This window comes from Planococcus chinensis (assembly GCF_042681545.1).
Lineage (GTDB): Bacteria > Bacillota > Bacilli > Bacillales_A > Planococcaceae > Planococcus > Planococcus chinensis.
The window spans coordinates 1-230686 of the sequence record NZ_JBHUFW010000004.1 but is presented as its reverse complement, the minus strand read 5'-3'; the positions used below and the strand labels follow the sequence as shown (position 1 = coordinate 230686).

General features: G+C 49.8%; 200 protein-coding genes, 3 pseudogenes and 1 riboswitch (1 of these 204 cut by a window edge). Of the genes and pseudogenes, 44 read left to right on the top strand and 159 right to left on the bottom strand.

The genetic code is table 11. The features are described 5' to 3' along the window. On the bottom strand, window positions 1-94 hold the 5' end (the start) of the coding sequence (locus ACFSDB_RS03520) for an alanine/glycine:cation symporter family protein (protein WP_204890966.1). The gene continues 1325 nt to the left of window position 1, outside the view; the window shows 94 of its 1419 coding nt (coding positions 1-94); the start codon lies at window positions 92-94; its stop codon lies beyond the left edge, outside the window. A 220-nt stretch (window positions 95-314) separates the two neighbouring features. Continuing rightward, window positions 315-1604, bottom strand: coding sequence for a threonine ammonia-lyase IlvA (gene ilvA / locus ACFSDB_RS03515; RefSeq protein WP_204890967.1), 1290 nt, complete (start codon window positions 1602-1604; stop codon window positions 315-317). A gap of 460 nt (window positions 1605-2064) precedes the next feature. Between ilvA and ACFSDB_RS03510 the strand changes: the two genes are divergently transcribed. The 3 genes from ACFSDB_RS03510 to istB all read left to right on the top strand — a co-directional run bounded on the left by ACFSDB_RS03510 (window position 2065) and on the right by istB (window position 5587). After that, window positions 2065-2505 (top strand): transposase, encoded by a 441-nt coding sequence (locus tag ACFSDB_RS03510; RefSeq protein ID WP_377339143.1) that lies wholly within the window; start codon window positions 2065-2067, stop codon window positions 2503-2505. A 1064-nt stretch (window positions 2506-3569) separates the two neighbouring features. Further along, on the top strand, window positions 3570-4826 hold the full coding sequence (istA, locus tag ACFSDB_RS03505; RefSeq protein WP_377339140.1) for an IS21 family transposase: 1257 nt from the start codon (window positions 3570-3572) through the stop codon (window positions 4824-4826). Further along, window positions 4823-5587: an IS21-like element helper ATPase IstB gene (istB, locus tag ACFSDB_RS03500; RefSeq protein WP_204890969.1), complete on the top strand. Its 765-nt coding sequence runs from the start codon at window positions 4823-4825 to the stop codon at window positions 5585-5587. The genes istA and istB overlap by 4 nt, the downstream gene beginning before the upstream one ends. 235 nt (window positions 5588-5822) lie before the next feature. Here the strand turns inward: istB and galE are convergent, their stop codons facing one another. From galE to ACFSDB_RS03435, 13 genes are all read right to left on the bottom strand, one after another. Then, window positions 5823-6854 carry a UDP-glucose 4-epimerase GalE gene (galE, locus tag ACFSDB_RS03495; protein WP_204890970.1) on the bottom strand — a complete coding sequence of 344 codons (1032 nt, stop codon included), beginning with the start codon at window positions 6852-6854 and terminating at the stop codon, window positions 5823-5825. A 410-nt stretch (window positions 6855-7264) separates the two neighbouring features. After that, a complete protein-coding gene (locus ACFSDB_RS03490; protein WP_204890971.1) occupies window positions 7265-8320 on the bottom strand; it encodes a glycosyltransferase in 1056 nt (351 codons plus the stop codon). 142 nt (window positions 8321-8462) lie between these two features. Next, the gene (locus ACFSDB_RS03485) at window positions 8463-9869 is read right to left on the bottom strand and encodes a Coenzyme F420 hydrogenase/dehydrogenase, beta subunit C-terminal domain (RefSeq protein ID WP_204890972.1); all 1407 of its coding nucleotides are present in this window, start codon (window positions 9867-9869) and stop codon (window positions 8463-8465) included. Next, window positions 9862-11406, bottom strand: a complete 1545-nt coding sequence (locus ACFSDB_RS03480) for an oligosaccharide flippase family protein (RefSeq protein ID WP_204890973.1) — start codon at window positions 11404-11406, stop codon at window positions 9862-9864. The genes ACFSDB_RS03485 and ACFSDB_RS03480 overlap by 8 nt, the downstream gene beginning before the upstream one ends. A 184-nt stretch (window positions 11407-11590) precedes the next feature. Then, window positions 11591-12718 (bottom strand): polysaccharide pyruvyl transferase family protein, encoded by a 1128-nt coding sequence (locus tag ACFSDB_RS03475; protein WP_204890974.1) that lies wholly within the window; start codon window positions 12716-12718, stop codon window positions 11591-11593. Window positions 12719-12722: 4 nt separating this feature from the next. Next, window positions 12723-13718 (bottom strand): glycosyltransferase family 2 protein, encoded by a 996-nt coding sequence (locus tag ACFSDB_RS03470; protein WP_204890975.1) that lies wholly within the window; start codon window positions 13716-13718, stop codon window positions 12723-12725. A gap of 26 nt (window positions 13719-13744) precedes the next feature. Further along, complete coding sequence (locus ACFSDB_RS03465) at window positions 13745-14836, bottom strand: glycosyltransferase (protein WP_204890976.1); 1092 nt, start codon at window positions 14834-14836, stop codon at window positions 13745-13747. Window positions 14837-14852: 16 nt separating this feature from the next. Further along, window positions 14853-15980 (bottom strand): EpsG family protein, encoded by a 1128-nt coding sequence (locus ACFSDB_RS03460; RefSeq protein WP_204890977.1) that lies wholly within the window; start codon window positions 15978-15980, stop codon window positions 14853-14855. 95 nt (window positions 15981-16075) lie between these two features. Beyond that, entirely contained in the window at window positions 16076-16963 is an 888-nt protein-coding gene (locus ACFSDB_RS03455) for an NAD-dependent epimerase/dehydratase family protein (RefSeq protein WP_204890978.1), read from the bottom strand. After that, on the bottom strand, window positions 16964-17557 hold the full coding sequence (locus tag ACFSDB_RS03450; RefSeq protein WP_204890979.1) for a sugar transferase: 594 nt from the start codon (window positions 17555-17557) through the stop codon (window positions 16964-16966). Window positions 17558-17598: 41 nt separating this feature from the next. After that, the gene (locus ACFSDB_RS03445) at window positions 17599-19428 is read right to left on the bottom strand and encodes a polysaccharide biosynthesis protein (protein ID WP_204890980.1); all 1830 of its coding nucleotides are present in this window, start codon (window positions 19426-19428) and stop codon (window positions 17599-17601) included. A gap of 288 nt (window positions 19429-19716) precedes the next feature. Further along, a complete protein-coding gene (locus ACFSDB_RS03440) occupies window positions 19717-20418 on the bottom strand; it encodes a CpsD/CapB family tyrosine-protein kinase (protein WP_204890981.1) in 702 nt (233 codons plus the stop codon). A gap of 3 nt (window positions 20419-20421) precedes the next feature. Continuing rightward, complete coding sequence (locus ACFSDB_RS03435; protein WP_204890982.1) at window positions 20422-21153, bottom strand: YveK family protein; 732 nt, start codon at window positions 21151-21153, stop codon at window positions 20422-20424. 699 nt (window positions 21154-21852) lie between these two features. Here ACFSDB_RS03435 and ACFSDB_RS03430 point away from each other — a divergent pair. Genes ACFSDB_RS03430 through ACFSDB_RS03410 form a run of 5 tightly spaced genes read left to right on the top strand, consistent with a single transcriptional unit; the run spans window position 21853 to window position 25830 of the window. Continuing rightward, a complete protein-coding gene (locus tag ACFSDB_RS03430) occupies window positions 21853-22542 on the top strand; it encodes a glycosyltransferase family 2 protein (protein WP_204890983.1) in 690 nt (229 codons plus the stop codon). A 19-nt stretch (window positions 22543-22561) separates the two neighbouring features. After that, window positions 22562-22915 (top strand): DUF2304 domain-containing protein, encoded by a 354-nt coding sequence (locus tag ACFSDB_RS03425; protein WP_204890984.1) that lies wholly within the window; start codon window positions 22562-22564, stop codon window positions 22913-22915. 3 nt (window positions 22916-22918) lie between these two features. Next, entirely contained in the window at window positions 22919-23287 is a 369-nt protein-coding gene (locus ACFSDB_RS03420; protein WP_204890985.1) for a DMT family transporter, read from the top strand. Window positions 23288-23332: 45 nt separating this feature from the next. Beyond that, window positions 23333-24775 carry an MBOAT family O-acyltransferase gene (locus tag ACFSDB_RS03415; protein WP_204890986.1) on the top strand — a complete coding sequence of 481 codons (1443 nt, stop codon included), beginning with the start codon at window positions 23333-23335 and terminating at the stop codon, window positions 24773-24775. Window positions 24776-24786: 11 nt separating this feature from the next. Continuing rightward, window positions 24787-25830, top strand: a complete 1044-nt coding sequence (locus tag ACFSDB_RS03410) for a hypothetical protein (RefSeq protein ID WP_204890987.1) — start codon at window positions 24787-24789, stop codon at window positions 25828-25830. 227 nt (window positions 25831-26057) lie between these two features. Here the strand turns inward: ACFSDB_RS03410 and ACFSDB_RS03405 are convergent, their stop codons facing one another. Together ACFSDB_RS03405 and ACFSDB_RS03400 are read right to left on the bottom strand one after the other, a co-directional pair. After that, on the bottom strand, window positions 26058-26558 hold the full coding sequence (locus ACFSDB_RS03405) for a hypothetical protein (protein WP_204890988.1): 501 nt from the start codon (window positions 26556-26558) through the stop codon (window positions 26058-26060). A gap of 567 nt (window positions 26559-27125) precedes the next feature. Further along, a complete protein-coding gene (locus ACFSDB_RS03400; protein WP_204890989.1) occupies window positions 27126-27893 on the bottom strand; it encodes a tyrosine-protein phosphatase in 768 nt (255 codons plus the stop codon). A 545-nt stretch (window positions 27894-28438) separates the two neighbouring features. Between ACFSDB_RS03400 and ACFSDB_RS03395 the strand changes: the two genes are divergently transcribed. Then, window positions 28439-29359, top strand: coding sequence for a hypothetical protein (locus tag ACFSDB_RS03395; protein ID WP_204890990.1), 921 nt, complete (start codon window positions 28439-28441; stop codon window positions 29357-29359). A gap of 36 nt (window positions 29360-29395) precedes the next feature. Here the strand turns inward: ACFSDB_RS03395 and ACFSDB_RS03390 are convergent, their stop codons facing one another. Next, window positions 29396-29620: a hypothetical protein gene (locus ACFSDB_RS03390; RefSeq protein ID WP_204890991.1), complete on the bottom strand. Its 225-nt coding sequence runs from the start codon at window positions 29618-29620 to the stop codon at window positions 29396-29398. A gap of 259 nt (window positions 29621-29879) precedes the next feature. On the opposite strand from ACFSDB_RS03390, the gene ACFSDB_RS03385 reads away from it, so the two are divergent. The 3 genes from ACFSDB_RS03385 to ACFSDB_RS03375 all read left to right on the top strand — a co-directional run bounded on the left by ACFSDB_RS03385 (window position 29880) and on the right by ACFSDB_RS03375 (window position 33409). Next, window positions 29880-30962, top strand: coding sequence for an S-layer homology domain-containing protein (locus ACFSDB_RS03385; protein ID WP_377339127.1), 1083 nt, complete (start codon window positions 29880-29882; stop codon window positions 30960-30962). 135 nt (window positions 30963-31097) lie between these two features. Continuing rightward, the gene (locus ACFSDB_RS03380; protein ID WP_204890992.1) at window positions 31098-32171 is read left to right on the top strand and encodes an S-layer homology domain-containing protein; all 1074 of its coding nucleotides are present in this window, start codon (window positions 31098-31100) and stop codon (window positions 32169-32171) included. A 155-nt stretch (window positions 32172-32326) separates the two neighbouring features. After that, window positions 32327-33409, top strand: a complete 1083-nt coding sequence (locus ACFSDB_RS03375) for an S-layer homology domain-containing protein (RefSeq protein ID WP_204890993.1) — start codon at window positions 32327-32329, stop codon at window positions 33407-33409. Between the two features lie 51 nt (window positions 33410-33460). Here ACFSDB_RS03375 and ACFSDB_RS03370 read toward each other — a convergent pair whose 3' ends face one another. Next, window positions 33461-34348, bottom strand: coding sequence for a trypsin-like peptidase domain-containing protein (locus ACFSDB_RS03370; RefSeq protein ID WP_204891174.1), 888 nt, complete (start codon window positions 34346-34348; stop codon window positions 33461-33463). Between the two features lie 127 nt (window positions 34349-34475). On the opposite strand from ACFSDB_RS03370, the gene ACFSDB_RS03365 reads away from it, so the two are divergent. After that, entirely contained in the window at window positions 34476-35408 is a 933-nt protein-coding gene (locus ACFSDB_RS03365; RefSeq protein WP_377339586.1) for a nuclease-related domain-containing protein, read from the top strand. A gap of 37 nt (window positions 35409-35445) precedes the next feature. On the opposite strand, the gene ACFSDB_RS03360 is transcribed toward ACFSDB_RS03365, so the two are convergent. Then, window positions 35446-35919: a hypothetical protein gene (locus ACFSDB_RS03360; RefSeq protein WP_204890995.1), complete on the bottom strand. Its 474-nt coding sequence runs from the start codon at window positions 35917-35919 to the stop codon at window positions 35446-35448. Window positions 35920-36114: 195 nt separating this feature from the next. After that, complete coding sequence (locus ACFSDB_RS03355; protein ID WP_204890996.1) at window positions 36115-38478, bottom strand: bifunctional 2',3'-cyclic-nucleotide 2'-phosphodiesterase/3'-nucleotidase; 2364 nt, start codon at window positions 38476-38478, stop codon at window positions 36115-36117. 245 nt (window positions 38479-38723) lie between these two features. Between ACFSDB_RS03355 and ACFSDB_RS03350 the strand changes: the two genes are divergently transcribed. Then, window positions 38724-39023 (top strand): hypothetical protein, encoded by a 300-nt coding sequence (locus ACFSDB_RS03350; RefSeq protein ID WP_204890997.1) that lies wholly within the window; start codon window positions 38724-38726, stop codon window positions 39021-39023. On the opposite strand, the gene ACFSDB_RS03345 is transcribed toward ACFSDB_RS03350, so the two are convergent. The 6 genes from ACFSDB_RS03345 to ACFSDB_RS03320 all read right to left on the bottom strand — a co-directional run bounded on the left by ACFSDB_RS03345 (window position 39012) and on the right by ACFSDB_RS03320 (window position 46818). Continuing rightward, the gene (locus tag ACFSDB_RS03345) at window positions 39012-42023 is read right to left on the bottom strand and encodes a S8 family serine peptidase (RefSeq protein ID WP_204890998.1); all 3012 of its coding nucleotides are present in this window, start codon (window positions 42021-42023) and stop codon (window positions 39012-39014) included. The two genes, ACFSDB_RS03350 and ACFSDB_RS03345, sit on opposite strands and share 12 nt — an antisense overlap. Before the next feature lie 324 nt (window positions 42024-42347). Further along, window positions 42348-42692 carry an EamA family transporter gene (locus tag ACFSDB_RS03340; RefSeq protein ID WP_204890999.1) on the bottom strand — a complete coding sequence of 115 codons (345 nt, stop codon included), beginning with the start codon at window positions 42690-42692 and terminating at the stop codon, window positions 42348-42350. Beyond that, entirely contained in the window at window positions 42679-43026 is a 348-nt protein-coding gene (locus tag ACFSDB_RS03335) for an EamA/RhaT family transporter (RefSeq protein WP_377339120.1), read from the bottom strand. The genes ACFSDB_RS03340 and ACFSDB_RS03335 overlap by 14 nt, the downstream gene beginning before the upstream one ends. Continuing rightward, complete coding sequence (locus ACFSDB_RS03330) at window positions 43004-44749, bottom strand: DUF6020 family protein (protein WP_204891000.1); 1746 nt, start codon at window positions 44747-44749, stop codon at window positions 43004-43006. The genes ACFSDB_RS03335 and ACFSDB_RS03330 overlap by 23 nt, the downstream gene beginning before the upstream one ends. After that, window positions 44746-45687 carry a glycosyltransferase family 2 protein gene (locus ACFSDB_RS03325; protein ID WP_204891001.1) on the bottom strand — a complete coding sequence of 314 codons (942 nt, stop codon included), beginning with the start codon at window positions 45685-45687 and terminating at the stop codon, window positions 44746-44748. The genes ACFSDB_RS03330 and ACFSDB_RS03325 overlap by 4 nt, the downstream gene beginning before the upstream one ends. Window positions 45688-45798: 111 nt before the next feature. Then, window positions 45799-46818 carry an acyltransferase gene (locus tag ACFSDB_RS03320; RefSeq protein ID WP_204891176.1) on the bottom strand — a complete coding sequence of 340 codons (1020 nt, stop codon included), beginning with the start codon at window positions 46816-46818 and terminating at the stop codon, window positions 45799-45801. Between the two features lie 160 nt (window positions 46819-46978). Here ACFSDB_RS03320 and ACFSDB_RS03315 point away from each other — a divergent pair, with 160 nt between their 5' ends. Continuing rightward, on the top strand, window positions 46979-48043 hold the full coding sequence (locus tag ACFSDB_RS03315; protein ID WP_204891002.1) for an acyltransferase family protein: 1065 nt from the start codon (window positions 46979-46981) through the stop codon (window positions 48041-48043). Window positions 48044-48409: 366 nt separating this feature from the next. On the opposite strand, the gene ACFSDB_RS03310 is transcribed toward ACFSDB_RS03315, so the two are convergent. Together ACFSDB_RS03310 and ACFSDB_RS03305 are read right to left on the bottom strand one after the other, a co-directional pair. Continuing rightward, the gene (locus ACFSDB_RS03310) at window positions 48410-49549 is read right to left on the bottom strand and encodes an acyltransferase (protein ID WP_204891003.1); all 1140 of its coding nucleotides are present in this window, start codon (window positions 49547-49549) and stop codon (window positions 48410-48412) included. A 225-nt stretch (window positions 49550-49774) separates the two neighbouring features. Next, window positions 49775-51730: a S8 family serine peptidase gene (locus ACFSDB_RS03305; protein WP_204891004.1), complete on the bottom strand. Its 1956-nt coding sequence runs from the start codon at window positions 51728-51730 to the stop codon at window positions 49775-49777. A 625-nt stretch (window positions 51731-52355) separates the two neighbouring features. On the opposite strand from ACFSDB_RS03305, the gene ACFSDB_RS03300 reads away from it, so the two are divergent. Then, window positions 52356-53114: a C40 family peptidase gene (locus ACFSDB_RS03300; RefSeq protein ID WP_204891005.1), complete on the top strand. Its 759-nt coding sequence runs from the start codon at window positions 52356-52358 to the stop codon at window positions 53112-53114. A gap of 526 nt (window positions 53115-53640) precedes the next feature. Here the strand turns inward: ACFSDB_RS03300 and ACFSDB_RS03295 are convergent. From ACFSDB_RS03295 to ACFSDB_RS03265, 8 genes and pseudogenes are all read right to left on the bottom strand, one after another. Beyond that, window positions 53641-54963, bottom strand: coding sequence for a S1C family serine protease (locus tag ACFSDB_RS03295; RefSeq protein WP_204891006.1), 1323 nt, complete (start codon window positions 54961-54963; stop codon window positions 53641-53643). Between the two features lie 342 nt (window positions 54964-55305). After that, entirely contained in the window at window positions 55306-56244 is a 939-nt protein-coding gene (locus tag ACFSDB_RS03290; protein WP_204891007.1) for a nuclease-related domain-containing protein, read from the bottom strand. A gap of 292 nt (window positions 56245-56536) precedes the next feature. Then, window positions 56537-60028: a DUF6359 domain-containing protein gene (locus ACFSDB_RS03285; protein ID WP_204891008.1), complete on the bottom strand. Its 3492-nt coding sequence runs from the start codon at window positions 60026-60028 to the stop codon at window positions 56537-56539. A gap of 204 nt (window positions 60029-60232) precedes the next feature. Further along, window positions 60233-60916 (bottom strand): annotated as a pseudogene (locus ACFSDB_RS18495) (endonuclease I family protein); the annotation flags it as partial. Window positions 60917-61357: 441 nt separating this feature from the next. Further along, window positions 61358-61774 (bottom strand): annotated as a pseudogene (locus tag ACFSDB_RS18490) (lamin tail domain-containing protein); the annotation flags it as partial. A 299-nt stretch (window positions 61775-62073) separates the two neighbouring features. Continuing rightward, the gene (locus ACFSDB_RS03275; protein WP_204891009.1) at window positions 62074-62349 is read right to left on the bottom strand and encodes an excalibur calcium-binding domain-containing protein; all 276 of its coding nucleotides are present in this window, start codon (window positions 62347-62349) and stop codon (window positions 62074-62076) included. A gap of 188 nt (window positions 62350-62537) precedes the next feature. After that, window positions 62538-63754: pseudogene (locus ACFSDB_RS03270) on the bottom strand (serpin family protein). A gap of 239 nt (window positions 63755-63993) precedes the next feature. Beyond that, on the bottom strand, window positions 63994-66486 hold the full coding sequence (locus tag ACFSDB_RS03265) for an S-layer homology domain-containing protein (protein WP_204891012.1): 2493 nt from the start codon (window positions 66484-66486) through the stop codon (window positions 63994-63996). Between the two features lie 257 nt (window positions 66487-66743). Between ACFSDB_RS03265 and ACFSDB_RS03260 the strand changes: the two genes are divergently transcribed. Next, window positions 66744-68600, top strand: coding sequence for an LTA synthase family protein (locus tag ACFSDB_RS03260; RefSeq protein WP_204891013.1), 1857 nt, complete (start codon window positions 66744-66746; stop codon window positions 68598-68600). Window positions 68601-68668: 68 nt separating this feature from the next. On the opposite strand, the gene ACFSDB_RS03255 is transcribed toward ACFSDB_RS03260, so the two are convergent. Together ACFSDB_RS03255 and ACFSDB_RS03250 are read right to left on the bottom strand one after the other, a co-directional pair. Then, on the bottom strand, window positions 68669-69691 hold the full coding sequence (locus ACFSDB_RS03255) for an S-layer homology domain-containing protein (protein ID WP_204891014.1): 1023 nt from the start codon (window positions 69689-69691) through the stop codon (window positions 68669-68671). Between the two features lie 304 nt (window positions 69692-69995). Further along, on the bottom strand, window positions 69996-72431 hold the full coding sequence (locus ACFSDB_RS03250; RefSeq protein ID WP_204891015.1) for an Ig-like domain-containing protein: 2436 nt from the start codon (window positions 72429-72431) through the stop codon (window positions 69996-69998). Window positions 72432-73042: 611 nt separating this feature from the next. Between ACFSDB_RS03250 and ACFSDB_RS03245 the strand changes: the two genes are divergently transcribed. Further along, window positions 73043-74317, top strand: a complete 1275-nt coding sequence (locus tag ACFSDB_RS03245; protein WP_204891016.1) for an ArnT family glycosyltransferase — start codon at window positions 73043-73045, stop codon at window positions 74315-74317. A gap of 120 nt (window positions 74318-74437) precedes the next feature. Beyond that, entirely contained in the window at window positions 74438-74920 is a 483-nt protein-coding gene (locus tag ACFSDB_RS03240; RefSeq protein WP_204891017.1) for an SMI1/KNR4 family protein, read from the top strand. Between the two features lie 522 nt (window positions 74921-75442). On the opposite strand, the gene ACFSDB_RS03235 is transcribed toward ACFSDB_RS03240, so the two are convergent. From ACFSDB_RS03235 to ACFSDB_RS03215, 5 genes are all read right to left on the bottom strand, one after another. Next, window positions 75443-76837, bottom strand: a complete 1395-nt coding sequence (locus ACFSDB_RS03235; protein WP_204891018.1) for an O-antigen ligase family protein — start codon at window positions 76835-76837, stop codon at window positions 75443-75445. 16 nt (window positions 76838-76853) lie between these two features. Further along, window positions 76854-77969 carry a glycosyltransferase family 4 protein gene (locus tag ACFSDB_RS03230; protein WP_204891019.1) on the bottom strand — a complete coding sequence of 372 codons (1116 nt, stop codon included), beginning with the start codon at window positions 77967-77969 and terminating at the stop codon, window positions 76854-76856. A gap of 22 nt (window positions 77970-77991) precedes the next feature. After that, window positions 77992-78864: a UTP--glucose-1-phosphate uridylyltransferase GalU gene (gene galU, locus ACFSDB_RS03225; protein WP_204891020.1), complete on the bottom strand. Its 873-nt coding sequence runs from the start codon at window positions 78862-78864 to the stop codon at window positions 77992-77994. Between the two features lie 361 nt (window positions 78865-79225). After that, window positions 79226-80497, bottom strand: a complete 1272-nt coding sequence (locus ACFSDB_RS03220; RefSeq protein ID WP_204891021.1) for a nucleotide sugar dehydrogenase — start codon at window positions 80495-80497, stop codon at window positions 79226-79228. A gap of 15 nt (window positions 80498-80512) precedes the next feature. Continuing rightward, the gene (locus tag ACFSDB_RS03215) at window positions 80513-81226 is read right to left on the bottom strand and encodes a WecB/TagA/CpsF family glycosyltransferase (RefSeq protein WP_204891022.1); all 714 of its coding nucleotides are present in this window, start codon (window positions 81224-81226) and stop codon (window positions 80513-80515) included. Between the two features lie 135 nt (window positions 81227-81361). Here ACFSDB_RS03215 and csaB point away from each other — a divergent pair, with 135 nt between their 5' ends. The 3 genes from csaB to murJ all read left to right on the top strand — a co-directional run bounded on the left by csaB (window position 81362) and on the right by murJ (window position 85285). Further along, window positions 81362-82471 carry a polysaccharide pyruvyl transferase CsaB gene (gene csaB / locus ACFSDB_RS03210; protein WP_204891023.1) on the top strand — a complete coding sequence of 370 codons (1110 nt, stop codon included), beginning with the start codon at window positions 81362-81364 and terminating at the stop codon, window positions 82469-82471. A gap of 24 nt (window positions 82472-82495) precedes the next feature. Continuing rightward, a complete protein-coding gene (locus ACFSDB_RS03205) occupies window positions 82496-83668 on the top strand; it encodes a glycosyltransferase family 4 protein (protein WP_204891024.1) in 1173 nt (390 codons plus the stop codon). Window positions 83669-83767: 99 nt separating this feature from the next. Beyond that, on the top strand, window positions 83768-85285 hold the full coding sequence (murJ, locus tag ACFSDB_RS03200; protein WP_204891025.1) for a murein biosynthesis integral membrane protein MurJ: 1518 nt from the start codon (window positions 83768-83770) through the stop codon (window positions 85283-85285). Window positions 85286-85507: 222 nt separating this feature from the next. Here murJ and ACFSDB_RS03195 read toward each other — a convergent pair whose 3' ends face one another. From ACFSDB_RS03195 to ACFSDB_RS03090, 22 genes are all read right to left on the bottom strand, one after another. After that, window positions 85508-87523 (bottom strand): S-layer homology domain-containing protein, encoded by a 2016-nt coding sequence (locus tag ACFSDB_RS03195; RefSeq protein ID WP_204891026.1) that lies wholly within the window; start codon window positions 87521-87523, stop codon window positions 85508-85510. 210 nt (window positions 87524-87733) lie between these two features. Further along, window positions 87734-88786 (bottom strand): C40 family peptidase, encoded by a 1053-nt coding sequence (locus tag ACFSDB_RS03190; RefSeq protein WP_377339098.1) that lies wholly within the window; start codon window positions 88784-88786, stop codon window positions 87734-87736. Between the two features lie 544 nt (window positions 88787-89330). Next, on the bottom strand, window positions 89331-91229 hold the full coding sequence (locus ACFSDB_RS03185) for a S8 family peptidase (protein ID WP_204891027.1): 1899 nt from the start codon (window positions 91227-91229) through the stop codon (window positions 89331-89333). A 149-nt stretch (window positions 91230-91378) separates the two neighbouring features. Beyond that, window positions 91379-92827: an N-acetylmuramoyl-L-alanine amidase gene (locus tag ACFSDB_RS03180; protein ID WP_377339096.1), complete on the bottom strand. Its 1449-nt coding sequence runs from the start codon at window positions 92825-92827 to the stop codon at window positions 91379-91381. Between the two features lie 218 nt (window positions 92828-93045). After that, window positions 93046-95220 (bottom strand): 5'-nucleotidase C-terminal domain-containing protein, encoded by a 2175-nt coding sequence (locus ACFSDB_RS03175; protein ID WP_377339093.1) that lies wholly within the window; start codon window positions 95218-95220, stop codon window positions 93046-93048. Between the two features lie 286 nt (window positions 95221-95506). After that, window positions 95507-96919 (bottom strand): alanine/glycine:cation symporter family protein, encoded by a 1413-nt coding sequence (locus tag ACFSDB_RS03170; RefSeq protein WP_204891028.1) that lies wholly within the window; start codon window positions 96917-96919, stop codon window positions 95507-95509. A gap of 99 nt (window positions 96920-97018) precedes the next feature. Continuing rightward, entirely contained in the window at window positions 97019-98110 is a 1092-nt protein-coding gene (locus ACFSDB_RS03165) for an amidohydrolase (RefSeq protein ID WP_204891029.1), read from the bottom strand. Then, window positions 98100-99233 (bottom strand): mandelate racemase/muconate lactonizing enzyme family protein, encoded by a 1134-nt coding sequence (locus ACFSDB_RS03160; RefSeq protein WP_204891030.1) that lies wholly within the window; start codon window positions 99231-99233, stop codon window positions 98100-98102. The genes ACFSDB_RS03165 and ACFSDB_RS03160 overlap by 11 nt, the downstream gene beginning before the upstream one ends. Before the next feature lie 251 nt (window positions 99234-99484). Then, window positions 99485-100480, bottom strand: coding sequence for a nuclease-related domain-containing protein (locus ACFSDB_RS03155; protein ID WP_204891031.1), 996 nt, complete (start codon window positions 100478-100480; stop codon window positions 99485-99487). Between the two features lie 395 nt (window positions 100481-100875). Then, window positions 100876-102489 (bottom strand): M20/M25/M40 family metallo-hydrolase, encoded by a 1614-nt coding sequence (locus ACFSDB_RS03150; RefSeq protein WP_204891032.1) that lies wholly within the window; start codon window positions 102487-102489, stop codon window positions 100876-100878. Window positions 102490-102991: 502 nt separating this feature from the next. Further along, entirely contained in the window at window positions 102992-104149 is a 1158-nt protein-coding gene (locus ACFSDB_RS03145; RefSeq protein ID WP_204891033.1) for an aminotransferase class I/II-fold pyridoxal phosphate-dependent enzyme, read from the bottom strand. 324 nt (window positions 104150-104473) lie between these two features. Next, a complete protein-coding gene (locus tag ACFSDB_RS03140) occupies window positions 104474-105385 on the bottom strand; it encodes a DMT family transporter (protein WP_204891034.1) in 912 nt (303 codons plus the stop codon). 401 nt (window positions 105386-105786) lie between these two features. Then, window positions 105787-107265: a sodium/pantothenate symporter gene (gene panF, locus ACFSDB_RS03135; protein ID WP_204891035.1), complete on the bottom strand. Its 1479-nt coding sequence runs from the start codon at window positions 107263-107265 to the stop codon at window positions 105787-105789. Beyond that, window positions 107262-107531 carry a YhdT family protein gene (locus ACFSDB_RS03130; protein WP_204891036.1) on the bottom strand — a complete coding sequence of 90 codons (270 nt, stop codon included), beginning with the start codon at window positions 107529-107531 and terminating at the stop codon, window positions 107262-107264. Before ACFSDB_RS03130 ends, panF begins: the two co-directional genes overlap by 4 nt. 271 nt (window positions 107532-107802) lie before the next feature. After that, on the bottom strand, window positions 107803-109101 hold the full coding sequence (locus ACFSDB_RS03125) for an efflux RND transporter periplasmic adaptor subunit (RefSeq protein WP_204891037.1): 1299 nt from the start codon (window positions 109099-109101) through the stop codon (window positions 107803-107805). Then, complete coding sequence (locus ACFSDB_RS03120; RefSeq protein ID WP_204891038.1) at window positions 109094-109786, bottom strand: hypothetical protein; 693 nt, start codon at window positions 109784-109786, stop codon at window positions 109094-109096. Before ACFSDB_RS03120 ends, ACFSDB_RS03125 begins: the two co-directional genes overlap by 8 nt. Before the next feature lie 197 nt (window positions 109787-109983). Beyond that, the gene (locus ACFSDB_RS03115) at window positions 109984-110205 is read right to left on the bottom strand and encodes a DUF2187 family protein (protein WP_204891039.1); all 222 of its coding nucleotides are present in this window, start codon (window positions 110203-110205) and stop codon (window positions 109984-109986) included. A gap of 105 nt (window positions 110206-110310) precedes the next feature. Continuing rightward, complete coding sequence (locus ACFSDB_RS03110) at window positions 110311-111252, bottom strand: C40 family peptidase (protein ID WP_204891040.1); 942 nt, start codon at window positions 111250-111252, stop codon at window positions 110311-110313. A 94-nt stretch (window positions 111253-111346) separates the two neighbouring features. Next, window positions 111347-112270 (bottom strand): S66 peptidase family protein, encoded by a 924-nt coding sequence (locus ACFSDB_RS03105; protein ID WP_204891041.1) that lies wholly within the window; start codon window positions 112268-112270, stop codon window positions 111347-111349. A gap of 42 nt (window positions 112271-112312) precedes the next feature. Continuing rightward, window positions 112313-113137 carry a M55 family metallopeptidase gene (locus ACFSDB_RS03100; RefSeq protein ID WP_204891042.1) on the bottom strand — a complete coding sequence of 275 codons (825 nt, stop codon included), beginning with the start codon at window positions 113135-113137 and terminating at the stop codon, window positions 112313-112315. A gap of 528 nt (window positions 113138-113665) precedes the next feature. Then, window positions 113666-114151 (bottom strand): transcriptional regulator, encoded by a 486-nt coding sequence (locus tag ACFSDB_RS03095; RefSeq protein WP_204891043.1) that lies wholly within the window; start codon window positions 114149-114151, stop codon window positions 113666-113668. Window positions 114152-114227: 76 nt separating this feature from the next. Next, a complete protein-coding gene (locus tag ACFSDB_RS03090) occupies window positions 114228-114611 on the bottom strand; it encodes a hypothetical protein (protein WP_204891044.1) in 384 nt (127 codons plus the stop codon). Window positions 114612-114848: 237 nt separating this feature from the next. On the opposite strand from ACFSDB_RS03090, the gene ACFSDB_RS03085 reads away from it, so the two are divergent. Next, complete coding sequence (locus ACFSDB_RS03085; RefSeq protein WP_204891045.1) at window positions 114849-116381, top strand: hypothetical protein; 1533 nt, start codon at window positions 114849-114851, stop codon at window positions 116379-116381. Further along, window positions 116378-119101, top strand: a complete 2724-nt coding sequence (locus ACFSDB_RS03080) for an SNF2-related protein (RefSeq protein ID WP_204891046.1) — start codon at window positions 116378-116380, stop codon at window positions 119099-119101. The genes ACFSDB_RS03085 and ACFSDB_RS03080 overlap by 4 nt, the downstream gene beginning before the upstream one ends. 53 nt (window positions 119102-119154) lie before the next feature. Here the strand turns inward: ACFSDB_RS03080 and ACFSDB_RS03075 are convergent, their stop codons facing one another. Continuing rightward, entirely contained in the window at window positions 119155-119298 is a 144-nt protein-coding gene (locus ACFSDB_RS03075) for a hypothetical protein (RefSeq protein WP_204891047.1), read from the bottom strand. Between the two features lie 22 nt (window positions 119299-119320). Next, complete coding sequence (locus ACFSDB_RS03070) at window positions 119321-119725, bottom strand: single-stranded DNA-binding protein (RefSeq protein WP_204891048.1); 405 nt, start codon at window positions 119723-119725, stop codon at window positions 119321-119323. Window positions 119726-120005: 280 nt separating this feature from the next. Here ACFSDB_RS03070 and ACFSDB_RS03065 point away from each other — a divergent pair, with 280 nt between their 5' ends. Then, a complete protein-coding gene (locus ACFSDB_RS03065) occupies window positions 120006-120449 on the top strand; it encodes a YwpF family protein (RefSeq protein ID WP_204891049.1) in 444 nt (147 codons plus the stop codon). Between the two features lie 220 nt (window positions 120450-120669). On the opposite strand, the gene ACFSDB_RS03060 is transcribed toward ACFSDB_RS03065, so the two are convergent. The 34 genes from ACFSDB_RS03060 to ACFSDB_RS02895 all read right to left on the bottom strand — a co-directional run bounded on the left by ACFSDB_RS03060 (window position 120670) and on the right by ACFSDB_RS02895 (window position 151378). Further along, the gene (locus tag ACFSDB_RS03060; RefSeq protein WP_204891050.1) at window positions 120670-121050 is read right to left on the bottom strand and encodes a hypothetical protein; all 381 of its coding nucleotides are present in this window, start codon (window positions 121048-121050) and stop codon (window positions 120670-120672) included. Between the two features lie 105 nt (window positions 121051-121155). Continuing rightward, window positions 121156-121593 carry a 3-hydroxyacyl-ACP dehydratase FabZ gene (gene fabZ, locus ACFSDB_RS03055; protein ID WP_204891051.1) on the bottom strand — a complete coding sequence of 146 codons (438 nt, stop codon included), beginning with the start codon at window positions 121591-121593 and terminating at the stop codon, window positions 121156-121158. Between the two features lie 97 nt (window positions 121594-121690). After that, window positions 121691-121975: a DNA-directed RNA polymerase subunit beta gene (locus ACFSDB_RS03050; protein WP_204891052.1), complete on the bottom strand. Its 285-nt coding sequence runs from the start codon at window positions 121973-121975 to the stop codon at window positions 121691-121693. A 174-nt stretch (window positions 121976-122149) separates the two neighbouring features. Beyond that, window positions 122150-123145, bottom strand: a complete 996-nt coding sequence (gene mreB / locus ACFSDB_RS03045) for a rod shape-determining protein (RefSeq protein WP_204891053.1) — start codon at window positions 123143-123145, stop codon at window positions 122150-122152. A gap of 267 nt (window positions 123146-123412) precedes the next feature. Beyond that, entirely contained in the window at window positions 123413-124711 is a 1299-nt protein-coding gene (gene murA, locus ACFSDB_RS03040; RefSeq protein WP_204891054.1) for a UDP-N-acetylglucosamine 1-carboxyvinyltransferase, read from the bottom strand. 490 nt (window positions 124712-125201) lie between these two features. Next, the gene (locus tag ACFSDB_RS03035) at window positions 125202-125435 is read right to left on the bottom strand and encodes a DUF1146 family protein (RefSeq protein ID WP_204891055.1); all 234 of its coding nucleotides are present in this window, start codon (window positions 125433-125435) and stop codon (window positions 125202-125204) included. A gap of 261 nt (window positions 125436-125696) precedes the next feature. After that, window positions 125697-126101: a F0F1 ATP synthase subunit epsilon gene (locus ACFSDB_RS03030; RefSeq protein WP_204891056.1), complete on the bottom strand. Its 405-nt coding sequence runs from the start codon at window positions 126099-126101 to the stop codon at window positions 125697-125699. A gap of 24 nt (window positions 126102-126125) precedes the next feature. Further along, complete coding sequence (atpD, locus tag ACFSDB_RS03025; protein ID WP_204891057.1) at window positions 126126-127541, bottom strand: F0F1 ATP synthase subunit beta; 1416 nt, start codon at window positions 127539-127541, stop codon at window positions 126126-126128. A gap of 225 nt (window positions 127542-127766) precedes the next feature. Beyond that, window positions 127767-128621 carry an ATP synthase F1 subunit gamma gene (atpG, locus tag ACFSDB_RS03020; protein WP_204891058.1) on the bottom strand — a complete coding sequence of 285 codons (855 nt, stop codon included), beginning with the start codon at window positions 128619-128621 and terminating at the stop codon, window positions 127767-127769. A 45-nt stretch (window positions 128622-128666) separates the two neighbouring features. Further along, entirely contained in the window at window positions 128667-130178 is a 1512-nt protein-coding gene (gene atpA, locus ACFSDB_RS03015; protein ID WP_204891059.1) for a F0F1 ATP synthase subunit alpha, read from the bottom strand. Between the two features lie 28 nt (window positions 130179-130206). Next, a complete protein-coding gene (locus ACFSDB_RS03010) occupies window positions 130207-130737 on the bottom strand; it encodes a F0F1 ATP synthase subunit delta (RefSeq protein WP_204891060.1) in 531 nt (176 codons plus the stop codon). Next, window positions 130734-131264, bottom strand: a complete 531-nt coding sequence (gene atpF, locus ACFSDB_RS03005; protein WP_204891061.1) for a F0F1 ATP synthase subunit B — start codon at window positions 131262-131264, stop codon at window positions 130734-130736. Before atpF ends, ACFSDB_RS03010 begins: the two co-directional genes overlap by 4 nt. A 165-nt stretch (window positions 131265-131429) precedes the next feature. Further along, entirely contained in the window at window positions 131430-131654 is a 225-nt protein-coding gene (atpE, locus tag ACFSDB_RS03000) for a F0F1 ATP synthase subunit C (protein ID WP_006829234.1), read from the bottom strand. A 63-nt stretch (window positions 131655-131717) separates the two neighbouring features. Beyond that, complete coding sequence (atpB, locus tag ACFSDB_RS02995; RefSeq protein ID WP_204891062.1) at window positions 131718-132428, bottom strand: F0F1 ATP synthase subunit A; 711 nt, start codon at window positions 132426-132428, stop codon at window positions 131718-131720. Window positions 132429-132455: 27 nt separating this feature from the next. Then, a complete protein-coding gene (locus tag ACFSDB_RS02990; protein ID WP_204891063.1) occupies window positions 132456-132827 on the bottom strand; it encodes an ATP synthase subunit I in 372 nt (123 codons plus the stop codon). 4 nt (window positions 132828-132831) lie between these two features. Next, a complete protein-coding gene (locus tag ACFSDB_RS02985) occupies window positions 132832-133053 on the bottom strand; it encodes an AtpZ/AtpI family protein (RefSeq protein ID WP_204891064.1) in 222 nt (73 codons plus the stop codon). A 236-nt stretch (window positions 133054-133289) separates the two neighbouring features. Further along, window positions 133290-134405 (bottom strand): non-hydrolyzing UDP-N-acetylglucosamine 2-epimerase, encoded by a 1116-nt coding sequence (wecB, locus tag ACFSDB_RS02980; RefSeq protein ID WP_204891065.1) that lies wholly within the window; start codon window positions 134403-134405, stop codon window positions 133290-133292. 82 nt (window positions 134406-134487) lie between these two features. Then, the gene (gene upp / locus ACFSDB_RS02975; protein ID WP_204891066.1) at window positions 134488-135117 is read right to left on the bottom strand and encodes a uracil phosphoribosyltransferase; all 630 of its coding nucleotides are present in this window, start codon (window positions 135115-135117) and stop codon (window positions 134488-134490) included. A 196-nt stretch (window positions 135118-135313) separates the two neighbouring features. Then, window positions 135314-137488 (bottom strand): putative bifunctional diguanylate cyclase/phosphodiesterase, encoded by a 2175-nt coding sequence (locus ACFSDB_RS02970; RefSeq protein WP_204891067.1) that lies wholly within the window; start codon window positions 137486-137488, stop codon window positions 135314-135316. Between the two features lie 81 nt (window positions 137489-137569). Continuing rightward, window positions 137570-138805, bottom strand: coding sequence for a serine hydroxymethyltransferase (locus ACFSDB_RS02965; RefSeq protein ID WP_204891068.1), 1236 nt, complete (start codon window positions 138803-138805; stop codon window positions 137570-137572). Further along, window positions 138792-139376 (bottom strand): TIGR01440 family protein, encoded by a 585-nt coding sequence (locus ACFSDB_RS02960; RefSeq protein ID WP_204891069.1) that lies wholly within the window; start codon window positions 139374-139376, stop codon window positions 138792-138794. Before ACFSDB_RS02960 ends, ACFSDB_RS02965 begins: the two co-directional genes overlap by 14 nt. Before the next feature lie 17 nt (window positions 139377-139393). Then, the gene (rpiB, locus tag ACFSDB_RS02955; protein ID WP_204891070.1) at window positions 139394-139831 is read right to left on the bottom strand and encodes a ribose 5-phosphate isomerase B; all 438 of its coding nucleotides are present in this window, start codon (window positions 139829-139831) and stop codon (window positions 139394-139396) included. A 557-nt stretch (window positions 139832-140388) separates the two neighbouring features. Further along, window positions 140389-140820 carry a low molecular weight protein arginine phosphatase gene (locus ACFSDB_RS02950; RefSeq protein WP_204891071.1) on the bottom strand — a complete coding sequence of 144 codons (432 nt, stop codon included), beginning with the start codon at window positions 140818-140820 and terminating at the stop codon, window positions 140389-140391. 24 nt (window positions 140821-140844) lie between these two features. Continuing rightward, window positions 140845-141837 carry an L-threonylcarbamoyladenylate synthase gene (locus ACFSDB_RS02945; protein WP_204891072.1) on the bottom strand — a complete coding sequence of 331 codons (993 nt, stop codon included), beginning with the start codon at window positions 141835-141837 and terminating at the stop codon, window positions 140845-140847. A 90-nt stretch (window positions 141838-141927) separates the two neighbouring features. Further along, a complete protein-coding gene (gene prmC, locus ACFSDB_RS02940; protein ID WP_204891073.1) occupies window positions 141928-142785 on the bottom strand; it encodes a peptide chain release factor N(5)-glutamine methyltransferase in 858 nt (285 codons plus the stop codon). After that, window positions 142778-143851 (bottom strand): peptide chain release factor 1, encoded by a 1074-nt coding sequence (prfA, locus tag ACFSDB_RS02935; protein WP_204891074.1) that lies wholly within the window; start codon window positions 143849-143851, stop codon window positions 142778-142780. Before prfA ends, prmC begins: the two co-directional genes overlap by 8 nt. A 527-nt stretch (window positions 143852-144378) precedes the next feature. Continuing rightward, window positions 144379-144972, bottom strand: coding sequence for a thymidine kinase (locus ACFSDB_RS02930; protein WP_204891075.1), 594 nt, complete (start codon window positions 144970-144972; stop codon window positions 144379-144381). A 157-nt stretch (window positions 144973-145129) separates the two neighbouring features. Further along, complete coding sequence (rpmE, locus tag ACFSDB_RS02925; protein ID WP_204891076.1) at window positions 145130-145342, bottom strand: 50S ribosomal protein L31; 213 nt, start codon at window positions 145340-145342, stop codon at window positions 145130-145132. A 151-nt stretch (window positions 145343-145493) separates the two neighbouring features. Next, a complete protein-coding gene (gene rho, locus ACFSDB_RS02920; protein ID WP_204891077.1) occupies window positions 145494-146777 on the bottom strand; it encodes a transcription termination factor Rho in 1284 nt (427 codons plus the stop codon). Between the two features lie 122 nt (window positions 146778-146899). After that, a complete protein-coding gene (glpX, locus tag ACFSDB_RS02915) occupies window positions 146900-147865 on the bottom strand; it encodes a class II fructose-bisphosphatase (protein WP_204891078.1) in 966 nt (321 codons plus the stop codon). Window positions 147866-147939: 74 nt separating this feature from the next. Continuing rightward, on the bottom strand, window positions 147940-149238 hold the full coding sequence (locus ACFSDB_RS02910) for a UDP-N-acetylglucosamine 1-carboxyvinyltransferase (RefSeq protein ID WP_204891079.1): 1299 nt from the start codon (window positions 149236-149238) through the stop codon (window positions 147940-147942). Between the two features lie 94 nt (window positions 149239-149332). Beyond that, a complete protein-coding gene (gene fsa, locus ACFSDB_RS02905) occupies window positions 149333-149995 on the bottom strand; it encodes a fructose-6-phosphate aldolase (protein ID WP_204891080.1) in 663 nt (220 codons plus the stop codon). A gap of 79 nt (window positions 149996-150074) precedes the next feature. Further along, window positions 150075-150932 (bottom strand): class II fructose-bisphosphate aldolase, encoded by an 858-nt coding sequence (locus ACFSDB_RS02900; protein WP_204891081.1) that lies wholly within the window; start codon window positions 150930-150932, stop codon window positions 150075-150077. A gap of 86 nt (window positions 150933-151018) precedes the next feature. Continuing rightward, window positions 151019-151378: a response regulator gene (locus ACFSDB_RS02895; protein ID WP_204891082.1), complete on the bottom strand. Its 360-nt coding sequence runs from the start codon at window positions 151376-151378 to the stop codon at window positions 151019-151021. Between the two features lie 110 nt (window positions 151379-151488). Between ACFSDB_RS02895 and ACFSDB_RS02890 the strand changes: the two genes are divergently transcribed. Then, window positions 151489-151968, top strand: a complete 480-nt coding sequence (locus ACFSDB_RS02890) for a DUF2529 family protein (protein ID WP_377339058.1) — start codon at window positions 151489-151491, stop codon at window positions 151966-151968. Window positions 151969-152021: 53 nt separating this feature from the next. Here ACFSDB_RS02890 and ACFSDB_RS02885 read toward each other — a convergent pair whose 3' ends face one another. The 30 genes from ACFSDB_RS02885 to ACFSDB_RS02740 all read right to left on the bottom strand — a co-directional run bounded on the left by ACFSDB_RS02885 (window position 152022) and on the right by ACFSDB_RS02740 (window position 185694). After that, window positions 152022-153617 (bottom strand): CTP synthase, encoded by a 1596-nt coding sequence (locus ACFSDB_RS02885; RefSeq protein WP_204891084.1) that lies wholly within the window; start codon window positions 153615-153617, stop codon window positions 152022-152024. Window positions 153618-153772: 155 nt separating this feature from the next. Further along, window positions 153773-154375 (bottom strand): DNA-directed RNA polymerase subunit delta, encoded by a 603-nt coding sequence (gene rpoE, locus ACFSDB_RS02880; RefSeq protein ID WP_204891085.1) that lies wholly within the window; start codon window positions 154373-154375, stop codon window positions 153773-153775. An 863-nt stretch (window positions 154376-155238) separates the two neighbouring features. Continuing rightward, a complete protein-coding gene (gene icmF / locus ACFSDB_RS02875) occupies window positions 155239-158490 on the bottom strand; it encodes a fused isobutyryl-CoA mutase/GTPase IcmF (protein WP_204891086.1) in 3252 nt (1083 codons plus the stop codon). Between the two features lie 3 nt (window positions 158491-158493). Beyond that, entirely contained in the window at window positions 158494-159138 is a 645-nt protein-coding gene (locus tag ACFSDB_RS02870; protein ID WP_204891087.1) for a TetR/AcrR family transcriptional regulator, read from the bottom strand. A gap of 18 nt (window positions 159139-159156) precedes the next feature. Continuing rightward, window positions 159157-160296 carry an acyl-CoA dehydrogenase gene (locus tag ACFSDB_RS02865; RefSeq protein WP_204891088.1) on the bottom strand — a complete coding sequence of 380 codons (1140 nt, stop codon included), beginning with the start codon at window positions 160294-160296 and terminating at the stop codon, window positions 159157-159159. A gap of 183 nt (window positions 160297-160479) precedes the next feature. Then, a complete protein-coding gene (locus ACFSDB_RS02860; RefSeq protein WP_204891089.1) occupies window positions 160480-161616 on the bottom strand; it encodes an acyl-CoA dehydrogenase in 1137 nt (378 codons plus the stop codon). A gap of 17 nt (window positions 161617-161633) precedes the next feature. Then, on the bottom strand, window positions 161634-162485 hold the full coding sequence (locus ACFSDB_RS02855) for a 3-hydroxybutyryl-CoA dehydrogenase (RefSeq protein WP_204891090.1): 852 nt from the start codon (window positions 162483-162485) through the stop codon (window positions 161634-161636). Continuing rightward, window positions 162485-163684 carry an acetyl-CoA C-acetyltransferase gene (locus tag ACFSDB_RS02850; protein WP_204891091.1) on the bottom strand — a complete coding sequence of 400 codons (1200 nt, stop codon included), beginning with the start codon at window positions 163682-163684 and terminating at the stop codon, window positions 162485-162487. Before ACFSDB_RS02850 ends, ACFSDB_RS02855 begins: the two co-directional genes overlap by 1 nt. A gap of 443 nt (window positions 163685-164127) precedes the next feature. Further along, the gene (locus tag ACFSDB_RS02845) at window positions 164128-166263 is read right to left on the bottom strand and encodes a (Fe-S)-binding protein (protein WP_204891092.1); all 2136 of its coding nucleotides are present in this window, start codon (window positions 166261-166263) and stop codon (window positions 164128-164130) included. Window positions 166264-166493: 230 nt separating this feature from the next. Then, a complete protein-coding gene (locus tag ACFSDB_RS02840) occupies window positions 166494-167174 on the bottom strand; it encodes an alpha-ribazole-5-phosphate synthase (protein WP_204891093.1) in 681 nt (226 codons plus the stop codon). Next, window positions 167171-167647 carry an ECF transporter S component gene (locus ACFSDB_RS02835; protein ID WP_204891094.1) on the bottom strand — a complete coding sequence of 159 codons (477 nt, stop codon included), beginning with the start codon at window positions 167645-167647 and terminating at the stop codon, window positions 167171-167173. The genes ACFSDB_RS02840 and ACFSDB_RS02835 overlap by 4 nt, the downstream gene beginning before the upstream one ends. 1 nt (window position 167648) lies before the next feature. Then, window positions 167649-168236, bottom strand: coding sequence for a cob(I)yrinic acid a,c-diamide adenosyltransferase (locus ACFSDB_RS02830; protein ID WP_204891095.1), 588 nt, complete (start codon window positions 168234-168236; stop codon window positions 167649-167651). Beyond that, a complete protein-coding gene (locus tag ACFSDB_RS02825) occupies window positions 168208-168636 on the bottom strand; it encodes a bifunctional adenosylcobinamide kinase/adenosylcobinamide-phosphate guanylyltransferase (RefSeq protein ID WP_204891096.1) in 429 nt (142 codons plus the stop codon). The genes ACFSDB_RS02830 and ACFSDB_RS02825 overlap by 29 nt, the downstream gene beginning before the upstream one ends. Beyond that, on the bottom strand, window positions 168588-169172 hold the full coding sequence (locus ACFSDB_RS02820) for a histidine phosphatase family protein (protein WP_204891097.1): 585 nt from the start codon (window positions 169170-169172) through the stop codon (window positions 168588-168590). The genes ACFSDB_RS02825 and ACFSDB_RS02820 overlap by 49 nt, the downstream gene beginning before the upstream one ends. Next, the gene (cobS, locus tag ACFSDB_RS02815) at window positions 169145-169915 is read right to left on the bottom strand and encodes an adenosylcobinamide-GDP ribazoletransferase (RefSeq protein WP_204891098.1); all 771 of its coding nucleotides are present in this window, start codon (window positions 169913-169915) and stop codon (window positions 169145-169147) included. The genes ACFSDB_RS02820 and cobS overlap by 28 nt, the downstream gene beginning before the upstream one ends. Next, window positions 169912-171366, bottom strand: coding sequence for a cobyric acid synthase (locus ACFSDB_RS02810; protein ID WP_204891099.1), 1455 nt, complete (start codon window positions 171364-171366; stop codon window positions 169912-169914). Before ACFSDB_RS02810 ends, cobS begins: the two co-directional genes overlap by 4 nt. A 4-nt stretch (window positions 171367-171370) precedes the next feature. Beyond that, entirely contained in the window at window positions 171371-171919 is a 549-nt protein-coding gene (locus tag ACFSDB_RS02805; protein ID WP_204891100.1) for a bifunctional adenosylcobinamide kinase/adenosylcobinamide-phosphate guanylyltransferase, read from the bottom strand. Beyond that, window positions 171901-172980: a threonine-phosphate decarboxylase CobD gene (gene cobD / locus ACFSDB_RS02800; RefSeq protein ID WP_204891101.1), complete on the bottom strand. Its 1080-nt coding sequence runs from the start codon at window positions 172978-172980 to the stop codon at window positions 171901-171903. The genes ACFSDB_RS02805 and cobD overlap by 19 nt, the downstream gene beginning before the upstream one ends. After that, window positions 172967-173920, bottom strand: a complete 954-nt coding sequence (gene cbiB, locus ACFSDB_RS02795; RefSeq protein ID WP_204891102.1) for an adenosylcobinamide-phosphate synthase CbiB — start codon at window positions 173918-173920, stop codon at window positions 172967-172969. Before cbiB ends, cobD begins: the two co-directional genes overlap by 14 nt. Further along, window positions 173917-175377, bottom strand: coding sequence for an adenosylcobinamide amidohydrolase (locus tag ACFSDB_RS02790; RefSeq protein ID WP_204891103.1), 1461 nt, complete (start codon window positions 175375-175377; stop codon window positions 173917-173919). The genes cbiB and ACFSDB_RS02790 overlap by 4 nt, the downstream gene beginning before the upstream one ends. 1 nt (window position 175378) lies before the next feature. Beyond that, the gene (locus tag ACFSDB_RS02785; protein ID WP_204891104.1) at window positions 175379-176371 is read right to left on the bottom strand and encodes a FecCD family ABC transporter permease; all 993 of its coding nucleotides are present in this window, start codon (window positions 176369-176371) and stop codon (window positions 175379-175381) included. After that, a complete protein-coding gene (locus tag ACFSDB_RS02780; protein WP_204891105.1) occupies window positions 176364-177341 on the bottom strand; it encodes an ABC transporter substrate-binding protein in 978 nt (325 codons plus the stop codon). Before ACFSDB_RS02780 ends, ACFSDB_RS02785 begins: the two co-directional genes overlap by 8 nt. A 213-nt stretch (window positions 177342-177554) precedes the next feature. After that, a riboswitch (cobalamin riboswitch) is annotated at window positions 177555-177741 on the bottom strand. Between the two features lie 46 nt (window positions 177742-177787). Next, on the bottom strand, window positions 177788-179449 hold the full coding sequence (gene argS / locus ACFSDB_RS02775) for an arginine--tRNA ligase (RefSeq protein WP_204891106.1): 1662 nt from the start codon (window positions 179447-179449) through the stop codon (window positions 177788-177790). Next, a complete protein-coding gene (locus ACFSDB_RS02770) occupies window positions 179446-179856 on the bottom strand; it encodes a YwiB family protein (protein ID WP_204891107.1) in 411 nt (136 codons plus the stop codon). The genes argS and ACFSDB_RS02770 overlap by 4 nt, the downstream gene beginning before the upstream one ends. 159 nt (window positions 179857-180015) lie before the next feature. Further along, the gene (locus ACFSDB_RS02765) at window positions 180016-180513 is read right to left on the bottom strand and encodes an antibiotic biosynthesis monooxygenase family protein (RefSeq protein WP_204891108.1); all 498 of its coding nucleotides are present in this window, start codon (window positions 180511-180513) and stop codon (window positions 180016-180018) included. Window positions 180514-180599: 86 nt separating this feature from the next. Continuing rightward, a complete protein-coding gene (locus ACFSDB_RS02760) occupies window positions 180600-181826 on the bottom strand; it encodes a cation:proton antiporter (protein ID WP_204891109.1) in 1227 nt (408 codons plus the stop codon). Window positions 181827-182077: 251 nt separating this feature from the next. Beyond that, a complete protein-coding gene (pnuC, locus tag ACFSDB_RS02755; protein WP_204891110.1) occupies window positions 182078-182854 on the bottom strand; it encodes a nicotinamide riboside transporter PnuC in 777 nt (258 codons plus the stop codon). Window positions 182855-183096: 242 nt separating this feature from the next. After that, entirely contained in the window at window positions 183097-183969 is an 873-nt protein-coding gene (gene speB, locus ACFSDB_RS02750; RefSeq protein WP_204891111.1) for an agmatinase, read from the bottom strand. A 1-nt stretch (window position 183970) separates the two neighbouring features. Continuing rightward, window positions 183971-184804 carry a spermidine synthase gene (gene speE / locus ACFSDB_RS02745; protein ID WP_204891112.1) on the bottom strand — a complete coding sequence of 278 codons (834 nt, stop codon included), beginning with the start codon at window positions 184802-184804 and terminating at the stop codon, window positions 183971-183973. A gap of 374 nt (window positions 184805-185178) precedes the next feature. Beyond that, complete coding sequence (locus ACFSDB_RS02740) at window positions 185179-185694, bottom strand: YwhD family protein (protein ID WP_204891113.1); 516 nt, start codon at window positions 185692-185694, stop codon at window positions 185179-185181. A gap of 231 nt (window positions 185695-185925) precedes the next feature. Here ACFSDB_RS02740 and ACFSDB_RS02735 point away from each other — a divergent pair, with 231 nt between their 5' ends. After that, window positions 185926-186111, top strand: coding sequence for a 2-hydroxymuconate tautomerase (locus ACFSDB_RS02735; protein ID WP_204891114.1), 186 nt, complete (start codon window positions 185926-185928; stop codon window positions 186109-186111). 48 nt (window positions 186112-186159) lie between these two features. Here the strand turns inward: ACFSDB_RS02735 and ACFSDB_RS02730 are convergent, their stop codons facing one another. The 3 genes from ACFSDB_RS02730 to lipL are packed head-to-tail and all read right to left on the bottom strand — an operon-like array spanning window position 186160 to window position 188833. Further along, window positions 186160-186654, bottom strand: coding sequence for a YwgA family protein (locus tag ACFSDB_RS02730; RefSeq protein WP_204891115.1), 495 nt, complete (start codon window positions 186652-186654; stop codon window positions 186160-186162). Beyond that, window positions 186655-187956 (bottom strand): HD domain-containing protein, encoded by a 1302-nt coding sequence (locus ACFSDB_RS02725; protein WP_204891116.1) that lies wholly within the window; start codon window positions 187954-187956, stop codon window positions 186655-186657. Window positions 187957-188014: 58 nt separating this feature from the next. Beyond that, window positions 188015-188833, bottom strand: coding sequence for an octanoyl-[GcvH]:protein N-octanoyltransferase (lipL, locus tag ACFSDB_RS02720; protein WP_204891117.1), 819 nt, complete (start codon window positions 188831-188833; stop codon window positions 188015-188017). A 170-nt stretch (window positions 188834-189003) separates the two neighbouring features. Here lipL and hemQ point away from each other — a divergent pair, with 170 nt between their 5' ends. Both hemQ and ACFSDB_RS02710 read left to right on the top strand, forming a co-directional pair. Further along, entirely contained in the window at window positions 189004-189753 is a 750-nt protein-coding gene (gene hemQ / locus ACFSDB_RS02715) for a hydrogen peroxide-dependent heme synthase (protein WP_204891118.1), read from the top strand. 338 nt (window positions 189754-190091) lie between these two features. Continuing rightward, on the top strand, window positions 190092-191108 hold the full coding sequence (locus ACFSDB_RS02710) for a beta-carotene 15,15'-monooxygenase (RefSeq protein ID WP_204891119.1): 1017 nt from the start codon (window positions 190092-190094) through the stop codon (window positions 191106-191108). Window positions 191109-191265: 157 nt separating this feature from the next. On the opposite strand, the gene ACFSDB_RS02705 is transcribed toward ACFSDB_RS02710, so the two are convergent. The 4 genes from ACFSDB_RS02705 to ACFSDB_RS02690 are packed head-to-tail and all read right to left on the bottom strand — an operon-like array spanning window position 191266 to window position 193382. Continuing rightward, the gene (locus ACFSDB_RS02705; protein ID WP_204891120.1) at window positions 191266-191643 is read right to left on the bottom strand and encodes a DUF423 domain-containing protein; all 378 of its coding nucleotides are present in this window, start codon (window positions 191641-191643) and stop codon (window positions 191266-191268) included. Window positions 191644-191661: 18 nt separating this feature from the next. After that, window positions 191662-191916, bottom strand: a complete 255-nt coding sequence (locus tag ACFSDB_RS02700) for a DUF5327 family protein (RefSeq protein ID WP_204891121.1) — start codon at window positions 191914-191916, stop codon at window positions 191662-191664. 59 nt (window positions 191917-191975) lie between these two features. Further along, window positions 191976-192650, bottom strand: coding sequence for a uracil-DNA glycosylase (locus tag ACFSDB_RS02695; protein ID WP_204891122.1), 675 nt, complete (start codon window positions 192648-192650; stop codon window positions 191976-191978). A 12-nt stretch (window positions 192651-192662) separates the two neighbouring features. After that, complete coding sequence (locus ACFSDB_RS02690) at window positions 192663-193382, bottom strand: DUF4230 domain-containing protein (protein WP_204891123.1); 720 nt, start codon at window positions 193380-193382, stop codon at window positions 192663-192665. A 72-nt stretch (window positions 193383-193454) separates the two neighbouring features. On the opposite strand from ACFSDB_RS02690, the gene ACFSDB_RS02685 reads away from it, so the two are divergent. Both ACFSDB_RS02685 and pdxK read left to right on the top strand, forming a co-directional pair. After that, entirely contained in the window at window positions 193455-193709 is a 255-nt protein-coding gene (locus tag ACFSDB_RS02685) for a hypothetical protein (protein ID WP_204891124.1), read from the top strand. Window positions 193710-193772: 63 nt separating this feature from the next. Beyond that, complete coding sequence (gene pdxK, locus ACFSDB_RS02680) at window positions 193773-194606, top strand: pyridoxine/pyridoxal/pyridoxamine kinase (RefSeq protein ID WP_204891125.1); 834 nt, start codon at window positions 193773-193775, stop codon at window positions 194604-194606. A gap of 236 nt (window positions 194607-194842) precedes the next feature. On the opposite strand, the gene ACFSDB_RS02675 is transcribed toward pdxK, so the two are convergent. The 3 genes from ACFSDB_RS02675 to ACFSDB_RS02665 are packed head-to-tail and all read right to left on the bottom strand — an operon-like array spanning window position 194843 to window position 197623. Further along, entirely contained in the window at window positions 194843-195718 is an 876-nt protein-coding gene (locus ACFSDB_RS02675; protein WP_204891126.1) for a GNAT family N-acetyltransferase, read from the bottom strand. 12 nt (window positions 195719-195730) lie between these two features. Continuing rightward, window positions 195731-196759, bottom strand: a complete 1029-nt coding sequence (locus ACFSDB_RS02670) for an ABC transporter permease (RefSeq protein WP_204891127.1) — start codon at window positions 196757-196759, stop codon at window positions 195731-195733. After that, entirely contained in the window at window positions 196760-197623 is an 864-nt protein-coding gene (locus tag ACFSDB_RS02665; protein WP_377339031.1) for an ABC transporter permease subunit, read from the bottom strand. A 142-nt stretch (window positions 197624-197765) separates the two neighbouring features. Between ACFSDB_RS02665 and ACFSDB_RS02660 the strand changes: the two genes are divergently transcribed. From ACFSDB_RS02660 to ACFSDB_RS02650, 3 genes are all read left to right on the top strand, one after another. Then, window positions 197766-198116 carry a YojF family protein gene (locus ACFSDB_RS02660; protein ID WP_204891129.1) on the top strand — a complete coding sequence of 117 codons (351 nt, stop codon included), beginning with the start codon at window positions 197766-197768 and terminating at the stop codon, window positions 198114-198116. Window positions 198117-198129: 13 nt separating this feature from the next. After that, on the top strand, window positions 198130-198819 hold the full coding sequence (gene bshB2 / locus ACFSDB_RS02655; protein ID WP_204891130.1) for a bacillithiol biosynthesis deacetylase BshB2: 690 nt from the start codon (window positions 198130-198132) through the stop codon (window positions 198817-198819). 156 nt (window positions 198820-198975) lie between these two features. Further along, window positions 198976-200328: a YjiH family protein gene (locus ACFSDB_RS02650; protein WP_204891131.1), complete on the top strand. Its 1353-nt coding sequence runs from the start codon at window positions 198976-198978 to the stop codon at window positions 200326-200328. Window positions 200329-200385: 57 nt separating this feature from the next. Here the strand turns inward: ACFSDB_RS02650 and ACFSDB_RS02645 are convergent, their stop codons facing one another. After that, a complete protein-coding gene (locus ACFSDB_RS02645; protein WP_204891132.1) occupies window positions 200386-201330 on the bottom strand; it encodes an L-threonine 3-dehydrogenase in 945 nt (314 codons plus the stop codon). 402 nt (window positions 201331-201732) lie between these two features. Between ACFSDB_RS02645 and ACFSDB_RS02640 the strand changes: the two genes are divergently transcribed. From ACFSDB_RS02640 to ACFSDB_RS02625, 4 genes are all read left to right on the top strand, one after another. Beyond that, window positions 201733-202557, top strand: coding sequence for an amino acid ABC transporter substrate-binding protein (locus tag ACFSDB_RS02640; protein ID WP_204891133.1), 825 nt, complete (start codon window positions 201733-201735; stop codon window positions 202555-202557). Further along, window positions 202544-203245, top strand: a complete 702-nt coding sequence (locus ACFSDB_RS02635) for an amino acid ABC transporter permease (RefSeq protein ID WP_204891134.1) — start codon at window positions 202544-202546, stop codon at window positions 203243-203245. The genes ACFSDB_RS02640 and ACFSDB_RS02635 overlap by 14 nt, the downstream gene beginning before the upstream one ends. Window positions 203246-203275: 30 nt before the next feature. Continuing rightward, on the top strand, window positions 203276-204025 hold the full coding sequence (locus ACFSDB_RS02630; protein ID WP_204891135.1) for an amino acid ABC transporter ATP-binding protein: 750 nt from the start codon (window positions 203276-203278) through the stop codon (window positions 204023-204025). A gap of 127 nt (window positions 204026-204152) precedes the next feature. Beyond that, window positions 204153-205328 carry a M20 metallopeptidase family protein gene (locus ACFSDB_RS02625; protein ID WP_204891136.1) on the top strand — a complete coding sequence of 392 codons (1176 nt, stop codon included), beginning with the start codon at window positions 204153-204155 and terminating at the stop codon, window positions 205326-205328. A 197-nt stretch (window positions 205329-205525) separates the two neighbouring features. Here ACFSDB_RS02625 and ACFSDB_RS02620 read toward each other — a convergent pair whose 3' ends face one another. From ACFSDB_RS02620 to ACFSDB_RS02570, 11 genes are all read right to left on the bottom strand, one after another. Next, window positions 205526-206716 (bottom strand): glycine C-acetyltransferase, encoded by a 1191-nt coding sequence (locus ACFSDB_RS02620; RefSeq protein ID WP_204891137.1) that lies wholly within the window; start codon window positions 206714-206716, stop codon window positions 205526-205528. Window positions 206717-206807: 91 nt separating this feature from the next. Next, window positions 206808-208925, bottom strand: a complete 2118-nt coding sequence (locus ACFSDB_RS02615) for an immune inhibitor A domain-containing protein (RefSeq protein ID WP_204891138.1) — start codon at window positions 208923-208925, stop codon at window positions 206808-206810. Between the two features lie 210 nt (window positions 208926-209135). Continuing rightward, on the bottom strand, window positions 209136-210269 hold the full coding sequence (locus tag ACFSDB_RS02610; RefSeq protein WP_204891139.1) for a bifunctional cystathionine gamma-lyase/homocysteine desulfhydrase: 1134 nt from the start codon (window positions 210267-210269) through the stop codon (window positions 209136-209138). After that, window positions 210266-211201, bottom strand: a complete 936-nt coding sequence (locus ACFSDB_RS02605) for a PLP-dependent cysteine synthase family protein (protein WP_204891140.1) — start codon at window positions 211199-211201, stop codon at window positions 210266-210268. The genes ACFSDB_RS02610 and ACFSDB_RS02605 overlap by 4 nt, the downstream gene beginning before the upstream one ends. Window positions 211202-211212: 11 nt before the next feature. Continuing rightward, entirely contained in the window at window positions 211213-211686 is a 474-nt protein-coding gene (locus tag ACFSDB_RS02600; RefSeq protein ID WP_204891141.1) for an S-ribosylhomocysteine lyase, read from the bottom strand. 21 nt (window positions 211687-211707) lie between these two features. Then, window positions 211708-212370: a class I SAM-dependent DNA methyltransferase gene (locus ACFSDB_RS02595; RefSeq protein WP_204891142.1), complete on the bottom strand. Its 663-nt coding sequence runs from the start codon at window positions 212368-212370 to the stop codon at window positions 211708-211710. Between the two features lie 102 nt (window positions 212371-212472). Continuing rightward, window positions 212473-213114 carry a YczE/YyaS/YitT family protein gene (locus tag ACFSDB_RS02590; RefSeq protein WP_204891143.1) on the bottom strand — a complete coding sequence of 214 codons (642 nt, stop codon included), beginning with the start codon at window positions 213112-213114 and terminating at the stop codon, window positions 212473-212475. 65 nt (window positions 213115-213179) lie between these two features. Further along, entirely contained in the window at window positions 213180-213701 is a 522-nt protein-coding gene (gene ybaK, locus ACFSDB_RS02585; RefSeq protein ID WP_204891144.1) for a Cys-tRNA(Pro) deacylase, read from the bottom strand. A 20-nt stretch (window positions 213702-213721) separates the two neighbouring features. Beyond that, the gene (locus ACFSDB_RS02580; protein WP_204891181.1) at window positions 213722-215896 is read right to left on the bottom strand and encodes a DNA topoisomerase III; all 2175 of its coding nucleotides are present in this window, start codon (window positions 215894-215896) and stop codon (window positions 213722-213724) included. Between the two features lie 207 nt (window positions 215897-216103). Further along, on the bottom strand, window positions 216104-216667 hold the full coding sequence (locus tag ACFSDB_RS02575; RefSeq protein WP_204891145.1) for an NADPH-dependent FMN reductase: 564 nt from the start codon (window positions 216665-216667) through the stop codon (window positions 216104-216106). A gap of 167 nt (window positions 216668-216834) precedes the next feature. After that, window positions 216835-218658 (bottom strand): cation:proton antiporter, encoded by a 1824-nt coding sequence (locus ACFSDB_RS02570; protein ID WP_204891146.1) that lies wholly within the window; start codon window positions 218656-218658, stop codon window positions 216835-216837. 159 nt (window positions 218659-218817) lie between these two features. Between ACFSDB_RS02570 and ACFSDB_RS02565 the strand changes: the two genes are divergently transcribed. Continuing rightward, complete coding sequence (locus tag ACFSDB_RS02565; protein ID WP_204891147.1) at window positions 218818-219000, top strand: SE1832 family protein; 183 nt, start codon at window positions 218818-218820, stop codon at window positions 218998-219000. Between the two features lie 112 nt (window positions 219001-219112). After that, complete coding sequence (locus tag ACFSDB_RS02560) at window positions 219113-220672, top strand: ABC-F family ATP-binding cassette domain-containing protein (protein WP_204891148.1); 1560 nt, start codon at window positions 219113-219115, stop codon at window positions 220670-220672. A gap of 536 nt (window positions 220673-221208) precedes the next feature. Here ACFSDB_RS02560 and ACFSDB_RS02555 read toward each other — a convergent pair. The 4 genes from ACFSDB_RS02555 to ACFSDB_RS02540 form a co-directional block, all read right to left on the bottom strand. Beyond that, window positions 221209-222663, bottom strand: coding sequence for a phospholipase D family protein (locus tag ACFSDB_RS02555; protein WP_204891149.1), 1455 nt, complete (start codon window positions 222661-222663; stop codon window positions 221209-221211). 107 nt (window positions 222664-222770) lie between these two features. Next, window positions 222771-223307, bottom strand: a complete 537-nt coding sequence (locus ACFSDB_RS02550) for an RNA polymerase sigma factor (RefSeq protein ID WP_204891150.1) — start codon at window positions 223305-223307, stop codon at window positions 222771-222773. Between the two features lie 209 nt (window positions 223308-223516). Then, a complete protein-coding gene (locus ACFSDB_RS02545) occupies window positions 223517-224575 on the bottom strand; it encodes a YkvI family membrane protein (RefSeq protein WP_204891151.1) in 1059 nt (352 codons plus the stop codon). Between the two features lie 218 nt (window positions 224576-224793). Further along, on the bottom strand, window positions 224794-226047 hold the full coding sequence (locus tag ACFSDB_RS02540; protein WP_204891152.1) for a CNNM domain-containing protein: 1254 nt from the start codon (window positions 226045-226047) through the stop codon (window positions 224794-224796). Between the two features lie 145 nt (window positions 226048-226192). On the opposite strand from ACFSDB_RS02540, the gene ACFSDB_RS02535 reads away from it, so the two are divergent. From ACFSDB_RS02535 to ACFSDB_RS02520, 4 genes are all read left to right on the top strand, one after another. Then, window positions 226193-227566: a dipeptidase gene (locus ACFSDB_RS02535; RefSeq protein ID WP_204891153.1), complete on the top strand. Its 1374-nt coding sequence runs from the start codon at window positions 226193-226195 to the stop codon at window positions 227564-227566. 80 nt (window positions 227567-227646) lie between these two features. Beyond that, on the top strand, window positions 227647-228213 hold the full coding sequence (locus ACFSDB_RS02530; protein ID WP_204891154.1) for a glycerol-3-phosphate acyltransferase: 567 nt from the start codon (window positions 227647-227649) through the stop codon (window positions 228211-228213). A gap of 130 nt (window positions 228214-228343) precedes the next feature. After that, window positions 228344-229204 (top strand): DegV family protein, encoded by an 861-nt coding sequence (locus ACFSDB_RS02525; protein ID WP_204891155.1) that lies wholly within the window; start codon window positions 228344-228346, stop codon window positions 229202-229204. 127 nt (window positions 229205-229331) lie between these two features. Beyond that, window positions 229332-230351, top strand: a complete 1020-nt coding sequence (locus ACFSDB_RS02520; RefSeq protein WP_204891156.1) for a DUF2804 domain-containing protein — start codon at window positions 229332-229334, stop codon at window positions 230349-230351. 47 nt (window positions 230352-230398) lie between these two features. On the opposite strand, the gene ACFSDB_RS02515 is transcribed toward ACFSDB_RS02520, so the two are convergent. Continuing rightward, a partial coding sequence (locus ACFSDB_RS02515; protein WP_377339014.1) for a transposase occupies window positions 230399-230686 on the bottom strand: 288 nt, incomplete at its 5' end.

Here is a 230686-nt window from a genome sequence, read left to right as displayed (position 1 = left end):
TCATGTAGAGACCTGATAACAGCAACATCGTGATGAGAGGGATGCCCCATAACCACGCTGAAAAATCAGCGACTCCCTGTAAAAAACGATCCAATTTCTTTCCCCCTATAATATTTCAGTATATGAAATGTTTCCCTTGGGAAAGATGTTTTAAACTTGAATCGGGAAATTCATTAATAAAATATGAATCAAGGGCAAGAGAGCATTGGAACAGAATATAAAGAAAGGCATTTCCTAAACCCCTGAAAGGAGCCGGAAATGCCTTTTGTTCAAATCATATGCTATATCACTATCACTTGAAGATTACTTAATCATCAAATCAGCAAGTTGAATAACGTCGGGTCATTATTGATTTCCTTATACGGAAATCCGTTTTCATTCATCCGTTTTAAAAGGGGCGCATAGTCTTCCCGGCACTTCAGTTCAATCCCCACGATAACGGGGCCTGCTTCGCGGTTGGTCCGTTTGGTGTATTCAAAATGCGTAATGTCGTCCTGCTCCCCCAACACCTGGTCCATAAATTTGCGCAACGCACCCGCACGCTGGGGAAAGGTGACGATGAAGTAATGCTTCAGCCCTTCGTAAATCAGCGATTTTTCTTTGATTTCCTGCATCCGCTCGATGTCATTGTTGCCGCCGCTAATGACACAGACCACGTTTTTCCCTTTGATTTCTTCCTGATAGAAATCCAGCGCGGCCACCGACAACGCCCCCGCCGGTTCCGCGACAATCGCATTTTCGTTATACAACTGCAGAATGGTCGTGCAGACTTTCCCTTCCGGCACAAGAGCGATATCATCCAACACGCCGCTGCAGATCGCCACCGGCAATTCACCGACCTGCTTGACCGCTGCGCCGTCGACAAAAGTATCAATCGAATCAAGCCGGGTCACTTTGCCATGGTCCAGCGACGCCTTCATACTGGCAGCTCCCGCCGGCTCGACGCCGATCAGTCTCGTAGATGGGCTGATTCCTTTTAAATACGTTCCGATGCCTGACGCCAATCCGCCACCCCCGATGGCACAAAACACATAATCCGCAGGCTCCTGCATGTCGTTCAGGATCTCCACGGCCACGGTGCCTTGGCCGGCAACAACCAGTTTATTGTCAAACGGATGGACAAACACCTTTTCTTCGGCTGTGCAGTATTCCATAGCCGCTGTATAGGAATCATCGAACGTGTCACCTGTGAGGACCACCGATACATATTCGCCGCCAAAGCGCTTTACTTGGGAAACTTTTTGGCTAGGAGTGGTCAACGGCATGAAAATCTTCCCTTCGATTCCCAGCGCAAAGCAGGAATACGCAACACCTTGGGCATGGTTGCCGGCGCTGGCGCAAACGATTCCTTTCTTTCGTTCCTCGAGCGTCAGGCTGCGGATGAAGTTATAAGCCCCACGCAGTTTAAACGAGCGCACCACTTGCAAATCTTCCCGTTTCAAATAGACGTTGCAGCCGTATCTGGCAGAAAGAAGGTCGTTCCGCTGCAGCGGCGTTTTAATGACGACATCTTTCAGCGCCTGATTTGCCACCATAATTTCTTCTACAGATACTTTCGACAACGTTGCGTTTCTTTCCAATTCTTCGATGTTGCTTCTAGCCATAGATGTCACCTTCTTAATTTAGTATTTCCTTACTCTAACATAATATATTGCATATTTGAAAAGAATATTTCGACAATATCATTGCTGCTCTTGAAAAAGCCAAAGAAGCCTTTCCTCAATCAGTTGGTGTCTGCTGGAAAGGCTTCTTATGACGGGATATGCGGGAGCTAAGCAACGGCTATCAGAGGCCATTCTTGGAATTCATTATTTATACAATAAATTATCCTTAATATTTCACTTGCAAAGGATTCACCCTGTGTATGCTGCCATTTTGTCTGCTAAAACTATATTTTACTAGTAGCTCTGTTCTATGCAGTCAATGGCCACATTCTTCTCAATTAGAGGCTTAAATCTCCGCACAAATGGCTTTTTCATTACGCAATGCTCAATTTTGTACTTTTGCATTTCATAACTCTGTACTTTTATTTTGCACTACACATCGATGCTGGCGTATTGCTTCATGACAAACCACTACCACTTATTGATCAAAGCGGAGCGGGATCCGCTGCACAAGATCATGAGCCTCGTCAACCGACACTATAGCGCCTCTTACGCGAAACGGTACCTGCATATCTGGCGCATCTACCAGAAGCGCTATTTCGCGAAGGAAGTCGATTCCCGGCTCGGACTTTTGACTGTCAGCTCGTATATTCACCGCAACCCGATTCAGACGAAAGTGCCGATGGTGAAACGGCTGGAAGCCTATCCATACAGTTCGTTCCCGCTGTATTGGGATGACGGGCAAGCCGCTCCCGCTTTTTTGGACAGAGAAACGCTGCGTGAGCTTTTACCTGAGCCGTTCGAGAAGAACAACATGGCGTATTGTATGTACTGCCTGACGAATGCGCAGAACGCAGAAGAAGATCCGCATGTGGAAGATATGGAACCGCCGGTGATGTAGCGCCGGCGGTTTTCTTTGGTGAAAAGTTGGTCGAAGAATCTCTCTTCCAACTGTTCCCATTTCGCCCTTGTGTACAGCTCATTTATGACTATTTATTCTCCCTCATAAAAAAGCTTGAGGAACCTTACCATTATCGGTTTTGCTAAGTTCCTCATGCAAGATTGGTGTACATGTTGAATTTTGTTTATCACAGGGGCGCATTACTACGTTTTTCACATGGTTCCAGCAGTTCCCATTTGGTCCCTGTGTACGGCGCAATTATGGATATTCCCCCACTTCCATAACTATGCAGAAGCCATCCTCGAAATCAGTTAATTTCACTGAAGGTGGCTTTTTTTGCTATGCAATTGTAGTGAATACACGAAATCTTTCCGTACACAGGGTCGCGATTTTATTAATCCACCATATGGCCCCGCCTCCTTTGAAAAGTGACTTTCCTACAATTAAATTATGTATCACTGCACATCTTCTTAGCTCTCTCGCTCTTATGCCCTCTGAGGTTCTGCGAGAAGCTGCTTCTGCCGTTTTACTTCGCGCATCTTGTTTTCCTTAGAAATAAAAACAGGAAACTCTTCCCTTTAAGACGACAGTATAGAAGCAAGGTTAAAAGGAAGTTAATTTTTTCGGCTTAGTATCAATACATAAAGCGAATATTTGAGGAGGAAATTCCTACATGGTAGCAACTTCGAACAACCGGACTTCATGGTTCCAATATTTTGTAGTGTAGTTTCGGTAAAAGCATATGAAATGTTGCCAGGTAGATATTTTATTAATTTACTCATAACCAATAGCGGCTATAGTCAATCTTGATTAAGACATACTTGCATCGGAGGAAGACTACATATAGAAAAATATAGTCGCCGAGGATGTAAGAAAGTGACTTTTTTGGTCGGGCACTAAAACTTGCATAACTACCCATTTCATCCAGATGTTTAAAGTATTATAAAAAGTTTGCTGTTAGCTTGTGTCACTGCCGGTGGTAAACTACCCAATAACGCCGTTTTAAAATTCCCCATTTATCAAGGATAATCGACATATACCACGTTGTAGAGGAGTATGTGTCGATGTTGAAAATGGAGGAATTTTTTATGATACGGGAGTTGCACCAAAAAGGATGGTCATTAACAGCCATTGCCAAAGAGACCGGTTTCGACCGGAAAACCATCCGGAAATACATAAAAGCCGAACAGCTCCCTCGGAGCTGCAAGCGAACAAAACGGCCAAGCAAGTTAGATCCATTTAAACCTTACCTGCTCCCGCGGATCCAAGAAGGCACCACCAATTGTGTGGTGTTACTAGAAGAGATTCGAGCGCAAGGGTTTGAGGGGAAAAGCACCATCCTAAAAGATTTTGTGCAGCCGCACCGGGAACAACCCAAGAAACAGGCGACCCGGCGCTTTGAAACACCGCCCGGCCAGCAGGCACAAATGGATTGGGCAGAAGTCGGCCTCTACGAAGTGGAGGGCTGTCTCCAGAAAGTCTATGCGTTCCTGATGATCCTAGGGTATTCCCGGATGAAATACATCGAATTCACGACCGATATGAAAGCCGAGACCTTGATGAAATGCCACATGAATGCCTTCGCTTATTTCAACGGCATCCCCAATCAAGTTCTCTACGACAACATGAAAACGGTCGTCATCCGGCATACGCCGATAGAAATCCGCTTCAACCGAACCTTCGAAGACTTTCTCGCTTACTACGGGGTGACGCCGAAGGCGTGCAAGCCTTACCGGCCCCAAACGAAAGGGAAAGTGGAACGAACGGTCGATTACATGAAGCGGAACTTCTTTCAACGGCGGCACGAACCGACGCTCGAAGCACTGAACCAGGACATGCGGAAATGGCTGGATAGGACCGCGAACAAGAAAAAGAATGAAACGACCCAGGAACCGCCGGTTCAGCGTTGGGAAAAGGAACAACCCTTTCTCCAAGCATGGGGCACGAAGGAGTTGTTCCCGACCACGCATTGGGAAATCCGCGAAGTCAGCCGGGATTGTTTTATTTCGTATCTCGGCAATAAGTATTCCGTTCCATTCCGGTACGCCGGTCATCAAGTGAAGATCAAGGTGACGCTGGAGAAGCAATTGGAGATCTACGATGAAGTGGAATGCATTGCACAACACCCGATTTTGTCCGGCGAGACACGCGTTCATGTGCGCTTTGAACATTATGAAGGGCTGCAGGAGGCAAAAGAAAAAGAGCAGAAACGAGCGAATCCCATCGGTTTGGCGACCCAGGATTCCACCGTTTCCACTCCTTACGTTGAAGCACGTCCCCTCGCAGCTTACGCCGCCTTAGAAGGAGGTGATTTCGAATGAAATCTATCCTCGAAGAACGGCTGAAAGAACTGAACTGGTCACATACGGCCAGCCAGCTCGATGATTTGGTCGAGAACGCTTCTACCCATAATGTATCATATTTCGACTTTTTACACACGGTCGTTTCGGGAGAATGGGAACACCGGGAATCCACCGAGTTGAACCGCCGGGTTCAACGGGCAAAACTCCCATATACCAAAACCATCCACGATTTCGATTTGGCGTTTCAACCGAGCCTCAACGAGCAACGAGTCAATGAAACCCTTACCTGCCGGTACATTGCGAATGGCGAAAACCGGCTTCTTCTGGGACCGCCAGGTGTCGGGAAAACGCATCTGGCGATCGCGTTTGCGTTAGAAGCCATCACCCAAGGGTACAGCGTGCTGTTCTTAACCGCAGCCGATCTGGTTGCCGAGTGCCATAAGGCAGAAGCGAAAGGCACGGTGCCCCGGCTCATCAAGAAGTGGACACGGCCGGACTTGATTGTCTTGGATGAAGTCGGCTACTTTCCGTTTGATGAGTTCTCGGCGAATATCTTTTTTCAAGTCATCTCGAAGAGATACGAGCACGGCGCGATGATTCTGACCTCGAACAAATCGTTTATTGAATGGGGCAAGGTATTCGGGGATGACGTCTTGGCCACAGCCATTCTCGATCGCCTGCTTCACCATTCGGTAACCTTTAACATCAAAGGCGATTCCTATCGCCTGAAGGAAAAGAAAAAAGCCGGAATTTATCCGGCTGCCCCGACGGCTGATTAGCAAAAATGGGGAATTTTATTCCGGCAATAATGGGGAAAAATAAACCGGCGTTGACAGCTTGAATGCCAAAAAACCGCCTGCAATAAAATTAAGGGTTTCGAGGGCGGTTTCTTAACATTCGTTTTAGATGAAGAAATTTAATTGCATTTTGTAAGATGGCATGATGTTCAATTTTCTAACCTTAAATGAATTGCTTCATCTGCTCATTCACTAATTAAGTATTTGTAAGTTAGCTCTAGATAGGTATATGATTTTCAACTACATATCCATTAGGATTCTGTTTTTGCCATTCCCATGAATCCCTACACATTTCTTTAATACCTCTTTCCGCAACCCATCCTAATTCATTTTTTGCTTTTAATGGATTGGCATAACAAGTAGCAATATCTCCGGATCTTCTATCACTAATTAGGAAAGGAATTTGTTGGCCAGATACCTCTTGAAATGTTGTAACTATTTCGAGTACGCTATAACCCGTTCCAGTCCCTAAATTGTAGGCTTCTACACCGGTCGAGGACATCACTTTTTCTAAAGCTCTTAAATGGCCAAGAGCAAGATCCACTACATGAATATAATCACGTACACCCGTCCCATCCGATGTTGGATAGTCATTTCCAAACACTTGCAGTTCTTTCAATTTACCTACCGCCACTTGTGTGATGTAAGGCATTAAATTGTTTGGAATTCCATTAGGATCTTCACCGATTTTCCCGCTTTTATGAGCACCTATAGGATTAAAATAGCGAAGTAACGCAATACTGAACGAACCGTCCGTTACAAACAAATCTCTTAATATCTCTTCTACCATTAGTTTGGTTCTTCCGTAGGGATTTAATGCACTTAATGGGAAATCTTCTGAAATCGGCACCTGTTCAGGAACTCCGTATACCGTTGCCGAAGAACTGAACACAAGATTTTTCACGCCATATTCCTTCATAACTTCACAAAGTACTAAAGTACCCGTAACGTTATTGTGATAATAATGCAGCGGTTTTGAAACAGATTCCCTAATAGCTTTTAAACCAGCTAAATGGACAACCGCTTCAATTTCTGTGCTTTCAAATACTTTTTCCACAATTTTTCGATTCAACAAGTCGGCCTCATAAAACAAAAAATCTTTCCCTGTTATTTCTTTTATTCGTTGTAAAGATTCGAGTTTACTATTAGAAAAATTATCAAGTACCACAATATCATAACCGGCATTTAGCAATTCTACGCAGGTATGGCTACCGATATAGCCAGCACCTCCAGTGATTAATATCGCCATTGTACAGGGCACTCCTCTCTATATTCCTTCTATCACATCACCTATTTCCCATCAAACGTCCATTATTCACATAACGAAATTCTTCTGCTTTTTCTACGACTTCTTCCTTAATGAATCGATTTTATTCAGACGTTTCCACAGACGGCATTCGGATCTTGATCTCTTATAGATTCTGTCCCTTTCATGCGAAGATAACTGGATATTAAATGAGAATTTTGCTCTCAACATAAATTACATTTTTTGTAGGTGGAAATTATCACGAATAATTGTGTTTTTTTCGTTAAATTTGCTATAGGAATAACATGTGAGCCTGTATATTATACAAGCTTTCCATTTTTTAAAAATGAAAAAACTTATATTCTAATTCAACAAAGAATTTTTATTACAGAAAACTTAATTTTGACTAAAAGTTAAATACCTTTTAAATTTCTAATCATTTTTTCAATTAAGAAATAGTACCCTTTAATAGGGAATCCAAAATCTAAATATCCTCTTAAACTTCCAGCAATCCAAGGTAATTGAATTGCAACTATACTAAGAATTCCTTTAAATGTTTCTTTAAGATTTTTATAAATAGCAATTGACAAGATAAAAAGATAGAAAGAATAGACAATAATAGTAGTCATTAAAAAAAGTAATAATAATTTAAAATCAATTAAACCAATCACTATGATAAGAAATAAATAAAATAAAGTTCCAAGAGGTAATAAGTGAGACATCCTTATTGAGTTTTTATGCGCGTTAGCTGTTTTCATTCTCCAATAACCATATCTAAAGTACTGAACAATTAAGTCATTATATTTATTTCTAGGAAAGTAATTTATAGTTATTTGAGGATTCATTAATATATTTTTTTTAGTTACATTCTTTAATCGACTGTTTAATTCAGTATCTTCATTTACTACCCACTCTTCATTCCATCCTTTAACTGCATTTAAATCTTCTCTCAGCCATGCACCAGGAAAAAGTGTATCAACCTCGACTAACTTATTACTATAACGAAATTGTGCGCCCCCTAAAACCCATTTACTGCTCAGGGCCTTAGCAAAAATTCTCGAATTTTGATCATAACCTTTAGCTATTGTTTTACCTCCGACGTTACAATAATTGGAGGAATTTTCTTTAAGAAGTGTTATAACGTCTATAATATAAGAATTCGACAGTTCACTATGAACATCTAACCTTAAAATATAGGTACCGGAACTTTCTTTTAAACCTAAATTTAATGAAGATGCTATTAATTTTTTTTTATTAGTTAAAATTTTAATTTCCCAAAGGTCTTTTTTACTATTGATTTTTTCTTTAATTTTTTTTAATTTTTCCATTGTTAAATCTTGAGAATTACCATCAATAAAAATAATTTCTATTAGATATTCTTCGGTACTTTGTTTTAGTAAAGAATCAAAGAAATTTTCCAGAAACTTTTCTTCGTTAAAAACCGGAACTAATATACTGATATCAAACATACATGCGAACTCCTTATATTTATTCCCTTATAAAATCCTAGTGAGATAATTTAAATTGGCTTGAAATGGTTCTATTCAATATTATATTTATTATTACAATAATAAATAAAAATTAAATCAGCTATATTCTCTTAAACTTTATTCATATATTCTCAAATTTATCAACTAGTTTAGTTTTAATTTTAGTGGTAGCTCTTTCTAAAAGAGTAGGAGTAGCTAATTTAGTATACATTTTAACCATCGGGTTCATGTAGTCAATAAAAGTTTGAAACTCTCCTTCTTTTTCAGCAATTTCATATGCGGTAAAACTCGCTTGTGATAATTCTGATCTTTTTTCATATATTTTCTTTCTTTTGGCATTTATTTTATCGGATGCTACAACTCTTTTTTGAGGTCTCCATTCATTATTTGAATCTTTCAAATATAGTCTATACGCTAGCCCTTCTCTTCTATGCCGAAAACCACCAGCCTGTGAAGAATAAACTTTATTTATACTTATTTCTTCAAGAAAAATTTTATCACTACTGTCTTGCAATATATTTAATATATCAGTATTTCTTACCGTAATAATATTTGTTCCCCTACTATCATCTGCATACTCTGGAAGCCAAGCATCCCCCACAGTAATATCTGCCGTTTCAGCTAATACATCATCGCAGAATTCACAAGAATTATATTTAAACATTCCTTGACCCCAATTAGTTGTATACAAGTCTTTAGTTGGAGAAGTTAAAATTTCAATTTTGTTTCCTTTTATTCCTTTTACTTCAACACCATAATTATTAGCAGACTTATTTTCTAACTTCTTTCTAAAATCAATGCTTTCTAAATGAGTAGGGTTGATGCCTAGTTGCCATCCTATTGATTTAGCGAAATTTGCACTCTTTAAGTGACCGCATACTAATCCAATAAAGTATTTTATTCTTTCATTAATTATTGGATCTTGTTTAGCTAAAAGTCTTATAGATTTAATAAAGCAAGGAATTCCTATTAGAGCATAGCGTCCGTTATTTTCTCGAATTAGATTAATTACTTGAGATAACTCTATTGGATAATACTTAGATTTCGCCCCTTTAAAAAGTTCATCTTTATTATAAGAAATCTGGTATTCAAAAAGGCTATTATTTTTTGTTTCGCTCGACTTAACATGGATTATTCCATCAACTAACCCACGCTCTAATAATTGAGTAGCGATCCAGTTACCCATACCTCCAGAACTTCCTTTTTCTCTAAAAGAACCTTCTCTAACATATCCAGCATAATTTTTAAGATAAAATCCTGTATATTCGTTATGATTTATGTCTTCTAAATTACCATAAAATTTTCTCCCCAACTCTGTTTCATTATTGGAATTTTCCGAGAACGGACAAACAGCTAAATAATCATGACTAGTATCTTCCTTAGATGAAAGTAATACCGGTTTATATTTACCTTTTTTATCCAACTGCATTTTTAATGGAGAATTTTCTAAAGAAGCACAAACTCCACATCCAATACAAAAATCTTTAGAAACGACTGTTTCTAATAATTCCTTTAAATTACTATTCAAGGTGAACACGGCCTTTCGTAACTTTATTATATATTTTTTTAAATTGGTGACTTACATTTTTTATAATATTTTTTTCATATTCATTCATACCTAAAAACCAACTTACAAAAAAATGTATTAATGAAAAAACAAGAACATTAACAAAAAAGAAAATAACACTGTCATTTGGCAAAATATTTTTATTAATAACTCCAATTGTAAAAGACATTAATATTGATGGAAAAAATTTCAATATCCCTTTCCAAAATACTACAATGTTTATTCCTATTTTAAAATGATAATACAAATTCATAATTATAGTATTCCCAATTATTAGAGACACTGCAGTAGCGCTAGCAGCCCCCATAATTCCAAACTCTTTTATTAAAGGAATAGTAATTATAATATTAAGTATTGAAATAAATAATAAATTCATCGATCTGAATTTCTGTAAATTTTTAGCATACAAAATTGATATACCAAAATTTTGGATTAAAGGGACAATCAATGCAGACATAATTATTAAAACAATATAAAAAGCTTCTTTATAACCTTCTCCTGCCCAAATATTAATAAAATATTGACCATATAGAGCAAATCCAATTAATATGTAAGACAATATAATAAACTGAAGGCGACCATATCGAAGCATTAATTTAGTGAGCTCTTTGTTACTCGTATTTTTGGCTACTAACATTGACACTTTCGGAAGGAACAGGCCGCTGATTGAAGTAGAAAATTGCATATATAAGCTAATAAATTGCATTGCAATTGCATATACAGCAACCGGAACTGTTCCAGCCATTATTCCTAAAATAAATTGATCAGTATTCCAGTATATTTGATCAACTACTATTCCTAAAAAAACAAAAAATGAGTATCCCAAAATTTCTTTTAGATAACTAAACTCGATTTTCCCAAAAATAAATTTTATTTTAAGATATTTAAAAGCATATAAAACATTAAAAAGTAAAACTATTAAATTCACCGTTGTAGTAACCAATACCATAGTTATTATTCCATATCCAAAAAACAAAAGAGGTAAAATGATGAGAGGTGTTAATATTAACCTCAAAATGCCCAATACTTTTAAAAACACAAATTTTTCATAGGCTTGAATAATAGATCCGAAAATTGCCAGTGGAAATGAGAAAGCAAAATTAATTACTAATATTATAATCATTATTTTTGCTTTTTTTATTTCATGCAAAGTTAACGCATTATTAAATATACTTTCAAAGTAGCTTAAAAGTAGTAAACCAAAGATAATAACAACTAAACTTATTAATAAATATAAAACTAAAAAAAGAGCATTTAATTTTGCTTCTTTATTTTTATCTCCTATTACTCTGTTTCCTGATACATATCTTACTACTGCATTTCCTATCCCCATATCCATTACATTAAAATATGCAGCAAAAGATCCTATAAGAGCATATAGTCCATATTCAGTTTGCCCAATTAATCGAATCATTATCGGTGTATATAATAAAGCAATTATGATTGTAATTGCTAAAGTTAAGTAGGATAAACTAGCTCCCACTTTTAATTGATTCATAATTACAACTTCTTTCATTTGCATTTTGCATTGGTTTTTCACTTTACCTTTAGAACATCATTAATCCCAATTATTACCTTTCATCATAATTGAATGAGCACGTATTGTAAGAGAACTATAATATAAAAAACTTCAATATTAATATAGGTTATTTTTAGATTTGTTAACCTTTTTATTAATATTTTTATTTCAAATAGTAGTCTAAATAATTATGTGCTTTAGCTCTTTCTTTACTTAAAATAATTTTTAAATGAGAAAAATCTAAGTCTATAATCTCGCTATTTACATCTTTAACATTTCCTTTTCTTGTTTCTAATTTAAATGTTGATAATAAGGTATCAATTCTAGAATTCATTGATGGTAAATTTCCTTCTCTCTCATAGACTAAGAAAGGTGTTTCAAACAAAATGGAAAAAACAGCTCCATGAAAAGAATCGGTAAAAAAGATAGAAGCGGAATTAATATAATCTAAGAATTCGCTTGGACCAGTTGAATAATACTTTTTTTCTTTAATATTTGCTAAATTCACTATTTCCAAATCATGTAACTTTGCAGTTTCTATAATTGTCCTCGCTGTCTCGGAAGATATTTCACTTAAAAAATATGTTAACAAATATTTACCATCGGGTTTATTAATATGAGGTTTTTTAATTTTTAACCATTCTTCTTTAGTCAATAATAAAGTAGGATCTATTAATACTTCTGCATCTCTCCCAGTAAGTTCTTTAATTAACTTTGCTCCTTCTATTTCCCTCACCGAAATTCCACTCATTTCAGACAACCATTTTTTATACCTCTCTACATAAGTTATAGGAATTTTCGTTATTCCAAAGCTTGGTGCATATGCAATTCTCTTTTCTTTAGGTGCAAAAGTTAAAAAGTCTAATGAGGAGCCAAATCTGAAAACTGGATTCCAAACTTGATCACTACCGGTAACAAAAAAATCATATTCCTCTGAGAAGTTTCTGGGAATGTCATTAATTGCAATCTGAAAATCTGATTCCGTTATATGTTTTGTTGAAAATTCTTTAAACATTAAAGATCTTTCTTCATTCGCATTCTTTCCGTAAATTGTGTATATAAAATGTAGATGTAGTTTTCCAAATATATCTTTTGAAAATATTTTCTTTAAATAATAACTTACTAACGAATTTTTACTTTCAATAAATTTGAGTTTTTTATGATCTGTGTTGTTTTTTATTGTTTCAACTTTAAATCCTTTTTTTTCAAGTATTTCTTGTAAAGCGTAATTCTGTAATCTATTACCATAATTAAAATATCCATTTAAAGTTAAAATAGCAATTTTTCTCATCTCTTCAACTTGCCTTCTTTCTTATACCAATCAAATTTAGATTTTGATTGTTTAAGTTATAATTTTTAATTTTCCAAGCAAAATAAATTATGTTAGAGTTTTTTCTTAATAAATAATATAAAATACGGGTATTCCATTTTTTTAGCTGTTTAGGATCTATATTAGTTATTTCTCTAAACAATACTGTATCCTTATCTGTTTTTGAATCCTTACTTTGCATTAATAAACTTAGAATTAAATAAAAATAACTTTGATGAAATTTATCTTGCCTAATTTCATTATGATTATAAATCAATGTCAATATTTTTTTATAAGCTTTTATAGCACTTAATTTTTTTGAACTATATTTTAAAGAAGTATTTTCACCGTGTATCAAGTATTTATAATACTTATTTTTATCATACATAATTACATCGGCCCTCAAAAAAGCTTCCGTACAAAACAACATATCTTCACAAGTATGGATACTTTCATCAAAAGTAATTTTTTTCTTACCTTTTATTAATTTAGAAGAAAATAGTTTATTACAAACGTACCCTTGATATTCATATACATTTAACATATTATTAATCGCTTCTACTGAATCCATCTTTATTATATTTCTGTTCAAATAATTTTCTTCTTTTCTTTCGAAATTCTTTTTCTGTTCAATACCGCATATTAGAACATCTTTTTTGGTTCTATTATGAAGATTCATCATTTCCTCAATCATTTTTTCTTCTATAATGTCATCTGCATCTATAAACCCAATATATTTCCCTTTAGCTAAAGTTAGACCAACATTTCTAGCTGAAGAAACTCCTCCATTTTCTTTTTCAATATAAGTTATTCTTTTATCCCTTTTTGCAAAACTTAAGCATATAGATTTACTATTATCAAAAGATCCATCATTAACTAATATTATTTCTATATCATAGTAACTTTGCTTAATAACGCTATTGAGACATCTTTCAATATATCTTTCTGAATTATAAACAGGGATAATGAGAGAAACTAACATGTATATCTCCTTAAAAATTATATATTTTAATTAATTTTTACAATTTCTTTGTACTTTCCTATAGATTCCTTGGTTATTTTTCCCCACTCGTACATTGTCGATAAATTTCTAGCTTCAGCCCCTTTACAAAACAATTGTTTCTCACTATTTAATAATGCGATTAGCGCACTTTCAATGCTTTTCGAATTAGATTGAGCAACCCAGCCTGCATTAAAGTTTAAAATTTCTTTACCCATATTCGTTGCTTCTGTTACTAGACATGGCAGCCCATATGATAATGCTTCTATTAGTGCAACTGGATGACCTTCAGATCTAGAAGTTAATATAAAAAAATCACTGTCTAATAATTTTTGTTCTTTTTCTTTATCATATATTGCATCGTAAACTTTAACTGTTTCTTCTAACTTATATTTTTTAATTAAGCTTTCTAATTTAATATTTGAATTATTGTCATCACTACCATAAATTTCTATTTTTAACTTGTGAAATTTAGGATGGCTTTTTATGTTACTACAAGCTTCTAGAAGTAAGTCTAAACCTTTATAATATATTGACTTTCTACCTATATAAACGCCAGTGAAAACATGATCGTTAAATTCCGCTTTTTTAAAATTTGGAATAAAGCAACCATTTGGTATTATAATATATTTTTCATTCCACTTGTTTTTTGAAGTTTCAAGTTCTCCATGTGTTAAATATTGAATTGCACTAGCTTTTTCTATAAATTCATTAAAAATAAAGTTTAAAGCAAGGAATTTTTTAAGAAACTTTTTTTCTCTAGACGTTTTAGTCAAACACCCATGTGGAACTATTATATATGGTATTTTTAAATGATTTAAAATTTTACCTATCCTAATAAATTTGTAATAGTACACCTCATGAAATACAACTAAATCTGGATGTCTAAATATTGGTGGTAATGTAGAGAAGGTATTTTCATCAAAATTTTTTAAGTACTTATATATTTCTGTACACCCGTTCGGTGGAATATAATTTTCACTAATATTACACCAATAGACATCTTCAATTTTTGATTGGTTTATTATATGGAGAGGAACAATATTTGCAACTCCACTTGCTTTATCATTTGCCAAAGAAGTAAAATGAACAATTTTCATATATGCACCTATTTCATTAAATTATAAAAAATTTCAAACTACTTAAATTACCCCTTGAACTTGCTATCAAAAGCATTATTAAAGAAATTAATATTAAAAAAAATTTATAGTATAATTTATTTTTCCCTGAAAATTTTTTTGTGTTTAAAGTATAAATAAATAAAGGAATAGAAAGCATTATGTTAAAAATCACCATTCTGTGGAATGTATTGTATTCCACCATCACTACTATGCATATAACACTGATCAGCACAGAAAATCTATAAATATTTATAACGTTATCTGTAATTTTAGATTTTCGATTTATACCAAACATTATTATTTGAGTTAAAGTAATAGTAAATAATGAAAGAACCCCCAATAAATATTCCCAAAAGTAGCTATATCGGTTTGTTCTAAAATAATCTTGTGCTTTTAATATCATTGAATCAATATATATGTTTCCAAATAAATATAAAGTAAGTACAAATAAAAAACTTAATAAGATAGAAAGAAGCCTATTTATTGTATGTTTTTCTCTTTGAAGGATAATAAATAAAAAACGTAATAATACTATAAATAATGCTATCGGATGAATTAAAGAAGCTATAAAATACCAAACTAAATTTTTAATAATTAACTTCTTTTCTTCTATTTCTTTATAAAAACAAATGGCTACTATTGAAAAGGCAAGCACAGTTCTAATTCCACTTATTGCTTCAATAAAAAATCCCGTAGACATTGTAAAGAATAAAACCAAAGCTGTATTTCCGGAATTAATACTATATTTCTGAGCTGCCTTTTTGATAATATAAAATATATTTGTAAAAACGATAAAAGCGGTAATTGCTGGCAATAACGATGCTACTCCTGTTTTTCCAATTAAATGCAAATAGATCAGAGCAAATGCTGTGTTACTTTCAATTGATAAATCAATAATTTCTTTGAAATTATAAGAAGCGTAAAGGTTCATTATAGGAATAATTCTATACAAATCTGAACCTGGGTTTGGAGTAAAAAAGAACCCCATTAAAGATAATAAAAATGTATAGACTAATAAAATTTTTCCCAAATTTTTATTTTGAGAGCTATATATCATTAAATAAACGCTAAAGAGTATAAAAGAGTATATTAATACTCCAAATAATCTTTCTGACAGAAACATTAATTATCCTACTTTCTGTTAAGAATCCCTTTTAATTACTCTTTTTCTGAAAATATTATTTATAATCGAATTTTTATTCCTCACCCTGCTAAATACTAATGCAAAGGAAAGTTACCCTTGAAATTCTCAGATAAAAATATACTTTCTTCAAAACTGATGGTTTTAAATTGAAAATTAGGAATGACACAATCATTATTACTATAGAAAACATTTCCAAACATTTTTCTAGTAATAATAAAGTTATTACCAAAATATTTTATAAAGATTCCTAACAAGTATGAACTATATATTTTTCTATTATTGTTTAAAGCTATCTCACTAACCATTTTTAAAGTATCAATATCTTCTGGGTTTTTAACTAAAAATAACCCTGAAATCTTATTTTTTATTAAGTGAGCAACAATATCAGAGAGATGATCTATATATATAAAACTTCTTTTATTCTTTATTCTCGGAAACACAAATGTTTTTTTCGCCAATTTGCTAAGTGCTTTATAATTTCCTGGACACTCATAACCATAAATCATAGGAATTCTTAATATAGAAACATTAAATTCTGAAGACTGCAGGCTATTTAAAAGCTGTTCAGCTTCTAACTTGCTTTTTCCATAATTAGATGTAGGTTTAGGGATTGTATCTTTAGAAATAATTGTTTCTTCACCGATCTTTCCTATTAGACCGTAAATTGCCATTGTACTCAAAAATACAAAGGTTTTAACACCTTCATCTTTTGCCTTTACTGCCAAATCATGTGTTAAATCTCTATTAATTTTATAATATAAATCCTTACTCTCTGTAGTTTCTTTTTTATGAACAATTGCAGCTACATGATAAATAGCATCATAAACAGAGAAATCTACTTGTTTCCAATTGTTATTTCTGACTGAAATAAATTCTATGTCCCAATTCATGTTTAGTTCAGTTATGCGTTTTTCCAATTGAGTTCCAGCATAGCTATTTTCACCAGTTATCAAGACTTTCATTTAAGACACCTCTCGTTTTCCCTCTCTAACTCCATCACTTCTTAAAACACTGAAAACCGTCTTAAAGAAAATCTCGGTGTCCAATAGTGGGTTCTTCTTCTTAACATACTCCCCATCAATTTTAGCTTTCACTTCAATCGGCAATTCATCGCGCCCACTGATCTGTGCAAGCCCCGTCAAACCTGGCAACACATCATTCGCCTTGTACTTATCACGTTCAGCAATAAGATCTTCCTGGTTCCATAGCGCTGGGCGAGGACCAATCAAACTCATATCCCCTTTAAGGATATTCATCAATTGCGGTAGCTCATCCAAGCTTGTTTTGCGCAAGAACTGCCCGGTTTTTGTAATATATAAATCCGGTTTATCAAGCAAATGCGTCGGCATGTCGCTTGGGGCATCTATTTTCATCGTTCTAAATTTCAAGATATCAAACTCTTTCTTATCTTTGCCTATTCTTCTCTGTTTGAAGAAGACAGGTCCAGGAGACTCTAGTTTGATGAGCAGCGACAAGATCAGTAAAACTACCGATAAGATAATCAATGTTATAAGTGAAATGGTGAAATCGATAATTCGTTTAGCCACTGAGAACATCTTCGGTTCTCCCTTCTCATAGTTAATTAATATAGAAGAAACTACATACTAACTTGAAGTGTTTTTTCTCCAACGTTCTTCCGATTTGCCAAAGCTAATAAAACTTTCTTGATTTCCTCGTTTGGCATCTCAGGTAGCTTTTCTAGTGTATAGAACAACTCCAACTCACTGATTGGATTGGCTTTCCCGATATAAATCTTAGGAAATACCTGCTCCGCTTGGATCTCATCTTCATTCAGTAATTCTTCAAACAACTTCTCTCCAGGACGGATGCCCGAGTATTTAATTTCGATATCATCTTCTGAGTAACCGGAAAGTCGAATTAGATTTTTCGCTAGGTCGACAATTTTAACGGGTTCGCCCATATCCAAGACAAATACTTCTCCACCTTGAGCAAGGGAGCCAGCTTGAATTACTAACCGCGAAGCTTCAGGAATTGTCATGAAATAACGGGTCATTTCTGGATCGGTTACTGTAATCGGTCCACCTACTGCAATCTGTCCCTTAAATAAAGGGATAACAGATCCGCGCGAACCAAGGACATTGCCAAAACGGACAGCGACAAATTTCGTGTCACTGCGCTTCGCCAAGTTCTGGACGATCATCTCAGCGAAGCGTTTAGATGCCCCCATGACGTTCGGCGGGTTGACTGCCTTGTCTGTTGATACCAAGACGAAGTTCTTTACGCCCGAGATATGTGCAGCATTTGCAACGTTCTTTGTGCCGTGGATGTTATTTTTGACAGCTTCAGTCGGGTTGATTTCCATGAGTGGTACGTGTTTGTGCGCCGCTGCGTGGTAGACAACGTCCGGCCTGTGTTCATTCATGACGTCCATGATGCGGTCGTAGTCCTGGACGTCCGCAATAATTGGGATGAGTTCGGTGCCTTCTGCGACTGTTTTGCGCAGTTCCATGTCGATCGTATAAATCGAGTTTTCTCCATGTCCGAGAAGCAGGAGCTTTTTCGGGCCGAAGCGCATAATTTGGCGAGAGATTTCTGAACCGATCGAACCGCCAGCGCCGGTGACGAGGACTATCTTGCCAGTCAGCTGGTCTTTTATTTTATTCATATCGAGTTGCACTTCGTCGCGCCCGAGGAGGTCTTCAATCTTGACGTCCTGGATATCGCTGACGGAGAGCTTGCCGGTCATGATGTCTTCGATGAGCGGGATGGTCTGTGTACGGACGCCGAGGTCCATGCACGCCTGGATAAGTTCCGCCGTGCGCACTTTCGTGAGTGACGGGATGGCGATGATGATGTTTTCGATGCGGTGCTCTTTGACGAGTTCCGCGATGTCCTCTGTGCTGCCGTGCACACGGATGCCGTGAATCTCAAGGCCGCGCTTATGGCGGTCATCATCGATGAAGGCAACCGGAAGCAACCCGCGGTCTGCGTTATGCAGAAGCTGACGCGCAACAAGTGTGCCGGCCTGCCCCGCTCCGATGATCATCGTGCGTTTCTGCTCCGGCGCTTTTTTGCCAGTGATCGTGTCGCGGAACAACCGCCACGACAGACGTGATCCGCCGATGAGCAACAGGTGCAGCATCCAGGTAATCGCGAGTGCACGGAACAGCACGTCGCCGAATACTAAGAACTGCACGATGCCGAGTGTGAACACCGAGAACGAGACTGCTTTGAAAATGGAGGTCAATTCGCCGATGGAGGCGTATTCCCAGACTCTCCGGTACAAGCCGTAGTAAAGCGAGAATGCATGGTGTGCAATGAAGATAACAGTGGCGCACACCAGGAGAAACTTGCTCTCGAACGGATTGGTCCACGGATGGAGGATGAAATAGCCGATGAAGATGGAGAAGAAGACGATCAGCGAATCGACCCCGAATAATAAGGATATGCGCTTTCTAAGAGACAAAGGGGTCATTCCTTTCCGGGGATATAAGGTCTTTTGTCATAGGACAATTGACTATTACACCTATTTTAACATACTAATATATGGCAAAGATAGACTTTTTTCCACAAAAAAATACTTTTTATGTATGTTTTAGACAGTGAAGGACTTACTGTGCAGGGAATCATCACAAAAACCATGAATAAGACCTAGTATTCTTGTATAACAATAATGAATTCAATAGATGATATGTAAAAAGTCCTTGTTTTTGCAAATTGGCAAAAAAAGAAAAGCAAAAAGGGAATGCCCCTTTTACTTCTCGGCTCCATAGTATTGGTAATAGTAATTATCTTTTGGCAGGATGAAGTTGTTTAAAACGGCTCCGATTAGGCGGCTGTTCGACGATGTAATCGCTTCCTTCGCCTTAAGCGCCATCTCTTTCTCGGTTGTGCCGGAGTTGACCACCAGGATGGTGCCTTCGCATTTATTCGCGAGGATCTGTCCGTCAGTAACAGAGAGCACAGGCGGTGCGTCGAAGATGACCAAATCGTAGCGGTCTTTCAGTTCCCCGATGAGCGCGTCCATCGATTTCGATGCGAGCAGCTCCGCCGGGTTCGGCGGAATCGGGCCACACGTGAGTAAGTCGAGGTTTTCGACGACTGTTGGGCGGATTGCGTCTTCGATTGTTGTCTGGCGCGTCAGGACGCTCGACAATCCTTGGGAGTTCCCCATATGGAATGTGTAATGCGTCGTCGGTTTACGCATGTCGCCGTCAACGAGCAAGACGCGTTTGCCTTCCTGGGCGAATACGACTGCGAGGTTCGCAGACGCGGTCGACTTCCCTTCCGAAGGGGCAGCGGACGTCACAACAAGTGAACGGATGTCGCCGTCGGCAGACGAGAAGTTGATGTTTGTGCGCAACGTGCGGAATTGTTCCGCAACGTAAGAACGCGGGTTGGTATATGTAACCACTTTGCGGGCGGTTTCCTGGAGTACTTTTTTCTTTCGGGCCATCGACTACGCTCCCCTTCTTCTAGGTGTGGTGTTGCTTGCAGCTTTCTGGATGTTGGTCTCTTCCTGGATCGGCGAGATAACGCCAAGGACAGGTACACCGAGGACGTCTTCGATGTCCTGGTCATTCTTAATTGAAGTGTCGAGGTATTCCAATAGGAACGCGATTCCGACGCCAAGCATCAAGCCGACTACAGCGGCAATCGCCATGTTAAGCATCGGGTTCGGAGCGACTGGTACCGGATTTTCTTTCAACACGGCCGGCGACAGAATCGAGACGTTGTCGACGTTCATGAGTTCAGTAATTTCAGTCTGGAAGACATTCGCTGTAGTGTTCGCGATGTCGACCGCTACTGCTGGATCTTCGTCCTGGACAGCCACGTTGACGACTTGCGAGTTCTCAGCATTCGAAACGGTGATTTTCTGGTTCAATTGCTCCGCGGTCAAATCGAGGTCAAGCTGTTCTGCAACTTGGTCAAGGATAGCCGGGCTTTTGATGATGACGGAATATGTATTGATCAATTGAAGGTCGGCTTGGATGTTCTGGTTGATCACTTGCGACGCTTCCTGCTTTTCTTGGTTGACCAGAATCTGCGTCGATGTTTCGTAGATCGGAGTCAAGAGGGTATAGCTGATGACACCGGCGATGATGACAGCGAGGACGGTCAGAATGGCGATCAGGCCGAGCCGCTTTTTCAGCGTGGTGAACAATTCCTGTAGCGAGATGGTCTCTTCCATGTGTCGTGAAAACTCCTTTTGGGCTTAAATGTTTATCTCAGTATAACATGAAGTTCTTTGGATAATGAGGTTTAATTTGGAAAAAAGTATAGATAGTTATTCCTGAATTGGCAAAAAAACAGGATTATTCTATTAGAACGGGATTTTATAACTAGTCGGAGCGATAAAAGAAAATGTATAGTTATTGAAAATGCCGTTTTTTATTATTTTTAATACAGTACTCTTTTCTGGATTATTGTGGTATTTGGCCGCTTCGGCACTTGGGCAGGGCTTTCGCAAGAAGCCAGGCATAAACCGCCTGTCTTCTTGCTTCGCCTCGCCCCTGGCGCGCCGGCGCTGGAAGATTCTTTGTAACCTTATATATATCTGTTGGTTTTCGTTTCACTCGGCCGTGAGGCTGAGTAAATTTGGCATCGTCTTCCCTATCTTATTTTCTGTTTCTATCCCTTCAACTGAATGAGAGGTCTAGCAGCACGCTATCTTTAAATAATCATTACGCCCTCCTGCCTCTCCCTCTACAGGCGGCATGACTTCAATCAAATCGCTTCTCGAAGCGCAGTTTTTTATTAAAATGCGCATTTTTCTGAACTGCCGGTCTATCGCATACACCGGGAAAATAGCTTATAATGATATATTGGCATGACTTCCATGCCCAAGCGTTCTATAATGTACGTACTATGGTAAAGGGGCTTTTCTGTAATGACTTCTAATATATTGATCATCGTTCCGGCGTATAACGAGGAGCAGGCGATCGTTGACACCGTCAAGCAATTGGAGCAGTTCGCCGAATACGATTATGTCGTGGTGAATGACGGCTCCACCGACCGGACGAAAGAGATCCTCGAACAGCATAATTTTTCGCACGTGACGCTTCCTGTGAACCTGGGGATTGGCGGCGCGGTGCAGACGGGCTACCGCTACGCAGCGCAGCACGGCTATGACTACGCGATCCAACTTGACGCCGACGGCCAGCACGACCCGGAAGACCTGCATCATTTGGTATCCGAGATGAAGCGACGCAATGTCGACATGCTGATCGGCTCGCGTTTCCTGGAGAAATCGAATTACAAAGGCAGTTTGACGCGCCGTACGGGCATCCTTTATTTCAATTACCTGCTGCGGATGATTTCGCGTGTCCACATTACGGACCCGACGTCCGGCTACCGCATCGTCAACCGCCGTGTGATTGAATGGTTCGCAAACGACTACCCGGTCGATTACCCGGAAGTCGAAGTGATCGTCAAGCTTGCACGCAAGCGGTTCACAGTCGAAGAGACGAAAGTCGAGATGAACGCCCGCCAAGGCGGTGCGTCATCAATCACGCCGGTGAAATCGATCTACTACATGGCGAAAGTAACTTTCTTTTCGCTGATTCGTTCATATATATAGGAAGGGGCTTTTTCTAAGCATGGATATTATACATTTCATCGTCCTCGCCGCCGCGCTGTTTTTCCTCGGGGTGGTCGTCGCGATGACGGCAAAAAACAAACTCACGGACCAGTACGCGTTCATGTGGCTCCTGTTCTCCGGGATCGGTGTCGTCATGGCAATCGCCTTGCCGTACTTGAACCGGCTGTCGCATCTGATCGGCATCGCCTATATGCCGTCGCTCATTTTCCTGCTAGCATTCCTTGTGGTGCTGAGCCTGCTCATCTACCACACCGCGCTATTGTCGAAGCAGGAGCGCCGCACGCGCATCCTGGTGCAGGAAGTCGCGTTCTTGCAGCGCGAACTTAAGAATTACCGGAAAGAGGAAAATTAACTCATGAATGTTACGCATCTTTTATTGGTACTCGCAAATACACTTATCCTGGTTGCCGGCCAGTTTCTTTGGAAAGTCGGCATGGAAAAACAGTCGGACGCGTTCTCATCTGTCCTGTCGGTCGTGAAGATGTTCTTCTCGCCGTATATCCTGACGGGGCTGTCGATGTACGGGCTCGCCACGATCCTTTGGCTGTTCATCTTGACCAAAGTGCCGCTCAGCGTCGCGTATCCGCTCCAGTCGAGCGCGTACGTCATCGCGGTCGTCGGCGCATTTTTCATTTTCGGTGAAACGATCACGGTGTGGAAAATCGCCGGCGTCTGCTTCATCATGCTCGGCGTATCGATCATCGGCCTCAGCGAAATGCGCTGAGCTTCCGCTTCGGTTCCACATTCCATCTTTTAAAGGGGTTTCACCATGATATTTAACTCGTTTGAATTCATTTTCCTGTTCCTGCCGATTGTCTGGATTTTGTATTACCTGCTCGGCCGCATACATATTCCATTTGCCAAGACGTGGCTTTTGGTCGCTTCGCTGTTTTTCTACGGCTACTGGAATCCGGCGTACTTGCCGCTGATCCTGGTGTCGATGGTTATCAACTACACAATCGGCATGTTCCTCGGCAAGGACCGGGCGAAGTCGTTCCGAAAAGCGATCCTCACTGTCGGGATCATTTTCAACGTCGCGCTGCTCGGTTATTACAAGTACTATGATTTCTTTGTCGAGAACATAAACGTGGTGTTCGGCTCGGAGTTTGTGCTGAAGGATATTTTATTGCCGCTCGCGATTTCGTTCTACACGTTCCAGCAGATCGCGTATTTGGTCGACTCGTACCGCTTGGAGACGAAGGAATACAATTTCCTGAACTACGGGCTTTTCGTATCGTTCTTCCCGCAATTGATCGCGGGGCCGATTGTCCACCACGGCCAGGTCATGGAACAGTTCAGCGACAAACGGTCATACCGCATCAATTACGAACACATTTCGCAAGGGCTTTTGATTTTTGCGATCGGCTTGTTCAAGAAAGTGGCGATTGCCGATACGTTCGCCGAATGGGCGAACGCCGGCTATAACGACGTCGGCTCCCTGTCGTTCGTCGACAGCTGGATCACGACGCTGTCGTATACGCTGCAGCTGTACTTCGATTTCAGCGGGTATTCGGATATGGCGATCGGGCTGGCGCTACTCTTCAACATCCGTTTGCCTTTGAACTTCAATTCGCCTTATAAAGCGCGCGACATCCAGGATTTCTGGCGCCGCTGGCATATCACACTGTCGCATTTTTTGACGACGTATATCTACATCCCGCTCGGCGGGAACCGCAAAGGGAAAGTGCGGACTTACGTCAACATCTTCATCATCTTCCTGGTGTCGGGCATCTGGCACGGTGCCGGGTGGACGTTCCTGATCTGGGGCGTCATGCACGGGCTGGCGAGCATCATCTGCCGCTACTGGAAACTGGCCGGGTTTAAGATGAATTCGATTTTGGCTTGGATTGTGACATTCCTGTTCGTCCATTTTGCGTGGGTGTTCTTCCGGGCGCTAAGCTTCGGCGACGCGATTGCGGTTCTGAAGGCGATGCTCGGTTTCAACGGCATTGGGCTGCCTGGCGGATTGGCACGTGTGTTCACGGATCTGGATAAGAGCTGGTTCACGAGCTTCCCGTTCCAGGCACATTCAGTGGAGCTGTTGGTAACACTGGTCATCGGCCTATTGATCGCCTGGTTCGCGAAAAATTCGACCGAGATCATGTACGAAACAAAACGGAATTTGGCCATGGCTGTGTTTGCGGCGGCGCTGTTGTTCTATAGCGTCATGCAGCTGCAGCAAGTGAGCGAGTTCCTGTACTTCAACTTCTAGGAGGAGATCCCATGAGCGATAAATCATATTCCCTTACCGTCATGGCGATTTTCGCCACGTTGACGGCGGCGGTGGCCGGATTCAATTACTGGATCGACCCGCTATGGCATTACAGCCACGCGCACGAGTTCAACGACGTCCAAGTCGTGACCGATGAGCGTGAGCAGAAGACGGCGAACCAGATTTATGTGCCGAAGGATGCGGATACGCTCTTGATCGGCTCAAGCCGGAGCACGTATATCCATACCGATGCATTTTCGGACTGGGACGTCTATAATTACTCGGTCGCGAATTTGTCGATGCGCGAGTATCAGACAATGCTGAGTTTCGCTTTCGAGGAAAACCCGGATTACGAGCGCGTGGTGCTGGGTGTCGACTTCTTCAAGTCGAGCACACAAGAAGCCGAGGCGCCGCGTTCGATCCTGAACCATGTGGCACGCGTGACCGAGCCGTTCTACCGCAGCAAGAACCTGTTGTCGTTTGATGTGCTGAAGACCTCATATGAGAACTTCGAGCTGTCGCGCGAAGACGAAATTACGGCAGACCGTCTGTACAACCGCGAAGGCAATGCATTTGCGAAGCGTTATAACGAAGAGGAGACACTGAAGCTGACGGAGAGCAAGATCCGCAAGTTCGAGTCGACGTTCTACGGCGAGCGCTATACGTATTTTCCGAAGTACAAGGAAGTCATGACGAAAGTACGCGATACGCATCCGGAAGCTGAGAAGGTCGTGTACACGACCCCGATCTCGAGCGAGCTGTTCAAATCGCTGGATTCGACGGGGCTGTACGATGAGTACGAGACGTGGCTCCGCGATTTGGTGGATGTATATGGCGGTGTGTGGAACTTCATGTACCCGAACACGGTAACGAATGACATTACAAATTATTTTGACGGGCACCACTTTTACCCGGAGGTCGGCGACATGATTGCGGCGCGCGTGGAACAAGGCGAGTCGGCGGATGTGACGGAGGATTTCGGGGTGTATGTGACGCCTGAGAACATTGATGAGCACTTGGCTGAGGTTGAGGCGCTTGTAAGTGGGTTGAAATAAATTTCTTTTACGAACCGCCTTGATGGGCGGTTTTTTTTGTGAGTATAAACGAAAGCCTCTTAGAATAGAAAGGGCTACTTTAAGTAAGCTTGACATTCATCTCCCTCTTTGTTGCATAAGTTTTATCTTAATTGCAATGACAGAACGAAAAACCAAAAGAGACTTCCAACATCAGAAGTCTCTTTCGAATTGATTGAGCATAAAACTCTAAACTAATATGGAATGATTCAAGTCCACTTTTCTTCTTCGTCTATCCACTCACTTTTTCTAAGATCATAGGAATTCGATTCTTCCGGCAACACCAAGTAGGCTGGCAGTTCCAAAGCGTCTCCCCCTGCTTCTTTCCAGCAAGAGCTGAACCACTCGGCGAATGTTTTCTGCTCTTGTTCAGGGATTTCCATTTCATGTTCTTCGTAGAAGTCGAAGAAAGCTTCTCTCTGGCTATTATCTAATTCATGATACAGAATTTCTGGGAGCACTTCTTCGCTTCCAGCGAATAGATTCGGGTTGTTTTCTTCATTGAAGACTTCGTTGGCGCCCTGGTCCATTGAGAACATGCGGATTGATAGTTCGAAATTGATCGGTTCTATGGATGCGGTGAAATCGAGCAGATCGATAGCTGGTGAGAATTTGTAGGCAACGACTCTTTTCAGATTGCTTGTTAGTTCATTTGAATGTTTTTGCAGATTTGATTGAATGTTGCCGATATATTGATCGATTGTGAACATTGGGGGACCCCCGTAATTTTTATTTATGTATAGGCTCATTTATAGGTGATCGCACCATACGAGCTGTTTGTATTTTAACATGAACTATCCAGGATATTACATATATCATTGGTCTTTCGAGAGCAAATATTTTTAGTTCCGCTCCAAGACGCTAAGTTCAAGGGCGTGATATGAAGAGACTTCCGCATCGCGGAAGTCTCCTTTAAGTGCAACAGCGCATTTCGCCTTGGCGAAATGCCAAAGGGCATTATTGCTTTTGGCATTTGGGAGGGTTCTATCGGTGTTTTTAGTGTTTCTATCTACGTTTCGACAGCTTCTATCGATGTTTCTAGGGTTTCTATCTATGTTTCGGAGGTTCTTATCGGTGGTTTAAGAGATGCGCCATAGATGCTTCGCAAAATTTAATCGACATTATCAGAAGTTTAATCGACACTTCTTAGATTTTATTCAACACAAATCAGAATTTAATCGACACTTCTCGCAGTTTAATCGACACTCCCCCGCTGTCTAGACGAAAATAGGCCATCCAATGTGAGATTGGATGGCCTTGTAGGTTTTATTCCATTCTTAAGCGAAAACGTTCCACCATTTCGGTTTCGGGATGTCCTGGGGTTCCAGGACGATGAGGTGGCGGTTCTGGATGATGCGCTCGTTGTTTTCGAGGAGCAGGTCGACGATTTCGTGATGGTTCTTTTTTTCGAGATAATCGAGGCCGTCGTTAAACTTGAACGGGCGGACGTCCATGTTGTGGACATCGGAGCCGTAGACGTGGATCAGGTTGGCTTCGATGAGCGTCATGGCGGTTTTCTGGATGGCTTTGCCGAAGCTGCCGGCGACAGAACCTGCGGTGACTTGGGCCAGCGCGCCGTGCAGGAGGAGCTTGCGGAGGCGCTCCGGTTTTTCGATGATGCCCTGGTTGCGTTCGGCGTGCGCGATGATCGGCACGTAGTTGGCGCTGATCAATTGTTGGATGATTGGTACGGTATAGGCCGGGATGCCAGATGACGGCAGTTCTAACAGGACGTACCGCGAGCCGGCCAAGGTGAGGGCCTCCCCTTTTGCCAAACGTTCGGGCAAGTTCTCGGACAGGCGGCATTCCATGCCGGCGTGGATGTTGAGCGGCATCCCCTGTTCGGTGATGTAGTCCTGAACCGTTTTCAGCTGCTGCTGCATGAGCGCCAGGTCGGTTTTGAAGTTCGGGTGGTAGCCATGCGGTGTGGCGATGATGTCGGTGATCTGTTCGCTTACCGCTTTTTCGAGCAATGCGATGGTTTCGGCCATTGTTTGGGCGCCGTCGTCGAGGCCTGGCAGGATATGTGAGTGTGTGTCAATCATCGGGGTCTCCTCCGTATAATCGGGATTTTGCTTTGATTTATCGGGAATGGCCTTCCGTCCGGAAGTGCCAATGGGTTGGAACAGTTAAGTGAATTATATAATACTCCCGGCGATTGTGCATGCGGGAACGGAATCTGTGAAGCCGCTTTGGCGCTTTGGGCATGGCTCCCACAAGAAGCCTAGAAGATCACTCGTCTCTTAGCGAAAACCTTCTGCTCCTGCATCGCTGCGCTAGCTTCGTCGCAAATAAAATGGCCCAAACTGCTTTTGGGCCATTTTATTGCCTAGCCCGTTTGCGCGCCTTCGCTGGTTCGACTTCTTTATAAATAGAAATTTAATATTAAAATTGCTACTTTATATCCCCATAGAATTGAACGATATATTTTAAAATTACAAAGAGCGCATTTATTTATTGTAGCCGATAGCGATTGTTACGACAATAGAAAATATTGTAAAATATTAGTAATAATAAATTTATCTGTATAAAAGTAGAAGTTTTTGTGCTATCGTAAGAAGAAGATTTTAATTTGGGAGGGTTTTATTGAATGAAAAAGCACTGGAAGAAAATTATATTGGTTTTGGGCATCGTCTTCTTGAGCGTCGCGGGTTACCTCGTGTATATATTCCAGTTCAAGGAATATGAGACGGCGGATGAGAATGTGGATAAAGTGATCGAAGAGGAATACGAAGTGGAATTGCCGGACGGCTCGGTGATCATCGTTGATAAAGACGGCAAAGTTGTCGAGGATGCGGATGGCAAAGAATCTGGCGAGCCGGGTTCAGGTACGACTGCTTCCGGTGACGGAGCTTCGGCTGACGGATCGGCTGCGGCCGGTACAACTGAAGGCTCAGCTTCCGGTTCAGGTTCGAAATCTGGATCAGGCGATTCGGCTTCGACTTCCGGCAGCACGGCAAGCGGATCGGCAACGACCACTTCCGGCACGGCAGGCTCTTCTTCTGGCGGAAGCAGCACGGACAAAGCGTCTGGGACAACAGGTTCTAACGGTTCAGCTACAGGCGGATCAACCGGTTCCGGTTCATCAGGCAGCGGCTCTTCAGGCAACGGGTCTTCCGGTTCTGGATCAACAGGCGGCAAAGCGCCTGCTGAAGCTGGCGTAACGGTGGCTTCGATCAAACAGAAGTACGAACCGACACTAGCGGACATCGAAGGCCAGGCGTCTTCCCGCATCGGCGGCTTGATTGGCGCAGCACAGACGGAATACGCACAGAAAAAAGCGGCTGGCGAAAGCATCAATTATGCTTACTTCTATAACAAGTATGTGAGTGCTGCGACGGAGCTTGAGAACCGTACGGATACCGTGTTCTATGCGGTGATCGGTTCATTGAAGAGCGAATTGAAAGCGAACGGCCTTGCGGAATCGCATGCGGAGTCGTTCGTCTCTGAATATGAAGCACGCAAAGCAGAACGGAAAAAAGCCTTGCTCAGCAAAGCTTCCGGATTATAAAAGAGAATGGCCGCGGCAGATGCCGCGGCCATTTTTTTATCGTTCGATGCCTAACTCGCTCTGGGCAGCCAGCTGGTGCTTGAGTTCTTTCAGGTTGTAGAGATTCCGGTAATAAAGGAAGACCTGGCGCGGAATGCCGAGGTGCTTCGCGCCGACGGACGGCCCCATGTCACGGGCGATGTAGATGTCGTGGAGGATCTCGCGCATATCACGGTTATATCGTTTTTCCAACTGATTTTTATAGCCTTCGAAGTCCATCATAGTCGTTTCGCCCTACTCTCTTTTTGTTTTTTATTGTTAGAACCGAAATTCGAGGGAAATAAGTTACACCAAGTATACCCTAAACAGTATTTATCGACTAGACCTTTTTGGAAGTTTTTTAGAAATTATGGGTTTTACACGGGATAAATGGTGAATTCGCATTTATTTATAAGAATTATCAGATTTTATTCCGTTTGGCTATTGTATAATTTCGCGGATATGATAAGTTTTTGGTATAAACCGTGAAGGGATGATGCTTGTGAAAAAGTTCTCCGTTTTATCGGCCGTGCTGCTGGCGCTCACGCTTCTCGCCTCCCCTGCCCTTGCAGCGACCGATTTGCCGCCCAGCCACGGGTTCTATGAAGAGATGACGTATCTGCTTGGCAAAGGGGTGGTGTCCGGCTATCCTGACGGCACGGTGCAGCCCGACCGGATTGTGACACGTGCGGAAGCGGCAATCATGATCGGCAAGCTGAAAGGATTCGACGGCACGCCGCGTGCGACGAAGTTCACGGATGTGACAAAAGGCCAGAAAGCGAGCGGCTTTATCGCCGCAGCCCAGGAAGCGCGCATCATCAGCGGCTACGGGGACGGCACGTTCCGTCCGTATGCGCCAATCACGCGCGGCGACATGGCGATCATCCTGTCCCGGGTATTCGCGACGCCAATCTTCGGACCCGGCCAATTTAGGGACGTGTCGACGAATATGAAAGCGCATGATGCCATCTATCAGGTACTGGGCGCGAACATTGCCGCGGGCTACAAGGACCGGACGTTCCGGCCGATGGCTTCGACGACACGCGGCCAGTTCTCGGCGTTCCTTGCGCGCGGCCTCGAGCCGAAGTTCAAGAATGACACGCATATGGCCGGCACGTATTTACGTGACAAGACGAAAGCCTATACGTACCAATATGCGGGCAATATCACACAAAAGCATACGTACGTGAACGTGCCGACTTATATGAACGAACCGCTCGGCTTTGTCTGGTCGGTGGACCATTCTAAAGGGCTGCAGGATTATTACCTGGAGCTCGAGTCGTATGAGGTGTACGGCATCGGCTATCCGCGTTCAGAGTTCTTTACGGACCTAGTGTATCCAGTGAAAGTTGGGACGAAATTCAACACGGATAGTTTCCTCCAGCCCCCTGCCCAGATCACCGGCGTGAATGTCCGCGTCGTGACGCCGTACCGGACATTCACGAATGCGGTGGAAGTCACGGTTCCGGACAATGCGGAGTTCGAAGTGGAGAGCTTCAAGTATTATATGGTGCCGGGATTCGGCAATGTGAAGACGGTGGATAAGAACGGTGCGGTAGGTATGGTGCTGGTTGGAGTGGAATAAAGGTGGTGTCCCCTGCAGGTTTGGCTGCAGGGGTTTTCTTTTGTTACAGGAATGTTACAAAAGCTATTGTATATTTTTCCTTTTGTGGTAAATTGTTTAGAGGAATTTATTTACAATAGAAAAGGAATGATTTTTGTGAAATGGGTTACAGCGTTGTCAGGCACGGTCCTGGCACTGGGTTTATTGGCAGCCCCGGCTTCTGCGGCGAGCGACTTGCCGAAAAGCCACGGCTTTTATGATGAAATGACGTATTTGATGGAATTGGGCGCGGTTTCGGGCTACCCGGACGGCACCGTCCAGCCGGATAAGATTGTGACGCGCGCGGAAGCAGCAATCATGATCGGCAAATTGTTCCAGTTTGACGGCACGCCGCGTGCGAGCGGATTCTCGGATGTTACGAAAGGCATGAAAGCGAGCGGGTATATTGCGGCGGTTAGAGAACAGGGATATATCAACGGCTATGATGATGGCACTTTCCGTCCGTATGCGCCGATTACGCGCGGGGATATGGCGATCATTTTGGGGATGGTCTACTCCTCTCCGGAAATCGGGTTGAACACGTTCAAAGACGTGAATCCAAACATGCGCGCTTATTACGCTGTCAGCGCCGTAGCGGATTCGAACATCGCAGCCGGCTACTCGGACGGAACGTTCAAGCCGTATGCGAAAACGACGCGCGGTCAGTTCTCGGCCTTCCTTGCACGCGCCGAGGAGCCGAAGTTCCAGAACGATACGCATCTGGCAAACGGTTTTATGCGCGACAAGACGAAAACCTATGTGTACAAATACGAAGATGGAACGGTTTCCACCCATTCGTATAAGAGATACACCATGCCGCGTATCGACCTTGGCTTTGCTTGGCACGACAGCACGGAGGAATACGGCTTCTACAATGAAACAGAGTCACGTTCTGGTTACGAAATCGGGTCCCCGCTCAACTTTACAATGCTGGACCTGGTCTACCCATACAAGGTCGGAACGGTCATTGATGCCGGAGAAGATTATGGCGACAAGTTGTCGGTCACCGGCGTGAACGTGACGGTCGAAACGGCTTATAAAACGTTTACGAACGCCGTGGAAGTCACTGTGGAAGGATATTCTGAAATTCCGAATAGCGGTCATAAGTTCTATTTGGTTCCAGGTATGGGCCAAGTGAAGCTGGTTCATGATGATGGCGAAGTCGGAGTCGAATTGATCAATGTGAAATAAAGGTAAAGCCCCTGCAGCTTCGGTTGCAGGGGCTTTCATTTCTTTTATTACATTAATGTTACAAAAAGATTACAAAAAGCTTGCATATGCCTCTAGAGCCGTGTTACCATTAATTTGTTAAGGAATTTATTTACATAATTGAAAGGGAGATGGATATGAAATTATTACCTGCTTTATCGGGGGCTGTCCTCGCAATGAGCCTGTTGGCATCGCCTGCGAGCGCTGCGGCGGATTTGCCGAAAACGCACGGCTTTTACGAGGAAGTTACATACTTGATGGATAAAGGGGTTGTTTCGGGATACCCCGACGGCTCGGTCCAGCCGGATAAAATCGTGACGCGCGCGGAAGCGGCGATCATGATCGGCAAATTGAAAGGCTTTGACGGCACACAGCGCGTGAGCGGCTTCACGGACGTCACGAAAGGCATGAAGGCAAGCGGCTATATCGCGGCGGCTAAAGAAGCCGGCTTTATCAGCGGCTATGGCGACGGCACCTTCGATCCGTACGCGCCGATCACGCGCGGCGATATGGCGATCATCCTGTCCCGGGTATTTGTGGCACCGTTCTTCGGCGCAAGCGAGTACACTGACGTTTCGACGAATATGAGAGCACACGATGCAATCTACCAGGTATCGGGCGCAAGCATCGCGACGGGCTATGCGAACGGCACGTTCAAGCCGCTTGCAGCTACGACACGCGGCCAGTTCTCGGCATTCCTTGCACGCGGGCTGGAGCCGAAATTCCAGAACGATACGCATATGGCCGGCAGCTACTTGAAAGACAAGACGAAGACGTACAGCTTCGGAGACGGCAAAACAATCACCGGCGTCCACGTCTACACGGACGACACAGAAAAACTTGGCGAGCCAATCGGGTTCATGTGGTCGGTCAACCACAAACCGGGCAGCGAAGGCTATTACATGGAACTCGAAAGCCGTTCAGAGTTCTACAAGGCTTACCCGTATTCCGAAGCCTACCTTGACCTCGTGTACCCGGTCAAAGCCGGCACGAAGTTCAATGTCGATTCCCCGTTCACTGCGCCTTCTGTCATTACGGGCGTGAACGTGACAGTAGAAACTCCGTATAAAACATTCACAAACGCTGTAGAAGTGCATGTTCCGAAAACTTCGGAATTCCATATCAGCGGCTATAAATACTATATGGTTCCTGGATATGGACAAGTGAAGACAATAAAAGATGACGGCACAGACATCGATGTCCTGATGGACGTCCAATAAAACACAGAACCCGCTGCGATTTGCAGCGGGTTTTTTGATGGATTTATTCGTCTAGGCGGACGGCTGGATGACGGTGCCGTTCGTGCCGAACGCTTCGGCCGAGTTGAACACTTCCTGGATTTCGGCGTCGGTCATCGGCGTCGCCGCCCATTGGAGGAGCAAGTCTTGCATCGTATACATCGGGATCGCGAAGCCGATGCCGTTGCTCTCGATCAGCAGGAGCGAGTTGATGCCGATCACTTTGCCGCTCGCCGCATCGATCAACGGGCCGCCGCTCGAGCCGAGCGCCATCTGGACATCAATCTGGTAGAGGTCCTCGTACAGGTATTCCTGGTCGAAGTCGCGTTCGATGCCAGTCAGGTAGCCGATGGCCGCGGTGTTCTCAAAGCCGGACGGGCTGCCGAGCGCGATAACTTCGCTCCCCACCTGCGCCGGCGTGAGCTCGATGCCGAGCGGTTCGGTGCCAGCGAGCGCGTCGACTCTCACCAGAGCAATGTCATGTACCTTGGAGATGCCGATGACCTTCCCCGGCTGCTCGAGGCCGTTGCTGTCGCGGACCATGACGTCCTGCACGCCCATGACAAGGTGCGCACTCGTGACCACGTCGCCGCCATTGGTGAACAGAAAGCCTGAGCCGTAAGCGTCTTTGGTCTTGACGGTGAACACCTTCGCCTGCGCCTCTTTGATGACAGCTGTCTTGTCGCCGGGTATAGGATTATTGGCCACTTGGGCGACCGGCTCCGGTTCTTCGGTCCGGTCGCCGGATAGCTGGGCCGCGCCGTAGCCGGTGCCGGTCAGGAGGAGCGCAAGGAGCGCATATAGGAACGGATGCTTTTTCTTCCGGCGGGATTTGCGGGTGGAGCGGTCCATGGGGTCGCCGCAGCGCCTGCAGAAATTGGCGCTGTCGCGGTTTTTCGCTCCGCAATTGGAACAGAACATGGTTCGGCCTCCCCTCCAAGAGGATTTTTAGTGGCGCTTTCCGACTAGAAAGTATTCTGAATATATAAAATATTTTACCATGCGTAGGCCGAAATTGATATAATTCTTAAGGAAAGGAGTGAGAGGAATGTTTATGAAAATGCGCAGTGCGCCGGACCTTTTGAGCCAATTGCCGCGCCTCATGCACCGGCTTCCCCACCTCGAGGCGGTCCGCGACGACCATTACAAGATCCGGGCCGGTTTCGGCGGCGAGGAGCGGGTGGACGAGATCCTCCTGCGGAGCCGGCTCGATGGGCCACGCGCCTATATCGGCGACTTGCAACTAGCGGAGCGCTTCTGCCAAATCGACACGATCATCGTGACGGATCATTTCGTGCTGATTCTAGAAGTGAAGAACTTTTCCGGCACGCTGTCGTTCAACGAAGACAGCTACCACCTGGAACAAACCACCCGCGAAGGCAATAAATACGGCTACAACTCACCTGTCACGCAAGTCTGGAATGCACGTGAAGAACTGCTTGCGATTCTGTCACGGGCCGGGCTCTCCTGTCCTGTCTACGGCGCCATCGTCCTGCCCTATCCAACCACCCTTGTTGACCGCATGCCGAGCGAATTCCCTGTCGTCTACGGCTACTCACTCAACCGGTTCATCTCCACCCTCCCCCGGACCGGACGGATCTCTTCCCCAGAACGAACTGCCCAGCTTCTCCTTGATCAGCATCAGCCATTCCCAAAGATGGACTTCCAGGAAGCATATTCCTATGACCCACGCCAGCTCAAAAAAGGCGTGGTGTGCGGCAAATGCGGCGGCGTTTGCCAGAAAATGAGCGAACGCCTCCTCCTGTGCCGCTCCTGTAAGCAGCCGGTGGAAGACGGCTACCGGCGCGCGCTCGATGACTGGTTCGACTTTGTTGCGCCGGAGATTACGAACGCGCAATGCCGGGAGTTTTTGGGGTTGAAAGATAAGTATGCGGCAAATTACTTGCTGAAGAAGATGGATTTTCTCTCGCAAGGTGCATCACATCAAACGATATATAGGAAGAGAGAAGCCGTCCGCTGATGCGGTCGGCTTCTTTTTGTGGATGGTTTCTAGCACTTTAATTTGAATTCCAACGAACGGAGAGCGAATTCCAACGAATGGGTGCTGAGTTCCAACCAAGTCTGTGCCAATTCCAACCAACCTGGCTCGAGTTCCAACCAAGCTCCTTCCCTTTCCCCATGGATCTTTCTTTTAAAGCAATTGCCCCAAAGGCAATTGCTTCTTCCCTTTCGCATTTCGCCGAGGCGAAATGCCATCCATTTAGGTCTTCTTTCTCGCTACGTATGATGAATTCCAACCAACTAGGAGCGAATTCCAACCAACTGCTGCTGAGTTCCAACCAAATCGACCCCAATTCCAACCAACCCAGCTCGAGTTCTACCCAACCTCCTTCCCTTTCTAAAATGTTCTTCCTCCCTTTCGCATTTCGCCATCTGGCGAAATGCCATCCATTTAGGTCTTCTTCCTCGCTACGTATCATGAATTCCAACCAACTAAGAGCGAATTCCAACCAACGGCTGCTGAGTTCCAACCAAGTCATCCCCAATTCCAACCAACGCTACTTGAGTTCCAACCAGCCTACTCCTCTTCCCCAACGCCCTTTTCCCTTTCGCATTTCGCCGAGGCGAAATGCCTTCCATCCCAATTCCCTTAAAGTTTTTTTCACCCCCTCCCCAACCACCACAAAAAAAGCACCTACTCTAAAAGTAGATGCCTCTCCCATACTTTATTCGATTTCCACACCATATTTCGCAAAGCCGTTTTCAGTCAGGGCTTTGAAAGTGATGCCGCTGTCTGCAGGGATCAGGTCCTTGGCGTTGGCGGATGTTTCGAATGTGATGTTCTGTGTGCCAGCGATCGGCGCGAAGTCCCAGTTGCCGTCAGCTGATGGGTCGATGGTGCCGACTTCCAGCATGTAGTCCATGATGACTTGGCGGTTTTCGTATGCGTAGTCGATGGACTCTTTCGCTGAACGGACGCCAGGGAAGTTGCCGCTAGCGCGGTAGTTGTTTGTTGCGACCAGGAATTCCTTAGCCGGGTCGATGGCTTTGCCGTCGAAGCTCAGGTTCTTGATGCGGTTTGCGTTTGCGTTGATGACGTTGCCGTCGCCGTCGTATTTCGCCGGCTGCGTGACGTCGATGTCGTACGTGACGCCATCGATGACGTCAAAGTTGTATGTGCGGAAGTCCGCGTTGATCAAGTCTTGCTCAGTTGTAGCCGTTGGGTTGATTTGCTTGAATTGCCCTGCGGACATTTCGAGCCATTCTTTGATGTCAGCGCCAGTCAGTTTCAAAGCGAAGACCGTGTTGTCGTAGACGTAAAGGTCAGCGACGTTCTTGATGGCGATTTCGCCCGTTTTGATGTCTGTGTAGTATTCAGCGCCGTTGCGTCCGCCTGCTTTGAACGGAGCAGCAGCTGACAGGATCGGCAGATCAGCGTTCGCTGTGCCGGCCACTTTTTGTTCTACATACCATTTCTGTGCGTTGTTGACGATCTGGATCGATGGATCGTCCGTCACTAACGAGAAGTAGCTCGTGATCGGGGCAGTTGTTTCACCGACTGGGCTGCGGACGTAGTCGATCGTCGCTTCGTGTGTTTCTTTCACAGCTTCGATGACTTCTTCAGCCACTTCGTCGGTTTTCGTATCGATGGCGCGGAGTTCCGCTTTCTCGGATACGATGTTCCATTCTTTTCCTTTAGGAGCCAATTTCAAATCAATGACGCCCAGGTGGCTGCCGAATTTCCCTGGCATAACGACTGGTGTGCCGTTGATCGTCCCTTGTTCCTGGTCGACGTTCGCCAACTCTTCATAAGAACCTGGGAATGTATCGTGGTTGTGGCCTGTGATGATGGCGTCGATGCCTTTCACTTGGCTCAATTGGTATGTGATGTTCTCTTCGCCAACTTCGTATTTCTCGTCGCCCATTCCGGAGTGGGAAAGGACTACGACGACGTCAGCGCCTTTTTTCTCGACTTCCGGAAGGAATTTCTCAACTGATTTCACTGCGTCTTCCGCAATGACTTTGCCTTCAAGATGCGCGCGGTCCCATTTCAGAATCTGCGGTGCTACGACGCCGATGACGCCGACTTGGATCGTGTGTTTCTTGCCTTTGCCGTCAACGACTTCTTTGTCGATGATCGTGTAAGGTGTGTATTTATTCTTCTTCGTTGCTGCGTCATAGACGTTTGCGTTCAGAACAGGGAATGGGGCATCGTCCAATGCTTCGTCCAGGTACTCAAGGCCGAAGTTGAACTCGTGGTTCCCAAGCGTCGATGCTTGGAAATCAAGCGACTCAAGTGCGGCATACGCCGGGTGAAGCTCGCCGTCTTCCAGGCGGTCAACTGTGACTTTATAGCCGCCGAATGGCGTTCCTTGAATCAAATCGCCGTTGTCGAATAGCAGGTTGTTTTTATTTTCCTCACGAGCTTTTTCAATCAGCACGCCGGTTTTGGCGAGGCCGAGGTTGTTTGAAGTTTTGTCCTGGTAGTAGTCATAGTTCACGAAGTTCGTGTGCAGGTCGGACGTGCCGAGGATGCGCAGCGAGACGTGCTTGCCGTCGACTTTCTTGTATTCGCGGACCAAACGCTGCACGATGGCGCGCATTTCGCCTCCGGAGATGCCTTTGCCAGGCTTGATCGTGCCGTCTTTAAAGCCGATCAATAGGCCGATGCCCACCGCTTCGGAAAGATTGTCCGTCAGGCTCTTGCTCAGGTGGCGGCTGTCCTTGAATTTCTTCAGGTTTGATGCCGGGTATTCTTTTTCGGAATCCACGGCGCGGGCTGCGATGGCGAAGCCTTGTTCACGGGACAGTTTTTCATTCGTCCCGAAAAGCGTGGCTGATTTCCCGCTCGTCAGTTTCAGATTGTATGCCGCTTCCACGTATGGCGCCAATGAAGGATCGACGTCTTTGAAAGCGATTGTGGAACCATCACCTAACTCGACGTTCATGGAGGTTACCAAGTGCTTGATAAATTCCCCGCGTGTGACGTCTTTGCTTGGTGCCGCCAATGCCGGCGATGCGGTGCTGAGTCCGCTCAGTACAAGTACAGCTGCACTTGTAGCCATGGCCACTTTTCTTTTAATGGACATTCTTCCATCTCCTTTTGTTTCGAATAGTCGAACGATTCCATTATACTTCGGTTTCTAAAATAAATGAATACGTTTACACAAAATTTTCATGGGATTAATAAAGGAGTGATTTCTGCTTGGGTTGAGCATTAATAAGTCGCTCGGCGCTTTGGGCATGGCTTACGCAGGAAGCTTAGCACAGACCGCTAATCTTCCTGCTTCGCCTAGCCCGTGAGCGCGCCTCGCTTGGTGAGGTGGTTTTAGTTTTGGTGAATAAACAGTGTGCTGTTCTTAAACCGCTCGGCGCTTTGGGCCTGGCTCCCGCTATGACCCAAGAAGAATACTTCTCTCATAGCAAAAACCTTCTGCTCCTGCATCGCTGCGCTAGCTTCGCCGCAAATAAAATGGCCCAAACTACCTTTGGGCCATTTTATTGCCTAGCCCTTGGACGCGCCTCGCTTGGAGAAGAGGTTACCAAGCTGCGTGCAAAGGCATCTTCTATATCTTATTTTCTCCATACAAAAAGACAAGGGAATCACCCCTTGCCTTTGATTTTATTTCAATAACGCTTTGCCCCGGTTCGCTGCTTCGTCGACCACGATAAACGTCAGGGTGTCGACCCCTTCCCGGAATCCTGGGACATCGAAGGCGAATGCGCCGTTCTGGTCGAGTTCGACCGGGACGGATTTGCCGCGGCCGTTGAGGATGTAGCTCGCGTGCAGCTTCGAGTTGATGTCGAACGGTTCGCCGAGTTTCAGGAGTTCGGTGTTATAGGCGAGGTACGGATCGGCGACTTTGCCGATCGCCCGCCCGGCGGTGACCGAACCGGAAATCTTCGGCGGCGTGCTCTTCACAAAGATGATGCTGCCGAGCGAGAACACATAGGTCGATGCGCCGTCAGCGGGCTCGGCCATAAAGTGGAGCTGGTACATGCCATCCGGAATTCTTTTAGCAGGTTCGCCGCTCCATGGTCGGTACAAGCCGAGCAGCGGCATCTTGTGGACGCCCGCTTTCATGCTTTCGCTCGCATGGACGAAGCCGATATAGCCGTCCCCGAACGCTCCGCCGCCGGGGTTCATGAGATCCCAAAGTTCAATCGCGTTCTTGCCGACGCCGCCGGTCAGTCGGTATGTGATGTTCGCGCTATCGTTCTTGCCGTCCCCATTGAACGACAGGTCGGTCTCGGTGACTTGGAGGTTCTGCACTTCGACGGTCTTCGTCGGGCTGAAGCTTGCGGCGAAAGGCAAGGTCGCCCGCTTCGAACCGTTGGAGATGTGGATATAGCCGAGGATTTCGCTGTCTTCTGCCGCTTCCGCATTTTTAGACGCGGTCAGTTTAACGTTGAGCACCTGTTCGCCTTTCAGCGTGAACGCCGTTTTGTCGACGGTCACTTTCGCGTTGCCGAACGATTTTTTCGTCTCGACGCTTACTTTGTATGCGCCGCCTTTGCGGAGGATGTCCTTGACGATGACTTTCTTCGTAACCGAGATATTGCCCTGCGACAGCGGCTGCATGCCGAACGTCACGGAGCCTTTCTTGTTATCGACAAGGGCGCCGGTCGCATTGAGCACCGCTTTGTCGATGCTGTAGGCGAGGAACGGCGGATGGACCGCGTCGTACGCTTGCACGCGCCCTGCCCCTTGGGCGAAGACGTCGTATTTATTCGTATCAAGCAGTTTGGCGGTGTTCATGAGCGCCACTTTCACATCGAACGGCGTCCAGTCCGGATGCGCCTGCAGGATCAGCGCGGCGACGCCGGCGACATGCGGGCTCGCCATCGACGTGCCGGTGAAGCGGACATACGCCTTGGAATAATCCGCTTTCGGGTTGTCCGCTTTGTACATCGGGATCGCGGACATGATGCTCGTACCCGGTGCGACAAGGTCCGGCTTCAAGTCGAAGTTCGGCGTCGACGGGCCGCTTGAGCTGGTCGCGTCGATTTCGTCGCCTTTGGTCAGCGTGAGTTTGATGTTGCTGAACTTCGCGCTGCCTTTGCCGTTGAGCAGCTGACGGCGCAGCGCTTCGCCGTCGGTCTGCGACAGGTCGAATGCGGGAATAAATTCAAAGCCGTCGTTCAAATAGGTGCCGGACGGGCCGGGGGCATTAAAGCCGTTCCGGATGTTGTGGACGAGGATAGCGGCTGCGCCCATCTCTTTGGCGATTTTGATCTTGTCGATGATTTCGATCGAGCCGACGGAGACGAGCACCGCTTTCCCTTTCACGGCGAGATTCTTGTAATCGGTTTTATTTCCCGCACCCGGCACGGCCACGAGTTCGAGCGCATTCGGGAATTGTTTGCCCGGCGATGTGCCGGTGACTGCAGCGATCATGTTCACGGTCTTTGCGACGGTGATGTTGCCGGCTTTCAGGTTGACGGTTGCGGTGTGGCGTTCTTCAGGAATCGTGCTGTTGCCGACCGAGATGCCCAGGCGCGACGTCGCTGGCGAGCCGATCGAGCCGCGGAACTGGCCGGCGTTGCCCATCGCGCTGACCGTCACCGTACCGGACAGCATCGCGTTGTTGACGGCGAACGCCGCAGCGTCCGCTTCCGATGTCGTAATGGCGCCGAATGACAGGTTGATGATGTCCATATCCTGTTTGACCGCCTCTTCCATCCCGGCGAGGATCCACGACATCGATGCGGTCGAATAGGCGCCGAACACGCGGTACGCGTAGAGGTCGACTTTCGGGGCGACGCCTTTGAAGCCGAATCGGTTCGCCCCGATGGCCGCAAGCGTGCCGGCGACGTGCGTGCCGTGGAACGTTTCAAACGGGAAGCCGAACGCATCCACTTTCGGCAGCGACGGCGGCCGTTCGGACGGGCGCGTCTCCGAAGCATCGTCCGGCGCGCGCTTCACGGTGTAATGCGGAGAGAACGGCACGAAGTTCTTGCCGCCTTTGTAGATCCCTTTGAATTCCGGGTGGTTCGGATCGATGCCGGTATCGAGCACGGCCACTTTCACGCCCTGGCCCTGCAAGCCTTCCTGCCACAGCTTCTCGACGCCGAGAAACGCCTGGCTTTTGACGAATGAGGGTGTCACGGTATTCGAATTCGACGGCGCGGCGAGCGTACGGAATTGGCGGTCCGGCTCGACGAACGCGACGCCTTTGATCTTCAGCAGCTTCGGAAGGTCCGACGCTTTCACGGTCGTCGCGATGCCGTTCAGCACCGTCGAATAGGACTGCCCTTCCGTGAATGCGATTCCTTGCTGGTTCATGGCAGTTTTCGCTGCGGCTTGCTGCTTGCCGACTTGTGCTTCAATCGTATCTGTCTGTGCGGCGGTCACTGCCTTGCCTTGGAGCGAGCGGATACCGCGCTCGAGGCCGACCGGCTTTTCGGTGAAATGGACGATGACGCCGACGGTTTTATTTCCCGAAATCTTTTGCAGGTCCGGGTGAAGCCGCGGCGCCCCTTCACGCATCTTCAGCTGCTCGGCAATCGCCGCCTGCATGTCCAGCTGGCTTTTGGTCGGTGCGGCTTCGGTATGGATAGCGGGAAATAAAGCAAGAATCAGGACAATGGTAAGGAAAACGAGAAATGATTTCGAAAAGCTGAGATTCTTCATTATATAACCTCCTCATATTTAATCAGACTATTTAGATAACTAGATTTTAGCATGATTTTGTCATAAAAAGAGGTATATTATGTAAAATCAAAAATAAATATTATTCCATTTAATCCGCTTTGATTATTTCCCGGGAAATATAATCTGACAATTCTAAAATCATTTCCCGGGAAATAAGTGCGGAAATTTCCGCTTTTATTTTCTATGAGCGGTTTTGGGGATTCTATGAGCGGTTTCCGAAGTTCTATGAGCGCTTTTCGCCTCCCCATGATCATTTCCGGAAATAAAAAATACACCTCCTCTAAAGGAAGTGCATCCATTATTTCAACTCACCAACACAATCGCCCCTGCCACAATCAGCGCGACACCGATGATCTTGCGCAGGCTGATCGTTTCTTTCAAGAGCAGGTACGACAACACCATCGTCCAGATATAGGTGACGGCAGTCAGCGGGAATACGGTCGTGTATGGCAGAAACTGCAGCGCGACGATGTTCAGGATCGCCCCGAAGCCGTAGAAGCCGACGCCCGCGATCAGCCGCAGCAGGAATTCCTTCCGCTCGGCGTTGATGTTGTGCGACGAAGCGGATTTCAGGAAATAGCCTCCGAGCGCACCGAGCCAGGTCATGGCGAGCAGCAGCCCAACCAAAAGAGCATTAATGGCGGTCACCCCCGATTGCGATGACGCCGGCCAGGATCAGGCCGGTGCCCATCAGCATATTTCCCGTCACGGCTTCTCCGAGAAATACCGCACCGTAGAAAATGGCGATGACATAGCCGGTGCTGAGGAGCGGGTGCAGCACGGACATCCGGCCATAGCGGAACGCCGCGGTCATTAGCACTGCGCCGGCGCCGTAGAGCGTGAAGCCGATCCACAGCCGGTAATCGAACACCCCTTCCGCGAGCTTCCAGAACAATTGCCCGGTTGCGGTCGAGAAGGCGGCGGCAATCATCAGCACGATGCCGAGCGGCCGGGTTGCTTCAGTTTCGTTCAAGCCGTCCACCGCCTTTTGGCGCAAATGCCAGCAGCGCAATGAAGATCGCTGCAAAGAAGAACAGCGGATTGCCATAGAGATAGCGGAAATCCTGCGCCGGAATCGCAGCCGCGACGGCGGCCGTATTCAGCGCCACTGGCAGCAGCATGAGCCAGACGCGCCAATTATTGCGCACATACGCAATATAGAACAGCAGCACGGTCAGGAACGTATAAAGCGCCGGGCGCCAAATGATTTCCTCCACGCCGGAATCGACTTTCAGGTAGCTCGACGCCGCCCGTGTCGGGAACGGGTGGATCACTGTATTGACCAGCCCGAATTCATTGCCATGGTAGAGGTTTGTCACGTAGCGGTTCATATAGCCGTCTTCCGGTTGGTTGATCTGCCAGACGAGCGACGCTTCTTTCAGGAACGCTTCGATCGCGAGGCCCGGATTCTGCACGACGAGCGCGCCCCACATCTTGAAATAGCCCGGCCAGTCGTTGTAGATGACCCAGCGGTCGTAATCGCCCCATGAGAACTTAATCGGGTCGACAGCGTAAGGGTTGTACTTCTCTTCCCACAGCTCAAGCGGCATCAGGCGGTTGATGTACTCGCGCTGGGCGTCGGTCATGTCGCCGTCATTGACGACGATGTTCGCGATCTGCTGCGTTGGGATGCTGAGCGCTTCCTGCGGATCCGAGCCGACCACTTCAAGGCTGTCATAGACCGGCCCTGTGATGACTTGGTGCAGGACGATGATGAACAGCGCGGCCGGCACCAGGCGCTTCCACGCGTGGCGGTAGATGATCGTGGTGAAAAGCATGGTGATGACAAACACCGGGAATCCGTTGTGCCGGAAAAACACCAGCACGAACGACCCGATGAGGAATAAAATCAGGAACGACGGCTTTTTCGCTTCCTCCCCGCCGGTCTTGACGAGCAGCACGAGCAGCAGCGAGAAGAACACGAGTGATACGCTGTACGTGACGTCTTTCCAGATGATGATCGAGAAGATGGCGCTCGTCGGCATGACGGCAGCCACGATCAGCACCGCCCAGATGAGGACGGGATGGACGTTGAAGCGCCTCATCAGATAGCCCATATACCCCATCGTCAGCGACAACAGGGCAATCTGGAACAACGCGATGATGCCCGGACTGTCCCAGATCTTCGTCAGCAGCATGATCGTCCACGTGAACATGACCGGATGCCAGTCGGTGAATTCCTGCGTCTTCGCCTGCTCCCACTGCGCGAGCGAGTCGGGCGTCATGGCCGCCGGGAAAAAGGCGATGAACATGAAGAGCGACGCGCCGAGCATCGGCAGCATGTACAGGAAAATGTGATAGAACGGCACATTCCGTTCGCCCGTCGGCGCTTCAAAGCTCAGGAAAAAGCGGATCGCGGCAAGTGCGGCGACCGCCACTGCGAGGAATATGCCCCCATAGACAGCACCGATGACGAGCGGATTGTTATCGAGCAGAAAAGCCTGCTCTCCGCGCATGCTGAATGCGGCGAGCACAGAGAACAGCGGCAGGAAGATGGCAAGGCTGACCTTTTTCGGTTTCGTCCACGCAGAAATCGCCTTTCCGAACGGGCGTATGTACCAAAGCAGCGCGAAAAAGACGACAGCCGCCGCCACGATGAGCAGCGGATGGGCATTCAAGATCGGCTCAAAATAAAAGATGGAGGCCACGCTGAGGAAAAGGGCCGCAATGATTCCGACAGCGATCGCTAGAAGTCCCCTCTTCATACTTTTCGCTCCCGGTTGATGTCGTGGCTGATGCGGTTCAGTTCCAATTCGAACTGCTTGCGGTGCGTTCCGGCGACCGTATCAAGGATCAAGCCGCACGCAAACGCCAGCATCGACAGCATGACAAAGCCGACAGCGAGGATGGCAGACGGCACCCGTGAGACGAACGATGTCTGCACGTACTCGATAATGACCGGCACGCCGGCAATCAGTCCAAGGATCAGGAAGATCGCCGCCCACGATGTAAAGAACAGGAACGGCTTGTAATCCTTGAACAGCGTGAAGATCATGCGCAGCACTTTCATGCCATCCTGGATCGTGTTGAGCTTGGATTCGCTGCCTTCAGGGCGGTCGCGGTAATCGATCGCGACTTCCTTGATGAGGAATTTATTGTCGAGCGCATGGATGCTCATCTCGGTTTCGATCTCGAAGCCCGGGCTTGTCACCGGCAGCGATTTGACGAACAAGCGGTCGAATGCGCGGTAACCGGTCATGATGTCGTTGATGTTGCTCTTGTACAGGCGGTTGATGAGGTTCTTCACGAGCGTGTTGCCGAAGCCGTGGAACTGGCGCTTGTTTTCGTTGAAGTATGTACCGTTTGAAAGCCGGTCGCCGATGACGAGGTTCGCTTCCCCGTTGACGACTGGGCGGATGATGTCGTGGACGAATTCGGCCGGATAGGTATCGTCCCCGTCCGCCATCACGTAGACGTCCGCATCGATGTCGCGGAACATCGAACGCACGACGTTGCCTTTGCCCTGACGCGGTTCCTGCCGGACGATCGCACCGTTTGCGAGCGCCACTTCCGTCGTTTTGTCGCTTGAGTTGTTGTCGTATACATAAATAGCCGCATCAGGCAGTTCCTTACGGAAATCCTGAACGACTTTGCCGATTGTCAATTCTTCATTGTAACAAGGCAGCAAAACAGCAATTTTCATAAGCCTGTCCTCCGTCGTTTTCATACATATTTTTACATTACTATATTATACCTTGAAGATTGGGCAGATTGATAGGCAATACATCATTTTCAGAATGTTAAATTTATCCTCTTAAGGGACGATATGCCTGGTTCCTGGCAGCTTCTGCAGGACCAGGATAATGCCGTAGGATACGAAGAAGATCACCGTCCACGAAAGCAGAATCCCCACGCCCGGATTGACGAGCGCCGGGTTGATGCCTGCGTATTTATCAAGGTAGAACTGCACGAGCGGGTGGATCACATAGATGCCGAGCGTCGCGCTGCTGATCGACGTGATGAATTTATTCGCCTGGAGGCGCGGGTTCAGGTGCTGGAACGCCGTGAAGATGAACAGCGTAATGGCGAGCGAGTTCGGCCGGTAATGCTCGTAGAAGAATTCGTCGAGTTCGCCTTTGTAATCGGTCAGGGATTCCGTGCCGAGATACGTCCCGAAATAGCCGAGCACTGCTGCGACGCCGAGGAGCGGCAGGTGCTTTTTGTCGATCGGGTACAGGAACAGGTACGCCCCGAGCATGAAATAGCCGATGTAGGGCTCGAACATGCCGGCGCCGAACGCGATGTCGAAGCCGAGGAATTTATTAACGAACGGCATGAGCACCGAGAAGATCACCCAGAACAAGAGGAAATACTCGAACGTCCTTTTGCTCATGCGGTCGACCAGGATGCGCAAGAACGGCGCCATCAGGTAAAGTCCGATGATCGTGTAGAGGAACCATAGGTGGTAGTAGATGTCGTCGGTGAGGAACAGCGTCAGCGCTTCGCCGACGGTATAGCTGCGGCCCTGCTCCAGGATGCGGTACAGGAGATAGACACCGCTCCAGAACAGGAGCGGGATGAACGCTTTGGCGAGCCGCTTTTTCAGGAAGCTCCAAACCGGCTCGTCGGGTTTTCGCGTCAGCAGAAGCGCCCCACTCAGCATAAAGAACACCGGGACGCACCAGCGCAGCGCCGAATCGATGGCGTTCGCGAGCTTCCATTCCCAGGCTTCCGGCGCTTCGGCGTTGATGATTTTCGACAGCACGTGGATGCCGACAACCGTGATGATCGCCAGCACCCGCAGCCAGTCCATGTATTCATAGCGCTCCTTCATCCCCGCTCCCTCTTTCCGCGTACCCTTTTTCTTACCCATTCCCTAGTCCCGCGTACGCAAAACAGGAAAATTTGCCTGCAGCCGCAGACATTCCGTTTTTTCTTCTATATAATAGATGGAGTTACGCAAAGAGAAATGGAGTTTTCAGAGTGAGTGCCTTATGCGAAAATTAACCGAAATCGACATGATCCGGGCCATCGCCTGCCTCAGTGTCGTCTATAACCACGTCATCACGAATTATCAGAAATTCTCGGGTGCGGCCTTCGTTGAATCGATGCCATTTCTGGTCATCCGCTACCTGTTCCTGTTCGCGACCCCGATTTTCATCCTGATCTCGATCACGCTGCTCGCCCGGAGCTATCCGGACAAGCTGCCGAAAGGCTTCCTGTGGTCGCGCATCAAATACATATTCGTCCCGTACGCGCTGATCGGGCTGTTCTCGTCGTACCTCATCTCGCTGCAGAGCGAATCGACGTTCCTTGAAATCGCATGGAACACCGTCGGCCTCGGCGACTGGCACGGTTTTTTCATCCTGGTCATCTTCCAGTTCTACGTGCTGTATTACGTCTTGAACCGGCCGCTGCGGAAAATAAACCCGTGGATCGCGATCATCGTGTCGTTTCTCATCACGTTTTCGCACCTGTACGCCATCGAGAACACCGAAGCGTACCGGCAGTTCATCTTCACCGAATATCCGCTGTGGTACCGCACGCATATCTTCGCGTGGATCAGCTATTTCACCGCCGGGTTTTATATAGGCGTCTATTATGACCAATTGGCGGCGTTTGCCCATAAATGGATCGTGGGGCTTGCGGCGTTCGCGGCGGCCGGCTTCGGCTGGATCTTTTACAACGTCCAGACGGTCGGCTACACGGTCGTCTCGAGCGACCGCTATGACATGTTCTTCTACACGATTGCGGTGTTCTTCTTGCTCGTCGTCGTGTTCCAGCGCTCCGAGCGGCCACATCCCTTGCTCGAGATCGTCGGCAGCTTCTCGTTTTTCATCTACCTGGCGCACATGACGTTCATCCTGGGCCTGAGCCGCATCATCAATGTTTTCAACGGCAGCTTCATCCTGTATACAGGGTCGCTCCTCTTGTTCACCGTCGGAATCTGCATCGGCGTCGGCGCACTCCTCTATCTCCACCGGTGGAGCCAGTGGATCACAGGCAGGAACCGCTTGCTGGATCGCTTGCTGCCGCGGCTTGTTTCGAGGGTGGAATAAAAAAGAGAAAAGTTTTATGCCGCTTCGGTCGCTTTGGGCATAGCTTCCGCTATGAGCCGAGAAGGACACTCGCCTCACAGCTTCGCTTAGCCTATGGGCGCGCCGGCGCTAGATAAACTCTCACTAAATAAAACGTTTATGTTAGCAATTATTTTTAACAATTTAAAAGAAAAGAAATGCATTTCAATTGAAAAAGGCATCCGCCGGAGCGGATGCCTTTTTCTGTGGTTGCGTGGCGAGAAAATCTTGCCGGTTTTATTGCTATGTGCGGTTTTTGTTATCTTATGATCGTTCAGCGGCCTGTTATGATCGTTCGGCAACCGGTTATGAGCGTTCAGCGGTCGGCTATGATCACTCAGCCCAATGCTAAGCTTCCGCTTTTTCCGAACTGCGCGTTTTCCTTTTCGATTCGCCAGCGTTCCAGAAGAGCGGCGCGTCTTTCGGCAGTTTGCCGAAGATGAAACCGGCGAGCGGCACGAAGCGGTGGAATGCCCAGATGAAGAAGTAGCAGGCGATGACGGCCAGGATGTATTGCAGCCAGATCATGGCGTGCCACGAAAGGCCGGTTTCTTTTGTCGGGAACCATAGCATCACGTAATACAGGATCATCGGATGGACCAAGTAATAGCCGAACGAATACATTGCGACGTATTTCAGTTTGCCGGTGACGTTCCGGCCGAACAGCGTGACGAACTTTTCCGAGATGTAGAAAAAGAACAGCGCGCCGAGCGTCAGAAAGATGATGCCGACCAAGCGGTAATATGGTGTCGGAATCGATACCGGGTCGCCGAATAGGTTGCGATAATGGATCGACACGTAGATGATGCCGCACAGGAGCGAACCGGATCCGGACAGGACGATTTTCCAGCCCCGGATCTTCGCGGATACGGTTTCGTAATGAAGGCCGATCCACGCGCCGAGCGAGAAGGCCGCGAAATAGTTCAGGAAGAAATGCGGCGTTTCGACAAGGCGGAATTTCAAGTTGACGACGTAGAAGACGAATTCGACCAGGAAGCCGATCAGCCAGAAATGCTTCTGTAAGAACGCCGAGCGCCGGACGATGACCAGAATCAGCGGGAACACCAGATAGAACTGGACGATCAGGTAGATGAACCAGAGCTGGTAATGGCTTTTGCCGTTCAGCAGGCGGTCCCAGGCTTCGGCGAAATCGAATGTCCGCGCGCCGAGGTGGACGTTGAAAAATTCATAGAAAATCGACCAGACGATGTACGGAATCAGGATATAGGAAACCCGTTTTTTCCAATAGGATTTGAAGACATCCTTCGTCAGTTCGCGCGTCCGGTAATTATAGAAGAACACGATGCCGACGAGCATGATGAACAACGACGATTCCACCCGGATGATGCGGTTGAGGAAATGGTAGGCCTGGTGCTGGACCGTATGCGGTTCGAACAGATGGAAGATCTGCGCGGTCGTATGGACAAGCACCACCATGAGCATCGCCATGATGCGGACATAGTAGATGGATGATATCTCTTTTTTCATGTCGGCCCCCTCCTCCCTTGAATTTATTTAAATGGATTTTTATGACAGACGGGTTAAACACTCAACCTTTAGTATACCGCTCTCTTGGTTCTTTGTCAGGTCAAACTTTGCCTACCGAGTAACGTTGGAGCCAACGATTGGGACGCTTGAGCATCGGGAAAGTTTCCATTTGATTCTCCTGCATATGCCAAAAGGCCGTCCGGAAATCCGGATGGCCTTTAGGTTTTATTGCGCAGCCAAGCGGTAGATGAAGACCGAAAGCTGGCCGCGCGTGACGTTCTGGGAGACGCCGAAGCGTGTCGCCGAGATGCCGTTTGTGATGTTGTGGGCGACGAGTGCGTTGACTGCCGATGCATAGCGGTCGGAAACGTCCGTGAATGCCGATGATGTCGTCCCCGCTTGGAGATCGTAGGCGCGCTGCAGGATAATCGCGATTTCGCCGCGCGTCAAGGAATCATATGATCCGAAGCGGTCGGCGCTCTTGCCGCCGATGATGCCAGCTGCTTTTAGCGCATTAACGGCGCCTACTGCACGGGCTGGCACGTCGCTGAAGCCGGATGCCGGTGCCGCTGCGGTGTTAAGCCCAAGCTCTTTCGCGAGCCAGATCGCTGCATCCGCACGGATGATCGGTTTTGCGATGCCGAATTCCGTCGGCGTCATGCCTTGTGTAATATTGCGGCTCAATAAATACTTGACGGCCGGTGCGTAGAACGATGTGACGTCCTGGAATTGCAACGGATCCGGAGACGGGACAGGCACAGGTGCCGGAACCGGCTCAGGTGGATATTGGCTGCTGATGCTGATCTGCACCGAGAAGCCTTCATACGTCGCCGTCACGGTTGTCGTGCCGGCACTTTTCAACGTGATGCGCCCTTTGTCGACGCTCGCTACTGCCGGATTGGCTGAAGACCAGACCGCTTCAGTGGTTACATCTTTTTTCGTGCCGTTTTTCATTTGAGCTGTAGCTGCTACTTGGAAGGCGTTGCCCGGTTCCCCGGAAAGCAGTGTTTTGCTCGCAGTGAGTCCCGAGACGGTCATGTCTTCCTTGATAACGATCGGCGTCGTGTAGGACGATGCCTGCAGGATGCCGAAGCCGAAATACGGATCACGGCCGGCAGGTCCTGCGTCGCGGACCTGCGATACGAGCACTTGGCGCAGCTGCTCATTCGTCAGATGCGGATAGGCCTGCTTCATCAGCGCCAGGTTTCCTGCCACGTACGGCGCCGCCATCGACGTGCCGCTCATGTAGACGTATTGGTTGTTGGGATAGGTACTGGCGATGTTCACGCCGGGTGCCGCGACTTCAACAGTGCTGCCGGTCGATGAAAAAAGTGCGCGGGCGGAATTGCGGTCCACCGCTGCGACGCTGATGACAGACGGGTAGCGTGCCGGGAAATCGGCGGTGTCGCCTGTTCCGAGGTCATTGCCGTCATTGCCGGCAGCTGCAATTACCAGGAGGCCTGCTGCATACGCTTTGTCCACTGATGAGCGGAGCGCGAATGAATCCGTCTGGGTGCCAGCGCTCAAATTAATGATGTCCATGCCGTTTGCGACCGACCAGTCGATGCCTTCGATCATATCAGACAAACGGGCTTCGCCATTCTGGTTGAACGCTTTGACGGCATAGAGGTCCGCGTCGTACGCGACGCCCCGGACGCCGAAGCCGTTGTGGCGGGCGCCGATGATGCCGGCGACATGCGTGCCGTGGCCCTGGTCATCGCTGAAGCTCGCGGTATAGTCAACGGCTGAATAGCCGCCGGCAATCCGCAAGTCCTCATGCGGCGAGATTCCTGAGTCGATGACGGAAATCTTGATGCCCCGGCCGGTGAAGCCTGAGCTCCAGGCAGCCGGGATTTTGCTGGATCCGATGCCCCAGTCCTCCATCTGCGCGCTCAATTTGACGATGACGTCTTCCTCGATATGCGCGATATCCGGATCCGCGAGCAGCTCTTTGGCAGCATCAACAGATACTTTCGCTGAAGCGACGGCCACTTCTTCATACTCCTCTTCCATTTGTCCGCCTGCGTCTTCCACAGCTTCCGCCATTTCTTCCTGGCTGACGCCGTCTTCGAAGACGATCAGGACATTCTGTTCTGGCTCCGGTGCGGCAGATGCGGTGTTTCCGAGAGGCTGCGGCGCCAAGAGCGCCAACGACAATGCGAGGATTGCATATTTTTTCATCGGATCCTTCCTTTCGGGGTTCATTTATAGTAAATTTATTACATTTATTTCTTATATAATTACAAATAAAGTATATAATTTTTAACGGAATTCGTCCATTGGAGCGGCTTTTGGACGCCCCTGCCTTATTGTATAGAACTGAAGGTTTTTTGAAAATAATATTTTTTATTTTATTGCAGCTTTTATTGAAATGCAGACGATAGCATAAATATCATAATTATTATCTGATAATTCAATAAACAATATTCTTACTATAACTTTATCGTTTATTTGCTAATCGATCGATGCCCAGGTAACTACTGCTAATAAACCCTTTGAAATGGATAAAAAATGAAAATAAACATACCATATTAATTGTTATATTACAGAATTAAGCCTCTAAACCCATTTTTCCTTGTTTTTAAACCTCCAGTTAGAACGTTATTGCACACCAAAACCCTTGCTATTACTGGGTTTATTCCAAAGAAATATATTGTTATATAATTGTAATATAACTGCAATGGTATTGACGTTGTTTTTCAATGTTTAAGACTCTATAGTAGGTAACAGATTGAAAAACAAATTGATTCTTATTTCTGGATAACATATAGCATAAAAAACTAAACCGAACCGATAGGAGAAAACAATGAAAAAATTAGTCTTCACACTTCTTGCAGCTAGTACATTGGTATTTACTAACTCGGCTACTGATGCAGAAACAGCATTTGCATCCACTTCAAATACAACATCTTATGAAACTTCAGCTACAGAAACTTCCGTAGAGGTCGTAGAAGTTGCGTCAAGCAAAGCTACTGCGAAATCCGGAACATTCAAAATGAAATACAACACAAACGTCCGCTTGGACGCTGGCACAAAATACAAAGTCGTAACAGTTGCTAAAAAAGGCGCTAAAGCTGTTGCCACTCACCAGAAAAAAGTCGGAAGCCAAACTTGGTTCAAAGTGAAAGTCAACGGCAAAGCTGGTTGGGTTCTAAGCACACTCGTAACATCTGCTTCTTCAGGCGCTAAAGTTGTCAAAGCTTCAAGCTCTACTTCATCATCAGCGATCGTTTCAACTGCATTATCGCTGAAAGGCATCCCTTACAAATTCGGTGGAACAACAACTAGCGGTTTCGACTGCAGCGGTTTCACACAATATGTGTTCAAAAAAGCAGGCAAAAGCCTTTCACGTACAACACTTTCACAATTCGCTGAAACAACAGCTGTTTCTTCACCACAACCAGGAGACTTGATCTTCTTCGCTAACACATACCGCGCTGGCATCTCGCACGTCGGGATCTACATCGGCAACGGCCAATGGGTTCACTCTGGCGGCAAGAAAGCTGAAGTCCTAAGCGTTAACGCTCCATACTGGGGAGATAAAATCCACAGCTACAGACGCTAATCTCAATAAAACATTGTAAAGGCCTAGCCGGCGACGCCGGTTAGGCTTTTTTGTTTGGCTAGTGTTGCTTCCGCCGGCGATTGATGTGATTTTTTGGCCAAGTGGGAACTCAAGTTGGTTTAGTGGTAATTCAAGTGAGTTTAGTGGTAACTCACCTGCTCTAAGTGGAAACTCAGCCCCGCCAAGTGGAAACTCACTCAAGGGCAAAAGAAAGAACCAAATGGCTAGCATTTCGCCCGTGGGCGAAATGCGAAAGGGCGGAAGCAATCGCCTGAGGCGATTGCTAAAACCTTTTTTGGCCAAGTGGGAACTCGATGAGGTTTAGTGGGAATTCAAGCAAGTTTAGTGGAAACTCACCTGCTCTAAATGGCAATTCACCCCCTCCAAGTGGGAATTCACATCCAAGAAAAAAGCACCTATATGGTCGTGCGAAAACGGTTCGTCGCCTAGTACCCAAACTATTCACAAGCACTTCCGCTCCAATCGAAAAAGGGCCAATCCAGCAGTTACTGGATCGGCCCTTTTATTATTCGCTCTCTTTAATGGCTTTGACTTGGTAATCGCCATATTCATCAATGACGATGGTGTATTCGGTGGTGTTCATTTCAGATAGCGTCTTGCCGCTCGCTTTGTCTTTGTAGACGAGTTCAGCGGTAGTGGTCACTTTCGCTTCCTTGTCACCGATTTCGACTGCGTCGATGACCGGCTTCAATGCGTTAAAGGTACGCTCCTCTGTGCGATATGACTCCACCATCGCCTTCCCTGCCGCCTCGGCTTTGCTGCCTGGCAGGAGGTATTGCTGGTAGTAGTTCTCCGCCGGTTCGTTCAAGGCGTATGGAATCAATTCGTAATAGGACTCAATGAAGCTTGTCAGCAATTGTTCATCAAAAAAGGCATCTTTGACGTCCTGCAGCACGATTTCTTCCTCTTCATAGACAATCGGATCTGCCGCCCAGGCATTGAGCTGCTCGGTCACGCTATGGATCGGGATCGCATAGCCGATGCCCGGCTTGTCTTCCAAAATGATCGAGTTGATACCGATGATGCGCTCGGTTTCGGCATCGATCAGCGGGCCGCCGCTTGATCCTTTCTGGATGGCCGCGGTCATTTCGTATAGACCGGTGTATTCATAATCCGCCGAGAAGCTTTTATCGACAGCGGTGACTTCCCCTTCTGTCGCGGTGTTGCTCTGGTCTAGCGGACTGCCGATCGCCACTACTTTGCGTCCGGCTTCCAATGCTTCTGTCTCCATCGCCATCGGCTTCTTGCCCGCCAGTTCGGCAACGCGCACAAGCGCCAAGTCTTCCGTATCCGAAATGCCGATCACCTGGCCGTTGAATTCCTGGCCATCGCTGTTTTTCAGCGTGATATACGATGCATCCTTGACGACGTGTGCATTTGTCACCACATCGCCGAGTTCATTGTACAAAAAGCCCGATCCCTGCTCGAGGTCCGTGTAGATCGTGTAGACCTGGGTCTTCGCATTGGCGATCATCGTCGACAAGTCTTTTTCAGGGGCCTCGACCGGTGTGCTGGAGCTTTCAACGATAACTTCCGGTGCAGGCTCCGGTTCAGGAGGCGCCTCTACCCTCACGTCCTCCACCTTGCCCTCTTCGGGTTTCGGCGTTTCCTCCACCGGCAATTCCTTCTCTGCTACCTTGAATCCGGCATATGTCTTGCCAGCAAATGAATCCTTCTTCACCTCAGCAGAGATCGCTGATTCCGTTTCCGGCTGCAGCAGGAAGTAGCTCCCGATGCCCGCAAGCATCAATACCGCGAGCGTCAGAACCGCAATCAGCAACCGCTTTTTCGCAGTTTCCTGTTTTCTATTGGCCAGTCGATTGTTCATAGATTCATCCCGTTTCTGTCAGAGTATCCATTAGACGGTGGTTTAGCTTCTAAGATTTCTTCTTATTATATCAGCAAGGAGCGAAAACGTCTTTTAATATGGGGTGACCCCTTGAACCAAGAACAGATGGTGGCATTTCGCCCGGGCGAAATGCGCTTTTGGGTTTAAAGGAGCCCTCTGCGATGGCAGAGGGCTTTTCATATCGATGGGTTTGGGTTTCGTTTCTCTTTATATAGAAGAAACTGCTTCAGTTTGAGAGCAGATGAGCGTCGGAGGTCCCGTGATGAGCGTTCGACGGCCTCCGATGAGCGTTCACTGTCTTATCTACCGAAGCTTCGGCATTTATTGCTTTAAGTGGTCTTTACTATGCCATTTACGGCCACTTGCCTCAATATGCGCTTGTGTCAGCAGCCGTTTCATTGTATGCCGGTCATCAATGCCCGTGAAATCCCGGACTTGCCGATTGGATGCATGCCTGCTGAAAAAAGCGAAATACTCCAGCACGGCTTTGTATGCCGCTTCATTGTCCATTGCACCGCAAAGATTACATCCCCATGTTCGGAAATGGCGCTTCACGGCAAATTTTTCACATTGCGTACAATAAATGCCTTTAGCCAGATGCTCCGGTTTTATTGAATATTGCAGCGTGATTGGTTTTTCCACATAAGGTGTTTGGGAAGCCAAGATCAGGTTTTTAATGTTTACCAAAGATGATTGTGAGTACATGGGGGAATTATATTCTTTTAATAGAAGGAAGATCTGCTCCATCATTTGATGAAGTTTGCAGGTACGTATTGTTTGGGGGAGGGTTTTGAGTTCGCATTCTTTCGCCGTAAATACGAGCAATCCGTCTACTGCTAAGTTGATGTGATGCAATTTAAACCATGATTTCATGAAGCGGATATGCTTTTCTACTTGAATTGCCGGATTGTCCATTACCTTTTTGACGCCATCTTTATCAATCCGGTAAAATTCACCAGTATCGTTGTCAAAATGGAGTTCACCACTAATATTCTTCGATTCGATAATAACCGCTACACTTTTCGTCAGCAGAAAACCATCGATTTGCACAGGCCAATCCCCAAGCGCGAGGCAATTGTTCCATATCATTTCAAAGCCTTCAGGAAAATAAAACTCGATAAATTTCTTCTTTAATCGATGCTCGCCCCGGATGCCAGCTTCGGCGTTATAGAGCTCTTTCACCAGATAGTCCCGTTCTGGTGAACCTGTTTGCAACCTGCGTATTGCCGACCGCAGCGCTTCAACTCTAGATAATGTCATATGTGCCCCCTTTCCAGATTAAAATAATTATATCATTCAAATAAAAAATTTTCGATATCAATTTATGGTGGTTATCTTTGAATTTGTTGTTCGCACCTATCTGATGAGCGTTCAATGTTCGTTTATGAGCGTTCGACGTCTAGTTATGAGCGTTCGCACATGCCGGATGAGCGTTCGTGGCCCAATTATGAGCGTTCAATCCTCAATTATGAGCGTTCGCGCCTATAAGGACTCCCAAAAATTTCACTAAATAAAAAAGCACCCGCCGCAGCGGGTGCTTCTCCTCAATCATTTATTTCTTTTTCGCTTGCCCTTTGTTCGTCACCACTGTGTAGTTGCCGAACTCGTTGATGCTGAGTGTAAACGTAGAGCCGTTCAGTTCGCCTTGGATGATTTTCCATTTGCCGTTCGCGTCTTCGCGTGCGCCGAACTGGATTTTGACGTCGGTTGTGTCAAATGTCAATTCCACGCTTGATGTGAACTTCACTGGAATTTCATTGCCTTCAGCGTCTGTGATGGCGATGTCGATCTGGTTTGTCAGGGCCGGACGGCTGTCTACTGCTGCCGCGTCGTCCACTGCGAGTGCCAATGTGAAGCCTTCGCCGGCTGCGTCAGCTAGCTGCTGCAGGTTCTCCGTTGAAAGTGTCAAATCGGCTGTCGGCAAGTCGATCAGAAGATCTTTGCCGCTCGCGATCAATTCATCCACTGTGCCTTCTGAGAATGCGATATCAAGTGTACCGTCTTCATCAAATTCGCCAGCTGTGATGACCGCTGTTTCGCCTGTCATGTCCGGATCGGCTTCCTGTTCGCCAGGAACGACCGGATCCGCGAATGTGATTTGTGCAAGGAGCGGGTCGTGGTCACTTGCACGGCCATGTTCTTCCATGAACAATGCATTGATGTGGACCATATCCAGTTCCGTCTTGCCTGCCAAATTGTTCGTTACAAGCAGGTGGTCAAGAACTTGCGAGTTGCCTTGGTAGTAATAAGAGAAACGGTCTTCTAGCGGCACATCTTCGACTTTATTCGTCAGGATGTCGCCTTTTAGGGCTTCAAGAGCCGGTGTGAATTCGAAATCGTTCATGTCGCCAGCGACGATGACATTCAAGTTCGGGTCTTGTGCAAGTCCTTCTTGAATAAATTCGTTGATCGCTGTTGCAAGTTCGATGCGCTCTTCAACCGATCCAAGGAATGGCGGCTGGTTCTGGCCGAACAAGCCCTGGTCCCCGCCTTTTGAATTCAAGTGGGCGCCGATGACAACCACTTGCTCGCCTTGGAATTCAAATTGCGCTGCTACCGGCTTGCGTGTGTTCGGCATATCGAACGGCAAGATGCGTCCCGGATTGAGTGACAGTTCGCCGCCGACCCATTCCGTATCCTGTGTCGCTGTGCCTTTCGTGCCTTCAGAAAGTGTTACGCGCTCAGGGTTGTACAAGTAGCCGACGCGGATGTTCCCGCCTGGCTGCCCGCCGTCTTTATTGTATTCCGGAGCGATGTCGGTCCATGCGTATGTTGGTCCGCCAGCCGCTTCGATTGCGGCAATTAAACGCTCATAGCTTGCCGTTGCATCAGAATTACCGGATGCAATCGGGCCGTCGCTGTCCTGTACTTCGACCATCGTGATGATGTCCGGTGAGTTCAAGTCCTTGACGAACGATTCGCCGATGCGCGCCGCTTTTTCGTCGCTTGTGTGGTTCGGATCTGCCGAGAAGTTCTCGACGTTATAAGCTGCAACCGTCAATTTGTCTTCTGCGTTTTCGATCCATGTCTGTTCCGGCTGCGTTCCACCGTCAACGATTGCTGGAAGTTCGTTTTCATTTGTCCAGATCTGGTAGTTGCCGAAGCCGTAGCCTAGGACGCCGACCGGCATGCTTGCGAATGAATCGCCCGCTTTGGCAATGACGTTATCGCCAGTTGTGACAGTGATGCGTTCAGGGTTGTAGTCATCTTCTGAAAGAAGGATGCCGCCCTGTTTGTGGAATTCGTTGTTTGTTGCGTTTTTCGATACGACGAACACTTCGCCGTAATCCTGCGGCCCGACGATTTGTGCGTCAGTTACCCCAACACGCATAAGTTCTAGGGATTCCCAGAAATCAATGCCGTCTTCTTCCGGGTTGAATTGGGTCAATCCATCGTTGTCGATGTTCTTAGTTGGCGGGAAGACATCTTCGCCGATAACGATTGGTTCAGGAAGTGGAGCCGTTCCGTCCTTCACCACTTCCGTCGAGCGGATGCGTGTAAGCGGAAGGTCGTTTTCTCTCATGTCCGAATAGCCTTTATAGAACCATTCTTCCACAGTCCCGGCAACCGTTACCACGTCGCCGACACTGAATGAACTGCTTGCGCTTGAACGGTTGACGATGATGGCTTCAGAAGTTTTCCAGTCGCCGTCGCCTTCCGTATCTTGGATGACAAAGTTCGCACCGTTATAGAAGTGCGTGATGACGCCTGTGATTTCATTCACCGTTACGTTTTCGTAGTTCGTGAAATGCTTTTTGCCCTGGATGTCACGGATTTTCAAGTCCGCTGTTTTCAGGACGGTATATTCGAACGTGAAGACGTCCGATGTTTCAGTGCCGACTGCGATAGCTTTGATAGCTACATCTTCTGTCAGCGTGATTGGTCCTGCGTACTGTGTGCTTTGGGCAGTTGGTGTCGAGCCGTCAAGCGTGTAATAGATCGTTGCGTTTTCCCAGCCTGATTGCAAAGTGATTTCCGTTCCTTGGGAAACAACACCAGGGAAGACATTTGCATAGACGGCCGGTTTGTTGACCAAATCAAAGCTTTCGATGCCAAGCGTTTTCACTTGGTACGTGTCGTTGTATTTCGAAGCGATTCCTGTTACATGGACCAAATCGCCTTCTTTGTATTCCTGCATGAAGCGCTCGTACGTCAATCCGTTGCGGTTATCGTTGCGGATGACGACCGTTTCGCCGTTTTCAGCAGTGGCCGTGAATTCGAACGTACCGTATGAGTTTACGGCATTAAGGCCCGTGATCGTGACGTTTTGGAGTTCGATCCGTTCGCCTTGCGTGTCTTCATTGACGCCGGCTGGAGTGATGGTTTGAACTGCCGGCAATTCGTTGTTTGAAGAAAGGACTTCGATTGTATTCGGCTGGAATTGAAGCTCGCCTGAATACTCGGATACGGACCCGACTAAGCGGACTTTGTCGCCAGGCGCCACTTTGGCACTTGATGTGTAAACGTAAATGCCGGCAGTTTCATCCTGGACGTAGAACGCGTTGCCGCCCCAGAAACCAGTTCCGGTCGTAACCGTAGCTTCGACTGAAATCAATTCGCCAGGCATTGTGCGCGCTTGGGCAAGTGTATCGACTGCAGTCGGTTCAGGCGGCGCTTCGCCTCCTGAAAGGATTGTGTAAGCAGATGCACTGCGGAGGCCCGGAACTGTAAAGTAGGCGCCGAGTGTACCTGTGATTGTTACTTGAGCTTTAAAGTTCGTTGGATTGTCGACAAGGTTCACGCCAGCACGGACAGAGCCCGATGGCAATTGAACCGGCAAGATTTTTGCAGGATCTGTTTCATCCGGAGAATCCGCAAGCCCTACGTTAGTAGCTGCTGTAAAAGGAGCTTCCTGGTCGTAGCTCGTGCCACTATTGGCCGTCCCTACGATATACCCTTTCACTGTCGCTGTTCCTGTATTATTTGCTATCGCTTCCGCTACCGTAATCGGTTCTGCGGCATCGGCTGTTGCCATGAAAGGCAGGACAGCGGATAAGGCCAGTAAAAGACTTAGAAAAATCTTACTGAACGAACTTTTGGTCAAATTGCTCCACTCCTTGGATTTTTTTGAGGTACAGGATTAATTATACATTTCGTTTGTAAGCGCTTCATTAAGTTTTTGTAATAATTCAAACTCATTGCCCATATAGACTATTTAAGTGTAAAAATATTGAAAATCAAACGAAAATGTATTTAGTTTTTACACCACAAACAAAAAAGAGCGATGCACATGCATCGCTCTCTTCTCTTACCAGATTGACTCGGCCCATTCCGGATGGTCGATGAATGGATTGCGGTTGCCCTGGAAGTCTTCAATCTTTTCATTTCGCTGACGCTCCCATGCGCTGACCGGATCTTGCGCATGCCATTCGAGCAGCACCGACAGTTTCCCATGATACGGCGCAGTGCCGTTGTTCAACATATTGTTCAGCTCAAGGTCGACTGGGTCGCCGGGCTCGTAGCGGACCGCCATGTAAAACAGCATGCGAGCCACGTCGCCTTTCACTTCGTTCGGCGGCTCCCATGAAGTGGATGTGCGCAAGCAGCCGTCGCATCCGCTCACGGCGCTTCCGCCGTAATCAAAGTCAAGATTGCCGCGCAGCCCATTGATTTGCACATCGGTCGGGCGCAGGTGATGGATGTCGGTTCCCGCTCCCATCGTCGTTCCGAAATCGCCGTGCGACTTTGCCCATGTGTGTTCACGATTCCAGTCGCCAATGTCTCCACCGTTCAACAGCTTCGAACGCGACTCGCCCGTATACAGCAAAATGACGTTGTTCGGATTGTTCGGATCTTCATCCGTCACTTTCAGCGCGTCCCACACCGCTGAATAGCTGAGCTGCTGGTGGTCGTCGATGATTTCATGCAGTTCCGCTTTCAATGCCGACCCCTGCAATCCGGCCGCCGTCGCGTAATAACCGTCGACCTGTGCAGCTGCGCTCACCGTCACCGAGAATGACTGGGTGATGCTTTGGAAACCGTCGCTCGCTGTCACACCGACGATATGCGAGCCTTCCGGCAAGCTGAGCGTCAGCGTCGAACCGGATACCGTCCCTTTGGTCGCTGAGAATGAAAGAGTCTGCCCTTCAGGGTCTGCGAAATAATCCCGCAAATCATATTGCAGCGTCGCACCTGCCTGCACTTGTTCGTTCGCAAATGTCTTTGTTGATGTCGGAGCAGCGTTCGGCGCCGTGCTCGAGCCGTTCATCGTATGCGCGCCGAGCTTGCTGAAGGTGTCGGTTGGATAAGCCGTCCACTGCGCCGAAGGGGTAAATGAATCTCCCACAACTCGGTCGCCAGCAGTTACGTCCGCATTCCGCACCAACGTGACGTCGGCGATATTATTGACGCGCGCACCGGTCCGGCCGACCGAATCGATTGCGGCCCCCGATTTCTCCAGCACCAGCGCATCATCCCCATTAAAGTTCATGACACTGTCGCTCCGCAAGTCGCCCTGTGATCGGATCGCGGTTGCGGCACTGCCATGGTAGACGACAAACGTCTCCCCGTTCGCGAGCGTACCGGACAAATTCACTTCACTTTGCGGATACGTGCTGCCGTTCGAATAAAGCGACAGCGAATACGAGCTCAGGTTGACCGAAGCTCCTGTGCCGTTGTAGAGTTCCACCGCTTTGTTCAAGCTGCTACCTTCGATGTATTCCGAAATCAACAGATCACTTGCCGTCGTTGCTGCTTGCACCGGCGCCGGCGAACCCGGAAGCCATAGGCTTGCAGCCAATCCCGCTACGAGTACCGCTTTTATTCCCTTGCTCCATTTGCTTGTGGCCATCTTTTTGTGTTCCTCCTCTTTCCTGGAAAATGAATGTGCTTGGATTGCGGTAAGGCTTTTCTTGTTATATATTATATTTGTAAATTAATAACATTTAATTATATTAATTTACAATTTTAACTATTTTAACTTTACCTAACCGTTTCTTTCTCGTCAACGTTTCTTGAAAACAATTACACAGGCTTAATAAAAACTTAATTGCTTTCTTCTATATAAACGTCTTTCAGCAGGCAAAGATAAGAGCGAATTTAAAAAGCCTTTCAACCAAAGAATGGTCGAAAGGCTTACACTATTACAGATTAACGTTCACAAGCAATCAAATCTTTATCGCGATCGCTTTTCTTGTTTGCATCGTACAAAGCTTGGGAAACATACGGTTTGTACTTTGTTGTTCCGCCTTTGTTCTTCACTTTCGAAGAACGGGCAACTCCGCCTTTATACACTTTGTGCATTTCTGTGCAATTGGCAAAGGTCTTCACTTTTGTTCCTGCAGCATCCGCCGTTACCGATGTGGCACTTACAGTAAAGCTAAGCGCAAGCATTAGAGACATGAGTACAAAACTAAGTTTCTTCATAAATCGATCCCCCTGTTATCTATCTGTTTTCCAATATCCCTCGCAGACGCTCTTTTATGTGAACAAAGAATCGCCATCCAGATATTGTTAGCAACCATAGTATAACAGGTATTTATATCCAAGACTATAGTCTCTCGAAGAGAATTTTCACATTCCGGACTTGCGCTAAATTCAGCAGTTTCTTCGATTCATTTACCGCTCATCGGTTCTGCTATCAATCCAGTAAACAAGACCAATCCAGTTTCCGTATCTTCGATTGCCAGGAAAAACGGCCGGTCGACTCGCATGTCAAACGGTTCTTCAGGAGATCCTGATGTCGCAACATTAATGCCAGTCACCGCCGCAGCCTCCGAACCTTCTTCATCGACATTGAGGAAGGTTTTCTGTTTGACCGAACTGATGAACAGGTTGCCGCCGCCTTCCACCATCTTGGTGAATTCCGCCTCCCCTTCAAAAGCTGATGTCATTCCCAATGTCTTTAGCGGCTCCGTCAAAGTAACTTCATACTCAAGCCCGAACTTCGGAAGGTGGAGCTTACCACGACGTTCTCCAAATGCTGCGTTCCATTCATCCCACTTCCCGCCCGCCAGGCTTTCCTCAAACTCCGCCAGCGTTGAGCCTTCCTTCGGCAAAAACACTTTCATGTGCATTTCCCCTTCTCCGTATGGCAGCGATACCGCTTGGAAATGGCCTGTCTCCAAATACGGGAGTGTTTCATTGAGCTCCATAAGCGGCATTGTTTTCACCGCTCCGGCCGCCAGATGGAAATCGCCGTCCTGCGTATCGTCTTCTTCAAACGGGTACTGCCAGTCTCCCTTGAAGTAAACCGCGTTCAGAAGCATAGTCACCAAGTTCGGATCGAGCGGGTCTTCTGTAATTTCTTCAATCTTTCCGTTCGTCGATTCGCTCACCCAATCGTTTTTCGTTTCGCCGAACCGCTATCCGCAATGTCGATCTCTTCGATTTCTGCATTGAAATAATCCCGGTTGTTCTTCGCAAACTCCTCCTGGAACTGATATTGCTCGTTCAGCCAAATCGAATTCGCGATGTTCAGTTGGATTTCTTCCGTATCGCTGTAGAGCATGTTCATCAGCGAGGCATTTGCACGGTTCAACTCCTCCGCTTCCACCCCCGGCACCCCGAGCGTTTCCGCGATCTCTTCTTTTGTCACGCCTTCCGCGCCGTTATATACCATCGACACTGCCATGAATAAACTCGCCGAGGAAATGAAGCGGTTCCCCTGGTCGTTCGGCTCTGCAAGCGGCAGCAGCTTCCAGCCCAGCTCATTGCTAGGAGCGACGATTTTTTGGTAATCCGTTTTTCCATATTCCACATCGTCCGAAACTTTCAACGAGCCGGAACTGCCTTCCTGTACCGTCGTTCCGCATCCGGCTAGTAAGCACATTAACAAGACCATCGATAGTTTCCGCAAAGCTCTCACCTCTTTCTTCATTAGACTGGGTAGAACTGGAAAAGTTACAAGTATAACTTATATAGGCTCATACTGAATTTTTGGAGTTGATCTCTTTCGAAAAAAGTATGAGATGCAGGTGATGTTTACACACACCTACAACTGAAAAAGCTGGAAGAGAAATCTCTCTTCCAGCTTTTCTATCTTTAATATTCTTTTTTCAATCATTAAACTTATAACTCTATATACTCAACCATCCTTAACAGCATCACAACCGTCTCCGCTCTCGTTGCATTTCCGGTCGGCTCAAACAGGTTGTTGCCGCGGCCGGAAATGATGCCAGCCCCTTGCATCGCCCCAATCGGCCCTCTTGCCCAATCCGGGATGCTGGAGTCGTCCGCAAAGCCGGTCGGCGCTGCTGCATCCCCTTCAAGCTCCATCGCACGGGCAATCATCGCTGCCATCTCCATCCGCGTTATTTTTCGGTTCGGACGGAAACTGCTGTCATTGAAGCCTTGGATCACTCCCGCTCCCACTGCCTCCTGTATAGCCGGCCGCGCAGATTCACCAATGCGTTTGTTGTCAATGAACTTCAACTCTCCTCCATTACCCTGTAGTCCTAACGCGTTGGCAAGGAGAATTGTAAATTCCGCACGGTTGATCTGGCTGTCTGGCTTGAAAGTTTGATCCGCGTAACCGCTAACGATTTCTTGCTTCATTCCTTCTATTATATATTCTTCCGCCCAATGCCCTTCAAGATCCACCCAATCCACAGACAATGCAGCTGTCCGCAAAGGAGAACGAGCATCTGCCACGGCACTCTCATATGCCCCCAGGTCAACTGCTGCGCCCACTATCCGGGATCCGCCCTCTGAACCCGCAGGTACACCATCGGACGCCCATTTGCTATTCCCTCCATCAATCGCTATGGAATCATCACCGAGTCTGTAGTCCCCTTCGGTAGCCGGTGCTTTATCGGGAGCAATCGGTGTTAGAAAGCCGGGATCCTCATCCAGGTTGTTGCCCGAATCTTCTCCGAATGCCTCCTCCCAGGACTCACTGCCTCCGGACCCTTGGATCAAGCTATAATCAAAATCGGGTACCGAATTGCTATTATAAACCGATGTGGAATTGCCCCAAATGATGCTGTTTTGCACGACTGGCGCACTGCCGCTGCTATAGAGGGCGCCTCCGGCAGCCGCTTTGTTCCCAGCAATCGTAACATTGGTCATTTCCCAGTCCGTTACATAATTGCTGTACAAGCCCCCGCCTGAAGCCGCCTCATTTCCGCTGATCAAACTATTACCCAACCGCATCTCACTATTGTAGTTGTAGATCCCGCCGCCCCTTGCAGCTGCCTGGTTGCCGGAGAGCTTCCCATTCAGCATTGCTATTTGGCTTTCCGTGCTATACAATCCACCGCCATTTTTCGCCTCATTCCCTTCGAAACTTACACTTACCAGCCTCGTTCCACTTGCCCCTGCAAAAAGCCCGCCGCCATTTTCGCTTGCTGAGTTCTGATCGATGGATCCGCCGATAAATTCCGGATGCCCGCCGCCAACTGAAACGCCCCCTCCGAATTTAGCGGTATTCTGATGGATTTTCAAATTGGTATACATTGGCGATCCGCGTTCAATATAGATCCCCCCACCGGAAGCCGCCGTATTACCGGAGATTTCAATGCCATCAAACGCCGCATGGCCAATGGCCGAATATACCCCGCCACCCTTCCCGCTTGCGGCCGTATTCAACGTGATTTTTCCGCCGCTCGCATTGAAATTAGAACCTTGCACCGCAATGCCGGCCCCCGAACCCGCTTTGTTGCCCGTTACGTGAACGCCTTTCAAAGACATCCCATTGTCCTGTGAAAATATCCCGCCGCCCATGGAATGGGCTTCGTTTTCCCGGATAACAACATTTTCCAATGCGGGTTCGCCGGCATGGCTTGCAAGGCCGCCGCCATTCTCCGAAGCTTTGTTTTTTTCGATGATCAGGTCCGAAAGCTGAGGGCTGCCTTCCTGATTGTACATTCCGGCTCCCGCTCCGGCGCTGTTGTTTCGAATCGATCCGCCTTCGATGATGGCATGGCTTTTCTGATTGAAAATGCCGCCTCCGACAGCGAGCGCCTTGTTGTGTTCAATAGTTACACCAATCAGTGTCGGGTGGCTGCCGTGGTTGTAAATTCCGCCGCCGCTGCTGCCATCGGCAATTGTGCCGTCATTCGCATTCCCTCCCGAAATGGTTACTCCGTCCAATACAGCGGCCGGATCCAAAAAAGTGCCTTGCGGATGATAGAACACATGGAGTGCATCAAAGCCATCCACTTTACCATTGCGATTCAAATCGCCGCTGAGGATGGTTTTGTATCGTTTTGCATCTCGATTGACTGCATCAGTTGCGGAAAATCCCCCTAAAATCGCCACTCCGTTTTTCAGTTGAAAACTTTTGGTCCGAGAGTTTTTCGGCGTCGAATCTCCTTTGATGTCTTTTGTCGGATAATAAATTCCTTCTGCCACCCGGATTTCATCGCCTTCTTTGGCTTTGTCCAATGCGCGCTGCAAATTTGGGAACGCGTCCTTCCAACTTGTTCCGTCGTGCTTCCCAGCGGCAGTGTTATCCACATAGATTATTTTTTTAGCTGCATCTGCAAGAGAGGCCTTCCCTGGCAAACTGCTCCACACCAACCCCATTAGCAGGACCGAGCAAACCAACGTAATCAAAATCAAAAAAGCACTTCTCTTCCTGCTCTTTATTCGCATCTATCCCTCCCCCTTTCCATTCAGTTTTATACGCGAAGTATACAATATATTCTGAATATTTACAATATAATACTTTTCATAAGCTTAAAGTTGCAGGTCCGAGAGCCGCTAAATCATACCTTTTTCTTTTATTGTTAATTTGAACCACTTAAATAATAAATACAAAAAAATGGTATAATTTAAGGACGATACCAAATATAATTATTTTTTTGAGGTGAATTTATTTGAAAATCCTGTTCCGCTTCCGAGGCGTTCTTGCGATACTCGCTGCACTCGTTTACTTCTACTTTCTGATTGGCGGGATTGAAACCTTTTTGAATAACGACCCGGGACAGACGGCTGCCTGGAAAGAAGAAAAGCCGAACGCTTTCTTCTTTAATGTCATGATAACGTTCAGTATATTCCTGTTGTTCCTTGGCCTCTTCAACCGTTTCCTGATTAGTTTCCTCCTCACTAACGGGGTCGCCTGGTTTCTCGCGGTCATGAGCTATTTCAAGTTCAGCTTCCTAGGGGAATACCTGTACCCGTGGGACATGATGCTCTACGACAACGTCCTGAACCTTTTGCCGAACTTGATCAAAGAAGTGGACTTCGGAAAAGTCCTTCTTTACTTCTTCGGCGCCATCGCACTCGTCGCGGCCCTCGCCGCATTCATCCGCATCAAAAAGCCGAAGCGCCTGATCCGCTTGAACATTTGGATGCGGCTCGTCCTGATCATTGTGGCTGCCGGTTTCCTGAGTTTGTTCATCTTCTACCGCTCCATCCCGAACGTGGAAACGTCGCTGAAGGATGCTGGCGTCACGAATATCACATTCGACCAGAACCGCAATTACAAAACGAACGGTTTTTTCGTCACCTTCCTGCTCAATATGCAGAGCGCAATTGTCCTGCCGCCAAGCGGCTATAACGAAAAAAACATCAATGAGATTATCGAAAACCTGGAATCCCGGCCCGTTCCCGCAGGTTCATCACTTACAGAAAAACCGAACGTGATCGTCATCATGAGCGAGAGCTTCTGGGATCCGACGACCATCCCATCGCTCGAATTTGCAGAAGACCCGATGCCGACGGTCCGGCAGCATCAGAACGGCAGCATTTTGACCTCGACATTTGGCGGCGGCACCAGCAATGTGGAATTCGAAGCGCTGACTGGCTTCACGAATATGTTCCTGCCGCCCGGTTCAGTGCCGTACCAGCAATACATCAAGCACGAACTGCCGGCGCTGCCCCGCTATCTCGACGGACTGGGTTACCATACTACAGCGGTCCACCCTTACCCGAAATGGTTCTGGAACCGCGAAGAAGTCTACCGGCACATCGGCTTTGAGGAATTCATCGACATCGATGGCTTTAATGATCCGTTATACAAAGGGCCGTTCGTCTCGGACGAACAAGTGACCCGCACCTTGATCGAACAGATTGAAAGAACCGAAGAGCCGCTCTTCGCTTATGCCATCACGATGCAGAACCACACGAGCTACAACAGCAATAAATACCCGGAGTTCACCGTCGAAACCAATACGCCGCCCGAAGTCGATCCGGTCTTCAATTTGTTGCTTCGTTCCTTCACGCAAGGTATTGCCGATGCAGATGCTGCCTTTAAAGCGCTGACTGATCATTTCGAGGCTTCGGAAGAACCGACGCTGATCGTCTTTTTCGGCGACCATCTTCCGGCACTCGGCCATGACTATAAGATGTTCAAGCAAGCCGGATTTGTACCAAAGGGTCCGGGCGAAGAAAATTGGGAGCTCGAAGACTTCAAAGACATGCACACGACGCCGTTAGCGGTTTGGAGCAATTACGGCGCCGACATACCAGAGCTGGGCACCATCAGCCCGTCGTTCCTTGCCCCAGCCATTTTCGATTTGGCGGGCATCGAAAAGCCGCTCTACTATTCCCTTCTTGAAAACTTTCAGAAGGAAATGCCCGGCTATACTTCCAAAGTAAAGATCGATGCAGAAGGCGAACTGTACAAAGTGACGCCGGACAGCGTGGAAGATGTCAAACGCGTCTACGAACTGATCCAGTATGATTTATTGTTCGGCAAGCAGTATTCCAAAGAAAAATTATTTGGGCAATAAAAAAGAAGATTCCGCAGCGAGGTTACTCACTGCGGAACCTTCTTTTATTTGGCGTTTTTTCGGAACGCTTATTGCTTGATGAAAATCTGGGTGTGGTAATAGCCGTAGCTCCCGCCTTTGTATGTGCCAATCCCGATATGCGTATAGCCGCTGCTCAGGATGTTGCTCCGGTGGCCGGGGCTGCTCATCCAGCTCTGCATGACGGCTTCCGGCGTGCGCTGGCCGGCTGCGATATTCTCGCCGGCGCTGCTGTATGAGATGCCGGCGCGCTTCAATTGGTCGCTGTACATTCCGAGCGTCGGCGAGCGATGGTCAAAATAATTATTGGCTGCCATATCCTTCGATTTGGCGATGGCCAGACTCTGCACACCTGCATGCGATTTCAATGCAGGAACGCCGGCTTTTGCACGTTCTTTATTAACCAGAACGAGAACTTCCGACATGAACGCCGCCTCACCGGCCGGTTTTTCCGGCATCAAAATCCGGTGAATAAAAGCGGCAATCTGAGCTCTCGTGACATTCTGATACGGGCTAAATGTCGAAGGCGTCGTACCGGAAGTGATGCCATTCGTCACCAGCGTATCTATATAGGAATAGAAAGAATTGGCCGTCGCCACGTCTTTGAACGCTTGGATCTTCGAACTCGTCCCTTTCAACTCAAAAGCGATGACCAGAATCTTCGCAATCTGCGCACGCGTCGCAGGCTGATACGGATTGAATCTTGTCGCTTTCGCGAACACGCCGAGGTCCGTCAACGCGGCAATTTCCTTATAGCCGGTCGTAGTTGAAGAGACATCCTTGAATCCCGGATTTGGCCGGTTCGCCGTGGAAATGCCAAGCGCCCGCACAATCAATATCGCACTTTGAGCGCGCGTCACCGATCCGGACGGATCAAACCTGCCGTCCAATTTGCCGCTGATGATGTTCTTTTCGGTTAAATCCGTTATTGCGTCGTGTGCCCAATGAGATGATGGGACATCTGGGAACGCGGTTGCTGCTTGTGAAGCCTTAGGGTTAGCCGAGAAAGCGATAATAGCAGTAAACAATACTAGCATAACCTTTTTCAATAAAGCGAATGATTTTAAGTTCATACGAAACTCCTTCTATAAAAGCTTTTGATTTAATAATATTATGGGCTCTTATAAAAACATTTTTTCAGAAAAATAATATTTTGTTAATTTTATATTCAAGGAAATATATTTTTATATAATTATATATTCCCTTTTTTAGATAGACAATAATTCATGAAATTTAATAACTAATGCAAAATTTCACAGTCATTCTCAATCAACTCACTTTTTTTACACTTATATTAATTCTTAATAAATACTAGAGGTAATATAAAACAAAAAAAGGATTACACTTCAATTGAAGTGTAATCCTTTATTGTATAAATTATTTAGCTACAGTTACAGATTTGAATGTTGGGTGCAAGTTACCAGCTTCATCAGCAACATCGAAATCTTCTGCTGGAGTAAGAGTAATTGTTTTAGCATACTCAGTTGCAGTCAATTCATCTTCTAGAGTAATAGTGAATTCACGACCAGAACCTTCTTCGATTGTTCCTGTTTGAGCTACACCGCCAACTAGAACTTCAAAGTCAGTTGAAAGATCAACAATAGATTCAGCATCCATGTTTTCATTGAAAGTCAAAGTAATTGTTTCCAAATCTTCTTCAAGTTCTGCAGTTAACAACATTGGTGCAGTGTTATCTCCGAATTCGATGACTTCAGTGATTGCATCAATGTTATTTCCAGTCAAATCAGAAACGTTTGAGATTGAAAGTACGCGGTCTGCATCAAATGCAAATACATTTTCTTTCAAAGTCAATACTACAGTTTCTTTATTTCCAGAGAAGTAAGCATCTGCAAATACTGATTGACCATCAACTTTGTAGTTAGAAAGGTTCAATGCGCTTGAATTCATTGCTTCGCTGTAGTATACAGTAACTGTTCCATCAGCAGCAGAGTAATCAACGTCTTCAACTTCTGGTTTAACTTCATTAGCTGGAAGATCAGACAAACCAAATGATGTAGTGTAAGATGTGCTGTTGCCTTCAGTATCAAATACAGTATCTTCAGCAACAGTCAATTTGTAGCTACCAGAAACAGCGTCTGCTCCAACAGCGTCAGAAAGATCAACTGTGATTTGCTTCATGTTTCCATCAACATAGTCAAATTCAGCATTGTCAATTTCAATTACAACGTTTTCAGGAGTTCTTAGAACAGCATCTTCAACATCAGACAAGTAAACATTTTCGTCAAATGTCAAAGTAACAATACGTCCTTCAACTTCAGTTGTAACCAATTTCGGAGCTGTTACATCGTCAAAGTAGCTAATTTTCTTAGTTACTGTAACAAGTTTGTTTGCATTCAAATCTTCTTGACCAGCAAATGTGAATGAAACAACGCTGTCATCTTCCATTTCTTCGAACAACTCGATCGTGTAAACTGTTCCAGTTGCATCTACTTCGTACTCATACTCTTCTAAATCAGTTCCGTTCAAAGTACCTGTTTCAGACAATTCTTCTGAGAAAGTAACTTCAATTACGTCAGAAGCTAGAGCTTTAACAGATTTCACTGTTGGAGCAACAAGTTCAGTAGCACCCGTACGGAAGTTAGCAGTTACTGTGTTAGCTGCAAAACGGTTACCAGCCAAGTCAGTAGCACCAACCATTGTCAATGTGTAAACTTCGTCATCTTCGAGTGAAGAAGTGTCAAGTGTAAGGAAAAGACCTGATTCGTCTAATTCTGCAACTAGTTCTTGATCTACTCCGTCAGAGTCAGTCACTACAACTGTTCCTTCATCTTCTAATGGCTCGCTGAAAGAAACTGTAAGTTCATCATCAGCAAATACATATTTAGAACCAGTAACAGTCGGAAGTTTAGTATCGTTTACTTTCAATGTTGTAGTTGTTTCTGCAACAACTTTTTCATTGATGTCTTCGATGCTGTCGTCAACACTTGTTGTAAGTGTAACAGTTGAACCGTTCTCAAGAGCATCATCAGCAGACATAGTGATTGTTACTTTTTTGCCGTCAGCAGAAAGCTCAAGTTCAGCTGAAGCTGGTAGGCTTGCACCATCAAGAAGGTAGTTTGAAGCATCAGTAGCAGTTTCTTCATCTACTGGAGTTCCGAAAGATACTTCGATGATGTTAGTATCAACAACGTTTACAGAAGTTACGCCTGTAACGCCTGGCTCAGCTGGGTCAACGATCAAATCTTCAAGAGCAAGCAACCAACGAGCGAAGTCGCCGCGAGTGATGTTGTCGTCTGTTCCGAATTGAGTAGCTGATTTACCGTTAGTTACTTTGTTGTCAACCAAAGCCGCTACAGCAGCCATGTAACGTGAGTTTACATCAGTAAACTTAACGTTTGAAGTGTCGCCTTTAAGGTCGAAAGCGTTTGCCAAGAAGACTGCAGCTTCACCGCGAGTGATGTCTCCGCTGAAATCGAAAGAAGTAGCAGTTTTACCGTTAGTTACGCCAGCAGCTTTCAACGAGTTGATAGCTAGAGCGCCACGAGTCGGTACATCAGTGAAACCTGATGCAGGAGCATCCGGGTTGTTAAGGCCAGCAGCGTTAGCGATCATGATCGCAGCATCGCCACGGATGATTTCTTTAGAGATACCGAATTGTGTTTCAGAAATCCCTTTAGCGATAGCTTGTTCAACAACGAAATCAACCGCTGCTTGATATTGTGGAGCAACGTCCGTGAATGCTGCTGTTTTTACGTCATCTGCAAATGCAGCTGGTACTACTGCTGTAGCTACTAGAGTAGCTGTCGCTGCAGTAGCAACGAATTTCTTGTAAGACTTTGGTTGGTAAGCCATGTGTGTTATTCCTCCCTAATTTGGATGTTGATTTGTTGATTTGGCGAGTTGTTAAACTCAATTTAAACCTCTGAAAACAATCCATTAATGCCAAATTAAGTATAATAGCAAATACTAATGATATGTAATGCAATTCTGACTTAATGGGCAATATGAATTATTGGACCAGGGATTTAAACTCTTAACTAGTGTAACAAAGATGGCGAATATTTCAAGTGATATCTGCAAAATTTATCCTATAAATTACATTTTATTATGAAAATGATACGTAAGTATGACAAATAATACCGAAATCAGAAAATTTAGTCGCATATTAAGTGGTATATCCCCATAAATATAACTTATACAAGACTGTAAAACGTTGATATAACAATGTTTAGTAAACAAGTGGCTATGTGGCTGCGTTTATTTATTCATCAGCCTAAAAAATAATTAGTTATTCGAAACGTTTCCTGCTTGTAATAGTTCAGTATTTTCTGCCGTAGGTCTAATTTATTATCACTCGGGACAAATCACCTTTTGCCACTAAATTCAGTGTTTGAGGTGTAAGCTGTGTTTTTTGGCTCCTTCCTTTATAATAGAAGGAGTGTTATTTTTTCTAGGAGGTAAAGATGTTTACTAAGATTAAAAATTTAAGCCCATGGCTTTGGGTGCCTGTTTTGGCAGGCTTTGCCCTGCGTTTGGCTATTCTCATCCATTATGGACCGGGCCTGAATTTAAATAGCGATGACGTCTTCTATATCGACAGCGCCAAGTACCTGTTGGCGGAAGGCAAACTGGTTTACGTCGATCACACTGAGCCGACCGTACATATCATGCCAGGCCTGCCGTTCCTAATCGCTGGCGTCTTTTTCTTTTTCGGAACCGGCACTGCCGGCCTGGCAGCTGCAAAACTGCTGATGATCCTGCTCGGCTGCGTCAGCATCGCCGGCGTCTACAAAATCGGCGAACGCCTTTTCAGCCCCGTTGCCGGATCGGTCGCTGCCATGATTCTGGCGCTTTACGTCCCTATTGCCGTATCCGACAATCTGGTTGCAACGGAAGCTCCGACGACCGCGGCGTTTGTCCTGTTCGTCTACTTCTCGCTCCGTTTGGGCGACACGTATTCCATGAAGGATTTCTTTTGGGTCATTGGGACCTATCTGTTCATGATTATGTTCCGTCCGACTGTAGCACTGTTCCCGCTACTGCTGCTCGTCTATCTAGTCTTCAAGGCGTATCCGTTAAAGATTGCCTTCAAGCAGTTCGCCATAGCAGCAGCTCTGCTGCTCCTCGTCCTTGGACCTTGGTGGGCACGCAATTATATTGCTTACGACGCCTTTATTCCGCTGTCAGGCGGCGCAGGCAATCCGATGCTTCTTGGCACATACCAAGCGCACGGCTATAAATACGGGCCGACTTCCCGCGAGGTGATCGCTGAACTCGTTGAGAAGTATCCGGATGCGAGCCGCTACCAGCAGAACATCTACCAGATGGAAGTAGCGAAAGAGCGCATCGAACGCATGCGCGAGCACAACCCGGAATGGCTGCAAGAAACGTATACAATCAAGAAATTCGAAATCCAGTGGAAGGCTCCCTTCTATTGGATTGAAGTATTCGGCATCACCGCCGAAAAAGTACGGGCGGCCTATCAGGTGCTGATTTGGACGAGCGTCGCTTCCTTCTTCCTGCTCCTGGCATTCAAGCTCAACCGGTGGCGCGAACTATTGTACCTGTTCTTGTTTTTTGCGTATTTCACTGTCATGAACAATGTCTATTTCGCTTATCCGCGGTATAACCAGCCGCTCATGCCGTTTGCTTTCCTGTTTATCGGCGGAGCGGCCCACGTCTTCGGACTCGCGTTTTCGAATTCGAGGCAAAAAAAATCATCCCCATCAGAAATTTGATGAGGATGGTTTTTTATTTATTAGCTTCGTTAATCTTTTTTTGTTAGGTAAACGTACTTTTGAGTAAATAAAGGCTGCTGTTATACTATAAATCAGTTCTGATCAGAGGAGGTCCCATAAATGAAAGAGTATTATAACGGCAAAAACTTTTGGGATAAAGAAAAAAGTTGGCGAAATCAATACCCAATCAATGAGGAAATTATTCGAAAAGCAGAAGCTCAGTTAGATCTAAGCTTTCCAGAAACATTCAAGCAATTAATGAAAGACCATAATGGTGGAGAACTTACTTATCCATATTTTATAATGCCAGACAGATCCGGGAAGTATCAGTTAGATATTGATCCTATTCATTTCGAGGACGATGATACGAGCATTATATCGTACGGTAATTTGTTGGAAGAAGCAAAGTTGCCGGGGAATCTAATTGTATTATGGTCGGATTACCATCACTGGCTTGTAATGGATTATCGTTTTACAAAAGAAAACCCTTCTATCCAATGTATTCAGGAAGATTACTCCACCGAAGAAATGTCTTGGAAATATATTAAGATGGCAGATACATTTGATGATTTTATAAAACAGCTTTTTCGCATAGTGGGCTAGGCTAGCTCATTTTTGAAAACGTTATGTATTTATTCCTTATTCCGGAAGGCTTTAGGCATCAATTCTTTTAAAAAATAAACTTGGTTCATATCATTTATATCCCTCTTGTAGAGTGCCTATCCAGCGCCGGCGCGTCCACGGGCTGGGCGAAGCGTTGAGACGATTGCCTTTCTCGGCTCATCGCGAAAGCCATGCCCAAAGCGGCCGAAGCGGTTTAAATAGCTTGTTTCTTTCATTACCTTCTATCTAGAAAGTCTCTCTTTAGACCACATTTACTTGCTTTGGATTTTCTATGAGCGTTTAACGGACTTCTATGAGCGTTCGTCAGGCTTCTATGAGCGTTCAAGCATTCCTTATGAGCGTTCGTCGGACTTCTATGAGCGTTCAAGCGTTCCTTATGAGCGTTCGTCGGACTTCTATGAGCGCTCAATCGATTTCAATGATCATTCAAGTTATCCAATAATTACACTCCCTCCCAAACCCAAAAAATCACCCGCATCCATGAAGATGCGGGTGATTTCTTTAATTGGACTTGATCAAATTCTCTTTCACCATCAGCATTGCAAGAATCGCTGCCAGGTAAATCGACACAGCAGGTGCTGTCAGCACATGTCCCGCAGTATAGGCGATGCCTGTGCCTAGAAGGAACGCGACGCCATAGAGCACGTAGAAGTACGTGAAATGCGTCTTGATGTGGCGCACGAAATGGATCAGGTACTTGCCTGCGAAATAGACGAACGGTGCGATCAGGTACAAGAATCCGATCCAGCCGAACGAATAGAACCAGTCATGGAAATCCATCTCAATCATTTTCGGTGTTTTGCCTGGTTCCGGCACTTCGTAATTCCCAGCGAAGCCCATACCGAACAATTGCTGTCCGATCGGTGAACTGAAGAAGTCATCGTTCATCACTTCTTTATACTTCTCGCGTGAACTGAAGATCAGGTTCTGGACTTGTTCATTCGTAATATCGGGTTCCTCTACCGGCTCGACATATCCCGGTTCGCCTTCTAGAGGCAACTCTTCGCCCGGACGTTCCACCGGATCCTTGAAGTCGATGCCAAGTGATGTGATGTGTGCGAACATATTGCCGAATACCGGCGTAACCGGCGTGATAACCACTAGCAGAACTGTCAGGATCGCCGAAACGATGAGATTCGCTGTGATGTTCTTAGTGTTCTGCTTCATGATGAAGCGCATGATCAAGCTGCCGAACAGAACCGACAGCAAGACGATCAGGATGCCGCCGTAGCCGACTTTGGTGCCGAGCGCGAGCATTCCGAGCGACAGAATTACAAACGGAATCCAGGCCCATGACTTTTTCAAGGAATCGGTCTTCTGCGTGCCGTAAAGCGCCATAATCGGCAGCACGATTGCCATGATTGCGCCGATTTCATTGCCCGCATAGAACCAGCCGGTAAAGCCGACTTTTGTATGCGAGTAATTCGACAAGCTTGTCCCGGTGATCTGGGCGACCACAAAGACGATGCCGATGATCAATCCCGAAATCCAGAAATACTTGGTCGTTTTTCCGGAAATGTCGTAATCGCGGTCTTTCAACTCACGGTAGACAATCGTCAACCCTAAAAGAACAATATGGAAATAAATTACTTTATTGAAAAATTTCAACTCTTGGAATAAATAATACGGATCTTTTACGTTCAAATTGACGGCGATGTTGATGCCTATGACTACTGCCAATCCGATGAGGTACACCGTGAACAGGCGGCTGATGCGGCTCTTTTTCGATACCCATAAGAGCAGGGCCAGCATGGCTACCATATAAGCGGCCCGGATCAGGACGCCTACGGTCAGGCTGGTGTTCACCATAAAAATGGAAGCAGTCGTCAATACATCGATGATTGGCTGCAAGGCAATAAAAGCCACAAATAACATGAGTATTTTTTTATAATTCATAGTTGGGGGTCCTCTTTCATTTTGTTAGCTCAAGTTCATGGAATATAGCCGATAGCTTCGACTGGATCTTCTTTTGTTCATACTGTTGAGCAGTTTGATAAGCGGCTTGGCCGGCTAGTGATTTCTGTTGGTCGGATAATTGCTCGTAGGCGGCTAAGCCTCTTGCCAAATCTTCAGGGTTGCCGGGTTCGAACAGCCAGCCATTCTCGCCTTCGACTGTGTAGTCGAGGATGCCGCCGATGCGGCTTGCGAGAATCGGTGTTTTGCACGCCATGGCTTCCAGCCCTACCAGCCCCAGACTCTCCCCTTTGCGGGTCGTCGGGAAGATGAAGAGGTCAATGATGTTGTAGATAGCTGCCAGATCGGCATGCTTCATCAGCGGGAAATGGATAACCGACTCGTCCAGGCCAAGCTCTGTTTTCATCTTGAAGAACTTGGCGTCATCCTTGCCGGATCCGACCATGATGAGGCGCACTTCCTGTTTCAATTCAGGATGTTCTCTCAGGAATTGGGCAAACCCGTGCAAGAGGTGGTCCCATCCCTTGCCGACATCCATCCGCCCGACATAGCCGTAATAGCGGAAAGCCGGGTCCAAGTTAAAGCGCGCCATGAGCTCCTTCTTATTTTCCTTGTCTGGATAGAAAACGGCGTCGTTGACTCCGCCGGACGGGAAAATGCGGATCGGCGTTTGTACGCCGTATTTCTCGCGGACCAGCCCTTCGTAATACCGGGACGGCGTGATGATCACCGACGATTGTTCGAGCAGCTTTTTGACGTTCGGCTGGAATTTCTCCTGCGACGGGACTTCCGGCACGACATCGCTGCCGTGCACATTCGTCACGATGCGCACCGACGGCTTCATTTTCTTGAGCATCAAGAGCGGCAGCGCATTGTGCGCGGCGTAGTGGACATAGATTGCGTCATATCCGCCGCTCATGCCTTTGCGGATGACGTTCGCGTAATGCCCGGCATAGCCCAATGCTTTCTGCCATTTCGCCGTCTTTTTTTGGATAACCGCTTTCTCCACTTGAAACCCTTCGTTGGCAAGGATGGTTTCCGTGTTCTGGACAAACACGCCATAGCTCGGAAATTCCTTAGAAGGATACATATTCGACACCAATAAAATTTTCATACGGATCCTTCCTTCCAAATGGTTATTCGTAGTCTTTGATTTTCGCTTTCATGTATTCGAGCAAGTCTGCGCGGAGGTCCGGACGCTGAAGCGCGAATTCGATCGTTGTTTCGACAAAGCCGAGTTTTTCACCAACATCATAGCGTTTCCCCTCGAATGCATAGCCATAAACATTCTGGATCTTGTTCAATTGCTCGATGGCATCGGTCAGTTGGATTTCCCCGCCTGCCCCGACTTTCATCTGTTCAAGGAATCCGAAAATTTCCGGATTGAAGATGTAGCGGCCGATGATCGCCATGTTCGACGGCGAGGTGCCTGCTCTCGGTTTTTCAACAAAGCCTTTTGCTTTGTACAAATGATCGAAATGCTCGGAAGGGTCAATGATGCCGTAGCGGTATGTCTCTTCTTCCGGCACTTCCATGACGCCGATGATCGATGACTGGGTTTCTTCGTACTTCTGCATCAATTGCTTCAAGCCTGGCGTCTCCGCCTGGATGATGTCATCGCCAAGTAGGACTGCAAACGGCTCATCGCCGATGAATTTACGGGCTGTCCACACGGCATGGCCAAGGCCAAGCGGCGCTTTCTGGCGGATATAGTGGATATCGACTTTGCTGGATAATTGGACCGCATTCAACAGCTCGAATTTTTCGGATTCAGCAAGGCGCGTTTCCAGAAGATGCGCAGAGTCGAAATGATCTTCGATCGCCCGCTTGTCTTTTCCGGTAACGATGATGATATCTTCGATTCCTGAATCGATCGCTTCTTCGACGATGTATTGGATCGTCGGCTTGTCGACGATCGGCAGCATTTCTTTCGGCATCGCTTTGGTTGCAGGCAAGAAACGCGTGCCTAAACCAGCAGCGGGAATGATCGCTTTTCTGACTTTCTTCATGTCCGAGGCCTCCTAGGGTAAGTTGAAATAGATTTATAGCAGGTGATGATATTCCGCAAAACAGCTTCGCTGAAAACATATGCTCCTGCATCGCTTCGCTAGCTTCGTCGCAAAGACTTAGCCTCGCAGGCTTCGGCTAATGTCTTGCCTGCGGGCGTCTCCGCAGTTTTGCTCCATATCATAAAAAGAAAGTGCCCTTTAACTTGATTACCTGTTAAAAAACAAATTACCAGCGCCGGCGCGTCAGTGGGCTAGGCGAAGCTATGAGACGGGTGCTTTTCCCGGCTCATGGCGAAAGCCATGCCCCAAGCGGCCGAAGCGGCATAAAACTCACCTATTTTTATTCACAAGAAATTTATAATCAGTTTTTAGAATCGCCCAGCAAGTAGACGTCGAAACCGGCTGCTTCCCATTTTGCGCGGTCGATGCAGTTTTTGGTGTCGATGACGATTTTATTCGCCATGGTTGTCAGTGTGGTCGGGTCGATATCTTTGAATGCCTGGTGATCGGTAAGGATAACCAATGCAGACGCATCTGTGACCGCTTCATCGAACTTCTGGGTTTGTTCCGGAATGTTGTTTTCCTTGATGTGCGGGTCGTGCGCTACGAGTTTCATGCCGCGTACGCGGAATTGCTCGATCACTTCGACCGACGGGCTTTCGCGCATGTCGTCGATATTGCCTTTGAACGCAAGGCCGAGGACACCGATTTTCGGATCTTTGATGCCTTTGGCAGCCAGGATATCCGCTGTCAGCTGCGCGGTATACGAAGGCATGCCGTCGTTTGTCTGGCGCGCCAGGTGGATGATTTTCGCTTTTTCGGGATCCAGTTCAACAAGGAACCACGGATCGACCGCGATGCAGTGGCCGCCGACGCCCGGGCCCGGGAAGTGGATATTCACGCGCGGGTGATAGTTGGCGAGCTTGATTGCTTCCCAGATGTTGACGTTGATGCCTTGGGCGATCATCGCAAGTTCGTTGGCGAATGCGATGTTGACGTCTCGGTATGTATTTTCCATGACTTTGACGAGTTCTGCCGTGGTTGCATCAGTTTCATGCATTGTGCCTTTGACAAATGATTTATAGAGGTCAGACGTCTGCTGTGCTGATTCTTCGTTAATGCCGCCGATGATGCGGTCGTTTGAAACGAGTTCCGCGAACACTTTGCCCGGGATGACGCGTTCCGGTGAATGGGACACGAGAAGGTCTGTGCCGATCTCAAGGCCTGACTGGACCAGTTCCGGCAGCATGATGTCTTCAACAGTACGCGGCGGCACAGTCGATTCCAAGATGACAAGATTGCCTTTTTTCAGGTACGGGACAACCGAAGCTGTCGCTTTGCGCACATATTCGAGTTCCGCGGTTTTGTCCGCTTTGATCGGCGACGGTACAGCAATGATGAAGACGTCCGATTCGACCGGAGTCGTGCCGGCTGTCAGCATGCCGCCGTCGATGGCGCCGTTCAAGCGCTCTTCAAGGCCGAATTCTTCGATGTGGAGCTGTTTGTTCTGGATCATTTTGACCGCTTTTTCGTTGATATCTACACCGTGGACTTTATGTCCATGATTTGCGAACATGACCGCTGTCGGCAAGCCGATATAGCCGAGGCCGACAACACAGATTGATTTCTTCATTTTTCCATAACTCCTTTAGCGTGATCGCATTACTTTCATTAAAAAGACCGGCAAGTTCATCTGGCGCTTGATGCGCGACGGGCTTGAGCCGAGCCGGTAAAGCCATTCGAGGCCAAGTTTGCGGAAGGCAGCCGGCGCGCGTTTGACGGTTCCGGAGAAGACATCGAAACTGCCGCCCACTCCCTGGAATACTTGGACGTTTGGAAGCTTCTGTAAGTTCCGCCGGATCCATAATTCCTGCTTCGGGCTACCAAGGGCGACGAAGAGGATCTTCGCGCCGCTCTGGTGGATGCGCGACACGAGCGCCGCTTCATCCGTTTCGTAGCCGTTCGTGTAGCCGGCCACTCGGATATTCGGGTGTGTTGCTTGGATATTGGCAATCGCTTTGGTGACGACTTCCTCTTTTGCGCCATAAAAATAGACCGGATGTCCGTCTTCTTCTGCAAACTTCAGCAAGGTGGCCATCATGTCGACGCCTGTCACGCGTGATGTAATGTTGCCGCCTTTCAGTTTTGCAGCGAGCAGAATTCCGACCCCGTCAGCAATCTGGTAAGTCGACGCATTGATCAATTCCTTGACCTGCGGATCGCGTTGGGCAGCCATGACTTTTTCCGGATTGACGGCGATGATCGTCGACTGCTGTCCCCCAGCGATTCGTTTACGTAAATCTTCTATTATACCTGTATAAGACAGGGGTGAAACATCGACCCCTAAATAACTTTCTTTCATCGTTAAACCCCCGGTTCGTTGGCTTTCAATTTTATTAGTATAGCAGATTTCACGGGGAGTTGCACAGGGCGAATGACAAGTGTTAGAATTTAGCGAGGACAAGGCGTCAGCGTCTTAGTTTGAGGAGGAAAAAGTGTGAAGATTGTACTATCTGGTTTTTATGGATTGGGTAATACGGGTGACGAAGCCATCCTGAAAGCCATTATTGATAATTTGCGTGCTGAATTGGACAACCCCGACATTACGGTTTTTTCTTTGTCACCGGAAAAAACGGCGAAAGAATATAATGTGAAATCGATCTACCGTGCGTGGCGCCGTGAAAACAAGGAGAAATACCGCGCTTTGAAAGGGGCGGACCTTTTGATCTCCGGCGGCGGTGGACTGCTGCAGGATACATATCCGACAAAGTTCTTGTTCGGACCGCTCCCTTATTATTTATTGATCGTCATGCTCGCGAAAATCGCGGGGACGAAAGTGATGTTCTTCTCCCAGGGCATTGGGCCCGTGACATCGACATGGGGCAAGATCCTCATGAAAGTGTTCGCAAACCGCGCTGACTTTATCACCGTGCGCGACCAGTACTCGAAAGACTATTTGAAGAAGCTCGGCGTGACGCGCCCGGAGACGGTTGTAACGGCGGACATCGTGTTCGCGTTCAAAGCCGACGAAGAAGACCGCGCGTACAACTCCCTTCCATTGAAAGGCGATGAGAAGATTGTTGCCGTGACGGTGCGCCCATGGTTCGACAACCCGGACTATATCGAAAAGACCGCCCGCCTGCTCGACCAATTGATCGAACTTCGCGGCGTGACGCCGGTGTTCGTGCCGATGGAAGGCAAATACGACGTGCCGGCATCAAACGACGTCCTGTCGAAGATGCAGCATGCCGACAAGGCGATGCTGCTCGGTTCGGACTTTACGCCGAATGAATTCCTGAACTTCATCCGCCATGCGGACCTGACCGTCGGATTGCGCCTGCACGCCCTGATTTTCTCGGCGCTGTCGAATGTGCCGCACCTTGGCTTCAGCTACGACAAGAAAGTCGAAAGCTTCCTGAAACGCTCCGGCATGTGGGATTATTCATTCCGCCTCGGCGAAATCGATGAAACCAAACTGCTCGAGAATGCGTTATATCTATTGGACAACAAAGCGGCCGCTCAGGCCATCATGGAACCCAATGTAGCGAAGCTGCGCGCCGAAGCGATGCGCAACGTCGAATTGCTCGAAGAGAACTTCGTGAAATAAGGGAATAGAGAAAGGAAATAAACGATGAAAATTCTATTGGCAACATCCTACGATTATCCGCATCTTGGCGGATTGTCTACGCACATGACGACGCTGAAGACCGGCCTTGAAAACCTCGGACACACTGTGGAGACTCTGTCGTTCTCCGACGTCGAGAAATGGCGCCGCGACTGGATCGCCCGCGCGCCGTCCTTCGTCCTGAACAAAGCTTCGCTTGGAGCGGGCTATGTCTGGACATTGAACCGCCGCCAAGGCTTCCTTGAACGGATGCTGAAAGCCGACAAGTACAAATCGTTCGATATCGTCAACGCGCAGGATGTGTTCGCGACGCGCGCATCCATCAACGCCGGGCTGCCGACAGTCACGACGGCCCACGGCTACTTGACGTACGAAGGCATTTCCAAAGGTTCGGTCGCAGAAGACAGCAAGCACAAGCAGAACCTGTTGGACGTCGAGTTCAGCATGTTCAAGAAAACCCGTGCAGTCATCACGGTCGATACCCGAATCAAGGAATATATCAAGCGCGAAACCGGCGTTGACGCGACGATGATCAAGAACTTCATCGACGTCGAAGACTTCAAGCCGGAACTGGAGCGCCGCGAGGAATTCCGCAACAAGTACAAGATGAACCAGGACGACCTTATCTTCTTCATCCCCCGCCGGCTGACGAAGAAAAACGGCGTCATCTACCCGATCCTTTCCTTCCCTCCGGTGTTGGAGCGTTTCCCGAATGCGCGCCTCGTGTTCGCAGGCACCGGGGAAATGATGGACGACATGAAAGCGAAAGCGAAAGAGCTCGGCATCGCAGAGCGCGTGACGATGCTCGGTGCTGTCGACCACAAGGATATGATCCAGTATTACGCGTTGAGCGACATCGCGCTTGTGCCGTCGATCTATTCGGCCGGCGTCGAGGAAGCGACATCAATTTCAGCGCTTGAAGCGATGGGCTCCGGCATTCCATTGATCGCTTGCGCCGTCGGCGGCTTGAAAGAGATCGTCGACCACGAGAAAGACGGCCTGCTTGTCGAAGAACGCAACGTGCAAGCGTTGACCGACGCCATGATCCGCCTGATCGAAGAGCCGGAATACGGCAAAGAGCTGGCAAAAGCGGCGCGCGAGAAAATCATCGCGGAATACTCGCATTTTGCAGCAGCCAAGAAATACGAAGCCATTTATATGAATGCATTGAAAAAATAATCTGCGGGCGAAAGGAATTCGTTCCTTTCGCCTTTTGAATTGGGCTGGAGTTGTTTGCGTACCTGGACATCTCCCGCCATCCAGAAAAGAGGGAAATTGATGTCGAGTCTTAAAAAAGCGGCGATCTGGACGACCGGGCTTGCGCTCCTGCTCAAGCTGTCGGGCTTCCTCCGCGAATCGGTGGTCGCCAAGGAGTTCGGGGCGTCCGATGCAACAGACGGCTATTTCCTGGCGTTTTCATTCATCACACTGGTCGTGGCGATGATCGCTACCGGGTTTAATAACGTATTCCTTCCTTTATATATCAAACGCCGGGAAAACGGCACGGACACGTCGGACACCAACGCCAATGGGCTGCTCAACTGGACCGTCCTGGTGTTCACCGGCGTCTCGGTGGCTGGCTGGTTCTCAGCACGCTGGCTTGTGCCGCTCGTCTATCCGAAGATGTCGCCGGGCGCTGAAGCCATCGCGGTGGAAATCACCGAAGTGTTCTTCATCTTCATGGTATTCATCGCCCTTGCCGGCCTGCTCGAATCCTACCTGCAATCGCGGCGCATCTTCGTGCCGACGCTTGTGTCGAAACTGCTCGCGACCTTGATGGCCGCTGTGTTCGCGCTCCTGTTCAGCGATATGTGGGGCATTTATTCCGTCGCGTACGGCTTTGTCTTCGGAACGGTGGTCGGCGCCGCGATCCAGGTGTTCTACCTGATCCGCTCCAACTACTCCTGGACGCCGACGCTGCGGATGGAATCGGATTTCCGCAAGGCGTTCCTGATCCTGATCGTCCCTTCCCTGCTGAACTCGGTTGTGGGCCAGGTCAACCTGTTCGTCAATAAAGCCTTTGCTTCCGGCACGGACCTGAGCGGAGCTGTTACGTACTTGAACAACTCGCAGCTGATCGTCAGCATCCCGAACGCCATCTATGCAGCGACGCTCGCTGCGATCATTTTCACGCTGATGTCCGAACAGACTGAAAACCTCGCGAAGTTCAAGGACACCGTGTTCCGCGGCATGGAGCTGTCGTTTGTGACGCTTGTGCCGATCACGGTCGGCCTGCTCGTTGTCGGCGACGCGGCTGTCGAATTTATCTATGAGCGCGGACGATTCACGGAAGCAGACACTGCGTATACGTATGCCGCCCTGCTGTTCTACTTGCCGATCATCATTTTCCAGGGCATGCAGCTGATCTTGTCGAAGTCGATGTACGCCCGCGGGAAGACGGCGGTCGTGTTCCGGATCTCCGTGACGACCATCGCCGTCAACTTCCTGCTCAACTGGCTGCTCGTCGACGACTACGGCTACACGGCTTTGGCGTTCGCCGCTTCTGTCGTATCGGTCTATTACTTCACGGTCTCCATGATTGTCGTCTATAAAGACCTCGGCATGGACGAGTTCAAGCGCTTCGCCGCCATGGCGTGGCGCGTGCTGATCCCGGCTGCCGGCATGGGAGGCATTGTCTACGGTGCGAAGCTCCTGCTCGGCGCCGGCGACTGGCACGCCATCCTGGAACTGGCTGTCCTCGTGCCGCTTGGTGCGGTTGTATATGCTGTGCTACTTCGCATCGTTTACCCGGCCGGCTTCAATCGCTTCCTGGGACTTGCGAGAAGATCGAAATAAAATAGGTGTAAAGGTTGCCGGGAGAGATCCCGGCAACCTTTTTTCTTTGGGGAGAATCGTATTTTAACCTTTGCTGTGCGTATCCCAGTTCTCTTCTTCAGAAAACAAGAAACTGAGTGAAGGCTGCTCGAAGAAATTTATTCCAACCTTTGCTGTGCGTATTCCCATATTTCATTCTCCCAGACCATGAAAAAAAGCCCTCAAATTGAGGGCTTTTTGCATTTAGTTGATCAAATTGACGAGGTCGGAGCGGATCCAGCCGACGCCGCCGTTCGTGTCATGTTCCGGATTCAGGTCAGAGCTGATTTTATACCAGTCATAGCCGTCTGAAGCGCGTTTCGTCTCTAAGATGACAACCGGATAGCCGAACGCGTTGTCCACACCAAGATGCGTGCGGTTGTATGTGTAAAGTTTGTCGCCAAGCGGTGCTGTGCGGACGTTGACGCCAGCCACTTTCGTGATGCCGAGCTTGTGTTTGCCGATGTCTTTTTGGCCGAGCGCCAAATCGATGCGGAACATATGCCCTGCCACTTTCGATCCCCATGTCGGGTCGGAAGCGTATTTCACGTTGACGCCTGCGGTTTTATTGCCCGGTGCTGCACCGTTCGGATAAGCGCCGTTCGGGTTGACGTAGCGCCCGTTCATGTAGTCGCGGGCAAAGTCGTTGATGCTTTCGACCGCAAATTTATAGGCCGTTCCGTTTTCAGGAGCCGCATCGTAGACTTTGATGCCGAACAGGTTGTTCTTCGTCTGCGCGTTCGCGCTCATGCCAAGGTCGCTTTCATGCATCGCAGCTGCGAGCATGTACAGGGCATTGACGTTGTACTGATTCTGAATGGCAATAAAGTCTTTCCCTGTGCCGATCAGTTTCGATTTGGTGGCAGCGTCTTTATATTTCGATGAAATATTGTTCACTTCGCTCAGTCGCTGGGTGATATAGCGGTCCAGGTCTTCAGCGGTATAGTTCGTTTTCGTGCGGATCGACTGGTACTGGAAGTATGGGTAATGCTTCACTTTCGATGAACCGGCTGAGAAATGCACGCCGTCGTGGCTGTAGTATTTCACGTTGCCCTGCATGCCTGCCGGAGCCGGTCCGATCGAGTAGCTGGCCGCAGCCTTTTTCGCATAATTGTATTGGTGGAACGTCAATGTTCCCCACTGGTTGACGATGTAATAATCGCGGTCGACCATCAAGTCGGACGGGACGAAGTCCACTTCGCTGTGCTTCGCATAGCCAATCGTGCCGCCCACTTGCACTTTGACATACTGGTCGTTGGCATCGATATAGCGGATTTCACGGCCGTACTCGATGTACGTGACCGGTTTCGTGAATGCGGAATCCAGGTAGATATTGGCGTAGACGCCCTGGTTGTTGATGACGCGGTCTGCGTAAGCGACACCCGATTTGACGCGGATGATTTCATCGCCTTTGTAGAGCGCATCTGCAGAAGCCGTGTTCTTGAACGATTCAGCGGCGGACAGGTAAGCGTCATGACCGTATTCCTGTTTCACCAACTTGCCGTTTTCCACATAGCCCAAGTAGAATTTATTGTCGACTGGGGCAGGTTCCGGCGTCGGCGGTTCTTCGACCGGCGGCTCTTCCACCGGTGTTGCTTCATAAGCAGTCAGGAAACGGAAAATGAATGCCGCAGCCTGGTCGCGTGTAGCGTTGTTTTTCGGTTTGAATGAATAGGTCACGGGTGAAACGTTGTTGTTCGGATATCCGAAGACCACTTCGTAGTTTGCGATATTGAACACAGCGTTCAAGGTCACTGAATTCATGTCCGATGCATCGGTGAATTCCATGCGCTTCGGCTTGAGTTCCATGCCGGTGTATTCGATCATATTCTCAATCGTCATCGCGACCTGGTCGCGGGTAATCAAAGCGTCCGGTGCAAAGCGTTCGCTGGATACCCCTTCCATGATGCCGGCTGTGCTGACTTTGCCGACTTCTTTGCCAAGTGCCGAATCAGCAGCGACATCTTTAAAAGAGTGCTGGCCGTCCGGAAGCGTCAATGCCCGGCTGATGAACGCGGCGAACTGCTCGCGCGTTACGTTCGCGGATGGCTTGTAGGAACCGTCCGGATAGCCCATCAGGACGCCCCGTTCGATCATGGCTTTCATTTCAATTTCCAGGGCGCTGCCTGGTACTATATCATTCGCGTGGCTGATTCCTGGAGTGCTCAAAAGCCCTAATGCCAAGACGCCCGCTGTTACAATCTTCCCTAATGTTTTCATCTTTTCCTCCTAAGTTGTGCCTCTTTCAGTTTAATCCATTCTGGTACTATTAAAAAGGCTTTTTGGCAAATCTATACTAATAAGGGGACAAACGGCTTAACTTTTATTCTTTCCAACTCCATTTTTAAACGCTTTTAGTGCTTTTGTTCAATCGAGTTTCTTCTATATAAAAGGCCCCTTTGCCGGTATTCAGCAAAAGGGCCCTTTGTATTATTGCGCTTCTTTCGCGCTGTACAAAGCAGCAGCGAACTGGGCGCGGTCGGCTTTGGATTCGCCGTAGAATTTAGATGTCTGGAAGACTGTTGTTTCGTCGACTGCTTTCAAAGCCAGGATCGATTTATAAGCGAAGGTCTGAGTGGTAACGTCCAGGTAGCGGACAGAAGCTGTCTGCACTTGGATTTCCTGCGATTGGGACAATTTGAAGGCGCGCTCCAAGATGATCGCCAATTGCGTTTTCGTAAGTGATGCGTACATGCCGAACGATCCGTTGTTGAATCCTGTCAAAATGCCCGCTTCGTTCATCGCCGCGATATCTTTCGCGAAGTTATGGCCTGGTGCCACGTCGCGGAAAGCGACCGGATTTTTAGGCGTCAGCTTCAACACCCGGTTGACCATAGCTGCTGCCTGGCCGCGTGTTACATCGGTTGTCGGACGGAAGTCCTGGCGTTCGTATCCGCTGATCACGCCTTCAATGTTAAGCGTTTTGATCGCTGTATAAGCCGGGTGCGACGTCGGTACGTCTACGAAGTTGCCGTCAGTTACCGGCGCCAATGGTTTCGGCGCGACAACCGCTGTTGCTGTTTTTACACTTGAAAGGCGTCTAGCGCCTGCATATTTTGGACCCCAGTATGGGTTGGTGTTGATGTTTGAAATGGCGATTCCTTTGCTTTCCGCAGAGATGACGTTGCCGTTTCCTAGGTAGATGCCTGTGTGTGAGATGCCCGGCTTGTATGTATTTGCATAAAATACCAAGTCACCTTTTCGTAGATCTGAGCGTGATACAGGTGTTCCGACTCCAAACTGTTCAGCTGAAGTTCTTGGCAATGAAATGCCGAAATGGTTGAAGACATAAAGGATATAGCCTGAGCAATCAAATCCTGTCGGTGTCGTGCCTCCAAATTTATAAGGTACTCCTTTGAATTTCTGCGCGTAGTCTGCAATTTGTTCTGGTGTTGCTCCACTGGCTTCGGCTTCTTGAGTCATCATTGGGCTGGCTGATATGAGCAATACAGCAATAATCAACAACATAATACGGTTTTTCAATTCGTCACCTCATAGATAGTTTGGAGATTCTAGATGCTGATCAAACACCGAATCGTTTTCCTTATTTCTTAACTCTGTTACTGATTCTAACAGACCATTGGCAAATTTTTGTTACAGTAACATTACAAATGTGTAACTTTTCCTTTTTATAGGTTTAATATCCATAAATACGGGAATAAAAGATTCTTTACTTCATTTCATAAGTCGTATGAAACCTAGATATAGTAAGGTTTCCCTCTATCTTTAGCCCGATCCGGTTCTTTTTTTCAGCTGATAATGGATAAACGCAATAGAACAAACACGGTTATTTACTTCAATGAATTTTAATGAATTTATTTCCAATAAAACAATAAAAATGCTATTAATCAATTCAAAATTCGTTTTTATCATAAATCCGACATGAGCTATTGGCATCCCCAATCCGCTCCAAAATCACCGATTTTCCCGGTTAGGAAAAGCCTCCCTCCTCCTGTCTCTCCAATTCAATCTGAAAAAGCACAAAAAAGCCTGCAGCTGAAAAACAGCTGCAGGCTTTGACTAGATTCTATTTGAACAGTACCGGGCTTTCCGCCCGCGCCAGGAATACGGCGAAGGAATAGCGGTTCATGAATTGGTTCGGCCCGAATGACGTGCTGTTGATGCCGGTCGTGATGCCTTGCTGGGTGATGGCGTGGATCGAGTCGTAAGCTGCCATCGTTTTGGTGACATCCGAGAAAGGCATCGGTTTGGATGCGTCGTATGAAAATTCATACGTGTTATGGAGCAGCATCGCCATTTCAGCACGGGTTACCGACTGGTAGGGCTTGAAGCTGCCGTTCGAGAAGCCGGACACGATGCCGAGTTCATACGCGCTTTGGATATAGCCGGAGGCGCTATTGGCCGGGCCGACATCCGGGAATTGCGTGCTCTGTTTCGTGCCGTCCCATCCTTGGGCGCGGCCGAGCAGGATCATCGCTTCCCCACGCGTGATTTCTTTATAGGGTTTGAAGCTGCCATCCGAATACCCGCTCATCATATTGTTGCTGAACAGATAGCTGATGTGCGGTCCGAACCAGTTGGCCGGCGTCACATCCGGGAAAGCCGGCAGGGCGACCCGGACCGTCAACGGTTCGGTGACTTTTACACCTTTAGCGTTCGTATACGTGGCGTTGAATACGTGGGTGCCTTTAGTCCGGTAGGCAATCCATTTGCCGTCTTCCACTTGCGGTACGAGATTGTCGCCGGACGAAACCGACCAGCCGGAAGCGAGTGCCTTGTTTTTCATGATCATCTGGATGCGGCCTTTGGAAACCGTCGTCTCAACGAACGGAACGCCGCTCACCGCTTTGGTGTATTGGACAAGGCCATAGCCGAATGTCTGGTCGCGGCCGGCCGTCCCTAAGTCTCTGACAGTCGATTGAAGAATTTCGCGTAATTTGACGTTCGCGAGTGCCGGATGCTGCTCTTTGTATAAAGCAAGGACACCCGTGATATGTGGAGCCGCCATCGAAGTGCCGGTCAGCGACACGAATCCGTCGTTCTTGGCGTCCCAGATATCAAGCTCTATCGGGTAGGAACTGTAAATCCCTGTTCCCGGCGCAGCGATTTCCATGGCCGGGCCGACTGACGAGTTGGCTTCTCTCGTCAAATTATTGTTCACAGCCCCGACCGCAATGACGGACGGGAATTTGCCCGGATACGTAATCGTGTCTTCTCCGGCTGCGCCGCCTTCATTGCCGGCAGCTGATACGATGAGCATTCCCTGCTTATAGGCTTCCTGCAGCATCAGTTCGAGCGGCCGGTCATACACTGAGATGGAAATGCTCAAGTTCAGGATGTCGATATCGTTCTGGATGGCCCATTTGACGCCTTCCGTCACTTGGGCGGTCGTGCCGATCCCTTCGCGGTCCATCGCTTTGATGGCATATAGTTCGACATTCGGCGCCATGCCGATGATGCCCGAACTGTTCTTTTTGCCGGAAATGATTCCCGCCACATGGGTGCCGTGCCCGAAGTTATCATCATAGGAAATGCCCGGTGCACATTCTTCCGCGGTACAGATGCCGCCTTTCACGACCAGATCCGGATGTTCTGTGTCCACACCGGTATCAAGGACAGCGACACGCACCCCTTTTCCGGTGTAAGGCGTGGATTCTGCAGGCGTGCTTTTCGTAATGGTGAAGGAAGTCGGGGCGACATCCGCCGCGACTTCGTATTCACGGTTCGGATAGATTTCAGCAGACGAGAACTTTTTCTCGAGATCCGCTTTTTCCGAATCGCTCAGTTCCATTTCCAGAAGCGGAACTTCCTCGTAATCCGTCAAGGCCGGACCAAACTGCTCCTGTATTCCTTTGAGCTGTTCTTCCGATGCATGGATCAGGTATGTATTTTCACCTTCGGCTAGCATTGGTGAAGGCAATATCAATAAAGCGGCTACAAACAAGCTGCTGGCGAAACTTTTCATCACAAGACCCCCTCTTGCCATTCTCTTTAATCTATTAGACTACTTTCGCGCAGCTAATAATAGTTAATAATTACCCATATTTAGCATTAATTATTACATTCTTGTAAAAAAAATAACCTGCCGATGAAATCACCGACAGGTTCGTAATATTAATGTAACTTTCTGCTAGGCGCTCCGCCTAGAGTTGTGTAGTAAGGAAGAACGTCCTTACGACCTTCATAATGGTAGAAATAATCAAGTGTCGCCATTACAAGGTATTTCGCCATTTTCTGGCGCTGTGCTTCGTCTCTGATGTATTTGATGTCATTAGCGTTGTCGATAAAGCCCATTTCGACCAATGAGGCTGGTACAGTGTTGTCACGAAGTACCGCGAAGTTGCCGTATCCGAACGGGTTGACGCCGCGGTCAGCCAAATCCCACGCTTCTTGCATACGAGCCTGCAAGTAGATTGCCAAGGCGCGTGACTGCGCAACATGCGGGTTGGTTGCTGCTGTTTTTGCATAATAGAATGTTTCTTGACCATTTGCTGCCGTGTTGAAAGCATTGTTGTGTAGGCTGACAAAAATATCGCCGCCGTAGCGTGAAGCGTATTTTGCACGGTCGTACAATTCAATCTTTACATCTGTTGTGCGTGTCATTTTCACATTTACCGGAATTTTATCGTAATATGTCTTCATGTGTTTCCCGATGTTCAAAACCACATTCTTCTCTAAGAAACCGAATCCATTTGCACCAGGATCAGTACCACCGTGGCCCGGATCGATAACCACTGTCAGGTTGCTTTTGTCTACAGGAATCACTGAGCTCGGCTTGGTTGAAGCCAGGTAGTTTGTTGCCACATAGCCGGTATAGCCGTTTGCACGGACATGCGACCAGCCGTTTTCAGAACTTGCAACTGCAACTGTTGAGGCATGCGCCAATTTCGTAAGAACGGTCGCCGTGCCGCTTGCCGCAGAACGCATATTCAATACGTCAGATGGTGTGTTTACGTACATTGTTGTGTTAAATGCGACATCTCCAGTTGAAACGCGGAAGTCTGCGTTCAGGCTTCTTGCAAGGAAAACTGCAAAGTCAGCGCGGATGATTGTTGCTCCCGCTCCGAATGTCCCGTCCGGGAAACCTTGTGCGATGCCTTTGTTCATCAGGATGGTAGCTGCTGATGAAACACTCGTGCCGCCGAACTTGAACGCCCGGTTGATCAGGATTGCCATTTCGCCGCGAGTCAAAACTTTGTACGGACGGAATGTATTGTCAGGGTAACCGGAGATGATGCCGCGTTCGACCATTTCCGTAATATAGCCGGAAGCGAAGTTGCCGGATGAAACGTCCTTGAATTTCGTCGCACGTTGCGTGCCATCCAGTTTAAGAGAGCGTCCCAGCATCGCGGCTGCTTGTGCACGCGTTACTTGCTGTGATGGGACGAAATGCGTTGATGAAACGCCATTGACATAACCTAAGTTCACCAAATAATTTATTTCCGCATAAGCGCGGTGATTAGTTCCGATGTCTTCAAAATTTCCACTTGCATCCACTTGGCTCTGAGGGGCTAGCAACGAAGCAACTAATGCAAAACATAGCATCATTATCCATTTTTTCAATTCAGATTTCCTCCTAAGGTTTTTTCTCTTCCCATACCTTAACCCATTATTTTCAATATTTCTATGTATCTTTTGCATTAATTCGAAATTTATACCCACATTTTTCTCTTTTAAACTAGGTAAAAATAACTAAAGCCCTGTCTACAGAGTAGACAGGGCTTTAGCTTTTAATATTTTTTTTACAATGGTCCGACCACGGTTGGTCAGATTGTTTTCATTTAGTTTGCAGCGTTTACGTCAACTAGACGGCCTTCAGTGTCATTGTTGACTTCTCCGATGCTTTCCAACTGGTCGCGCAAGTTTTCCCAATCCGATAGGCCCAGGTCCGTTACACGGCCTTCAGTGTAAGCTTTTTCGAACATTGTATAGCCGTCTCCGCCTTTAGCAGTGAACGCATTTGTTGCGATTGTGTAAGTTGTAGTATCAGAAATCGGTGTGAATGTGCCATTTGCATTTTCCAGCGAAATGTTAACAACGCGTGATCCCGCCGCTTTAGAAGAATCATATTCCACTTTCGCGCCAGCTACGTGAAGGAATCCGCCGTTTTCGCGCGGAAGCTGCCCAACACTCAATTCAAATGCCGATTTCAATTCTGCACCCGTCACATCCATTGTCGCCAATGTGTTGCCGAATGGAAGAACTGTGATCACTTCGCCGACTGTAATCGGTCCAGCATCGATTCCCGCACGGATGCCGCCGCCGTTCTGGATCGCCATTACAACGTTTTCATCATATTCTTTCGCTTTAGCAAGCATCCCGTCTGTGATGATGTTGCCAAGAGCCGTTTCGTTTTTGCGCACGCTTGGCGCTGTCAAATCTTCACCCGCACGCGGCGTAGTCAATGCTTCCACTGCAGTTGCATCGATTGGAGTTTTAGAAATTTCTTCAACTTTCGCTTTGTAAGGAGCCAAAACTTCAACCGCTTTCGTGTCTGCTACTTGGTCTTTGATTTCGATCAATTCACCAGCCGCTGCAAAGACGATGCCGTCGCCGTTGAAAAGAACATCCAATGTGCCCAAGTTTTCGCCGTACTGGCCAGCTTGAACGATAACTGTCGGTGTGTCGTCGCCATCATAAACGACCGGTTCAGCCAATTCAGTGTGGCTGTGTCCGCCGACGATGATGTCGATGCCTTCGACTTCTTCAGCCAACACTTGGTCATTGTCGATTGCCGGGTTGTCATCAAAACCGATATGCGTCAAAGCGATGACTTTGTCGACGCCCATTGCTTCGAACTCATCGACCATCGTTTGGGCTTCTTCCAAATAATCTTCATCGAAAGATACCAGGCTCGGGCTTGAGATGTCTTCTGTTTCTTTCGTCGTCAAACCGAAGATCCCGACTTTCTCGCCGTTCACTTCTTTCACGATGCCAGTGTAGATGTTGCTGTCTTCAGGAGTTGTACCGATTTTCGTCTGGAACAAGCCTGTGAACAACGGATCTGTTGAGAAGTCGACGTTTGCAGAAACAAACGGGAATTCAGCAGCTGCGACAAATTCCTGCAGCGCTTTATGGCCTTCAGTTGAAGCACCAAGATCGAATTCGTGGTTTCCGAATGTCATTGCGTCGAAATCCATCAAGTTCATGACTGCCAGGTCCGCTTCGCCTTGGAATTCATTGAAATAAAGTGTTCCTGAGAATGTATCACCAGCGTGCAAAAGAAGTGAATCCGGGTTTTCAGCACGGTATTCTTTCACCGCTGTCACTTGTTTCGCAGCGCTGTCTAGGCGTGCATGCGTGTCGTTCAAGTGCATGACTGAAAGCGAATAGACGCCGTCCATCATCTTAAGCGCTGTACGGTGAAGGAACAAAGCCGCTTCGCCGCGCGTTACCGCATCGTTCGCACCGAATTTTGTAGATGTTTTACCGAACGTGATGCCATTGTCGACAAGTGCATCTACGTATTTCGCAAAACGCTCGTTGACGTCTGTGAATTTCGTTTCTTTGATTGTATCGTCGATTTCGAAGTTTCCTGCTTCCGCAAGGATCTTCGCAGTTTCATTGCGCGTCAGGATGTCGTTCGCACCAAAGCGTGTTGCGGTTTTCCCATCGATAAAGCCGTCTTGCTTCAATGCGTCAACTGCCCATTTCGCGCTTTTCGGCACATCCGTGAATCCTGAATCCTCGTACGTGTCCGCCGGGTCATATCCTAAAGCTTTGGCGATCATCACTGCCGCGTCTTGGCGTTTGACAGTGTGCTCTGTGCCATAAGACGTTTCCGTTTCACCCGCTACAATTCCCAGATCAAATAAAAACTGTACCGCTTCCTTGTAGCGATCTGATACATCGGTGAATTTCATCTCTGCTGCTGAAGCAGGTGAAACTGCTGTTACTACTGCGGCTACTGTAACAGCAGACGCAACGAACTTTTTGTTCTTTAAGATATTGACCATGTGTTTTTTTCCTCCTCAGGAATAGGTTTTCTACTGCTTTTCCATTTTACCAAATATCTGATGGACCGACTACACAATTTACTAAATATTTACATGATTCGGGACAGGATTCGGGAAAAAACTTCTCGAAAGGACTCATTTTCGGTTGCCGCGAACGGTTTCTTCTGCCTAGAGGAAGTCTGATTTTGTAGGGCGAAAGGTAAAAACAAAGCGTGATAGTGGAAAAACAGGCATGCTGATTTTTCATAAAGAAAAACCCATTTGCGTTTCCGCAAATGGGTTGGAATCAATCTCTGCTATGTTCTCCCCAGCACGTGGTGTTTTTCAGGCCGGGGATGTTTTTCGCGAAGAATTCCGGATTTTTCCCGGCTTTCCGCTGAGCTGTGTAATCGGCCAGCACTTTGAAGGCTGTCTTGCCGAGAATGGCGATAACGACCAGGTTCAATACGGCCATGAGGCCCATGAACAAATCGGCCATGTTCCAGACCAGCTCCACTTTCGCCAGTGCACCGAACATCACCATCGCCAGCACGCCGATGCGGTAAGCTGTCAGCCAGCCGCTGTGGGCATTGATGAATTCGATGTTGGTCTCGCCGTAATAATAGTTCCCGATGATCGAACTGAATGCGAAGAACAAGATTGCTGCTGCCAGGAAGTAAGGCGCCCAAGCACCGACATGGACATCAAGCGATGCCTGTGTAAGCAGAATGCCTTCCTGTTCACCAGTTTTGTAGACGCCGGCCAGAATGATGATGAACGCGGTCGCCGAACAGATGATGATCGTGTCGAAAAATACACCAAGGCTTTGGACGAGGCCCTGCTTCGCCGGATGCGAAACGTTCGCCGATGCGGCGGCATTCGGCACCGAGCCCATCCCTGCTTCGTTTGAGAACAGTCCGCGGCGCACGCCCTGCATGATTGCGGCACCGATTGCACCGCCTGCTGCTTCTTCAAGCCCGAATGCGCTCTTCACAATCAGCGAGAACACGGCCGGGATTTCCGAAATGTTCATGATGACGACCCAAAGCGCGACCAGGATGTAGAGAACTGCCATGACCGGGACAAGTACTTGTGTAACGTGCGCGATGCGTTTGACGCCGCCGAAAATGATCATGGCAGTCAATACGACAAGCGCCAGCCCGATTGTCCATTCCGGGATGCTGAACACATCACCGAATGATTGGGCAATCGTATTCGACTGCACCGAGTTGAAGATGAACCCGAACACCAATGTCAATAAAATCGCAAAGACGATGCCCAGTTTCCGGTTGCCAAGCGCTTTTTGCATATAGTATGCCGGCCCGCCGCGGAACTGGTCGCCGTCTTTCTCCTTATAGACTTGCGCGAGTGTGCTTTCGATGAATGCGGTCGACATGCCGATCAACGCGACCATCCACATCCAGAACACAGCGCCCGGCCCGCCGATGGCGATGGCCAAGGCAACGCCCGTAATGTTCCCGGTTCCGACGCGTGAAGCCGTCGAGATCGTGAACGCCTGGAATGCGGAAACGCCTGCGTCCCCATCCTTCTTTTCCGAAATGACGCGGAACATCTCGCCAAACAGGCGGATTTGGACAAATTTCGTCCGGATGGTGAAATAGATGCCAAGCCCAAGGAGCAAAGCGATCAATATGTATGTCCATAACAAGTTATTGCCTTCGTCGACGATCCACGTCAACCCGTCTAAAATAGTATCCATATGAAATCTCCTAACATTTATAATCTCCCTAAACCACTCCTTTCCTTACCCTTTTGTGGGTGTTGGAAAACGCAGCGGCGAGGGAGATTTTATTTTGCTTCAGCTTTTTTTCAATGTTTCCGCCAGCACGCGGGCACCGATATCAAGTGCGTCGCGGTTGAATGCCATATCGGGATGATGGAGGCCCGGCGCGAGGTCCGCACCGATTCCAAGCATCGCCGCCTTTAGTTCCGGCTTTTTGATCGTATAGAAATGGAAATCGTCCGCGCCTGTCGTATCGACCGGCGGCGCCGTGTTTTCATCGCCGATGACCGAACGGATTGCCGCATCCGCAATTTCCATCGCTTCTTGGGACACTTCGGCGGCCGGCGTGTAATCCGTCCATTCCCAGTCGATTGCGATATCGTAAAGCGCGGCGATGGAGGCGAGGCCTTCATCGATGCGGGTTCTTAATTTGTCCATGATTTCATTCGACTGCGAACGCACATCAAGCGCAAACGATGCGCTTCCCGGAATGATGTTCAGCGAATCGCCGCCGGCCTGGATATTCGTCAATTTGGCAGAATACGATTCAAACGGCGAGAAATAGATCGACTTGATGAATTGGTGGATGGCTGCAATCACATCGATCGCGTTCTTGCCTTGATGCGGCCGTGCGCCGTGTGCGTCCACCCCGGTGATTTTGCCTTTCAGGAAAATCCCTGAGCCGTGATGGATGGCCGGCGCCACTTTTCCGAACGGCAATTCCTCGATCGGCCGGAGATGGACGCCATACAGATGTGTGACGCCTTCGAGTGCACCGCGTTCGATCATCGCCAGCGACCCGTTCCCCTGCTCCTCAGCCGGCTGGAAAATGAAACGTATACGTTTCGTCAAGGTTTCATTTTTCAAGTATAGAAGCGCACCGAGCACCATTGCCATATTGGCATCGTGGCCGCAGGAATGGTTGGCCTGCACTTTTCCGCCGACTTCCTGCCAAAGCGCATCGATGTCCGCGCGGACCGCTACGACGCGGTCGCCTTCTCCAATTTCCGCAAGCAGTCCCGTTACGTCATCGAATGTCCGGTAAGGGATATTGAAATCTCCCAAGATTTCTGCAAGCTTTTTCGTCGTCTCGGCTTCCTTCCAGCTCACTTCCGGATGGGCATGGAAATGGCTGAAATACGCTTCGATCTGCGGTTTAATTTCCATGATGCTGTTCCCCTTCAACGACGCATGCCATTGTCGTCAGCTTCTGGAGCTGCACTTCGTCGACGTTAACTCCGAGTCCCGGTTTGTCTGCCAGATGGACATATGGCAATTGGAAATCCAAGTCGCCGATTTCTTCTGCGAATAGGAGCGGTCCGGTCAGTTCCGCCGTTTCGATGTTGCGGCGGGACATGACGGCGTGGTAGCCGGCTGCCGAGCCGACCGACGATTCCACCATCGAACCGATCTGCGCGATGATGCCAGCCGCTTCCGCCGCTTTCGCCATGGCAATTGCCGGGAAGATGCCGCCGCATTTCATCAGTTTGATGTTGATGTAGTCAGCCGCTTCCAGGCGGATGATTTCCAGGACGTCTTCCATCGACTGGACCGTTTCATCGGCCATGATCGGCGTCGACGTTTTCTGCCGTACGTCGGCAAGTCCGCGGATATTGCCCATGCGGATTGGCTGCTCGACCCAGGTGAGGTTCGCATCCTCGAGTTTATTGATCACCTGCACCGCATGTCCAACCGTTTTCCAGCCCTGGTTGACGTCGATGCGGATCGGCATACCTGGGCCCACCGCTTCGCGCACCGCGTAGATGCGTTTGATGTCGGTCGCGGAATCCGCGCCGCCCACTTTCAGCTTGAGGCTGCTGAAGCCCGCTTCCATCGCTTTTTTCGCTTTTTCCGCCATTACTTCCGGCGATTCGATGCTCAAGACTTTCGGGTATTGCAAATTGTCGTGCGCCCGTCCGCCAATCAGGTTGTAGACCGGTTGGCCCGTCGCTTTCCCCATCAGGTCGTAGCACGCGATATCAATCGCCGCTTTCGCCGCCGGGTTCCGTGCAATCGCCCCGTTCATCCGGTGGTGGATGTTCTCGATATCGAACGGGCTTTGGCCAATGACTTGCGGCGCCAGGACATTTTTCAGGATTTCATAAGTCCCGTCGACCTGCTCGCCAGTCACGTGCTCATCGGGCACCGCTTCCCCGTAGCCGGTAAGCCCTGTGTCGGTCACCAGTTTCACAATCACCGCCGCCATATGCGGGTACGTCGCATACGAAATGATGAACGGCTCTTTCAGCGGAAACTCCACTGCATGGATCTCAGCTTTTACAATCTTCATCAGGAATCCCCTCCAATTATGTACAAAGTAAATTGTACATGATTTTTGTGTGCGGGGTTAGGGGATTTTGGAGGAGTTTGGGGTTGGGGTAAGCTAGCTTGTGATTTAATCGACGTTTCTCGGATTTTAATCGACACTTCCAACAAATTAATCGACATTCTTCAAGAATCTCTCTCATAAATCAAGAGCGTTTGAATGGAAAAGACCTTCGCTCCCGCGGAGGTCTCCTTAAAAAGCGAAATGCAATCAGCTTAAAATCCCTCTTTCCGAAGGTATTGCCGGTTTCTTTTGCCGCCAATTTCGGCTAGCCCTTTTTTCCGTAAAATCCGCTTAGCCGTTTCAATATTAGTTAGTTCCAAAAAAGCTTTACATTCTTGGGTGGTAATAGTGGATTTGCAGACCATAAACCATTCGTCAATTGCATCGAGATGGGCATCCAGGCTATAGATATCACAAAAATAGCATTCCCACTTTCGTACTAGCCGCTTCATTTTTCGCAGTTTGCATCGTGGGCAATATACGCCGTTTTCGATGTCTTGGAGGTTAATATTCAAATTGAGGGCGAGTGGAAATGGTTGGTATTGCTTGTCGATGGAGAGCAGTGCCTTACCGAGTGAATGCATTTCTTCTACACTTAAGATTTTATTTTCGATATTGATTTTATAAAGCTGGACAAGTACTTCTTCAGCAATCCATACTTTTGCATCCGAAGGAACATCTTCTACAAACTGCGAAGGGTATGCCATCACTACAATCGACTCGATCGGTAATTGAATTCCCATGGCTTTTAATACTTTTTGCAATTTGATCTTCGCTGTCTCAACCTGGATGACCGGATTTTTCAAGAATCTTCGGTGTCCATCCAATAGGGTCTGACCCAATGCACTCGGATTTGTACGCATTCTTAATTCCCCGCCCAGGTTCTTGATCTCCAAAATGATGATTCGGTCTTGCATAATGAGCAGCGTGTCGATTTGGTTGCGTTCAGGTAGAGATAGATCCTGGATCATTCGAAACGGATAATCCGGTTCGAAATAAGAAAGGATTGTGTCAATTCTTTCTTCTCCTCCCGCTCCTGCCTTCGCATTACTCAACTTTTCTATAATCAACCTCCGTTTCTCATGGTTGGCAGGCAACCTTTTCAGCAACGCTTCATAACCGGCAATTTTTGCCGGTTTATCACGGTATTTCAAAATCATCTGCATCACCTCAATAAGATTGTAGCAGGTGAGATTACTTAATTCCATATATATGCAAATCTCATTTTTGAAGCCGTTATAAGCAGTAAAAATGAGATTTGGAGCACTGTTCTCTTTCGCATTTCGCTTTGGCGAAATGCATCAAGTATCGGTTTTTTATAGAGAAGATGAATTTGAAAAGACCTCCGCTACAGCGAAGGTCTCCTTTAAAGATAAAAGCGCATTTCGGTGAACCGAAATGCCATTAAGATTTTTTTAATCGACACTTCTCCGAATTTAATCGACACTTCTCAAGATTTAATCGACACTTCTTCGAATTTAATCGACATTTCTCCGATTTTAATCAACACCTCCAAATTTTTACACGACACTAGCGAAGTCAAATCCCCCTCTTCCTTCTTCCATCACAAAAAAAGACCCCCGCAAAAGCGGGAGCCTTCCAATCACTGCCGGCTCTTCACAGGAATCGACAGAATCATCTCTTCGAGCAGCAACGGCATTTCTTCAAATGTGTTCTTGATGTGCAGGCGTTCGGTACGCTTGTGGGCGTCTTTGCCGAACGGGCCGACGTTGAGTACGGGTGCATCCAGTTCTTTCATGGCGTGGAACGGGATGCTGTAGGAATCGCCGTAGACCGGTGTGTTCTTCTCGTACGTAACGAAACTGTCCTGCTGGTCGCCGTAGTTGACGTAGCTGAGATCCGAGATGCCGTTGAAGTAGTGGATCTGCTTGATGTCGAGGCCGAAGCGCTCTTTGGCGTTCGCCGTGACTTGTTCGACGCAGCGCTTGACGAGTTCGTCTTCACTTGAGTTGACCGGCGGGTAGAACGGCGGAGCGTACAGGAGGACGCATGCCGGCGTGAGTTCCTGGCAGTTGATGAGCAGGATGTCGACGGTGTGCATCGATTTTTCACGGACGTCCCATTCCGGGTGCATCATTGTGTCGTACAGGGCATTGTTGATATAGTCGAGGCCGAATTTATTGATGGCATAATCCATCAATTGCTGGAAGCGCAGGACTTTGATGTCGCCGACCGGCTCGATCCCTTCACGTTCGCACATGGCGAGGTAGTCGCGGGTGCAGTGCTCCATCGCTTCGATGGCGACTTTTTCGAATTGGGCAAAGACTTCTTCGGCGTCTTTTTTCATCAGGAAGACGTTGTACATCGCGCTGGTGCGGTACGGCGTCTGTGCGGAGTAATGGGTTTTCATGTCGCGCATCATGAGCGTCACCGGCAGCGGCGTCGTTTCGCCGTATTCGGTTTCCTTGAAGTTTTCATTCCATTCCATGCGGTGCGTCAGGTAGGTCGAGATGTAGCTCGATGTGATGCCCGACAGCGGTTCGCCGACGTGCGTCTCTTTGCCGTAGAACATCGCCGACGGCATGATTTTGCCGATCGAGCCAGTGTACAGGTAATGCTCCGTATCGCCCGGCTTCTGGGCAAAGACCGGTTCGCCGTTTAGGAACAGGATGTATTCAAGGCCGAATTCCCGCTCGAGGTCGAGCAGTTTCGCAACGCCGTAGCGCATGCCTGCCGAGTTGACTTCTTCGTCCGGCACGGACATCAATAAAAGATTGATCGGCCAGCCTTCGGTTGCGGCTTTTTCGATAAGCGCCATGTGGAGCGCGAGGCCCGCTTTCATGTCCATGGTGCCGCGGCCGAACAGGTATTCACCCGATTCCAGGTCTGCCTGTGCATAATGGTCCAGCTCGTCCTTCACAGCTTTGAACGCTTCGGCCAGTTCATACGGACTGCAGGCGAGCGGTTCGAGGTCGCCGTATTCAGATGTGTGCACCGTATCGTAATGGCTCATCAGGACGACAGTATCCACCGCATCCGGATGCTTGTAAAGCGCCGTTACGTTCTCACGGCCCCAGTTGACTTCGCTGAGGTGCACATGATCCGGATTTTCCTGGAAATACGGAAGCTCTTCCAGCTTCTCTTTCAGTTTGTACGCGAATTCCACTTCGCCTTCCGTCAGCGTCAAGCTTTTCCAGCTGACCAATTCGCATAATAAGTCCTGCAATTTTTCGGGTGTTCCCCACAATGCCGTCATCTATGATGCCCTCCTTTTGCCCCGCTCCGTTCAAGCGGGGCTTCCACTGACTGTGACTCTCCAAACCGTTCACGTGCAGTTTGTTGTGGTTTTATTTTTAGTCGCGCAAAGGTATCTGTTGGCCTTCGCTTTTCTTCTTGTCCAGACTCCGGCGGCCAGATTCTCGGGGTCATAAGCCATTCCGCCTGTGCGGCAAAGAGCGCCGCTTCGCCGGTCTGTCTTATGCCCGTCGAATCTACACGGCCGCCTTCGCTTTTCTTATTGTCCAGTCTCTGGCGGCCGGATTCTCGGGGTCATAAGCCATTCCGTGTCTAGTTCAGTGCCTAGCTCTTCGGGTCATAAGCCAATCCAGCTGTGTGGCAAAGAGCGCCACTTCGCTGGCCTGTCTTATGCCTGTCAGAGCTGAACAGGCACTTCTACTTTTCGAAGCTGTGCGGCAAATAGCGCCGCTTCGCCGGTCTGTCTTATGCCCGACGAATCCACACAGCCGCCTTCGCTCCTCTTACTCCAATGTCTTCAGCCATTTTGCCATGCGGTCCATCGCTTTTTGGAGCGTCGGCATCGAATAGGCATACGAAATACGCAGGAAGCCTTCGCCGAATGGCGTAAAGGCGGAACCCGGCACTGCGGCGACTCCGCCCTCTTTCAATAAACGCGTTGCAAATTCGAACGATGTCATACCGTATTTCTCGACGGACGGGAAGATATAGAATGCGCCGCGCGGTTTGACGACGTCAAGACCCATATCAAGCAGCTTGCCGTAGACGAAGTCGCGCCGTTCTTTGTAGGCGCGGTTCATTTCTTCCGGTGCGTGGCGATTGTTCTTCAGCGCTTCGATGGCTGCGTACTGGCTCGGCAGCGAGGCGCAGACTGCGTTGTACATATGCACTTTCAGGACATGCTGCATGAACCCTTCCGGCCCGAGCAGAAATCCCATGCGCCAGCCGGTCATCGAATGCGATTTCGACAAGCCTTGGACCAGGAAGGTCCGGTCTTTGATTTCATCGAACGAAGCGAACGAGGTGTGTTCGCCTTCGAACGTGTTTTCACTGTAGATCTCATCCGTCACTACGAAAAAGTCGTGTTGGCTGAGCTCTTCGACGAGCGGAGCCATTTGCTCCCGCGTCAGCGTCACGCCGGTCGGGTTGGACGGGAAATTGAACAGGATCGCTTTGGTTTTATTCGTCACGAGCGCTTTCAGGTTTTCCGCTGTCGGCACGAGCCCGGTGTGGGACGTGTCGAGCAGGACCGGCTTGCCGCCGTTCATCTCGATGATCGGGCCGTAGCCCGTGTAGCACGGCGACGGGACGATGACTTCGTCGCCCGGCTCGAGAATCGTGCGGAACACCGCGTCGAGCGCTTCAGTCGCACCATTGGTGACGATGATCTCCGTCTGCGCGTTGTAGTCGAGGCCGTAGCGGTCCTTGAAGAAATCCGCCGCTTCGATGCGCAGCTCGATCAAGCCCGCGTTATGGGAATAGCCTGTCATGTTGTTGGTGATGGCGTCTTTCCCCGCCTGCTTCACCGCTTCCGGCGTCGGAAAATCGGGCTGGCCGATCGTCAGGTTGACGGCGTCCGGGTAATCGACAAGCTGATTGAAAAACTGGCGGATTCCGGAGACCGGAAGCGCCTGGGTGCGCGGGTTCAATGTTAAAGGCATATGCAAAAATCTCCGTTTCTTGTTAGGCTTTCCTCTATTATATTGCATATTTGCTGAAAATAAACCATGACGGGCTGCCGGAATAAAAAAAAGCGGCTCATGCGCTGAGCCGCTTCGTATGGAATGAATTCCCTTCCGCCAGCCGCTTCGGCCGCTTTGGGCATAGCTCCCGCCCTGAGCCGGCAAGACCCGCCGTCTCATGGCTCCGCTTAGCCCGTGGACGCGCCGGCGCTGAATAGTTTTTTCCAATAAAGCGTCTGGGCTATTCATTGTCATGCTGCATTAGCCAACCGGCTTACGGTTGCTCTCTAAGAAAAAAGCGGCTCATGCGCTGAGCCGCTTTTTCCGTTTGCGTATTAAGTCTTCCGCTGCTCCGGAGCCGAACAGCACACCGATGACAATCAAGACGAGCCCATAGATATGGCGGCCCGTGATAACTTCGCCGAGGATGACGCTGGCGCCGACGAGCGAGAACAAGGTGTTCAAGTTCATGAAGATCGCGGCTTTTGTCGGACCCGCTTGGCCGATCGAGTAATTATAAAGCATATGCCCGACGGCCGTGCCGAGCACAGCCGAGAAGAAGAATGCCAGCCAGAACATCGGCGGCACATCAGCGAACGCACTGATTTCGCCCGGCTCCTGTACGAGCGAGATGGCAAAGAGCAGAATCGAGCCGACAACGAACATATAGGCGGTCAACAGCCGTGGATCCATCGAACCCGCCGCCCGCGAAATGACGATATAGCTGAGCACCTGCACGAGAATGGAAATAAAGACGAATACATCCCCTAAGTTCATGCCGGTCGTCTCGCTTCCTACAAGCACCGTTGCCGCGACGCCCGCAAGGCCGATGAAAACGCCGAGCCATTGCAGCCGCGACGGGTAGCTGCGCATGATGAGCGACACCAGTACCGCCGTCAGCATCGGGCCAGTGCCGAGAATCAAGCCGGCATTCGAGCCGGAGGTAATGGAAAGTCCTTGGGACAAGAAATAATGGTGCCCCACCACATTCAATGACGAGCCGAGAAAGATGAACCCCCACTCCGATTTCCGCGGCCAACGCAGCAATTTCACCGCCGCGAGGATGACGAATACGGAAATCCCGGCAACCAGGATGCGGAATGCCGTCAGCGTGACCGGCTCGACATGGCTGACCAGATATTTTACTGAAGGCAGATTAAAGCCCCACATGAGCATAACAAACGTCAATATTGCATAGATTTTCCACTGGTTCACGTGCGCCACGCCTTCTTTCGCCTTCCGAATTATCCACCCATTCTACGCCTTCGCGGAAAGAAAGTAAATGGCGCTGGCGCCTTTTGGGAATAAAGGAATGGGTGAATTTTGATGTAAACGGATACAACGACACTTCTAGCGTTTTTTTTGATAGTTCATATAGAAACTGCAACAAGCCACGTAGAAACTGAATTAGTTCATGTAGAAACTCAAATAAGTCATGTAAAAGCTGAAATAGTTCATGTAAGAAATTCGACTCTGAGGAAGCGAAGTTCGCGAAGTGTGCTTTTACCTTTAAAAGAGGCCAGCGCTGCGGCGCTGGCCTCTTCATATGAACGCTTTTGAATTCGGATTCTTGGGGCGAAGTTTTTGCTGAAGCACCGATAAAAACCGCAGCTCCCTCACGCTTCCTGCTTTTTCACCCCAACCGGCCGCACGTCATAATCGTACGCCTTTTTGCCGATCAGCAAGCTGAAGGCAACAAAAGCGACCAAGGACAGCACGACCGGCACGGTAACCGTATGGACGCCGAACAAGTTGCCGTTTGCGGCATTGTAGAAATGCAGCGCGACATAGCTTGCGATGCCGGTCACCATCGATGCGATGGCGCCGAATTTATTGCCCCATTTCCAGTACAGGCCGAGCACGACCGGCCAGATGAATGCCGCTTCCAGACCGCCGAACGCGAATAAATTCAGGAAGATCAGCAGGTCCGGCGGGTTGAGCGCGAGCAGGTAGACGACGATGCCGAGCGCGCCGGTGACGCCGAACGACAGCCGCTTGATGGTCTTGATGTCCGCTTCCGGCTTGATGTAGTTCAAGTAGACGTCTTTGACGATCGACGAGCTGACCAAAATGAGCAGCGAATCGACCGTCGACATGATCGCTGCCATCGGAGCGGCAAGGACGATGCCCGCTGCCCATGCCGGCAGCGTTTCGAGCGCAATCAGCGGAATGACTTTGTCGCCGACTTCGATGCCCGGCAGGATCGGCCGCGCAAATACGCCGATCAAATGCATATTGAGCATGATGACGCCGGTGACGACCGTCCCGATGATCAATGCGCGGTGCATCGACCGGGAATTTTTATAAGACATCGCCCGGACTGATATTTGCGGCAGTCCGACGACGCCGACGCCAACAAGTATCCAGAACGACGACACGTAGGCGGCGCTCAAATTGCCGTCCGCCCCGAACGGCGTTACGAGGTTCGGGTTTTCATTCACCAAATCGTTCATGATGTTTGGCACGCCGCCGCCTGCGATGATGACCGCGACAAGCAGCACCAGCGTTCCGACAAGCATTACCGCGCCTTGGACCGCATCAGTCACCGCAACCGCACGGAATCCGCCGATCGTGACATAGACCAGCACCGAAACCGCGAAGATGAACAGCGCCGTGTTGTACGACAAGCCGGTCAGCGATTCAACAAGCCGTGCCCCGCCGATCCACTGCGCTGCCATCGCAGAAAACAGAAAGATGATGATGCTGAGGGCCGACAAGATGACGACCCAAGTGCTGTTGTAACGGGCCTTCAGGAAATCGATCATCGTCACCGCGTTATAGCGGCGCGCCATGATGGCGAATTTTTTGCCAAGGATCATCAGCACGAAATAGCCGGTGACGACCTGAGTCATGGCGAGCAGCACCCAGCCAAAGCCCATCGTGTAGGCTGTACCGGGACCGCCGAGGAAACTCGACGCGCTGCCGTATGTCGCGACCATCGTCATCGCCAGCACAAAGCCGCCGAGCTCCCGGCTGCCGAGGAAATAATCGCTGATGAAATTCGAGCTGTCAGCAAGCTTCGTGCTCGACCAATAGCCGATGCCGAAGATGATCAATAAAAACACGAGCATGGGGAGGATCACTGCGAAATTCATCGTTCCTCATCCTCCTCTTCAAACGGCACTTCGACAAAGAAAAACTTCACAATGACGATGACGAGCACCACAATCAGCAGAAAGCCGAGTACGCAGCTATAGAAAAACCAGTCCGGCAAGCCGAATATATAGGTATACTCCTCCACCGGCCGCGAGCCCATGCCGTAGGCAAAGCCGAACCACCAGACAAAATTGAACAATGCGAGCCCGACGCCGATCAGCGCTTCCCGGTTGGCGATTTTAAAGCGCCAGTCCGTTTCTTTCATTTCTTCCACTCCGTTCCCTAAAACCTGTCAATGACCTTATCGTACCAATTGCCGTGCATGCTGTCACGCACGCTTTTTTCCGTTTGCGATTCGCCGGAGAGCCATACGTCGTTCTATGAGCGGTTTCCGTTGCCTTATGGGCGCTTCCGGCGCCTCTATGATCACTCAGGAAATTCTATGAGCGCTTTTTGCGATTCTATGATCACTCAACCCGCTCTCCCTCTTTCATTCCATGTAAAAACCCCGAAAGCAGGAGCTTCCGGGGGTCATTTCACCGTGCCAATAAATATTCGACATAGACGCGCCAATTGGTGTTCTTGGCGAGTTCAAAATCGGGCCGGACAATCGGGAATGGCACAAAGACAGCCGGCGAGGCTTCGATTCTTCTGAGGCGGTCTTCTTCGACCGCCACTTCACCGGGGATGACGCCTTCGGTGAGCACCGCCTTGCCGCCGGTATCGAAACTGACGGTGGCGGGAACTTTGATGGCGTAGCCTTCCGGCGACAATTTATGGACAAAGCCTGCCTGCTCATTGCGGTCAAAGAGCCACGGCTCCGGAAGCGCGACTGCATCCTGGGCTTCGTTGACCGTGATCTGCGCATTCGCTTTATGGCCGAACGGGAGATTGTCTTCGATCGGTTGGTCCGGCATGATGCGCACTTCGTAGAAGGCCAACGGGTTCGGCTGTTCGGTCGGCTCGAGGGCGCGGTACGCGTCAAGCCATCTCGAATCTTCTGCCGGCACCGGCGATACGGCAAGCACGGTTCCCGCTACCGCTTGGGCCATGCCTTCCGCCTGCACCATGACGCGGTCCTGGACAGCGATGTCCTGCCATTCGTCTTCAAAGGCGTAAGTGATGAACGATTTGTCGTTCGAGTAGATTTCGATGCTGAGCGGCAGCGAATCGCCGTTCACTTTCGCAACGACGCCATCGACCGGACTGATCAAAGCCGGGTTCGACAAGCGCTGGTCCAGCTGGGCGTTCACAACAGCCAGCTGCGATTCGATGGCCGCCAGGCGCTGTTCGGCCTGTGCGATGCCCGCAGCATACGAACCGTCCTGCGGCACTTCAACGCCGACTTGGAGGTCGACATTGAATTCGATGGTATCGCCGTCGCCGTTCGTTCCGGTCGAGCGGTCCGCGTTGCTTTCACTTGCAGAACCGTCGTTCGAAGAACGGGCCGATTCCAGATCACGGAGCGAACTTTGCACTTCCGACTTCTCGGATTCCAGCGCCGAGCGCTCGGATTCCCAGATGGAGCGCTGTTCCTCGGTCTCCGCTTCGTTCAAGAGCGCGAGTTCCGACCCTGCCTGGACAGGATCTCCCTCTTTCACGAGCCACTGCTCGATCGCTTCTGAATCCTGGACGTAGATCTGTGTCGTGCCCAGCGGCGCCGTGATCGCTTCTTTCGGCATGTTTTCCTGGTACTCGCTGCCGAATGCACGCTGGTACTCGCTGATATAGACGTCTTTTACCAAAATGCTTTTCTCTCCGAACATCAAAAGAGCATTAGCTGCAATGAACGCCGAAATGGCGACGGACAAGCCGATGAAAAAGAATTTATTCAACCGAAGCGCCTCCTCTCGTGAAGTCACCGAGCATTTCACCGATCGGCACATAGCTCAATCCGGCGATGGCCAAAGCCACCAACACATAGACCAAGATCAGCACAAAGAGGAGCTTTTTCGGAGCCACTTCCGTGAACGACCGGACAAAGCGGTATTGGAACGCGATGATCAGCGCGGTGAACACCGTCAGCTGATTAAAGAAAAACGTCAGGAACGGCATGTCCAAAAACGTCGCTGCCAGCGGGCCGAATGAAAACAGCGAAACCGGCATCGTGTAGCCGGCCACTGCAAACACTAAAAACAGCAGCGCTTTTTCGATCAACAGGAGCGCCAGCACATAGCTCTGTATGACGAGCGCAGGCCGAAAGCGCATTTTGGTCAGCAGCATGAACAGATAGGCCACGCCGTATGTATGGAATGCCATATAGATGCCTCCCCACAGGAGCGTGCCAAGCAGCGAGGTCCAGCGCGCAAGCGTATAGTCGCTCCACAGGCCGTTCGCCAGATAAGGCGTCAGCGATGCGGTGTTCATGCCCCAGATTTCCCGGACAGCAAAAAGCAGCAAGCCGAATGCGAAAATCCAGGCGAGCCGCCGGTTAAACTTCTGCATAGTGGTTTCATGTAGATTATGTATTAAGTCGCCTTGCCGAGCAAAATAATGCCAGAATTTAAAATCGAATATCATGCGGTGTGATTCCTTTCAGTGCAAGTGATGGTTCTGCATACTTTACTTTACCAAAAACTGTGATAATTTGAAACGCTAAACCCGCACCTAAATGGCAATTGTACAAGCTTTGAGTCTAAAGGCATACAGAAATTCCCGAAAGCCTGCCAACAACAAAAAAACTCCTGCATCGCTGCAGGAGTTTCAGGGCAATAAAATCAGACGATTTTATACTTTTTATGGGAAACCACGGTCATATTCGATGCCGCGCCAATTTCTTTTGCGTCTTCCGGTGAGATCTCAACGATTACCGAGTTGTCCATAATTTTAAAAATGGTTCCATTGACTTCTACGCCGTTGCGTGTAAAAGAAATCCATTCGCCAATCTTGCGGGCTGCTACAAATTCAGATACTTCTTTTTCATGCGGTTGAAATGCCATCGTCATCCACGCCTCTCTTTAGATAGAAACAATATCTATTTATTATAGCATAAAAACAGCCGGATTTCACCTTTTTGTCATTAACGGGCTAACTCATTCAATCTTTTAGAAGTCCGCCTCGCCGTTTTCCGTAAAGCGGCGCACTGCGCATAATTCCTTCTCATGCACGGTACCGGCGAGTTCGATGATCTCCACGGCTTTGCCGGGCGTCGGCGAATGGATCATCAGGCCGTTGCCGAAATAAATGCCGACGTGGTGCAGCCGGCCTTTTCCTTCTTCGTAGGCGAAAAACAGCAAGTCGCCGATTTGCCACACGCTTTCGTCGTCTTTATCGATTTCGAGCCCTGCTTCTGCCTGGTCTGTGGCATCGCGCGGGATGATGACGCCGTTCGCTTTCAGCAGGTTGTAGCTGAATCCGGAACAGTCAAAGCCGTAGCTCGACATGCCGCCCCAGAAATACGGCAGTTCGAGGAACTGGGCCGCGAGCTGCGCCACATCCATGCCGCTCCCTTTGGCGATCCTGTCGACGCTCGGCGCAAGCTCCACTTGCTCTCCCATGATGAAGGCATCGCCGCCCGGCGTCTGCACGCGGACGAATTCACCCACTTCTTTCACCGGCAGCATGGCATTGAACGGTGCAACGCCAAGCGGCTTGAAGTCTTCCGTCCAAAGCTGCGCTTTGTCCGCAATCACCCGGGCGAATCCGGCTTCGCTCAGCGCATCGACTTCCTTCAGCTGTGCGAGCGGCACCCAGCCCGGGTAGCCGCGCTCATCTTTTTTCGACGGCTGCCAGACGGCGCAGATCTTCGCCCAGCCATCGACCACTTCATCGATAAGCACAGGCTCGCCGTACAAGAGCTGCGTCTGCACGCGGTTGCTGCTGACGAGGTCCATGCTTTCTTCCGGGGACATGGCCTTGATCCATTTATTGATATCGGTTTTCTCGCCCGTACCGAATGCGTCGATGTCCCGTACTTTTCCCGGTTCGGTCCAGACCGTCGCCACCGGCACATTCGCCACCCACCTGGTCGATTCTGCATTGATCATCTTGTTCCTCCGCTCTACTGTTTTTGGGATTGAAAAATCTACAGTTTTTATTGAACGCTCAAATCGGTGGATCTTTTCTGGCCCTGCAGTTTTCTTATTCCACGCCTGGCAAGATCGTCAGCGTCAAGGCATCGGCGTCAAGCCGGGCTTTCGCGCCGAGCGGCACAGAGAAATGCGGTTCGCAATGGCCGATTTTGAAACCTTTGACGACCGGCACTTTCAAATCCTTGAAATAATCATCGAACACTTCGTCGAGCGTCAATGATTTTTCCCGCTTTTTCGGTTCGGCATTTTTGAAGTCGCCGATGACGACGCCCGCCACTTCCTCGAATTTCCGCGCCATGCGCAGCTGGTTCAGCATTTCGTCCACCTGGTACGGCTCTTCGTCGATGTCTTCGATCAACAGGATCTTGCCCTTTGTATCGAGCTCGAATTTCGTGCCGATGCCGCTCCGGATGAGCGACAGATTGCCGCCGACCAATTCGCCTTCCCCCGCTCCCCCGACAAGCGCCGTAAGCGGTGCGATTTCTTCGGTATAATGGAGTTCAAACGGACCGAAAAGCTGGCCGAACATGCGGCCGCTGCGTTCATGGAATTCTTCCTTGCCGACATCCGACGCAAGCATCGGCCCGTGGAATGTTACGAGGTCCGCATACTGCCCGATGGCTGTATGAAGAAAAGTGATGTCCGAATAGCCCCAGAACACCTTCGGATTTTCCTTGATCATCCCGAAGTCGATGCGGTCGGCATAGCGCGCTGCGCCGTATCCGCCGCCGGCACAGATGATGCCTTTGACTTCCGGATCCTCGAACATGCTGTGCAGATCCGCAAGCCGTTCATCGTCGCTCCCCGCCAGATAGCCGCGTTTCGCTTCGACCGATTTGCCCATCTTGATGTTCAATCCCAGCCCCTCGATGAACGGCAGGGCTTTTTGTAAGTTCTCCAGATTGGGCGGGCTTGACGGGGCGATGATGCCCACCGTGTCGCCTTTTTCCAATCTTCTTGGCATAGTCCGCAAATAAATCCACTCCTAATCGTTGATCTTTCAAGCATACCGGTTTCAGCGGAATTTCGCTTGCAAAGCGAGTTCGATCATGACAAGCATCGCCCGGTACGCTTCCAGGATGTCTTTTGCCTGAAAGAGGACAACCGTTGTACCGGGGATGAGTTCCGTCCCCGGCATAAGTGCCGCGAGCTCCGCTTCGCCGTAGTTCGTGAACTCGATTTTCAGTTCCGGCGACTCCGGCGGGATGAGCGGCAGGACGCGCTCCCGGTTCCGGATCGCTTCCGCCGTCTTGGTCCGCAGCAGCGCCTGCGCTTTTTTCGGATGCAGCGCCTTTACGGCCGAACGGGTGATGGACTCTTTCACCGCTGCAGTGACGATGTTCGGGATGAGCGCTTCCGCTTCCCGGCAGGCACAATCGTCGCCTGCGACCATCAGCACCGGCACGCCGAAATGCCCGGCGACGTAGGCATTCAATCCGAGCTCCCCTATTTCCACCTCGTTGATCCACATCGAGCGCACTCCGAAAATCATCGCATGCGACATGACGCCTTTCTGCCCGGCGCGCGCATGGTAGCCGGCAAAGAACGCACCGTCGTAAGTGGCATCGAGCCCTTCGACCATCGACAGCGCTTTAACGCCGCCGGTGATCAGCATGGCTTCTTCGTGGAGGTCTTCGGCAATCAAGTTGTTCATTTTTGAATGGCTGTCGTTGACCGTAAATTCCACAGCACCGCTGCCGAACGCCCCTTCGATGACGGCATTTGCATCCTGCGTCATCAGCCGCCTGCCCCGCTCGTAATTGTGTTCGGATGAATCGACATATGTATAATCCGGAAGCGCCGTCACGCCTTCCATATCCATCGACAAATAAAATTTCATGTGCACATCCCTTTCTAATTATCGGAACCTTCTAAAATTTACTTTAGCAATAGAACAAACGGATATCAATGCATTATTTTACGAAAGAATCCCTTCATTTCCAATAGATAGACAAACGGCCTTATAAAAAATTAGAATTTTTAGTCATTTTGGTCCATGGCAATAAAATCCCAGCCCTTTATAATAAAAACAAGCTGCTAAATAGACTGAAAAGTCAATTTACTAGCGAATGCAAGATCTTCAGAGAAATTCTACAACAGGGAAAAAGGAGCGGATGAGAATGAATTTTGACAAATTGCTTGAACTTGGATGGGAAGATCTTGCACTTGGAATCGGCGGTTCGACAGCGGTCATGCTGCTGATCAATTATTTCACTATGATGTGAGAGGTGCATTATGTATATCGAAGAATATTAAAAGCCCTTTTCGAGGAAGACAGAAAAGGGCTTTTTGCTGTTTTCGGGCATATTAAAACGTCTGTCCCGGTTGGCTTGGCGGACAGACGTTTATCCATTGGCTGCTTTCACTTTTAAAAACCTCCATTTTCCTGTTTTTCGTACAATTGCCGTTCCATCAACTGCTGTTCAAGCAGTTTCAGAAACATTTCCTTGTTATTGGTCTCCAGCGCATAGTCGATCATGCGGTCGTAGTTTTCTTTTTCCAGAAACTGAATCACTTCTTCTGCTTCTTCCCGCGCTTGATCATTCACGTCCAGCAACCCCGCTCTCTCCTCTTGCAGAATCGCCTGTAGATGGGTATGGATATCCGAAACCAGCAAGAGCTGATACAGTGGCAAGCGTATAAACCTGTTTCCTTTTTGGAACACGAAGACTTCAGAAAGATTTTCCACTTGGAGGGTATTCATGTTGACGATGATTTCTTTGCCTTCTACCGGTATGAAGTGGAACAATTCGTCATCTTTCAGAATGGAGAAGTATTGGTAGGCGAACACGAACTTGACCAAATGGCCTTCTTTCTTCGTATAAAAAGGCTTCATCAATTTAACCTGCAGCATTTCACTCCCCCCTTTTCAAAAAGAGTTTGAAAATTCTTACTACAATTATCATATCATAAAATTCTTATTTTGGATATCAAAAAGTCGGTGTTTTATCGTCCCTTTCGAAGGCATTTTCAGGCTCTTTTCTGCGCCGGCCGATAAAGTGCATGAGCCCCGGCTGTACCTGCAGGGAAGTGCGCTCCACCAGATGCCGGAGAAATTCCGTGAACTCCCCGTCGCTCATTTCGCCTTGGCAGAAGACGATCTCGCGCGCTGCAAAGTCCACTTCTGCAGCGACTGCGCCGCGACGGCTTCCGGCGGCCGTGATCCGTGAAGCGACGCCGGACGTCTTCACTTCCCAACGCACTTTCCGGTACCCGCCAGCTTTGTCCGGGCCATATAATTGCCATTCAAGTATGGTATCCTGCTGAAGCAGGTAAGCGAACTCCGGTATTTCCAACACCCATCGGCTATGCATTGCCTTTCTCCCCCTCGAAATAAATTATAGGACTTTTTCCATTTTTCAGTTCCATTCTATTTCCAGTAAGCGACATTTTTTTATTATCATTCCCGTATATTTCCTTTTCCTTCTGCGATTCAACCGTTAAAACACAGAAATCCTCCGGCTTAAAACCGATTAACTTCTCTTCATCGTTTACGCCGCTCCTTTAAAGCCGTATAATAGAAGGAAAGTTTTTATTTGGAGCGATGTGCAATGGCTACGGTTCAATCCCTGGCAAACCGATTTGATGATACGATCCACAATTATATGGCTGCTATCGACAACGCACTCACTCCAACGCGCGAGCTGGATGAGGAAATGGTTCGAAAAGCAGTCTTTTTAGTGCGCCACGACGGCGTCCAGATTTTGTCGTTCAATGAAGAGCGGCTTCTCCTTGAGGCAGTTGTCAAAGACGCCCATGCCGTCAAAGTGGTCTTGAACTTCGATAAGATGACTGCAATTTGCGCATGCCCGCAGGAAGAGATGTGCCGCCACCGGCTCGCCGTCATCTTCTCCCTTTACCAGAAAGTCGCGTCCTTGTCAGAATGGGTGGCAGCTTGGCGGGCTCGCCCCGGCGACGAGATGAAGATGCTGGCCGAAAAGCGTTCGCCTGACCAGTGGACGCAGATCATCCGGAGCGTTTGGCGCGAACCGGTTCCGGACTACACCACGCGTAATTTCTTCTATTTTGAGCAGATGTACGAGGGGCGCTTGAAAAATGCCCTATCGTTCGTGCCTCTTGAACGCGAATGGAAAGTCTTCTACCGCACCTATGCCCGCTTCATCTCGCTTATGGAAGTTTGGAGCACCTATATAGCAGGTGCGGACGAAGTGCACCATTCATTCTTCAAAACCTGGTTCGAAGACGAGCTCCATGAATTGCGCGATCTGCTTGAAGCACTGCGCGTCCAGCACCGGACGTTCGAGGCCGATGCCTTTCTTGACCACCTCCGCAAACTTGTGCGTTCGTTCGTCCGGGTCAAAGACGGCTCGTTCTCCCAGCGCTTCACGGTTTACCGCCTGTTCTGGACATCATTGTTCACAGGCAGCAAGCTGCGCCGGGAAGAGCTAAGCCAGTTCAGCTCCCCTGACGCCCGGATTGCCGCATTTTTCGCGGTCCTGAACGGCGAGGATGTCGCGGTTGAAAAGATCTCGCCCGGCGAAACATCCGACTGGATCCAGCTCGCGGTGCTTGCCGAAGCGGAAGGGCACGGCCAAGCGATGGAAGTGATCCTGAAAGCCGTCAAACCGCACGTCAAGACATTCCTGTTCGAAGGCCTATACACGCAGTACCGGCACCAGTATGTCCGCATCCTGAGCCGCCTGTTCTCGCAGATCCAGCTCAGCGAAAGCGACTGGGAGGACCTGTTCAAGCAGTTTGGCCATTACGGGCTGCCGGCCTATTCCACTTATCTGATTGAAAAGAAATTATATAAACAATGGGCGGAGCTTCACCATCTCCACAATTCTCCGCTGTATTTCGTCGAGGAATGCGGCTTGAAAGAAGTGCAGGACGCCGCTCCTGATTACGTCCTGCCGCTTTACCACCGCTTCGCGATGGATTACCTCGAAGAACGGAACCGTCCGGGCTATAAGCAGGCGGTCCGCATCTGGAAGAAGATGAAAGCAGCCTGCAAAAAAAGCGGTCAACTGGATTTCTGGCAGGCTTACATCAACGAAATCCGCACCCAGAACAAGCGCTTGCGGGCGCTCCAGGAAGAGATCGAGAAAGGACAGCTTGCATGACTCAGTTTCAGACAGAAGGAAGCCGAACTTATTACCTGAAAATCAGCCGCGGCGACGATTTCCGCATCCAGGCGGTCAACGAGGCGGGGAACCGCATCCCGCCTGAAATGTGGAAAAGCTATTTGTATTTTCTCGACAAGGCCAGTTTCTACGGGCTGACCGCCCGCATCGACGGGCTCGACCTTTTGCTGACGCCTGCCGATTTCGTGCGGTTGTTTCAGCAGAAGCCGCACCATTATGTGGCGTTCAACGGCCAGACAGCAGCGGACGAGGCATGGCTGGCTCTTGCCGGCAAAGTCGCCGATTCGCTGAACGATCCGGCCCTCTGGGACCACGTTTCGGTCGACGGCGATGACATTCTGGTCGATGCCGCCTATGGCGACGCGGAGATCCAGTCATTCCTCGCCGATACGATCCGGCACCAGTTGAAATCCAAGGGCCTTGCGCCTGCCCAGCTGCCGTTCATCCAGCATTTCGTGCAGCAGGCCGGCTGGGACGGGTTGCCGGCTGCTGAGGATTATGTTCTCGCCGCGCAATTGAGCGAACCCGACAACGATGCTTTCTGGTCGTTCAAGACCGTGCTCCGCTCCAAGCGTGGGTCATCGTACTGGTCGCCGACAAAGCGCCGTATGGATGAACCGATCGACAAGGCGCTGCCTGACAAATGGCGGCCGAGCGCACAAGACATCAAGGACAAGCAGTCGCTCATGCTGAGCCTCTGCCCGTCCGTCGAATATTACGAAGATGACCGCTTTTACCACGCGGAATGGACCGATGCCCAAGTGCTGGAGTTTCTCCGGAACGATGCGGAAATCCTCCAGGCTTTCAGCATCGAAGTATCGATTCCGTCCTGGCTCAAAGCGGTCCAGGAATCGAAGGTCCGCGTCAAGGCCAATGTCCATTCGCCGATCAAGAAGGCGTCGGTGGTCGGCCTTGACCAAATCATCCGTTTTGACTGGCAGTTCTCGCTGAACGGCCATGAACTGAGCATGCAGGATTTCCAGCAGCTCGTCTCGGAGAACAAGGAATTCATCCGCATCGGCAATGAATGGGTGCGCGTCGACTCCAACCTGCTCATGCAGCTGCGGAAAATGATCGAAGAAGCGGAAGACGCCGATTGGACGATCAAGGACATGCTGTTTCAGAATGTGCCGGAAATCATGCTCGATGAAGGCATCGAAGAAGACGATCCGCTTGTCGAATTCCACTTGAACAAATCGCTGCGGTCGCTGCTTGATAAATTGCTCGACAAGCGCGACTTGCCGCCGACGCCCATTCCGGAGAACCTGCACACCGAATTGCGCCCTTACCAGAAGACCGGCTTCGATTACCTGGTCTTCATGCGCGAAGAAGGCTTCGGCCTCTGCCTGGCGGATGACATGGGCCTCGGAAAAACGGTCCAGCTCATCGCTTACCTGCTTCATGTCCATGGCAAGAAGCCGGCGCAGCCTTCATTGATCATCTGTCCGACTTCAGTGCTTGGCAACTGGCAGAAAGAGCTGGAGCGCTTTGGCCCCGACTTGAAAGTGGTCACCCATTACGGGCCTGCACGCCCCAAAGGAGAGAATTTCCAGAAATTCCTCGACACCGAAAAGCCCGACGTCGTGCTGTCGACCTACGGCATCGCTTCGTCGGATGCCGAAGAGATCCAACGCCTCCAATGGACCAGCATTACGCTCGATGAAGCGCAAAACATCAAGAACATGTATACGAAGCAATCGCGCACCATCCGGAAATTCCGCGGCGAGCACCACATCGCCTTGACGGGGACGCCGATTGAGAACCGCTTGTCGGAATTATGGTCGATCTTCGACTTTATCAATAAAGGCTATTTGTATCGCATCAAGCAGTTCCAGGAAAACTTCATGATTCCGATCGAACGCGATGATTCCGAGGAACATAAGGAGAAATTGCGCCAGCGCATCCAGCCTTTCCTTCTGCGCCGGACGAAGAAAGACCCGGATCTGCAGCTGAACCTGCCGGAAAAACAGGAGCAATTGGAATATTGTCCGCTGACGCCGGAACAGGCGGCATTGTACGAAGGGCTGGTGCAGGATACGGTGCAGAAAATGGAGACGCTCACAGGCTTCGAGAAAAAAGGCCTTGTGCTGAAAATGCTGAGCAAGCTGAAGCAGTTATGTAATCATCCTTCGCTGTACTTGAAAGAACCGTACACGACGGCAGATGAAATTCTGCCCCGTTCTCAGAAGCTGGAGCGCATTGTGACTCTGGCAGGGGAAATTGCAGAACGCGGGGAGCAATGTTTGATTTTTACGCAATATATCGGGATGGGCCATTTGCTGCAGCAGGCGATCAACGAGCTGTATGGCCATGAAGTGCCGTTTTTGACCGGCAGCATGCCGAAAAACCAGCGCGATTCACTTGTTGCTGCATTCCAGGAAGGCAAATTCCCGATTTTCATCCTGTCATTGAAAGCGGGCGGCACGGGCTTGAACTTGACCGCAGCCACGCATGTCCTCCATGCTGACAGATGGTGGAACCCGGCTGTTGAGAACCAGGCGACTGACCGGGCATACCGCATCGGGCAGACGCAGTTTGTCCATGTCCATAAATTTGTGACCATCGGAACGATCGAGGAAAAAATCGATTCGCTTCTTACGCAGAAACAATCGATGTCTGAACAGTTCATCCAATCGAGCCAGTGGATGACCGAACTGTCGGACAGCGAACTGAAGGAATTGTTCACCTATAATCTTTAAATGATTCGGCCAGGCCCCCACCTGGCCGAATTTTCTTTTAGACGGAAAACCGGTCACCCTTCTTGAGCGGAACGGAAGATCGCTTTCAGTTCACTTAGTTCCCGCTCCGCTTCTGCCAAACGCTGATGGAGCAACGCAGTCAAGCGGATCAATTGCTCCATATGCACTTCCAATTGCAATTGCACGTCTTTCGGCATGTCTAAGTGCCTCCCTTTTCAGTTATACACGTACTCCTTCCGTAGAAGGCGGCTGGAAGTCGAAGTCTGCTTCAGACTCCGGCTGCCGGCTGGATGGTTCTTCCTTGTCCTTCCGTTTGTCGAGGAAGCGGATCTGGTCGCCGAGCACTTCCGTGACGTAGACGCGCGAACCGTCCTCCCTGTCGTAATGCCGGGACTGCAGCCTGCCCGTTACGGCAACGAGCGACCCTTTGCTGCAGTATTTGTGGATGTTGTGGGCGGGCCTACCCCATGTCGAACAAAGGACAAAATCCGTTTCCACATCCCCTTTCTGATTTTTGTAATTGCGTGAAACTGCCACGACGAACGACGTATGTACGCGGCCTTCTGCCAAAACGCGCATCATTGGATCTTTGGTCAACCTCCCTACAATGCCGACTTGGTTCATGTATTCACCTCCTCCCGATTACACAGAGCATACTAAGAAAAGCGGCGGCAGCGCAAAGTCCCAAAAATGGGATTTACGCCGTTTTCGCCGCTGATTTTTTATTTTTCGCGTCCGCACGAAAAAAATCCTAGTATTTCATTGTGTCCATAAAGGCATTTTTTTAGTTTTAAAGGGAAAATAAAAAATGGATTTTCGCTATTTTTCACTTTGTTTTTTCGAGGCGGCCTCAAAAATAATAGCTATGATATACTGGAAAAAAGCGATGTTTGGAGTGAGTTGCGTGAAGACATTTAAAATGCTGTCGTTAAGCGTTGTTGAAGACGACCAGTTGACGGCATACCCGCTGGAAGACGGCATCATCATCAACCAGGAAAACAGCCACCGTTCCTGGGTGCTTGAAATGCTGATGGATATGAAGTATCAGGAAGTTTTCAACAATATGAAGGAAACGGGCAAGATTTACGACGTCAAAGTTGTCATCTCCTACCCGGAAAACGAGCCGGCTACATTCGAAGTGGCGGTCTACGGAGTCAAGGTGATCGGCGACCATATTTCCGTCCTGCTGAAAGGCACATTGAAGCGTGCCCGCCGCAAATACGCCGAATCCCTCCTTGCAGAACTCCTGGAGGACGGGCTGGCAGGCGATGACCTGCTGGACCGCTTTGAACACGATATGCGCAAGCGCCCGGTCCTGCGCAAGGACGAAGTGAAACCATCGCAATAAAACCTGAAGGGATCCGCTTCTGCGGATCCCTTTGTTCGTTTTCCAGTCTCTATTTTATTTTCTATGAGCGGCTTTCTGAGGCCTATGAGCACTTTTTGGTATTCTATGTTCACTTAGCGGCGTTCAATGAGCATCCAGCACCAATCCAGCCGGATACCTACGGAAGACAAAAAAACCAGCCGGGAGCATATGCTCCCGGCTGGTGCTATGTATAAGATATTCAGTTCAGACGGCCCAGCTTGGTTTCGACGAATGCGGCTTCGGCGCGGCAAGCGTAATCGAAGTTCGTCTTCATCGCTTCCTGCTTCGCTTCAATCCGGCTGATTTGATCTTCCGTCGGCGGCTCGCTGAGGATTTTTTCGATGGTCTGGTTCATCTTCAATGCCACTTCCTCATGGAATAGCGGGCTTTCCTTCACTTCCACCGGCACTTTTTCGTACCATGCGGCATTTGTTTCAATATAGTCTTTCCATTCTTTTATAAAATCGCTTAAATCATAACGGTCCTCGTCCCACTCGATGTCGGCCATATAGCTTTCATACACTTTGGAGATGGAGCGCGTTATGCTGCTTTTCACACCTGGCGGCAATACTTTGTACATGATAACCCTCCTACATTCCACAAGAAGCGGCAACCGTGCAGCTGCCAATCTAGCTGTTTCAAGATTATTGTACAGGAACGTGCATTTAAATACAAACGCCTTCCGTTACTTTGAGACAATAGGCCCTAGTGCAAAGAGAATATCGCATTCACAGACCAATTCGCCGTCAACGGTTGCAATGCCGTGCCCTTTGCCCATCGATCCGCGGAGTTTCGTCAATTCCACTTCGAGCTTCAGCTGGTCGCCTGGCACCACCTGGCGTTTGAAACGGCAATTGTCGATTCCTGTGAAGAAGGCTAGACGGCCTTTATTGGCATCCATCTGCAGCACTGCAGCTGCGCCGACCTGCGCCAAGGCTTCCACGATCAGCACGCCCGGCATTACCGGGTATCCCGGGAAATGGCCGTTAAAGAATTCTTCGTTTGCTGTTACGTTTTTCAGCCCGACGGCTTTTTTCCCCGGTTCGATTTCCAGGATGCGGTCCACCATCAAAAATGGATAGCGGTGCGGCAAGATTGCCTGAATCTGTTCAACTGTCAGCATCGTTACAACCCCTTTGGTCAAATGATTTTCGGTTAAGATAATTTCGTTTTTTATTCGGGTGCGTGCAATTCCTCCACAAATTAAAGAGGAGCGGAAATTATTTCTTCCCGCTCATGATATCTAGTATATGCTGCCATGTCTCCCATTTCAGCGCGTCGGCTGCTTTTCCATCGCCGATTACGCCATAGCCGATCATCGCGCCAAGCGCTGCTGCAATTACGATCAACGCCAATACAATGATGATGCGGAGCCATATCGGAAACAGACGGATCTGCACCCAGCCAGTCGTCTTCGGTGCAGCCTTCGTTTTCGGAGCGGCGTCAGTGGATGTCGTTTTTCTAGCGTCTTTTCGAAGAATCGCTTTATTGTTTGTTTCAGCCATTCAATAAGTCAACCTTTCCATCGATGCATCCAACCGCGCATTCCGGGTTGCCTCGAAACGCGGAGTTGCCTGTTGTCCATATGCATCTGCATTAGTTGTCATTATACTAAAAAATCTCATCAATGCCATATGCCATTCGTCATAAACTAAACAGAACTGGGCATGCGGGCCGTTTTATCTGCGACGCGACATTTTGTTCATGTTGTCAAGAATGATCCCTGTACCGAGGGCTACGCAATTCATCGGCGTGTCGGAAACTGTTACCGGCACCTTCAATTCATCTGCCAGCAATTGGTCCATGCCATGGATCAAGGCACCACCGCCGGTTAAAATAACGCCGCGGTCTATAATGTCAGCAGACAGTTCCGGAGGCGTTTTCTCCAGCACATTTTTCGCAGCGAGGACGATCATACCGATCGACTCTTTCAAGGCTTGCTCGATTTCCGAAGAGTGGACCGTGATGACGCGCGGCAGACCTGTCACCATATCGCGTCCGCGCACTTCCATTTCTTCGTTGCGGCTCGATTTTCCGACAGACCCGATTTGCAGCTTGATGTTTTCGGAAGTCCGTTCGCCGATCAGCAATTTGTATTGGCGTTTGATGTATTGCAGGATGTCGTTGTCAAAAACGTCTCCAGCCACTTTGATTGATTCGCTCGTGACAATGTCACCCATCGACAGGACCGCCACATCCGTGGTTCCGCCGCCGATATCGACGACCATGTTCCCGCTTGGCTGATAGATGTCCATTCCGGCTCCGATCGCTGCCACTTTCGGTTCTTCTTCAAGGAATACTTTCTTGCCGCCGGATTTTTCTGCAGCTTCCCGAATCGCTTTCTGCTCGACGCTGGTGACATTTGTCGGACAGCAGATTAAAATGCGGGGTTTAGTCATAAAGCCTTTTACTTTCAAACGGTTCAAGAAGTACTTTAGCATCATTTCGGTTACGTCGAAGTCGGCAATGACCCCGTCTTTCAATGGACGGACGGCAATAATATGCTCCGGTGTACGGCCGATCATTTTGCGTGCCGCTTCCCCTACAGCGAGCACTTCGTTGGTCTTGCGGTCCATCGCGACTACAGAGGGCTCATTCAGGACAATCCCTTTTCCTTTAACATGAATCAGGACATTGGCTGTCCCAAGGTCTATTCCTATATCTTTTGAAAACATTTATTCCGTTTCCCCTTCCAAAATAGCGTGTCCGTTTGTAGAGCAAAAAAAGCTCTCCTAACTGAACATTTTATCATAGAAGGGAAAGAAAAGAAAAAGAATTATCAGGAATATAGCCCTGTTTTGCCCTTCCATTAACATTTTTAACTGAAAAAGTATAAAGTGTAAAAATTTATTGGCATGTCTTCTTTCCTTTTATTCCCACGCATTTCAGGCATAATTAAAGCCCTTCAGCAGATGCCGAAGGGCGGTAAGGATAAAATTGAATTATACCAATTGCTCTTCTTTCACTTCCATATTGGTAGTAGAGACGCGTTCGATGTCTGCACCCAACGCCGCAAGCTTCTGATGGAAATTCACATAACCTCTGTCCAAATGATAAAGTTCGTTGACGCGTGTGATGCCTTCTGCAGCCAATCCGGCAAGGATCAATGCAGCAGCAGCTCTCAAATCGGTTGCAGCCACTTCAGCTCCTTGAAGCTTCGACGGGCCTTCCATGATCACTGAACGGCCTTCAATCTTCACTGAAGCGTTCATGCGGCGGAATTCCTCGACGTGCATAAAGCGGTTCTCAAAGACGGTTTCCGTCAAGATGCCGTTGCCTTGAGCAGTCAGCATCAATGCCATCATCTGTGATTGCATGTCTGTCGGGAAGCCCGGGTGAGGCATGGTCTTGATGTCGATTGAACGAAGCGGACGGTTCGAACGGATCCGGAGCCCTTCAGCCTCTTCTTTCACATCAACGCCCATTTCGCCCATTTTTGAAATCAATGCCGTCATATGTTCCGGTACTGCGTTCTCGATGATAACGTCGCCTTCTGTGATTGCCGCAGCTACCATGAACGTACCGGCTTCAACGCGGTCAGGAATGATGTAATGCTCTGCGCCATTCAATTCTTCGACGCCTTCAATGCGAATCGTGTCAGTGCCTGCACCGATCACTTTCCCGCCCATTTCGTTGATGTAGTTAGCCAAATCAACGATTTCCGGTTCTTTTGCAGCGTTTTCGATGATTGTTAAACCATCCGCCAGCGCTGCTGCTGTCATAATGTTCTCAGTTGCCCCGACGCTCGGGAAATCGAGATAGATTTTCGCGCCGCGCAAACGCCCGTTGACATTCGCTTCGACAAAACCGTTTCCGAAAGTAATCTGGGCACCCATCGCTTCGAACCCTTTAAGATGCAATTCAATCGGGCGAGAGCCGATGGCGCAGCCGCCTGGAAGAGCAACTCGAGCGAATCCATTACGTGCAAGCAACGGCCCCATTACCAAAATCGAAGCACGCATTTTGCGAACATATTCAAATTGCGCTTCACTTGATAATTCCATGGATGAATCAATCACCATTTCATTTTTTTCCGGGAAGTATTCGACTGAAGCATTCAAGCTTCTTAGCACTTCTTGAATGGTGTACACATCTGCCAAATTCGGCACTTCTTTAATGATGCTTTTCCCATTCGAAGCGAGAAGCGATCCGGCCAAAACCGGCAACACCGCGTTCTTAGCCCCTTCCACCCGCACTTTCCCTTTTAATTTTTGGCCGCCTTTTACAATAATCTGATCCACTGATATGCCCTCCATGTGTAAAATGATAATCTATATGTACGCAAGTACCTTAAAAGTCCAATGTCATAAATTAGAAACAAAACCTTTACTATAATACCTGTTTTTTACTAACACTACAAGTAACTTTGCAACCATTTTCGATAAAAAGAATATTCTTTGCTTATAACTTTCGTAAGTTCTTCACATTTTCAGTCCGTATTTGACAAATTCATATTACATTATGATTACAGGGTTAATTTTCCCTGAATCTGCCGATTTAAACCTATATATGGACTTTATTTCCCGGGAAATAGAAATTCGTTAATGCCTTTGGCCTTAGTATTTGAAACAGAGCTTATACGAATCCGTGTTCTTTTTCCTAACTGAAAATGCCTGCACTGCCTATAAAATTGGAAATAAGCTTTGCAATCCCTGCAGGCACCCTACGCTATGGCAAAAAAATTTGCTTTTGCGCCACCGGAAATTCTGTCCGATTGGCGCAAAAGCAAACTTAGAACAGATACGGCAATTGCCGGGACCAAGTCGAGATGTTCAGGAAGAACGTCGATACAGCGGTTCCGAGAGCGATACTGAGAAAGATGTATAAGAGCTGTGCTTGCAGGACATGGTGCTTGTGGATCCATTTCTCGAACATGATTGCCCGGAGTGCATAAAACGCGAGCCCGGTGAAAAAGATGTGGCTCAGGATGGAAATGGCGGCTTGGGTTCCGATCATCGTCTCCATGTGCTTCCCTCCTTATTGGATAATAAAAAACGGACAAAAGTCAAATGCCCTTTTGCCCGCTCTTCTTTTTGTCCAGACTCCAACGGCCAACTCCTCGGCCTTAAGCTGACCTTCCTGTGCGGCAAAAAACGCCGCTTCGGAAGTTCATCAAAGACCTAATGCTCCTGCATCGCTGCGCTAGCTTCGCCGCAAAGATATGAACCAAAATTAATTTGGTCCATATTTTGTCTGCCGGAGCTGAACGGCCGTTTTCGCTTTTCTTTAAATGTTACCCTCATAAACGTTGATACGATTCATCGCACGTTTTAACGCTAATTCTGCTCGTTTAAAGTCGACTTCATCTTTGTGTGCCTGAAGCAGCGCTTCTGCCCGCTTCGCAGATTCTTGTGCACGCGCCAGATCGATGTCTGTCGCAAGTTCTGCAGATTGGGCAAGAATCGTTACTTTATCAGGACGAACTTCCAAGAATCCGCCGCTCACCGCTGCCAATTCCGTCGAGTTGTCTTTCTTCAACCGGACTGCGCCGATTCCAAGAGGAGCAACTGTCGGGATATGGCCAGGCAAAATACCCATTTCGCCTGTTGCCGTAACTGCTATTACCATAGAAACTTCTGAATCGTATACTGGGCCGTCGGGAGTGACAATATTGACTTTAATGGTCTGCATTTTTTTCCCTCCTGGTCCCTGGTTTTAGACTTCTACGCCCATGCCTTTGGCTTTTTCGATAACTTCTTCGATGCGGCCAACCAAACGGAAAGCGTCCTCTGGCAAGTGATCGTATTTGCCGTCAAGAATTTCTCTGAATCCTTTGATCGTTTCCTGTACTGGAACATACGAGCCTTTTTGGCCTGTGAACTGTTCAGCTACGTGGAAGTTCTGTGATAGGAAGTTTTGTACGCGGCGAGCACGGTTAACCGTAAGCTTGTCGTCGTCGCTCAACTCATCCATACCAAGGATTGCAATGATATCCTGAAGTTCACGGTAACGCTGAAGCGTTTCCTGGACTTCACGGGAAACTGCATAGTGTTCAGCACCAACGATTTCAGGCGACAATGCGCGAGAAGTCGATGCCAATGGATCCACCGCAGGGTAGATACCCATCTCAGAAAGTTTACGCTCAAGGTTCGTTGTTGCGTCCAAGTGAGCGAAAGTTGTTGCTGGAGCCGGATCCGTATAGTCATCGGCAGGAACATAGATCGCTTGGATCGAAGTTACAGAACCTTTGCTAGTTGTCGTGATCCGTTCTTGCAATTGGCCCATCTCCGTAGCAAGTGTCGGCTGGTAACCAACCGCTGAAGGCATACGGCCTAGAAGGGCGGATACTTCAGATCCTGCTTGTGTGAAACGGAAAATGTTATCGATGAAGAGAAGAACGTCAGCGCCCTGCTCATCACGGAAGTATTCTGCCATTGTCAAACCTGTCAAAGCGACACGCATACGTGCGCCAGGCGGCTCGTTCATCTGGCCGAAGACCATTGATGTTTTCTTGATAACGCCGGAATCGCTCATCTCGTGGAACAAGTCATTTCCTTCGCGTGTACGTTCGCCAACACCGGCGAATACTGAAAGACCGCCGTGCTCTTGAGCGATGTTGTTGATCAATTCCTGGATCAGAACTGTTTTACCTACGCCGGCACCACCGAAGAGGCCGATTTTACCGCCTTTGATGTAAGGGGCAAGCAAGTCAACAACTTTGATACCAGTTTCAAGGATTTCAACTTCAGTTGAAAGATGTTCGAATGTAGGTGCAGAACGGTGGATCGGGTTCCGCATTTCTGTTGCAGGAATTTCTTCCCCTAAGTCGATTACTTCGCCAAGTACGTTGAATACGCGGCCTAGTGTTACATCTCCAACTGGAACAGTGATAGCGCTGCCCAAATCGGTTACTACTGAACCGCGCTGCAAGCCGTCAGTGGATTCCATCGCAATTGTGCGAACAGTATCATCACCAAGGTGTAGAGCTACTTCAAGCGTCAATTTTACTTGAGGCTGATTTGGACGGTTGATTAATACAGTCAGGGCGTTGTAGATTGCTGGAAGATGGCCATCGGCAAACTTCACGTCTACAACCGGACCCATAACTTGAAGAACGTGTCCTGTGTTCATGCTGTTCCCTCCTGTCTTACTTTTTTCAAAACATGGCGCTTGAGCTCTTCTTTACGATTCGGCCCAAGCGCTTCATTTTTCTTTTATTTTATAGCTTTTGCTACTCTTATTGTCTAGCTCCGGCGCCCAGCTCCTCGGGGTCTTAAGACAGCCCACTACGGAAATCAGGATTTCCTGCGTGTTCTGCCTTAAGCCCATCGGAGCTACACGGGCACCTGCGCTTTTCTATTCGAGAGCCGCGGCTCCGCCGACGATCTCAGTGATTTCCTGAGTGATCGCCGCTTGGCGCGCACGGTTATAAGTGAGTGTCAATCCACCAATCAAGTCTGTCGCATTATCGGTCGCGCTCTTCATTGCGGTCATGGACGCAGCGTGCTCACTTGCCTTGCCGTCAAGAACAGCCCCGAAAATCAAGCTTTCTGCGTATTGCGGAAGAAGCACTTCTAAAATGGCTTCAGCAGACGGATCGAACTCGTAAGATGCAGTCGCTCCAGTCGCTTGGATATCCGTAAGCGGCAGAACTTTCTTTTCCGTGACTTCTTGCTGGATGGCAGAGACAAAGTGATTGTAGTACATATAAACTTCGTCATACGTACCGTCTGAGAACATACCAACAGCTTTGCGCGTAATTTCTTTGATGTCCGCGAAGGTTGGATGATCCGGAAGCGCGATTGCGCTCTCGAGGATCGTCATCCCTTGCTTAGCGAAGAAATCCCGGCCTTTACGGCCAACGCTGAGGATAACAAACTCGTCATTGGATGTATGGCGCGAACGGATCCGGGCCATAACAGTCCGAAGAATGTTGCTGTTGTATCCGCCGACTAAGCCGCGATCCGATGTGATGACTAGGTAAGCTGTTTTCTGCACAGGGCGGGTTGTCATCATTGCGTGCGTCTCGTTCGATCCGGCTGCAATCGATGCTACGACGTCCTGGATTTTGTTCATATACGGAACGAATGCTTTCGCGTTCAATTCGGCACGGTTCAATTTCGAAGCAGAAACCATTTGCATGGCCTTCGTGATCTGGCTTGTTTTCTTGGTTGACGTAATTCGGTTCTTTATATCGCGTAAAGATGCCACTGGTATTTCACCACCTTATTATTTTTTCTTCTAATCCGGACTCTATTACTGTTCTGAACGTGCGAATGTGCGTTTGAAATCGTTGATTGCTGCGCCAAATGCTTCATCAGAAGGCAAACCTTGAGTCGTGCGGATCGTATCCAAAACTTCAGTGTGGTTGGAATCCAGCCAGCTAGTCAATTCCGCTTCGAAGCGCTGGATGTCTTGGACAGGGATATCGTCCAGGAAGCCGCGAGTCAATGCATAGAAGATGACTACTTGTTTTTCAACTTTGATCGGATTGTTCAGATCCTGCTTCAATACTTCAACCGTACGTTTCCCGCGCTCAAGTTTGGCTGCAGTTGCTGCATCCAGGTCTGAACCGAACTGAGAGAATGACTCAAGTTCACGGTAAGCTGCAAGGTCAAGACGCAAGGTACCCGCAACTTTTTTCATCGCTTTGATCTGTGCTGAACCACCTACACGTGATACAGAAAGACCGGCGTTGATCGCTGGGCGTACACCTGAGAAGAATAGATCCGACTGAAGGAAGATCTGTCCGTCAGTGATCGAGATTACGTTTGTCGGAATGTAAGCGGAAATATCGCCCGCTTGCGTTTCAACGAATGGAAGAGCGGTAATCGAACCGGCACCCAAAGATTCGTTCAATTTTGCTGCGCGCTCAAGAAGGCGCGAGTGCAAGTAGAAGACATCCCCTGGATAAGCTTCACGGCCTGGAGGACGACGAAGCAAAAGTGAAAGTTCGCGGTAAGCAGATGCTTGTTTTGTCAGATCATCATAAACGATCAGGACGTGTTTGCCGTTGAACATGAACTCTTCCGCCATTGAAATCCCAGCGTAAGGAGCAAGGAACAAGAGTGGAGCCGGCTGTGAAGCCGAAGCTGTTACAACGATTGTGTAGTCAAGCGCGCCGTTTTTGCGGAGCGTTTCAACTACGTTACGCACTGTCGATTCTTTTTGGCCGATTGCCACATAGATACAGATCATGTCCTGGTCAGCTTGGTTCAAGATCGTATCGATCGCTACAGATGTTTTACCAGTCTGGCGGTCACCGATGATCAATTCGCGCTGTCCGCGGCCGATCGGCACTAGTGCATCAATCGCCTTGATGCCTGTTTGAAGCGGTTCATGAACCGATTTACGGGCCATAACGCCTTGTGCAGGGCTTTCGATTGGACGGGATTTTGTCGTGTTGATCGGGCCTAAGCCGTCAACAGGCATCCCTAGTGGATTTACTACGCGTCCGATAAGTTCCGGTCCAACTGGAACTTCCATGATGCGGCCAGTACGACGTACTTCATCGCCTTCTTTGATGTCTGCGAATGGCCCAAGGATGATGATACCAACGTTGTTGGCTTCCAAGTTCTGCGCCATACCAAGTACACCGGTTGAGAACTCGATAAGTTCTCCAGCCATGACGTTGTCGAGGCCATGAACACGAGCGATACCGTCACCGACTGTGATGACTGTACCAATATCGTCAACTTTCATTTCAGATTGATAGTTTTCAATCTGCTGCTTAATCAGTACACTGATTTCTTCAGCTTTGATGCTCATGTATGTCACCCTCTCATAATTTCTTAGATTAACCGATCAATTGACGCTGGAGGCGCTCAAGTTTCGAGCTGATCGAGCTATCGAAGATTCGGTTTCCGATTTGAAGACGCAGTCCGCCGATAAGGGACGGATCGATGACGTTTTCAATTCGCAAAGATTGTTTGCCGATTTTTTTCGCAAAGACCGAGGAGATGTTCGCGCGTTCTTCTTCAGTCAACGGACTTACAGAATAAACGATTGCATCTTCGATTCCTTTTGCAGCATTGTCCAGGCGGACATACTCATCGACGATTCCAGATACTTCGTCCAGGCGTTTCCGCTCAGACAAAATCTGCAATGTATTCAGCACATAAACATTTCCTTGGCCAAAAAGGTTGGAAATGATGTTTTTCTTTTCGTTCGCTTCCAGTTTCGGGGAACTTAAAAGTTCAAGCAGTTCAGGGTTCTGTTCAAATGCTTTCTGCACTTCGCGCAGGTCCTGCTCCACTTCAACCGAAGCATCGTGTTTCCCGGCAATTTCGAACAATGCTAAAGCATAGCGTTCTGCAGCTTGACTCATTGCACCTCGCCTGCCTTCGCAATCGTTTCGTTAATCAATTGGCGGTTGTCTTCTTCAGAAATTTCTTTGTTGAGAACTTTAGATGCTGCAAGCATAGACAACGCGACAACTTCTTCGCGGACTGCTGCTAGCGCCTGGTCTCTTTCGTTGGCAATTTCCTGCACTGCAGAGTCTTTCATGCGGCCAGCTTCAGCACGCGCAGTCGCGATAATGTCCTGACGCGAAACTTCGCCTTGCTTTTTGGCATTCTCTACGATTTCCTGCGCTTGAACGCGCGCTTCTTTAAGCATGCTGCGCTGTTCTTCAAGCAATTTTGCGGATTCTTGGCGGCTGTTTTCAGCCGTTTCGATTTCGCTTGCGATTAAATCTTCACGCTGCTGCATGATGCCCATCAAAGGGCCCCAAGCGAACTTTCTTAGCAGGAATAGCAATACTAGAAAGACGACAAGCGTCGCAATGATATCTCCACCGTTCAACCATTCTGCATGTGACTCAGTTGCACCGAGTACAAGGTGATCAAAAAACACGATTGTTTCACTCCCTTCAAGAGCCTAAAATTCAGATTGTTCTATAGTAAGATCTATGATTTTTAAGAATGTTTTTTCCGAAATCAAATGGGTTATACAAACATAAATGGCGAAAAACATGCCGAAGCACTCCCGCCATTCTGCCCTTTGTATAAAAGCCGGCTACTACTGGTTCATTACGATGAACGCGATAACTACGGCGATGATCGGTAGTGCTTCAACCAAAGCTACCCCGATGAACATTGTTGTTTGAAGAACGCCGCGTGCTTCTGGCTGGCGAGCGATACCTTCTACTGTTTTTGAAACGATAAGACCGTTACCAATACCTGCACCTAGTGCTGCTAAACCTACTGCGATTGCTGCTGCTAATAAACCTAATGAACCTGTCATTGTGATGTGTCCTCCTCAGGATAGTTGTTTTTTTGTGTTTGCTCTGTCAGGAGCGTTTTATACTCAATGGTCGTCGCTGACTTTATGCGATATATAAACCATCGTTAACATAACGAAAATGAACGCTTGGATAGCCCCGATAAAGATCGAGAATCCTTGCCATACCATCATCGGAAGGAATGCTGCGGCAAAACCGACTACACTTGCTCCACCGAGTCCGGCCAATAAACCTAGCAAAATCTCACCGGCGTAAATATTCCCGTAAAGACGCAGACCGAGTGTCAGCGTATTTGCGAATTCTTCAATGATCTTCAGCGGGAACAAGAATGACATCGGTTTGAAATAATCCGCCCCGTAGCCTTTCACGCCTTTCAGCTTGATGCCATAGTAATGGCTCAAGATGATAATCATTGCCGCCAGCGTCATTGTCACAATCGGATCAGCTGTTGGTGATTTCCACCACAGTTCCCCGTTGATAATGATTGAGAAAGGAAGCCCTAACATATTCGATACGAAGATGAACATGATGAGCGTAATTCCTAGTACATGGAATCGGCCGCCTGTTCTCCAGTCCATATTGCTTTTGATGATGCCCTTGACGAAATCCATGATCCATTCCATGAAGTTCTGCATGCCTGTCGGCTTGAGCTGCAGATTCCGTGTAGCGATAAAAGCAATTAGGAAAACGATAAGAGCGGCTACAATTAGCATCATTACGTTCGACAAGTTAAACCAGATCCCGAACACTTCATACATTGGAGCGCCATGACCCACGATAGTTTCACCTCTCTTTCCACTTTCTTAATGGTGTTTCACGTGATAAACAATCCGTTCTGCCAACAGCAGAACATAAGGGACCATTAACCCAATTACCGTACTGACCAAGTGAATATGCTCTGCGAAAAGAATAGCTATCGCAACAGCGGCAACACCTGATGCAAACCGTAATGCCGTTCCAAGCGAACGAACTTTCGAGCCTTCTGCCACCGCCCGGTCGAATTTCTCCATCCGGCGAACCAAAATCCACATATTATAGATTCCGAACAAAGTTCCAATTATGAGGCCCGCGAACACTGCCTGGTACGGGGTGAATCCCCAACCGATGACAAAAGCCGCAAGGATGAAAAAAATCATCTTTTTTAAGCGTTCATAAATTTCCCTAAGTCCATCCATTTTTTTACTGGTCTCCTGATTCGAATTTTCGGACGGTCTGAAGCATCGCCCATATTCCGAGAGCTAATCCCAGGAACAGGAGGATGATCAAGAAAAGCGGGGCGGTTCCGAATTGTTCATCGAGCCACATACCTGTGAACAGACCGATGAGCACGGACCCGACAAGTTGTGAGAGGATGGCACTGTAAAGAGCCATCGCTTGTAAGGGACTTTTTGATGGGCGCATGATAAACCCCTCGAGTTTCGTTTGATTTGACATTTTACCCCTAAAAAGAGCAGTCGCATCAGGCTTTCAGAACAACATCTTTTATGTATGAAAACCTTCTCATGCATACCCTTTGTAAGCATACAATAGGGGTAAAATCATGTCAATTGCTAGTAGTGAAAAACATCACAAGCGATTTTGGCCCGACATATTGTTGACAAATTTTAATTTAAATGTCCAAACTGCCGGTTTAGCGCTTATTTACTTCCGAAATATTCATGCAGTGCTTTGACGATCCGCATTGATGCTTTGCCGTCTCCATAAGGGTTCGATGCATGCGACATGCTGTCATAAGCGGCTTTATCCGTCAGCAATTCCTTCGCGAGGCGGTAGATGTCTTCCTCGTTCGTGCCGGCAAGCTTCAGCGTTCCCGCATCAATGCCTTCCGGACGTTCCGTCGTATCGCGCAGCACAAGGACAGGTTTGCCGAGCGACGGCGCTTCTTCCTGAACCCCGCCCGAATCCGTCAAGATGAAGTACGAGCGCGCTGCGAAGTTATGGAAGTCCAGCACTTCAAGCGGTTCGATCAAATGGACTTGGCGGTTGTCGCCGAAGATTTCGTTCGCCACTTCGCGGACAGCCGGATTCAAATGCACCGGGTATACGACTTGGATATCGTCATGTTCTTCGGTCAGACGTTTGATGGCACGGAACATATTGCGCATCGGTTCGCCCAGGTTCTCACGGCGGTGGGCCGTCAGGAGGATCATCCGGTCGCTGCCGATCTTCTCGAGCATCGGATGCGTGTAGTCATCGCGCACGGTCGTCTTCAATGCGTCAATGGCCGTATTGCCGGTAACGTAGATCGTTTCCTCTTTCTTGTTTTCCGCGCGCAAGTTCTGTGCGGACTTTTCAGTCGGCGCAAAATGGATATCCGAAATGACGCCTGTCAGCTGGCGGTTCATCTCTTCCGGATACGGCGAGTATTTATTGAATGTACGGAGTCCCGCTTCTACGTGGCCCACTGCAATCTGGTTATAGAATGCCGCCAGGCTCGCAACGAATGTGGTCGTCGTATCGCCGTGAACCAGCACGATATCCGGCTTCGCTTCTTTCATGATGCCGTCGAGGCCTTCCAGCCCCCGGACCGTGACGTCGCTCAGCGTTTGGCGCTCTTTCATAATGTTCAAATCGAAATCCGGCGTGATCTGGAATGTTTCCAGCACCTGATCCAGCATTTCACGATGCTGTGCGGTGACCGCAACAAGCGGCTCGATCGTTTCCGGGTGCTTTTGCAGTTCCAGCACGAGCGGAGCCATCTTGATCGCTTCCGGCCGCGTTCCGAAAATCGTCATTACCTTCAACTTTTTCATTGAGCATATCCCTCGCTTTGATTTGTTAAGGAGCGGATTGGAGGATGCCCCAACTTGAGGCCCTCCCTTTCCGCGGGGTTCCTTACTTCGTTCCGAACAACCGGTCTCCTGCATCCCCAAGTCCCGGAACGATATAGCCATGGTCGTTCAACTTCTCATCCAGAGCTGCAATGTAGATATCGACATCCGGATGCGCAGCCTGCAGGGCTTCAACGCCTTCAGGAGCTGCGATGATGCACATGAAGCGGATTTTTGTCGCTCCGCGTTTTTTCAGCGAGTTGACAGCTTCGACTGCCGAACCGCCTGTCGCCAGCATCGGATCGACGACGATGAACTCCCGCTCCTGTACGTCGGACGGCAATTTCAAGTAATATTCCACTGGCTGCAATGTTTCCGGGTCGCGGTAAAGGCCGATATGCCCCACTTTTGCTGCCGGTATCAATTTCAAGATGCCATCGACCATGCCGATGCCTGCGCGAAGAATCGGAACAACGCCCAATTTCTTCCCTGCCAGTACATTCGACTTCGCCATTTGCACCGGAGTTTCCACTTCAATTTCTTCAAGCGGCAAATCACGTGTGATTTCGAACGCCATCAAAGTGGCGATCTCGTCCACAAGCTCACGGAATTCTTTTGTTCCGGTTGATTTGTCGCGGATGTACGTCAATTTATGCTGGATTAACGGGTGATCAAATACATATACCTTGCCCACTTGCACATCTCTCCTTTTCAAACATGATCTTAAACAGTATAACAGAATTTCCCGAAGCAAAGGAGAGCCAGCATGCATTGAGACTTTTCAGTTATTTTAAATTAGCAATAAAAAAGGGGCACCGGATCGATCCCCGTGCCCCTCCGCTATTCATTTTAAAATATCTGCAATCCCTTGAACAATCGCTTTGTATTATTTATAGAAGATTCGCTTCCTCGAGCGACATCGGACGGTAGAAGTAAAAACCTTGGCCATAGCGGCAGCCGGCGTCGATCAGCATGCGCCGCTGCTCCTCGGTCTCGATGCCTTCCGCAACAGCCACCATGCCGAGGTTCCCGGCGAGCTGCACAATCGTCCGCACAATCGCAAGCGTTGCCGGTTCGTGCATCCGGGAGACGAACGACCGGTCAATCTTGATCTCGTGCACCGGCAGCTTCTGCAGGTAGCTCAGCGATGAGTACCCCGTGCCGAAGTCATCGATCGATGAGGTGAAGCCGTAGTTCTGCAATTGCTTGAAGACTTTATAGGCCGTTTCAATGTCGACAAAGCCGATGCGCTCGGTGATTTCCAGGCGCAGCCACTCCGGCTCGATGCCATACTCAGCCGCCGTGTCCACCAGGTAAGGGATGAACGAATGGTGGAAGAAATGGTCGGTGGAGATGTTGACAGCGACCTGCCGCAGGTCCAGCCCGTGTTCGCGCCGTTTTTTCAGCCAGCTGAGCACACGCTTCAGGACGTGCTGTTCCAGCATGCGGATTTTGCCGTTCTTCTCGGCAGCCGGGATGAAAACATCCGGCGAGATATTACCGAGCTCCGTAGAGAACCAGCGGGCAAGCGCTTCGAAGCTGACGATGGCACCGCTGTTCAAATCGACTTTCGGCTGCAGGTGGACATTGATTTCTTCCCGCCGTATCGCAGCCGTCAATTCATTGGCAATGCGCAGGTCGCGCATCATGAACTCGTCGTGTTCATTTTCGTAGTAGCAGATCGATTCGCCGGCTCTCAGTTTGGCCTTCGACAACGCACTGTCCGCATGGCGGATCAGCTCATCCGGGTCGTTCTGTTTCGGCGTGATGATTGCCACACCCATTTTCAGCGTCAGAAACAATTCCATATCCTGTATGCTGGCAGGCTCCGCTGTACAATGGCCGAGCACTTCCAGGCAGTCGGGCACTTTGGTGAGCGGCGTCTGGCAAAAGATTGCGATGGTCGAATCCGAAAAGCGGGCAATCAGGTTATCTGCAGGCAATTTGGCCAAAAGGAACCGTTTGCCGATTTCCTTCACCAACGCATCCCCGGCCCGGTGCCCGTATTGGTCGACCATTTTGACATATTCATCCGTGGAAATAAACGCGATGAAGCCTTCTTTCTGTTCATTGACCATATCGCCGATTTCATTCATGAAATAGTTCCGGTTCGGCAGGCTCGTCTCTTTGTCGACATACGCCAGTTCCAGGATGTCCTCTTGCTGGCGGAAGTACTTGATGATGAGCGAAACGATCGGGGCGATTCCTTCGATAAACTCTCGGTCAGCCGGCGTCAGTGAAGCCCGGAATGGGAAATAGATGCCAAAGGTGCCGATTGCATTTCCGTCGGCGTCGAGAATCGGGACCGACCAGCTCGAGACGAGCCCGAACATATCCACCAGATTCTGGTAGTCTTTCCATAGTGGATCGGTCTTCATGTCTTCTACGACCACTGTTTCCTTGCGGTGGAACGCGGCTCCGCAAGTACCGGTATTTTCTTCTGCATAAATTTCGCTGATCGCTTCATGGAACCGGTTCGGCATCGATGTGCCGGCAGCTGCCCGGAACCGGCCGTCGTCCCCGACAAGCAGGACCGTGCATTTTGCATCGTCATGGAAGAACGATTCAACGGTCGAACACGCTTTTTGGATCAGGTAGCTGAGCATATAGCCTTTTTCAATTTCATAATATGTCTCCTGCTGAAGCTTGATGAGCGCTTCCGCCCGCTTTCGGTCCGTGATGTCCCGCAGCAGCATCAATGTGAAACGCCCTTCCGTTTCTTCAATATCAATCGGCTGGATGGTGATTTCGTTCCAGAACGGCACGCCGTCTTTCCGGTAGTTGATGATTTCACGCGTACAGGCTTCCCCGTTGTCAATGCATGTCCGGATTTCCTTGCTTGTCAGCTGGTCCGTCTTCTTGCCATGCAAAAAACGGCCGTTCTTTCCGATCACTTCGTTTTCCGAGTACCCGCACATCTCTAAAAATGTCTGATTGGCATAGACAATCGGATTATCTTCCGCTTCGGGATTGGTGATGATAAACCCTGTCTGGAACTCGACTCCAATCCGCCGAAGCCAGTCAATAACTATACGTCTTTCCTCATTCATCTCTTTAATCGACATTAGCGGGTCCCCCATGCTTGTTTCAGTATGTATGGTCAAAAAAACAGCTGCCTGTAAAACACTTATGGCAGCTGTATTCCCTTATTTGTAGAGCGGAAAACTTGCTGTCAGCTTCGCTGTGCGCTCTGCAGCTTCTTTTTTCACGTTCTCGTCTTCCGGAGCTTTCAGAAGCGAAGCAATGATGGAAGCCACTTCCTGCATTTCCGTTTCTTTAAAGCCGCGCGACGTTACAGCCGGCGTACCCAGACGGATTCCTGATGTGACAAACGGGCTTTCCGGATCGAATGGGATGGTGTTTTTGTTGGTCGTAATGCCGACTTCATCAAGCACATGCTCTGCGACTTTGCCTGTCAGGTTCAACGAGCGAAGGTCGAGCAGCAGCAAATGATTGTCGGTTCCGCCAGAAACGATGTCGACGCCTTCAGCCATCAGGCCTTTAGCCAATGCTTGGGCGTTTTTCACCACTTGGTCGATGTATTCCTTGAATTCCGGCTGCTGCGCTTCGCCGAAAGCAACTGCCTTGGCAGCGATGACGTGCATCAACGGGCCGCCTTGGATTCCAGGGAAAATGGTTTTGTCGATCTTTTTCGCGAATTCCTCTTTGCAAAGGATCAAGCCGCCGCGCGGGCCGCGAAGTGTCTTATGAGTGGTCGATGTTACGAAATGGGCATGCGGCACTGGGTTCGGATGGGCTCCGGTTGCTACGAGGCCTGCGATATGCGCCATATCCACCATCAAGTAAGCACCGACTTCGTCCGCAATTTCACGGAATTTCGCGAAATCCAGTACGCGCGAATAAGCGCTCGCGCCTGCTACGATCATTTTCGGTTTATGTTCAAGCGCTACGCGGCGCACGACATCATAATCAATCAATTGTGTTTCCGGGTCCACGCCGTATTCCACAAAATTGTACTGCATGCCGCTGAAATTGACCTTGCTGCCGTGCGTCAAGTGTCCGCCGTGGTTCAAGTTCATGCCCAGGATCGTGTCGCCTTTTTCCAGGACAGCTGTGTAAACCGCCATATTGGCCTGTGATCCCGAATGGGGCTGGACGTTTGCGTGTTCTGCGCCGAAAATTTCTTTCAGGCGATCACGAGCAATGTTTTCTACAATATCTACGTATTCGCAGCCGCCGTAATAGCGCTTGCCCGGATAGCCTTCGGCGTATTTGTTCGTGAGAACAGAGCCTTGGGCATCCATTACTGCTTGTGATACAAAGTTTTCAGATGCGATAAGTTCGATATTCGATTCCTGACGTTCTTTTTCCGCTTGCATTGCTTCATAAACTGCCGGGTCCTGCGTCTTAATCAATTCCATCTGTGAATCCCTCCTGTAGTTGAACAAGCTCACGATCATACCTTGCGCGCACGCCTCCGATCAATTTCGGCCGGGTCGTAGCTGCTGACACAATCGCTTCTCCTACTAGTTTAACAGAAGTTCGCAGTGGAACGGCTACTCTTTTTAAATGCATGCCGATCATTGTCTGCCCGATGTCGATTCCGGCGTGCGCCTGGATCTCCTCCACAACGACCGGATCGTTCATCGCCGTGAAAGCGTAGGCGCTCATCGATCCGCCGGCTTTCGGCACCGGGATGACAGTGACCGGCTCCCAGCCGTATTTCTCAGCTGCCTGGCGCTCGACTGTCAAAGCGCGGTTGATATGCTCACAGCCTTGGAATGCAAGAAAAATACGGTGGCGTGCAGCAAACTTTTCAAGCGCAGGATACAGATCCCCTGCAATGTCCAGTCCGCCGCCCGTTCCGATGCGTTCGCCTGCCACTTCGGAAGTGGAGCAGCCGACCACAAACACCTGGCCTTTTTTGAATTGGATCTGCTGTTCTAATTCACTCAACACTTCTTCCAGCTGCAATTCCCATAAAGCTTGCATATCTTCCACCCCTTCAATCAGTTTTCGAGGTTCGTAATCTTCTGGATGCGGTTTTCATGGCGTCCGCCTTCGAATTCTTCGGAAAGCCAAGTTTTCACAATTTCGCGCGCCAATCCGGATCCGATGACCCGTTCGCCCATCACGAGGACATTGGAATCGTTGTGCCCACGCGTGGCTTTTGCACTGAAGACATCGTGCACCAATGCAGCGCGTACGCCTTTGATTTTATTGGCCGCGATCGACATTCCAATGCCCGTGCCGCAAATCAGGATGCCGCGGTCATATTCGCCGGCAGCCACCGCTTCAGCGACCGGTTTTGCGTAATCCGGATAATCGACGGAATCGTCCGTTTGAGGGCCGAAATCCTTGTAGTCGACGCCGATTTCATCAAGCAGGTTCATTACATCTTTGCGGAGAACATTTCCGCCGTGGTCGGATGAGATTGCTATTTTCATGTAAACCCTCTTTTCTTTTTGCTGGTTGGCGGACTGCAGTCCACTGCAGCCCACTTTCATACTATTCTATCATCATTAGCGCAAAAATACATGCATGGCAATCACTCCCCCTAAACCGGATGGTTGGGATAGAGGAGGGGTGAAAGAGTCCTAAAAAATAAAAAACTGCAGCTGCCCCGATTTGTAAAAGGGGAACTGCAGTATCGGGATACGGTGAAGTAGAAATTTTTTATTCCCGATATTCCGCAAAACCGCTGCGCTTGCCTGCGGGCGAGCGCCAAGCCTCCTCAGCCGCGCTGCGGCTTGCGGGGTCTCGGCTGTCTCGCTTTCCCGCGGGCGTCTCCGCTGTTTTGCTTCATATCTCAGAAAGCACTACTAAAACGGATAAAGTTATCAGCTTTTGAAGATTGAAACTAGCGCCGGCGCGTCCACGGGCTAGGCGTAGCTATGAGACGGATGTCCTTCCCGGCTCATTGCGAAAGCCATGCCCAAAGCGCCAAAGCGGCATATCAACCATCTTTCATTAATTCACCGTATCCCGAAACTGTTTGCCGGATTCATTCCGCTATTTTATCCACAAGTTTATCGATCAGCGTTTTCAATTCGCTGTAGGTCTGTTGGTATGTGGATAACGGGCCGCCGTAAGGATCGCTGACGTCGGCCGGGATGCCATGGGTGAACTCGATCAGTGTGTAGATTTTATCGGACGCTTCGGGATAGTTCTGGATGAGATACTCTTTATGGGAAGCGGTCATGGTCAGTACGAGCGTCGACCATTCCAGGTCCTGGCGGGTCAATTGCTTCGCAGAATGCGAAAAGTCAATTCCATCATTTTCCAACACAGTCTGTGCATGCCGGGAAAGCGGTGCCTCCCCGGCAAAAATACCGGCAGAACGCACTTCAATTCCCTCCAGCTCTTTGGCAGAAAAGAGCGCTTCAGCCATCGGGCTGCGGCATGTATTTCCTGTGCAGACAAAGAAAATCCTCATAGTTTCCTCACCTTTCCTTTGGGGTCAGCTAAACCATTTGTGGTCAGCCGCTTTTTCCAGGCGGTTCATCAAGGCATCGCCTTTTTCGGGATTCAACGGAACGACCGCCAATACAAGATCCACTTTCATCAAATCGCATTTCCGCAAGCTATCGTACAAGGCTTCGCCGGACAGCGCAAAATGAAAATCAGCTTGCGGGTAGCTTTCTTTACTCAATACAGCTACCTTTTTGCCGCTTCTTTGAACATGTTCAATGGCTTTTAGAATCAAGGCCGGTTTATCTTCTATTAAATAGACGGGCGCTTCCGGTGCATAATGGATATACTTCATCCCCGGCGCTTTTGGTGCGTTGTTCTTGATTTCAGTCGACAAGTGCACGGTGCCGATTTCCGCTTCGAGCTGTTGTTTGGAGATTTTGCCCGGACGCAGGATCACCGGCGGCTCAGAAGTCATGTCCAGCACAGTCGACTCAAGCCCGATTTCTGTAGCACCGCCGTCCAGAATAAGCGGAATGATGCCATCCATGTCATGAAAGACATGTTCCGCCAGTGTCGGGCTCGGTTTCCCGCTGATGTTGGCGCTTGGGGCCGCAATCGGAATCCCGACGCGTTTCAAGAGGTTCAAGGCAACGGGATGGTCCGGCACCCGGATTCCGACGGTGTCCAAGTCCGCTGTGACGTTTCCCGCAAATGTGCCCGGTGACGCCTTCAGAATCAGCGTCAACGCCCCAGGCCAGAAAGCATCCATGCAATGCAGCGCCTTATCCGATACGTTCTGTACATAATGGAGCGCGCTTTCTTTCGAATCGACATGGACAATCAACGGATTGTCGGCAGGCCGGCCTTTCGCTTCGAAGATTCGGCTGACCGCTTCCCCGTTGGTCGCATCAGCCCCGAGGCCATAGACGGTCTCGGTAGGAAAAGCGACAACGCCGCCATTTTTCAAGATTTCCACAGCCTGTGTATATGTTTCTTCTTTATTCACATTCCTATCCACAAGAATGGTTTGCGTTTCCATGTGAACAACTCCTATTTTACCAGGTTTTTCGAATAGTTACCCACATTCAGTGGATAACTATTCGGTGATTGTGCGCAATATGTTAGCAACTTATTCATTTATGCAAAAAACCATGCGGTCGTTTCTGTTGATATCTTTTTTAACGTAAACTTTCGCTTGGGGAAAAGCCTCTCTCAAGAGAGTTTCCACTGCTTTTCCCTGTTCATGGCCGATCTCAAACCCGATGATGCCGGGTTTATTCAAGATGTCAGGCAATTGCCGGGCCATCTTTTCGTAGAGGGCAAGCCCGTCTTTTTCCGCAAAAAGCGCCTGATGCGGTTCAAAATCCCGGACGGTATCGGACAGGCTGTCCGCTTCGCGATGGGCAATATAGGGCGGATTCGACAGGACAATGTCCCATTTCCGGTCCTGCAGCGGTTCCGCCAAATCGCCAAGTTTAAAATCGATGTCTGCTCCGAAGCGCGCCGCGTTGGCCTTTGCGGTCTCAAGTGCCTGAGCCGATATATCGGTAGCTGTCACAGCGGCACCGGGCATTTCGCATTTCATCGTAATCGCAATGACGCCGCTTCCCGTTCCGATATCGGCGATCGAAGGTTTTTGATCCGGAAAATACTTCGCTGCCAATTGCAGCGTTTCTTCGATCAACTCTTCCGTTTCCGGCCGGGGAATGAGGACGTCGCGATTCACCGAAAAGGTGCGGCCGTAGAATTCCTCTATACCGGTCAGATGCTGGATTGGAACGCCCGCTGCATGCTCTTCGATGTTCCGCCAGAAGGCCTCGAATGTCTCCGGCGCCATTTCATCCCGAAGCGATGCCAGGAATGCCGCTTGCGACATGCCCAATTGGTGCTGCAACAGGATCCTCGCCGCATTCTCCTCCCGGCCATGGTCTTTTAAAAAAGAAGAAGCCCGGTTAAGGGCCTCAAATACTCGTTTCACTTCAGTCATTGTTCAACGCTTCCATCTTAGCGGATTGTTCTTCGACAACAAGCGCTTCGACGATTTCATCCATTTTGCCTTGCATGATCTGGTCGAGCTTCTGGATCGTCAATCCGATGCGGTGGTCAGTCACACGGTTTTGCGGGAAATTGTAAGTACGGATTCGTTCTGAACGATCGCCGGTTCCGACAGCGGATTTGCGCACTGCATCATATTCCGCTTGTGCTTCCTGCTGGAATTTATCGTAGACGCGGGCGCGCAAGACTTTCATGGCGCTCGCTTTGTTCTTGATCTGAGATTTTTCATCTTGGCACGTTACGACCGTGTTTGTCGGAATGTGCGTCAGGCGGACTGCGGACATCGTCGTGTTGACGGACTGTCCGCCCGCACCTGAGGACGCATACGTATCGACACGGATATCGTTGTCGTGGATTTCCACTTCCACTTCTTCCACTTCCGGCAAACATGCAACTGTCGCGGTGGATGTATGGATCCGGCCGCCGGATTCTGTTTCCGGAACCCGTTGGACGCGGTGTGCGCCGTTTTCGTATTTCAACTTCGAATACGCGCCTTTCCCGGCAATCATAAAGACGATTTCTTTAAAGCCGCCAAGCCCTGTCGGATTCGAATCCATAACGGTCACTTTCCAGCCATTCGATTCCGCGTAGCGGCTGTACATGCGGTAAAGGTCACCGGCAAACAGCGCAGCTTCGTCTCCGCCTGCAGCGCCCCGGATCTCCATGATGACGTTCTTGTCATCGTTAGGGTCTTTCGGAATTAATAAAATATGGAGCCGTGCTTCGATTGTTTCCAATTGTGCTTCAAGGTCGCTTACTTCTTCTTTGACCATTTCACGCATCTCCGGATCCAATTTGTCATCGAACATCGCCTTCGCTTCGCTCAATTGCTCTTTCAAATCCTTGTATTCACGGTATGCTTCCACCGTTTCCTGCATATCAGATTGCTCTTTTGAGTATTCCCGCAGTTTGTTTGTATCGCTGACGATCGCCGGATCGCTCAGCAGTTCATTCAAACGGTCATATCGATCTTCTACTGCTTGTAATCGATCAAACATTTCCGTATCACCTCTGTTCCTATTTACTTTTTATATATTTATATAGAAGAAATCGCACCAAGCGGACACTGTTCCGACCTTTTTCTTCTATAAGTAAGATGAATAAATAACCTATGTTTGACGATATTCCGCAAAACAGCTCCGTAAACCCGTGTGCTCCTGCGCGCTTTGCGCTCGTCGCAAAGCGATGGCTCAAACTTCCTTAGAACCATCTCTTTGCCGCGGGCTCGCGTTCGAGCCTCCGCTGTTTTGCTCCATATCCTTAAATAAATTACACTCAATATGAAATTAGTTCTAACAAAAATTTATTGAAAAGCCGAACTGCTAAGCAAAGGGTAGAATCCATCTTCATAAATCTCCATATGAATCTTAGAAGAAAGAGCGAAAGGCGGCGACTCCAGCGGGAATAGCATGAGCTGAAGGCCCCGCAGGAGCGCAGCGACGAGGAGACTGAAGCCATGCCCGCGGAAAGCGTCCGCCTGCAGCGATTTCCTCAAAGCTTTAATCATAATATGAAGAAACTAATTTCAATTACTAACCGTCACGCCTGCCGGCACTTCATGATGATGGCGGCAGCGCGGCTCGTAGGCTTCTGATGCTCCGACCAGGATCGTCGGGTCATCGGAGCCGGCCGGTTTGCCGTCGATTAGGCGCTGTGTCCGGCTCGCGGGTGAACCGCATACGGTGCAGACAGCCTGCAATTTCGTGACTTGCTCGGCGACAGCCAAAAGGTGCGGCATCGGACCGAACGGGCGTCCGCGGAAATCCTGGTCCAGTCCGGCCACGATGACCCGGAAGCCATGGTCTGCCAGCTTCTGGACATTCGCGATGATCTCGTCATCAAAAAACTGCGCTTCGTCTATTGCGATGACGTCGTATTCATCTGAGATGTAATTCCATAATTCTTCGGAATGCCCGATCGGCAAGGCAATGACTTTGGTGCCGTTATGGGAAACAACTTCTTCTTCGCTATAGCGGTTGTCCAATTTCGGTTTGAAAACTGCGATCTTCTGTTTTGCAAATTGCGAACGGCGCACACGCCGGATGAGCTCCTCCGATTTCCCTGAAAACATGCTTCCGCAAATCAGCTCAACCCAGCCTGACTGTTTCATGACGTACATATAGTGAGACCCCTTTCAAACGCTTTTCATTATTTTTATCATACCTAAATTCGGCGGCAATTACTGCTATTTTCACATTATGTAAAAGGATTATCCGAGCAATAAACCAAAAAAATACCTGCCTCGCGTTTTCGCGCTTGGCAGGTATATTTTGATCTTACTTGGCTTCTTCTTTGATGCCGTATTTTTTGTTGAAACGGTCTACGCGGCCGTCTGCAGCAGCAAATTTCTGGCGTCCAGTGTAGAATGGGTGGCACTCTGAGCAAAGCTCGACGTTGATGTTCTCTTTTACAGAACCTGTAGTGAAGCTGTTGCCGCAAGAGCAAGTTACCGTTGCTTGTTTGTAATCTGGATGAATACCTGTTTTCATGTGTTTTTCTCCTCCCGCCCTGAACCATCTGGAACAGAGTTTATGATCTATTTTGCTATTGCCTTACATGGCTCTTTAGGCCATATATGCAATAGTCATGTATTGATTCACTTTCATAATCATATCAAATCCGGCTGCTGTTTGCAACCATTTAGATCATCTTTTTATTGCTGCGATGAGCTTTCAATTCGTTGGCCAGCTGCTCGAAAAATTCCTCGTTTGTCTTGGTGCCGCTGAGTTTTTTCAGGAAACGTTCCCCGAAATCCGGTGAATCCGAAAACGTTTTGCGGATCGCCCATAATTTGTCCAGCTGATCCGGCTGCAATAAAAGTTCTTCTTTGCGCGTGCCCGAGCGGCGGATATCGATCGCCGGGAAAATGCGCCGTTCTGCGAGGCTGCGGTCCAGATGCAGCTCCATATTGCCGGTGCCTTTGAATTCCTCGTAGATGACTTCATCCATGCGCGATCCCGTTTCAACCAATGCAGTGGCCAGGATTGTCAGGCTGCCGCCTTCTTCGATGTTGCGGGCTGCCCCGAAAAAGCGTTTCGGCCGGTGGAATGCAGCCGGGTCAATCCCTCCTGACAGTGTACGGCCGCTCGGCGGAATGACCAAATTATATGCCCGCGCCAAGCGTGTAATCGAATCCATCAGAATGATGACGTCCCGTTTATGCTCAACCAGGCGCATCGCCCGTTCAAGGACGAGTTCCGCCACTTTCACATGGTTTTCCGGCACTTCGTCAAACGTAGAAGATACGACGTCCGCATCCACGGATCGCTCAATGTCCGTCACTTCTTCCGGGCGCTCATCAATCAACAGCACGATCAATTCCGCTTCCGGATGGTTTGTCGTAATGGAATTGGCGATCTGCTTCAACAGCATCGTCTTGCCGGCTTTCGGCGGTGCGACAATCAGGCCGCGCTGGCCGAATCCGACAGGTGCAACCAAATCCATGATCCGTGTCGACAGCCGGTCCGGTGTCGTTTCCAGTTTGATGTGGCGGTCCGGGTAAAGCGGCGTCAGTCCCGGGAAATGGACCCGTTCCTTGGCCACTTCCGGGTCTTCGCCATTGACGGCTTCCACTTGCAGCAGTCCGAAATACCGTTCATTCTCTTTCGGCGGGCGCACTTTCCCGGATACTTTATCGCCATTCCGCAAATCGAAGCGGCGGATCTGGGAAGCGGAAATGTAGATGTCCTGCGAGCTTGGCGAATAGTTGATCGGGCGCAGGAAGCCGAAGCCTTCCGATTGGATGATTTCCAGGACGCCTTCCATAAAGAAGAAGCCTTCTTGCTCGGCGCGTGTTTTCAAGATGGCGAAAATCAGTTCTTTCTTGCTCAATTTGCTGTAGTTCGTCAATTTGTATTCTTTCGCCAAAGTGTACAGCTCTCTCAGCGTCATGTTTTCCAATGCGGAAATTGTTATTGTCGTCATTATGGGACACCACTCTTACTCATTTTTTAGGGTTAATTGTTTTGAGGATCATTCGTTGGATAGGTTAGGAAAGATCTTTAAAGAAGGAGCCCGGCATTCGCCGGACTCATTTTAGAAGTTGATCAATCGTTCATGACAAGATTCGGTTTCTTCTTCAAGCTGTGGCGCCCTTCAACAAAGCGGACGGTGCCCGATTTTGCGCGCATGACCAATGTATGGCTTTCAGCGAATGCGCCTTTCAGCTGTACGCCGCGCAGCAATTCGCCGTCCGTTACGCCGGTTGCGGCAAAAATCGCGTCGTCCCCTTTGACAAGGTCTTCCATCTTCAGGACTTTGCCCACATCAATGCCCATATCTTTGCAGCGCTGCGCTTCCTCTTCGTTCTGCGGAAGCAGTTTGCCCTGTATTTCGCCGCCTAGGCATTTCAGGCCGACTGCCGCGATGACGCCTTCAGGAGCACCGCCGACGCCGAACAGAATGTCGACGCCGGTTTTATCGAATGCCGTGTTGAGCGCCCCGGCCACATCGCCATCCGTAATCAATTTGATGCGTGCGCCAGCGGCACGGATCTGGTCGATGATGTCTTTATGGCGCGGCCGGTCAAGGATTGTTGCAACCACGTCTTCAATATCCTTGTTTTTCGCTTTGGCGACAGCGCGCAGGTTGTCGATAACCGGCGCATTGATGTCGATTTTGCCAACTGACTCAGGACCGACTGCAATTTTATCCATGTACATGTCCGGAGCATTCAACAGATTGCCGCGGTCTGCAATCGCCAGGACCGCCAGTGCGTTCCAGCCGCCGGCAGCGACGATGTTCGTCCCTTCAAGCGGGTCGACTGCGACATCCACTTCCGGCCCTTGGCCGGTTCCGAGCTCTTCGCCGATATAGAGCATCGGTGCCTCGTCCATTTCGCCTTCGCCAATGACGACCACTCCGCGCATCGGAATGGTATCAAATACATTGCGCATGGCTGTCGTCGCAGCGTCGTCCGCTTCGTTCTTCAGGCCGCGGCCCATCCATTTGGAAGAGGCAATTGCTGCAGCCTCTGTAACCCGAACCAGTTCCATCGATAAACTTCGTTCCATAATATCAGTTCCTCCCGTTCAGCTATAGGTCCATCTCTAAATAATGTTGCATATTGCAAAAAGCCAAAAAGAAGTCAGTTCGTATTCGCGCCGTGCTCGGATTGCGAGCTGGCAACCGGATCCACCGTCTCGCGGCGGATGTCGGCGCCAAGGCCGCGCAGCTTCTGGACAATGTCCGAATAGCCGCGTTCAATATGGTAGATCTCGCGGACTTCCGTTTCCCCTTCAGCCAACAGTCCGGCAATCACCAAAGCGGCGCCTGCACGGAGGTCGGATGCCACAACTGTCGCTGCCGTCAACGGCGTCGGGCCGGTGATGACCGCAGCGCGGCCTTCCACCCGTCCGCTGGCATTCATACGGCGCAATTCGTCGATATGCTTGAAGCGGGCCGAGTAAATCGTGTCCGTAATCATGGAAGATCCGGTCGCCTGCGTCATCAAGACCGAGAACGGCTGCTGCAGATCGGTTGCGAAGCCTGGATAAACCAAGGTTTTTACGTCAATAGCATGCAATTGGTCCGGCTTCGGAATGTAGATCGATTCCTCGCCTTCCTGGACATCGACGCCCATTTCGCGAAGTTTCGCCGTCAGGGCTTCCATATGGAATGGAATGACGTTGTCGATCGTGATGCCGTCGCCGATCGCTGCTGCCATGACCATGAATGTTCCGGCTTCGATGCGGTCCGGGATGATGGTGTGGTTTGTGCCGTGAAGCTCTTCCACGCCGTCGATGCGGATGACATTCGTCCCCGCTCCCTTGATCTTCGCGCCCATGTTCGTCAGCAACGTAGCCACATCGATGATTTCCGGTTCTTTCGCCGCGTTTTCGATGATGGTCTGCCCTTTTGCGAGGACCGCCGCCAGCATGATGTTGATCGTCGCTCCGACGCTGACCACGTCGAGATAGATTTTCGCCCCGCGGAGTTCATCTGCGCGCAGGTAGATGGCGCCGTGTTCATTCGTCACTTTGGCACCCAGTGCTTCAAAGCCTTTGATGTGCTGGTCGATCGGACGAGGTCCAAGGAAACAGCCGCCGGGAAGCCCGATTGCTGCATGCTTGAAGCGGCCGAGCATCGCACCCATCATATAATAGGAAGCACGCAATTTTTTCACGTTGCCGTTCGGCAAAGGCATGTCGATCATATGGGTCGGATCGATATTCATCGTTCCGCCTTCAAATGAGACTTCCCCCCCGATTTCTTCCAGGATATTCTTCAATGTCCAAACATCAGAGATTTCAGGCAAGCCTTCGATCTGCACCGGCGAGTTTGCCAGGATTGATGCGGGAATCAATGCCACGGCACTGTTTTTTGCCCCGTTCACTTTGATCGTGCCTGAAAGGCGCTTTCCGCCTTTTATTTTATAAACGTCCATCTAATTTCTCCTTTTTATCACTTTATCGGGCAAGGGTTTCCTGTGCCGTTAAAGTCCAATTGGTCAATTGGCGTCCACCAGAGCCAGGCAATCCTTACTTGGCGCCTTCTTCAACAGAGCGTTTTTCCCAATCTGCCAGGAATGCTTCGATCCCTTTATCCGTCAGTGGGTGCTTGAACATTTGCTGCATCACTTTGATCGGCATTGTGCCGATGTGCGCGCCGTTCAATGCTGCGTCTGTCACGTGCTGCGGGTGGCGGATGGAAGCGGCGATGATTTCCGTCTGGATATCGTGGATTGCAAAAATTTCTGCAATCGTCGCAATCAAATCCATGCCGTTATGGCCGATATCGTCCAAACGTCCAAGGAATGGCGAAACGTATGAAGCGCCTGCACGTGCAGCAAGAAGTGCCTGGTTCGCGCTGAAGATCAACGTCACGTTGACTTTTGTGCCTTCTGATGCAAGAACTGAACATGCTTTCAAGCCGTCCGGCGTCATTGGCAATTTCACCGTGATGTTCGGTGCAAGTGCAGCCAATTCGCGGCCTTCTTTGATCATGCCTTCCGCATCAAGCGCAATGACTTCCCCGCTGATCGATCCGTCGACAAGTGCCGCAATTTCCTTCAAGCGGTCGTGGAATGAAACATTTTTCTCTTTCGCTACCAATGACGGGTTGGTCGTCACGCCGGAAAGGATGCCCCATGAATATGCTTCTTTGATTTCTTCGAAGTTAGCTGTATCAATAAAAAATTTCATTGTGTTTTCCTCCTAGTTTGATGGAAAAAAGAGAAGACACCCATCGGACGCTTCTCTCTTTCATCCATTCTTTGTGTTATTAAGCTTTTCCTGAACTTCCGAATTCACGCATCTTGCCGATGACAGTTGCTTTGATCGCTTCACGTGCCGGCGTCAAGTATTTGCGCGGATCGTACATTTCCGTATCTTTCGCCAATGCTTCACGGACCGCTTTCGCCGAAGCGATCTGGTTTTCCGTGTTCACATTGATCTTTGCCGTCCCCAGTGCAACAGAACGCTGGATATCCTTCACAGGAATCCCGGTTCCGCCGTGCAGGACAAGCGGCACGTCGCAAAGCTGCGAAATTTCTTCCATTTCTTTAAAGCCAAGGTTCGGCTCGCCTTTGTAAGGGCCGTGGACCGATCCAAGAGCCGGCGCGAGGCAGTCGATGCCCGTTTCGTCGACAAGCTGCTTGCATTCCTGCGGATCGGCATAAATGACGCCGTCTGCAATGACGTCGTCTTCCTGTCCGCCGACTGTGCCCAGTTCCGCTTCTACAGACACGTTATTTTTATGTGCATATTCCACCACTTGTTTCGTGATTTCGATGTTCTCTTCAAACGGGTGATGCGATGCATCGATCATGACAGATGTAAATCCGGCATCGATCGCTTCTTTGCATTTTTCGAAGCTCGAACCGTGGTCCAGGTGAATGGCCACAGGAACAGTCGTTTTATAATCGTGCATCAAGCCCTTCACCATATGTACAACTGTGGTGAAGCCGCCCATGTAGCGGGCTGCGCCTTCTGATACGCCAAGAATGACAGGGGAGTTCTCCTCCTGTGCCGCCTGCAGAATCGCTTGCGTGAACTCAAGATTATTTAAATTGAATTGGCCGATTGCATAGCCTTCTTGTTTTCCTTTGATCATCATTTCTTTCATTGAAACTAACGGCATTCCTATTTCCTCCTCAGCAGTGGCTCTATCCAAATATCCTTTATACTATACCAAAAACCGCATGATTCCGCCACTTCGGGCATATATCAGTCTCTTAACATTTCCTTTACAGCATTGCGGATTTCAAAAACATCGAACGGTTTGGTGAAATAACAGCACGCTCCGTTGTCAATCGATTCCTCGATGACATCGAGTTCGCCGTATGCGGTCATCATGATGACCCGGATATCCTGCTGAAGCTTTTTCAGCCCCTTGAGAATCTCGATGCCGTCCATTCCGGGAATTTTCATATCGAGCAGGACCACATCAGGCGGCGTCTCCTCCGCTTGCTGCAGCGCCTGTTTCCCGTTCGCAGCCAGCAAGGTATGGAAGCCTTCCTTTTTGAATACTTCGTTTAATAATAAGCGTATGCCCGTCTGGTCATCAACGATCAGTATCGTGTGCAAAAGGCTTCATTCCTTCCTGTGTTTTCTTTCCATTTTACTAAATGCTGCCAAGTTATTCTACTCATTGCTCATCTGGTATACTCATTAATACGAGGTGAGTAAAGATGAAAATGCTGACAACCCAACTGGCTGGCCTATTCCAGCGGATCGCCCAGCAGGAGGAGTCCATTGAAGAAACCGCTCGGCTGCTCGCTCAGGCGGCCATCGGCGAAGGCACGATCTTCCTTGCGGCCTTCGGCGAGATGAAAGCAGTTCTTCCCGTCGCCCTTGAAGGGGCGGAGCCGCTGCATAAGGCGGTCGAATGGACGCCCCAGAGCATCGTCATGCCGGAAGACCGGGTCTGGATTCTTGCGAGAAACGACGAAGCCGATGAATTGATCGGGCGCCTCAATGACGCCCACCTTCCCTTCGCCGTGCTCTTCGGCGAGGCCCGGGAAGGCATCGAAGCCGATGCAGCCGTCTCGCTCGGCATCAGAAAAGGGCTGATCCCTTTGGATGACGGCAGCCGGTCCGTGCATCCCTATGCCATCGGCGCCCTGTACGTCTTCCATGCGGTCAAACTGGCAATCGATGAAATGCTGGCGGAATGAGATTGAACAAAAAGCCTTTCCCGAAAACGGAAAGGCTTTTTTCTTTGCAACTTTTATTCGCCGAGTGAGGCGCGGACGAATTCTCTGAATAAAGGCTGTGGGCGCGTTGGACGAGAGATGAATTCCGGGTGGAATTGGCAAGCGACAAACCACGGGTGGTTTTCTAGCTCGATGATTTCCACCAGGCGGCCATCCGGGCTTGTTCCTGAGAACTTGAATCCGGCCGCTTCGAACTGCTCGCGGTATTCGTTGTTGAACTCGTAGCGGTGGCGATGGCGTTCGTACACCAATTCTTCACCGTATGCTTCGTGCGCTTTTGAGCCAACCTGCAATTTCGCCGGGTATAGGCCCAGGCGAAGGGTGCCGCCAAGGTCTTCGATGTCTTTTTGTTCCGGCAGCAAGTCGATGACCGGGTAAGGCGTCTTCGGATCCAATTCCGAAGAGTGCGCACCTTTCATGTCCATAATGCTGCGGGCGAACTCGACAGAAGCGAGCTGCATCCCTAAGCAGATGCCGAAGAATGGCACATTGTTTTCGCGCGCGAATTGCGTGGCGGCAATCTTGCCTTCCACACCGCGGTCCCCGAATCCGCCAGGGATCAGGATGCCGTCAACGTTTTTCAATTGCTCGGCAACATTTTCTGCATTGATGTATTCTGCGTTGATCCATTCCACTTCGATTTCTGCGTCGAACGCGAAGCCTGCGTGCTTCAACGCTTCTACGACTGAAATGTAGGCATCCTGGAGTTCAACGTATTTCCCGACAAGGCCGATGCGGACCGTTTTCGACAGGGATTTCACTTTGTCGACGAGGCTGTTCCATTCCGTCATGTCCGCTTGCGGCGCTTCAATGCCGAAATGGTCAAGAACGATCTGGTCCATGTTCTGCTCTTGCAGGCGAAGCGGCATTTCGTAGATTACATCAACGTCACGCGACTCGATCACTTCTTCCGCTTTGATATCGCAGAACAACGCGATTTTGTCTTTCATTTCCTGCGGCACCGGATATTCCGTACGGACAACAATCAGGTTCGGCTGGATGCCGAGGCTGCGCAATTCTTTCACGCTGTGCTGCGTCGGTTTTGTTTTCATTTCTTTTGCAGCGCCAAGGTACGGGATGAGCGTACAGTGGATGTACATGACATCGTCGCGGCCCAGGTCCGATTTCATCTGGCGGATCGCTTCCAGGAATGGCAGCGATTCGATATCGCCGACCGTTCCGCCGATTTCGGTGATGACCACATCAGCCTGTGCTGTTTTCGCTGCGCGAAGGAGGCGGTCTTTGATTTCATTGGTGATGTGCGGGATGACTTGGACTGTTCCGCCCAGGTAGTCGCCGCGGCGCTCTTTTTGGATGACTGTCGAATAGACTTTCCCCGTCGTCACATTCGAGTATTTATTTAAATTGATGTCGATGAAACGCTCATAGTGGCCAAGGTCCAGATCCGTCTCTGCGCCGTCGTCCGTCACGTAAACTTCCCCGTGCTGGTAAGGGCTCATCGTGCCCGGGTCAATGTTGATGTACGGGTCGAATTTCTGGATCGTCACTTTCAACCCTCTGTTTTTCAATAAACGCCCGAGTGATGCGGCGGTGATCCCTTTGCCGAGTGATGATACCACACCCCCGGTCACAAAAATATACTTTGTCATGCTCATTTCCTCCTTCAATGGTAAAAATAAAAAGCGCCCCGCCTGCATGGTGCAGAGGGAGCGCGTAAACTGTACAGATCATTTCTCCTTTTTAAGGAGCCCAGTAAAATCTTATCCAGTCTTGCCTCTTAAGTCAAGGTAAAAAAATGTTCAGACTACTTGAGGTCATCTTCCAAGTCGTCATCTTCGTCTTCTTCGTCATCGATGATGTTGCCGTCCATATCTTCCACCAGCACGTCGACATCTTCCTCATCTTCGTCGTCCACATCGAAGTCCAGGACTTCCACTTCCGGCGTTTTCAGGATGTCGTCCTCTTCATCGACACGGATGCCGATTACGTCATCATCATCGTCATCGTCGTCATCCTCATCGTCTTCGTCGAAATCATCGAATTCCAACTCGTCCTCGTGCTCGAGGTCCAAATCGTCGAAATCGTCTTCTTCTTGAGTCTTCGCTTTTTTCTTGCGCACTTTGACCGTCGGAGCTGATTCTTCTTCGATCTGTTCCACCGGGTACCATTCGCGTAGGCCCCAGCGGTTTTCGCCAAGGATCAGGAAGCGGCCATCAATGTTCAGGTCTGTGTAGAACTGCACAAGGCGCGCTTTCATGTCTTCTTTGGACAAGCCAAGCAAGTTTTCGATTTCCGCAACCAGCTCGCTATACGTTCTTGTTTCGTGCGTCTCTTCCAGCATTGCATATGTCAAGTCGACAAACGACTCTTCGATCAGTTCATCTCTTGATAATTCACGTAATTTCAAACTGTGCACGTCCCTTCTCTATCATTAACTCAATTCATTATATACAAAGTTGTTGCGCTCCGCTACCGTGTTTTCTTTTTTCTGCCCCGAACTTGTGTCCAAGCGAAAAAAAACAAGTAAAACGACAAGATCAAGAACGGAATCGATCCCAGCGCTTTATTGTAAAGAAAGAAAGTCAACACGATGCAAAGGGTAATGATGATGTAGTGCACGTATTTCGGCATGGGCGATCGTCCTTTGTGAATTCTTCTGTGCATTCTTTTCTATTATACAGATTTTGGTGCTGCAAAGCGACTTGCTTCAGCGTGTTTGGGCTAAGCGAATATAATACCAGCGACGCCCTCTTTAAATCAACACATCCGCTCGCCTATGATAAGCAGAAAAAATCGCTTGCGGCCCTTCCGCAAGCGATTTTTCTCTTCTAAGTCCAACTCTAACAGCTTTTCTATATAAGCGGAACTAATCAAGCGAACTTATATATGCCGCTTCGGCCGCTTTGGGCATGGCTCCCGCCATGAGCCGAGAAGAACACTCGTCTCATAGCTACGCCTAGCCCTTGGACGCGCCGGCGCTGGACAGGCTCTCTATAAGAGAAATGCTCATGTTATGAACCTGGTTGATCAAAATTCTCTAAGATATGGAGCAAAACAGCGGAGAAAACCTTACTGCTCCTGCAGCGCTACGCGCTTCGTCGCAAAGTACCGGCCAAATGCTGTTTGGCCGGTACTTGCCTGCGGGATAGCGAGACAGCCGAGACCCTGGAGTCGCGCAGCGACGAAGCGGCTCGGCGCTCGCCCGCGGCAAGCGAAGCTGTTTTGCGGAATATCGATAGTGAAAGATCACTAGTAGTTCCACTTATAACCTTACATATTCCGGCGATACTGCCCGCCGACTTCGTACAAGGCAGTGGTGATCTGGCCGAGGCTTGCGACTTTTACGGTTTCCATCAATTCTTCGAAGATGTTGCCGCCGGATTTCGCTACGTGTTTCAGTTGAGCCAAAGCTTCGTCTGATGCGTTGCGTTCTTGGAATGCGCGCAAGTTGGCGATTTGTGTTTCTTTTTCTTCCTTCGTCGCGCGGGCGATTTCCATCGCATTGATGTCGTCGTCCGATTGCGGGTTCGGGTTCAAATACGTGTTGACGCCGATAATCGGCAGTTCGCCCGTATGTTTTTTCATTTCGTAGAACATCGACTCTTCCTGGATCTTGCCGCGCTGGTATTGCGTTTCCATCGCGCCAAGCACGCCGCCGCGGTCGTTGATGCGGTCGAATTCCGTGAGCACCGCTTCTTCGACAAGCTGCGTCATTTCTTCGATGATGAACGCGCCTTGCAGCGGGTTCTCGTTTTTCGACAAGCCGTGCTCTTTCGTGATGATCATCTGGATCGCCATCGCGCGCCGTACGGATTCCTCCGTTGGTGTCGTAATCGCTTCATCGTAGGCATTTGTGTGCAGCGAGTTGCAGTTGTCCTGCAGCGCCATCAATGCCTGCAGCGTCGTGCGGATGTCGTTGAAATCGATTTCCTGTGCGTGCAAGCTGCGGCCCGACGTCTGGACGTGGTATTTCAGCTTCTGGCTGCGTTCGTTCGCGCCGTATTTATCACGCATGACAATCGCCCAAATGCGGCGTGCCACGCGGCCGATGACCGTGTATTCCGGATCCAGGCCGTTCGAGAAGAAGAACGAAAGGTTCGGTGCAAAGTCGTCGATGTTCATGCCGCGGCTCAAGTAGTACTCCACGTACGTGAACCCGTTCGACAAGGTGAACGCCAATTGCGAAATCGGGTTCGCGCCCGCTTCGGCAATATGGTAGCCCGAAATCGATACCGAATAATAGTTGCGCACTTTGTGGTCGATAAAGTACTGCTGGATATCGCCCATCATGCGAAGTGCGAATTCCGTCGAGAAGATGCACGTGTTCTGCCCTTGGTCTTCTTTCAGGATGTCGGCTTGTACGGTTCCTCGCACGACTTGAAGTGTGGATTCGCGGACTTCCGTGAATTCTTCGAGCGTCAACGGACGGCCGAATTTCTCTTCATTGATTTTCACTTGCTGGTCGATCGCTGTGTTCATGAACATTGCCAGGATGATCGGTGCCGGGCCGTTGATCGTCATCGAAACCGATGTCGACGGCGCGCATAGGTCAAACCCTGCATATAGTTTCTTCATGTCATCCAGCGTACAGATCGATACGCCCGACTCGCCGACTTTTCCGTAAATGTCCGGACGGTGATCCGGGTCTTCGCCGTACAGCGTCACCGAGTCGAATGCCGTGGACAGGCGTTTTGCATCGTCGTCTTTTGACAAATAATGGAATCTTTTGTTTGTGCGTTCCGGTGTTCCTTCACCCGCAAACTGGCGCTTCGGATCTTCCCCTTCGCGCTTGAACGGGAATACTCCGGCCGTATAAGGGAATGAACCCGGTACGTTTTCCAGAAGGACCCATTCCAAAATTTCGCCGTAGTCCACGAATTTTGGCAAAACGACTTTCGGGATTTTAAGCCCGGACAAGCTGTCTGTCCGCAGAATCGTGCGGATTTCCTTGTCGCGAACCGTAGTGACGAATTCATCGCCGGCATACGCTTCTTTCAACGTCTTCCAGTTTTCCAGAATACGTTTGGATTCAGCGGTCAATTCTTCGCGTACGCCATAAGCGAGCGATTGAAGTGAAGCGACCAACGCATCGTCCGGCGCTTTTTCTTTAACTGCTTCGATTGCGCCTTCAAGCTGGAACAAGCGGCGGGCAAAAGCAGCCTGCTCCTTCGCTTTCGCATGGTAGCCCCGTACCGTATCCGTGATTTCGCGCAAATAGTAGCGGCGGTCGTTCGGGATGATCAAGTTCTCTTTTTGCGTTTTGACGAATTGGTCGTAATCGGTCGTCCATTCCGTGCCGCATTTTTCATTGACTGTATGGACAAGCGCTGCAAAAAGCGAGTTCGTGCCTTTGTCGTTGAACTGGCTGGCAATCGTGCCGAATACCGGCATTTCATCCAAATCCTTATCCCAAAGCAGATGGCTGCGCTGGAATTGCTTCTGTACTTGGCGGAGTGCGTCTTCCGAACCTTTGCGTTCGAATTTATTGATGACGATCAGGTCTGCGTAATCGATCATGTCGATTTTCTCAAGCTGCGACGGCGCTCCGAATTCGCTTGTCATGACGTACATCGAGACGTCGGAGAAGTTCGCGATTTCCGCGTCCCCTTGGCCGATCCCGCTTGTTTCGACAACGATCAGGTCAAAGTCTGCCGCTTTTACGACGTCAAGCACATCGCCGAGCGCACCGGACAATTCCGTGCGCGAACCGCGGGTTGCAAGACTTCTCATGAATACGCGCTTGTTGAAGATGGCGTTCATGCGGATGCGGTCGCCAAGAAGCGCGCCGCCCGTCTTTTGTTTCGTCGGGTCGATCGAAAGGATCGCGATTTTCTTGTCCGGCAGTTCAGACAGGAAACGGCGGATCAGTTCATCCGTCAGCGAGCTCTTGCCCGCTCCGCCTGTTCCGGTGATTCCGAGGACCGGCGTGTTTTTTGTCTGTGCACGGGCAGCTGCAAGCAATTCATCCGTATCGGTATCGCGTGTATGCGCTTCTTCAGCAGCGGTGATCAAGTTCGCAAGCGCGACCGGGTTGTCAGCGGAAATGTTTTCAAGCGGCAGATCTTCTTTCACCGTCGAGAAATCACATTCTTCCACGATTTCCTGGATCATGCCCTGAAGGCCTTTTTTGCGGCCATCTTCCGGCGAGAAAATGCCGGCGATGCCGTAGTCATGCAATTCCTTGATTTCCCGCGGCATGATGACGCCTCCGCCTCCGCCGTAAATGCGGATGTGGCCAGCGCCTCTTTCCTGAAGAAGGTCGTACATATACTTGAAGTATTCCATATGGCCGCCCTGGTAAGATGAAATGCAGATTCCCTGGACATCTTCCTGGATTGCCGCGTTGACCACTTCTTCTACCGACCGGTTGTGGCCAAGGTGGATGACTTCCGCTCCGGCCGCCTGCAAAATGCGTCGCATGATATTGATGGACGCGTCATGGCCGTCAAACAAACTGGACGCAGTGACAAAACGGACATGGTTTTTCGGCTTGTAGGTCTTTTCTTCTTGAACTGTTGCCATAATCTATTGGACCCCCTGTATCGTGATTTTTTCCCCTGCCATCCCCTGCAGCAGAAATTGCGTTTGCGTTTTGATGAATTCTTCAATGGTGTAATCACGGAGCGCCCAGCGCCGGAACGCCCACATCTGCCCTTGGACAAATAAATGATGGGCAGCCAGCGTGATTTGCTTCGGCTCCAAATTCAGCTCGCCGTTTTCCGCGCAATCCTTCAAAAGGCGCTCGAACAGCGACACCATTTCCATTTCCTTGTTAAGCACATATTGCAGCGCATCTTTCGGCAGCGATTTCGATTCCTGGTACATGACGACGAATTCGTCCTGCATGTCATCGATCAAGCCGTAATAATGCTCGATTGCCGTGACCAGCACGTTCAACGAGCCTTTTTCGATATCGAGCGTCTCGAGCCGCGCATGCACTTCGTCATAGATCGAGTCACAGACCAAGTACAGCACGTCTTCTTTTGTCCGGATGTATTCGTAGAGCGTGCCGATGCTGAAGCCGGATGCTTTTGCTATTTCCCTTGTCGTCGTCCGGTGAAAGCCCTTCTCTTTAAAAAGCGTGACAGCGCCCCGGATCATCTGCGCCCGGCGCTTTGCAATCAGGCTTTCGTCTTTCACAGAGGACTGGACTTCGCGCTTTTTATTCATGGGCCGAACCTCCGGTTGTTATTTCGTGACCATACGGGAAATGACCAGACGCTGGATTTCCTGTGTGCCTTCATAGATTTGAGTGATTTTCGCATCGCGCATATAGCGTTCCACCGGGTAGTCTTTCGTATAGCCGTAGCCGCCGAATACCTGAACCGCTTCGACCGTAACTTTCATCGCTGTATCGCCAGCCATCAATTTCGCCATTGCCGATTCTTTGCTGTAAGAAAGTTTGTTGGATTCCAACCAGGCTGCCTGGTAAGTCAGAAGGCGTGAAGCTTCGATTGAAGTTGCCATGTCCGCCAATTTGAATGAAATCCCCTGGTTTGCCGCAATCGGCTTGCCGAACTGCTCGCGCTCTTTCGCGTAAGTGACAGATGCATCCAATGCGCCTTGTGCGATTCCGACAGCCTGCGCTGCGATTCCGTTGCGCCCGCCGTCAAGCGTCTGCATCGCAATCTTAAAGCCTTGGCCAAGTTCGCCCAAGACGTTTTCTTTCGGCACGCGGCAGTTGTCGAAGATGATTTCAGTTGTCGGGCTTGAACGGATCCCGAGTTTCTTCTCTTTTTTGCCGACCGAGAAGCCTTCAAAGTCTTTCTCGACGATGAATGCCGTCGTGCCTTTGTGCTTCGATTCCGGATCGGTTACTGCGAAGACAATATAGATGTCCGCGATGCCGCCGTTTGTGATGAAGATTTTCGAGCCGTTCAGGATATAGTGGTCGCCGTCTTCCTTGGCGCTCGTTTTCATGCCGCCGGCGTCAGAGCCTGATGCTGGTTCCGTCAAGCCGTACGCGCCGATTTTTGTGCCTTCTGCCATCGGGCGAAGGTATTTCTGCTTCTGTTCTTCCGTCCCGAATGTGTAGACCGGCCATCCGGCAAGAGATGTATGAGCTGAAAGCGTTACGCCAGTCGACGCACAGACGCGTGACAATTCTTCCACCGCGATGCAGTAAGCCAAATAGTCAGAGCCGATTCCGCCGTATTCTTCCGGCCACGGAATGCCTGTCAGGCCAAGTTCAGCCATCTTGTCGAAGATTTCGCGGTCAAAGCGTTCTTCCTCGTCGCGCTCTTCTGCAGTCGGCGCCACTTCTTTATTGGCAAAGTCGCGTACCATTTTGCGGATCATTTCATGTTCTTCGCTTAATTGAAAGTTCATTTTCTAATTCCTCCAGTTAGTTGTGTTTTATATTAAGTTGAACATAAGAATTTAAAGTTCATACACCGCTTCGGACGCTTTGGGCATGGCTCTCGCCATGAGCCGAGAAGAACACTCGTCTCATAGCTTCGCCTAGCCCTTTGACGCGCCGGCGCTAAGATATACCTTTCAATATGGAGAGGTTTATTTGATCAATTGCTTGCTGATGACCATTCGTTGGATTTCGCTCGTGCCTTCGTAGATTTCCGTGATTTTTGCGTCGCGGAATAATCTTTCCACCGGATAATCTTCCGTATAGCCGTAGCCGCCAAATACTTGGACCGCTTCGATCGCCACATCTACCGCCGCTTTGGAAGCGAAGAGCTTTGCAATGGAAGCTTCTTTATTGCAATCCTTGCCGCGTGCGTAAAGGTCAGCTGCATTGTAGACGAGCAGTTTCGCCGCTTCGACTTGCGTTGCCATGTCTGCGAGTTTGAATCCGATGCCTTGCTGCTGGGCAATCGGTTTGCCGAACTGGACGCGCTCTTTCGCGTAGGCCACCGCATGGTCATACGCTGCTTCGGCGATGCCGAGCGCCTGGGCTGCAATGCCGATGCGTCCGACGTTCAAGTTGGCCATGGCGATGCTGAAGCCTTTATTTTCCTGGCCCAGCAGGTTTTCAGCCGGCACTTTCATGTTGTCGAACGTCAACTGGACCGTGCGTGAACCGTGAAGGCCCATTTTCTTTTCGTCTTTGCCGACGATCAAGCCCGGAAAATCCTTTTCAACAATAAAAGCGGAGATGCCGCGCGAGCCTGCTTCCGGTTTTGTCGAAGCGAAAACGATGTATGTATCGGCTTCGCCTCCGTTGGTGATGAACACTTTCGAGCCATTCAGCACGTAACGGTCGCCTTGGAGAACGGCTTTGGTCTTCAGGCTTGCTGCGTCCGAGCCGGCTGACGGTTCCGTCAAAGCGAAGGCACCCAGGTATTCGCCGGATGCAAGCTTCGGCACGTATTTCTGGATCTGTTCTTCGGTGCCGAAATTCAAGATCGGGTTCGTGCCGACCGACGTATGGACCGAAAGAATAACGCCGATCACGCCGCTGACTTTCGACAGTTCGTGGATGGCGATAATATAAGAAGTGAAGTCCATTTCAGAGCCGCCCCACTTTTCAGGAGCTGTAATGCCCATCAAGCCGAGTTCCGCCATCTTCTTCAGGATCTCCCGCGGGAAATGCCCTTCTTCCATCCTTTCGATATAAGGCGTGATTTCTTCCTTCGCGAAATCGCGCACCATGTTTCTCATCATCAATTGTTCTTCTGTAAATCGCAAATCCATTGCGGTTCCCCCTAAAATTAGCTGTATTCGTAGAATCCGCGGCCGGTTTTCTTGCCGAGCCATCCGGCTTTAACGTATTGGCGCAAGAGCGGGCTTGGGCGGTATTTGCTGTCGCCGAAACCGTCGTGCAGCACTTCCATGATGTAGAGGCAAGTATCCAGACCGATAAAATCAGCTAATTGCAGCGGCCCCATCGGATGGTTCATGCCGAGGCGCATAATGTCGTCAATCGCTTCTTTTGTTGCAACGCCTTCTTGCAGCGTGAAAATCGCTTCGTTGATCATCGGCATCAGGATGCGGTTTGAGACAAATCCTGGGAAGTCGTTGCATTCCACCGGTGTTTTCGAAAGTTTCAGCGTCATTTCTTCAACGGTTTTATAAACTTCATCTGTTGTTGCGAGTCCGCGGATGATTTCCACCAGCTTCATCACCGGCACCGGATTCATGAAGTGCATGCCAATGACTTGTTCCGGACGGTTGGTCGCTGCTGCGATTTCCGTAATCGGAAGTGAAGAAGTGTTCGAAGCCAGAATTGCGTGCTTCGGTGCCACTTCGTCCAAAGTTTTGAAGATGCTGTGCTTGATTTCCATGTTCTCGACAGCCGCTTCGATGATGATGTCTGCGTCATGCGCATCTTTCAAATCGAGCGACGGGGTGATGCGGCCAAGGATCGCCGTTTTCTCTTCTTCCGTCAGACGTCCTTTTTCTACGTTGCGGGACAAGTTTTTCGTGATGTTGCCCAGCCCGCGGTCGAACGCTTCCTGCTTCATATCGTTCAATTTCACATTGAATCCTGCTTGTGCACACACTTGGGCGATGCCGGATCCCATTTGTCCGGCACCGATTACCATTACGTTTTGAATCGCCATTATCCGTTTGCCTCCTGTTTTGGAACTTCGATCATGATGGCATCGCCTTGTCCGCCGCCAGAGCAGATGGCCGCAATGCCGATGCCGCCTCCGCGGCGTTTTAATTCGTAAGCAAGCGTCAAAATGATGCGCGCTCCGCTTGCACCGATCGGGTGGCCGAGCGCCACTGAACCGCCGTTGACGTTCACTTTTTCAGCGTCGAGGTTTGCAATTTGCGAGCTTGCAAGCGCTACTGCCGCAAATGCCTCGTTGATTTCCACCAAGTCGATATCATCCAATGATTTGCCGGTTTTCTTCAATAATTCATTGATGACAATTCCGGGTGTTTCCGGGAAACGGTTTGGCTCGATAGCGACTTCCGTATGCGCAAGAACTGAAGCCAGGACGTTTTTGCCTTCTTTTTCAGCGCGTTCTTCGCTCATCAGGACAAGCGCTGCTGCTCCGTCGTTGATCCCCGGTGCGTTTCCAGCCGTAATCGTGCCGTCTTTACCGAATGCCGGCTTCAATTTCGCCAATGCTTCGATGGTTGAATTCGCGCGCGGCGCCTCGTCAGTGTCGACTGTAATCGGATCGCCTTTGCGCTGCGGAATCTCGATCGCGACGATTTCTTCCGCGAACAAATCTTTCGCTTTTATCGCGCGCTCATGTGAACGGGCCGACCATTCGTCCTGTGCTTCACGCGTCAGCGAGAATGCTTCAGCCGTCGAGTTTCCGTAGGTGCCCATGTGGACTTTATCTGGATGGAAAGAGCAAGACAAACCGTCGTGCACCATGCCGTCAATTACTTGTGCATCGCCCATGCGAAGGCCCCAACGTGCTTTTGGCAGATAATACGGTGCGTTCGACATCGACTCCATGCCGCCTGCCACGATGACTTCTTCGTCTCCTAAGCGGATGATCTGGTCAGCGAGCGTGATAGCGCGCATTCCGGATGCACAGACTTTATTGATCGTTTCGGATTTGACGTTATATGGAATCCCCGCTTTTTTCGCTGCTTGGCGTGAAGGGATCTGCCCCTGGCCTGCCTGGAGAACGTTCCCCATGATGACTTCCTGTACGTCTTCCGGCTGGATGCCTGCGCGGCTCATCGCCGCTTTGATGGCTTCCGCACCAAGTTCGCTTGCCGTCAGCGTGCTCAAATTCCCGCCGAACTTCCCGAATGCTGTACGTGCCCCGTCAAGAATAACTGTTTTTGCCATGATCTTTTTCCTCCTTGTTTGTAACCGTTTTCAAAGCTGAGTAAAAAAATTATGCTGGTGTTTCATTGATCCTGGTTAAGAAAATTGGCTGGCTGCAGAGAACTTTTCGAATCGCGGATAAGCTGTTCTAACTCGCCGATAAAACTTTTAAATCGCCGATAACTTGTTTCTGCTGCGCTAGCTTTGAGGAAGCTACCGTTTTTAGGATTAATGCCGGTAAGAACTTTGCGGTTGCATCGCTTCGCTAGCTTCGAGAAAGTTACCGTTTCTAGAATTAATGCGGATAAGAACTTTGCGCCTGCATCGCTTCGCTAGCTTCGGCCAATATGATTGACTGAACGCTCGCTCGGCTTTAATCCAAAACAAAAGGGAGTGGTTAAACTCCCTTTCTTTTTTGTCGCTTATGCTATTATCTTAAACAATTTTCGCTCTTTTGGCAATTCTTATTGAACGACTGGTTCCGGCATCGGTGTCTGTTTGCCGATCACTGCCATCTCTAGCAATTCTGCCACATCGTATGTGCCGACGGTTTCTTCGACTTCTTTCGCTTTCGTGCCGTCGGACAGCATCGTCAAGCAGTAAGGGCAGCCGGAAGAGATGATGGTCGGGTTGACGACAAGCGCCTGTTCGGTACGGGCGACGTTAACGCGGTGGCCAGTGTCTTCTTCCATCCACATCAATCCTCCTCCAGCGCCACAGCACATGGCATCTTGGCGATTGCGAACCATTTCGACCAATTCCACGCCTTCGATCGCTTTCAGGATTTCCCGCGGTGCGTCGTAGACATCATTGTAACGGCCCAGGTAGCAGGAATCATGGAATGTGATTTTTTCATTTACCGGGAATTGCGGTTTCAGGCGGCCATCCTGTACCAGCTCGAACAGCATTTCTGTATGGTGGTAGACTTCCGCTTTAAAGCCGAAATCCGGGTACTCGTTTTTGAAGATGTTGTAAGCGTGCGGATCGATCGTCACGATTTTCTTGATGTCCGCTTTTTCAAACTCCTGGATGTTCGCTGTCGCCAGTTCCTGGAACAGGAATTCGTTTCCGAGGCGGCGCGGCGTGTCTCCAGAGTTCTTTTCTTTGTTGCCGAGAATCGCGAATTTCACACCCGCTTCATTCATCAAACGTGCGAACGAAATGGCGATTTTCTGTGAACGGCTGTCGAATGAACCCATCGATCCAACCCAGAAGAGGAATTCGAATTCTTCGCCGGCTTTGTTCATTTCTTTCACTGTCGGGATGCTGACGTCAGGCGCCGCGTCTCTCCAGTTTTCTTTTTCCTTGCGGTTAAGGCCCCATGGATTGCCCTGCTTCTCGATGTTGGTCATCGCGCGCTGAGCATCTTTGTCCATTTTCCCTTCCGTCATTACCAAGTAACGGCGAAGGTCGATGATTTTATCCACGTGCTCGTTCATTACCGGACATTGGTCTTCACAGTTGCGGCAAGTTGTGCACGCCCAGATTTCCTCTTCTGTGATGACGTCACCGATCAAGCTCGGGCTGTAAAGGTCGTCGATTGAAACGCCTTCCGCTCCGGCAGCCATTGCGAGCTGGTTGCCTTTGGAGTTGTTGAATGCCAGTGCCGGCACCCACGGTTTCTGGCGGGTCATGACCGCGCCTGTATTCGTCAAGTTATCGCGAAGCTTCGTGATCAAGTCCATCGGGGAAAGCATTTTCCCGGTATTGGTTGCCGGGCACATATTCGTGCAGCGTCCGCATTCTACGCAAGCGTAGAAATCGATCATTTGCGTCTGCGTGAAATCCGTGATTTTCCCGACGCCGAACGAAGGCACTTCATCTTCGTCATCCGCGTCTTCAAGTTCTTCGAAATTGATCGGCTTCAAACGGCCGACATGGTCGACGCGGTGGAACCACGTGTTCACAGGTCCAAAGATCAAGTGGGCGTGCTTGGATTGCGGTACGTACACCAGGAATGTCAATAGGAACAACAGATGCGCCCACCACATGACGTAGAAAATGGCAGCGGCAGCCGTGGCCGGAAGCCCGGCGAACAGGGTCGCGAATACCGAAGCGACCGGTTCTGTCCAAGCTCGTTCGTGCTCCAGCCAAACCATTGAAGCACCGTTCCCGACGAGAACCGAAACCATCAAGCCGCCGATGAAAATCAGCACAAGGCCTGATTTCCAGCCGCGCTTCAAGCGGACCAGTTTTTCAATGTATCTTCTATAGAAAGCCCAGACAACAGCGACGAGAATCGTCAGCGTCACGATCTCCTGGAAGAACGTGAATGCCGGATAAAGCGGCCCAAGCGGCAGATGCGCGCCCGGCACAAGCCCTTTGATGATAAAATCAATGGCGCTTGCCTGTACTAATAAAAATCCGTAGAAGAACATGACGTGGATCGTCCCGCTCTTTTTGTCCTTCATCAACTTCTTCTGGCCAAAGACATTGACCATGACTTTACGCAAGCGTTCGTTGAAGTTTTCTTCAAACTCCGCTTTCTTTCCGAGCTTGATGAAATCATAGCGTGTCTTTAGCAAATACACGAATAGGTACACTGCATATATCGTGATGGCCAAAAACAGCACCCAGTTTGCTATGAGCAATGGCTCCATTGAAAATCCCCCTTTGTGATGTGCAACTCCCTAAAAAACCTTAAGTAAATAGTACGTGACCCTTGCAGCATTGTCGATTCTTTCTTTTATATTAGAATATGAATGAGCATTCAGTCAACCCATAACTGAAAGGGTTTTCATTTTTAATTATACACATCCCCCATTTTTTATGAACCCCTTATTTCTGAAGAGTTCAGCAATAAAAAAAGCATCGCTGCAAGGCGATGCTTTTATTCTATGAGCGAAATCGGGAACACGCAGTCTCCGAAATGTACTTGAAGCGCTTCGCGGTCTGTAGAAGGAGCTCCGATCAGCACACAGCTGGCCGGTCCGGCAGAAGCGGCCATATCGACATTCGCCGAAACGTGAACTGGTTGGCCGAACAACAATTCCGCTTCATGGGCGATTCCCTTTGAGCCGACCGGCCAGACGCTCTGGATCAGCCCGGCCGACAAGGCACCAGCAATTTTTTTGAGGTCCGCCCTGCTTTCGCTTTGTTCCAGAACCGCTTTTCCCACAAGCGGCTTGCCGTATATGTACCAGTAAAGCCCGTCCGGCTGCTCGACTTTCCTCACTCGCTTTCCTAGCATCGTCACGGCAACGCCCGACTGCAAGGTGGCCATATTGGTTTCGGAACTCCCTGCCAGCTGCGGAAGCGGCCGGCCAAGCTCTGTGAACAATTCCGTGATTCCCTCCAGATAGAGTTTCCACTGGGCTTCGCCGCTGAAATTATGGACGAGGATCGCCTCCGGCTCGCTGCCAGCAGCCCATTGTTCAAGCAGAGCGACGCGCGCGGCGAATTTCGCTGTCATGGCATCTGCTGCAAAAACCGCATCCGCCGGTTTTTCGCCGATGGCCGCACTATTGTCCGATGTCACGATCAAGTCGCCCAGTTGCAGTTCATGCCTCATAAGAGCGCCTTCTCTTTAATGCCGGAAAGCACCGGCATAAGAGCGCCAGCAACTGCCGCATTCAATGCAGAAGCGATCAAAAGGCCTGGAACGGTGGCATAGAAAAATGCCGGGGACAACAGGAAATAGAACGGCACCGCTGCAATGATCCCGTTCACCGAAATAAAGGCGATCCATTTGGATCTCCGCCATCCCGACTGGTGCAGTTTCGCGAACAAAAAGAGCGCTGCAAACATTTCCAGCGAAATCAGAACATGAAACGGCCCAAGCGGGAAGCCGCCAAGCATGGCGGACATCAGATGGCCGAGCGCCGCGATGGCGCCTGCGCCCGGTGCCGAAAAAAACAGCACAGCAGCAAGGGCCGGCATCGAGTCCATCGCAATGGACGCAATGCCAAGCGGGATTTTAATCATCCCGCCGACCGCCGACAAACTGATGAACAGCGCGAACAAGGCAATTTTCTTCGCCGGCATGTTATTCACTTTTCTTTCCGCGTCCGCCGTTTTTAAAAACTTTTGCGCTGCGAACGTATTCGTTGTCCGGAACGCCTGCCCGTGAATTGACGACGCGCGACGCAGCAAATAAATAATCCGACAGGCGGTTCAAATAACGCTGAACAACCGGCGGGAAATCTTCCCCGGCTTTCATCAATGTCACCGTCTGGCGTTCTGCCCGGCGGGTGATCGTCCGTGCAATATGCAGCGTTGCTGCAGCCGGCGATCCGCCCGGGAGGATAAAGCGCTCAAGCAGAGGCGGTTCGTCCATCAGCTCATCAATGCGGGACTCGAGAACTTCCACCGGCTGTTCGGTCATTTTATACTGAGGCTCTTTTCGCACATCTGCCAAATCCCCGCCGCAGTCGAACAATTCATTTTGGATCGCTTCAAGGTCTTCCAGCAGATCCGCATAAATTTCAGGATCCAGTTCGGTCATGGCTTTTCCGATAAATGAATTCGCTTCGTCAATCGTTCCATATGCCTCTACGCGCGGATCGTCTTTATCCGCACGCGCTCCGATCAAACCTGTTTGTCCTTTATCGCCCGTTCTTGTATAGATTCTCATGCAAATCCGCTCCTTTTAAAGTTTCTGGTATGCCGTACCAAATCCGTGTCACCGATTCCGCTGCTGTAAACATTTGCTGATACAAGCGGCCGACCACATCGCGCATTTCCCGTTCAAGCGGGTCAGCCGGCACGATGCCGCGGTTGAGGTCGGTCAAGATCCAGATTTGCCGCTTTGGTGCCTGGCGCGCGATGGCCTTTTCCACCATTTGTACAATTTTTTTCTCATCCGTGCCGTTTTGAAGCTGCGCTTTTATCCAATTTTCCAACCCTGCCGCCACAACGAGCGGCGCAGCCTCCTTCGGCAGCTCCCCTTCGTACCAGACCGCTTCCCGGTCTCCGGCAAGCTCTTTTACATACTGGCGTTTGCCATTAAAGGCGCCACCGAAAACGATATGCATCGCTGCCCCTCCTCGTAAGCTTTTCTGTTCTGCCACACGATGCTGTGGCAATGGCCATGAAGTGCGGCCTGCTGACGGAACGCACCGCCAGTCGCCTGCGCTGCCAGCCACCGGATCGGGCCTCCGTGCGTGATGACCGTGAATTCATTGCCTTCCGGAAGCGACCGCACCGCACCGTCGATGCGCACGGCCAGCTCCCTAAGGCTTTCGCCTTCCGGCGGTGCTATTTCCGTCGGATCATCGATCCACGAGCGGTAGCGCGGATCATGCTGGAGCTGTTCGTAAGTTTTTTGTTCCCACGTACCAAAATGGCATTCGCGCCAGCCGGGATTTGCGTGGTAAACGGCCCTCGGAAATAAAACCTCGGCGGTTTGCCGGCAGCGCGCCAGATCACTGCCCCATACTTCCCGCTTCCTGAAATCCGCTGCTGCTTCAAACGGCAGCACCGGTTCATCGGTCCAGCCGATGTACCTCTTTTCCTTATTGCCTGCAGTCGGCGCATGGCGAATCAGATGAAGAATAAAATGACCATCCATAGCAATAGCTCAGCCCCTTCCACAAAAGCTCCGAACAAATCGCCCGTGGCGCCGCCGAAATGTCGAAGGCAAAAACGGCGGTACAACAACAGCATGAGGCCGAAAACGGCCAGCACAACGGACGCCAGCAGCCACCCGCCTATATACAGAAGCAGCATCCCTACAACCAGCAAATACAGGAAAGCGGCGGCTCGGATCCACCGCATCTCCGCTTTCCCCTGAAAAAAAGCGGCAAGGCCGTCTGTCTTCGCGCTTTTTGTCCAACTGAACAGCAGCAGCAATCCGGTCCTTGAAAGCACCGGAACCGCCATCAGCCATAACAGCGGCATAGCCGAAAAGCTTTCTGCGATCAAAATGATTTTTCCGGCGATGGCTAAAATCAGCGCCATGGTCCCGAAAGCCCCGATTCTGGGGTCGCCCATGATCTCCAGGCGCTTTTTACGATCCCGATAGGAAAAGAAAGCGTCTGCGGTATCCGCGAGGCCGTCCACATGCAATCCGCCTGTAGCCCCTAGAAAGACGAGCATCAATAAAAATCCGCTTAGGAGGGAGCTTGCATCCGTGTATTCCCGTAACAGGAACGCGCTCCCCATGGCAGCTGCGCCGAGCAGTGCTCCGACAATCGGCAAAGCGATATACATCGCTGTGATGTCCCGTTTTTCCATCGGCAGCGCTTTTTTCACAGGCACTATTGAAAAGAACTGGAACGCGAGCGCGAATCCGGTTGTGATGTTTTTCATCATTTGCCCGCCTCCATGATCTTTTCTACGGCGGCCCAGTCCATATGCGCTTTTACGTGTTCCGCCCACTGTCCGTAGCGGTCGGCCTGTTCCACATCAATCGGCTCCGGCAAGCTCTTGGCTTTTCGGATCGGCGCGAGAAACGCCCTTCGGCATTCCGTATTATTAAAAAATCCGTGGAGGTGTGTGCCTAACAAATTGCCGGACAAAAAGCCCTCAACTCCGCCCGTAAAATGGATCAACGGCGATTCCCCTCCGCCTACTCGACCTGCATGGATTTCATAGCCTTCTACCGGAATATCCTGCTCCGAAAACCGCACATGCCCGCTACGCCTGGCTACCAGCTTTTCTTCATTGAAAACCGTTTCCATGCCTTTGATCAAGCCGAAGCCTGTTTCCAGGTTTGCCGGTGGGCCGTCGAGTCCAAGCGGATCCCGCAGAATCTCTCCCATCATCTGATAGCCGCCGCATAAACCGACAATCCGGCACTCCTCTTTTAACGATTCCAATTTCTCGTGGAGCCCCTGCTTTTTCCAGTGGCGTAAATCAGCAATGGTGCTTTTGGTTCCCGGAATGACCAAAATATCGGGATGGCCGATTTCTTCCACCCCCTCCACCCAGCGTACAGTGGTATCCCTTTCATTGAAAAGCGGCTCCAGGTCTGTGAAATTCGACAGGTAAGGATGCTTTATTACAGCTATATCGATGGCGCCCGGCAACGCTTGTTTCTCCAAGGCGCTTACGCCGAGCGAATCTTCCTGTTCAATCTGATGGCCGCTGAGATACGGGATGACCCCAAGCACCGGCAAGCCGGTATAGGATTCCAGGAATTCCACGCCGTCCTGGAACAGGCGGATGTCGCCCCGGAATTTATTGATCAGCAAGCCTTTGACGCGCTCCGGATTCGGAATCAGCGCAAGAGTTCCGACAATGGATGCGAAAACACCTCCCCGCTCGATGTCCGCAACGAGGATCACCGGCACGTCCGCTTTTTCAGCTACGGCCATGTTGACCAGATCCCGGTCGTTCAAATTGACTTCCGCCGGGCTTCCCGCTCCTTCAATCACGATATGGGTGAAGTCTGCTGCCAGGTTGGCCAGTGCTTGGTCAATTGCAGCTTGGCCTTGTTCGTAAAATCGCTGCCGGTAATCCATCCCATCCATCACCAGCGTTTTTTTGCCGAACAATACCACTTGGGATTTCATATCGCTTTCGGGCTTCAGCAAAATCGGGTTCATGTCCACAGTCGCTACTACTCCTGCCGCTTCCGCCTGCACCCCTTGGGCCCGGCCGATTTCTTCGCCAAAGATGGTTACGTAAGAGTTATTGGACATGTTTTGCGATTTGAAAGGCGCCACGCGCTTGCCTTCGTCAGCCATGATCCGGCAGAACGCGGTGCAGATCATGCTTTTGCCGACATCGGATGAAGTTCCTTGGATCATTATCCCCTGCATTTTGTCACTTCCTTTTGTAAGCGAACCCATTTTCCATTTCGTATGCTTCCTTGGCTTGGGCGACGAGCCAAAGATGAATCTTGCCGAGCCAGAACTGATACGTTCGGTCACGAATAAAATCATCCAGCACTTCATTCGAAACGATCACCAAAACGGCGGCTATTTCCTGAATTCCTATTAACGTCTCTTGCAGTCTGGCCCATTTCTTCTCCATGCAGCCGGGTTGTTCTGCACAAGGCATGCCGTTTTCCCAGCCTTCGTATAATTCATTGGCCAGCCAGGTGGTGACGCAGTCCCAAAGAACGGCATCTCCCGGCTGTAGTTTCGCCAAAGCGTCTTCCAGGTGCAACGGCTGTTCGATGGTCGTCCAGCCCCGGCCGAGGCGGTCCATGCGGTGCCGCTCAATCCGCGCTTTCATTTCCGCGTCATAGGCTCTTCCGCTTGCGAGATAGATGCTCCTCGCCGCTTCTGCATCCAAAACCTTTTTTTCTGCCCAGGCGCTTTTGCCGCTGCGGACACCGCCGCTGACAAAAATCAGTGTGCTTCCAGCCATGCCGCAATCTCCTCCCGCAGCTGCACCATCTGTTCCGGTGCTTTCATGCCGATGCGGAACCATTGCCCGTCCATGCCGCGGAACGATTCGGTGTGCCTAAGGACGATGCCTCTTTGCAGCAGGTCTTTGAAAAACAGATCCGGCCGCTTGTCTTGAGGCAGGCGGAAGGACAGGAAATTCACTTTTGAATCGGTCGTCTTGCAGCCGTTTTCTTCTAAAAACCGTTTCATTTCCTGCCGCTCCAACTCGGCGGCTTCCACAATCCGCCCCCGGTATGCCGCTTCATCGAAGCAGCGCGCCCCTAAAATTGCCGAGATGGCATTGACGTTCCAATGGGCGGCGCCTCTTTTCAGCTCTTCAATAATTTCAGGATCCGCTATTGTATAGCCGAGCCGGAGTCCGGGAATCGCATACATCTTGGTCATCGATCGGACGATGATCAAATTCGGAAACGCTTTTTGCCGTTCGATCATGGAATGCTCTTCCCCTGCAAAATCGATGAATGCTTCGTCCAAGACAAGTTCGCATTCCGCTGCTTTGCATGCCTCCGCCAGAAAAATCAGTTCGTCCTGTTTGAGCATATGCCCTGTAGGATTATGCGGATTGCAGATATAGAGCGCTGCGCTGCCTTCGAGCTCATCCACGATGTCGGCCATCGGCAAACGCCATCCGGCTTGCGGCGTCAATTGCACCGCAGCAATCACAGCATCCTCCGCTTCCAAGGTTTTCCGGTACTCGGAAAAAGCCGGTTCAACCAGGACCACCCGCTTGCCGCGGTAGCGCTTGGCAAGCCAGGTGAAAATTTCCGCAGCGCCGTTGCCGGCAGCCACGCGTGCGGGTTCTACTCCATGATACGCGGCTGCCGCTCCGCGAAACGGCTCTGCGTCGGGGTCCGGGTAGCGCCGGATGGACTCCAGCATTTCCGGCCACACCTGTTCGATAAAGGCTGGCGGGCCGAAAGGATGGACGTTTTCACTAAAATCCAGAATCGTTTGCGGCGCCGCCAGCCCCGCCCGTTCAAACAATCGATGCGGATTTGCTCCGTGGTCAGGTAAATTCAATGATCAGCCCTCCTATTGCAAAAAGAATGAAAAACCAAATTGCTGCTGTTTGCATATGCTCCACTGCTTTCCGGATATGTGCAGCTTCCAGGCGGTAGACCGGCTTGCCCATGCGTGCCCGATGGGAGGGAATGCCTTTGTATGTATTCAAGCCGCCCAGTTCAATCCCCAATTGGATGGCCGTCGCGGCTTCAAGCCAGCCGCTGTTCGGGCTGGGATGCTTTTTGGCGTCGACTCGCCATTCCACAAAACGCTGGCGAAACGGCAGCCTTCTTTTATTCTTGGTCGTAATCAGGATCAATGCGCCGGTAATCCGGCTTGGGACGAAGTTCAATAGGTCATCCAAGCGGGCGGAGGCGAAACCGAATCTTTCAAACTCCTGATTTTTGTATCCCACCATCGAATCGCAGGTGTTGACTGCTTTGTAAAGCCATAACCCCGGGGCGCCAAGAAGAAAAGCCCAGAACAGCGGTGCCGTCACTCCGTCGCTGGTATTTTCCGATACCGTTTCGACCACGCCGCGCGTGATTTCACTTTCACCCAAATCCGCGGTGTCGCGGCCCACGATCCAGCTCAGTTTTTCCCGAGCCTGCTGCCAGTCGTTATTGACGAGCGGCCGGTAGACCTCTTCCGCTGCATCTTTCAGGCTTTTCTGGGCAAGGCCAGAAGCGATCAAAACCGCTTCCGCCGAAAAGCCCAGGATCCAGTGGATTGCATACGCCCCTTTAATGAACATGTACGCAGCCCCGAATGCCAGACCGGCGACTAGCACTACCATGAAGAACCCGTTGCGAAAAGCATGCGGAGGCCGGTTCCAGCGCTTTGACAATCCAGCAATCACCGTTCCAAGCCAGCGGACCGGATGCGGCCACGACGGCGGGTCCCCTACGAGCCGGTCCAAGGCCATGCCCAAGGCAATCGCGGCGATATGGCCGATCATTGTTTTTTCGCCTCCCGGTAAAGGGCGATCGCTTCCACCGTACATTCGAACACGCCGGTGCCGATCAAACTGCCCAGTTCCGTAATCGGGCCTGCATAAGGAAGCGTATCCCCTCGCTGCGTGGCTGCTACGAGGCAGCTGTCTGTCGAGGTACCGGTTGCGATGGTGCCGGTCAATGGATCCTTCACCCCTTCCTGATGAAGTGCTTTGGTCTTCGCTTCGGTGGCCGTGATCATTGCTTGGATAAATGCTTCATCGGATAAGGTGCCGTTGACGAAGATCCACGTATTGATTGTACCGACGCCAAGCAGCCGTTCAGCCGCTTTGGAAACATCGACGGCATTGCCGACGCCTGCTGTCACCGCAATCACGACAGAACCGAAGGAAGCCGGAAATTCCTTGACGACGGCATGTTCCGTTTTCACGGCCGTCATCATCCCCACCGTATCGGTCGGTTTGAAGCCGCGGCTTTCGATAAAACGGGTCATGTCGGACAGGCTGTCATCGATATTGTAATCCATGTCCACATGGCGGTTGATGAAGGTCCGGAACCAGCCAGCCCCCGCATTGATGACTGCAGAAGAGACGGTTTTCAACGGCACCGGGCTTTCATACAACACCATTTCTGCAGATGCCGAGAAAGCTTCCGCCCGAATCACCGACTCTTCCAGCAGGCCTTTCACACCTGGAAGCAACGTAATCTGCGGTTTTGGAAGCTCAGGATGGGGATGGTTGCTGACGCGCGCATGGTATACCGTTTCGATATCCGATTCCCGCACCACTTCATGCGGCTCACCGATGCGTACGACACGGCCCTTATCGAGCAGCAGCAATTGATCGCAGTACATCGAAGCCAAGTTGATATCGTGAAAAATTGAAACGACCGTCAGTTCTTTTTCGATTGCCTGTTTTTTGATCGTATCGAGCAATTCCCGCTGGTGATTGATATCGAGATGGTTTGTCGGTTCGTCCAAAAGCAGGACTTGTGCGTGCTGGGCGAGAGCCTGTGCGACGAATACCCGCTGCTGCTCCCCGCCAGACAATTGGTCGATCGGCGTGTTTTCATAATGCCGGATAGCCATTAAATCCAATGCTTCCACAACCGCAGCTTCGTCTTCGTCAGACCAGGAAGAGAACCAGCCGCTTTGATGCGGATAGCGGCCGAGCGAAACGGTTTCACGGACAGTATGGGCAAATGCATGGGCGTGCAGCTGGGGCAGGACGGCCATTTTTTTTGCCAGTTCTTTTGCGCCGAAACTGCCAATCGCCTGACCGGCAATTTCCACGTGGCCGCTTTTGGCCGGCAAGACGCCGCTGACCAGTTTTAGCATCGTCGATTTCCCGCTGCCATTCGGCCCGAGAATGCCGAGCAGCGAACCTTTAGGCACTTCAAAAGACACGCTTTCTACTATATTCTTGTCTCCGTATCCGCCGGTAAGTTCTGTGATTTTCAGCATATCAAGCCACTCCTTTGCGCTGCCGGAAAAAGATGAAGGCGAAAACCGGCGCTCCGATAAATGCAGTAATGACGCCAATAGGCAATTCCGTCGGGGAAATGATTGTCCGTGAAACCAGATCGCAGACGATCAGCAAAGCGGCACCATTGATGAAAGACAGCGGCAGGACATGGCGATGGTCCGAGCCCCAGATGAGGCGGACCATATGCGGCACGACCAGTCCGACAAACCCGATTGTGCCGGATACGGCGACCGCTGCTCCCGTCAGGACAGAACCGCTGACCAAAATCATCATTTTGCGTTTTTTCACATCCACACCGAGGTGCTGCGCCCGTTCTTCACCGAACAGCATGGCATTCAACTCCCTGCGATTAAGCCAAAGGATGAACGAACCGATGAGGATGAACGGCAAGGCCATCTGGACATACGGCCAGCCACGCATCGATACGCTTCCGAGCAGCCAGCCGATGATCTGGCGCAGTTCTTCCCCGGTCAAAGCAATCATCAACGAAATCAATGAACCAAGAAACGAACTGAAAATGATCCCTGTCAGGATGACCGTCTCCATTTTCATCGCTTTGTCCACAAGTTTAGCAAATGCCATCACGGCGAGCATTGTTAACAAAGCTCCAATCATGCTCATGACCGGCAGCGTATAAATGCCGAGAAAAGGGATCGAAATGCCGAAAAAGAGTGTCATCACGGCGCCGACTGAGGCACCGGAAGACACTCCTAACGTGTAGGGATCAGCCAATGGGTTTTTAAGAAGCCCTTGGAATGCGGCACCCGCGATCGCGAGTGCGGCGCCAACAAGGCCAGCCAGCACTACGCGCGGCATGCGGATATTCCATAAGATATTGGCTGCTGCTTCGTCCGACGCCGGATTCCATAGCACGGCCGGCGAAATCGCCACCGTCCCCACCGTCACTCCCAGCACCACTGCCCCTGCCAATAGAAGAAGAGAGACAAGGTAGGCGGCAATGGTTTTACTCACTGAATACCTCAGGGTATACCGCTTCAGCCATTTCGAGCAAGCCCTCAGTCAATCTTGGGCCCGAACGGTTGACCAAATCCGAATTAACATCAACAACTGCCTTTTCCTTCACCGCAGCCACACTTTCAAAGCCTGGACGCGCCAAGACTTGATCGACTGCTTCCGGTACATAATAGCCATATGTCGTCAAAATCACATCCGGATTGGCTTCAACGATCGCTTCCGGATCCATGCTAACCCAGCCTTCAAGGTCTTTAGCAACATTTTCCGCATTGATGATTTCAAGCATATGATCCATAAAAGTCCCGCTTCCTGCTGTATAGATTTCCGGATCTCCGGAAACTTCGATAAATACTTTTTTCGGTTCTTTAACCGCACTTGCCTGCTCTTTTATTTCCTCCACTTGCACTTCCATTTCAGAAACAAGCGCATCCGCTTCTTCCATGGCGCCAGTCGCCTGGCCGATTACCGTAATCGTATCATATACTTCATCAAAATTTTTCGCTTCTTGCACCACATAAACCGGAATGCCGGCATCGCGCAGCTGCTGGAATCCAGCTTCTCCGACGGCAACGCCTGATTCATGAGCCAGCACCACATCCGGGTTCAAGCTAATGATTTTTTCCACGTTGAATTCCTGTCCGCCGATTTTTTCGACTTTGGCTGCTTCTTCCGGATAATTATCAAAATCGGAAACTCCGACTATTTTTTCGCCGAGGCCCAGTTCATACGAGATTTCCGTGTTCGACGGAATCATCGAAACGATGGCATCCGGTTCTTCTTCAATCACGACTTCTTCGCCGACAGCATCCGTCAATGTAACTGGAAACTGGGCTTCCGCCACTTCCTTCGGCGGCTCAGCCGGTGTTTCAACGTCCTGTTCCTCAACTGCCGCGTTTTCTCCGCCGCATCCTGCCAGCATTACGGCTGCAAGCCCTGCACTCATCCCAAACTTCCAAAACTTTTTCATGGTGGTTTCCTCCAATTTTCTTTTTCCATTCAGCGCTGAGCCAGCGGAGGGGGACCGCTGGCTCAGCGCTGAAGCCGTGCTTTTGCTCATTATGTATTCCGATACCGCTGCGCTTTCGGGCCTTTTCCAATGAAAAGACCCCCCGCAGCGATGCGGAGGGTCTGAAAGGACGACATAAAAAAACATGTGCATCCAGCCGGTCCTCGCAGGCTTAAAGAGCGTTTCATAAAGGCAGGTCTCCTGGCTCGTGGTCATTGCGTTCTGCACCTTCCCGAAGATCGGCTTCAGTGGCATTCTGCAGATTGCTCTCACTTACAGTGGCGGGACCGCGCCGGAATCGAACCGGCTTCCCTTTTAACTCATGTTCTTAGACATAAGCACCTTTATGATATGAATATTCAATTCCGTTACAAAATCCATTATACACGAAAAAAATTCCGTGTCTCTTACATTTTTTCCGGAGCTGCGACACCGACCAGTTTCAAGGCATTTCCAAGCGTCGTTTTCACGGCAGTAATAAGCGCCAGGCGCGCACGCGTCATTTCCTCATTCGAAGCATCCAGGACTTTATTGGCGTTGTAGAAACTGTGGAAATTGGCCGCCAGTTCGTGGATATACGTTGTCACGCGGTGCGGTGCGCGCATTCTTGCAGCGTCCGCCACCACTTGCGGGAAGTCGCCGAGTTTCTTCATGACATCCACTTCCTTTTCGGAACTGAGCAGGCTCAGATTCTCCGTCGAAGGCGTGAAGCCAAGTTCTTCTCCTTGGCGCAGGATCGAGCAGATGCGGGCATGTGCATATTGCGAGTAATAGACCGGGTTTTCATTGGACTGCGAAACCGCCAGATCCAGATCGAAATCCATATGGGAGTCGCCTGAACGCATCGCGAAGAAATAACGTACGGCATCCAAGCCGACCAGTTCAACCAGCTCGCGCATTGTCACCGCTTTGCCGGTACGTTTGCTCATCTTCATCTTCTCGCCGTCTTTATACAGCTGCACCATCTGGATGATGCTCACTTCAAGCGTGTCGCGGTCATAGCCCAGCGCTTCGATCGCCGCTTTCATGCGCGGGATATAGCCGTGGTGATCGGCTCCCCAGATGTTGATGAGCTTGTCGAAGCCGCGTGCTAATTTATCTTCGTGGTAAGCAATATCCGGAAGCAAATAAGTGAACGATCCGTCGTTCTTGATCAGGACGCGGTCTTTGTCGTCGCCGAATGTCGTCGAACGGAACCATGTTGCGCCATCTTCTTCATAAATATGGCCATTCGCACGGAGCTTGTTCAGCGCCACATCGATTTCGCCTTTTTCATAAAGCGATGTTTCCGAGAACCAAACGTCGAATTCGACGCGGAAATCAGCCAGATCTTTCTGAAGCTTTGCAAGCTCCACTTTCAAGCCGTGCTTGCGGAACGCTTCAAAGCGTTCTTCTTTGGTCATGGATACGTATTTGTCGCCGTGCTCTTTTACCAAGTCTTCCGCGATGTCCTTGATGTCCTGCCCGCGGTAACCGTCTTCCGGCATGTTCAGCTCCTGGCCGAGCGCTTCGAAATAACGCGCTTCGATCGACCATGCCAAATTGTTGATCTGGTTGCCGGCGTCATTGATATAGTATTCGCGCGATACATCATATCCCGCAAGGTCCAATACGTTGCAAAGCGAATCGCCGACAGACGAGCCGCGGGCATGTCCAAGGTGCAAGTCGCCAGTCGGGTTCGCCGAAACAAACTCGACCTGGACGCGTTCGCCGCCGCCTGAATTGGTGCGGCCGTAATCCGCTCCTTGTTCCAGGACCGTCTTCACAACGTCCAGCAAATACTCCTTCTTGATGGTGATGTTGATGAAACCTGGTCCGGCAATTTCGATTTTCTCGATGTTGGCTGCTTCCTTGTCAATGTTTTCAAGGATTGCCTCGGCAATCGCACGCGGCGCTTTCTTAGCGACGCGCGTCAATTGCATCGCGATGTTCGTTGCGTAATCCCCGTTCGCTTTGTCTTTCGGCGACTCCAAAAAGACGTCCACCGGCTCTGCCGATAATTCCGCTTTCTGGACCGCTTCGCTGATTGCTCCTTTAATGGCGTGCTGTACTTTTTCTACTGCATTCATTGTGTACCCTCCGTAAATTGGATTTCCATCACGTATTCCCCGACAAAGCTTTCGCCCATCGCAAGATCGTAGCGGACTTTGAAATGTGTGTCGCTGACTGACAGCTCATGCGCTTTGGTCGTCAGCATGAACGAACCGTGTTCATTCGTCAAATTGCCGGTTTGCTCTTTATGTAATAAAAACGGCAGCCGCATCTGCAGGCCTCCGCTTCTCATAACCATTGCGTCCTCTTGTCCGAGCTTCACTGTGGTCCGGATGTCCAGTTCGTCCTGCCGCTCCTCGTACTGCAAGTAGCGCCGGTCATTCTTCACCGTCATCGTCCCCTCGGACCACATTTCCATCTTCTGTTCTTCCACGTCCGGCTGGCGGATTATGGTCGTCAATTTGATTTTCACCATTTTCCTCATGCCGCCTGCCCCCTTTTAAGTAATAGCCTTTCCATTATAGCCCGATTCGGCAGACATTTTCAATTGAGGGTTTGCCGGAATCCCGACAAAACGGGCAGAAATGCAAAAAACCACTCCGGGGAGTGGCTGATTGCGATCAAGAAAACCGGCTGCGCCGGATTACCGGATGTACGTTTTTACGAATGAAGGCCGCGCAAAGATATTCGGTTTTTTGTCGATGCCTTCCGCAGTTCCACGCTTAGCGTGCGCCTGCCCGTAGGATTCCGAACTTTGCCAGTTCTTGAACGACGCTTCGTCTTTCCACATCGTCAGGATGATGTATGTATCTGAACTCTGCGGACGCAAAACACGGATCGCTGCGAACCCGGGCTCCCCTTCCACCTTGCCGGCACGGTTCTGGAAACGCGCTTCAAAAATCTCCCTGCCTTCCTCCGTCACCGGAATGTTGTTGAATACCGCAAAGTAGCCGTCGTTGATGTCGCCGACTGCATTCAGCACTTGGAACGCTTCAAAGCCCTCGGGAGCTGCGCCTCCTTCCGCTTCGAACAGCACCGTCGATTCCTCGCCGTCCACCAGGTAGATCAGCCGTGCGTTCGGCGTTCCAGCAAGCATTGCAACACCCTGGTCTCTATGTCCTGTCCATTTATACAATTCCATCGCCAGCACCTCTTTCGGATTTATATTCCTTTCCATTTTATCTTTTCTGGCGGAAAGAATCTATCCGGACCATTCGTGCGCCGCCGTCAGCCCTTTTCGTTCAGTCCGAGTTTCCGGATAAGCGGTTTGATCGTCAAACCCTGGACCACCAAAGAAAACAACACGACCGAGAATGTCAGAAGCAGCACCGTGTCCCTTCCATCAAAACTCGCTGGAAGGCTGAGCGCCAAGGCGATGGAAAGGCTGCCTTTTAGTCCGCCCCAATTGAGCAGGATGCGCTCTTTCCGGTTCAGGCTTTTCGCCGGCAGTGTACTGATGAACAGTGCAACAATCCGCGCTCCAATAACGATGAGAATTGCATAGATGACAATTTCCCACTGGCCGTTCAAATCAATATTGCGGATTTCCAGGCCAACAATCAGGAAAATCAGTGAGTTGGCAATCAAAGCAATGACGTCCCAAAATGAATTGATATTCTGTTCAGTTACCTTGGACATTCCGATTTTCCCGCCATAATCAGCAAAGACAAAACCACCCGCTACTACGGCAATGACACCCGAGACGTGAAGATGCTCGGCTATAAAGTAACTGCCGAAAAACAACAAGGCCGAAACGGCAATCTCAAAAGGATAATCGTCATAAAAGCGGATGACTTGCGAGAAGAGAAAGCCAAGGATGACCCCAACCAGGATTCCGCCTACCGCAAAACGCAGGAACAACCAAACGCCGCTTCCGACGCCTGCCCAGCCCATTTCGATATAGGTCAATAAATAAACGGATGCAATCTGGAAAAGCACGATCGCAATCCCATCATTGAACAAGGATTCCCCTTCCATGATGGTGGACAATTTTTCGGAAACACCTGCCGATTTGAAAATAGAAAGTACGCTGATCGGATCCGTAGCGCTCATCAAGGCCGCAAAAGTGAAGGCCACAGCAATCGGCAGCCCGATCAGGAAATATCCTGCAAAACCGATGATGATAAAAGACAAAAAAGTTCCGCCCAAGGCAAGCCCGATGACCGTATTCTTCTGCTTGTATAAATGGTGAAACGGCAATTTCAACGTAGCATCTCCCAGAAGGATGGGCAGGAACAGCGAAATGATGATGACTTGGAAAACATTCGATTGGGTAATGAATGCTTCCGCCTGGTCAACCAGCGGAAATGGCAAATTGACGATACCTAATAGAAGGCCGACCAAAACGAGTGCAATCGTATCCGGCTGGTTGATTTTCCTTGCAACTCCGATGACCGCTATCGCAATGGCCAGCAATATTAGAATCTGAATAAACACTTCATTAAAATCATGCATTCTGCATCGCCCCCATCTGCCTGTTACCCTTTCCATTGCTCAAAAAGAAGCGCTGTAAACATTTTTAGTGGAGTCAAACGGAGTTCATCCCTTCGAACCCTTATATCACGCGGCTTATTGGACAACTTTAAAAGTACGAGCTTAACCGGCAAAGGGCAAGGCCCGCGGCATTTCTGCCTGGCCTTGCCCTTCCACGATCCCGCTTCTTCTATCCAGCAGCTGAAAAGCGAATCGGCGGCGACTTCTTTTCCTTATTTTCCGCTGGCGCCCTCCACAAGAAACGGAGTTTCAGCCATCTGCCCTGGCACACGGCCTTTGAACCCCATAGCCGTTTGCTCCGCTTTTCTCCAATTGATATATCCGTACACGGAATTGATTAAGTACAAGCTCCACATGACGAACATCGCAATCGTTTCGCCATTCTGGAAGAAGAAATTGTATCCCCACAGCACCATCGACATGGCATTGATGAAAATCCACAAGTTCCATTGGAAGGCGATGCGCTTCACCATGAGGATCATCGCAACGATGCTGAGCACCGTTGTGGTTGCGTCAATGATCGGCAAATTGCCGCCCATCAAGGTCAAAATCCATGCGTAGAGTGCGATTGCGGCAGCAGACCCCGCCACGAGCAGCGCTTTCTGCTTCAGGGTCACAGCTTTCACTTCCACGTCCATTTCGGTTTTCTCCTTGACGGCAGGATCGGCTTGCTTCGCTTTCCCGAACCAGATGTACCATCCCAAAATATTCATCGGCAAATAATATAGGCCGTTCAGCATCACTTCCCCGTAGAAACCCGCGCCGTAGGAAATATATGCGTATAAGATCACGTTGGCTACGCCCAGCGGATAATTCCAGATGCTCCCTTTCGCGCAAAGGAACACGCAGAGAAATCCGAGCAGTCCGGCAATCAGCGCAATCGGGGCATCCCCCCAATATACCGATAATCCGATCATCGCCAAACTGCCAAGCACCACGAACAATTTTTCGAACAAGTCCATTCTTTTGAAAAACTTGATTACTTTCATATTCATGCCTCCGCTTCTTTTGTGTTTCACTTCCCTTCCATATATTAATGTCTTTACATGTGTAATGACACCCTTTTAATTATTAAAATGATAAAAATACCACTTGTTTTTCCAAGAGTGTGTTCGAGAAAGCAAAAAAAGCACAGCTGACCGCTATTAAAACCTAGCGAATCAGCGTGCTTTTTATGGATGGAGATCTTAACGATTTTATTGCCACGACAGAACCGATTGACGGTCCGGTTTTATTTCACCCAACCGAGAATCATTTCACGGATGAGTTTACTTGCAGTGTTGGCAGTCTGGTCGGAATGGTCATAGACCGGTGCCAGTTCGACCAAGTCGAACCCGACAACATTCACGCCGGACGCTGCAATGGCGTGGATCGATGCCAATAGTTCGCGCGACGTGATGCCGCCTGCGTCGACTGTGCCTGTTCCTGGCGCATGCGCCGGGTCCAAGACGTCCATATCGATCGTAACATAGACGTTGCGGCCTTCGAGCGTCGGCAGGACTTCTTTCAACGGCTCAAGCACTTCGAATTTCGAGATGTGCATGCCGTTCTCTTTCGCCCAGACGAATTCTTCTTTCATGCCCGAACGGATGCCGAATGAATAGACATTTGACGGTCCAATAAGGTCGGCGATTTTACGGATCGGCGTGGAATGCGAATATTCTTCGCCTTCGTAGTTTTCGCGAAGGTCGGTATGTGCGTCAAAATGGATGATCGCCAAATCGTCGTATTTGCTCGCAACGGCTTTCATGACCGGAAGAGACACCAAGTGCTCGCCGCCCATGCCCATCGGGATTTTATTGTCCGCAAGCAACGTGTGGACATAGGTCTCGATTTCAAGCAGGGATTTTTCCGGGTTGCCGAACGGCAATGGAATGTCGCCTGCGTCGAAGAATTTTACATCTTCCAGTTCGCGGTCAAGGTACGGGCTGTATTCTTCCAGGCCGATTGACACTTCACGGATTTTGTTCGGGCCGAAACGGGAGCCCGGACGGTAGCTGACTGTCCAGTCCATCGGCATGCCGTAAAGGACCGCTTTGGATTCTTCATAGTTCGGGTGGCTTTTGATGAATACTTTTCCTGAGTACGTCTCGTCAAAGCGCATCTTATTCGCCTGCCAAATCTTTCACGAATTTCGGCAATACGAATGCCGCGTTGTGCAATTCTTTCGTGTAATATTTGGTGTCGATGTCGTGGAAACGCTCAGCCGGCACTTCCAGCGGGTTGTATTTTTTCGAACCGATTGTGAATGCCCAGAGGCCTGACGGGTAAGTCGGGATGTTCGCCAAGTACAATTTTGTGATCGGGAAGATTTCCTTCACGTCTTTTTGCACTTGCTCGATCAAATCCGCTTTGAACCATGGGTTGTCGGATTGTGCGACAAAAATGCCGTCTTCTTTCAAGGCACGCGAAATGCCCGCATAGAAACCTTTCGTGAACAAGTTAACTGCCGGGCCGACCGGTTCAGTTGAATCCACCATGATGACGTCGTATTTGTTTTCGGATTCTGCGATGTGCATGAATCCGTCGCCGACGATTACGTCAACGCGTGCATCTTCAAGGTCTGAAGCGATTGAAGGCAAGAATTTTTTCGAGTACTCGATCACTTTGCCGTCAATATCGACAAGCGTCGCTTTTTTCACAGAAGGGTGCTTGAGCACTTCACGGATGACTCCGCCGTCTCCGCCGCCAACAACCAGAACGTTTTTTGGATTTGGATGAGTGAACAATGGAACGTGCGCCACCATTTCATGGTAAACGAATTCGTCTTTCTCAGACGTCATGACCATGCCGTCAAGGAAAAGCATATTGCCCCATTCAGCCGTCTCTGCCATCTCCAAGTATTGGAAATCCGTTTGCTCGGTATGAAGCGTTTTATTGATTTTCATCGTAATCCCGAAGTTCTCGGTTTGTTTTTCTGTGTACCAAAATCCTGCCATCTATAATCAAACTCCTTTTCGCTCAAATTAAAACTACTTAAAAAAGTATAATTCTTTTCAACAAAAGTGCAATATTTTTTTGCACAGTCCCCTTTACCCGCTCGGCTCCTGAATATGCGCAAAATAAAAAGGTTTTCTGCGGCGGGAATTTTTCCAGACGCAGAAAACCTTTTTATCCTGATGGCGCGGAGAAAGAGACATGAGGCATTGGGCTTGGGTTTTCTCGCAATGGCTCACGGCACTTGTCCGCTTCTCAGGTGTCCTAGCTTTCTATTCAAAAGCTGTATTTATAGTGTACTGCCTTTCATTGCCAACTTCAACCGCCTGTGTAAGGCAATTTCAAATGTCACATTTTGTTCAAATTCCAGAAAGGATTATGCATTCAAATCTTGACGGAGCTGGGGTTCGCTGCGTTCCCACATTTCCGGGTTATGGCTTCGCAAGTATTCGGCAAGCACCCGTTTGGACGGTTCATCCATATGGTCGACGATGATTTTGCGCTTCATCGATTTGTCCATCAAGTTGACGTGTTCGGCCAAAATTTTATAGCCGCGGCGTTTTTCGCGGTTGACGACCATCTCGCAAGCCGTGACGCCTGCGTAATAAGGGCCCTGCGGATTGAAGTCAATGGTGATCCAGATGAGCCAATACGGCTTGCCGCCAGCCGAGTCTTCCCGGTTCGTTGTGAATTTGATGCCTTTTTCCACCTGGCTGCGCGCATGCATCGCGCCGATGTCGATGAACGCTTCCTCTTCCTGGATGTCGATGAACAGCGGCGAGACGTTCTCAAGCGACAGCGAGCCGATGCCGTAGCCTTTATGGCCGTCCGTCGGATCGTTCTTTATAATGGTGAATCCTACTTTTTGTTTCGGTTTTTCTTCGTTTGCCATGTGTACATTCCCTCCGTTCTGATATGATTGAGATATCTTTATTAAGGCTTGTTAAGTTCACAGGTATGGAGCTAAACAGCGGAGACTGCCGCGGGACAGCGAAGTGCCGAGATCCACTCGGGCGCAAAGCCCGAGTTAGCTCGGCGCAAGCCCGCAGCAAAGCGGAGCTGTTTTGCGGAATACCCTACTAACAAACACAAAGCCTAATTCAAAAAAGGAGCTGTATCCATTATGCCATACGTAACTGTCAAAATGCTTGAAGGCCGCACGGAAGACCAAAAACGCGCACTTGTTGAAAAGGTCAGCGAAGCGGTTGCTGAAACAACTGGCGCACCGATCGAGAACGTCACGGTCTTCATCGAAGACATGAAGAAAACCGATTACGGCGTCAAAGGCAAACTTTTTAGCGATATCTAAATCGCTTTCGCCTGTTGATATGGAAAAACTCCCGTTACGGGAGTTTTTTTAATTCCTTAATTCTTCAATAAACCCGTAGGCTTCTTCGATTTCGTCTTGTGTGAAGTTCAGCTTCGCTTTGACGACGTGGAGCTTTTCGATCTGCTCGTCGCGCTCCATATGGTCGAAATACAGGAGCGTCGCCGTCAGTTCAAGAAAGCGGCTGCTTTTGCCGTTCAGCTTAGCAGCAACTTCAGGCGACTCGAGAATCGATTCCTTCAGTGTTCCGCGGAAGTCGGCCCCTTCTTTGGTGACGCTGTATTTGTATTGGACGTACGAACCTTTGTCTTCAAGTTCCTCGGACAAAAACCCCATATCGCATAGTTCTTCTACTCGAGCTGTCAGTTCCTCGGAATACGGCCCGTAGATATGAAACTCGTATTTTTCCTGGAACGGCACGCCCAGTTTTTTCAATATGTAAATCATTTTCTGCATTTTTTTGCGGCCGGTGATGCCTTCCGCTGTCGCGATGAAATCCACGATTTTTGCGTGTTCCTGGAGCAACTAGACCCCTCCTTCTTTAAGCATTTCCAATATCTGCTGCTTGATGGCTTTTTTCTTGCCATCTATCAATAATTCCGCTGGGAAATAGAGTTTATAATCCGTTCTGCGCTTTCCGGAAATCGCTTCGACAATCTGCGACAGGCGCGACAATTCCTTGATGTCGCCGTTCGGCATCAAAAGATGGATCGGCAGGCGTTCGCCTTCTTCGCCGGGGCGGTAGAAGTCGTACGGCAGATCCGATGTCGAATCGTCCACGAGGTAGTAGTCCGGGTCGATGCCCGCTTTCTGAAACAGCCGCGCGAGCTCCCCGAGCTTCCGGTAATCCTTGCCGGGGTCGAAATCGACGTACTGGAACAGGCGGCGGTTGACGAACCGGTCGCTCATATCGGCGAGGATCGGATCGCGTTCGTCCATCCAAAGCTGGAAGTACGTCATCAGGACGCCTTCATCAAGCGCCAAATAATCCTTCAGCGTGAACGTTCGGTCGAAGAAGGCCATGAAATGCGTCGGTGGCTGCTTGAATTCATAGCCGCTGTCATGGAGTTCCTTCGCGCGCTGCAGGATCTTCCGCAGAATGACTTCCGCGCTGCGCGCCACCGGATGGAAATACACTTGCCAATACATCTGGTAGCGGCTCATGATGTAATCCTCGACGGCGTGCATGCCGCTCGCTTTGATGACGACCTGATCGTCGATCGGCCGCATGACGCGCAGTATGCGCTCCATGTCGAAATGGCCGTAGGAAACGCCGGTATAGTAAGCGTCCCGCTGCAGGTAGTCCATGCGGTCGGCGTCGATCTGGCTGGAAATCAGCGAGACCACTTGCTTGTTCGTATAAGTTTTGGCGATGACTTCCGCGACTTTTTTCGGGAAATCCCCGCTCACTTTTGTCAGGATCTGATTGACTTCGGTATCGCCAAGCAAAATTTCGCGCGTGAAGTTCTCATGGTCGACATGGAAGACCTTTTCAAACGAATGCGAGAACGGTCCGTGGCCAAGGTCATGGAGAAGCGCAGCGCATAACACGACGAGCCGTTCGCTTTCATCCCATTCCGGGCGGCCATGGAAAATGTCGTCGGAAATCCGGCGGACGATTTCATAGACGCCGAGCGAATGGCTGAAGCGGCTGTGTTCGGCTCCGTGGAATACCAAATAAGAGGTGCCGAGCTGCTTGATGCGGCGAAGGCGCTGGAATTCACGGGAATTGATCAAATCCCAGATGACTTGGTCGCGTACATATATGTATCGGTGAACCGGATCTTTGAATACTTTTTCTTCAGCTAGCTTCTGTGTAGCATACACGGCCGCACCTCCAATTTTTCTGCGTACTGAACATTTTACCCCAGTCCGAGCCCCTCATTCAAGGGGACGGTGGAAGCATTTTCCGGTTGCGCTCAACGACCCGTTCCAAATAAAACCGGTACAGTTCCATCTCGTCGGGCGCAAGCGGCCGGGGCGCCGGCATCCCGAGCATCCCGTAAAGGTCGAGCACCACTTGTTGCACGGTCAACGGTTTGCCGAGCAGCTCGCTGAGCGACGCCATCACTTGGGGTTTTATTTCCGGGTAGGCGAACTTGGTTTCTTCGCCCTTCAGCCCCGCTTCATAAAACCCGCGGATCAGTTCCGCGCGCTCGGCTCCCGACCCTTCGATACACAGATAGACCTGCACCGCGATGCCGCGGCGGATGCGGCGCTGGGAAATGCCGGCGAATTTGCGGCCATCGATGCTGAGGTCGTATGACCCGGGGCAATACGACCCGACGATTTCATAAGCTTCGATCGGCGCTTCCGGAAACAGCTCCTGCACAAGTTCGACCATCAAGTCGTACCCGGCAGGAATGTCGATGGCGTTTTCTTTCTCCGACAAGACAAGCGAAATGTTCAGGACGCCGGCATCCAATACGACGGCAAGCCCGCCCGAGTTCCGGACAATCGGCTCATAGCCATGCTCGCGCAAATACGCCATCCCTTCTTCGATGTGCGGCAGCCGGTGGTCCTGGATGCCGAGCACGACGGTGTCATCGTGCACCCATGTGCGGACGGCGGACGGGCTTTTGCCGGAGCCGACCAATTCGCACAGCAGGTCATCCGCCGCAAATGATTCAAGTGCGGAACGGTTTTTGGCGCTCAGGGACTGGTCCCAAAACCGCCACTCGGTTTCTTTTTCAAATAAAGACATGATCGTTTCTCCTCTTTCAATTGCTTGTTCTAAGTGTACCCGAGATGGGGGTCTGTGAAAACCCGCTTTCGGCATGTCAAATTGGTGACAGTCCGCTGTTTTGGAGGAAGTTGCCAGGCTGTTGTGATAAACTGATTTTGTGAGATTCAGACTAAAGGAGTGTTTGATAAATGAATGAAGCAGCGATTACATTAGACGGCTGGTACGTCCTGCATGATTTCCGGTCGATGGACTGGGTGTCGTGGAAAATGCTGACGGAAGAAGAGCGCCAATTCGCGATCGATGAATTCCAGGCATTTATGGACAAAGTCAACCAAGCCGATGAAAACAAAACCGGTGCACACGCATTGTACTCAATCGTTGGCCAAAAAGCCGACTTGATGCTGATGCTTCTGCGCGAAACGATGGACGAACTGCGCGAGCTTGAAACGGAATACAACAAGCTGACGTTGATCGCGTATACGGTTCCGACCTATTCGTATGTATCGGTTGTCGAGCTTTCCAACTACCTGGCTGGGAAATCGGACGAAGATCCATACCAGAACCCGCACGTGCGTGCACGCTTGTACCCTGAACTTCAGCGTTCGCAGTACATCTGCTTCTACCCGATGGACAAGCGCCGTGAAGGCGATGACAACTGGTACATGCTGCCAATGGACACGCGCAAGGAATTGATGCTGTCCCACGGCAAAATCGGCCGCAGCTATGCCGGCAAAGTGAAACAAATCATTTCCGGTTCTGTCGGCTTTGACGACTACGAATGGGGCGTTACATTGTTCGCAGACGACGTTCTCCAGTTCAAGAAATTGATCTACGAAATGCGCTTTGACGAAGTCAGCGCGCGCTATGCGGAATTCGGTTCATTCTACGTCGGCACACGCCTCGACGCAGAACGCACAGCGAAATTCCTGGAAGTGTAAGATGCCAAAACCGCCCTCGGGCGGTTTTTTTCGTTTTAGAGCTGGTTAAAGTAGCAGCGTGACACATTTTTTCTTACAACATTTGTATTTACTTGCCTTTTCAATCGGAATACTTTCCTTCCGTTCCAAAATATTATCCTTTTGGCGGCAAGTACTGTCCGGGATCGATGAAATATTGTCTGCCCTGGCGATTTACTATCCGGGACGCAAAATTTTTGCCGATTGCTTTTTTTTGAGTAGTGAACGCACCTCAACACTAATTTCCAGAATTCTGACACAATTCTCCTTCAATCCCTCTCTCTTTAAACGGTATACTAAAAGAAAAACGGGGTGTTTGTATGTTCGTGATGCGCCAGACAAACTATGCAAAATGGGCTCTTGCTTTACTCCTGCTTGTACTCACCAGTAATTTTCTGTTGTACCGCTCGCCTCTTTCCAAACTCGTGATTCCCGAAGACACGTTTTGGCTCGTTGAGGGATCGCTTGTGGACTTCGCTTTTGTCGCGCCGCTGCTCATGCTTGCCGCTTTCCGGCTGTCATTCAAGCACTTTCTCGCATTGATTGCCGGAGGCTTTGTACTCGCCCGCTTCGTCATCCCTTCCCTTTTTTTTGAACCGTTCACCCATATGTTCTACATAGGCATCGGTTTGGAAGCGCTGGTTTTATTCGCCGAGATCGCGTTTCTCGCCCTGCTCCTTTCCCATGTGCCGGCCATTATCCGCTCCATCAAAAGCCGACCGGAAAGCCCGCTGTTCACGTTGCTGCCGGCCGCTTATGAACGCATCAAACCCAATCCACTGGTAACGGTCATTTTATCCGAATCACTGATTTTCTATTATGCCTTTTGCTCCTGGAAAAAACAGCCGGAAGAAAACGCGCATGCAGTTTCACTCCATAAAAACACCAGTGCCATCGCGTTCTATTTGATGATGATCCATGCAATCCTGATCGAGACCATCGGCATCCATTGGTGGCTCCACGAGAAGTCGATGGTGTTGTCGATAGTCCTGCTCGTCCTCAACATCTATTCGGTCGTTTATTTCATCGGTGAAATCCAGGCCATTCGCCTGAACCCGCTGCGAATAAAAGACGAAAAGCTCTACGTTTCGCTAGGGTTGAGCAAACGGATGGTTGTGCCGCTTGCTGCGATTTCTGACATCCGCTGGGGAGCGGCTGCCGACAAAGAAGCGCTCACCTTCGTGGCCCAGGATTTCACCGAACCGGAGCCGCAAGTGGTTATCGACTTCAAAGAGCCTCAGCCGGCTACCTTGTTTTTCGGCCGCACGAAAAATGTTTCGCAAATCGCACTAACCGTCGATGATCCAGCTAAATTAAAACGCCTCTTGGGCCAATAAGACCACCGGCTGGCTGTTTTATTCGTTTTCAACGTATTTTTCTTCCATTATTTAGATTTACTTTCCTTTCGTTCTATAATACTTTCCCTTCGGCGGCCCTTACTTTCCTTTCGCCAGATATAAAAAAAGCCACCGCATGCGCGGAGGCTTCTAAAGATTACAATGCTTTCGACGCTGCGACGATCAGCATGACCCATCCGACGATGAATGCCACGCCGCCGATCGGCGTAATGGCGCCGAGGATGCTGATGCCTGTCAAACTCAGGACGTACAAGCTGCCCGAGAAAATGATGATGCCGGCAAGCATCAGATAGCCTGCCCAGCTTAATGAACCAAGCGGCCCGATGAGCGATGAGCTCATTAGAAGGGCGACGACCATCAAGCCGATCGCATGAAACATCTGGTATTGGACAGCTGTCTGCCACGTGTCGAGGTATTTATCCGCGACGCGGCCTTCGAGCATATGGGCGCCGAACGCACCGAACCCTACTGATAACAGAGCGTTGACCGCTCCGGCAATCAAGAAAAATTTCATTTCTACTCCTCTTTCCGATTAAAATTCAAACAGCGAATCCCCGTTTGCATCGTCTTCTTTCAGTTTTGTACCGGAAGAGACGGATTGCACCTTCGGAGCTGCAAGCGGGATGGCCTGCGGCTTTTCGTATTGCGGTCCCTCGTCATCAAGCACGAGGTTGCAAAGTGCACGGATGGCCGCGATGGCTTCACGCGCTTTTGCCGGATCCGCTGTGCGGGCGGCTGCCGTGTGCTTCTCGATTTCCCTTAGAATGCGGGCGGCGTCAATTGCCATGCCTGCTCCCCCTTTCCGTTGCTATTCCTGCCTATTTTAACATGCTCGCGGACCTTGCGTCAGGCCAAGCAGAAATCTATCGGCTCTTCCCCGCGCTCCTGTAACAAGCTGTTCACTTTTGAATAAGGCCGGCTGCCGAAAAATCCCCGATTGGCACTGAGCGGGCTCGGATGCGGCGCTTCGATGACCGAATGGCGTTCCAGGTCGATCAAGCGCTTTTTCTGTTGCGCCGGTTTGCCCCAGAGGACAAAAATGACCGGCTCGGTGCGTTCCGACAATTTGAGGATGACGGCATCGGTAAAGGTTTCCCAGCCTTGGTTGCGATGGGAATTGGCTTCCCCTTTGCGCACCGTCAGCACGGTGTTGAGCATCATGACCCCTTGGTCCGCCCATTTCGTCAGCGTACCGTCTTTGGGGACGGCGCAGCCGAGGTCTTCTTTCAGCTCTTTCATCATATTGCGCAAACTCGGCGGCAGCGGAACCCCCGGAAGCACCGAGAAGCTGAGGCCGTGCGCCTGGTTCGGTCCGTGGTACGGGTCCTGGCCGAGGATGACCACCTTCACTTCGCTATACGGCGTATGCTCAAACGCCGTCCAGATATTCTCTTTCGCTGGATAGACCGTCTCGTTAGCGTACTGCTCTTTCAAAAATGCGCGCAGCTGCTTGTAATACGGTTTTTCGAATTCCTCGCCCACTACTTTCTGCCAGTCATTTCGAAAAATTTCCTTCGGCATTTGCATCGCTCCTTAATCTTTGAATTCCACCGTCACATCGTAATCCACCAGTTTGAACATTTCCTTCACGGATTTCGCGCCATTCTCTTCCGCCTGCTCCAACAAGCCCTGGCCTTCTGTTTCCTCAAGCATCATTTTTTGCGCTTCTTCCGCCAGGTCGAACCCTTCGGATATATCGGCGCCTTCGCGGAACAAGCCTTCATAAGAATAGATTTCCACCCGGTCCATAAAAATTTCCGGCCCACCGAGGAAATCGGCTTTCGGCAAGGTCAGTGTCGCGGTTTTCGCTTCTTCGTCCACTTGGATGTCCTCTGCTGTGACTTCCGAGAAATCAATGCCTGCCTTTACTGAACCGGGAATGACCACAAGCAATTGCCGTTTCGTACCCGGCAAATCCAGGCCGATGTCCTGCCCGAAGACTTTATTGTCCTCGCGCTCGATGATCACTTTCGAAAACGCTTCGGCCGTCGTCAATTCGTTCAAATCCCGGATCTGTTCGAGAAACACGCCCTTGCTCTCTGTCGCAGTGCTGCCTTTGATCATCCAGAACGTGCCGAGCGGCAAAGCGACAACCAGCAGCAATAACACCACCGCCAGCGCCAGGAACGAGTTGCGGAACACGCCGGCAAGCACCTTGAACGATTTCCAGAACCCCGATTCCTTTGTATCTTCTTTCCCTTTTACTTCTTTCAATAAGCGTTCGATTTCCGTCAGTTTCGGATCTTTTGCCATCCTTTTCCCCACTTTCTGCGATTTTCATATTTATTGCCCCGTGATACGATGGTGCAAAGGGGCGATCTGATTATGGCCGATTGGCGCGAAAAAATAAAATCCATTGCGAATACGAAAGGCGAAAGTGCGCCGGAACCTGCCAAGCGTCTTGGCATGGGCTGCCTGACAGCCGCCGTGATTGCTGTTTCCATTTTAGCATTTATCATTGCGATTGGCCTTTTCAAAAGCGGCAGCTGGGGCATCGGTCTGTTTGTAGGCCTGTTTTTCCTGATTTGCACAGCGACAGCCGTGATTCTCCTCCTCCCCCATAAGCCCAATACGTTGTAAATGGGCTGAATTTTGATAAAATAAAGGGAATGAACAAACTTCATATAAAGGGGATATAAACTGATGGCTTTGAAAAAAACTCTTACAATCGCCGGGTCGGACACTTCCGGCGGAGCAGGCATACAAGCAGATTTGAAAACGTTCCAGGAACATGGCACTTACGGCATGAACGCGTTGACGGTCATCGTCACGATGGATCCGGCAAACGGCTGGAGCCACGGCATCCACCCGATTCCGACCGATACGCTGCAAGCACAGCTTGATACAGCATTCTCCACAGGAATCGATGCATTGAAAACCGGGATGCTTCCAACGGTCGATATTATTGAGATGGCCGGCAAAGCGATCGCCGAGTCCGGCATCCGCGACGTTGTCATCGATCCGGTCATGGCGTGCAAAGGCGAAGATGAAGTCCTCTTCCCAGAAAACGTCGATGCCATGATCAAGCACCTCTTGCCGAACGCGAAAGTCGTTACGCCGAACTTGGTCGAAGCCGGCCAATTGTCAGGCATCGGCACCTTGCGTACAGTGGAAGACCTTCAGGAAGCTGCTGAAAAGATCCATGCTCATGGCGCTGAATATGTCGTCATCAAAGGCGGCAAGCAATTGCAGCACGAGAAAGCGGCCGATCTTCTGTTCGACGGCAAAACGCATTACCTCTTGACTGCTGAAAAAACAGACACGACCTATAACCACGGCGCAGGCTGCACATTTGCCGCAGCCATCACGGCCAACCTTGCAAACGGCGAATCCGTTGAAGATGCTGTATTGAACGCAAAGAAATTCGTTTCGGCGGCTATCGCGAACGGCTGGCAGCTGAACCAGTATGTCGGCCCGGTCATGCACGGCGCTGCGAATAAATTCGAAGCACCAGCAGTCGAAATGACAAAACTATAAGAACGCCAAAAGGAGCCTGCAGCCGCAGGCTCCTTTTTCATTTATCGGATGGAATAAAAGCTTTTTTGCTGATTCCAGCGGCCGCTTTTCTCCGACAGAATCGTATTTTAACCTTTGCTGTGCGCAAATCTTCCGTTGCTGTGCGTATTTTACCCATTGCTGAGCGTATTTTAACCTTCGCTGTGCGTATTTCATTTTCCGCTGTTGGCTTCAAGAAGAGAACGAGCCTACTCGATTCAAAGCCCCTTTTTCATGAATACTTGCTTTGTCGTGGTTTCAAACCCAAGTCCTAAAAGCGCTTCATATGTGGTTTTATTCAACTCTTCCGGCACATTGACTGCGAGCCGGTTGATGTCGTCTGAAAAATCGCCGAATACGGCTGCAAGCAGCGCTTGGACCGTTTTTTCATCTTCCCCGCCGGCGACGCATTGGTAAAGCACGGTAGCGGCATGCTTTCCGTCCACGCCAACGTTTTTCCGGTAGTATGCATAGCCCAACGCTTCTCCTTCCGGTGAGTACGCAATCAGCGCCTCGCCGTCCTTCACGCTTTGCCAGTGGGTCTGCCAAGTGAAATCGCCGCGGTAGAACGGCAGGCGGCCCGCTTCTTCCGGCGCCGCTTTTTCGAGCACGATAGCGCGGCCAGCTCCACTGTCCGCCCCTCCCGCTTTCCCTTTCAGCTGCAGGAAATGGACGGTGTCGACAATCACGTAGCCCATTTTTTTGTAGAGTTCGATCGCCGGCACATTTTCGCTGACCGCTTCGAGCGTCGCGATATCCGCGCCCGCTTCTCTGAGAAGAGCGAGCGACGCTTCCATCAGCTTCCTGCCGGCGCCTTTGCCGCGAAGCGCAGGCGCGACTCCGGTCCCGCCGTTCCAGGCGACTTTCTTGCCGCGGATTTCCCGGATGCCGTTGCGCACGATGCCAGCGGGTTTTCCGTCTTCGAACGCAATGACCGACAAGTCCGCAGACAAGCCTTCCTGCTCGCCTCTTTTCGTGAACGCTTCCGGTGTGGTGGCCATGTCGAAGTAATAGCCTTCAAATCCTTTATTCCAGGCCTCCACAGCTTCCTCGACGGTGCAATCTGCCAGTTTCCTGATTTCCAGCATTTTCATCTTCCCTTTCCCTTATGATTCACGTGTATTTTTCGGCGCTGCCGCCGCTTTCATCAAGACCATTTTTTCGCGCAGCTGTTCGCGGTTCCATTCGACGGTTTTTACGTGCTTGGCCGCCGCTTTCCGCACTCTTTTCACTTTCGGAGCTTTTGAGCGCAGGTAACCTTCGAGCATCAGCGAGACAGAGAGGATGGCGAGTGCGATGAACAGGACCGGATATAACGGCAGCCACGGCGCACCCTGCACATAGCGGAACGTCGAGCCGAACAGGCCGGACCATTCAAAAGAGATCGACATCGGCGGATCGCCGAACATCGGATCATAACTCACTTTCGTGCCGCCGAAAAACAGGTTCAGCAAACTCAGGTGCGCGAGGATGATGAACGTTTCCATCACCTGCTGGCCGTAGAGCACGGCAAACTTCTCCCGCATCTGCGGATAAAGATGCTTCCGTATGATTCGGAAGCGGCTTGCCCCCAGCACCTTCGATGCCAGAATGTATTCCTGGCGATACAGGAGCGATGCTTCGCTGCTGACGAGCATCGCAACCACCGGCACGGTCAACAGCGCCATCAGGACGACCTGGATGGCGATGCGTTCCCACATGGCGGTCTCGAAGCCGTCAGGCGGCATCCACAGCACCGGCCCTAAAAGGAACGCGGCAAACAGTGTGAGCGGAATGTAATGCATCGAATCGGCCAAGCCGCCAAGCCAGGCGCGGTGCCGCTCCAGATAAGTCCCGAGGATGAAACCGAGCGGAACCGCGATAAGCATCCGCAAAGCGGCAATCGCCAACGCGGCCAAAATGGTGTATTTGCCGCCGATCATCAGTTTGCCGAACAAATCGTAGCCGAACTGGTCCGTGCCGAGCGGATATTGCCAGTTCGGTGAAATCGGCGGCCCTTCCACGGCACGGCCGTTTTCCATGACAAAAAGGAGCTGGCGCGGCACATTGCCGTAAAGCCATTCATAGATGAAGCTGCCGAACAGGAAGAACGACATGACGGCGAAGCCAATGACGAACAAGGGCTGTCTCCACATCTACGCCACCCCCTTTCCTTTGAAGCGGCGGAGAAAATACCATTCGCCGAGGCTGTTCATCACGAAGATCGGCAGGAAAAAGCCGAGTATCGTGACCAGGAACACCTCAGGCGTGATATTGTCTTTCATGAACAGCATGATTCCCGGAATATTGAACATCAATTCCAGGACGAATAAATTCGACAGCATGAACCAGATGGTCTTTTTCGATTGGAAAAAGACGCTGATGATGGCATTCCGGAACATGTGGATAAAAATGATGAAGAGTTTTGAAAACCCGAGCGACTGTGCGAGTTCTACGTACATCTGCCGCTCTTCTTCCTGGAACGTCAGGATGCACAGGCGGTAAAGCTGGATCGTCGGCAGGATCGCCAGGCACAGCACGGGCAGCCAGTAGATCCGCTCCCCTCCGACCACGGCGATTTTCGAGATGAGGATATCCGTCTGCTGGTAGATCAGGATGACGCCCCATTGGGCCAGCATGATGATCAGCAGATCCGGAATCGACTCCAGGAAATACAGGGCCATTTTCACGCGTTCGCGGTTTTTCTCCGACAGCAGCAGCGTCAGGACCGTTGCGCCGAGCGCCGCAATGACGGCCACAGCAAATGCCAGCAGCAAAAGCTGAAGCGAATAGCTTATGTAGTCCGCAATCGTCGGGAACAGCAGCGTCTCCCGCTGGGTGCGCATGTTCAGAACGGAAAATTCCTCCAGCGGCCAGATTTCCCGGAGCATCCCTTCGAGTGTGGCGGCGTATTCTCTCAAGCGGAGCTCCCCTTCCAGCAATCCGCGGATCAGCACAGGAAACCCGCTGACCAGCAGAATCCCGGCCAAGGAAAAGATAAATTTGGTGATGAATTTCATAAGACCCATCCTTCTTCTATTATTTAGAACATTCTCACTTCCATATAATAACATCCTTTCGGGTTCCGTAGAGCAACCTAATCGCATTCTGCGGTGAATTTCCCTATACTAAAGAAATACGGAATGTCGAGGAGTGAGAAAGATGGAATTAGTGGAAGTAAAAAAACTGCAAGTGGAATTGGATGCATTCGCCAAAAAAGACGTCTATCTGCACCTGGAAACGACGAACGGCTCTTATGCTTCCCATTTCAACGAAGGGTTCTTCAATGCCGGCGCGTTTATCCGCAATGTCGTCATCAATTACGAGCTGGGCAAAGTGGTCGGCGACAGCCCGCACCGCGTCGGATTGAAATTGCCGCATGGCTGGGTCTACGCCCAAGGCATCACGCATTACGAATTGGACGATCAAGGCCGCTTGCTCCTTGCGGGGCATGACGGATCAGGAAAACTGGCGGTGGCGCTGCAGATCAGCGAAACACCGTTCAGCTATTAAGGAGGGGACATAGATGACAATTCCAGAAGAACGCCACGTATTGGTCGTCTTCCCTCACCCGGATGATGAAGCTTTCGGTGTGTCGGGGACAATCACCACCCATATCCAGCGCGGGACACCGGTTACATATGCCTGCCTGACATTAGGCGAGATGGGCCGCAATCTCGGCAACCCGCCGTTTGCGACGCGCGAGTCGCTGCCGATGATCCGCAAAAAAGAGCTGTTGGCTTCCGCGGAAGCGATGGGCTTGACCGATCTGCGCATGATGGGCCTGCGCGACAAAACGGTCGAATTTGAAGACGATGAAAAAATGGTGCGCATGATGGAGGATTTGATCAATGAGCTGAATCCTTCGCTGATCATCACGTTCTATCCGAAATTCTCCGTGCACCCCGACCATGAAGCGACCGCCCGTGCTGTCGTTCGCGCTGTGCGCCGCATGAAAGACCGGCCAAAATTGCATTGTGTGGCATTTGCCAATGAAACACTGGATGTGCTCGGCAAGCCTGATATCGTCTACGACGTCACGGCTGTCCGCAGCCAGAAGATGAATGCCATGAAAGCCCACATTTCCCAAACGGCCTGGATGCTCGAAGAAATGGAGCTGAAACTTTCGCAAGGCGATGTGGAAACGGAAAACTGGCTGACGAAAGAACGCTTCTATAATTACCGGTGGAACGAAGATTTCGAGGAATCTTTCTGACTCCGAAACTCCTGTCTTATTTTTAAGATAGGGGTATTTTTTTTTGGAGTAATCAGATAAGATAAACATTGGTATGAAAGCACTTTCAAGGGGGGAAGTGCTGTATAATTACTAGAAATCGAGTGTATTAATGCACATGGAAAAGGGGTTTATTTCGTGAAAAAGTTTTCAACTTCCACCTGGCTTTTGTTTCTGATTCCATCCTTGCTGGGTGTCCTGCTATTCATCATTCCGGTTCCGACCGAAGATGGCTGGTATGTAACAATCGCCTTGATGGCCAACTGGCTGGCGGGGCTTCTTGAACCGGTTGCTCCATGGATCATGATGGTTATCCTGATCATTGCTGCCATCGGATCGCTGGTGATGATTACCCGCAAAGTGAAAGAAGGCCAGAAAGTCTCATTTTTTGACCGTTTGTTCAACGTTAACCTGTTTTGGACAATCGTCCGCATCCTCGGTGCCGTATTTGCGGTGATGGTGCTGTTCCAAATCGGACCTGAAGCGGTCTGGAGCGAAAATACCGGCGGCTTGCTGCTGTCGAGCACAGGACTGTTGTCGTTCCTGTTCACCATCTTCCTGTTCGCGGGCTTGTTCCTGCCCCTATTGATGAACTTCGGCTTGCTCGAGTTTTTCGGTACCATGATGGTAAAAGTCATGCGCCCGCTGTTCCGCCTGCCTGGCCGTTCGTCGATCGATGCGCTGGCTTCATGGGTCGGTGATGGAACAATCGGTGTCCTGCTGACAAACAACCAATATATCCAGAATAAATATACGCAGCGTGAAGCTGCCATCATCGGAACTACGTTCTCGGTCGTGTCGATTACGTTCGCAATCGTGGTCATCCAGGAAGTCGGCCTTGGCCAGTATTTCCTCCCTTATTATGGAACGGTCATTCTGACAGGAATTATCCTGGCACTGATCATGCCGCGCATTTACCCATTGGCTCAGAAAAAGACGACATTTATGAACGGCGATCCTCAGGAATCGTATTCTGAAGAAGTGCCGGAAGGATACAGCGTCGCTTCACACGGCATTGAAAATGCTTTGACAAAAGCGTCGGAAAACAAATCCGTCAAGGAATTCTTCAAAGACGGCTTCAAGAACGTCCTGGATATGTGGATCGGTGTAGCACCGGTCGTTATGGCATTCGGGACCATCGCGTTGATCCTGGCCGAGTACACGCCGGTATTCTCCATTCTCGGAGCGCCGTTCGTGCCTTACCTGAACCTCTTGGGCATTCCGCAGGCTGCGGAAGCCGGGCAGCTGATGGTGGTCGGATTCGCTGATATGTTCCTCCCTGCCATTCTTGGCGCAGGCCTCGAATCGGAACTGACGCGCTTTGTCGTGGCGACAATGTCCGTCACGCAATTGATCTATATGTCTGAAGTCGGCGGATTGCTCCTCGGCTCGAGAATTCCGGTGAACATCTGGGACCTGATCGTGATTTTCCTGCTGCGCACAATCATCGCGTTGCCGATTGTTGCCGGTATTGCCCATCTCCTATTCTAAAAACAAAAAGGCTGGAAGCGAAAAATCGCTTCCAGCTTTTTTATATGGTGCCTTTACTTACGCGTAGGCCAATTTTTTTTTTAGTTTTTCGAGCATATCTGCGGTCATCGCGTCCAGGTCGTATTGGGCTTTGAAGCCCCACTCCGCTTTCGCTGCCGAAGCGTCGATGCTGTCCGGCCAGCTGTTTGCGATCGCCTGGCGTGCAGGATCGACCTCATAGGACAATTGGAATTCCAGGATGTGCTTGCGGATGGACGCTGCGATGCCTTCCGGATCGAAGCTCATCGCCGTGACGTTGAATGCGTTGCGGTGGATCAGTTTCGCAGGGTCCGCTTCCATCAGGTCAACGATCGCCTGCAGCGCATCCGGCATATACATCATGTCCATGTACGTGCCTTTGGCTATATAGGAAGTGTAGCGCTGCTCTTCAATCGCTTTATAGTAGATGTCCACTGCATAATCAGTCGTGCCGCCGCCTGGCTGGGCTACATAAGAAATCAGCCCCGGGAAGCGGACGCCGCGCGTATCGAGCCCGAACTTCTGGAAATAATAATCGCAGAGCAATTCACCTGAGACTTTATTGACCCCGTACATCGTCGTCGGCCGCTGCAGCGTGTCCTGCGGCGTGTTCACTTTAGGCGTCGATGGGCCGAATGCGCCGATCGAGCTCGGTGTGAAGAATTGCATTCCCAGCTCGCGCGATGTTTCAAGCGCATTGACCAGTCCGCCCATGTTCAAGTTCCAGGCAAGCAGCGGTTTTTCTTCTGCTGTCGCTGACAAAAGCGCCGCCATGTGCATCATTGTGTCCGCACCGAAATCCTTTGCCAAGTCATGCATCTTCTGTGCGTCTGTCACGTCCAGGATGCTGAATGGCCCGTTCTGGTTTTCCCCTTGCCGGATATCTGTCGCCAATACATTGTCCACACCATAGATGCCGCGCAGTTTTTCCGTCAATTCTGAACCGATCTGCCCCAGCGCACCTGTAATCATAATTCGCTCCATCAATAGCACTCCTTCCGAATAAAACAAATGTCCTCTGCAAAAACACAAAAATTATTATTAAATCGTTGTTTTCATTAGCTTCTGTATGTTGCCATTATAAATTGTTCTCTTTAAAAATACAACGCCTTTTAGTTTACAGAATGATAAAATTCCCCGATTCTAGTAATTGTAACTTTGCCGGCAACGATGCTATAATGAGACAGCACTTGGGGGCATTGCTCTCCGAGACATCAAATCATTAAAGATTTTCTTTTTTTGATTCTAAAACCTAGTATTCCACTTAGTTTTGTATATTTGTATTTTCTTTTTTATATTGGTATTGCTGGGAAGGAAAACTCGGATGGTTGTGGAATCGTCTAGGGAAGATCTTTAAAAAAACATAGGAAGTAGAGGGGATAGATCATGAAGAAGTTCAGTTGGGCATTTTTATTGTTGATCGCTGCAATGGTTTTATTGGCAGCATGCGGAGGTTCACCGGAAGAAGATCCGACAACCGATGACGCAGCCACTTCAGGCGGCGAAGAGCAGGATCTGCTTGCGAAAGTGCAGGAAGAAGGCAAATTGGTGGTCGGCACGGAAGGCACATACCCGCCGTTCACGTTCCATGATGAAACCGGCAAATTGACCGGCTTTGATGTAGAAATTGCTCAGGAAGTGGCAAAACGCCTTGGCGTTGAAGCCGAGTTTCTGGAAACGCAATGGGACGCGATGTTCGCTGGCCTTGACGCAAAACGTTTTGACATGGTCGCAAACCAGGTCGGCATCAACGACGAGCGAAAAGAAAGCTATGAGTTCTCAGATCCGTACATTACTTCTACAGCTGTTTTAGTCGTTCCAAAAGGGTCGGACATCAAGACATTCGACGATTTGGAAGGCAAATTGTCCGCACAGTCGCTGACGAGCAACTACGCAGAGACAGCGAAATCGTTCGGCGCAGAACTTGAAGGCGTCGAAGGCTTCAACCAGGCGATTGAATTATTGAACTCCGGCCGCGTGGATGCAACTGTGAACGACAACTTGACGGTCCTTGATTTCCTGAAACAGCGTCCGGATGCCAACATCGAGATTGTCGATGAATCCGAAGACGCCGCACAAAGCGGCCTGCTGTTCAGACAAGGCAGTGGTGCAATGGTTGAAGAAGTGAACAAGGCGCTCGCTGAAATGATCGAAGACGGCACGTACGAAGAAATCTCCAACAAGTGGTTTGGTGAAAATGTACTTGAATAGTATTTTCTCGGATCCTGTCAGAATGGAGCGCCTTGGCGATATCGCACAGACTTCATGGCTTCCTTTATTGGAAGGGCTGATCCAGTTCACGGTACCGTTGTCGATCATTTCCTTTATTCTCGGGCTCGTCCTGGCAATTTTAACGGCGCTTGCCCGCATTTCCACATTCAAGGTTTTGCAAGGGATCGCCCGGGTCTATGTTTCCATCATCCGGGGCACTCCCCTATTGGTCCAGCTGTTCATCTTGTTTTACGGACTGCCGTCGCTCAATATCACGATCGATCCATTTCCGGCTGCAGTCATCGGCTTTTCGTTGAACGTCGGGGCCTATGCTTCTGAAGTGATCCGGGCATCGATCCTGTCGATTCCGAAAGGCCAATGGGAAGCAGCGAATACAATCGGCATGAGCTATTGGCAGTCGCTTCGCCGGGTGATCCTGCCGCAGGCGGCGCGCGTTTCCATCCCGCCGCTGTCGAATACGTTCATCAGCCTGATCAAGGACACGTCTTTGGCGTCGCTGATCCTGGTGACGGAAATGTTCCGCATCGCCCAGCAGATCGCTGCAACCAATTACGAGTTTTTATTGCTATACGGACAGGCAGCATTGATCTATTGGGTGGTCTGCTTCCTCCTATCCATCGGGCAAGGCAGGCTCGAACACCGTTTCGACCGCTATGTTTCCCGGTAATAAAGCAAAGACTGCAGTAAGGAGCGCGTTATGATTTCAATCACAAATTTGCATAAGAAGTTCGGGGATCTTGAAGTGCTGAAAGGCATCGATCTTGAAGTCCAAAAAGGGCAGGCAGTTGTTGTCATCGGCCCTTCCGGTTCGGGGAAGACAACTTTCCTCCGGTGTTTGAACATCTTGGAAGTCCCGTCCCAAGGCGTGATTTCCATTGATGAGCAGACGGTCGATTTCGCAAAACCCGTGCCGAAAAAACGCGTGGCGGCGTTCCGCAAGCAATCCGCCATGGTGTTCCAGCACTACAACCTGTTCCCTCATATGACCGCCCTTGAGAACGTCATGGAGGGCCCTGTCACCGTCCAAGGTATCGACAAAGCCACAGCCCGCAAAAAAGCGGAAGGGCTGCTTGAGAAGGTCGGCTTGGCGGACAAGGCCAATGAATACCCGTTTCAACTGTCCGGTGGCCAACAGCAGCGCGTCGGCATCGCCCGTGCGTTAGCACTCGAGCCGAAAGTCATGCTGTTCGACGAACCGACGTCGGCGCTTGACCCGGAACTGGTCGGCGAAGTGCTGCAGGTCATGAAAGACTTGGCAGCGGAAGGCATGACGATGGTCGTGGTGACGCACGAAATGCGCTTTGCCAAAGGCGTCGCCGATGAAGTGCTGTTTATGGACGGCGGGAAGATTGTTGAACGCGGAACGCCTGAAGCCATCTTCAGCCATCCGAAAGAGCCGCGGACCCGGCAGTTCCTGAATTTGATATCCAATACTGAGACGATTTGATCGTTGCGCCGCCTTAACCGGGCGGCGTTTTTTATTTATCGCGGTTTGCCTTCCCTTTCGCCGCGGCGGTATACTTGAAGCAATGAATCGCGGGGCGCTGCCCTCATGAAAAAGGAGAATGCATTTTATGGAAAATTCCGTTATGGAACAGATCGACGGGCTTTATGGAGAGATGGTGAACGTACGCCGCCATTTGCATATGCACCCGGAGCTGTCGCATCAGGAAGTGGAGACGCCTGAATTTATTGCCCGGCAATTGGAATCGTTCGGGATCGAGGTGCGCCGGGGTGTCGGCGGACGCGGCGTGGTTGGCACAATCCGCGGCGGCAAGCCCGGCAAGACGATTGCGTTCCGCGCCGATTTCGACGCACTGCCGATCCATGACCAAAAAGACGTACCGTACCGCTCGACCGTTCCGGGCGTCATGCATGCATGCGGACACGACGGCCATACGTCTGCCCTGCTCGGCTTTGCCAAAGCGATGGCATCCGGGAAAGACGATCTGCCGGGCACGGTCGTGCTGATCTTCCAATTCGGCGAAGAAGCGCCGCCGGGCGGCTCCCGCGCCATGATCCAAGACGGCTGCCTCGACGGCGTCGACCTCGTCTTCGGAGCACATGTCCAAAGCAGCATGGAATACGGCAAGATATACGTGCGCGACGGATTCCTGCAGGCGTCGGAGGACACGTTCAAACTGGTGATCCGCGGATCCGGCAGCCACGGCGCCGAACCGCATCTCGGTGTCGACCCAATCCTGGCGGCAAGCCACATCATGATTGCGTTGCAGTCGATTGCGAGCCGCAATGCCGACCCCTTAAAGGAACTTGTCGTGACCGTCGGGAAATTCCACGCGGGCGATGCGGACAACGTCATTCCGAGCGAAGCGGTGCTTGAAGGCACAATCCGCGTATTCGATCCGGACTTGCGTAAGCTTGCGAGCGAACGCTTGAAATCGATCGCCGAGAACGTGGCGCGCGGCATGGGTGCTACGGCCGAAGTAGTGATCGAAGCCGGCTATGATTCCCTCTGGAACCACGCTGCTGCTATGGATATGGTACGCAAAGCCGCCCGTAAAGAACTCGGAGACGAGTCGGTGGTTGAAATCGACCCGATCATGCCGGTAGAAGATTTCGCCTATTACACGCAGAAAGTGCCGGGTGCGTTCTTCTTCGTCGGCGCCAAGCTGGCAGATGAGGCGCTCGCCTATCCGCACCACCATGAAAACTTCGATTTCGACGAAAAAGCGATGCTCCATGCGGCAAAGGTGTTTGCGGCGGTGTATTTTGAGGCGCAGGAACATTAAGCGCAACAGGGCAGAATCGTATTTTCTGTGCAGCTGAGCGTATTTTAACCTTTGCTGAGCGTATTTTAACCTTCGTTGTGCATATTTTAACCTTCGTTGTGCGTATTTTAACTTTTGCTGTGCGTATTTCTGAATTTCATTGCGCTCGACATAAAAACAAGCCCAGCTGATGCCAGCTGGGCTTGTTGCTTTCTCTATTAGTTGATGACGCCAAGCTCTTTGCCGACTTTTTCGTAAGTGGCAATCGCTTCGTCAAGCATTTCTTTCGTATGTGCGGCTGTCGGCATGTTGCGGACGCGCCCCGTGCCTTTAGGCACTGTTGGGAAGACGATTGATTTCGCATAAACACCTTCTTCGAACAAACGCTTCGAGAACTGCTGCGTCAATTTCTCTTCGCCGATGATGCACGGCGTGATCGGTGTTTCGGATTCCCCGATGTCAAAGCCTAATTCTTTCAAGCCTTTTTTCAGGTAATCGCCATTTTCCCAGAGCTTGTCATGCAATTCCGTGGAATCCATGATCATCTGCAGGGCGCCGATGATTGCTGCCACGTCGCCCGGCGGCACAGCCGTCGAGAACAAGAACGGACGTGCGCGGACTTTCAGCCAGTCGATCAGGTTCTGCTTGCCGGCTACATAACCGCCAACAACGCCGACCGCTTTCGATAAGGTCCCCATCTGCAGATCAACTTCTTTTTCAAGGCCGAAATGCTTCACGGTGCCTTTCCCTTTGCCCGTAACGCCTGAACCGTGCGCGTCGTCGACGTATGTAATCAAGTCGAACTCTTTTGCGATTTCCACGATTTCAGGAAGCTTGGCGATGTCGCCGTCCATAGAGAAGACGCCGTCTGTGATGACCATGACTTTATTGTAAAGGCCAGATTCGGTCGCTTCTTTTGCTTTTTGGCGAAGGTCTTCCATGTCTGAGTGCTTGTACGCGATGATTTTCGCACGCGACAAGCGGCAGCCGTCGATGATTGATGCGTGGTTCAGCTGGTCGGACAGGATGGCGTCGTTTTTGTCCATGACGCCCGAAATCGCTGCCATATTGCAGTTAAAGCCAGATTGGAATGAAATCGCCGCTTCTGTCCCTTTGAACTCAGCCAGCTTCTCTTCCAGTTTAATATGGATATCAAGCGTTCCGTTGATCGTGCGGACCGCTCCGGCACCTACGCCGTATTTATCGATGGCGTCTTTCGCCAATTTTTTCAGGTCTTCGTTTGTCGCAAGGCCCAGGTAATTGTTTGAAGACAGGTTGATCAAGTCTTTGCCCCGGACTTGGATAATCGGTCCATTCGGCCCTTCGACCGGGTCGATTTCGTTGTACAGCCCCTGTTCTTTCAACTCGCCCAGGTTTTCGTTTAAAAATGCATCCAATTTTTTAGACAATGCAATCTTCCTTCCATCCTGTATTATTTCACTTCCCTATCATAACGCAATTTTGGCCAAAAGAAAAAGCGGACCGGGGTCCGCTTCCTTCTTATTTCTTAGCTTTGCTGTTTTTGCCTTTGCCTTTGTTCGGGTTAGCAGTTTTGTACTTCACTTCGTATGTGAATTCTTTCGCTTCTTTTTGGCCTTCAGCAGCCGCATAAGAAGTGATCATCTTCACATTGCCTTCGCGAAGAACATTTTGAAGATCCAATGCTTCTTTGTCTGTTACGTTGAATGGATCAACATTGACTACGCGCTGCTGTCCATTTTTCTTCGTTTGGATGAATGTAGTCGTAAAGTCGACATATTCACCTTTCAATTGGCCAAGCGACTGGAACGGCTCTGTTGAAGTACCATCAGCAGAGAAATCGCCCAGGTTGATGTTCTTGATGAACCAGCCTGTATCGTTATAGCCCCAGTCCGTCATATTGCGGAATGAAACCAGAACGTCTTGTCCAGCATAAGCAGAAAGGTCGAATGTTTCAGTTGACCAGTTTAGTTTATGTCCAGTGAATCCAGGGACGTTTTCTTTGATTTTCGGATAGCCTTCTTCGACTACATCGCTGCGTGTGTTTTCATTTTCTAGTGACTTCCAAGTTTCGCCGTTATCAGTAGATACTTGAACAGCTGCATAATCCCACTGCTCTTCAATGTCATAGTAGTGATCGAACGTTAACGTAGCGTTATCCGCAGGAACTGTTGCACCGAAGATCAATGCCTGGTCCGCTTCGTCGCCATTGTTCGCATGCAATACTTGCTCAGATGCGTCTAATGGGTTAGCAGTTGTCTGCCATTGCAATGGAAGGAAATCAACGCCATCAAATTCCATGCCGCGGACGTCTGTGCCAAAGTTGAATTCTTTAAAGTCGCCGCCCCAAGCCGGAACGCCTTCTTTTTCAAATGTTTTCGCTTTTTCAAAGTCGACAGTTTTGCCGCGGACGCCATCGCCTACTGGCAATTCACGAAGGTTGATGCTGTCGAAGTTGTAGTCGCTGCTTACGTCAGAGTTGTCCAACGCCAATGCTGCCATGAAGTCTTGGTAGACTTGTGTGAACGTTTTGTCAGAACCGTAGCGCTTCAATGTTTCGTTGACGCTTGTCATGCCCTGGCTAGTGCCATCAACAGCCAATTCACGGATGAAATCTTTACCGAATTTGTCGTACATATAAAGCGTGAACAAGTAAGTTTGCCCGTAATCTGCGATTGTTTCCGGACCAGTTTTCGCTGTTCCGTGCTCATCCCAGTTTACCAGAGAGTTTTCAGGGTGATCCAGGTAGAAGTTGATCGAACCTTCGCCGTGGCCGTATCCGCCAAGGAATTCAGAGAATGTAGACATCCCTTCGTTCAACCAAGTTTCTTCTGCGCCGTCGTTGTCGGCTTGGATTAAGTGCTGCAATTCGTGGATCGTCGTTCCGAAGAACGTGTTTTCCAAACGAGTTTCCCATGAGTTTGTATCGATTGTGATGATGTTGCGGTCTGTATAGTTTTCAAGCGTCTGCCAGAAGAAGCCGGCTACGAAGAATGGGTACGATGGATTGTTCCAGCCTTCGTCCTGTACGTTGTCGACAAGCATGATGACTTTGTCGGATCCTTCATAATAGCCATCAGGAAGGCCGACCATTCCTGGAAGCGGCGAATTCGAGCCATCCAATGAATCCGGTGTTCCGAAGAAGTCTGTCGCTACCGGATAGATGTTGCTGTCGAACTCAGCTTTCAATTTATCCACTTGTGCTTGCGTAACCACGTCAGCCGGTTTCGGGTTGTCCGGTCCATAAGCCAAGTCGTTCGCTACCCAAATTTCCACATTGTCACCTACACTGCGAAGTGTAAATTCCTTGAACGAAAGATTGCGGTCAAGGAAAAGCTTGGTGCCGCCGTCATAAGTGAACGTGCTGTCAGCTGCTGCTTCTTCCTCGCCACCTGCTGCTTCATCACCTAATGCACCAGCTTGCGCTTTAATCTTTTTATCTGCGTCTTTCTTAAACTCCGGATCCAATGTCAATTGGTTCAGCTGTTGGTCGATGTCAATCCGCTCGCCGTATTTTGCGCTGTTCCAATCCACTGTTGACGGTACTGCTTCCACTGGTGCTGCTGTTGCTGCCGGTACTAATAACGATAGTGTTAGTGCACTAGCTGAAATGACCGACGCCCATTTGCTCATCTTCATGTTTTGTCCCCCTATGAATTGTCAGAATTTTACCACTGGTTAAAATTTTAACATGTTAGACAATTCAGAAGAATACGCCATAAGATGTATTTCGGATATCGAAATTAGAAGCCATTGAACCTACATTTTTTTCCACAATGCATAATTTTTTATCATTTTTATATCTATATTGTATTTTACTCGCAAAAAAACCGCCTTTCGGCGGTTTTCTCATCCCAGTGCCTGGGCTAAATCCTCGATTAAATCTTCTGCATCTTCTATCCCAACGGAAATCCGCACAAGACCTTCTAATATCCCAAGCTCCGTTCGGCGTTCGAGCGGAATTGACGCATGCGTCATCTGAGCCGGTACGGAAATCAAGCTTTCCACCGCGCCCAAGCTCTCGGCCAGCGTGAAGTATTTCAGCTTCGCAAGCAGTTCGCCTGCTTTTTCCTTGCTGCCGACATCAAATGAAATCATCGCTCCGAAACCGGTCGCCTGTTTTTTCATTAATTCATGGCCTGTGTGATTCGGCAAGCCAGGATAGATGACTGCATTGACGGCCTCGTGCCCGTCGAGGAATTCGGCGATTTTCTGCGCGTTCGCTATCGCTTCTTCCATGCGGATGCCCAAGGTCTTCAATCCGCGAATCAACAGCCAGGAATCCTGCGGCCCAAGAATCGCCCCTACGGAGTTTTGGACAAAATGCAGTTCCGTTGCCAGTTCCGGCGTGTTGACGACGACAAGGCCAGCTACGACGTCGCTGTGGCCGCCGATGTATTTGGTCGCACTATGGAGTACAATGTCTGCGCCGAGTTTGATTGGGCTCTGCAGATACGGCGTCATAAAAGTGTTGTCGACAATCGTCAAAAGCCCTTTCGATTTTGCGAAAGCCGAAACCGCCTCTAGGTCGGTGACCTTCAATAAAGGATTGGTCGGCGTTTCGATAAAGATCGCTTTGGTGTTTTCCTGTACTGCCGCTTCCACTGCGGAAAGATCGCCGGTATCGACGAAGGTGAATTCCAGACCGAAGCGGTTCAGGACTTTATTGACGACACGGTAAGTTCCGCCGTAAACGTCGTCTGTCAAAATGATGTGGTCGCCTGCTGAAAACATCATCATGACGGAAGAAATGGCAGCCATTCCGGATCCGAAAGCGAATCCTGCGTGGCCGTATTCGATGTCGGCGATCAATTCTTCAAGCGCATGGCGCGTCGGATTACCGGTCCGCGAATATTCATAGCCTTTGAATTTGCCGACCGCTTCCTGCTTGTATGTGCTGACTTGATAAATCGGCGTAGAGACCGCTCCTGTCGCTTCGTCTCCAAAAATTCCGCCGTGGATCAATCTCGTTTTCGGTTTCATGAATGGTCCTCCTCGAATGTTCTGCCATAAATATTCTGGCTCATATAGCGTTCGCTCGAATCTGCAAAAACAGTGACAATATGGCTTCCTGGCGCTGCCCCTTCCGCTTCTTTCAAGGCGGCTACAAATGCGGCGCCCGAAGAACTGCCGACGAGCAGCCCTTCCTGCTTCGCCAACTCTCCTACCGCCGCAAATGCATCTTTATCGGTGATTGTGTGGATGGCTTCAAACAAGTTTTTGTCCATATAATCCGGCAAAAATTCCATACCGATGCCTTCGGTCAAATGCGGACCGGATTCGCCTCCGTTGAGGATGGAGCCTTCGGGTTCCACAATGACCGTCTTGATCGCTTCATTCTGCGATTTCAAGTAGCGGGCCGTTCCCATGAATGTGCCGCCGGATCCTGCGCCTGCAACAAACACGTCGATATGGCCTTCCAGCGCTTCCCACACTTCAGGTCCAAGCGTCCGGACATAGGTTTCCGGGTTCGCCGGATTGGAAAACTGCGAAGGCGAAAAGGCACCTAGTTCACGGACCAGTTCTTCCGCTTTGGCGATGGCGCCTTTTATGCCCTTTTCGGTCGGCGTGTTGATGACTTCTGCGCCCAGCGCCCGCATCAGCGATTGCTTTTCCTGGCTGAATTTCTCAGGCACCACGAATTTGACCTGGTAGCCCCTGCCGATAGCCGCAATTGCGAGCCCGATGCCCGTGTTGCCGGCAGTCGGTTCGACGATCGTGCCGCCCGGCTTCAAGACGCCGCGGTTTTCGGCGTCCTCAATCAAAGAAACACCCAGGCGGTCTTTGACACTGCCGCCCGGGTTGAAGAATTCAAGTTTGGCAAAAATTCTGCAATTGTTCGGAATCTCCACATGGGTCAATTCCATCAATGGCGTGTTGCCGATCAATTGCTGGATGCTTGTCGCGTAGTTCATATGATTTCCCCTTAGACCGTTTCTTCAGCGAACACTTGGCGCCATTGGTCTTTTTTCGCCAGCATTTCACGCGCCAGCTCTTTCGCGCCTTCTAAGCTATGGCTTGCTGCCCAGCCGCATTGCACTTCGTTGCACGCCGGCACTTCATCCGCTTCGATGACATCTTTCAACGTCTCTTCGAGGATATGCAAAACGTCCTCATAGTCGTCATGGTTGATCAAGGACATATAAAAACCGGTCTGGCAGCCCATCGGCCCGATGTCGATGATCTGATCCGAATGGTTGCGGCTGTGTTCAGCCATCATATGCTCCAAGGAGTGAAGGCCCGGCATTTCCATATGCTCTTTGTTCGGCTGTTTGAAGCGGATATCGTATTTGCGGATCGTGTCGCCGTTCACGCCTGTTTTCTCTCCTGCAAGGCGCACATAAGGCGCCACTACTTTTGTATGGTCCAAGTTAAAGCTTTCTACGTTCATTTTTTTCATAAGATCGTCTCCTTAGTGGTTTTATTGTCTAGATTCACGGCCGTTTCCACTTCTCTTAGTGGCATTTATCAGCCAGACGTACTCATTAAGCTGTGTGAACTCCACCGCAAACCCGGCCGCTTCGATCAATTGTTGCATCACGGGCAAGGTGGTGTAATATTCACGATTTAAATCTTCTACCAAATTAGCATAACCGCGCGCACTTTCAAATTCAATCTTCTGCTGTTTTGCTTCTTCGGTTTCGAAGAGGGTATCCGCAAAGACGACTTTCCCGCCGGCCGGAAGCTTTTCGGCGTACAGCTTGAATGCACGCGCTTTTTCCTGATCGGTCAAATGATGGAAAGCATAAGTGCTGACAAACGATTTCGCTTCCAGTTTCGCATCAAATTCCAGGAAATCGCCATCGATGAGCGGGGTACCCGGCAATTTCTGAGCTGTCGCTTCCCGCATGGCGCGGTTCGGTTCGATGCCCGCCACTTCCAGGCCGCGGCCAAGCAGTTTTTCGGTCAAATTTCCTGTGCCGACCCCGAACTCCACAACCGGACCCTTCGCCAAATCTGCTACTGCCTGCAAGATTCCATCGTAGTCCGCAAAGACATCTTCGTATTCCTTATCTTTGCCGTATACGGAATCGTCATAAGTGTGTACCCATTCATCAAAAATTTCTACGAACTCGCGTCCCATTTGAAAGCCCCTTTGTAAAGATAATATTTATAAAACCAATTGACTTACTAGGTTTTATTTATACCATATTTTTGAGGAGCTTTCAACTTTCCAATTCGGCATCTAGACCTTTAATGCAGGCGGGATTCCGCCCTTTCTTTCGATGATCCTTTTCAGCAGCCGTTCAAATTGCGGCAGCGAGATTTGGACGATCCGCCCGGTGAACAGCGCAATGGCGACAGTGCCGATTCCGACAGGTCCGCCGAGCAGCCAGCCGATGAAAGCGACGGTCATCTCGATGCCTGCCCGGACGACCGTGATGCTGAGGCCGGTTTTTTCCACGAGCATCAGCATGAGGCTGTCCCGCGGACCCGCTCCGATCCGCGGCGAAACGTAAAGACCGACGCCGTAGCCGGAGATTAGGATGCCGCCGAGGAAAATCAGGGTCTGCCCGAACAAAGTCTGGATGTCCGGAATCAGCCAGTTGAAGATATCGATGAATATCCCGATCAGCAGCATATTCAAGAACGTCCCGATCTGCGGCAGCTTGCGCGTAAACAGCATCGTCGAAACGATGACCACAAGACCGACGACGATTGCCCAGGTGCCGATGGTGAAGCCGAAATTCTTGAACAGGCCGACGTTCAAAACGTCCCATGGCCCGATGCCGAGCTTGTTGGCTTTGATCGTCATCGTAAAGCCGAGCGCCAAGACGATCAGGCCGCTAATGAAAAACAGCCACCGGTAAAAAAGTGCACGTCCCATTGCCATCCTTCTTTCTGTTTATGTATTCGCAAAAACCACCCATTCCTAAGAACGGATGGTTTCCATCATTTTGCGGTGATATCCGCGTACCGGCCGCTTGTCACAAGGAGCAGGTTGCCGGGCGTCAGTTTCAATTGCATGCCGATCTTCCCGGCCGAGACGATCATTTCACTGAGCGCCTCCGCCTGTGCGTCGATGATCGTCGGGAAGGCTTTTTTCATGCCGAGCGGCGAGCAGCCGCCGCGGATATAGCCCGTCAAGCCTAGAATGTCCTTTACGGCGACCATTTCGATTTTCTTTTCGCCTGCCGCTTTGGCCGCAGCTTTCAAGTCCAATTCATCTGCGACCGGAATGACGAACACGTAATTCTGCTTCGAACTGCCGGCAGCGACCAGGGTCTTAAAGACGGTATCCACCGGATAACCGATTTTCGCCGCCACCGACACGCCGTCGATTTTGCCGTCTTCCGGGTCGTACTGCATCACTTCATAGTCAATCTTTTCTTTGTCCAGGATACGCGCTGCATTGGTCTTCGCTATTTTCTTCGCCACTGGCTGCACCTCACCCCTTATATTTCCATCAAGCATATCATGACGCCTTGCGAAAATTAATCGTTCTGACCCAATAATTTCTTCAGGGCGTCGGCCATCGCCGTGTTCACCGGCGCTTCGTCCTGCTGCTTCAGGAATTTATTGACGTCTTTTTTGTTCGCCTTGGACTGGTTGTTGCTGCGGCGTTTTTCGAATGCCGACAGCTTCTCGCGGTGCCCACATTTGCAGACGAAAATCTTGCCGTCTCCTTCACCTTGCATCTCCAGTTTCTTATGGCAGTTCGGGCAGCGGGCATTCGTCTGCATCGCCACTTGCTTCTTGTAGCCGCATTCGCGGTCCTGGCAGACGTTCATCTTGCCGCGCTTGCCGTTCACTTCCAGAAGTGGCTTGCCGCAATCCGGGCAGGTCTTGCCGGTGATATTGTCATGCTTGAACTTCTTGTCGCTTTTCTTGATGTCCGATACCGATTTCTCGGCGAACGCGATCATCTCTTTCATGAATCCTTCTTTTTTCATCTGGCCTTGCGCAATCTTCGTCAGCTGCTGCTCCCAGTCTGCGGTCAGTTTCGGCGATTTCAAGTCTTCCGGCACAAGCTCGAGCAATTGGCGGCCTTTCGACGTAATCGTCAGGTCCTTGCCTTTTTTCTCGATGAGGAATGTGTTGAACAGCTTGTCGATGACGTCCGCCCGCGTTGCGACCGTGCCAAGCCCGCCGGTTTCCCCTAGCGTCTGGATCAAGTCCTTCGATTCGCCGGCCATGAACTGCGCCGGGTTTTCCATCGCGCCAAGGAGCGTTCCTTCATTGAAGAACGCCGGCGGCTTGGTTTTGCCGTCTGTCAGCGCGATGCCTTTGATGTGGAGCTTCTGCCCTTTTTCGAATGGCGGCAATGTCGTATCGCCGTCCCCTTCGTCATCGTTGTATACGCGTTTCCAGCCTTCATTGCGGACCGTATTGCCTTTGGTCTGGAATGTTTCGCCGCCTGCTTCGATTTGAACCGTTGTCTGGTCGTATTCGTATGCCGGATAGAACACCGCAAGAAAGCGCTTGGCAATCATGTCGTACAGCTTGTATTCCTTATCGGACATGTTGTGGAGCTGCGGCGTCTCCTCCGTCGGGATGATGGCATGGTGGTCGCTGACCTTATTGTCATCGATCACGCCTTTTTGCGGAGCCACCGGCGTCTTCAGAATCGTCGCCGCAAGCGCGCGGTAAGGCCCGACCTGCACCGCTTTGATGCGGTCTTTCAGCGTATCTTTCATGTCGGACGTCAAATGCTTTGAATCGGTCCGCGGATACGTGACGATCTTATAGCGCTCGTAGAGGTTCTGAAGCGTGTTGAGCGTCTCTTTCGCCGACCAGCTATAGCGTTTGTAGGCTTCTTTCTGAAGTTCCGTCAAGTCGAACAGCGGCGGCGCCGGCTGTTTCTTCGGCGTGACTTTCACGTCGGTGACGGTTCCTTCATGCGTGTTTTGGAGTTTATTGAAGAGCTTGTCCACCTTTTCTTTATCGAACGACTGCGTCGAGTTGCCGTCGGTCCAAGTGAACGCCGCCTGCTCGGCTACTGCCTGCATGCCGTAATACGGCTTCGGCTGGAAATTGCGGATCTGCTGTTCGCGCTCCGCAATCATCGCAAGCGTCGGCGTCTGCACGCGCCCGGTCGACAACTGGGCATTGTATTTTACCGTCAAAGCGCGCGTCGCGTTGATGCCGACGACCCAGTCCGCTTCCGCCCGGGCAACCGCCGCCTGGAATAAATTCTCGTAGGCTTTGCCGTCTTTCAGGTTGTTGAAGCCGTCAGTGATCGCCTTGTCGGTGACCGACGAAATCCATAAGCGCTTGATCGGCTTGTTCGTTTTCGTCTTCTCGAGGATCCAGCGCGCGACCAGCTCCCCTTCGCGCCCGGCATCGGTCGCGATGATGACTTCGTTGACATCGCTGCGGTTCAACTGCGCTTTTACCGTATTGTATTGTTTCATCGATTGTTTGATCGGCACGAGTTTGAACGGTTCCGGAATGATCGGCAAATTCTCCATTTTCCATTCCTTGAAATCATTATCGTATTCTTCCGGCTGCGCCTGCGTCACCAAATGGCCGAGCGCCCATGTTACGATATATTGCTTGCCTTCCAAAAATCCATTGCCTTTTTGCGTGCACCCCAAGACGCGTGCAATGTCGCGCGCCACGGATGGCTTTTCTGCTAGTACTACTGATTTCAATTTCTTCACCCTCATTTCTATAGCGTCCATTATAACATCTTCCGGTTTGGCTGGCTTTTCGCGGGGGTCGTGAAGAGCAGAATCGTATTTTAACCTTTGCTGTGCGTATTTCTTCCATCGTTGAACGTATTTTAACCTTCGTCGTGCGTATTTTAACCTTTGCTGAGCGTATTCATTTAAAACAACACAAAAAAACCTCCCAATCAGGGAGGTTTTCACCATTTACGGCGTATCGATCGTTTCTTTCGAGAGATGCTTGCTCATTTCCGCATACTGCACAAAGACGCGTGCGAGTTCGCGGAGGCGCTCGTGGACATCTTCGTTCGTGATGGAATTCGTTTCATCGAAATGGCTCGTATGCGTATATACATAGTTCGGCGTCACGAGGCAGCGGAAATAATCGAGGATCGGCTTCAGCTGGTTCTCGATGACCAGGTGATGCTGGTACGTACCGCCGTTTGCCACGATTGACACCGGCTTGTAGCGCATCGTGCGCGGATGCAGCATGTCGAATGCGTTCTTCAGCACGCCTGGAATCGAACCTTGGAAAATCGGCGTCGCGATGATGTAGCCGTCGGCATTCTCAAAGCGCCGGACCATTTCCTGCATGTCTTCGTTGTACTCGCCAAGCGGGCGTCCGTCGACGAATTGGTGCTCGAAATCCGCGAGACTTAGAATCTTCAATTCCAGTTCCGGATTGGCATCCTCGATATACCCTTTCACCTGTTCCAATATGGCACCTGTTTTTCTGCCAATGATCGTGCCGTCCACCAATAAAATCTTCATAGCCAAGTCCTCCTCAAATACGTATATACCAGGCGGCTGTGCCGCCTTTATGTGGTTAAGTGGCTGTCCGTCTGCCGCAGGAAAAGCCCTGCGGCAAAAACGGCCTCACTTCATGATAGCAAACCGGGTTTCATCATACGCATTGAAAAGCTTGCAGACGTCAGATTTCATTCTTTAGACTGAGACCCGGCTTTCGTCTTGCTGGTTTCCAGTTTTCCTTGTACACGCATTTTCTGGTGTTCAGGCGGCGAGAAGCTGACGACGGCATCGCCTGTTTTCGGCTCGACTCCATTGCCGGAAGTGAAGAACTCGAGCTTCCCTTGCGCCCGGATGACGAACAGCGGAATTGTACCTTCTATTGACTGTGCCCGAAATTGCTCGTACGTAAACTGTTCGGTAATCTGCGTCTTCCGCATCGCGTACCCCTGCTCCGATTTCCATTCCAGTTCGTGGATATTCCAATCGTCGCCGAACAGGGTCCGTCCGCTCAAGGAAGCGTGGAAATCGCTCGGATCGCCTGTATGGATCGCGGTCTGGTACAAGTTCAGTCTTCCCATTTCGGGTACGAAATTATTGACCGCTAGTGCGTTGTAGGAATCGGTTTCCGTCGCGACGATCATCACTTCGTACGGCGTCAGATCCATTTCATATTCCGTATGCTCGGAAAGGATTTCTGCGACAAACGTCGGCACTCCGTTCTGCCGCGCCTTTTGCAGGCGGCCCCAGGAAGGGTCCATGAGCAGGACCTTCTGATCGAGGTCTTTCAGCGTCTGCGCCAGCATCGTCGTGAAGCGGCCGGCACCGACAATCAGCACGCCCGGTTTTTCAGATGAAGCGAGCCCGAGCTTGCGGCCCAGCCAGCCAATCGTGAAGCCGTGCGCCACAACAGTCGAGAAGACAAGCGCGAACGTGAGCGCAGTCAGTAGCTCGGCATCCTCGAATCCGGCTTCGAGCAGCGTGCTCGCAAAATAGCCGGAAACGGTGAGCGCCACGATGCCCCGCGGAGCGATCCAGCCGAGCAAGGTTTTCTCCTGCTTGGTCAGATCTGTGCCGATCGTTGACAGCCAGATTGACAGCGGCCGGACGATGAACAGCGTCGTCAACACGAATGCAATGATGCGCCAATTGAAGATTTCAAGCAGCACGTCCAGACTGAGCGATGCTGTCAGCATGACAAAGATGCTCGAGATGAGCAGCACCGATATGTTTTCCTTGAAATGCCGCATATCGTTGATCGACGCAATGTTCATATTGGCCATTGTCATCCCCATTGCGGTTACTGCAAGCAGGCCGGTCTCATGCATAATAAGGTCCGATAAGACGAACGCCAGCAGCACGACGCCGAAAACCATCGGGGATTTCAGGAATTCCGGAATCTGTCCTTTCTCGAACATGCGCCCCATGCCGAATCCGGCACCGGCGCCAAGGATCACCGCGAACAAAGCGGCCAAAAAGAACAAGCCGAACGCCCCAGCGGTTTCATTGCCCATCGCGAACATGACAAATTGGAACGCAAATAACGCAAGCAGCGCACCGAATGGATCGACGATGATGCCTTCCCATTTCAGGATGGCCGCCGGACGCGCATTGAGTTTCGCCTGGCGCAGCATCGGCAAGATGACGGTCGGGCCGGTCACGATGAACAGGCCGCCGATCACAAACGACACCGCCCACGACAAGCCTGCCATATAATGGGCAGCCAGCGATCCTGCGATCCAGGCAATGAACGCGCCGAAGGTCACAATCCGCCATACCGGCTTACTGAATCCTCTTATTTCTTTGAAGTTCAAATTCAAGCTGCCTTCAAATAAAATAATGGCCACCGCCAATGAAATAAAAGGATTGAATAAGTCGCCAAAGCTTGTCGCCGGGCTGATGATGCCGAGCAGCGGCCCAACCAGAAGCCCTGCGATCGACATGAGGACGATTGCCGGCAGCTGCATGCGCCATGCGATCCATTGGGATACCACCCCCAAAAAGATGATAAGCATTAAATCGAATAAAAGCGTATTGATGGCACACAGCTCCTTCCTTTATGAACTTTGCCTATTATATCGACTATACCCCCAAAAATGAAAGCACAAGCAATGCATATGCATTTAAATTTTGTGTAAATGTGATACAATAAGGAAAAACCGAGGGTGAATTTTGTGAACAGAGCACAATTGGAGTTTGAAATTGCAGATTTGAAAGCCGACTATATCCGGCACCAAGGGGATATCGAGAAGCTTGAAACAACCGGCCACGCACGGATGGTGGAACAGGCGGAAGAACGCCTCGAGAAAATGGAACAGCGTCTTGCGGAATTGCATAAACAACTCGCGGAACTTTGACCCGCGATTTTTTTTTGACATCTTTTAGCGCCGCTTTTGCCGCTTATCCTTATATAGAAGAAACCGCTATATTTCAACACCAGCTTATCGAAAAAATGGAGGAATACTATAAATGAGTTTATTAACAGTAGAAAACTTGAGCCATACGTTCGGCGACCGCACGCTATTCAACGATGTGTCGTTCCGATTGGTTGAAGGTGAACATGTTGGACTTGTCGGCGCGAACGGCGTCGGGAAATCGACTTTGATGAATATTTTGACAGGGAAAATCATGTACGATACCGGCCGCGTCGAATGGCAGCCGAAAACGCATTACGGCTATCTTGATCAGCACACGCAGTTGACTCCGGGCCGCACAATCCGCGAAACCCTGCAGGACGCATTTCTTCCGCTTTATAAAAAAGAAGAAGAATTGAACAATATCGCGATGCAGATGAGCGACCCTGATGCCAACTTGGAAGAATTGCTGGAAGAGATGGCAGAAGTCCAGGACGCACTCGATGCCGGCGATTTCTACACGCTTGATGTAAAAATCGAAGAGATCGCACGCGGCCTCGGGCTGGATGCAATCGGCCTTGAACGCCCGGTCGAAGCCCTTTCCGGCGGACAGCGCACGAAGCTCCTGTTGGCGAAATTGCTTCTGGAAAAGCCGAAAGTGCTTCTGCTCGATGAGCCGACGAACTATCTCGACGAAGAGCATATTCAATGGCTCGTCAACTATTTGAAGAACTACCCGCATGCGTTCCTTTTGATTTCGCATGATACGGAGTTCATGAGCAGTGTGACAGGCGTCATTTTCCACCTGGAATTCTCCCGCCTGTCACGCTATACCGCCACTTACGAGAAATTCATCGAGCTTGCAGAGCTCGCGAAAAAGCAGCATTTGGACGCCTATGAAAAACAGGCGGAAATGATCAAGAAAACCGAGACGTTCATCGCGAAAAACAAAGCGCGTGCGTCGACAACCGGCCGTGCGAAATCCCGCCAAAAACAGCTCGACCGCATGGACCGCATCGAAAAACCGGAAATGGCTGCAAAGCCGACATTCGCTTTCAAGGAATCCCGCAGCCCGAGCCGCTATGTCGTGGAAGCCGAAGCCCTTTCGATCGGCTACGACAAGCCGCTCTTGCCGCCATTGACGTTCATGATCGAACGCGGCGAGAAAATCGCGCTTGTCGGCATGAACGGCGTCGGTAAATCGACGCTGCTGAAAACGATGCTCGGCAAAATCAGTCCGCTTGACGGCGACGTCATCCGCGGCGAATACTTGACGCCGAGTTACTTCGAGCAAGAAGTTAAAGCGCCGACCCATACGCCGCTCGACGAAATTTGGGCCGCTTATCCGAGCATGGAACAGGGCCAAGTACGGAGCGCCCTTGCCCGCACTGGACTTAAGAGCGAGCACATCTCGCGCTCGATGACACAGCTCAGCGGCGGAGAGCAGGCGAAAGTCCGCCTGTGCAAGCTCATGCTCGAAGAAAGCAACTGGCTCATTTTCGATGAACCGACGAACCACTTGGACATCGACGCCAAAGCGGAATTGAAGCGCGCGATGCAAGCCTATAAAGGCACGATCGTTCTGGTCAGCCACGAGCCTGATTTCTATGAAGGCCTGGCGACAAAAGTCTGGAACGTCGAAGAATGGATCAATGCCGGGAAACAATCCCTCTAATAAAACACCAAAACAGCCTCTCCGAAAATGGAGAGGCTGTTTGACTGTATAAAAAGGCCATTTTGAATGAATAGAGATCTATAAGCCCGACCGTGCTGGCCACTTCGCTTTCCGTGGGTTCGGCTTCAGTCTCCTCGTCACTGCGTTCCTGCGGGGCCTTCAGCTCGAACTGGTCCCACAGGAGTCTCGCGGCCAGCACGGTCGGGAGCGTCACCTGTAACTAATAGATAAGATAAGGACGCTGATCCTGCTTTAATCTATCGGGAATAAGCCGCTGTCTTCAGGATCCGGAACGGAAGGCGGCGAGCAAGTTGGCCGAAGGCAGTTCGGCCGACTTGCTTGCGACGAAGCAGCGCAGCGATGCAGGAGCACCGGTTTTGACTGCGGGATTTCGGCGCGAGCCCACGGAAAGCGTCCGCCTGAAGTGGAGGATTTGAGATAGCTTCTCCTGAATGTATCTTCATTCTTGAAGAGAAACAAATATTCTTTTGTCTAAAAGGTCCCAGCCTCCCCCGAAAATCCGGAGAGGCTGTTTTTTAATACGTCGTCAGTTTGAACAGTTTCTGGAAGCCGTAGATTCCGCGCTGCCAGAAGGTGAATTCATCCTGGTACTTCTCGACATCGAGCGTATACATCGCGCCTTCGTTGTTCCACATCGGATCGAAGTATGCTTCGAATTCGCCGACCAGGTCACTGTCCGGCGGTGCGGTGATGCGGATATCGCTTTCCAGGTTGTAATTGTCCAGGGTCCGCTCTGTATAATTCGCGGAACCGCCATAGATAAAGGCTTTGTCGGCTGTTTTGATGAGAATCGATTTTGTGTGGAACTGGCCGACTACGGCATTGTACCAGCGGATGTCCAGGTTGTCGCTGGACTCTTCCATCAATTCCTGGGCGACCGGCCGATTCGGCAGGCCGGTCTTTTCTGTCCCGAACGCGTTCTCGTTCGGATCAAGGACGATGCGGACGTCGACGCCGCGGTTCGCCGCTTGCGATAATGCCTCCAATATTTCGCTTTCGGCAATATAGAACATGGCCAGCGAAATGCTGTCGCCTATTCGCGTCCGGTCAATGTCGGCAATCAAGGCATCGAAAATCCGCTTTTCGGTCAGATACTGCGCCTCGTAGTCGCCCTGCTGCGGCTCGGCTTCGATCCGCGGAAAATCCGGTCCGCCGGAAAACTTCGAAACCGCCTCTTCCGCTTCTAGCATATCGTTGATGATCGGCCCGCTTACTTTGAATGCCATATTGCCATGCAAGCCGCTCGCATTATGCGGATTGGCCGAACTGATAATGGCCGCTTTTTCGGTGATCACTGCTTTCCGGTGGTTCGCCTTGATATTCAGCATCTCCAGATAAGACGCCAAAGACAAATCCGGGGCATCGCTCGACATCCCATTGGGAATCCAGCCTTCGCCGCTGTTGTCGAACCATTGGAACAGGACCCGGTAAAACCCCGAATACAGCGGCATCGAATCGCGGAGCTGGTTCAAATCGGTAATGATGATTTCAATCCCTGCTTTGTCCATCGTATCGAGAAACCGATTTTCATAAGATCCGTAGCCGGTGTTGAGCGGATCCGTGATAAAGTAGATCGGCATCTCCGGATTTTCCGCTTTCTTTTTCAGCAAATGCTCCGTCAGCAGTTCCGAAACTGCCGGAAACTCGATTTTCTGGTCGTTGTTATTGTCAAAAAGGAATAAATCCAGCACAATAAACTCCTCTGCTTCATCTATCGTGTCATAAATTTCATCGAATATTTCCAGATGATATTCTTTATTCGTGCCTTCGGTGTCCTGTGCATAGGACAAATCGTACAGCAATTCCACATCTTCCAACTGGTGCATGTCCCCCTTATAGGAAATGCCTTCAGGCAACGGTTTGAACGTATGCCACAAAATCACGATTAAATACAGGATTGCCAGAATACCAGCAGTCGTATAGACGATCCTGCGGCGCTTGCTCCATTGCTTGTATCTCTTTCTAATCATCTTGCGTTCCCCCTCGCCCTCATTATAACAAGAAGAAGAGAAAAGAAATTTATTATTTTTATGGAATAAAAAACCAGCCGTCATAACGGCTGGTTGAAAACTTCATATTAGGCAGTCAAGACGTATTCGCGTGTACGGGCATCTTCCATCAGCATGTCTTTCAAGCGCTGCTTGCCGCGGAACAAGCGGGACTTCACTGTGCCGATCGATACTTTCATCGTCTCTGCAATCTCGATCAGCGACAATTGATGCACATAGAAGTACATGATCGTCGTGCGATAGATCGAATCCAATTCGGAAATCTTGCTGCGGATCATGACTGAAACATCCTGCTGTTCCAGAATTTCCGCTGCTCCTGCTGAATCGGAAGGGATCAAGTCCAGCAACGAAACATCCAATCCTTCCGGCTGCTGTACCATATGTTTGCTGCGGCGGACGTTTTTGCGGTAACGATCACGGAACGTATTCATACAGATGGTTGTCAGCCAGGCTTTTACATGATCCACTTCAGCAATCGAAGATTCATAGCGGACTACCTTCAGCCATACTTCCTGCATCAGATCTTCAGCTTCCGCTTTATTGCGCGTAAGCTTCAGGCATAAATGATAGATATAACGGTTATATTCTACATATAGATTTTCCATGATCGATTCCTCCGTCCGATTGTTGTTCAGGTCATTTGCTCTTCTTGTTATCCTAATTGTGCCAAAACCCAACCTTTCCCTCTATCGCATTCACTTTCATTTCACTTACACTTTTGTAATAAAGAACAACAGCAAATCTGCGCATAAAAAAACAGTGCCGCAAACTCCCTATAATGGAGTGGTTCGCAGCACTGTTTCTTTTTATTAGATTATTGCTCCCGTTCCTTCCCTACTTTCCGGATATCGGCTAAGATCAAGGCCCCTACCAGGACCAGCCCCAGATAGCCGACGAACGGATAGAACCAGTTGACCAATTGTGTAAAGCCAAGGAAACTTAAGCCGAATGCGATGATCCCTGAAACAATCACGAAAATCCGGAATCGATTCGTGCCCATTTCAGTGAATCGCGCAGAAAACGACAGCAGCAGGCTGACAGCCGTGTTGTAGATCATGCTGAAAATCACAATCGCCATGACAATGCCGAGGAAAGGCGAAATATTGTCCGCCAAGCGCAGCATCGGCAGATCGGTCCCTCCGACAATATCCACTTTCGAGAAAATCGCCAAATAGCTGAGCAGGATCAATATGCCGAAGACGATCCCGCCGATCATGCCGCCGCGCGCTGCGACTTTATCATCTTTTTCCGCTCCGCCCATAACCAGCGCCATGGACGTCGTCAAGGCGATCGCCAAGGATACATAGTTAACAGCTGAAATGAACCAATTCGGCGCGGCCGATAATTGGTCTTTTGCAATCGGGTCCAGTTCCGTAAAGCTGGCGTCCATCGTCAACAGGCTGTAGGCAGAAATCCCGATGACCATTACAATCAGGAATGGCGTGATGCTGCCGATGATCGTGATGACTTTTTTCACGTTGAGCATGATGGTAAGGATGACGAGAACTGTCATCACGGACCGGCCGAATGCAGGGGCTAATCCGAATTGCTGTGAAAAAATCGAACCTGCCCCTGCAATCATGACCACCAGAATGCCGAACAAGGTCAGGATCAGCGTGTAGTCGATGATTCTCCCGATGACTTTCCCGCCGATTTTGTAGACGACCTCTTCATGAGATACTGTCTGCAGGCGGCTGCCAAGGCCAGTCAGCACTTTCCCCAAGTAGCCGAACAGGACCGCAGCTAGCGCAACGCCTGCGAGCCCCCAGTAGCCGAAACTTGTATAATACTGCAGAATCTCCTGGCCGGATGCAAAACCCGCTCCGACCACGATCCCAATAAATGCACTTGCGATCTTCAAACTTTTTTTCATAGCCCTCTCCCCTTATTATGTTAAAATAATAAATTCCGAATGTTTTTACAGACCTTTCTTATTCTTATACCTTTTAAAATCCGTGATAAACAAGAAGACGGCCTGTACCTTCAAAATCAGGCTTTTTTCGCTTATAACTTCCAGGCACCCGCCAATTTCTAGGCACAAAAAAAAGCCTGCTGCGGATCAAGAGATCCGCAGCAGGCTTTTGTCTTTTATTATATAGAATTCGCTATCATTTCTTCATCAGCATTTTTGGTGATCGTCAGTCGGATGATCCGGTTCCGATCCATCTCGTTGATCTTGACATGAAGGTTCTCATAGGTGAACTCTTCGCCTTCTTCCGGCACATGGCCCAATTGCTGCATGACGAATCCGGCAATCGTATCGTGGTCGTCAGGCACTTCGACCTCGAACATCTCGTTGACGTCTTCGATCTCCAGGCGGCCGTGGCACATCAATACGTTATCGGTCATTTCAAAAACAAGCTCGTCGTCCTCGACGTCTGTCTCGTCTTCGATATCCTGGCCGATCATTTCTTCGATGATGTCTTCATGCGTCACGATTCCGAGCGTCCCGCCGTATTCATCCAGGATGACCGCCATGTGCTTTTTCTTGGCCATCATCATTTTGAACACTTTCTCGACGCTGACCGATTGGACGACGAACACCGGGTTGTCATCCATCAGTTCCGTCAGCGTCAGGTTCGGGTTCATCGACCATTCGATAAGCTTTTTCGAATAGAACAGGCCGACGATATTGTCCATGCTTTCTTCATACACCGGGTAACGCGTGTACGAGGAATCCAGGATCAAATCGCGCACTTCTTCGTAAGTGGAATCGATGGAAATCCCGACGATATCCGTACGGTGGGTGGACATGACGTCCGATACATCCTTGTGCGGGAAATCCAGGACCCCTTTGATCCGTTCCGATTCCTCTTCCTCGAAGGTCCCTTCAGTGGAAGCGATATCGACCATGGTGCGGAGTTCTTCTTTTGTCATCGTCGCTTCTTTTACCGTGCCTTTGGAAATGATGCGGATAAAGATATTCGTGAACTGCGCCAAGAGCCACGTAAGCGGCTTGAATAGAACGACCAATACCGAGATGACCGGGAAAACCAAGTAGGCCACACGGTCCGAGAAGGTCGCCGCGATCGTCTTCGGCAAAACTTCCCCGAAAATGATGAGGACCAATGTTAGGATCGCCGTAGCGACGCCGACTTCCCAGCCGCGCGTCAATGCGATTGTCGTAACCAGCGTCGGCAGCATGATGTTGGCAATATTGTTTCCGATTAAAAGAGTGGTGATCATACGGTCCGGCTTCGCGATCAACTTTTGCAGCCGCTGTGCTTTCACATCGCCCTGCTCAGCGCGAAGATGGACCTTCATCCTATTTACTGCTGTCAATGCCGTTTCGCTTCCTGAGAAGAAGAACGACAACATCAAAAAGAATCCTAGTGCGATAAACAAATCTATTTCCTCCAGTGTTAAGAACACATTTTTACGAGCTATTTCCGTATCGATAATTATATCACAGGGTTTTTCGATATGTCGAAAACCACAGCTTGTATGTTATAATTTTTCCATTATAAAAAAAATTGGAATGAGGGATCTTATGAACGCCGAAAAAATCGATCAGTATTTCAAAGACCATCGCACCGACCATCTTGAAGAATTGAAGGCATTTTTGCGCATCCCTTCAATCAGCTCGCTGACTGAACACAAAGGAGATGTCCGCAAAGCGGCTGAATGGCTGAAGGAAGCCATGGAAAAAGCCGGCCTGGAAAATGCAGAAGTATTCGAAACAGACGGCCATCCGGTCGTCTACGCGGACTGGCTTCATGCTGAAGGCAAACCGACCGTTCTTGTCTATGGCCATTACGATGTACAGCCGGTGGACCCGTTGAACCTTTGGGAAACGCCGCCGTTTGACCCGCATGTGCGCGACAATAAATTGTATGCCCGCGGCGCAAGCGACGATAAAGGCCAAACGTTCATGCATGTCAAAGCGGTCGAAGCGCTGCTGAAGCTTGAAGGCGAACTCCCCGTCAACATCAAATTCATCGTTGAAGGCGAAGAAGAAATCGGCAGCCCGACCTTGCCGAAGTACGTGGAACAGAACCAGGAACAGCTGAAAGCGGATTTGATCGTCATTTCCGACACCGGCATGCAAGGGCCGGGACGCCCGGCAGTATGCTACGGATTGCGCGGTCTTGCCGGCATCCAGATCGACGTCCAAGGGCCGAAAGGCGACCTGCATTCGGGCCTTTACGGAGGCGCTGTCCAGAATCCGCTCCATGCCATTGTGGAAATCCTGCAATCCTTCCGGGATAAAGAAGGCGTTATCCAAGTGGACGGCTTTTACGACGACGTGCTCGAAGTCTCCGATGCAGAACGCGCCGAGTTTGCAGCGCTCGAATTCGACCTGGAAAAAGAGAAACAGGAACTCGGCATTATAGAAGACTTCGGCGAGAAGGGCTATTCGTTTGTCGAGCGCACATGGATCCGTCCGACGCTTGAAATCAACGGCATCACCGGCGGCTTTTCCGGCGAAGGCATCAAAACGGTCCTGCCTGCCCAAGCGAGCGCAAAAATCACTTGCCGCCTTGTGCCGAACCAGGATCCGGATGATATTGTTGCGAAGCTGCGCGCTCATGTGGAAGCGAACAAGCCTGCTGGCGTAACAGTAACGATCAGCGACTTTGACAAAGGACAGCCGTTCCTGACGCCGTACGACCATCCGGCAATCCAAGCTGCCGGACGTTCATATGAGAGGGTCTATAACGTCAAGACCGCATTCACCCGCATGGGCGGTTCGGTTCCGATTGTTGCAGTATTCGATCAAGTGCTCGGTTTGCCGGTCGTATTGATGGGCTTCGGTCTGTCATCCGAAAACTTCCATGCGCCAAACGAACATTTCCATCTGGAGAACTTCGACAAAGGGCTGCGCGTCATCAGCGATTACCTCTACGAAGCAGCTCAATTATAAGAAGTATGAAGAAGCCTCTCCTTGCTGCGGAGAGGCTTTTCTTAACGCTTCCCCCATTCTAGAAACTATTGGAGGCCGCCATGGTCATTTATTGGATTGCCTGTTATTTGATTGGAACTATATTAACCGCCTGGTGGGTAGGCAAAAGGAGAGGTACGGACTTGCGCCAGGAGCGAAGCGGCAATTTGGGGGCGCGCAATGCAGGCGCCGTCCTCGGTAAAACCGCCTTCTTCATAACGTTTTTCGGGGATGCCTCGAAAGCGGCACTGGCTGTCTGGCTTGGCCGTTGCCTGGATTTCAGTCCATGGGCCGTGGCCTTCGGCGGGTTTGCGGTGGTGGCTGGACATTTATTCCCTTTTTGGCTCAAAGGCCGCGGCGGCAAAGGGATTGCGGCATTTATCGGCGCTTCTCTGTTCATTGCCCCAAAGCTTTTTCTTGCGATGGCAATTGGATTCGCAGCTGGACTCCTGCTGATCAGAAGTGCAACGCTTGCGATGTTGGCAGGTTTTGCCGCTTTTGCCGTGTTCATGATCCACTCTGGGGAATTCCCGGCTGCCTGGCCGCTCCTCGCCGCAATGGCGCTCATCTTGAGGAAACATGTACCGGATATCAAGGAATCGTTCCACAACCGGTTTGGACAATCATAAATATTATTGGATTTACAGCTTTCCGGATAAACATCCACTCTCATGTAAGCGTTTTAATGAATTTAGTGTCAAGAAAAGCTATTAATGTTATAGTTTATTCAAAATACTCTAAAGACAGGATGTTGTTTAAATGAAAAAGCCGATTGCCTGGGTACTGGATTCCACCGGATTTGTCACTGAAGAGTTCAAAGCCCATCCCGATGTTTACATGGTGCCGCTGAATATCCATTTCGGCCAGGAGGAATTTATTGATGACGGCGTGGATTTGACGAATGAGCAATTATACGCCCGCATCAAATCCGCTTCGGAATTTCCGAAAACTTCCCAGCCTTCTGCCGGGAAATTCGCGGAGCTTTACGAAAAGCTGAAAGAAGAATACGAATGCGCGATCGCCGTCCACGCGTCCGCCAAACTCAGCGGCACGATCGCCTCTTCCACTGCGGCTGCTGAAATGACGGGCTTCAAGGTATATGCCATCGATTCATTGGCCCTTTCCTACGGATTATCCGGGTTGATCGACCGGGGACTGGAGCTGGAGAAACAAGGCATGGACGCTGAAGCGATCGCCGAGCGCCTGCAGAAGGAAGTCCATGATTTCCGCAATTACATCCTGATCGGCAATTTGTCGCAACTGTACAAAGGCGGCCGGATGAGCGGCGCCCAGTACTACCTGGGGAGCCTCCTCAAAGTGAAGCCGATTGTCCAATTGAGTGCCGAAGGCGAATTGGTGCCGATCGACAAAGTCCGTTCGCATAAAAAAGCGGTCCAGTATTTGCTCGACCACTTGAAGAAAGACCATCAGCAATACGGCATCAATTACTTCCAGATCATGCACGGCAATGTCCACGGCGAAGCGGAGAGCCTGAAGCAGGAAATCCTGAAAATCGCGCCGGACGCCAAAGTGCTGATCGGCGATCTCAGCTCCTCCCTTGCAGTCCATGCAGGAGAAGGCACCATTGCTTTGTTGTGGAGAAAACCGCCTCAACAGTAAATGCCGTAAAAGCAGAAAATTGCGATACATTCGTCCCATCTTCCCTCTTCTGAACGGCTATTTCTGGGAATCTTTGCTACAATGGAAATAGAATTCAGAAATGAGCGGTAAGGGTGAGGTGGATTTAATGCAACATTTGGAACGCGAAATTACAGAACATGTGATGCTTTGTGACGCAAAAGGGCAATTAAATCCAAACGCGATCGGTTTTGCCCGCCAGCCATTGGTTGTCAGCAATCTGCGCGGAAATTTCATGCGCAAGAAAAAGTGGAATTACTGGTGCATTTTCGGCGAAGAAGTGATGTTTTCCGCGACAATCAGCCATCTTGACTATGCCACTGTCTGCTTTGTGTATTTTCTCAACTACGAAACCCAGCGTTTTTATGAAAAAACGGTTTTGGTTCCGTTCACGCGGCAGGTCAAACTGTCCAACGAAGTGCTCGGCCGCTGCCACTTCCGCCACGAAGACATGTCCATTACGATCGACTATAAGCATAACCAGACCGAAATGCTTGTGGAAGTCGGCGATTTCGATGGCGAACCACTTCAGGCCACCCTCCAGATTGAGCATCCGGCGGAAAATGAATCGCTCAATGTGGTCATTCCTTGGAACCGCCAGACATTCCAGTTTACCGGCAAGCACCACCTGCTTCCGGTAACCGGAAAAATCAGCCTCGGCAGCCGGGAGTACACATTTGATCCTTTCGAAAGCTTTGCGGTGCTTGATTACGGACGGGGGGTTTGGCCGCGGGAAACTTCCTGGAATTGGGCGATGGCTTCACAGCGTTCGGACGGACAGACCATCGCTTTGAACTTCGGCGGCAAATGGACAGACGGCACCGGAATGACGGAAAACGCCTTTTTCGTTAATGGCAAAATGACCAAGATCCACGAAGATGTGCAGTTCCATTACAATTCCGAAGATTACAATGATCCTTGGTTTATCCAGACCAAATTTTCCGATGATGTGAAATTGACGTTCACTCCCTTCTTTGAACGGGAGTCCAAGACGGACATGAAGCTCGTGAAATCGGAGACCCATCAATTGGTCGGCTATTTCAACGGCCATGTCCGGCATCCGGATGGGCGCAAGCAGAAAATCATGCAGCTTCTCGGAACGGTTGAAGAGCATTATGCAAAATGGTAATAAAAAAGAGGCGCCCGGGTAGTGACCCCTTAAAGTTAGAGTTTCAGTTATGCAGCTAATTGGCTGGCATGAATTCGGTAGTTCACCGGGCTCATGCCGGCCAATTTTTGTTTAATGCGTTCGTGATTGTAATAGTGGACGTAGCGTTCAATGTTCAGCTTCAATTCTTCATACGGGACCAGGGCTTCTCCGAAATACATCTCCTGTTTAAACAAGCCAAAGAAATTCTCCATGGCTGCATTGTCAGCACACGTCGCCTTTCGGGACATGCTTTGGAAAATCCCGTTCCGCTTTAACGTTCTTACCCACAACCGGTGCTGGTAATGCCAGCCTTG

Excerpts from the sequence above, each read along its gene's own strand:
- ilvA (WP_204890967.1), bottom strand. The coding sequence starts at position 1,604 with ATGGCTAGAAGCAACATCGAAGAATTGGAAAGAAACGCAACGTTGTCG.
- ACFSDB_RS03510 (WP_377339143.1), top strand. The coding sequence starts at position 2,065 with ATGACAAACCACTACCACTTATTGATCAAAGCGGAGCGGGATCCGCTG.
- istA (WP_377339140.1), top strand. The coding sequence starts at position 3,570 with ATGTTGAAAATGGAGGAATTTTTTATGATACGGGAGTTGCACCAAAAA.
- istB (WP_204890969.1), top strand. The coding sequence starts at position 4,823 with ATGAAATCTATCCTCGAAGAACGGCTGAAAGAACTGAACTGGTCACAT.
- galE (WP_204890970.1), bottom strand. The coding sequence starts at position 6,854 with ATGGCGATATTAATCACTGGAGGTGCTGGCTATATCGGTAGCCATACC.
- ACFSDB_RS03490 (WP_204890971.1), bottom strand. The coding sequence starts at position 8,320 with ATGTTTGATATCAGTATATTAGTTCCGGTTTTTAACGAAGAAAAGTTT.
- ACFSDB_RS03480 (WP_204890973.1), bottom strand. The coding sequence starts at position 11,406 with ATGAATCAATTAAAAGTGGGAGCTAGTTTATCCTACTTAACTTTAGCA.
- ACFSDB_RS03475 (WP_204890974.1), bottom strand. The coding sequence starts at position 12,718 with ATGAGAAAAATTGCTATTTTAACTTTAAATGGATATTTTAATTATGGT.
- ACFSDB_RS03470 (WP_204890975.1), bottom strand. The coding sequence starts at position 13,718 with ATGTTAGTTTCTCTCATTATCCCTGTTTATAATTCAGAAAGATATATT.
- ACFSDB_RS03465 (WP_204890976.1), bottom strand. The coding sequence starts at position 14,836 with ATGAAAATTGTTCATTTTACTTCTTTGGCAAATGATAAAGCAAGTGGA.
- ACFSDB_RS03460 (WP_204890977.1), bottom strand. The coding sequence starts at position 15,980 with ATGTTTCTGTCAGAAAGATTATTTGGAGTATTAATATACTCTTTTATA.
- ACFSDB_RS03455 (WP_204890978.1), bottom strand. The coding sequence starts at position 16,963 with ATGAAAGTCTTGATAACTGGTGAAAATAGCTATGCTGGAACTCAATTG.
- ACFSDB_RS03450 (WP_204890979.1), bottom strand. The coding sequence starts at position 17,557 with ATGTTCTCAGTGGCTAAACGAATTATCGATTTCACCATTTCACTTATA.
- ACFSDB_RS03440 (WP_204890981.1), bottom strand. The coding sequence starts at position 20,418 with ATGGCCCGAAAGAAAAAAGTACTCCAGGAAACCGCCCGCAAAGTGGTT.
- ACFSDB_RS03435 (WP_204890982.1), bottom strand. The coding sequence starts at position 21,153 with ATGGAAGAGACCATCTCGCTACAGGAATTGTTCACCACGCTGAAAAAG.
- ACFSDB_RS03430 (WP_204890983.1), top strand. The coding sequence starts at position 21,853 with ATGACTTCTAATATATTGATCATCGTTCCGGCGTATAACGAGGAGCAG.
- ACFSDB_RS03425 (WP_204890984.1), top strand. The coding sequence starts at position 22,562 with ATGGATATTATACATTTCATCGTCCTCGCCGCCGCGCTGTTTTTCCTC.
- ACFSDB_RS03420 (WP_204890985.1), top strand. The coding sequence starts at position 22,919 with ATGAATGTTACGCATCTTTTATTGGTACTCGCAAATACACTTATCCTG.
- ACFSDB_RS03415 (WP_204890986.1), top strand. The coding sequence starts at position 23,333 with ATGATATTTAACTCGTTTGAATTCATTTTCCTGTTCCTGCCGATTGTC.
- ACFSDB_RS03410 (WP_204890987.1), top strand. The coding sequence starts at position 24,787 with ATGAGCGATAAATCATATTCCCTTACCGTCATGGCGATTTTCGCCACG.
- ACFSDB_RS03405 (WP_204890988.1), bottom strand. The coding sequence starts at position 26,558 with ATGTTCACAATCGATCAATATATCGGCAACATTCAATCAAATCTGCAA.
- ACFSDB_RS03400 (WP_204890989.1), bottom strand. The coding sequence starts at position 27,893 with ATGATTGACACACACTCACATATCCTGCCAGGCCTCGACGACGGCGCC.
- ACFSDB_RS03395 (WP_204890990.1), top strand. The coding sequence starts at position 28,439 with ATGAAAAAGCACTGGAAGAAAATTATATTGGTTTTGGGCATCGTCTTC.
- ACFSDB_RS03390 (WP_204890991.1), bottom strand. The coding sequence starts at position 29,620 with ATGATGGACTTCGAAGGCTATAAAAATCAGTTGGAAAAACGATATAAC.
- ACFSDB_RS03375 (WP_204890993.1), top strand. The coding sequence starts at position 32,327 with ATGAAATTATTACCTGCTTTATCGGGGGCTGTCCTCGCAATGAGCCTG.
- ACFSDB_RS03370 (WP_204891174.1), bottom strand. The coding sequence starts at position 34,348 with ATGTTCTGTTCCAATTGCGGAGCGAAAAACCGCGACAGCGCCAATTTC.
- ACFSDB_RS03365 (WP_377339586.1), top strand. The coding sequence starts at position 34,476 with ATGTTTATGAAAATGCGCAGTGCGCCGGACCTTTTGAGCCAATTGCCG.
- ACFSDB_RS03355 (WP_204890996.1), bottom strand. The coding sequence starts at position 38,478 with ATGTCCATTAAAAGAAAAGTGGCCATGGCTACAAGTGCAGCTGTACTT.
- ACFSDB_RS03345 (WP_204890998.1), bottom strand. The coding sequence starts at position 42,023 with ATGAAGAATCTCAGCTTTTCGAAATCATTTCTCGTTTTCCTTACCATT.
- ACFSDB_RS03330 (WP_204891000.1), bottom strand. The coding sequence starts at position 44,749 with ATGAAGAGGGGACTTCTAGCGATCGCTGTCGGAATCATTGCGGCCCTT.
- ACFSDB_RS03325 (WP_204891001.1), bottom strand. The coding sequence starts at position 45,687 with ATGAAAATTGCTGTTTTGCTGCCTTGTTACAATGAAGAATTGACAATC.
- ACFSDB_RS03320 (WP_204891176.1), bottom strand. The coding sequence starts at position 46,818 with ATGAAGGAGCGCTATGAATACATGGACTGGCTGCGGGTGCTGGCGATC.
- ACFSDB_RS03315 (WP_204891002.1), top strand. The coding sequence starts at position 46,979 with ATGCGAAAATTAACCGAAATCGACATGATCCGGGCCATCGCCTGCCTC.
- ACFSDB_RS03310 (WP_204891003.1), bottom strand. The coding sequence starts at position 49,549 with ATGAAAAAAGAGATATCATCCATCTACTATGTCCGCATCATGGCGATG.
- ACFSDB_RS03305 (WP_204891004.1), bottom strand. The coding sequence starts at position 51,730 with ATGAAAAAATATGCAATCCTCGCATTGTCGTTGGCGCTCTTGGCGCCG.
- ACFSDB_RS03300 (WP_204891005.1), top strand. The coding sequence starts at position 52,356 with ATGAAAAAATTAGTCTTCACACTTCTTGCAGCTAGTACATTGGTATTT.
- ACFSDB_RS03295 (WP_204891006.1), bottom strand. The coding sequence starts at position 54,963 with ATGAACAATCGACTGGCCAATAGAAAACAGGAAACTGCGAAAAAGCGG.
- ACFSDB_RS03290 (WP_204891007.1), bottom strand. The coding sequence starts at position 56,244 with ATGACATTATCTAGAGTTGAAGCGCTGCGGTCGGCAATACGCAGGTTG.
- ACFSDB_RS03275 (WP_204891009.1), bottom strand. The coding sequence starts at position 62,349 with ATGAAGAAACTTAGTTTTGTACTCATGTCTCTAATGCTTGCGCTTAGC.
- ACFSDB_RS03255 (WP_204891014.1), bottom strand. The coding sequence starts at position 69,691 with ATGAACTTAAAATCATTCGCTTTATTGAAAAAGGTTATGCTAGTATTG.
- ACFSDB_RS03250 (WP_204891015.1), bottom strand. The coding sequence starts at position 72,431 with ATGGCTTACCAACCAAAGTCTTACAAGAAATTCGTTGCTACTGCAGCG.
- ACFSDB_RS03245 (WP_204891016.1), top strand. The coding sequence starts at position 73,043 with ATGTTTACTAAGATTAAAAATTTAAGCCCATGGCTTTGGGTGCCTGTT.
- ACFSDB_RS03240 (WP_204891017.1), top strand. The coding sequence starts at position 74,438 with ATGAAAGAGTATTATAACGGCAAAAACTTTTGGGATAAAGAAAAAAGT.
- ACFSDB_RS03235 (WP_204891018.1), bottom strand. The coding sequence starts at position 76,837 with ATGAATTATAAAAAAATACTCATGTTATTTGTGGCTTTTATTGCCTTG.
- ACFSDB_RS03230 (WP_204891019.1), bottom strand. The coding sequence starts at position 77,969 with ATGAAAATTTTATTGGTGTCGAATATGTATCCTTCTAAGGAATTTCCG.
- galU (WP_204891020.1), bottom strand. The coding sequence starts at position 78,864 with ATGAAGAAAGTCAGAAAAGCGATCATTCCCGCTGCTGGTTTAGGCACG.
- ACFSDB_RS03220 (WP_204891021.1), bottom strand. The coding sequence starts at position 80,497 with ATGAAGAAATCAATCTGTGTTGTCGGCCTCGGCTATATCGGCTTGCCG.
- ACFSDB_RS03215 (WP_204891022.1), bottom strand. The coding sequence starts at position 81,226 with ATGAAAGAAAGTTATTTAGGGGTCGATGTTTCACCCCTGTCTTATACA.
- ACFSDB_RS03205 (WP_204891024.1), top strand. The coding sequence starts at position 82,496 with ATGAAAATTCTATTGGCAACATCCTACGATTATCCGCATCTTGGCGGA.
- murJ (WP_204891025.1), top strand. The coding sequence starts at position 83,768 with ATGTCGAGTCTTAAAAAAGCGGCGATCTGGACGACCGGGCTTGCGCTC.
- ACFSDB_RS03195 (WP_204891026.1), bottom strand. The coding sequence starts at position 87,523 with ATGAAAACATTAGGGAAGATTGTAACAGCGGGCGTCTTGGCATTAGGG.
- ACFSDB_RS03185 (WP_204891027.1), bottom strand. The coding sequence starts at position 91,229 with ATGAAAAGTTTCGCCAGCAGCTTGTTTGTAGCCGCTTTATTGATATTG.
- ACFSDB_RS03175 (WP_377339093.1), bottom strand. The coding sequence starts at position 95,220 with ATGGTCAATATCTTAAAGAACAAAAAGTTCGTTGCGTCTGCTGTTACA.
- ACFSDB_RS03170 (WP_204891028.1), bottom strand. The coding sequence starts at position 96,919 with ATGGATACTATTTTAGACGGGTTGACGTGGATCGTCGACGAAGGCAAT.
- ACFSDB_RS03165 (WP_204891029.1), bottom strand. The coding sequence starts at position 98,110 with ATGGAAATTAAACCGCAGATCGAAGCGTATTTCAGCCATTTCCATGCC.
- ACFSDB_RS03160 (WP_204891030.1), bottom strand. The coding sequence starts at position 99,233 with ATGAAGATTGTAAAAGCTGAGATCCATGCAGTGGAGTTTCCGCTGAAA.
- ACFSDB_RS03155 (WP_204891031.1), bottom strand. The coding sequence starts at position 100,480 with ATGGAATTAAGTAATCTCACCTGCTACAATCTTATTGAGGTGATGCAG.
- ACFSDB_RS03150 (WP_204891032.1), bottom strand. The coding sequence starts at position 102,489 with ATGACGGCATTGTGGGGAACACCCGAAAAATTGCAGGACTTATTATGC.
- ACFSDB_RS03145 (WP_204891033.1), bottom strand. The coding sequence starts at position 104,149 with ATGCCTTTAACATTGAACCCGCGCACCCAGGCGCTTCCGGTCTCCGGA.
- panF (WP_204891035.1), bottom strand. The coding sequence starts at position 107,265 with ATGAATTTCGCAGTGATCCTCCCCATGCTCGTGTTTTTATTGATCATC.
- ACFSDB_RS03130 (WP_204891036.1), bottom strand. The coding sequence starts at position 107,531 with ATGAAAGAAACGGACTGGCGCTTTAAAATCGCCAACCGGGAAGCGCTG.
- ACFSDB_RS03120 (WP_204891038.1), bottom strand. The coding sequence starts at position 109,786 with ATGATATTCGATTTTAAATTCTGGCATTATTTTGCTCGGCAAGGCGAC.
- ACFSDB_RS03115 (WP_204891039.1), bottom strand. The coding sequence starts at position 110,205 with ATGGCATTTCAACCGCATGAAAAAGAAGTATCTGAATTTGTAGCAGCC.
- ACFSDB_RS03110 (WP_204891040.1), bottom strand. The coding sequence starts at position 111,252 with ATGATCAATGCAGAATCGACCAGGTGGGTGGCGAATGTGCCGGTGGCG.
- ACFSDB_RS03100 (WP_204891042.1), bottom strand. The coding sequence starts at position 113,137 with ATGAAATTTTATTTGTCGATGGATATGGAAGGCGTGACGGCGCTTCCG.
- ACFSDB_RS03095 (WP_204891043.1), bottom strand. The coding sequence starts at position 114,151 with ATGCTGCAGGTTAAATTGATGAAGCCTTTTTATACGAAGAAAGAAGGC.
- ACFSDB_RS03090 (WP_204891044.1), bottom strand. The coding sequence starts at position 114,611 with ATGCATAGCCGATGGGTGTTGGAAATACCGGAGTTCGCTTACCTGCTT.
- ACFSDB_RS03085 (WP_204891045.1), top strand. The coding sequence starts at position 114,849 with ATGGCTACGGTTCAATCCCTGGCAAACCGATTTGATGATACGATCCAC.
- ACFSDB_RS03080 (WP_204891046.1), top strand. The coding sequence starts at position 116,378 with ATGACTCAGTTTCAGACAGAAGGAAGCCGAACTTATTACCTGAAAATC.
- ACFSDB_RS03075 (WP_204891047.1), bottom strand. The coding sequence starts at position 119,298 with ATGCCGAAAGACGTGCAATTGCAATTGGAAGTGCATATGGAGCAATTG.
- ACFSDB_RS03070 (WP_204891048.1), bottom strand. The coding sequence starts at position 119,725 with ATGAACCAAGTCGGCATTGTAGGGAGGTTGACCAAAGATCCAATGATG.
- ACFSDB_RS03060 (WP_204891050.1), bottom strand. The coding sequence starts at position 121,050 with ATGTACAAAGTATTGCCGCCAGGTGTGAAAAGCAGCATAACGCGCTCC.
- fabZ (WP_204891051.1), bottom strand. The coding sequence starts at position 121,593 with ATGCTGACAGTTGAACAGATTCAGGCAATCTTGCCGCACCGCTATCCA.
- ACFSDB_RS03050 (WP_204891052.1), bottom strand. The coding sequence starts at position 121,975 with ATGGCTGAAACAAACAATAAAGCGATTCTTCGAAAAGACGCTAGAAAA.
- mreB (WP_204891053.1), bottom strand. The coding sequence starts at position 123,145 with ATGTTTTCAAAAGATATAGGAATAGACCTTGGGACAGCCAATGTCCTG.
- ACFSDB_RS03035 (WP_204891055.1), bottom strand. The coding sequence starts at position 125,435 with ATGGAGACGATGATCGGAACCCAAGCCGCCATTTCCATCCTGAGCCAC.
- ACFSDB_RS03030 (WP_204891056.1), bottom strand. The coding sequence starts at position 126,101 with ATGCAGACCATTAAAGTCAATATTGTCACTCCCGACGGCCCAGTATAC.
- atpD (WP_204891057.1), bottom strand. The coding sequence starts at position 127,541 with ATGAACACAGGACACGTTCTTCAAGTTATGGGTCCGGTTGTAGACGTG.
- atpA (WP_204891059.1), bottom strand. The coding sequence starts at position 130,178 with ATGAGCATCAAAGCTGAAGAAATCAGTGTACTGATTAAGCAGCAGATT.
- ACFSDB_RS03010 (WP_204891060.1), bottom strand. The coding sequence starts at position 130,737 with ATGAGTCAAGCTGCAGAACGCTATGCTTTAGCATTGTTCGAAATTGCC.
- atpE (WP_006829234.1), bottom strand. The coding sequence starts at position 131,654 with ATGACAGGTTCATTAGGTTTATTAGCAGCAGCAATCGCAGTAGGTTTA.
- ACFSDB_RS02990 (WP_204891063.1), bottom strand. The coding sequence starts at position 132,827 with ATGGATGGACTTAGGGAAATTTATGAACGCTTAAAAAAGATGATTTTT.
- ACFSDB_RS02985 (WP_204891064.1), bottom strand. The coding sequence starts at position 133,053 with ATGCGCCCATCAAAAAGTCCCTTACAAGCGATGGCTCTTTACAGTGCC.
- wecB (WP_204891065.1), bottom strand. The coding sequence starts at position 134,405 with ATGAAAAAGTTGAAGGTAATGACGATTTTCGGAACGCGGCCGGAAGCG.
- ACFSDB_RS02970 (WP_204891067.1), bottom strand. The coding sequence starts at position 137,488 with ATGTCGATTAAAGAGATGAATGAGGAAAGACGTATAGTTATTGACTGG.
- ACFSDB_RS02965 (WP_204891068.1), bottom strand. The coding sequence starts at position 138,805 with ATGGAATTGATTAAGACGCAGGACCCGGCAGTTTATGAAGCAATGCAA.
- ACFSDB_RS02960 (WP_204891069.1), bottom strand. The coding sequence starts at position 139,376 with ATGCAAGCTTTATGGGAATTGCAGCTGGAAGAAGTGTTGAGTGAATTA.
- rpiB (WP_204891070.1), bottom strand. The coding sequence starts at position 139,831 with ATGAAAATAGCAATCTCATCCGACCACGGCGGAAATGTTCTCCGCAAA.
- ACFSDB_RS02950 (WP_204891071.1), bottom strand. The coding sequence starts at position 140,820 with ATGAGGATTTTCTTTGTCTGCACAGGAAATACATGCCGCAGCCCGATG.
- ACFSDB_RS02945 (WP_204891072.1), bottom strand. The coding sequence starts at position 141,837 with ATGGAAACGCAAACCATTCTTGTGGATAGGAATGTGAATAAAGAAGAA.
- prmC (WP_204891073.1), bottom strand. The coding sequence starts at position 142,785 with ATGACTGAAGTGAAACGAGTATTTGAGGCCCTTAACCGGGCTTCTTCT.
- prfA (WP_204891074.1), bottom strand. The coding sequence starts at position 143,851 with ATGTTTGATCGATTACAAGCAGTAGAAGATCGATATGACCGTTTGAAT.
- ACFSDB_RS02930 (WP_204891075.1), bottom strand. The coding sequence starts at position 144,972 with ATGTACGTCATGAAACAGTCAGGCTGGGTTGAGCTGATTTGCGGAAGC.
- rpmE (WP_204891076.1), bottom strand. The coding sequence starts at position 145,342 with ATGAAAACAGGTATTCATCCAGATTACAAACAAGCAACGGTAACTTGC.
- rho (WP_204891077.1), bottom strand. The coding sequence starts at position 146,777 with ATGACGACAATAACAATTTCCGCATTGGAAAACATGACGCTGAGAGAG.
- glpX (WP_204891078.1), bottom strand. The coding sequence starts at position 147,865 with ATGGAACGAAGTTTATCGATGGAACTGGTTCGGGTTACAGAGGCTGCA.
- ACFSDB_RS02910 (WP_204891079.1), bottom strand. The coding sequence starts at position 149,238 with ATGGACGTTTATAAAATAAAAGGCGGAAAGCGCCTTTCAGGCACGATC.
- fsa (WP_204891080.1), bottom strand. The coding sequence starts at position 149,995 with ATGAAATTTTTTATTGATACAGCTAACTTCGAAGAAATCAAAGAAGCA.
- ACFSDB_RS02900 (WP_204891081.1), bottom strand. The coding sequence starts at position 150,932 with ATGCCGTTAGTTTCAATGAAAGAAATGATGATCAAAGGAAAACAAGAA.
- ACFSDB_RS02890 (WP_377339058.1), top strand. The coding sequence starts at position 151,489 with ATGCTGACAACCCAACTGGCTGGCCTATTCCAGCGGATCGCCCAGCAG.
- ACFSDB_RS02885 (WP_204891084.1), bottom strand. The coding sequence starts at position 153,617 with ATGACAAAGTATATTTTTGTGACCGGGGGTGTGGTATCATCACTCGGC.
- icmF (WP_204891086.1), bottom strand. The coding sequence starts at position 158,490 with ATGGCAACAGTTCAAGAAGAAAAGACCTACAAGCCGAAAAACCATGTC.
- ACFSDB_RS02870 (WP_204891087.1), bottom strand. The coding sequence starts at position 159,138 with ATGAATAAAAAGCGCGAAGTCCAGTCCTCTGTGAAAGACGAAAGCCTG.
- ACFSDB_RS02865 (WP_204891088.1), bottom strand. The coding sequence starts at position 160,296 with ATGAACTTTCAATTAAGCGAAGAACATGAAATGATCCGCAAAATGGTA.
- ACFSDB_RS02860 (WP_204891089.1), bottom strand. The coding sequence starts at position 161,616 with ATGGATTTGCGATTTACAGAAGAACAATTGATGATGAGAAACATGGTG.
- ACFSDB_RS02855 (WP_204891090.1), bottom strand. The coding sequence starts at position 162,485 with ATGGCGATTCAAAACGTAATGGTAATCGGTGCCGGACAAATGGGATCC.
- ACFSDB_RS02850 (WP_204891091.1), bottom strand. The coding sequence starts at position 163,684 with ATGGCAAAAACAGTTATTCTTGACGGGGCACGTACAGCATTCGGGAAG.
- ACFSDB_RS02845 (WP_204891092.1), bottom strand. The coding sequence starts at position 166,263 with ATGGAGCCATTGCTCATAGCAAACTGGGTGCTGTTTTTGGCCATCACG.
- ACFSDB_RS02840 (WP_204891093.1), bottom strand. The coding sequence starts at position 167,174 with ATGAGGCATGAACTGCAACTGGGCGACTTGATCGTGACATCGGACAAT.
- ACFSDB_RS02835 (WP_204891094.1), bottom strand. The coding sequence starts at position 167,647 with ATGCCGGCGAAGAAAATTGCCTTGTTCGCGCTGTTCATCAGTTTGTCG.
- ACFSDB_RS02830 (WP_204891095.1), bottom strand. The coding sequence starts at position 168,236 with ATGAGAATCTATACAAGAACGGGCGATAAAGGACAAACAGGTTTGATC.
- ACFSDB_RS02825 (WP_204891096.1), bottom strand. The coding sequence starts at position 168,636 with ATGCATATCGTTTTCGGTGGCGCCTTTAATGGCAAACGCCAGTATGTA.
- ACFSDB_RS02820 (WP_204891097.1), bottom strand. The coding sequence starts at position 169,172 with ATGGATGGTCATTTTATTCTTCATCTGATTCGCCATGCGCCGACTGCA.
- cobS (WP_204891098.1), bottom strand. The coding sequence starts at position 169,915 with ATGATGAAAAACATCACAACCGGATTCGCGCTCGCGTTCCAGTTCTTT.
- ACFSDB_RS02810 (WP_204891099.1), bottom strand. The coding sequence starts at position 171,366 with ATGCAGGGGATAATGATCCAAGGAACTTCATCCGATGTCGGCAAAAGC.
- ACFSDB_RS02805 (WP_204891100.1), bottom strand. The coding sequence starts at position 171,919 with ATGGCTGGAAGCACACTGATTTTTGTCAGCGGCGGTGTCCGCAGCGGC.
- cbiB (WP_204891102.1), bottom strand. The coding sequence starts at position 173,920 with ATGATCGGCCATATCGCCGCGATTGCCTTGGGCATGGCCTTGGACCGG.
- ACFSDB_RS02790 (WP_204891103.1), bottom strand. The coding sequence starts at position 175,377 with ATGCTGAAAATCACAGAACTTACCGGCGGATACGGAGACAAGAATATA.
- ACFSDB_RS02780 (WP_204891105.1), bottom strand. The coding sequence starts at position 177,341 with ATGAAAAAGTTTTGGAAGTTTGGGATGAGTGCAGGGCTTGCAGCCGTA.
- argS (WP_204891106.1), bottom strand. The coding sequence starts at position 179,449 with ATGAATGCAGTAGAAAAAGTACAGCACGCCATTAAAGGAGCAATCAGC.
- ACFSDB_RS02770 (WP_204891107.1), bottom strand. The coding sequence starts at position 179,856 with ATGAGGAAAATGGTGAAAATCAAATTGACGACCATAATCCGCCAGCCG.
- ACFSDB_RS02765 (WP_204891108.1), bottom strand. The coding sequence starts at position 180,513 with ATGGAATTGTATAAATGGACAGGACATAGAGACCAGGGTGTTGCAATG.
- ACFSDB_RS02760 (WP_204891109.1), bottom strand. The coding sequence starts at position 181,826 with ATGCATGATTTTAATGAAGTGTTTATTCAGATTCTAATATTGCTGGCC.
- pnuC (WP_204891110.1), bottom strand. The coding sequence starts at position 182,854 with ATGAAAGTAATCAAGTTTTTCAAAAGAATGGACTTGTTCGAAAAATTG.
- speB (WP_204891111.1), bottom strand. The coding sequence starts at position 183,969 with ATGCGCTTTGACGAGACGTACTCAGGAAAAGTATTCATCAAAAGCCAC.
- speE (WP_204891112.1), bottom strand. The coding sequence starts at position 184,804 with ATGGCAGGATTTTGGTACACAGAAAAACAAACCGAGAACTTCGGGATT.
- ACFSDB_RS02740 (WP_204891113.1), bottom strand. The coding sequence starts at position 185,694 with ATGGCAAACGAAGAAAAACCGAAACAAAAAGTAGGATTCACCATTATA.
- ACFSDB_RS02735 (WP_204891114.1), top strand. The coding sequence starts at position 185,926 with ATGCCATACGTAACTGTCAAAATGCTTGAAGGCCGCACGGAAGACCAA.
- lipL (WP_204891117.1), bottom strand. The coding sequence starts at position 188,833 with ATGTCTTTATTTGAAAAAGAAACCGAGTGGCGGTTTTGGGACCAGTCC.
- hemQ (WP_204891118.1), top strand. The coding sequence starts at position 189,004 with ATGAATGAAGCAGCGATTACATTAGACGGCTGGTACGTCCTGCATGAT.
- ACFSDB_RS02710 (WP_204891119.1), top strand. The coding sequence starts at position 190,092 with ATGTTCGTGATGCGCCAGACAAACTATGCAAAATGGGCTCTTGCTTTA.
- ACFSDB_RS02705 (WP_204891120.1), bottom strand. The coding sequence starts at position 191,643 with ATGAAATTTTTCTTGATTGCCGGAGCGGTCAACGCTCTGTTATCAGTA.
- ACFSDB_RS02700 (WP_204891121.1), bottom strand. The coding sequence starts at position 191,916 with ATGGCAATTGACGCCGCCCGCATTCTAAGGGAAATCGAGAAGCACACG.
- ACFSDB_RS02695 (WP_204891122.1), bottom strand. The coding sequence starts at position 192,650 with ATGCCGAAGGAAATTTTTCGAAATGACTGGCAGAAAGTAGTGGGCGAG.
- ACFSDB_RS02690 (WP_204891123.1), bottom strand. The coding sequence starts at position 193,382 with ATGGCAAAAGATCCGAAACTGACGGAAATCGAACGCTTATTGAAAGAA.
- ACFSDB_RS02685 (WP_204891124.1), top strand. The coding sequence starts at position 193,455 with ATGGCCGATTGGCGCGAAAAAATAAAATCCATTGCGAATACGAAAGGC.
- pdxK (WP_204891125.1), top strand. The coding sequence starts at position 193,773 with ATGGCTTTGAAAAAAACTCTTACAATCGCCGGGTCGGACACTTCCGGC.
- ACFSDB_RS02675 (WP_204891126.1), bottom strand. The coding sequence starts at position 195,718 with ATGAAAATGCTGGAAATCAGGAAACTGGCAGATTGCACCGTCGAGGAA.
- ACFSDB_RS02670 (WP_204891127.1), bottom strand. The coding sequence starts at position 196,759 with ATGTGGAGACAGCCCTTGTTCGTCATTGGCTTCGCCGTCATGTCGTTC.
- ACFSDB_RS02665 (WP_377339031.1), bottom strand. The coding sequence starts at position 197,623 with ATGAAATTCATCACCAAATTTATCTTTTCCTTGGCCGGGATTCTGCTG.
- ACFSDB_RS02660 (WP_204891129.1), top strand. The coding sequence starts at position 197,766 with ATGGAATTAGTGGAAGTAAAAAAACTGCAAGTGGAATTGGATGCATTC.
- bshB2 (WP_204891130.1), top strand. The coding sequence starts at position 198,130 with ATGACAATTCCAGAAGAACGCCACGTATTGGTCGTCTTCCCTCACCCG.
- ACFSDB_RS02645 (WP_204891132.1), bottom strand. The coding sequence starts at position 201,330 with ATGGAGCGAATTATGATTACAGGTGCGCTGGGGCAGATCGGTTCAGAA.
- ACFSDB_RS02640 (WP_204891133.1), top strand. The coding sequence starts at position 201,733 with ATGAAGAAGTTCAGTTGGGCATTTTTATTGTTGATCGCTGCAATGGTT.
- ACFSDB_RS02635 (WP_204891134.1), top strand. The coding sequence starts at position 202,544 with ATGTACTTGAATAGTATTTTCTCGGATCCTGTCAGAATGGAGCGCCTT.
- ACFSDB_RS02630 (WP_204891135.1), top strand. The coding sequence starts at position 203,276 with ATGATTTCAATCACAAATTTGCATAAGAAGTTCGGGGATCTTGAAGTG.
- ACFSDB_RS02625 (WP_204891136.1), top strand. The coding sequence starts at position 204,153 with ATGGAAAATTCCGTTATGGAACAGATCGACGGGCTTTATGGAGAGATG.
- ACFSDB_RS02615 (WP_204891138.1), bottom strand. The coding sequence starts at position 208,925 with ATGAAGATGAGCAAATGGGCGTCGGTCATTTCAGCTAGTGCACTAACA.
- ACFSDB_RS02610 (WP_204891139.1), bottom strand. The coding sequence starts at position 210,269 with ATGAAACCGAAAACGAGATTGATCCACGGCGGAATTTTTGGAGACGAA.
- ACFSDB_RS02605 (WP_204891140.1), bottom strand. The coding sequence starts at position 211,201 with ATGAACTACGCGACAAGCATCCAGCAATTGATCGGCAACACGCCATTG.
- ACFSDB_RS02600 (WP_204891141.1), bottom strand. The coding sequence starts at position 211,686 with ATGAAAAAAATGAACGTAGAAAGCTTTAACTTGGACCATACAAAAGTA.
- ACFSDB_RS02595 (WP_204891142.1), bottom strand. The coding sequence starts at position 212,370 with ATGGGACGCGAGTTCGTAGAAATTTTTGATGAATGGGTACACACTTAT.
- ACFSDB_RS02590 (WP_204891143.1), bottom strand. The coding sequence starts at position 213,114 with ATGGGACGTGCACTTTTTTACCGGTGGCTGTTTTTCATTAGCGGCCTG.
- ybaK (WP_204891144.1), bottom strand. The coding sequence starts at position 213,701 with ATGCTTGATGGAAATATAAGGGGTGAGGTGCAGCCAGTGGCGAAGAAA.
- ACFSDB_RS02580 (WP_204891181.1), bottom strand. The coding sequence starts at position 215,896 with ATGAGGGTGAAGAAATTGAAATCAGTAGTACTAGCAGAAAAGCCATCC.
- ACFSDB_RS02575 (WP_204891145.1), bottom strand. The coding sequence starts at position 216,667 with ATGAAGATTTTATTGGTGGACGGCACGATCATTGGCAGAAAAACAGGT.
- ACFSDB_RS02570 (WP_204891146.1), bottom strand. The coding sequence starts at position 218,658 with ATGCTTATCATCTTTTTGGGGGTGGTATCCCAATGGATCGCATGGCGC.
- ACFSDB_RS02560 (WP_204891148.1), top strand. The coding sequence starts at position 219,113 with ATGAGTTTATTAACAGTAGAAAACTTGAGCCATACGTTCGGCGACCGC.
- ACFSDB_RS02555 (WP_204891149.1), bottom strand. The coding sequence starts at position 222,663 with ATGATTAGAAAGAGATACAAGCAATGGAGCAAGCGCCGCAGGATCGTC.
- ACFSDB_RS02550 (WP_204891150.1), bottom strand. The coding sequence starts at position 223,307 with ATGGAAAATCTATATGTAGAATATAACCGTTATATCTATCATTTATGC.
- ACFSDB_RS02545 (WP_204891151.1), bottom strand. The coding sequence starts at position 224,575 with ATGAAAAAAAGTTTGAAGATCGCAAGTGCATTTATTGGGATCGTGGTC.
- ACFSDB_RS02535 (WP_204891153.1), top strand. The coding sequence starts at position 226,193 with ATGAACGCCGAAAAAATCGATCAGTATTTCAAAGACCATCGCACCGAC.
- ACFSDB_RS02530 (WP_204891154.1), top strand. The coding sequence starts at position 227,647 with ATGGTCATTTATTGGATTGCCTGTTATTTGATTGGAACTATATTAACC.
- ACFSDB_RS02525 (WP_204891155.1), top strand. The coding sequence starts at position 228,344 with ATGAAAAAGCCGATTGCCTGGGTACTGGATTCCACCGGATTTGTCACT.
- ACFSDB_RS02520 (WP_204891156.1), top strand. The coding sequence starts at position 229,332 with ATGCAACATTTGGAACGCGAAATTACAGAACATGTGATGCTTTGTGAC.